223 protein-coding genes, 1 other RNA gene, 5 pseudogenes and 3 riboswitches (2 of these 232 only partly in view) are annotated in these 230,686 nt (G+C 25.4%); of the genes and pseudogenes, 124 read left to right on the forward strand and 105 right to left on the reverse strand.

Going from position 1 to position 230,686, the window contains the following annotated elements; genetic code table 11:
• The 39 genes from HMPREF1092_RS05815 to HMPREF1092_RS05990 form a co-directional block, all read left to right on the forward strand.
• On the forward strand, window positions 1-473 hold the 3' end of the coding sequence (locus HMPREF1092_RS05815; protein ID WP_002597702.1) for a type II secretion system F family protein. The gene continues 556 nt to the left of window position 1, outside the view; 473 of the gene's 1,029 nt are visible here — the last part of the coding sequence; its start codon lies beyond the left edge, outside the window; its stop codon occupies window positions 471-473.
• A complete protein-coding gene (locus HMPREF1092_RS05820) occupies window positions 470-937 on the forward strand; it encodes a hypothetical protein (RefSeq protein WP_002597703.1) in 468 nt (155 codons plus the stop codon). Before HMPREF1092_RS05815 ends, HMPREF1092_RS05820 begins: the two co-directional genes overlap by 4 nt.
• The gene (locus tag HMPREF1092_RS05825; protein WP_002597704.1) at window positions 915-1,361 is read left to right on the forward strand and encodes a hypothetical protein; all 447 of its coding nucleotides are present in this window, start codon (window positions 915-917) and stop codon (window positions 1,359-1,361) included. Before HMPREF1092_RS05820 ends, HMPREF1092_RS05825 begins: the two co-directional genes overlap by 23 nt.
• Entirely contained in the window at window positions 1,297-1,776 is a 480-nt protein-coding gene (locus HMPREF1092_RS05830) for a hypothetical protein (protein ID WP_040413622.1), read from the forward strand. Before HMPREF1092_RS05825 ends, HMPREF1092_RS05830 begins: the two co-directional genes overlap by 65 nt.
• Window positions 1,763-2,233 carry a hypothetical protein gene (locus tag HMPREF1092_RS05835; protein ID WP_002597706.1) on the forward strand — a complete coding sequence of 157 codons (471 nt, stop codon included), beginning with the start codon at window positions 1,763-1,765 and terminating at the stop codon, window positions 2,231-2,233. Before HMPREF1092_RS05830 ends, HMPREF1092_RS05835 begins: the two co-directional genes overlap by 14 nt.
• The gene (locus HMPREF1092_RS05840) at window positions 2,230-2,766 is read left to right on the forward strand and encodes a hypothetical protein (protein WP_002597707.1); all 537 of its coding nucleotides are present in this window, start codon (window positions 2,230-2,232) and stop codon (window positions 2,764-2,766) included. The genes HMPREF1092_RS05835 and HMPREF1092_RS05840 overlap by 4 nt, the downstream gene beginning before the upstream one ends.
• Entirely contained in the window at window positions 2,763-3,158 is a 396-nt protein-coding gene (locus tag HMPREF1092_RS05845; RefSeq protein WP_002597708.1) for a hypothetical protein, read from the forward strand. The genes HMPREF1092_RS05840 and HMPREF1092_RS05845 overlap by 4 nt, the downstream gene beginning before the upstream one ends.
• Window positions 3,159-3,160: 2 nt before the next feature.
• Complete coding sequence (locus tag HMPREF1092_RS05850) at window positions 3,161-3,496, forward strand: hypothetical protein (RefSeq protein WP_002597709.1); 336 nt, start codon at window positions 3,161-3,163, stop codon at window positions 3,494-3,496.
• A gap of 220 nt (window positions 3,497-3,716) precedes the next feature.
• Window positions 3,717-4,274, forward strand: a complete 558-nt coding sequence (gene efp, locus HMPREF1092_RS05855) for an elongation factor P (RefSeq protein ID WP_002597710.1) — start codon at window positions 3,717-3,719, stop codon at window positions 4,272-4,274.
• A 68-nt stretch (window positions 4,275-4,342) separates the two neighbouring features.
• Window positions 4,343-4,699, forward strand: coding sequence for a CD1247 N-terminal domain-containing protein (locus HMPREF1092_RS05860; RefSeq protein WP_002597711.1), 357 nt, complete (start codon window positions 4,343-4,345; stop codon window positions 4,697-4,699).
• Between the two features lie 187 nt (window positions 4,700-4,886).
• Window positions 4,887-5,822, forward strand: coding sequence for a stage III sporulation protein AA (spoIIIAA, locus tag HMPREF1092_RS05865; protein ID WP_002597712.1), 936 nt, complete (start codon window positions 4,887-4,889; stop codon window positions 5,820-5,822).
• Window positions 5,795-6,313, forward strand: a complete 519-nt coding sequence (locus HMPREF1092_RS05870) for a stage III sporulation protein AB (RefSeq protein WP_002597713.1) — start codon at window positions 5,795-5,797, stop codon at window positions 6,311-6,313. The genes spoIIIAA and HMPREF1092_RS05870 overlap by 28 nt, the downstream gene beginning before the upstream one ends.
• A gap of 12 nt (window positions 6,314-6,325) precedes the next feature.
• A complete protein-coding gene (gene spoIIIAC, locus HMPREF1092_RS05875; RefSeq protein ID WP_002597714.1) occupies window positions 6,326-6,523 on the forward strand; it encodes a stage III sporulation protein AC in 198 nt (65 codons plus the stop codon).
• A gap of 10 nt (window positions 6,524-6,533) precedes the next feature.
• Complete coding sequence (gene spoIIIAD / locus HMPREF1092_RS05880; RefSeq protein WP_002597715.1) at window positions 6,534-6,917, forward strand: stage III sporulation protein AD; 384 nt, start codon at window positions 6,534-6,536, stop codon at window positions 6,915-6,917.
• Window positions 6,918-8,132, forward strand: a complete 1,215-nt coding sequence (gene spoIIIAE, locus HMPREF1092_RS05885) for a stage III sporulation protein AE (RefSeq protein WP_002597716.1) — start codon at window positions 6,918-6,920, stop codon at window positions 8,130-8,132.
• 3 nt (window positions 8,133-8,135) lie between these two features.
• Window positions 8,136-8,711: a stage III sporulation protein AF gene (gene spoIIIAF, locus HMPREF1092_RS05890; RefSeq protein ID WP_002597717.1), complete on the forward strand. Its 576-nt coding sequence runs from the start codon at window positions 8,136-8,138 to the stop codon at window positions 8,709-8,711.
• A gap of 7 nt (window positions 8,712-8,718) precedes the next feature.
• A complete protein-coding gene (gene spoIIIAG / locus HMPREF1092_RS05895; RefSeq protein ID WP_002597718.1) occupies window positions 8,719-9,339 on the forward strand; it encodes a stage III sporulation protein AG in 621 nt (206 codons plus the stop codon).
• A 26-nt stretch (window positions 9,340-9,365) separates the two neighbouring features.
• A complete protein-coding gene (locus HMPREF1092_RS05900) occupies window positions 9,366-9,878 on the forward strand; it encodes a SpoIIIAH-like family protein (RefSeq protein ID WP_002597719.1) in 513 nt (170 codons plus the stop codon).
• 84 nt (window positions 9,879-9,962) lie between these two features.
• A complete protein-coding gene (locus HMPREF1092_RS05905) occupies window positions 9,963-10,349 on the forward strand; it encodes an Asp23/Gls24 family envelope stress response protein (protein WP_002597720.1) in 387 nt (128 codons plus the stop codon).
• A 102-nt stretch (window positions 10,350-10,451) separates the two neighbouring features.
• The gene (gene nusB, locus HMPREF1092_RS05910; protein ID WP_002597721.1) at window positions 10,452-10,856 is read left to right on the forward strand and encodes a transcription antitermination factor NusB; all 405 of its coding nucleotides are present in this window, start codon (window positions 10,452-10,454) and stop codon (window positions 10,854-10,856) included.
• Between the two features lie 13 nt (window positions 10,857-10,869).
• Window positions 10,870-11,718 carry a tetrahydrofolate dehydrogenase/cyclohydrolase catalytic domain-containing protein gene (locus HMPREF1092_RS05915; protein WP_002597722.1) on the forward strand — a complete coding sequence of 283 codons (849 nt, stop codon included), beginning with the start codon at window positions 10,870-10,872 and terminating at the stop codon, window positions 11,716-11,718.
• Window positions 11,708-12,928 carry an exodeoxyribonuclease VII large subunit gene (xseA, locus tag HMPREF1092_RS05920; protein WP_002597723.1) on the forward strand — a complete coding sequence of 407 codons (1,221 nt, stop codon included), beginning with the start codon at window positions 11,708-11,710 and terminating at the stop codon, window positions 12,926-12,928. The genes HMPREF1092_RS05915 and xseA overlap by 11 nt, the downstream gene beginning before the upstream one ends.
• Window positions 12,912-13,118, forward strand: coding sequence for an exodeoxyribonuclease VII small subunit (gene xseB / locus HMPREF1092_RS05925; RefSeq protein WP_002597724.1), 207 nt, complete (start codon window positions 12,912-12,914; stop codon window positions 13,116-13,118). The genes xseA and xseB overlap by 17 nt, the downstream gene beginning before the upstream one ends.
• A gap of 1 nt (window position 13,119) precedes the next feature.
• Window positions 13,120-13,989 (forward strand): polyprenyl synthetase family protein, encoded by an 870-nt coding sequence (locus HMPREF1092_RS05930; RefSeq protein ID WP_002597725.1) that lies wholly within the window; start codon window positions 13,120-13,122, stop codon window positions 13,987-13,989.
• A 19-nt stretch (window positions 13,990-14,008) separates the two neighbouring features.
• Complete coding sequence (gene dxs / locus HMPREF1092_RS05935) at window positions 14,009-15,871, forward strand: 1-deoxy-D-xylulose-5-phosphate synthase (protein ID WP_002597726.1); 1,863 nt, start codon at window positions 14,009-14,011, stop codon at window positions 15,869-15,871.
• A gap of 11 nt (window positions 15,872-15,882) precedes the next feature.
• Entirely contained in the window at window positions 15,883-16,692 is an 810-nt protein-coding gene (locus HMPREF1092_RS05940) for a TlyA family RNA methyltransferase (protein WP_002597727.1), read from the forward strand.
• A 12-nt stretch (window positions 16,693-16,704) separates the two neighbouring features.
• Window positions 16,705-17,526 (forward strand): NAD(+)/NADH kinase, encoded by an 822-nt coding sequence (locus HMPREF1092_RS05945; RefSeq protein ID WP_002597728.1) that lies wholly within the window; start codon window positions 16,705-16,707, stop codon window positions 17,524-17,526.
• Between the two features lie 21 nt (window positions 17,527-17,547).
• The gene (locus HMPREF1092_RS05950; RefSeq protein WP_002597729.1) at window positions 17,548-18,000 is read left to right on the forward strand and encodes an arginine repressor; all 453 of its coding nucleotides are present in this window, start codon (window positions 17,548-17,550) and stop codon (window positions 17,998-18,000) included.
• A gap of 12 nt (window positions 18,001-18,012) precedes the next feature.
• On the forward strand, window positions 18,013-19,704 hold the full coding sequence (gene recN / locus HMPREF1092_RS05955) for a DNA repair protein RecN (RefSeq protein WP_002597730.1): 1,692 nt from the start codon (window positions 18,013-18,015) through the stop codon (window positions 19,702-19,704).
• 155 nt (window positions 19,705-19,859) lie between these two features.
• Window positions 19,860-21,047, forward strand: coding sequence for a SpoIVB peptidase (spoIVB, locus tag HMPREF1092_RS05960; protein WP_002597731.1), 1,188 nt, complete (start codon window positions 19,860-19,862; stop codon window positions 21,045-21,047).
• Between the two features lie 343 nt (window positions 21,048-21,390).
• Complete coding sequence (gene spo0A, locus HMPREF1092_RS05965) at window positions 21,391-22,215, forward strand: sporulation transcription factor Spo0A (RefSeq protein ID WP_002597732.1); 825 nt, start codon at window positions 21,391-21,393, stop codon at window positions 22,213-22,215.
• Between the two features lie 171 nt (window positions 22,216-22,386).
• Window positions 22,387-23,397, forward strand: coding sequence for a tyrosine-type recombinase/integrase (locus HMPREF1092_RS05970; protein WP_002597733.1), 1,011 nt, complete (start codon window positions 22,387-22,389; stop codon window positions 23,395-23,397).
• 616 nt (window positions 23,398-24,013) lie between these two features.
• Entirely contained in the window at window positions 24,014-24,634 is a 621-nt protein-coding gene (locus tag HMPREF1092_RS05975; protein WP_002597734.1) for a hypothetical protein, read from the forward strand.
• A 70-nt stretch (window positions 24,635-24,704) separates the two neighbouring features.
• Complete coding sequence (locus HMPREF1092_RS05980; RefSeq protein ID WP_002597735.1) at window positions 24,705-24,974, forward strand: hypothetical protein; 270 nt, start codon at window positions 24,705-24,707, stop codon at window positions 24,972-24,974.
• Window positions 24,964-25,245, forward strand: coding sequence for a hypothetical protein (locus tag HMPREF1092_RS05985; protein WP_002597736.1), 282 nt, complete (start codon window positions 24,964-24,966; stop codon window positions 25,243-25,245). The genes HMPREF1092_RS05980 and HMPREF1092_RS05985 overlap by 11 nt, the downstream gene beginning before the upstream one ends.
• A 246-nt stretch (window positions 25,246-25,491) precedes the next feature.
• Window positions 25,492-25,635, forward strand: coding sequence for a hypothetical protein (locus tag HMPREF1092_RS17150; RefSeq protein WP_002597737.1), 144 nt, complete (start codon window positions 25,492-25,494; stop codon window positions 25,633-25,635).
• Window positions 25,636-25,694: 59 nt separating this feature from the next.
• Window positions 25,695-25,865 (forward strand): hypothetical protein, encoded by a 171-nt coding sequence (locus tag HMPREF1092_RS17430; protein ID WP_207637624.1) that lies wholly within the window; start codon window positions 25,695-25,697, stop codon window positions 25,863-25,865.
• A gap of 433 nt (window positions 25,866-26,298) precedes the next feature.
• The gene (locus HMPREF1092_RS17155) at window positions 26,299-26,472 is read left to right on the forward strand and encodes a hypothetical protein (RefSeq protein WP_002597738.1); all 174 of its coding nucleotides are present in this window, start codon (window positions 26,299-26,301) and stop codon (window positions 26,470-26,472) included.
• Window positions 26,473-28,189: 1,717 nt separating this feature from the next.
• A complete protein-coding gene (locus HMPREF1092_RS05990; RefSeq protein ID WP_002597739.1) occupies window positions 28,190-28,894 on the forward strand; it encodes a DUF4145 domain-containing protein in 705 nt (234 codons plus the stop codon).
• Between the two features lie 41 nt (window positions 28,895-28,935).
• Here HMPREF1092_RS05990 and HMPREF1092_RS05995 read toward each other — a convergent pair whose 3' ends face one another.
• The 3 genes from HMPREF1092_RS05995 to HMPREF1092_RS06005 all read right to left on the reverse strand — a co-directional run bounded on the left by HMPREF1092_RS05995 (window position 28,936) and on the right by HMPREF1092_RS06005 (window position 33,219).
• Window positions 28,936-29,643 (reverse strand): hypothetical protein, encoded by a 708-nt coding sequence (locus HMPREF1092_RS05995; protein WP_002597740.1) that lies wholly within the window; start codon window positions 29,641-29,643, stop codon window positions 28,936-28,938.
• A 6-nt stretch (window positions 29,644-29,649) separates the two neighbouring features.
• Window positions 29,650-29,907, reverse strand: coding sequence for a hypothetical protein (locus tag HMPREF1092_RS06000; RefSeq protein WP_002597741.1), 258 nt, complete (start codon window positions 29,905-29,907; stop codon window positions 29,650-29,652).
• Between the two features lie 2,292 nt (window positions 29,908-32,199).
• Window positions 32,200-33,219 (reverse strand): hypothetical protein, encoded by a 1,020-nt coding sequence (locus HMPREF1092_RS06005; protein WP_002597742.1) that lies wholly within the window; start codon window positions 33,217-33,219, stop codon window positions 32,200-32,202.
• Between the two features lie 647 nt (window positions 33,220-33,866).
• Here HMPREF1092_RS06005 and HMPREF1092_RS16455 point away from each other — a divergent pair.
• The 4 genes and pseudogenes from HMPREF1092_RS16455 to HMPREF1092_RS06020 all read left to right on the forward strand — a co-directional run bounded on the left by HMPREF1092_RS16455 (window position 33,867) and on the right by HMPREF1092_RS06020 (window position 39,048).
• Window positions 33,867-34,715, forward strand: coding sequence for a hypothetical protein (locus HMPREF1092_RS16455; RefSeq protein WP_002597743.1), 849 nt, complete (start codon window positions 33,867-33,869; stop codon window positions 34,713-34,715).
• Window positions 34,716-34,870: 155 nt separating this feature from the next.
• Window positions 34,871-35,014 (forward strand): annotated as a pseudogene (locus HMPREF1092_RS16745) (sporulation initiation factor Spo0A C-terminal domain-containing protein); the annotation flags it as partial.
• Window positions 35,015-35,418: 404 nt separating this feature from the next.
• Window positions 35,419-38,133, forward strand: coding sequence for a reverse transcriptase domain-containing protein (locus HMPREF1092_RS06015; protein WP_002597744.1), 2,715 nt, complete (start codon window positions 35,419-35,421; stop codon window positions 38,131-38,133).
• Between the two features lie 15 nt (window positions 38,134-38,148).
• Window positions 38,149-39,048 carry a DUF1848 family protein gene (locus HMPREF1092_RS06020; RefSeq protein ID WP_002597745.1) on the forward strand — a complete coding sequence of 300 codons (900 nt, stop codon included), beginning with the start codon at window positions 38,149-38,151 and terminating at the stop codon, window positions 39,046-39,048.
• A 628-nt stretch (window positions 39,049-39,676) separates the two neighbouring features.
• Here HMPREF1092_RS06020 and HMPREF1092_RS06025 read toward each other — a convergent pair.
• Window positions 39,677-39,940 carry a DUF3892 domain-containing protein gene (locus HMPREF1092_RS06025; protein ID WP_002597746.1) on the reverse strand — a complete coding sequence of 88 codons (264 nt, stop codon included), beginning with the start codon at window positions 39,938-39,940 and terminating at the stop codon, window positions 39,677-39,679.
• Between the two features lie 255 nt (window positions 39,941-40,195).
• Between HMPREF1092_RS06025 and HMPREF1092_RS16750 the strand changes: the two genes are divergently transcribed.
• The 8 genes from HMPREF1092_RS16750 (at window position 40,196) to scpB (ending at window position 47,082) form a co-directional block, all read left to right on the forward strand.
• Complete coding sequence (locus HMPREF1092_RS16750) at window positions 40,196-41,038, forward strand: L,D-transpeptidase family protein (protein WP_002597747.1); 843 nt, start codon at window positions 40,196-40,198, stop codon at window positions 41,036-41,038.
• Window positions 41,039-41,323: 285 nt separating this feature from the next.
• A complete protein-coding gene (locus tag HMPREF1092_RS06035) occupies window positions 41,324-41,608 on the forward strand; it encodes a hypothetical protein (protein ID WP_002597748.1) in 285 nt (94 codons plus the stop codon).
• 246 nt (window positions 41,609-41,854) lie between these two features.
• Window positions 41,855-42,376 (forward strand): NUDIX domain-containing protein, encoded by a 522-nt coding sequence (locus HMPREF1092_RS06040; protein ID WP_002597749.1) that lies wholly within the window; start codon window positions 41,855-41,857, stop codon window positions 42,374-42,376.
• A gap of 114 nt (window positions 42,377-42,490) precedes the next feature.
• Window positions 42,491-43,126, forward strand: coding sequence for a stage II sporulation protein M (gene spoIIM, locus HMPREF1092_RS06045; RefSeq protein ID WP_002597750.1), 636 nt, complete (start codon window positions 42,491-42,493; stop codon window positions 43,124-43,126).
• 79 nt (window positions 43,127-43,205) lie between these two features.
• The gene (locus HMPREF1092_RS06050) at window positions 43,206-44,084 is read left to right on the forward strand and encodes a tyrosine-type recombinase/integrase (protein WP_002597751.1); all 879 of its coding nucleotides are present in this window, start codon (window positions 43,206-43,208) and stop codon (window positions 44,082-44,084) included.
• Between the two features lie 196 nt (window positions 44,085-44,280).
• Window positions 44,281-45,573 (forward strand): D-alanyl-D-alanine carboxypeptidase family protein, encoded by a 1,293-nt coding sequence (locus HMPREF1092_RS06055; RefSeq protein WP_002597752.1) that lies wholly within the window; start codon window positions 44,281-44,283, stop codon window positions 45,571-45,573.
• A 119-nt stretch (window positions 45,574-45,692) separates the two neighbouring features.
• Complete coding sequence (locus HMPREF1092_RS06060) at window positions 45,693-46,454, forward strand: segregation/condensation protein A (protein ID WP_002597753.1); 762 nt, start codon at window positions 45,693-45,695, stop codon at window positions 46,452-46,454.
• Window positions 46,447-47,082 (forward strand): SMC-Scp complex subunit ScpB, encoded by a 636-nt coding sequence (gene scpB / locus HMPREF1092_RS06065; protein ID WP_002597754.1) that lies wholly within the window; start codon window positions 46,447-46,449, stop codon window positions 47,080-47,082. Before HMPREF1092_RS06060 ends, scpB begins: the two co-directional genes overlap by 8 nt.
• Before the next feature lie 41 nt (window positions 47,083-47,123).
• On the opposite strand, the gene ytfJ is transcribed toward scpB, so the two are convergent.
• Together ytfJ and HMPREF1092_RS17805 are read right to left on the reverse strand one after the other, a co-directional pair.
• A complete protein-coding gene (gene ytfJ, locus HMPREF1092_RS06070) occupies window positions 47,124-47,651 on the reverse strand; it encodes a GerW family sporulation protein (RefSeq protein ID WP_002597755.1) in 528 nt (175 codons plus the stop codon).
• A 10-nt stretch (window positions 47,652-47,661) separates the two neighbouring features.
• Window positions 47,662-48,243: a DUF2953 domain-containing protein gene (locus HMPREF1092_RS17805; RefSeq protein WP_081606294.1), complete on the reverse strand. Its 582-nt coding sequence runs from the start codon at window positions 48,241-48,243 to the stop codon at window positions 47,662-47,664.
• A gap of 115 nt (window positions 48,244-48,358) precedes the next feature.
• Here HMPREF1092_RS17805 and HMPREF1092_RS06080 point away from each other — a divergent pair.
• The 3 genes and pseudogenes from HMPREF1092_RS06080 to HMPREF1092_RS06090 form a co-directional block, all read left to right on the forward strand.
• Window positions 48,359-49,162: pseudogene (locus HMPREF1092_RS06080) on the forward strand (D-alanyl-D-alanine carboxypeptidase family protein); the annotation flags it as partial.
• 349 nt (window positions 49,163-49,511) lie between these two features.
• Window positions 49,512-50,498, forward strand: a complete 987-nt coding sequence (locus HMPREF1092_RS06085) for a sulfide/dihydroorotate dehydrogenase-like FAD/NAD-binding protein (RefSeq protein WP_002597758.1) — start codon at window positions 49,512-49,514, stop codon at window positions 50,496-50,498.
• Window positions 50,498-51,493, forward strand: a pseudogene (locus HMPREF1092_RS06090) (FAD-dependent oxidoreductase); the annotation flags it as partial. The gene HMPREF1092_RS06085 and the pseudogene HMPREF1092_RS06090, both read left to right, overlap by 1 nt.
• 54 nt (window positions 51,494-51,547) lie before the next feature.
• Here HMPREF1092_RS06090 and HMPREF1092_RS06095 read toward each other — a convergent pair.
• Window positions 51,548-53,107 carry a recombinase family protein gene (locus HMPREF1092_RS06095; RefSeq protein WP_002597760.1) on the reverse strand — a complete coding sequence of 520 codons (1,560 nt, stop codon included), beginning with the start codon at window positions 53,105-53,107 and terminating at the stop codon, window positions 51,548-51,550.
• Between the two features lie 219 nt (window positions 53,108-53,326).
• On the opposite strand from HMPREF1092_RS06095, the gene HMPREF1092_RS17160 reads away from it, so the two are divergent.
• The 7 genes from HMPREF1092_RS17160 to HMPREF1092_RS06120 all read left to right on the forward strand — a co-directional run bounded on the left by HMPREF1092_RS17160 (window position 53,327) and on the right by HMPREF1092_RS06120 (window position 58,472).
• Window positions 53,327-53,479 carry a hypothetical protein gene (locus HMPREF1092_RS17160; RefSeq protein WP_002597761.1) on the forward strand — a complete coding sequence of 51 codons (153 nt, stop codon included), beginning with the start codon at window positions 53,327-53,329 and terminating at the stop codon, window positions 53,477-53,479.
• Window positions 53,480-53,685: 206 nt separating this feature from the next.
• Entirely contained in the window at window positions 53,686-53,838 is a 153-nt protein-coding gene (locus tag HMPREF1092_RS17165; protein ID WP_002597762.1) for a hypothetical protein, read from the forward strand.
• A 32-nt stretch (window positions 53,839-53,870) separates the two neighbouring features.
• Window positions 53,871-54,092 (forward strand): hypothetical protein, encoded by a 222-nt coding sequence (locus HMPREF1092_RS06100; RefSeq protein WP_002597763.1) that lies wholly within the window; start codon window positions 53,871-53,873, stop codon window positions 54,090-54,092.
• The gene (locus HMPREF1092_RS06105; RefSeq protein WP_002597764.1) at window positions 54,068-54,403 is read left to right on the forward strand and encodes a hypothetical protein; all 336 of its coding nucleotides are present in this window, start codon (window positions 54,068-54,070) and stop codon (window positions 54,401-54,403) included. The genes HMPREF1092_RS06100 and HMPREF1092_RS06105 overlap by 25 nt, the downstream gene beginning before the upstream one ends.
• A 329-nt stretch (window positions 54,404-54,732) precedes the next feature.
• Window positions 54,733-56,808, forward strand: coding sequence for a molybdopterin oxidoreductase family protein (locus tag HMPREF1092_RS06110; protein WP_002597765.1), 2,076 nt, complete (start codon window positions 54,733-54,735; stop codon window positions 56,806-56,808).
• 15 nt (window positions 56,809-56,823) lie between these two features.
• The gene (locus HMPREF1092_RS06115) at window positions 56,824-57,237 is read left to right on the forward strand and encodes a 4Fe-4S dicluster domain-containing protein (RefSeq protein WP_002597766.1); all 414 of its coding nucleotides are present in this window, start codon (window positions 56,824-56,826) and stop codon (window positions 57,235-57,237) included.
• Complete coding sequence (locus HMPREF1092_RS06120; RefSeq protein WP_040413624.1) at window positions 57,237-58,472, forward strand: NAD(P)/FAD-dependent oxidoreductase; 1,236 nt, start codon at window positions 57,237-57,239, stop codon at window positions 58,470-58,472. Before HMPREF1092_RS06115 ends, HMPREF1092_RS06120 begins: the two co-directional genes overlap by 1 nt.
• Before the next feature lie 114 nt (window positions 58,473-58,586).
• On the opposite strand, the gene HMPREF1092_RS17650 is transcribed toward HMPREF1092_RS06120, so the two are convergent.
• Together HMPREF1092_RS17650 and HMPREF1092_RS06125 are read right to left on the reverse strand one after the other, a co-directional pair.
• The gene (locus HMPREF1092_RS17650; protein ID WP_002597768.1) at window positions 58,587-58,721 is read right to left on the reverse strand and encodes a hypothetical protein; all 135 of its coding nucleotides are present in this window, start codon (window positions 58,719-58,721) and stop codon (window positions 58,587-58,589) included.
• A 255-nt stretch (window positions 58,722-58,976) separates the two neighbouring features.
• A pseudogene (locus HMPREF1092_RS06125) lies at window positions 58,977-59,447 on the reverse strand (hypothetical protein); the annotation flags it as partial.
• Between the two features lie 217 nt (window positions 59,448-59,664).
• On the opposite strand from HMPREF1092_RS06125, the gene HMPREF1092_RS06130 reads away from it, so the two are divergent.
• Both HMPREF1092_RS06130 and HMPREF1092_RS06135 read left to right on the forward strand, forming a co-directional pair.
• Window positions 59,665-59,982, forward strand: a complete 318-nt coding sequence (locus HMPREF1092_RS06130; protein ID WP_002597770.1) for a hypothetical protein — start codon at window positions 59,665-59,667, stop codon at window positions 59,980-59,982.
• Window positions 59,983-60,165: 183 nt separating this feature from the next.
• Window positions 60,166-60,885 (forward strand): potassium channel family protein, encoded by a 720-nt coding sequence (locus HMPREF1092_RS06135; RefSeq protein ID WP_186003709.1) that lies wholly within the window; start codon window positions 60,166-60,168, stop codon window positions 60,883-60,885.
• Window positions 60,886-60,912: 27 nt separating this feature from the next.
• Here the strand turns inward: HMPREF1092_RS06135 and HMPREF1092_RS06140 are convergent, their stop codons facing one another.
• The 5 genes from HMPREF1092_RS06140 to fdhF are packed head-to-tail and all read right to left on the reverse strand — an operon-like array spanning window position 60,913 to window position 67,955.
• Window positions 60,913-61,332: a hypothetical protein gene (locus HMPREF1092_RS06140; protein ID WP_002597772.1), complete on the reverse strand. Its 420-nt coding sequence runs from the start codon at window positions 61,330-61,332 to the stop codon at window positions 60,913-60,915.
• The gene (locus HMPREF1092_RS06145) at window positions 61,322-63,199 is read right to left on the reverse strand and encodes a molybdopterin biosynthesis protein (protein ID WP_002597773.1); all 1,878 of its coding nucleotides are present in this window, start codon (window positions 63,197-63,199) and stop codon (window positions 61,322-61,324) included. The genes HMPREF1092_RS06140 and HMPREF1092_RS06145 overlap by 11 nt, the downstream gene beginning before the upstream one ends.
• 14 nt (window positions 63,200-63,213) lie before the next feature.
• On the reverse strand, window positions 63,214-64,437 hold the full coding sequence (locus HMPREF1092_RS06150) for a molybdopterin molybdotransferase MoeA (protein ID WP_002597774.1): 1,224 nt from the start codon (window positions 64,435-64,437) through the stop codon (window positions 63,214-63,216).
• Entirely contained in the window at window positions 64,430-65,206 is a 777-nt protein-coding gene (gene fdhD / locus HMPREF1092_RS06155) for a formate dehydrogenase accessory sulfurtransferase FdhD (protein ID WP_002597775.1), read from the reverse strand. Before fdhD ends, HMPREF1092_RS06150 begins: the two co-directional genes overlap by 8 nt.
• A 55-nt stretch (window positions 65,207-65,261) precedes the next feature.
• Window positions 65,262-67,955: a formate dehydrogenase subunit alpha gene (fdhF, locus tag HMPREF1092_RS16755; RefSeq protein WP_081606296.1), complete on the reverse strand. Its 2,694-nt coding sequence runs from the start codon at window positions 67,953-67,955 to the stop codon at window positions 65,262-65,264.
• Between the two features lie 474 nt (window positions 67,956-68,429).
• Between fdhF and HMPREF1092_RS06170 the strand changes: the two genes are divergently transcribed.
• The 3 genes from HMPREF1092_RS06170 to HMPREF1092_RS17435 all read left to right on the forward strand — a co-directional run bounded on the left by HMPREF1092_RS06170 (window position 68,430) and on the right by HMPREF1092_RS17435 (window position 69,645).
• Window positions 68,430-68,585: a zinc-ribbon domain-containing protein gene (locus tag HMPREF1092_RS06170; protein WP_002597778.1), complete on the forward strand. Its 156-nt coding sequence runs from the start codon at window positions 68,430-68,432 to the stop codon at window positions 68,583-68,585.
• A 166-nt stretch (window positions 68,586-68,751) separates the two neighbouring features.
• On the forward strand, window positions 68,752-69,237 hold the full coding sequence (locus HMPREF1092_RS06175) for a hypothetical protein (RefSeq protein WP_002597779.1): 486 nt from the start codon (window positions 68,752-68,754) through the stop codon (window positions 69,235-69,237).
• Between the two features lie 66 nt (window positions 69,238-69,303).
• A complete protein-coding gene (locus tag HMPREF1092_RS17435) occupies window positions 69,304-69,645 on the forward strand; it encodes a DUF5658 family protein (RefSeq protein ID WP_040413626.1) in 342 nt (113 codons plus the stop codon).
• Between the two features lie 30 nt (window positions 69,646-69,675).
• Here the strand turns inward: HMPREF1092_RS17435 and HMPREF1092_RS06185 are convergent, their stop codons facing one another.
• Complete coding sequence (locus HMPREF1092_RS06185; protein ID WP_002597781.1) at window positions 69,676-70,794, reverse strand: DEAD/DEAH box helicase; 1,119 nt, start codon at window positions 70,792-70,794, stop codon at window positions 69,676-69,678.
• Window positions 70,795-70,918: 124 nt separating this feature from the next.
• On the opposite strand from HMPREF1092_RS06185, the gene HMPREF1092_RS06190 reads away from it, so the two are divergent.
• Both HMPREF1092_RS06190 and HMPREF1092_RS06195 read left to right on the forward strand, forming a co-directional pair.
• A complete protein-coding gene (locus HMPREF1092_RS06190) occupies window positions 70,919-71,839 on the forward strand; it encodes a hypothetical protein (RefSeq protein WP_002597782.1) in 921 nt (306 codons plus the stop codon).
• Between the two features lie 77 nt (window positions 71,840-71,916).
• The gene (locus HMPREF1092_RS06195; protein ID WP_002597783.1) at window positions 71,917-72,942 is read left to right on the forward strand and encodes a 3'-5' exonuclease; all 1,026 of its coding nucleotides are present in this window, start codon (window positions 71,917-71,919) and stop codon (window positions 72,940-72,942) included.
• A gap of 12 nt (window positions 72,943-72,954) precedes the next feature.
• Here HMPREF1092_RS06195 and HMPREF1092_RS06200 read toward each other — a convergent pair whose 3' ends face one another.
• Entirely contained in the window at window positions 72,955-73,395 is a 441-nt protein-coding gene (locus tag HMPREF1092_RS06200; RefSeq protein ID WP_002597784.1) for a divergent PAP2 family protein, read from the reverse strand.
• Between the two features lie 179 nt (window positions 73,396-73,574).
• Between HMPREF1092_RS06200 and HMPREF1092_RS06205 the strand changes: the two genes are divergently transcribed.
• The gene (locus tag HMPREF1092_RS06205) at window positions 73,575-74,228 is read left to right on the forward strand and encodes a hypothetical protein (protein ID WP_002597785.1); all 654 of its coding nucleotides are present in this window, start codon (window positions 73,575-73,577) and stop codon (window positions 74,226-74,228) included.
• A 36-nt stretch (window positions 74,229-74,264) separates the two neighbouring features.
• On the opposite strand, the gene HMPREF1092_RS06210 is transcribed toward HMPREF1092_RS06205, so the two are convergent.
• Window positions 74,265-74,654 (reverse strand): PadR family transcriptional regulator, encoded by a 390-nt coding sequence (locus tag HMPREF1092_RS06210; RefSeq protein ID WP_002597786.1) that lies wholly within the window; start codon window positions 74,652-74,654, stop codon window positions 74,265-74,267.
• 137 nt (window positions 74,655-74,791) lie between these two features.
• Here HMPREF1092_RS06210 and HMPREF1092_RS16760 point away from each other — a divergent pair, with 137 nt between their 5' ends.
• From HMPREF1092_RS16760 to HMPREF1092_RS06265, 11 genes and pseudogenes are all read left to right on the forward strand, one after another.
• Complete coding sequence (locus HMPREF1092_RS16760; protein ID WP_002597787.1) at window positions 74,792-75,019, forward strand: hypothetical protein; 228 nt, start codon at window positions 74,792-74,794, stop codon at window positions 75,017-75,019.
• 273 nt (window positions 75,020-75,292) lie between these two features.
• Window positions 75,293-75,847: a tRNA 5-(aminomethyl)-2-thiouridylate-methyltransferase MnmM gene (mnmM, locus tag HMPREF1092_RS06215; protein ID WP_002597788.1), complete on the forward strand. Its 555-nt coding sequence runs from the start codon at window positions 75,293-75,295 to the stop codon at window positions 75,845-75,847.
• A gap of 137 nt (window positions 75,848-75,984) precedes the next feature.
• Window positions 75,985-76,896 carry a MurR/RpiR family transcriptional regulator gene (locus HMPREF1092_RS06220; RefSeq protein WP_002597789.1) on the forward strand — a complete coding sequence of 304 codons (912 nt, stop codon included), beginning with the start codon at window positions 75,985-75,987 and terminating at the stop codon, window positions 76,894-76,896.
• Window positions 76,897-76,958: 62 nt separating this feature from the next.
• Window positions 76,959-77,663 (forward strand): BRCT domain-containing protein, encoded by a 705-nt coding sequence (locus HMPREF1092_RS06225; RefSeq protein WP_002597790.1) that lies wholly within the window; start codon window positions 76,959-76,961, stop codon window positions 77,661-77,663.
• Window positions 77,664-77,709: 46 nt separating this feature from the next.
• Window positions 77,710-78,921, forward strand: coding sequence for a BaiN/RdsA family NAD(P)/FAD-dependent oxidoreductase (locus tag HMPREF1092_RS06230; protein WP_002597791.1), 1,212 nt, complete (start codon window positions 77,710-77,712; stop codon window positions 78,919-78,921).
• 71 nt (window positions 78,922-78,992) lie between these two features.
• The gene (cmk, locus tag HMPREF1092_RS06235; protein WP_002597792.1) at window positions 78,993-79,652 is read left to right on the forward strand and encodes a (d)CMP kinase; all 660 of its coding nucleotides are present in this window, start codon (window positions 78,993-78,995) and stop codon (window positions 79,650-79,652) included.
• Between the two features lie 27 nt (window positions 79,653-79,679).
• Window positions 79,680-81,677 (forward strand): annotated as a pseudogene (locus tag HMPREF1092_RS16940) (bifunctional 4-hydroxy-3-methylbut-2-enyl diphosphate reductase/30S ribosomal protein S1).
• A 73-nt stretch (window positions 81,678-81,750) separates the two neighbouring features.
• The gene (locus tag HMPREF1092_RS06250; RefSeq protein WP_002597795.1) at window positions 81,751-82,605 is read left to right on the forward strand and encodes a GNAT family N-acetyltransferase; all 855 of its coding nucleotides are present in this window, start codon (window positions 81,751-81,753) and stop codon (window positions 82,603-82,605) included.
• A 94-nt stretch (window positions 82,606-82,699) separates the two neighbouring features.
• On the forward strand, window positions 82,700-84,037 hold the full coding sequence (miaB, locus tag HMPREF1092_RS06255) for a tRNA (N6-isopentenyl adenosine(37)-C2)-methylthiotransferase MiaB (RefSeq protein WP_002597796.1): 1,338 nt from the start codon (window positions 82,700-82,702) through the stop codon (window positions 84,035-84,037).
• 58 nt (window positions 84,038-84,095) lie between these two features.
• A complete protein-coding gene (locus HMPREF1092_RS06260; protein ID WP_002597797.1) occupies window positions 84,096-87,344 on the forward strand; it encodes a DEAD/DEAH box helicase in 3,249 nt (1,082 codons plus the stop codon).
• A gap of 31 nt (window positions 87,345-87,375) precedes the next feature.
• Window positions 87,376-89,322, forward strand: a complete 1,947-nt coding sequence (locus HMPREF1092_RS06265; protein WP_002597798.1) for an FUSC family protein — start codon at window positions 87,376-87,378, stop codon at window positions 89,320-89,322.
• Between the two features lie 37 nt (window positions 89,323-89,359).
• Here HMPREF1092_RS06265 and HMPREF1092_RS06270 read toward each other — a convergent pair whose 3' ends face one another.
• Together HMPREF1092_RS06270 and HMPREF1092_RS06275 are read right to left on the reverse strand one after the other, a co-directional pair.
• Window positions 89,360-90,187, reverse strand: a complete 828-nt coding sequence (locus tag HMPREF1092_RS06270) for a mechanosensitive ion channel family protein (RefSeq protein WP_002597799.1) — start codon at window positions 90,185-90,187, stop codon at window positions 89,360-89,362.
• 213 nt (window positions 90,188-90,400) lie between these two features.
• Complete coding sequence (locus tag HMPREF1092_RS06275) at window positions 90,401-90,712, reverse strand: rhodanese-like domain-containing protein (RefSeq protein ID WP_002597800.1); 312 nt, start codon at window positions 90,710-90,712, stop codon at window positions 90,401-90,403.
• 231 nt (window positions 90,713-90,943) lie between these two features.
• On the opposite strand from HMPREF1092_RS06275, the gene HMPREF1092_RS06280 reads away from it, so the two are divergent.
• From HMPREF1092_RS06280 to cooS, 5 genes are all read left to right on the forward strand, one after another.
• Window positions 90,944-91,210 carry an ACT domain-containing protein gene (locus HMPREF1092_RS06280; protein WP_002597801.1) on the forward strand — a complete coding sequence of 89 codons (267 nt, stop codon included), beginning with the start codon at window positions 90,944-90,946 and terminating at the stop codon, window positions 91,208-91,210.
• Between the two features lie 14 nt (window positions 91,211-91,224).
• Entirely contained in the window at window positions 91,225-92,580 is a 1,356-nt protein-coding gene (locus tag HMPREF1092_RS06285) for a PFL family protein (RefSeq protein WP_002597802.1), read from the forward strand.
• Between the two features lie 34 nt (window positions 92,581-92,614).
• Window positions 92,615-93,370 (forward strand): exodeoxyribonuclease III, encoded by a 756-nt coding sequence (locus HMPREF1092_RS06290; RefSeq protein ID WP_002597803.1) that lies wholly within the window; start codon window positions 92,615-92,617, stop codon window positions 93,368-93,370.
• 189 nt (window positions 93,371-93,559) lie between these two features.
• Window positions 93,560-93,988 carry an RrF2 family transcriptional regulator gene (locus HMPREF1092_RS06295; protein WP_002597804.1) on the forward strand — a complete coding sequence of 143 codons (429 nt, stop codon included), beginning with the start codon at window positions 93,560-93,562 and terminating at the stop codon, window positions 93,986-93,988.
• A 137-nt stretch (window positions 93,989-94,125) separates the two neighbouring features.
• Window positions 94,126-96,027 carry an anaerobic carbon-monoxide dehydrogenase catalytic subunit gene (gene cooS / locus HMPREF1092_RS06300; RefSeq protein WP_002597805.1) on the forward strand — a complete coding sequence of 634 codons (1,902 nt, stop codon included), beginning with the start codon at window positions 94,126-94,128 and terminating at the stop codon, window positions 96,025-96,027.
• A gap of 30 nt (window positions 96,028-96,057) precedes the next feature.
• Here the strand turns inward: cooS and lexA are convergent, their stop codons facing one another.
• Window positions 96,058-96,666: a transcriptional repressor LexA gene (gene lexA / locus HMPREF1092_RS06305; RefSeq protein WP_002597806.1), complete on the reverse strand. Its 609-nt coding sequence runs from the start codon at window positions 96,664-96,666 to the stop codon at window positions 96,058-96,060.
• A 160-nt stretch (window positions 96,667-96,826) separates the two neighbouring features.
• Between lexA and HMPREF1092_RS06310 the strand changes: the two genes are divergently transcribed.
• Window positions 96,827-97,327, forward strand: a complete 501-nt coding sequence (locus HMPREF1092_RS06310) for a hypothetical protein (RefSeq protein WP_002597807.1) — start codon at window positions 96,827-96,829, stop codon at window positions 97,325-97,327.
• A 116-nt stretch (window positions 97,328-97,443) separates the two neighbouring features.
• Window positions 97,444-97,995: a hypothetical protein gene (locus HMPREF1092_RS06315; RefSeq protein WP_002597808.1), complete on the forward strand. Its 552-nt coding sequence runs from the start codon at window positions 97,444-97,446 to the stop codon at window positions 97,993-97,995.
• Window positions 97,996-98,031: 36 nt separating this feature from the next.
• On the opposite strand, the gene HMPREF1092_RS06320 is transcribed toward HMPREF1092_RS06315, so the two are convergent.
• The 6 genes from HMPREF1092_RS06320 to HMPREF1092_RS06345 form a co-directional block, all read right to left on the reverse strand.
• On the reverse strand, window positions 98,032-99,024 hold the full coding sequence (locus tag HMPREF1092_RS06320) for a tyrosine recombinase XerC (protein WP_002597809.1): 993 nt from the start codon (window positions 99,022-99,024) through the stop codon (window positions 98,032-98,034).
• Window positions 99,025-99,754: 730 nt separating this feature from the next.
• Window positions 99,755-101,305: a DUF2828 family protein gene (locus tag HMPREF1092_RS06325; protein WP_002597810.1), complete on the reverse strand. Its 1,551-nt coding sequence runs from the start codon at window positions 101,303-101,305 to the stop codon at window positions 99,755-99,757.
• Between the two features lie 197 nt (window positions 101,306-101,502).
• Window positions 101,503-101,688, reverse strand: coding sequence for a hypothetical protein (locus HMPREF1092_RS06330; protein ID WP_002597811.1), 186 nt, complete (start codon window positions 101,686-101,688; stop codon window positions 101,503-101,505).
• A 14-nt stretch (window positions 101,689-101,702) separates the two neighbouring features.
• Window positions 101,703-103,604: an ABC-F family ATP-binding cassette domain-containing protein gene (locus HMPREF1092_RS06335; protein WP_002597812.1), complete on the reverse strand. Its 1,902-nt coding sequence runs from the start codon at window positions 103,602-103,604 to the stop codon at window positions 101,703-101,705.
• 165 nt (window positions 103,605-103,769) lie between these two features.
• A complete protein-coding gene (locus HMPREF1092_RS06340) occupies window positions 103,770-104,174 on the reverse strand; it encodes a hypothetical protein (protein WP_002597813.1) in 405 nt (134 codons plus the stop codon).
• Between the two features lie 59 nt (window positions 104,175-104,233).
• On the reverse strand, window positions 104,234-104,614 hold the full coding sequence (locus HMPREF1092_RS06345) for an NUDIX hydrolase (protein WP_002597814.1): 381 nt from the start codon (window positions 104,612-104,614) through the stop codon (window positions 104,234-104,236).
• A 312-nt stretch (window positions 104,615-104,926) separates the two neighbouring features.
• On the opposite strand from HMPREF1092_RS06345, the gene HMPREF1092_RS06350 reads away from it, so the two are divergent.
• Both HMPREF1092_RS06350 and HMPREF1092_RS06355 read left to right on the forward strand, forming a co-directional pair.
• On the forward strand, window positions 104,927-107,101 hold the full coding sequence (locus HMPREF1092_RS06350) for a YhgE/Pip domain-containing protein (RefSeq protein WP_002597815.1): 2,175 nt from the start codon (window positions 104,927-104,929) through the stop codon (window positions 107,099-107,101).
• A gap of 16 nt (window positions 107,102-107,117) precedes the next feature.
• Entirely contained in the window at window positions 107,118-109,274 is a 2,157-nt protein-coding gene (locus HMPREF1092_RS06355) for a YhgE/Pip domain-containing protein (RefSeq protein ID WP_002597816.1), read from the forward strand.
• 578 nt (window positions 109,275-109,852) lie between these two features.
• Here the strand turns inward: HMPREF1092_RS06355 and HMPREF1092_RS06365 are convergent.
• The 5 genes from HMPREF1092_RS06365 to mutS form a co-directional block, all read right to left on the reverse strand.
• Complete coding sequence (locus tag HMPREF1092_RS06365) at window positions 109,853-111,142, reverse strand: methionine gamma-lyase family protein (protein ID WP_002597818.1); 1,290 nt, start codon at window positions 111,140-111,142, stop codon at window positions 109,853-109,855.
• A gap of 63 nt (window positions 111,143-111,205) precedes the next feature.
• Window positions 111,206-111,436 (reverse strand): RNA chaperone Hfq, encoded by a 231-nt coding sequence (gene hfq, locus HMPREF1092_RS06370; RefSeq protein ID WP_002597819.1) that lies wholly within the window; start codon window positions 111,434-111,436, stop codon window positions 111,206-111,208.
• A gap of 82 nt (window positions 111,437-111,518) precedes the next feature.
• Window positions 111,519-112,442, reverse strand: coding sequence for a tRNA (adenosine(37)-N6)-dimethylallyltransferase MiaA (gene miaA, locus HMPREF1092_RS06375; RefSeq protein WP_002597820.1), 924 nt, complete (start codon window positions 112,440-112,442; stop codon window positions 111,519-111,521).
• Between the two features lie 10 nt (window positions 112,443-112,452).
• Complete coding sequence (gene mutL, locus HMPREF1092_RS06380; RefSeq protein WP_002597821.1) at window positions 112,453-114,453, reverse strand: DNA mismatch repair endonuclease MutL; 2,001 nt, start codon at window positions 114,451-114,453, stop codon at window positions 112,453-112,455.
• A gap of 68 nt (window positions 114,454-114,521) precedes the next feature.
• Window positions 114,522-117,203 carry a DNA mismatch repair protein MutS gene (gene mutS, locus HMPREF1092_RS06385; protein WP_002597822.1) on the reverse strand — a complete coding sequence of 894 codons (2,682 nt, stop codon included), beginning with the start codon at window positions 117,201-117,203 and terminating at the stop codon, window positions 114,522-114,524.
• Window positions 117,204-117,737: 534 nt separating this feature from the next.
• On the opposite strand from mutS, the gene HMPREF1092_RS06390 reads away from it, so the two are divergent.
• On the forward strand, window positions 117,738-118,757 hold the full coding sequence (locus tag HMPREF1092_RS06390) for a branched-chain amino acid aminotransferase (protein ID WP_002597823.1): 1,020 nt from the start codon (window positions 117,738-117,740) through the stop codon (window positions 118,755-118,757).
• A gap of 43 nt (window positions 118,758-118,800) precedes the next feature.
• Window positions 118,801-119,061, forward strand: coding sequence for a hypothetical protein (locus HMPREF1092_RS06395; RefSeq protein WP_002597824.1), 261 nt, complete (start codon window positions 118,801-118,803; stop codon window positions 119,059-119,061).
• Between the two features lie 43 nt (window positions 119,062-119,104).
• Here HMPREF1092_RS06395 and HMPREF1092_RS06400 read toward each other — a convergent pair whose 3' ends face one another.
• Window positions 119,105-119,446 (reverse strand): hypothetical protein, encoded by a 342-nt coding sequence (locus HMPREF1092_RS06400; protein WP_002597825.1) that lies wholly within the window; start codon window positions 119,444-119,446, stop codon window positions 119,105-119,107.
• A gap of 79 nt (window positions 119,447-119,525) precedes the next feature.
• On the reverse strand, window positions 119,526-120,530 hold the full coding sequence (add, locus tag HMPREF1092_RS06405; protein WP_002597826.1) for an adenosine deaminase: 1,005 nt from the start codon (window positions 120,528-120,530) through the stop codon (window positions 119,526-119,528).
• A 57-nt stretch (window positions 120,531-120,587) separates the two neighbouring features.
• Window positions 120,588-120,687: riboswitch (purine riboswitch) on the reverse strand.
• A gap of 314 nt (window positions 120,688-121,001) precedes the next feature.
• On the opposite strand from add, the gene HMPREF1092_RS06410 reads away from it, so the two are divergent.
• The gene (locus HMPREF1092_RS06410) at window positions 121,002-122,453 is read left to right on the forward strand and encodes a cation:proton antiporter (protein ID WP_002597827.1); all 1,452 of its coding nucleotides are present in this window, start codon (window positions 121,002-121,004) and stop codon (window positions 122,451-122,453) included.
• Between the two features lie 112 nt (window positions 122,454-122,565).
• The gene (locus tag HMPREF1092_RS06415) at window positions 122,566-123,726 is read left to right on the forward strand and encodes an iron-containing alcohol dehydrogenase (protein ID WP_002597828.1); all 1,161 of its coding nucleotides are present in this window, start codon (window positions 122,566-122,568) and stop codon (window positions 123,724-123,726) included.
• 47 nt (window positions 123,727-123,773) lie between these two features.
• On the opposite strand, the gene HMPREF1092_RS06420 is transcribed toward HMPREF1092_RS06415, so the two are convergent.
• Window positions 123,774-124,295 carry a hypothetical protein gene (locus HMPREF1092_RS06420; protein ID WP_002597829.1) on the reverse strand — a complete coding sequence of 174 codons (522 nt, stop codon included), beginning with the start codon at window positions 124,293-124,295 and terminating at the stop codon, window positions 123,774-123,776.
• A 151-nt stretch (window positions 124,296-124,446) separates the two neighbouring features.
• Here HMPREF1092_RS06420 and HMPREF1092_RS06425 point away from each other — a divergent pair, with 151 nt between their 5' ends.
• Window positions 124,447-125,571 (forward strand): DEAD/DEAH box helicase, encoded by a 1,125-nt coding sequence (locus HMPREF1092_RS06425; protein ID WP_002597830.1) that lies wholly within the window; start codon window positions 124,447-124,449, stop codon window positions 125,569-125,571.
• A 226-nt stretch (window positions 125,572-125,797) separates the two neighbouring features.
• On the opposite strand, the gene HMPREF1092_RS06430 is transcribed toward HMPREF1092_RS06425, so the two are convergent.
• From HMPREF1092_RS06430 to HMPREF1092_RS06465, 8 genes are all read right to left on the reverse strand, one after another.
• Entirely contained in the window at window positions 125,798-126,538 is a 741-nt protein-coding gene (locus HMPREF1092_RS06430) for a DeoR/GlpR family DNA-binding transcription regulator (protein ID WP_002597831.1), read from the reverse strand.
• A 131-nt stretch (window positions 126,539-126,669) separates the two neighbouring features.
• Window positions 126,670-128,043, reverse strand: coding sequence for an APC family permease (locus HMPREF1092_RS06435; RefSeq protein WP_002597832.1), 1,374 nt, complete (start codon window positions 128,041-128,043; stop codon window positions 126,670-126,672).
• Between the two features lie 241 nt (window positions 128,044-128,284).
• Window positions 128,285-128,638 carry a hypothetical protein gene (locus HMPREF1092_RS06440; protein ID WP_002597833.1) on the reverse strand — a complete coding sequence of 118 codons (354 nt, stop codon included), beginning with the start codon at window positions 128,636-128,638 and terminating at the stop codon, window positions 128,285-128,287.
• Window positions 128,639-128,731: 93 nt separating this feature from the next.
• Window positions 128,732-129,268: a hypothetical protein gene (locus HMPREF1092_RS06445; protein WP_002597834.1), complete on the reverse strand. Its 537-nt coding sequence runs from the start codon at window positions 129,266-129,268 to the stop codon at window positions 128,732-128,734.
• Window positions 129,269-129,444: 176 nt separating this feature from the next.
• Complete coding sequence (locus tag HMPREF1092_RS06450; RefSeq protein ID WP_002597835.1) at window positions 129,445-130,053, reverse strand: hypothetical protein; 609 nt, start codon at window positions 130,051-130,053, stop codon at window positions 129,445-129,447.
• A gap of 160 nt (window positions 130,054-130,213) precedes the next feature.
• The gene (locus tag HMPREF1092_RS06455) at window positions 130,214-130,684 is read right to left on the reverse strand and encodes a hypothetical protein (RefSeq protein ID WP_002597836.1); all 471 of its coding nucleotides are present in this window, start codon (window positions 130,682-130,684) and stop codon (window positions 130,214-130,216) included.
• A 109-nt stretch (window positions 130,685-130,793) separates the two neighbouring features.
• Window positions 130,794-131,585, reverse strand: coding sequence for a DUF438 domain-containing protein (locus HMPREF1092_RS06460; protein ID WP_002597837.1), 792 nt, complete (start codon window positions 131,583-131,585; stop codon window positions 130,794-130,796).
• 86 nt (window positions 131,586-131,671) lie between these two features.
• Window positions 131,672-132,793, reverse strand: a complete 1,122-nt coding sequence (locus HMPREF1092_RS06465) for a glycerate kinase (RefSeq protein WP_002597838.1) — start codon at window positions 132,791-132,793, stop codon at window positions 131,672-131,674.
• Window positions 132,794-133,315: 522 nt separating this feature from the next.
• Here HMPREF1092_RS06465 and HMPREF1092_RS06470 point away from each other — a divergent pair.
• The gene (locus tag HMPREF1092_RS06470) at window positions 133,316-133,846 is read left to right on the forward strand and encodes a hypothetical protein (protein WP_002597839.1); all 531 of its coding nucleotides are present in this window, start codon (window positions 133,316-133,318) and stop codon (window positions 133,844-133,846) included.
• A gap of 45 nt (window positions 133,847-133,891) precedes the next feature.
• Here the strand turns inward: HMPREF1092_RS06470 and HMPREF1092_RS06475 are convergent, their stop codons facing one another.
• Window positions 133,892-134,809: an alpha/beta fold hydrolase gene (locus HMPREF1092_RS06475; RefSeq protein WP_002597840.1), complete on the reverse strand. Its 918-nt coding sequence runs from the start codon at window positions 134,807-134,809 to the stop codon at window positions 133,892-133,894.
• 207 nt (window positions 134,810-135,016) lie between these two features.
• Here HMPREF1092_RS06475 and HMPREF1092_RS06480 point away from each other — a divergent pair, with 207 nt between their 5' ends.
• The 5 genes from HMPREF1092_RS06480 (at window position 135,017) to HMPREF1092_RS06500 (ending at window position 139,391) form a co-directional block, all read left to right on the forward strand.
• The gene (locus tag HMPREF1092_RS06480; protein ID WP_002597841.1) at window positions 135,017-135,448 is read left to right on the forward strand and encodes a MarR family winged helix-turn-helix transcriptional regulator; all 432 of its coding nucleotides are present in this window, start codon (window positions 135,017-135,019) and stop codon (window positions 135,446-135,448) included.
• A gap of 48 nt (window positions 135,449-135,496) precedes the next feature.
• Window positions 135,497-136,204 carry a pirin family protein gene (locus HMPREF1092_RS06485; RefSeq protein WP_002597842.1) on the forward strand — a complete coding sequence of 236 codons (708 nt, stop codon included), beginning with the start codon at window positions 135,497-135,499 and terminating at the stop codon, window positions 136,202-136,204.
• A gap of 126 nt (window positions 136,205-136,330) precedes the next feature.
• On the forward strand, window positions 136,331-136,546 hold the full coding sequence (locus tag HMPREF1092_RS06490) for a (2Fe-2S)-binding protein (protein ID WP_002597843.1): 216 nt from the start codon (window positions 136,331-136,333) through the stop codon (window positions 136,544-136,546).
• A gap of 262 nt (window positions 136,547-136,808) precedes the next feature.
• Window positions 136,809-138,131, forward strand: coding sequence for an APC family permease (locus HMPREF1092_RS06495; protein ID WP_002597844.1), 1,323 nt, complete (start codon window positions 136,809-136,811; stop codon window positions 138,129-138,131).
• A 387-nt stretch (window positions 138,132-138,518) separates the two neighbouring features.
• Entirely contained in the window at window positions 138,519-139,391 is an 873-nt protein-coding gene (locus HMPREF1092_RS06500; RefSeq protein WP_002597845.1) for a DMT family transporter, read from the forward strand.
• Window positions 139,392-139,446: 55 nt separating this feature from the next.
• On the opposite strand, the gene HMPREF1092_RS06505 is transcribed toward HMPREF1092_RS06500, so the two are convergent.
• The gene (locus tag HMPREF1092_RS06505; protein ID WP_002597846.1) at window positions 139,447-140,448 is read right to left on the reverse strand and encodes a LacI family DNA-binding transcriptional regulator; all 1,002 of its coding nucleotides are present in this window, start codon (window positions 140,446-140,448) and stop codon (window positions 139,447-139,449) included.
• Window positions 140,449-140,494: 46 nt separating this feature from the next.
• A complete protein-coding gene (locus HMPREF1092_RS06510) occupies window positions 140,495-141,439 on the reverse strand; it encodes a ribonuclease Z (protein ID WP_002597847.1) in 945 nt (314 codons plus the stop codon).
• A gap of 188 nt (window positions 141,440-141,627) precedes the next feature.
• On the opposite strand from HMPREF1092_RS06510, the gene HMPREF1092_RS06515 reads away from it, so the two are divergent.
• Entirely contained in the window at window positions 141,628-142,647 is a 1,020-nt protein-coding gene (locus HMPREF1092_RS06515; protein ID WP_002597848.1) for an NAD-dependent epimerase/dehydratase family protein, read from the forward strand.
• A gap of 45 nt (window positions 142,648-142,692) precedes the next feature.
• Here HMPREF1092_RS06515 and HMPREF1092_RS06520 read toward each other — a convergent pair whose 3' ends face one another.
• The 5 genes from HMPREF1092_RS06520 to HMPREF1092_RS06540 form a co-directional block, all read right to left on the reverse strand.
• On the reverse strand, window positions 142,693-142,977 hold the full coding sequence (locus tag HMPREF1092_RS06520) for a hypothetical protein (RefSeq protein WP_002597849.1): 285 nt from the start codon (window positions 142,975-142,977) through the stop codon (window positions 142,693-142,695).
• Between the two features lie 39 nt (window positions 142,978-143,016).
• Window positions 143,017-143,427: a hypothetical protein gene (locus HMPREF1092_RS06525; protein WP_002597850.1), complete on the reverse strand. Its 411-nt coding sequence runs from the start codon at window positions 143,425-143,427 to the stop codon at window positions 143,017-143,019.
• 259 nt (window positions 143,428-143,686) lie between these two features.
• Entirely contained in the window at window positions 143,687-143,890 is a 204-nt protein-coding gene (locus HMPREF1092_RS06530) for a DUF378 domain-containing protein (RefSeq protein ID WP_002597851.1), read from the reverse strand.
• A gap of 54 nt (window positions 143,891-143,944) precedes the next feature.
• On the reverse strand, window positions 143,945-145,153 hold the full coding sequence (locus HMPREF1092_RS06535) for a BaiN/RdsA family NAD(P)/FAD-dependent oxidoreductase (RefSeq protein WP_002597852.1): 1,209 nt from the start codon (window positions 145,151-145,153) through the stop codon (window positions 143,945-143,947).
• Window positions 145,154-145,166: 13 nt separating this feature from the next.
• On the reverse strand, window positions 145,167-145,484 hold the full coding sequence (locus HMPREF1092_RS06540) for a winged helix-turn-helix transcriptional regulator (RefSeq protein ID WP_002597853.1): 318 nt from the start codon (window positions 145,482-145,484) through the stop codon (window positions 145,167-145,169).
• Window positions 145,485-145,637: 153 nt separating this feature from the next.
• On the opposite strand from HMPREF1092_RS06540, the gene HMPREF1092_RS06545 reads away from it, so the two are divergent.
• The gene (locus HMPREF1092_RS06545; protein ID WP_040413631.1) at window positions 145,638-146,456 is read left to right on the forward strand and encodes a nitroreductase family protein; all 819 of its coding nucleotides are present in this window, start codon (window positions 145,638-145,640) and stop codon (window positions 146,454-146,456) included.
• Window positions 146,457-146,499: 43 nt separating this feature from the next.
• On the opposite strand, the gene HMPREF1092_RS06550 is transcribed toward HMPREF1092_RS06545, so the two are convergent.
• On the reverse strand, window positions 146,500-147,276 hold the full coding sequence (locus tag HMPREF1092_RS06550) for a histidinol-phosphatase (protein ID WP_002597855.1): 777 nt from the start codon (window positions 147,274-147,276) through the stop codon (window positions 146,500-146,502).
• Window positions 147,277-147,480: 204 nt separating this feature from the next.
• On the opposite strand from HMPREF1092_RS06550, the gene HMPREF1092_RS06555 reads away from it, so the two are divergent.
• The 3 genes from HMPREF1092_RS06555 to HMPREF1092_RS06565 all read left to right on the forward strand — a co-directional run bounded on the left by HMPREF1092_RS06555 (window position 147,481) and on the right by HMPREF1092_RS06565 (window position 151,193).
• Window positions 147,481-147,804 (forward strand): (2Fe-2S)-binding protein, encoded by a 324-nt coding sequence (locus HMPREF1092_RS06555; RefSeq protein WP_002597856.1) that lies wholly within the window; start codon window positions 147,481-147,483, stop codon window positions 147,802-147,804.
• Between the two features lie 160 nt (window positions 147,805-147,964).
• On the forward strand, window positions 147,965-149,305 hold the full coding sequence (locus HMPREF1092_RS06560) for an MATE family efflux transporter (protein ID WP_002597857.1): 1,341 nt from the start codon (window positions 147,965-147,967) through the stop codon (window positions 149,303-149,305).
• A gap of 109 nt (window positions 149,306-149,414) precedes the next feature.
• The gene (locus HMPREF1092_RS06565; protein WP_002597858.1) at window positions 149,415-151,193 is read left to right on the forward strand and encodes a M3 family oligoendopeptidase; all 1,779 of its coding nucleotides are present in this window, start codon (window positions 149,415-149,417) and stop codon (window positions 151,191-151,193) included.
• Between the two features lie 37 nt (window positions 151,194-151,230).
• Here HMPREF1092_RS06565 and HMPREF1092_RS06570 read toward each other — a convergent pair whose 3' ends face one another.
• From HMPREF1092_RS06570 to HMPREF1092_RS06690, 26 genes are all read right to left on the reverse strand, one after another.
• Window positions 151,231-151,821 carry a hypothetical protein gene (locus HMPREF1092_RS06570; RefSeq protein WP_002597859.1) on the reverse strand — a complete coding sequence of 197 codons (591 nt, stop codon included), beginning with the start codon at window positions 151,819-151,821 and terminating at the stop codon, window positions 151,231-151,233.
• Window positions 151,822-152,041: 220 nt separating this feature from the next.
• Complete coding sequence (locus HMPREF1092_RS06575) at window positions 152,042-152,857, reverse strand: alpha/beta fold hydrolase (RefSeq protein ID WP_002597860.1); 816 nt, start codon at window positions 152,855-152,857, stop codon at window positions 152,042-152,044.
• Between the two features lie 203 nt (window positions 152,858-153,060).
• Complete coding sequence (locus HMPREF1092_RS06580; protein WP_002597861.1) at window positions 153,061-154,617, reverse strand: ABC-F family ATP-binding cassette domain-containing protein; 1,557 nt, start codon at window positions 154,615-154,617, stop codon at window positions 153,061-153,063.
• 139 nt (window positions 154,618-154,756) lie between these two features.
• A complete protein-coding gene (locus HMPREF1092_RS17655; RefSeq protein WP_002597862.1) occupies window positions 154,757-154,891 on the reverse strand; it encodes a hypothetical protein in 135 nt (44 codons plus the stop codon).
• Between the two features lie 128 nt (window positions 154,892-155,019).
• Window positions 155,020-155,733 carry a hypothetical protein gene (locus tag HMPREF1092_RS06585; RefSeq protein ID WP_002597863.1) on the reverse strand — a complete coding sequence of 238 codons (714 nt, stop codon included), beginning with the start codon at window positions 155,731-155,733 and terminating at the stop codon, window positions 155,020-155,022.
• Window positions 155,734-155,891: 158 nt separating this feature from the next.
• Window positions 155,892-157,187, reverse strand: coding sequence for a homoserine dehydrogenase (locus HMPREF1092_RS06590; protein WP_002597864.1), 1,296 nt, complete (start codon window positions 157,185-157,187; stop codon window positions 155,892-155,894).
• Between the two features lie 213 nt (window positions 157,188-157,400).
• A complete protein-coding gene (locus tag HMPREF1092_RS16460) occupies window positions 157,401-160,025 on the reverse strand; it encodes a C40 family peptidase (protein ID WP_002597865.1) in 2,625 nt (874 codons plus the stop codon).
• 179 nt (window positions 160,026-160,204) lie between these two features.
• The gene (locus tag HMPREF1092_RS06600) at window positions 160,205-160,876 is read right to left on the reverse strand and encodes a PHP domain-containing protein (RefSeq protein WP_002597866.1); all 672 of its coding nucleotides are present in this window, start codon (window positions 160,874-160,876) and stop codon (window positions 160,205-160,207) included.
• A gap of 113 nt (window positions 160,877-160,989) precedes the next feature.
• Window positions 160,990-161,514, reverse strand: coding sequence for a hypothetical protein (locus HMPREF1092_RS06605; RefSeq protein ID WP_002597867.1), 525 nt, complete (start codon window positions 161,512-161,514; stop codon window positions 160,990-160,992).
• Between the two features lie 127 nt (window positions 161,515-161,641).
• Window positions 161,642-163,432 carry an aspartate--tRNA ligase gene (gene aspS, locus HMPREF1092_RS06610; RefSeq protein ID WP_002597868.1) on the reverse strand — a complete coding sequence of 597 codons (1,791 nt, stop codon included), beginning with the start codon at window positions 163,430-163,432 and terminating at the stop codon, window positions 161,642-161,644.
• A 31-nt stretch (window positions 163,433-163,463) separates the two neighbouring features.
• Window positions 163,464-164,720, reverse strand: a complete 1,257-nt coding sequence (hisS, locus tag HMPREF1092_RS06615) for a histidine--tRNA ligase (protein WP_002597869.1) — start codon at window positions 164,718-164,720, stop codon at window positions 163,464-163,466.
• Window positions 164,721-164,733: 13 nt separating this feature from the next.
• On the reverse strand, window positions 164,734-166,167 hold the full coding sequence (locus HMPREF1092_RS06620) for a coproporphyrinogen III oxidase (protein WP_002597870.1): 1,434 nt from the start codon (window positions 166,165-166,167) through the stop codon (window positions 164,734-164,736).
• Between the two features lie 12 nt (window positions 166,168-166,179).
• The gene (locus HMPREF1092_RS06625) at window positions 166,180-166,779 is read right to left on the reverse strand and encodes an MBL fold metallo-hydrolase (protein WP_002597871.1); all 600 of its coding nucleotides are present in this window, start codon (window positions 166,777-166,779) and stop codon (window positions 166,180-166,182) included.
• Between the two features lie 21 nt (window positions 166,780-166,800).
• Window positions 166,801-167,250, reverse strand: a complete 450-nt coding sequence (gene dtd, locus HMPREF1092_RS06630) for a D-aminoacyl-tRNA deacylase (protein ID WP_002597872.1) — start codon at window positions 167,248-167,250, stop codon at window positions 166,801-166,803.
• A 17-nt stretch (window positions 167,251-167,267) separates the two neighbouring features.
• Window positions 167,268-169,451, reverse strand: a complete 2,184-nt coding sequence (locus HMPREF1092_RS06635) for a RelA/SpoT family protein (RefSeq protein WP_002597873.1) — start codon at window positions 169,449-169,451, stop codon at window positions 167,268-167,270.
• Window positions 169,452-169,572: 121 nt separating this feature from the next.
• The gene (locus tag HMPREF1092_RS06640; protein WP_002597874.1) at window positions 169,573-170,091 is read right to left on the reverse strand and encodes an adenine phosphoribosyltransferase; all 519 of its coding nucleotides are present in this window, start codon (window positions 170,089-170,091) and stop codon (window positions 169,573-169,575) included.
• 19 nt (window positions 170,092-170,110) lie between these two features.
• Window positions 170,111-170,977: a DHH family phosphoesterase gene (locus HMPREF1092_RS06645; RefSeq protein WP_002597875.1), complete on the reverse strand. Its 867-nt coding sequence runs from the start codon at window positions 170,975-170,977 to the stop codon at window positions 170,111-170,113.
• 130 nt (window positions 170,978-171,107) lie between these two features.
• On the reverse strand, window positions 171,108-172,004 hold the full coding sequence (secF, locus tag HMPREF1092_RS06650; protein WP_002597876.1) for a protein translocase subunit SecF: 897 nt from the start codon (window positions 172,002-172,004) through the stop codon (window positions 171,108-171,110).
• Window positions 171,997-173,256 carry a protein translocase subunit SecD gene (gene secD / locus HMPREF1092_RS06655; RefSeq protein ID WP_002597877.1) on the reverse strand — a complete coding sequence of 420 codons (1,260 nt, stop codon included), beginning with the start codon at window positions 173,254-173,256 and terminating at the stop codon, window positions 171,997-171,999. Before secD ends, secF begins: the two co-directional genes overlap by 8 nt.
• Window positions 173,257-173,502: 246 nt before the next feature.
• A complete protein-coding gene (gene yajC / locus HMPREF1092_RS06660; protein WP_002597878.1) occupies window positions 173,503-173,778 on the reverse strand; it encodes a preprotein translocase subunit YajC in 276 nt (91 codons plus the stop codon).
• Between the two features lie 80 nt (window positions 173,779-173,858).
• Window positions 173,859-174,995 (reverse strand): tRNA guanosine(34) transglycosylase Tgt, encoded by a 1,137-nt coding sequence (gene tgt / locus HMPREF1092_RS06665; RefSeq protein WP_002597879.1) that lies wholly within the window; start codon window positions 174,993-174,995, stop codon window positions 173,859-173,861.
• A 20-nt stretch (window positions 174,996-175,015) separates the two neighbouring features.
• Window positions 175,016-176,041: a tRNA preQ1(34) S-adenosylmethionine ribosyltransferase-isomerase QueA gene (gene queA / locus HMPREF1092_RS06670; protein WP_002597880.1), complete on the reverse strand. Its 1,026-nt coding sequence runs from the start codon at window positions 176,039-176,041 to the stop codon at window positions 175,016-175,018.
• Window positions 176,042-176,046: 5 nt separating this feature from the next.
• On the reverse strand, window positions 176,047-177,087 hold the full coding sequence (gene ruvB / locus HMPREF1092_RS06675) for a Holliday junction branch migration DNA helicase RuvB (protein ID WP_002597881.1): 1,041 nt from the start codon (window positions 177,085-177,087) through the stop codon (window positions 176,047-176,049).
• Window positions 177,088-177,097: 10 nt separating this feature from the next.
• Complete coding sequence (ruvA, locus tag HMPREF1092_RS06680; RefSeq protein ID WP_002597882.1) at window positions 177,098-177,697, reverse strand: Holliday junction branch migration protein RuvA; 600 nt, start codon at window positions 177,695-177,697, stop codon at window positions 177,098-177,100.
• 155 nt (window positions 177,698-177,852) lie between these two features.
• Window positions 177,853-178,419 (reverse strand): hypothetical protein, encoded by a 567-nt coding sequence (locus HMPREF1092_RS06685; RefSeq protein WP_002597883.1) that lies wholly within the window; start codon window positions 178,417-178,419, stop codon window positions 177,853-177,855.
• 67 nt (window positions 178,420-178,486) lie between these two features.
• On the reverse strand, window positions 178,487-179,485 hold the full coding sequence (locus HMPREF1092_RS06690) for a tyrosine-protein phosphatase (protein ID WP_002597884.1): 999 nt from the start codon (window positions 179,483-179,485) through the stop codon (window positions 178,487-178,489).
• Between the two features lie 165 nt (window positions 179,486-179,650).
• Here HMPREF1092_RS06690 and HMPREF1092_RS06695 point away from each other — a divergent pair, with 165 nt between their 5' ends.
• The 4 genes from HMPREF1092_RS06695 to HMPREF1092_RS06710 all read left to right on the forward strand — a co-directional run bounded on the left by HMPREF1092_RS06695 (window position 179,651) and on the right by HMPREF1092_RS06710 (window position 184,788).
• The gene (locus tag HMPREF1092_RS06695; protein WP_002597885.1) at window positions 179,651-181,153 is read left to right on the forward strand and encodes an ABC transporter permease subunit; all 1,503 of its coding nucleotides are present in this window, start codon (window positions 179,651-179,653) and stop codon (window positions 181,151-181,153) included.
• 12 nt (window positions 181,154-181,165) lie between these two features.
• The gene (locus tag HMPREF1092_RS06700) at window positions 181,166-181,897 is read left to right on the forward strand and encodes an amino acid ABC transporter ATP-binding protein (RefSeq protein ID WP_002597886.1); all 732 of its coding nucleotides are present in this window, start codon (window positions 181,166-181,168) and stop codon (window positions 181,895-181,897) included.
• Window positions 181,898-182,201: 304 nt separating this feature from the next.
• Window positions 182,202-183,401 carry a multidrug effflux MFS transporter gene (locus HMPREF1092_RS06705; protein ID WP_002597887.1) on the forward strand — a complete coding sequence of 400 codons (1,200 nt, stop codon included), beginning with the start codon at window positions 182,202-182,204 and terminating at the stop codon, window positions 183,399-183,401.
• Between the two features lie 103 nt (window positions 183,402-183,504).
• On the forward strand, window positions 183,505-184,788 hold the full coding sequence (locus tag HMPREF1092_RS06710) for a ComEC/Rec2 family competence protein (protein WP_002597888.1): 1,284 nt from the start codon (window positions 183,505-183,507) through the stop codon (window positions 184,786-184,788).
• 94 nt (window positions 184,789-184,882) lie between these two features.
• On the opposite strand, the gene HMPREF1092_RS06715 is transcribed toward HMPREF1092_RS06710, so the two are convergent.
• The 7 genes from HMPREF1092_RS06715 to hflX form a co-directional block, all read right to left on the reverse strand.
• Complete coding sequence (locus HMPREF1092_RS06715; RefSeq protein ID WP_002597889.1) at window positions 184,883-185,077, reverse strand: (2Fe-2S)-binding protein; 195 nt, start codon at window positions 185,075-185,077, stop codon at window positions 184,883-184,885.
• Between the two features lie 419 nt (window positions 185,078-185,496).
• On the reverse strand, window positions 185,497-186,234 hold the full coding sequence (locus HMPREF1092_RS06720; RefSeq protein WP_002597890.1) for a YebC/PmpR family DNA-binding transcriptional regulator: 738 nt from the start codon (window positions 186,232-186,234) through the stop codon (window positions 185,497-185,499).
• Window positions 186,235-186,327: 93 nt separating this feature from the next.
• Window positions 186,328-186,981 (reverse strand): YigZ family protein, encoded by a 654-nt coding sequence (locus tag HMPREF1092_RS06725; RefSeq protein WP_002597891.1) that lies wholly within the window; start codon window positions 186,979-186,981, stop codon window positions 186,328-186,330.
• Entirely contained in the window at window positions 186,962-188,374 is a 1,413-nt protein-coding gene (locus tag HMPREF1092_RS06730; protein WP_002597892.1) for an aminotransferase-like domain-containing protein, read from the reverse strand. The genes HMPREF1092_RS06725 and HMPREF1092_RS06730 overlap by 20 nt, the downstream gene beginning before the upstream one ends.
• 82 nt (window positions 188,375-188,456) lie before the next feature.
• Entirely contained in the window at window positions 188,457-188,945 is a 489-nt protein-coding gene (locus HMPREF1092_RS06735; protein WP_002597893.1) for a hypothetical protein, read from the reverse strand.
• A gap of 123 nt (window positions 188,946-189,068) precedes the next feature.
• Complete coding sequence (locus HMPREF1092_RS06740) at window positions 189,069-189,563, reverse strand: hypothetical protein (RefSeq protein WP_002597894.1); 495 nt, start codon at window positions 189,561-189,563, stop codon at window positions 189,069-189,071.
• Window positions 189,564-189,604: 41 nt separating this feature from the next.
• A complete protein-coding gene (gene hflX, locus HMPREF1092_RS06745) occupies window positions 189,605-191,401 on the reverse strand; it encodes a GTPase HflX (protein WP_002597895.1) in 1,797 nt (598 codons plus the stop codon).
• Between the two features lie 157 nt (window positions 191,402-191,558).
• Between hflX and hpt the strand changes: the two genes are divergently transcribed.
• Together hpt and HMPREF1092_RS06755 are read left to right on the forward strand one after the other, a co-directional pair.
• Window positions 191,559-192,083 (forward strand): hypoxanthine phosphoribosyltransferase, encoded by a 525-nt coding sequence (hpt, locus tag HMPREF1092_RS06750; protein ID WP_002597896.1) that lies wholly within the window; start codon window positions 191,559-191,561, stop codon window positions 192,081-192,083.
• A 476-nt stretch (window positions 192,084-192,559) separates the two neighbouring features.
• Window positions 192,560-193,123 carry a DUF4352 domain-containing protein gene (locus HMPREF1092_RS06755; protein WP_002597897.1) on the forward strand — a complete coding sequence of 188 codons (564 nt, stop codon included), beginning with the start codon at window positions 192,560-192,562 and terminating at the stop codon, window positions 193,121-193,123.
• A gap of 43 nt (window positions 193,124-193,166) precedes the next feature.
• Here the strand turns inward: HMPREF1092_RS06755 and yunB are convergent, their stop codons facing one another.
• A complete protein-coding gene (yunB, locus tag HMPREF1092_RS06760; protein ID WP_002597898.1) occupies window positions 193,167-193,847 on the reverse strand; it encodes a sporulation protein YunB in 681 nt (226 codons plus the stop codon).
• A gap of 99 nt (window positions 193,848-193,946) precedes the next feature.
• Here yunB and HMPREF1092_RS06765 point away from each other — a divergent pair, with 99 nt between their 5' ends.
• Both HMPREF1092_RS06765 and HMPREF1092_RS06770 read left to right on the forward strand, forming a co-directional pair.
• A complete protein-coding gene (locus HMPREF1092_RS06765; protein ID WP_002597899.1) occupies window positions 193,947-196,652 on the forward strand; it encodes a transglycosylase domain-containing protein in 2,706 nt (901 codons plus the stop codon).
• Window positions 196,653-196,884: 232 nt separating this feature from the next.
• The gene (locus tag HMPREF1092_RS06770) at window positions 196,885-198,288 is read left to right on the forward strand and encodes an alanine/glycine:cation symporter family protein (RefSeq protein WP_002597900.1); all 1,404 of its coding nucleotides are present in this window, start codon (window positions 196,885-196,887) and stop codon (window positions 198,286-198,288) included.
• A 26-nt stretch (window positions 198,289-198,314) separates the two neighbouring features.
• Here HMPREF1092_RS06770 and HMPREF1092_RS06775 read toward each other — a convergent pair whose 3' ends face one another.
• Both HMPREF1092_RS06775 and HMPREF1092_RS06780 read right to left on the reverse strand, forming a co-directional pair.
• The gene (locus HMPREF1092_RS06775) at window positions 198,315-199,157 is read right to left on the reverse strand and encodes a hypothetical protein (RefSeq protein ID WP_002597901.1); all 843 of its coding nucleotides are present in this window, start codon (window positions 199,155-199,157) and stop codon (window positions 198,315-198,317) included.
• A gap of 115 nt (window positions 199,158-199,272) precedes the next feature.
• The gene (locus tag HMPREF1092_RS06780; protein ID WP_040414049.1) at window positions 199,273-200,349 is read right to left on the reverse strand and encodes a GNAT family N-acetyltransferase; all 1,077 of its coding nucleotides are present in this window, start codon (window positions 200,347-200,349) and stop codon (window positions 199,273-199,275) included.
• A 400-nt stretch (window positions 200,350-200,749) separates the two neighbouring features.
• On the opposite strand from HMPREF1092_RS06780, the gene HMPREF1092_RS06785 reads away from it, so the two are divergent.
• From HMPREF1092_RS06785 to HMPREF1092_RS06805, 5 genes are read left to right on the forward strand one after another with little or no spacing between them, the layout of a single operon-like run.
• Window positions 200,750-201,289: a helix-turn-helix domain-containing protein gene (locus HMPREF1092_RS06785; RefSeq protein ID WP_002597903.1), complete on the forward strand. Its 540-nt coding sequence runs from the start codon at window positions 200,750-200,752 to the stop codon at window positions 201,287-201,289.
• A 27-nt stretch (window positions 201,290-201,316) separates the two neighbouring features.
• The gene (gene potA / locus HMPREF1092_RS06790; protein WP_002597904.1) at window positions 201,317-202,363 is read left to right on the forward strand and encodes a spermidine/putrescine ABC transporter ATP-binding protein; all 1,047 of its coding nucleotides are present in this window, start codon (window positions 201,317-201,319) and stop codon (window positions 202,361-202,363) included.
• Between the two features lie 3 nt (window positions 202,364-202,366).
• A complete protein-coding gene (locus HMPREF1092_RS06795) occupies window positions 202,367-203,212 on the forward strand; it encodes an ABC transporter permease (RefSeq protein WP_002597905.1) in 846 nt (281 codons plus the stop codon).
• Window positions 203,206-204,012: an ABC transporter permease gene (locus HMPREF1092_RS06800; protein ID WP_002597906.1), complete on the forward strand. Its 807-nt coding sequence runs from the start codon at window positions 203,206-203,208 to the stop codon at window positions 204,010-204,012. The genes HMPREF1092_RS06795 and HMPREF1092_RS06800 overlap by 7 nt, the downstream gene beginning before the upstream one ends.
• A complete protein-coding gene (locus tag HMPREF1092_RS06805; RefSeq protein WP_002597907.1) occupies window positions 203,990-205,045 on the forward strand; it encodes an ABC transporter substrate-binding protein in 1,056 nt (351 codons plus the stop codon). Before HMPREF1092_RS06800 ends, HMPREF1092_RS06805 begins: the two co-directional genes overlap by 23 nt.
• 32 nt (window positions 205,046-205,077) lie before the next feature.
• Here HMPREF1092_RS06805 and ndk read toward each other — a convergent pair whose 3' ends face one another.
• Entirely contained in the window at window positions 205,078-205,476 is a 399-nt protein-coding gene (gene ndk, locus HMPREF1092_RS06810; RefSeq protein WP_002597908.1) for a nucleoside-diphosphate kinase, read from the reverse strand.
• A 99-nt stretch (window positions 205,477-205,575) separates the two neighbouring features.
• Between ndk and HMPREF1092_RS06815 the strand changes: the two genes are divergently transcribed.
• Both HMPREF1092_RS06815 and HMPREF1092_RS06820 read left to right on the forward strand, forming a co-directional pair.
• A complete protein-coding gene (locus HMPREF1092_RS06815) occupies window positions 205,576-205,857 on the forward strand; it encodes an acylphosphatase (RefSeq protein WP_423219188.1) in 282 nt (93 codons plus the stop codon).
• Window positions 205,858-205,871: 14 nt separating this feature from the next.
• Window positions 205,872-206,528 carry a tetratricopeptide repeat protein gene (locus HMPREF1092_RS06820; RefSeq protein WP_002597910.1) on the forward strand — a complete coding sequence of 219 codons (657 nt, stop codon included), beginning with the start codon at window positions 205,872-205,874 and terminating at the stop codon, window positions 206,526-206,528.
• A gap of 31 nt (window positions 206,529-206,559) precedes the next feature.
• On the opposite strand, the gene HMPREF1092_RS06825 is transcribed toward HMPREF1092_RS06820, so the two are convergent.
• Window positions 206,560-207,912, reverse strand: a complete 1,353-nt coding sequence (locus HMPREF1092_RS06825; RefSeq protein WP_002597911.1) for an alanine/glycine:cation symporter family protein — start codon at window positions 207,910-207,912, stop codon at window positions 206,560-206,562.
• A gap of 69 nt (window positions 207,913-207,981) precedes the next feature.
• Window positions 207,982-208,068, reverse strand: a riboswitch (glycine riboswitch).
• Window positions 208,069-208,070: 2 nt separating this feature from the next.
• Window positions 208,071-208,151, reverse strand: a riboswitch (glycine riboswitch).
• Window positions 208,152-208,207: 56 nt separating this feature from the next.
• Window positions 208,208-209,704, reverse strand: coding sequence for a 2-isopropylmalate synthase (locus HMPREF1092_RS06830; protein ID WP_002597912.1), 1,497 nt, complete (start codon window positions 209,702-209,704; stop codon window positions 208,208-208,210).
• A gap of 349 nt (window positions 209,705-210,053) precedes the next feature.
• Here HMPREF1092_RS06830 and HMPREF1092_RS06835 point away from each other — a divergent pair, with 349 nt between their 5' ends.
• The gene (locus HMPREF1092_RS06835; protein WP_002597913.1) at window positions 210,054-210,836 is read left to right on the forward strand and encodes an HAD family hydrolase; all 783 of its coding nucleotides are present in this window, start codon (window positions 210,054-210,056) and stop codon (window positions 210,834-210,836) included.
• 66 nt (window positions 210,837-210,902) lie between these two features.
• Here HMPREF1092_RS06835 and HMPREF1092_RS06840 read toward each other — a convergent pair whose 3' ends face one another.
• From HMPREF1092_RS06840 to HMPREF1092_RS06855, 4 genes are all read right to left on the reverse strand, one after another.
• Window positions 210,903-212,357 (reverse strand): L,D-transpeptidase family protein, encoded by a 1,455-nt coding sequence (locus HMPREF1092_RS06840; RefSeq protein WP_002597914.1) that lies wholly within the window; start codon window positions 212,355-212,357, stop codon window positions 210,903-210,905.
• 100 nt (window positions 212,358-212,457) lie between these two features.
• Window positions 212,458-213,042 (reverse strand): GNAT family N-acetyltransferase, encoded by a 585-nt coding sequence (locus tag HMPREF1092_RS06845; RefSeq protein WP_002597915.1) that lies wholly within the window; start codon window positions 213,040-213,042, stop codon window positions 212,458-212,460.
• 164 nt (window positions 213,043-213,206) lie between these two features.
• On the reverse strand, window positions 213,207-214,166 hold the full coding sequence (locus HMPREF1092_RS06850; RefSeq protein ID WP_002597916.1) for a D-2-hydroxyacid dehydrogenase: 960 nt from the start codon (window positions 214,164-214,166) through the stop codon (window positions 213,207-213,209).
• A 78-nt stretch (window positions 214,167-214,244) separates the two neighbouring features.
• A complete protein-coding gene (locus HMPREF1092_RS06855) occupies window positions 214,245-215,105 on the reverse strand; it encodes a TraX family protein (RefSeq protein WP_002597917.1) in 861 nt (286 codons plus the stop codon).
• A 148-nt stretch (window positions 215,106-215,253) separates the two neighbouring features.
• On the opposite strand from HMPREF1092_RS06855, the gene HMPREF1092_RS06860 reads away from it, so the two are divergent.
• Window positions 215,254-216,123, forward strand: a complete 870-nt coding sequence (locus tag HMPREF1092_RS06860; protein ID WP_002597918.1) for a 50S ribosomal protein L11 methyltransferase — start codon at window positions 215,254-215,256, stop codon at window positions 216,121-216,123.
• A 26-nt stretch (window positions 216,124-216,149) separates the two neighbouring features.
• On the opposite strand, the gene HMPREF1092_RS06865 is transcribed toward HMPREF1092_RS06860, so the two are convergent.
• Window positions 216,150-216,479 (reverse strand): hypothetical protein, encoded by a 330-nt coding sequence (locus HMPREF1092_RS06865; protein ID WP_002597919.1) that lies wholly within the window; start codon window positions 216,477-216,479, stop codon window positions 216,150-216,152.
• A 469-nt stretch (window positions 216,480-216,948) separates the two neighbouring features.
• On the opposite strand from HMPREF1092_RS06865, the gene HMPREF1092_RS17490 reads away from it, so the two are divergent.
• Entirely contained in the window at window positions 216,949-218,214 is a 1,266-nt protein-coding gene (locus HMPREF1092_RS17490; protein ID WP_002597920.1) for a 3D domain-containing protein, read from the forward strand.
• Window positions 218,215-219,685: 1,471 nt separating this feature from the next.
• Here HMPREF1092_RS17490 and rnpB read toward each other — a convergent pair.
• From rnpB to dnaG, 6 genes are all read right to left on the reverse strand, one after another.
• Window positions 219,686-220,053: RNase P RNA component class A (gene rnpB, locus HMPREF1092_RS16630), an RNA gene on the reverse strand.
• Between the two features lie 94 nt (window positions 220,054-220,147).
• Complete coding sequence (locus HMPREF1092_RS06875; protein ID WP_002597921.1) at window positions 220,148-220,363, reverse strand: hypothetical protein; 216 nt, start codon at window positions 220,361-220,363, stop codon at window positions 220,148-220,150.
• A 68-nt stretch (window positions 220,364-220,431) separates the two neighbouring features.
• The gene (locus HMPREF1092_RS06880; protein WP_002597922.1) at window positions 220,432-221,217 is read right to left on the reverse strand and encodes a Nif3-like dinuclear metal center hexameric protein; all 786 of its coding nucleotides are present in this window, start codon (window positions 221,215-221,217) and stop codon (window positions 220,432-220,434) included.
• Window positions 221,218-221,230: 13 nt separating this feature from the next.
• Complete coding sequence (locus HMPREF1092_RS06885; RefSeq protein WP_002597923.1) at window positions 221,231-221,923, reverse strand: tRNA (adenine(22)-N(1))-methyltransferase; 693 nt, start codon at window positions 221,921-221,923, stop codon at window positions 221,231-221,233.
• Between the two features lie 83 nt (window positions 221,924-222,006).
• Window positions 222,007-223,107 (reverse strand): RNA polymerase sigma factor RpoD, encoded by a 1,101-nt coding sequence (gene rpoD, locus HMPREF1092_RS06890; RefSeq protein WP_002597924.1) that lies wholly within the window; start codon window positions 223,105-223,107, stop codon window positions 222,007-222,009.
• Window positions 223,108-223,138: 31 nt separating this feature from the next.
• Entirely contained in the window at window positions 223,139-224,914 is a 1,776-nt protein-coding gene (gene dnaG, locus HMPREF1092_RS06895; RefSeq protein ID WP_002597925.1) for a DNA primase, read from the reverse strand.
• Window positions 224,915-225,357: 443 nt separating this feature from the next.
• On the opposite strand from dnaG, the gene HMPREF1092_RS06900 reads away from it, so the two are divergent.
• Entirely contained in the window at window positions 225,358-226,422 is a 1,065-nt protein-coding gene (locus tag HMPREF1092_RS06900; protein ID WP_002597926.1) for a CotS family spore coat protein, read from the forward strand.
• A 40-nt stretch (window positions 226,423-226,462) separates the two neighbouring features.
• Here the strand turns inward: HMPREF1092_RS06900 and ppdK are convergent, their stop codons facing one another.
• The 4 genes from ppdK to recO all read right to left on the reverse strand — a co-directional run.
• Entirely contained in the window at window positions 226,463-229,090 is a 2,628-nt protein-coding gene (ppdK, locus tag HMPREF1092_RS06905) for a pyruvate, phosphate dikinase (protein ID WP_002597927.1), read from the reverse strand.
• A gap of 69 nt (window positions 229,091-229,159) precedes the next feature.
• On the reverse strand, window positions 229,160-229,789 hold the full coding sequence (gene ccpN, locus HMPREF1092_RS06910; protein ID WP_002597928.1) for a transcriptional regulator CcpN: 630 nt from the start codon (window positions 229,787-229,789) through the stop codon (window positions 229,160-229,162).
• A gap of 206 nt (window positions 229,790-229,995) precedes the next feature.
• A complete protein-coding gene (locus HMPREF1092_RS06915; RefSeq protein ID WP_002597929.1) occupies window positions 229,996-230,652 on the reverse strand; it encodes a DUF4342 domain-containing protein in 657 nt (218 codons plus the stop codon).
• Window positions 230,653-230,658: 6 nt separating this feature from the next.
• On the reverse strand, window positions 230,659-230,686 hold the 3' end of the coding sequence (recO, locus tag HMPREF1092_RS06920; RefSeq protein WP_002597930.1) for a DNA repair protein RecO. 713 nt of this gene lie beyond the right edge of the window; the window shows 28 of its 741 coding nt (coding positions 714-741); its start codon lies beyond the right edge, outside the window; it ends in the stop codon at window positions 230,659-230,661.

Raw genomic sequence — 230,686 nt, forward strand, 5'->3', positions numbered from 1 at the left:
TACTTAAGTGGAATGAAATAAAGACATTATTATTTAAAAAAGTAAAAAGGTTAAATTTTAGAGAAGAATATGAAATAGTACTTATATTAAATTTATTTATAGAGAGTGGTGTTAATTTAGTAAAAGGAATCGATTTTTATATAAATTCAAAAGAAATAAAAAATAAAGAAGAGTTAATTAAAATAAAAAAATCAATAATGAGTGGAAAAACAATAAGTGAATCATTAGAAGAATTAGATAAAATAGGCCGATATTCTTTAGCTATGATAAAAATTGGAGAAGAAAGTGGAAGTTTGGATATAAGACTAAATACAGTAGTAAAGAATTTAGAAGAAAAAAATGAGCAGTTAGTTAAATGGATTTCTTCTTTAGTACAGCCAATTTTAATTTGTACATTAGGAGCAATATTAATTTTATTTATAGGGACATTTTTTATTCCAATTATGGATAGCATTTATGGAGTAACGAAATGAATAAAAAGAAGAAAGGCGTCACTTTATTAGAGGTTGGAGTATCATTATTTATAATTACCTTAACATTGAGTATTGGAAGTGTTTCCTACAGATATTACAAAGATTATGAAACATTAGTCATAGAAAAAGAGTTTTTAAACCATATGTATTCATTTATAAATTATAGTAGAAAAACATGTATATCAGAAGAAAAGCCAGGAGAAATCATAAATGATAAAGAAATAAAGTCAATAACATTTAGAATGATTGATAAAAACGGAAAAGAAATTGTACAAAGTTTAGAGATACCAGACAAGATAATATTTTTAAAAGAAGCTTCATTAAAAATAAATTCTAAAGGTGAGTTAAATTCTACAAGTATAGAATGGAAAGGAATAGAAACAAATAATATTTATAAAATAACAATAAGTGTTGGAATAAATACAATGAGGGTATATATAAATGGAAAACAAGAAGAATGGTAATGTGTTAGTAGAAAGTTTAATAGCCATAAGTATAACTATAATAGCTTTATCTTTAGTAGGAAAATCAATTTTAAATTATTATTCAATTCAAAGAGCAGAAGAAAAAAGATATAAAAAAGCGAATATAATTGAAATTTTAGAAAAAGAAATAAAATATAATACAAGCTTATGTAGTATAAATAATAAATTTAAATATTCAAATGAGTTTTATTTAGATTTAAAAGAATTAGATGAAAATAAAATAATAAATTCTAATATTATTGATTTATTAAACGAAGAATCAGGAGATATAAGTTTAAAAAAGATAAAAAGTAATGATGTAAGTATAGAATTTTTAATAAAGTTAGAGGAGGAAAAATTTGAAAAAAATTTCGAAAAAGAGAAATGGATGGAATTGCAAGGGATATGCTCTTCTGGAAACTAGTATATATTTAGGATTAACTACATTATTATTTTGTATTTTAACTAAGTGTATAATATCTACTTCAATAGAAACAAAATCAATTTATAAAAACTCAATGAAAATTAATTCAATTGAAAGTGGAATATATAATATAAAAGATTATTTAAATGGATATAGTAATTTATATTTTGAAGAAAATCAAAATAAATTAGTAATATTCAAAAAAGATGATAGTGCTAAAAGTCCATTAAAGGATGAAATATATTTTTTTGAAAGAAAATTATTTTTAAAATATTATAGAAGAGAAAATGGAAATTTAAAAACGTATAGCTCTTTAATTATGGATAATATAGATGATTTTAGGATTATAAAAAAGGATAACTTATTGTATTTATTTATAAAATCTGGAGGTATAGAGAGATATGTCTGCGTATAAAAATAAAGGAAATATATCGATTTTAGCAGTATTATTTTTAAGTATGTCAGTATTATTTTTTAGTACCATTTATAAGATAACAAATTTAGATATAAAGAAAAATTCTAATATTATAGTAAGTAAAAGTGCAATAGAATTAGAAGAAAAAAGATATTATATTTTAAAGGTTGTTCAAGATTATATAAATAAAATTGATAAGCTAGAGTTTAATAAAGAAATAAGTTTTGAAAACCCTAATATAAATAAAATTTTAAAAGATAAATATGCTATAGGAAATTTGAAATTTAAATTGTTAGCAAATAAAAGTGGATTAATAAACTTTAAAAATTTAGGAAACAACAAACAAGAAGAATTTGAAATTTACTATAAACAGGAGAATTTATGTACTTGCAATAAATCTAATTGCGAATTTAATAGTGAAAAAATAATTCTTATACCTAAAAGGAGATTTCAATGAAAAGATTAACTTTGATAATAGATAATAATGACATTATATATAATAGAGAAAAAATTACATATGATAAATTATGTAAACTAATAAAAACAAAATCTAAGTTAAAAATAATAATTTTAAATGAAAATATATTTTTTAAAATTATAGATAGTATAAATGAGAAAGAAATAAAAAGTTTAATAGAATCTGAAATTTTAGTAGATGTGCAAAAAGAAGATTATTTAATTCATTATGAAATTGAAAAGAAAAAAGAAAGAACACTTGTTTATGCAATAAAGGGAAATAAAATAATAAAAGATATATTAAACAATTTTATTAATTCAGAAATAGAACCAATATATTTTAGTATAAGAAATAGCATTTTAAAATTAAAGAGAGATAAATCTTTTAAATATAAAGTTAAGTTTATGAAGAAATATTTTTATATAAATGTAGAAGATGGAATGATTTATTTTGATGGCATTAGTGATGAAAATGAATATAAAGAAGCTAAATTTTTGTTAAAAGATGGAAAGGGATGTGTTAATTTTAAATGAAATATTTGAAAGAATATAAAAACTTTATACCAATAGATATATATGAAAAAAGAAATAAAATTGAAATTGGAAAATTAAACTCTATAATAATTATTATTTTATTAGGAAATATAATATTATTTTTTATGACTATAGATAAAATTAAAACAATAAAAGAAAATAAAAATTTAATAGAGTACTCAATAAATAAACAAGATGGAATAAGTTTAGATGAAATTGTAAGTTGGATAAATTTATTAAATTATTCATCAGAAAGTGGAGTAATAGAAAATAATAAAGGAACTATAAAGGTAGAAAATAAAAATATAGATAAAATAAATGAAAAATCAAAAATTAATAGTATTAAAGAAAGTGAAAACTTTTTAACTCTTAGTGTAGAGGAGATTAAATAATAATGTATAAAAAGATATTATGTTTAATTGGTATGTTTTTATTAAGTGTGCAATGTATTATAATTAATTATCCTATTAAAAAAGAAAAAAAGGATGTAGCTGTACTTAGTAAATATGAAAATATATATGATGATTTTTATTATTTAAAATCTTTAGAAGATGTAAATGTATTAGAGATAAAAAATGAAAATGGAGTGAAAGGATTAATTGAAGTAGAAGGAAATGCAGAGAAAATAAAAGATGTTTTAAATAAGTTAAGAAGTTATAAAATAATAAAATATAATATAGAAAAAGAAGAGAAAAAATTTTCAGTTTTATTAGATATAAAAAAAGAATAAAAATTGGGAAATGTGAGATAATATAAATGATATGATATTAAATATTAAATGAAAAAGGGTTTGGATTAAAATTAATATTAATTTAATTTTAGTTAGGAATTGCATTTAAGCCTTTATTTTGATAAAATATCATTGTTATGTCAGAAGAAACCAAAATATGATTATAATTGTTATATGATATGTTATTGGATTTGAATTTATACTTTTGGAGGGATATTTAATGATATCAGCAGGAGATTTAAGAAAAGGTACAACATTTGAACATGAAGGACAAGTTTTTACAGTTGTAGATTTTTTACATGTTAAACCAGGAAAAGGAGCAGCTTTTGTTAGAACTAAGCTTAGAAATGTTATAACAGGATCTGTTACAGATACAACTTTCAACCCAACAGCTAAATTCCAAGAAGCTGTAATTGAAAGAAAAGAAATGCAATATTTATATAATGATGGTGAATTATACTACTTCATGGATGGAGAAACATATGAGCAAATTCCATTAAACTATGAAAAAGTAGAAGAAGCAATCAAATTCTTAAAAGAAAATATGTTTGCTATAATTAAATTCTATAAAGGAGATGCTTTCTCAGTAGAAGCACCAAACTTTGTTGAATTAGTTATAACTCACACTGAGCCAGGAGTAAAAGGAAACACAGCAACAAATGCTTTAAAACCAGCTACTGTTGAAACTGGTGCTATTGTAAATGTACCTATGTTCGTAAATGAAGGGGATACAATTAGAGTAGACACAAGAACTGGCGACTATATGGAAAGAGTTTAATAAGTTGTATTTATTGCTAAGTTCAAAAGAACTTAGCAATTTTCATATTTCATAAAGGAAGTGAAAAAATGAAAGAAATAAGAGAAAATCTTGAAATATTAAAAAAAGAAGCTAACAATATGGAAGAAAATTCGACTTTACTAAAGCTTATTAATGTAATAGATTTACTAACTGAAAAAGTAGAAGAAGTAATAGTTAATCAAGAAACTATGGAAGAAAATATAAGATTTATGGATACAGATCTTTCTGGAATTCAAGAAGAGCTTTTCGAAGAGGTTTCCTTAGAGGATTTAGAAGAAATTGAAGATGAATATGAAGAAGTAAATTGCAAACATTGTAATAATCCAATATTCATAGAAAAATCTGCACTTACAAATAATGAAGATATAACATGTCCTTATTGCAAAGAGAATATATTAAAATAAAAAGTTAAAGACCTATTTTAAAGGTCTTTTTTTTATGCAAAAAAATATACATAAATTATAGATTTTAAAATGAAAATAATTTACATAAGAAAAAATAAAAATATAAGTCATATTTACATAAGAATTTAAATATTAATTATATAGATAATTTTATTTTTCAAGTTCAAACTTTAATGGAGGTAATGTGGTGTATAGAAGAGATGATTTTCTTTCAATTTTTCCAGAACGATTAAAAGATAAATTAAAGGAATATTCTAAAGAAGGTATTCAAGAAATAAGAGTAAAAGTAAATAAGCCTGTAATTATATATAGAGGACTGGGAGAAGTAATTTTAAATTATAGGGCAAGTTTAGAAGAAATTAAATATATTTTAAAAAGAATTTCAATGTATTCTATTTATGCTTATGAAGAGGAAATAAAAAGAGGATTCATAACTATTAAAGGCGGGCATAGAGTAGGTCTAGCTGGAGAATGTGTTATGGATGGAGAAAAAGTAAAGACTATAAAAAATATAAGCTCTATAAATTTAAGAATAACTAAAGAAATATTAGGATGTAGCAAAAAAGTTATAACACATATTACAGAAAATAATCAAGTTCTAAATACAATAATAATATCACCACCTAAATGCGGTAAAACAACTATTTTAAGAGATCTCTCTAGAGTAATATCTAATGGAACTTCAGAGGGAAAATTAGAGGGAAAAAAAGTAGTAATAATAGATGAAAGAAGTGAAATAGCAGCATCTTATGAAGGCATTCCACAAATGGATGTAGGACTAAGAACAGATGTTTTAGATAATTGTTATAAAAAAGAAGGATTAATAATGGCTGTAAGGTCTTTATCACCAGAAGTAATTATATGTGATGAAATTGGTCGTGAAGAAGAAGTTAATGAAATAAAAAATGCATTTAATTCAGGAGTTAAAGTAGTTTTTTCAGTTCATGGTCAAGGAATAGAAGATTTATATAAAAGAGAAGGATTAGATGAATTATTAAAAAGAGAGATAGTAGATAGAATATTAGTTTTAGCCAATAAAGATGGAAAGTTTTATATAGATAAAGTTTATAAGAAAAATTTACAAGGAGGATTTAAATGTTTAAATATCTGTGGCTTAGTTTAATATTTTTCTTTTGTGCTTATTTAGGAATAATTCGAGGAAGAACATATGTTAATAGACACAAAAATCTATCAGAAGTAAATAAATATATGCTCATTTTACAAAATGAGATTTTATATAAAAATACACCACTTCCAGAAGCTTTAAAAGAATTAAGTTTTAGAAGTGAAGAATATTTTTCAAAAATATTCTCACAAGTTTCAGATGATCTTATAAGTGGAAATAAATATACTGCTTATGATTCTTTTAAAGAAATCTATAAAGAATATAAAGAAGAATTTTATTTTACAAAAGAAGATGAAAAAGTAATAGGTGATTTTTTAAAAGTATTAGGAGAGTCAGGACTCTATGGTCAAGAAAAAATATTTGAATTATTAAAAACAAATATTGAGACAAATTTAAAAGATGCTTTAGAAGTGTCTAAAAAAAATTCAAAACTTTATAGTTATCTTGGTGTTTTAACTGGTGCTATGATAGTTATTTTCTTAATATAGGAGGGGAGAATTATGTTAGATATAAGTTTGCTTTTTAAAATAGGAGGGGTTGGAATCCTAATTGTAATATTAGATAAAGTTTTAAAAAGTAGTGGAAAAGATGATATAGCTGTAATAACTAATATGGCTGGAATTGTAATTATATTAATAATGGTTGTAACAATGATAGGAGATTTATTTCAAACTGTAAAAACTATGTTTATGTTATAGGAGGGATATTATGCCAATTTTAAAAATAGTAGCATTTGCATTTGTTGCCCTTTTTATATTCTTAGTTTTTAAAGATAAAAGATCAGATATTGCGGTTTTAATTTCTCTTGTAGCTGGAGTAGCTATTTTTATTGTAGTTGCATCTCAGTTAGGAGAAATAATACTTTTCTTTAAAGATGTAGCTAATAAAGCTGGAATGGATATTGTATATGTAGGAATAATATTGAAAATAATAGCAATTGCATATCTTTCATCATTTGCAAGTGAAATTTGTAAAGATGCAGGAGCAAGTGCAATAGGATCAAAGGTTGAATTTGCAGGTAAAATATTTATTTTACTTCTTGCAATTCCAATACTTATGTCAGTTTTGGAATCAATCCTTCAGATCTTATAGATGTTTAGAAAAGATTTAAGAAAAAAATTTTTAATCCTACTTATATCAAGTATATTAATACAAATATTCATTCCATTTATGACAAAAGCATTTGCAAATGAGGAAACAAAAGAAAAGAATCTAATAGAGAGTGCAGAAGAAATGAAAATAGAAACAGATAATAAGCTAAATTCTTTATATGATTATATAAATAAGATGAAAACAGATGAAGAACTTTTAAATGAATTAGATCCAAAATCTTATGTAGAATCCTATATAAAAAATGGACAAGGTAACTTAACAATAAAAGAGTTAGGTTTAATAGCTGTAAATTTATTATTTAAAGAAGTAAGAGTAGTTTTAAAGCTTGTAATTTCAGTAGTTGCAATTGCAATTTTATGTTCTCTCTTAAAAAATTTAGAAGATGCATTTAAAAATGAAAGTATTTCTAACATAGCTTTTTATGCATGTTATTCAGTTTTAATAATAATACTTTCAAGAAGCTTTTTAATTTCTATAGATGTAGCAACAAATGTAATAAATAGCATATCAGAATTTATGAATGCACTCTTACCAGTTTTAGTGGGAATGATTGCTTTAGCAGGGGGATTTGTTCAAGCAGCAACTATGGATCCAATTGTTTTAGGATCAGTAATTTTAATTCCTAAAATTTATTCTAATTTTATTATACCTATGATATTAGTAAGCTTCGTATTAAAATTTGCTAATAATCTTTCAACAGAACATAAGATAGATAATTTATGTAAGCTTATAAGTCAAGGAATACTATGGTTTCAAGGAATAATAATAACAATTTTTATAGCAATGTTAACTATTAGAGGAATAACAGCAGATACTATGGATGCAGTTGCACTTAAAACAACTAAGTTTGCTGTAGATAATTTTGTTCCTATAGTTGGAAAAGCATTTTCAGATGCTATAACCTCTATTGCAGGATATTCTTTAATAATAAAAAACGCTATAACTGGAATAGGATTAATAGTAATAGTTTTAATAATTCTTTATCCAATAATAAAATTAGTATTAATGACCTTTATATATAAAATTTCTGCTTCGTTAGTAGAACCAATTAGTGATAAAAGAATAACTAGTGCTCTTAGTATGATAGGTGAATCAATGGTTCTTTTAACTTCATGTGTAATAAGTGTAAGCTTTATGTTTTTTATTCTCTTAGGAATAATGGCTTCAGCAGGAAAATTTGTAGTTGGAGGATAAAATATGGATATTATAAAAGAATTTGTAATAACACTTGTTAGTACTATAGTTTTAATAACAGCAGTTGAAATTATACTTCCCGATAATTCAATGAAAAAATATAGCAAATTTATATTAGGAGCAATGCTTATAAGTGTAATTTTAAATCCAATAGTTAAGTTTTTTACAAATGGAGAAGAAACTATTACTAAAAAAATATTATCTTATGATTCAAATAACTTATATAGAGAAGAAACAAATAAGAAGGGAAAAGAAATTCAATTAGAAAGCTTTAAAGAAAATCTTTCTAAAAATATAAATAATATTTTACAAAATGAATTTAAAGATTATGAGTTTAGAAGTTATGTAAAATGTGATTTAAATTTAAATGATATAGATATAAAAGAGGTTACAGTTTATGTAAAAGAAAAGAAGAAAGGCGTGATAAAAAAAATAAAAAAAATAGACAAAGTAGATATTTCTGATAATAAAACAGAAGAAAAGAAAAGTGACTCAAAATATGAGAACATAAGAACGTTTTTATTAAAAGAATTAAAGATAGAGAAAGAGAAAATAAAAGTAATAAGTGATGAGGGGTGATATTAAATTGGATTTTAAAAATTTGATAAAAGAATTTAATAGGATTATTAAAGATAAAAAAATTAGCAATTTATTAGCTTTAATAGTCATACTTGGGATTATATTTTTAGTAACATCTTTTTTTATTAAAGATAATAAAGGATCTGTAAACCAAACAGAAGGAACATTAAGTGTAAGTGCGAAAGAAAGTAGTTCGAACAAAGAAGTAGAAATATTAAATGAATATGAAAGAGAACAAAAAGAACAATTGAATTCAATTTTAAGAAAAATTGAAGGAGTTGGAGAAGTAGATACAATGATGACATTTGAAAGCGGTGAAGTTAAAGTTCCAGCTTATGATAATAACACTCAGACAACAACTACAGAAGAAGAAGATAGTCAAGGTGGTAAGAGAGTAAATGAACAAAAAAATGATGGAAGTAAAGTTGTAATGTCAAGTAATAGTGATGGTAATGAGCCATTTGTAACTAAAGTATATAAGCCAAAAGTTATAGGAGTTGTTGTAACTGCTCAAGGAGCAAATAATAGCAAAGTTAAATATAACATTGAAAAAGCAGTTTCAGATTTATATAACTTATCTTTTGATAAAGTAAATGTATATCCTATGGGTAATCAGCATATAAATTAATAAGTCAATTAAAGGAGGAATAAAAAATGTCAACAAAACAATTTGGAATTATTTTCACACTAGCAGGATTGATAATATGCGTAGGGCTTTTATCAATAAAATTAAATTCAGAGGGATTAAAATCTCCAGAAGATTTAGCAGCAGCAGCACTTGAAGGTGAAACAGCAGAAAAAGATACAGAAGTAAATGAAAAAGAAGATGATTTTTTCTATACTGCAAGAAGTGAAAGACAACAAAAAGATGCAGAGGTAGTTGCAAACTTAAAAGCAGCAGTTGAAGATAAAAATACAGCTGCAGATGTTAAAAAGAATGCACAAAATGAACTATTAAGAAAAACTAAAAGTAAGGATAATGAAAATAGAATAGAAATAAACATAAAAAACAAAGGATTCAGTGATGCTATTTGCTATATTGAAGGCGATAAAGCAAAAATATATGTAAAAGGTGAAAGTATAAATCAAGATCAAAGCAGAGAAATAAAAGAAGTAGTTCAAAATGTTGCAGGCATAACAAACTTGTCAATAGAAGTGAAAAAATAATACATTGTAATGTAAAATTATATTTGTTATAATGAACGTAAGATAAAAAGTTTTGATAATTCAAAACCTGGGAGGTTTGATTTCATGGAAAATTTAAATGACAATAATGTTGGAGTCGTAAAGATATCTGACGAAGTTGTTAGTGTTATAGCTGGTATAGCAGCTGAAGAAATTGATGGAGTTTTAGAGTTCCAGCATGGAGTTACAAGTAATATTTCACAAATGCTTAAAGGAAAGAAGAAAGTTTCCGGCAAGGCAGTTAAAGTTGTTTTAGAAGATGATAGAGCTAAAATAGAAATGGCTGTCACTGTAAAGTATGGGGTGAAAATCTTGGATGTAATCGGTCAAGTTCAAGAAAATGTAAAAAGAACTGTTGAAGCAATGACTGGTTTAGAAGTTAGTACAGTTGATGTATATGTTCAAAACATTTATGTTGAAAAAGAACATGACAAAGAAGTAAAGGAAAAGTAATTTCACCCTCTGTATAACAGAGGGTGTTTCCTTGTTAACATATAAAAAAATATATTTTAATAACTATATAAAAAATTATATAGTTTAATTTAGGAGGAAAAAATGAGTAGAAAATTATCAAGAGAAAAAGCAATGGAATTAGTATTTAGTACAATGATAAGTGGAGATAGTCATATAGAAGCAGTAGATACATTTGTTGATAATTATGAAGATGATATAGAAGCGTTAGATTTAACATACATAAAAGAAGTTTTAAAGGGAATAGAAGAAAATAAAGAATATATAGATTCTTTAATAGAAAAAAATCTTCAAAATTGGAAAATTAATAGAATATCTAAAGTGAATTTAGCAATATTAAGACTTGGAGTATATGAAATGAAATATAGAGATGATGTTCCAGATAGAGTTGCAATTAATGAAGCATTAGATTTAACAAAAAAATATTCAGATTTAAAATCAAAATCATTTATTAATGGAGTCTTAGATAAGATTTTAAAAGAAATTTAGGAGTGGGTGTGTAGTGAAGGATATAATAGATGGGAGAAAAGTTTCGTTAGAAATAAAAGAAGAAATAAAAAATTTTGTCCTAAATAGGAAAAATGAAAATAAGAGTATACCTAAAATAGCATCTATTTTAATTGGTAATGATGAAGGCTCTATTTATTATCAAAATAGTCAAGAAAAAGTGTCTACTTCATTAGGAGTTGAATTTTTAAAAATTAAATTAGATGAAAAAATAACTGAAGAAAATGTAATAAAAGAAATTTATAGATTAAATAATGATAGTAGTATATCAGGAATAATGATTTTATTACCTCTTCCAAAAGGTTTAAATGAAAAAAATATAGTAAATGCTATATCACCTAAAAAGGATATAGATTGTTTAACTTATGAATCAGTAGGTAAACTATATTTAGGAGAAGAGACTTTTATTCCTTGTACTGCAGAGTCTATTTTAACACTACTTAAAAGTTATAATGTTCAATTAGAAGGTAAAGAAGTCGTTATAATTGGAAGAAGTAACATTGTAGGAAAACCAACTTTTCAACTTTTATTAAATCAAAATGCAACTGTTACAATATGTCATTCAAAGACAAAAAATCTACAAGAAATTTGTAAAAGAGCAGATGTCCTTATAGTGGCTATTGGAAAACCTAAATTTATAAATAGTAACTATATAAAAAGAGGTGCAGTTTTAATTGATGTTGGAACTTCATCATATGAGGGGAAAATAACAGGAGATATAGATTTTGAAAATGTAAAAGATAAAGCAGCTTTAATAACTCCTGTACCAGGCGGAGTAGGAGCCCTAACTACAACGCTATTAATAAGAAATAGTTGTAAGGCTTTAGAAAACAGTGAAGATTAAAGTTTTAGCAGTATCTGAGGTTAATAATTATATAAAGAAAATCACCGAAAATGATTTTATATTAAATAATCTCTCCGTAAAAGGGGAGATTTCTAATTTAAAGTATCATAGTAGTGGGCATATATACTTTTCATTAAAGGATGATTTTTCTAAGATTAACTGCATAATGTTTAAAAGTGATGCAATTGAATTAGATTTTAAATTAAAAGAAGGATTAGATGTAATAATAAAAGGTAGAGTATCTATTTATCCTCAAAATGGTAGTTTACAACTTTATTGTAGAGAAATTGAAGAAGTTGGATTAGGAGACTTACATGTAAAGTTTGAAAAATTAAAGAAGAAATTATATGATGAAGGTCTTTTTGATGAAAAATATAAAAAGGATATTCCTGTTAATCCATCTAGAATTGGAGTTGTTACTGCTGAAACAGGTGCAGCGATAAGAGACATAATAAATGTTACGAGAAGAAGAAATAAAGGATGTGACATAGTTCTTTATCCAGCTAAAGTTCAAGGAGAAGGTGGCTTTAATACCATTATTGAAGGAATTGAATATTTTAATAAGAAAAAATCTGTTGAAGTTATAATAATAGGTAGAGGAGGAGGATCATTAGAAGAACTATGGAATTTTAATGAAGAAAAACTTGCATATGCTATATTTAATTCAAAATTACCTATAATATCAGCAGTTGGGCATGAAGTAGATTTCACAATATCAGATTTTGTTGCAGATGTAAGAGCTGCAACTCCATCACAAGGAGCGGAAATAGCTGTTATAAATACAAAGGAAATTGAGATGGAGTTAAAAAGTATAAATACTTTACTAAATAAAAAAATAGAGAGTATAATAGAAAATGAAAAAAGAGATTTAAAAGGGAAATTTAAGCTTATAAGTCTAAATTCACCGAAAGTTAGGATTTCAAATTCTTTTTTAGAAATAGATTCATTAAAAGAAGAATTAAATAGACGTATTAGGGAAAAATTAGAAAAGGAAAAGATGAAGATATCTGAATATAATAATTTACTTAATGCAAATAATCCTTTAAATATTTTAGATAAAGGATTTTCTTTAATAAAAAGAAATGGAATCACAATAAAAGAAACTAAAGAACTTCTAAAATCAGAAAATATAGAAATTGTATTAAAAGATGGAAGTGTCAGTGGAAAGTTTAAAGCTAATGGAGGAGAAGACTATGGCAAAAAAAGTTAGTTATGAAGAAATGGTTGAAGAATTAAATGAGATTTTAGATAAGTTAGAGAGTAATACATGTACTCTAGATGAATCTATGAAAGAATATGAAGATGGAGTTAAATTAATAAATAAATTATATAAAACTCTAAATAACTATGAAGGAAAAATCTCTATTATAAAAGATAAAGAAGAAGTGGAGTTTGAATAATATGTACATTAATGAATATAAAGCAGTCATAGATAATTATTTAGAAGAATACTTTAAAGGAAAAGACGGCTTTAATAAATTGATATATGAAGCAGAAAGCTATAGCTTAAATATTGGAGGAAAAAGAATTAGACCAATTTTAATTTTATTAGGTTATAATTCTTACAAAAAAGATTATAAAAAAGCATTAGATATAGCGTGTGCAATGGAAATGATACACACTTACTCTCTTATTCATGATGATTTACCATGTATGGATGATGATGATTTAAGAAGAGGTAAAAAAACTAATCATAAAGTCTTTGGAGAAAATATGGCAGTATTAGCAGGAGATGCTTTACTAAATGAAGCTATGATATTAATCATGAAAAGCTCATTAGAAAATGGAGATAATTTCTTAAAAGCAGGATTAAATATTGCAAAAGCCTCTGGAGCTGATGGAATGATTGGAGGGCAAGTAGTAGATATTTTAAGCGAAGGAAAGAACATTTCAATTGAAGAGCTAAAATATATGCATGAGAAAAAGACTGGAGCTTTAATAAAAGCCTCTATAGTTTCAGGAGCAATAATGGGTGGAGCTTCAAAAGAAGAATTATATAAGTGGGAAAAGTACGGAGAAAATTTGGGATTAGCATTTCAAATTAAAGATGATATACTAGATGTAGTAGGAAATGAACAGAAATTAGGGAAAAGAATCCATGTTGATGAAGAAAAAAATAAAACAAATTATATAAGTAAATATGGATTAGAAAAATGTAAGGAAATGTGTAGAAATTTAACAGAAGAATGCATAGAAATACTTAAAAGTTTAAATAAAAATACAGAGCTTTTAGAGGAACTTACGATTAACCTATTAAAAAGAGAATATTAAAGAGGGTTGGGATAAAAAGATGGATATTTTAAATAAAATAAAATCTCCAATAGATGTAAAGAAGTTAAGTAATAAAGAGTTATATTTATTAAGCAATGAAATAAGAGAGTTTTTAGTTTCCTCTGTCTCAAAAACAGGAGGACATTTAGCTTCAAATCTTGGAATTGTTGAATTAACATTAAGTCTTTTTAGTGAATTTGACTTAAATAAAGATAAGATAATTTGGGATGTAGGTCATCAAAGTTATGTTCATAAGATTTTAACAGGAAGAAAAGATAAATTTTCTGTTTTAAGAACACATAATGGAATGAGCGGATTCCCTAAAAGAAATGAAAGTCAATATGACTTTTTTGATACTGGCCACAGTAGTACATCAATATCTGCAGCACTTGGAATGGCTAGAGCTAGAGATTTAAAAAAAGAAGATAGTAAAATAATTGCAGTTATTGGAGATGGAGCCTTAACAGGGGGAATGGCTCTAGAAGCATTAAATGATGTAGGATTTAATAAAACTAACATGATAATAATCTTAAATGATAATCAAATGTCTATATCAAATAATGTAGGAGGAATTTCTTCATATTTAAATAGAATGAGAATGAAGCCTAAATACAATATGTTGAAAAATGAGGTGAAAAGTAAATTAAGTGGCTCAGAAATGGGGGAAAATATTGCTTTAAAAATAACGAAAGTTAAAGATAGTATAAAACAATTAGTTGTTCCATCAATGTTATTTGAAGAGATGGGAATAAAATATTTAGGACCTATAGATGGACACGATATAGTAAAATTAAAAGAAGTTATTAGTAATGCAAAAATGATGACAGGCCCCGTTATTATACATACTATAACTAAAAAAGGTAAAGGATATGAATTAGCAGAAAAAAGTCCCTGTAAATACCATGGAGTATCTCCTTTTAATAAAACAAATGGAGAAACTATTATGAAAAAATCATGTGAAAGTTATTCAAAGAGGTTTGGAAATTCACTTATAAAAATAGCAAAAGAAGATAAGGATGTAGTTGCTATAACTGCAGCTATGCCAGATGGAACAGGATTAAATGATTTTGCCAAAGAATTTAAAGAAAGATTTTTCGATGTCGGAATTGCAGAACAACATGCAACAACAATGGCAGCTGGTATGGCTTGTTCAGGGTTAAAACCTGTTTTTGCAGTATATTCAACTTTTTTACAAAGAGGATTTGATCAAGTTTTACATGATGTATGTATTCAAAATCTACCAGTTGTTTTTAGTATTGATAGGGCAGGTATTGTTGGTGAAGATGGTGAAACACATCAAGGAATTTTTGATTTATCATATCTTTCAATGATACCTAATATGACTATAATGGCTCCAAAATGTTTAGATGAAGTTTATCCAATGCTTAAATGGGCTCTAAATAAAGGAACTCCTGTAGCAATAAGATATCCAAGAGGTGGAGACATATTAGATAATTTAAAAGGAATAAGTAATATAGAATTAGGAAAATGGGAAACATTAATAGAAAGTGATTCTAATGTTTGTATAATAAGTACAGGAAAGATGGTTTCACATTCAATTATTGCAGCAGATAAATTAAGAAAGTTAGGAATTGAAATAGAACTAATAAATGCTACATTTATTAAACCATTAGATGATGATATGTTAAAAGAATTATCTAGTAGAAAGGATATTATAATAACTGTAGAAGATAATATAATAGCAGGTGGTCTTGGATCCAATATACAAATGAAACTTTTAGAATTTGGATATAAAGGTAAAGTTGAATCTTTAGGATATAAAGATAAATTTATAGAACAAGGAAAAGTAGATATTCTTTATAAAGAAGAGGGACTAGATCCAGATGGAATAAAAAATAAAGTAATTGAACTTTTAAAATAAAGGAGAAACTAATGTCAGAAAAAAAGGAAAGATTAGATATTATATTAGTTGAAAAAGGATTGATTGAGTCAAGAGAAAAAGCAAAAACAAGTATAATGGCAGGACTAGTTTTTGTAGATGGGCAAAGAGTTGATAAAGCTGGAGCAAAAATACCTATAACAGCTAATATAGAATTTAAAGGACAAAAGTTACAGTATGTTAGTAGAGGCGGATTAAAACTTGAAAAAGCATTAAAGTCTTTTCCTTTAACATTAGAAGGAAAAGTATGCATGGATATTGGAGCATCAACAGGAGGATTTACAGATTGTATGCTTCAAAATGGAGCTTCAAAAGTTTTTGCAGTGGATGTAGGATATGGTCAGTTTGCTTGGAAGCTTAGAACTGATGATAGAGTTGTATGTATGGAAAGAACTAATATAAGGTATGTTACTCCAGAAGACATTGGAGAAAAATTAGATTTTGCATCAATAGATGTTTCATTTATTTCATTAAAAACAATAATGCCAGCTACAATAAATTTATTAAAAGATAATGGAGAGGTGGTAGCTCTTATAAAGCCTCAATTTGAAGCTGGAAGAGGAAAAGTAGGTAAAAAAGGTGTAGTAAGGGAAGAAAGTACTCATCTTGAAGTTGTAAATGGAATAGTGGAATTCTTAGAAGAAAATAATCTTAATATTTTAGGATTAAGTTATTCTCCTATTAAAGGACCAGAAGGTAATATAGAATATTTAATTTATTTTACTAAAGATAATGAAAAAGAAAGTAATTTTGATAAAGAGGATATTTTAAATGTTGTAAGAGCATCTCATACAGAGATTTAAAAGGAGAAAGACATGAAACGAATTGGTATTGCTATAAATCCAGATAAGGATAAGGATGGAAAAATACTAGCTAAAGTAGAAAAAAAATTTAGAGAAGAATTTAAAGAAAGCCAAATTTTTTTATTGAATACTTATGAGATTAATAATATTGAAAGGTTATGTTTAGATATCCTTGTAGTTTTAGGAGGAGATGGAACACTTTTAGGAGTAGCAAGAGAGGTTTCATATTATGTTAGCGTACCTATAATAGGAATAAATATAGGAAATTTAGGATTTTTAAGCTCAACTGAACTTGATAATTTAGATAGTAGTATAAAAAAGTTAAAAGATAAAAATTTTATAATAGAAAATAGAATGATGCTAGAAGGTAAAGTAAAAGGCATAGAAAATGAAAATATAAGGGCATTAAATGATATTGTTTTAGCTAAAGGAACTTTATCTAGAATGGCAAAGTTTAATATATATGTTGATAATAAATTTTATTCAACTTTTAGAGGAGATGGATTAATTGTAAGTACTCCTACTGGATCTACAGCATACTCTTTTTCTGCAGGAGGACCTTTTATATATCCAGATTTAAATGTTATTATATTAACTCCGATTTGCCCTCATACTAGAAGTATGCAAACTATGGTTTTAAATGGAGATATGGAAATAAGAATTGAAATTTGTAGTTATGAAGATGCATATTTAACAACAGATGGACAAAAAGTTTATAAAATGGATAAAAAGTCAATAATTAAAATTAGTAGAGCAGAAAAATTTGCGAAGTTTATACAATTTGATGATTATGATTATTTTAACTTATTAAGAACAAAAATACTAAATTATTAAAGAATGAGATGGTGATTAGATTTGAAATCAAGAAGACATGATAAAATTTTAGAGATAATAACTGAAAAAGATATAGAAACACAAGAGGATTTAGCAGAAGCTTTAAGAAATTCAGGATTTGATGTAACTCAAGCTACAGTATCAAGAGATATAAAAAATTTAAGACTTATAAAAATGCAATCTTCAAATGGAAGATATAAATATGCAGTTCCTAAAACAGATTCAAGTAGATTAGCAGATAAGTTAGCAAATATTTTAACAAATGCAGTTGTAAGTGTAGAAAATGTAGATAAAATGGTTGTTGTAAAAACTTTTACAGGTGGAGCATCAGCAGCAGCAGAAGCTATAGATAATTTAGAATTTGAAAATATAGCTGGTACAGTAGCAGGAGACAATACAATATTTATATTAGTTAGAACTATTGAAAGTGCTGAAATTATAGTAAAAAGTATAAAAGAAAGAATTGATATGTAGTGAGGGGTTATAATGCTTATTCAGTTGACAATAAATAATTTTGCTCTTATAGAAAGCATATCATTTGATCTTGGAGAAGGATTTAATATACTTTCAGGAGAAACAGGTGCTGGAAAATCAATACTAATAGATGCTATTGATTATGTATTAGGAGGAAAATTTTCAAAAGATTTAATAAGAACTGGTGAAAATAAAACATCAGTAGAAGCTGTGTTTGAAATAAATAATGATAATATAAAAGAAGCCTTAAATGATTTAGAGATTGAATATGAAGATGTATTAATAATTAGAAGAGAAACTTTATTAACAGGAAAAAGCTTAATAAAAGTAAATGGTAAAAGCTTAATAGTAAGTCAATTAAAAAAGATACGTGAAAAAATATTAGACATACATGGTCAACATCAAAATCAAAATTTACTTCAAAAAGAATCTCATGGAATTTATTTGGATAATTTTATCGGAGAAATTATAGAAAAAGATTTAAATGAATTTTCAAGTTTAAGAGATGAACTATATTCAATTAGAGCAAAAATTGTAGACTTAAGAGGAAATTTAGAAGGCGAAAAATTAATTGATTATATAAAATTTCAACTTGAAGATATAGAAAAAGGTAAACTTAGATTAGGTGAAGAAGAAGAACTTAAAGAACAATTTAATTCACTTTCAAATGCAGAAAAAATAAATAATAGTTTAACAATAAGTTATAATATATTAAGTGGTGGAGATTCGTCATCAGTCTTAGAAGGTTTATCAAAAGTAATTACTGAATTAAGTTCAATTGAAGAATATGTTTCTTGGATAAAAGAGAAAAAAGAGATAGTTGAAGAAGCATATTATAATTTAGAAGAAATTACTCGTGAATTAAGAGATGGAGCGGATAACATTCAATATGATGAAGAAGAACTTGCTAAAATAAATGAAAGATTATATACAATAAATAGTTATAAAAAGAAATATGGTGGAAGTGTAGAAAGCGTATTAGAAAATTATGAAAATCTAAAAAATAGATTTGAAGAACTATCTAACGCTGAGGAAATAATAAAAGAATTAGAAATAAAAGAAAAAGAAATTTTAGAAAAAATGAAAATAGTTGGTGAGAAATTACATAAAATAAGAGTAGAGAAAAAAGATATTTTAGAAGAAAAAATCTTAAAGGAATTGTCTTATGTAGGACTTGATAAATCAACAATGGAAATTCAAATAGAAAAATTAGAAAGACATAATGAAAGAGGTTTTGATGATATAACTTTTGCTATATCTACTAATCCAGGAGAACCGGTTAAATCTCTTGAAAAAGTTCTTTCAGGTGGAGAGCTTTCTAGAATAATGTTAGCTTTAAAATGTGTATTTGCAGATAAAGATGATATACCGACTTTAATATTTGATGAAATTGATACAGGCATAAGCGGTCAAGTTGGTCAGAGAGTTGGAGAAAAGATGTATCAAGTATCAAAAAATCACCAAGTTCTCTGTATAACTCATTTACCTCAAATAGCTATTCTTTCAGACAAGCATTATTTTGTGTCTAAAGAAGTTATAAATGGAAAAACCTATACTAAAATAAAAATTTTAAATGAAGAAGAAAAAATCAGCCAAGTAGCTAGTATGCTTGGAGGAGATAATGTAACTAATACTACAATAGAAAATGTAAAAGAAATGCTTAAAAATGCAAATTTGAAAAAAGAGGAAATAAAATCTTTATAAAATACATAAAGAATAGATAATGGGATAAAATAAAATCATGTAAACCATGGTTTTATTTTTTTTATGAAAAAAATTGGGTTAAAATACAGAGTTATCATAGAATAAAAGGCATGTCTATGTACAAACTAATAGTAAAAGCAAAGGAGGATTAAGATATGAAAAAAAGAATAGTTAGAAGTATAGGTTTAGTTTTTGCTATTTTGTTTGTAATGGTATTAGCAAGTGTTTTTACATTAAAAGATATTCCAAATGAAATTTATACAAGTAAAGAAAATGTTCAAAGCATATCAGTATTTAAGCAAAATAATCCTTTAAACACTGTTAAATATGATGGGAAAAATATAAACATAGAGTTTATGGGACTTTTCTCATTAAAAAAAGTTGAAGTACATAAAATAAAAGATTTAGAAGTTTATCCAGGAGGAGATAGTATAGGTGTCAGACTTTCCTCAAGTGGAGTTTTAGTAGTTGGCTTTTCAGATGTTATTATAAATGGAGAAAAGTCAGGTAGTCCAGCAAAAAATGGTGGAATAATAGTTGGGGATTTTATTATGAAAGTAAATGGTAATACAGTATTAACTTCTAAAGAAGTAGGTAGAGAAATAGAAAAATCGAATTCTGACAAAGTAAAGCTTACTATAGATAGAAAAGGAGAAGTTTTAGAGAAAGAAATTAAGGGTATAAAAGAAGGAGATAAATATAAAATTGGATTATGGGTAAGAGATTCAGCAGCTGGAGTAGGAACAATGACATTTTATGATAAAAAAACTAATAAGTTTGGAGCTTTAGGTCATCCTATTACTGATGGTGACACAAATGAGATATTTAGAAGTAGAAAAGGAGATTTATATGAAGCATCAATTATAAGTCTTAGAAAAGGTGAAAAAGGAAATCCTGGTGAATTAAAAGGAATTTTTATGGATGAAGATAAACCAGTTGGAGAAATAGAAAAGAATACGGAATGTGGAATATTTGGTAATGGAAAGATGAAAGATAAAGAAAATATATCAAAGCCTATGAAAGTAGGATTTAGAGAAGAAGTTAAAGTTGGGAAAGCTAAAATAATAACTACAATATCTGGAAATGAGCCGAAAGAATATGAAATTGAAATTATGAAAAAATTAGACCAAGATACTCCAGGACCTAAGAGTATGATAATAAAAGTTACTGATGAAGAGCTTTTAAAACAAACAGGTGGAATAATTCAAGGAATGAGTGGAAGCCCAATTATACAAGATGGAAAATTAATTGGCGCGGTAACACATGTTCTTATAAATAAACCAGATACAGGATATGGAATTTATATAGATTGGATGCTAAAAGATGCAGGAATAATAGGATAAAATTTAGTAGTAGCTTATAATGTCTAAGCTACTACTAAATTTTTTTATTTTAAGGAAAGAAATATTATAAAGTAAATGAACATAGAAAAATGAAAAAATAAATAAAATAATATTAAAAAGTATAGACTAAAACTAAAAAATAAGGTATAATTTACAAAAAGTGGAATTTATTTAAAAGAAATAGCACTAAAAATCAGAGCTAAAAATAAATTTTATATGATAAAAAATTAAAATCTTGTATAAAGAAGGAAAAAATTAATAAATGTCGAATAGTTTAATAGAGATTAAGATTTTTTAGATTATTGGATGAAATAAATTCCAGGATAAATAAAGGGGGATAAAAATGGAGGATTCAAAAATTTCTGTAGTAATTGCAGATGATAACAAAGAATTTTGTAGTATATTAAAAGATTATTTATTAAATCAAAAAGATATTGTAGTAACTGGGATAGCAAAAGACGGAGTTGAAGCATTAGAGCTTATAGAAGCTAAAAAACCAAACCTTGTTGTGTTAGATATTATAATGCCTCATTTAGATGGTCTTGGAGTATTAGAAAAATTATCTAGTTTAAATATTAATCCAGAAGATATGCCAAGAGTTATAGTTCTATCAGCAGTAGGTCAAGATAAGATTACTCAAAAAGCTATTACATTAGGGGCAGACTATTATGTAGTTAAACCTTTTGATATGGATATATTCACAAAAAGAATAAGAGAAATGTTTAATTCTTCAAAAGTTGAAAATACACAAAGAGCATCTTCAACTTTACAAAATAATGATATGGTTTCTGTTTCAAGATTAAATGATGAACCTATGGATTTAGAAACAGAAATAACTAGTATAATACATGAAATTGGAGTTCCAGCACATATTAAAGGTTATATGTATTTAAGAGAAGCAATAACAATGGTAGTAAATGACATGGAATTATTATCAGCAGTTACAAAAGAGCTTTACCCATCAATAGCAAAAAAATATAACACTACTGCAAGTAGAGTAGAAAGAGCAATAAGACATGCTATAGAAGTTGCTTGGGGAAGAGGACAAGTAGATGCAATAAATAAACTATTTGGATATACAATCCATAATGATAAAGGTAAGCCTACTAACAGTGAGTTTATAGCAATTATTGCTGATAAATTAAGACTTAAAAATAAAGTTAGCTAATAGAAGAAGAAAGTCAGTAAAATGGCTGTTGAACAATTAATTTGAAAAAGTCAAATCTATGTTGTTTATAGCAACAAAGTATATTTGATACCAATAAATAAATATTAAATAAAACAGAGAGACACTTTCTATCAGTTGGATAATTTCCAAACTGTTAGGAGGTGTTTTTTTATGGTTAAAATTCTAAAAACCAAAAGAAATTTTAATTTTTATATTGAAGATTATATGGAATATTGCAAGTTAAAGGGATTAAGTATAAAGACAATGAAGTCATATGAATCAAGTTTATTATTATTTTCAAAATATGTTGAAGAAGAATTTCAGCTGTCAAAAGTTGAAGAAATAAAGTTAATACATGCAAAAGAATATGTAAAATTCACAAAAGAAAGAGGAAAATATTCATATGTTTCTGATGATAAAACAGTTTCAATAAACAATCCAAGTATAAGAAAAGATTTTGGAAAGGTTGTATCACCAATGACAATAAATAACTATATAAGAAATCTTAAAGTGTTTTTTACATGGGCTGTTGATAACAAAATAATAAAGAGTAGCCCAATGGATAAAGTTCAGTTTGTTAAGGTAAAGAGAAAACCAAAAGATAATATATCAGATTCAGATTTCACAGCATTAATTAGGATACTGGATGTTACAAAATACTATGAATATAGGGATTATGTTGTGATTCAATTAATTATGGATACTGGTATGAGATTAGGGGAAACACTGTCATTGGTAATTGATGATATTGATTTAGATAGGAGAGCTATTTTAATTCCAGCAGATATAGCCAAAAGTAAAAAAGAAAGATATGTATTTTTTAGCAATACAATGGCTGGAATATTAAGAAGATGGCTTCAGTTTAAAGATAGATATATCAATAATGATATTTTGATATTTCCAACAAGTAGAGGAACAAAATTAGGAATTCCACATTTTGAAAGGAATTTTAGACTTTACAAACAAAGGTCTGGATTAACTAAAAATATAACACCACATTCATTAAGAAATAATTTTGCTAAAAGATGTTTGATGTCAGGAATGGACATTTATACATTATCAAGAATACTTGGACACAGTTCAGTGACAGTAACAGAAAAAGCTTATTTAGATTTAACTGTAACTGATATAAGAAAGAATTATCAAAAATTTAGTCCTTTAGAAAATATGCAAAAGAGATAAAAAAAAGGAAAGGTGCTACCAACACCTTTCTTAATAAGATTTAAAATACCAAACTACTTAAATTGAATATAGAAAATCTTATTATCATTTTAACATTTTTTAGTAGATGTTTCAATGGATTAAGTAGATGTTGAGAAGGAGCAATCATCTTATAAAATAACCTATCAGAAAATGGTGAACACTCCCCACAGTATGAAAAAAGTTGCTAAAGGGATAGGGTGTTTTCTGTCCTTTTTAACTGTATCTAAAGAGGACAAACCCTCTGATTGAATGATTCAGAGTTATCAAAAACATTAGGCTGGAAGTCCTGAAGTCTTATGACTTGGCAAGTTAACAGTAAAGTTATTATGTTAAATAACTGTTATTCTAGGGTAGGAATGGAATAATTAAAACTGTAAAGCTGATACAGATGTTTATAACTGATACAATTCAGATATACCAAACAATAATACCTTGCTTTACTGAAGTAAGGTTTCTATGTCTTTCACTAAAGTGTCCACAGCTTCCCAAACAATAATTATCTAGTAGTTAAAGTCAATGTGAAAAAATTATAGTTATTGTTTATATATTTAATATATAGTAAAATAAGTAAAAAGAAAGTTTAGGGGGAATGTTAATGAATGAAGAATTTAAAAAATTTGTAAGAGATTATATAGAGAGGTGTGATGAGGTATTAAGAAAAAGTGATATTAGAAAGGCTGAAGAGCTACAGGAGCTTATAATAAATACTTTTGGTGAATTTATACCAAATATAACAAGTACATTAGATAATTATGAGTATTCATTTGGAGAAAGTAGACAAGTTGATTTTCTTGGTGATATAAATAAATTAAAAGAAAAATTAAGATTACTTTCAATTACAGGGGTAGGATATTCAATAAAAGATAAAAGACTCAACAGTGTTGTGAATGTGACAAACAATAATGATAATGGCATTAATAATAGTGGAAATAGCACAAATAATAATACAAATACTATAAATAATACAATAGATATTAAAGCAGAATTATATAAGATAAGAGAGAAAATTGAAGATGATGAAATACTTGATGATAATTCTAAGGAAGAAATTCAAAGTAAGTTAAATGAAATTGAAACTGTTATGGATGAAAATCCAAGTAATAATGAAAAATGGAAGAAGTTGAAGAGTGTTATAACTTGGACAACAACAAAAGGATATAAAATTGGAGAAATGATTATGCCATTACTAATAAAAGTACTTTTTCCTGGACAATAAAATAGCATTATAATTAGTTGAAAATATAAAATAAATTATATACTGAAGAAAAATGATAGGGAGATATATAATGGATACAAAAAATCTAAAAGAGAAATTCAAAAATAATAAAAAAACTTATTATACTGACCAGTTTATGACAATTCAAGTAAATGGAATGTTTGGGACACCTTCAGTTATTTATTGTGGGGATTCAGAACTTGAAGCATATAAAAGATTTAAGAGTCTAGAAGGACAAGCAAGGAAAATTGTAAAGGCAGATGTAACCTTTGTTTATGTTCTTGATACTGATATGATAGAAAAGTATGAAGTTAAAGAGGTAATTGAAGATGAAGAGTAGAAAACCAAGGAAGGATGGAAGATATGCCATAAATCTTTCATTCACTCCTGAAGAAGTTAATTTAATTGATTATGTGGATTCTAAGGGAAATTTTTCTTCATATGTTAAAAGGCTAATTAAACAAGATATGGAGAAAGATAAACTCAATATGTCAGCTGAATTACTTAAACTCTTGCAAGAAGCAATTACCCCAATAGAACCAAAGGAAATTGAACAGAAAGTAGAAGATGATGATGAAGTAGAAAATAGTAATTTGGGCTACTATATATGAGAATAAGGGGACTAGTTTTTTGTTATTATGTAAATTTGTTTGAGTACATTATGAATGTGAATCAAAGACTGACTTACATTTATTTGTAGTTTAGATGATAATATGGTAGAAAGAAATATACATAAAGAAAATTAAATAGAGTGATAAGAAGAACTTATAAATGTATAAGTTCTTTTTTATTTATAGAATCATAAATTTTTCCTTGTTAGATATTTAGAATAAAGAACAAAAAGAAGAAATATAAAAATGATTAAATGTAAAGATAAATTAAACATTGATTTAAATAATTTACCTGAAGGATTCAAACTTGAAAAAGATAGGCAAAGAATATTAAATAATCCTAATTTTTTAGAATTAAAGTCAATAGAAGAAGGAAAAAATAAAAGGTAATGAGGTAGGATTTATAGATTAGCAACTAAAGAGAATGTTTAAATTTTTTTTATTATAAGTTGGCATATTCAGGAGAACAGATAAAGAATGATTTATTGAATTTTAATATAAAATATATAGTTCAAGTTTCTAAAGGAGAAGAAAGCTATATTCATAATATAGTGCCTAATGTACTAGTTGTTAATTTATCAAAAGGAAATAAAGATATGATAAATTGGTATAAAGAATAGCTTTATTTTTCAATTGAAAAACTAAATATAGCTTAGAAATGACAGCTTAAAACAATTTATCAATAATAAATAGTTATAAAAAAATTACTGGATAACTATGGCAATAATGAAATAAAAAAAGAAAGTAATAGTAATTACTAATATTTTAAACATTATTATTACATTATGAAGAATTTAAAATTAATAGCTTATATTATTTCTTATGTTTTTATTGCTGGATTATTTATAGGTTTTAAAATAGATTCAAAAGTGGAATTTAAAATAGCATTAGCAATATCAATTATTCTATTGATAGAAATTTTAATAAAATTATTTAACAGCCTAATAATGGAATGTTTTTTCTATATTTAGTTTGTAGTTAAATGTATAGGAACATATATAATATTCCTGTTGGTAGAAGAGCAAAGAATGTGATTATAGAGGATTTTATGTTATGGGTACATATAACAAAATTACTAACATTAAGATAAGAATTGATATAGACAAAAAAGAAGTATTTAGAATGGAATTAAAGCATAATAATAGCAACATGACAGAAGTTATTACAAAATTTATAAATAACTATATTCCAAAAGAAGGATATGGAATTAATTATAAAGATATTTAGAAGTAACAATCTAAAAAAAGAAAAGATTATTTAAACTGTTTTAATGTAGACCAGTCACAAAGTTTAATCTAAATAGAATATATATCTTGAATAAAGATGTGGGGTACTATGATAAAAAAGATTAAGAAGTGGTTTTATAAACTAAAACATAAGAGTGAGATTAAAAGGATTATAAAGTATTAAGAATCCATTACAGATAAACACTAGCATAAAACAGAGAAATATATAAAATTAACTTTGTTTTACATAGAGCATATTGGATTAAATATATATAATTCTGATTAATTTAGAAATATTTATAGAGTTAATGTTTATAATACAATAAAGTATCTAGTAAATTTAAGAGCAATCACAACAGAATAAGCAATAAGCTAATACAAAGATATTATTAACATATTAGATTTACTTAGAATAATTGATACAATTTAAGGAAGAATCATAATATGAATAAGCTATTTGGTATAAAAAATAAATATAGGAAAATGTGTATAACAATATCAATAAGTTTACTGATTAGTATATTAGTTGTTGTATAAAGAAGCCCATTTAAGGGCTTTTTATTTTGGGTTTAATGTTGATATATAAAGATAAAACCTTGCTTATATGACCACATATATTTATTACAGATTCCTTAATTTATTTTAAGATTTCAGTATCTACAGAACAGATAATATTTATAATGATTTCTGAAGGTTCATAGTAAAATTAGAAAATACTATTACTAATAGTATTTGAGCAGTTGCCTTTTAATTAGAATATTTTTTTGTTTTGTTGCTTCAGGGGTGGAATCTTTAATGAAATAATCAACACTGCTTTTAATAAAAGTTATATTAACTTTAGAGTATATATAGCTACTATTCCTGAATCTTTCAGACTAATATTTGCTATTAATATCTGTTTTTTTCATACACTTTTTTAGAGTGCTTTCAGTTTTTAATCCTTCATTAATGATTGATATTTAATGTTCTAAAGATATCCATTTAACCATTTAGCATTCATATTTAAGTAATTCATTTATATTAATAATCCTTTTTAAAAATATTGTTTTAATTAGTATTTAATACAGCAATTTTAGAGAGTATATCATACAAAATAGAATGGAAAATGATATAATAATAATATTATTATTAATATTAATATGATAACTAAAGGGGGAGAGTAACGTATAGGCTTTATAGAATTAGCAAGAAAATTTCAACAAGCTATGAAAAAGATAAAAGAAGAGCCAATAAAATATAAGCAAGATTTAAAATCAATAATTCCTTTATGTCTTCCATCAAAAATATTTGAAAATATTAAATCAGTGCTTATTTTAATAAAATAAGCAAATTTAGAAGCAAGTATTTATCCAATATTAAGAGGTTCATTAGAAATTGAAGGATATGATAAATATTTATGCTATTTAACAAAAAAACAATTTAGTAAAACTTAGTAAAAAATACATTTAAAGTAATTACTAATAGAAAAAATATGAAAATAAAATAAATACAGCAATATATTTTAAATTTTAATTAGCTAAAGTATTCATATATATTATACAGCTTATGTGAGGAAACACATAATGGAATAGGTGCACTAAGAAATAAATTATTTAGAGAATTTTAAATTAGAGTTTTTTTAATATCTGATAAATCCATAAAAAATAGTTGAAACAACTAAATTGATATTATCAGATACATTTGAGAGAATATATGAGATAAATGGGGGAGATTTTTAAATGATTAAGCATATACTACCTGAAATTAATAAAGATGTTTTTACATGTCCACATTGTAAATTTACAGCACAACAAATATTCATTAACAAAGTGATACTGGAATCTGATAGAAGACTAAATTTTAAGGAGTATAATTTGGTTGATATGCAAGATATAAATCATAAAAGATTTTTATCTAATGGACATTACACTCCTGATATAATTAGTAAAATAGATATTGCTATTTGTACAAGTTGTGAAAAGGCAACTATATGGATTGATAGAAATCTTGTAGTTCCAACAATAACAACTGTAGAAGAACCAAATGAAGACATGCCTGAAAAAGTTAAAGAATTATACCTTGAAGCAAGCCAGGTTGTTGAGATTTCTCCTAAATCAGCTGGTGCATTATTAAGACTGGGGCTTCAATGTCTATGTGAAGAATTAGGTTATAAAGGCAATATAAATAAATCAATAAGAGATATGGTTAAGGATGGAGTAGATAGTAGAGTACAGCAGTCATTAGATATTATTAGAGTAATTGGAAATAATGCTGTACATCCTGGGGAAATAAATGTTGGTGAAAGAAAAGAAGATGTAATATATTTATTTACTCTATTAAATTATATAGTAAGGGAATTGATTACGGATAAAAATAGAAGAGACAGTTTATTTAATAGTCTACCACAAAAAGTATTAGTAGGAATAGAGCAGAGAGATAAATAAAAAGAAAGGATATACAGCACAAAACTGTATATCCTTTCTTTTTATTTATATATTGAAATTTCTTCATTACCTTTAAATCCTTCTAAAGCCTCAACAAATGGCTTAATTCTATCATAAGAATAAGCATTAAAATGACCATCATTAATAAAATTATCTTTTGCATTATTAATATAGCTTCTAGATGGAAAAGTTTCTATAAAACTTCTATGTGGTTTATATGACCTAAATTCATGTTCAACAGAATCAACATATTCATGTTCCAAGTCTTTTAATGCTGTTGTAATTTCAAAAGCTTTATATAATAAACTATATAATTGTAACTGAAGTTTTTTGGCATTTTCATCAAATTCATTTTGTAAGTAATAACTATCTAGGAATTTAGAATAGATTCCTTTTTCTAATTTATTTTTTTGTTGTTCTTTTAATTCCAGCATAGAGTAAACAGTATTTTTTAATTCTTCAATCTCTTTTTTCTTTTCAGAAATATCTTTATTTAAAGGAATCAATTTGCTTGCTAAAGCTGGATTTCCTTCTACAATTAATTCTTCTATTTCTTTCCTATCAGATTCTAATTTAAGTAATTCACCATTTAAGATTCTTATGTTATCTTTAATATTAAAAATTTCAGTATCAAAATTTATTAAAGATGTGTGTTTACTTTGAATTGCTTCTTTTAGTTCAGTTAAAACACTCTTATTTAATTTTACATCTTTAATAACAGGACAATCTTTTATAATAATATTTTCCATATATAATTAACTCCTTTTTCTTTTCATTAATGTATTTTGTATTGTAGCAATTCCACTTAATTCAGTAATTGTGAAAGATTCATCTAAAGCCTTCTGAATAACTTCAATATTCTCAGGTGTTGGATAACCTTCTATTCCTGTAATCCTACAGAAATATGAAAAATTAAAGTATTTATTTAAGTCTAGTTTTTCATATACTTTTACTTTAGATAAACTAGTATAACAGCATATAGCATTAAGTAATTCATGATTTACAGTTAACATTGTTTAGACCTCCATATTTATATATAAAAAGTAGAGCCTATAAATAGCCATACTTTAGAAGAAAGTTTTGTGGTAATGTGATAAAACAGTAGAGCATTAAGCAATAGTTTTAAGCTCTACATAGTAATATCAAGAATTTATCTTGTTTTGTGACAGAAAAAAGTAAAGATACTTTTCTTGTATTCTTTACTTTTTTCCATCTAAATTAGACTAATAACAACTAAAAAATTAAATTTATTTTTTGTAAGGAATAACTGTTACTTATATTTTTAATATTATCTATATAAAATCATTTGTGACAATTTAAGTATTGATATATCTATATTTTTCTGTGATTAACTTTTATAGCTGTTGGTATACATTGTGTACTAGATATATTTTTGTTGTAGATATTTTATAACTGCCTGACCTATAGCTATCTATGGGTGTACCCCCCTGTGCCCCCTTCAAAGAATCTTTTCAAATTTCAGAAATAAAAATTTTTAAAAAATAAGATATTGAAGTGAAATAAGATTAAATAAACTATTTTAAAATTGAAATTAAATCTTTGATTAATGTTATTGATTAAGATGATAACAACAGTAGAGCAGACCACAGGACAGTATATAAACATGATATAAAAACTATAAATGCAATCTAATAGTATAATAATAGACTGTTACAGCCAATAGAATATATTGTATTAGTTATGTATTAACAGCAATAACAATAGCTAAATAATATATAACTAATAATGTTTGTGTTTAAAAGTCTGTTTCAAAGTATTAAATTAATAACCTATTCATCAGGGTTACAGTACCAGTAATATACCTGTTTCAATACCATGTGTTTGAAACAATACCCCCTATAAATATATCCCATAAATAAAAGCCCTCTTTATTTAGACATATACCCTATTAAAAATATAGCCCCCTTATTTAAAAGGAGATATACTTATTTATTTAGATACATTAGCAACTAACATATACCAACATATTTAAAGTATATAGCTATGTTTTAAGATGTGTTACACACAGATAATAAACTATGTGTGCCTACAGTAGATAAGCAAGAATAATAAGCCTATAAAATTCATAGAGCATATATCAGCTATATTCTTAGGTGAATCCAACTTTAAGAATAGTACTAAATATATATTAATACAGCTTGTTCTATAAAGGTTCTTAGAAAGTGTATTACATCTCTGATTAAATTGATTATAAAAAACCATAGTTTAAAAAAGTATACTTTTCTGTACAATTTCAATTAAACAACATATACTGGTGTAGATTTTATACTAATATTAAGGAATATATATAGTATTAATGCAACTATATATATTTATGGTAAATGGTAGATATTAGTTAATCAATTGAATTAACAATGATAAAAGTACATTAAAGAGTAAATATTATAATTTTTTATGGTGCATATAGTTTCAATCTGCTATATATTTTAATAACAGAAGTAAACAGTAATACTTCATAAATTATAAGAATTAAGCAGAGAAAATTAACAACTTTAGTTAAACAATTTCTAATACAAGATATAATATAGTGTAAATTCTATACTGGTATATAAAATAAGAAAGTAGCTAAACCACTATTAATTAATAGTAAATAAATTTATATCTTATAAAAATATTATTTTAAAACTATTTTGCTTATCAAAAAAATATTACATAAAAATGAAAGGAGAAACTTTTACCATTTCATACTCTAGTGCAGATTCTATACTAAATTACAAGTGGTTAATAGTATTAGAGAAAAGTTTTAAAAAAAGAATTTAGCATTTATTATAGATATAGAGAAAATTTTTTAATTCTTGCTAAAGATATATATGGATTGATTACAGTAAAATAAGTTAAGGCTAATACAATATATAAACAATACTAAAGCTTATTGAAGATGAAGAAAAATAAATTATTTTTTTTATTGAATTTATGATTTAAAAATTAAGTCATTAGAATATTTAAAGATAATAGGAAAGTATGTTAATTGTTATATAGGTATATACTGTATTACATCCTGAAGGCTTATCATTAAATTAATACATGCTGGATTCTATTATATTTATTGCTGTTATTATAGTATATATTTATTTTGTTCATTTGTTGTGGGCTTTAGCCCAAGTATATGTGGTACACATATACTTATAGGAAAAGTTAGCTTCAAAGCAAGTAATACTCTCAAAGGTTTGTGCTAGAATGAAGAGATAATTATCAAAAGTGTTCCAGAATGAAGAGATAAATTAACTATTAATATTAAAAAAGGATTAGAGCAACAGCTCTAGCTAATCAAGTAATTATTGCAACTATTTTATTTTCATTCCACTAATACACATTTCTTTTAAGCTTTTAACTTCTATTTTTCCCTTTTTTCTTTTAGCTTTATTATTTGTCCATATTTCAGATGATTCCAATAATTCATATAACCATTTAAGGGCTTCATTTGAAGAAACTTTATTATATACAGCTGGATTTAAGAGAAAGGCTTCACTATCTTTATATAAAACAGTCAAGAAAACTAATTTACCATTTAGAGTGGGTTTCCTTAAAGCTGTTAAAAGTATACCAGCATTTTTTATATCATAGTCTAATATTTTGCAAATATCTTGTAATGATAATGGATTCAAATGTGTTTTATACTCACATTCAGGATTATGAGATAATATACTAAAGTGAAAGTTTACATATGGTAATAGAGACACTAAGTAGCCTAGTTGTTTATGTTCTCTGGCAGTAGCCCTTTTATATATTTCTTGAATATGATTAATTGATACTCTTATACTATATCTATTATAATAAGTTGGTGTTTTTCCTTTACATGCCACCATTTTATTTACTTTTATAGCTGGTATTCCTTCAACCTCAACTTTTTCTAATAAATTATCTTCAAAGCATATCTTTTTAAATTCAATCAGTTGTTTTCTTGATAAATTCATTATTTCTCTTAAATCAGATTCATCTATATATTTTGATTTGCTTCTTTTAAAGCTGTCAAAGATAAGTATATTATCATAGTTCATATAAGAGCATAAATAAATGAATCTAAAAGCAAAAGCACTATTTATCTTTTCATATTTTTCTAATATTGCATTAACAGTATTCCTATATTGGAGAATGTAAAAAGAGCCTCCTAACATTTCAGTTACTTTTGATTCTACTATACCCTTTTCTTTCTTATACTTAAGTCCATCTCTTTGAAATCTTTTCTTTAAAGCATTTTCAAATTCTAAAGCTTCAATAATTTCAGCTCCTTCTATTATTTCCCCTGTTGCTGGATTTACTAATTCACCTTTTAAAATATTTTTTATATCTTGTATTCTATTCATATATAATCATCCTTTGTTTTATAAGTTTCAAGTTCTATTATGGAACTCTATTCAGTATATATATACAAGATTTATATATTCATGTGACATTGCAGAAAACTACATCTTTAAATTTATTATTTAATTATTGAAAGATATTTTTCAAAATTTATAAAAATATATTAGTTTTATATTTTCACTTTTAAAAATAGAAAAAGTAATAGTATATATTTAAGTAACTAATTAGTTGTCTTAATTAAGCAATATTGTGAACACCAAATATATGAGTTAAAGAAATAATTAATATAAAGAAGTATTTAATAACTGTGTAAATAATTGTGGTGAAAAGGAATAGAATATGGTGACTAGTAATATATAATTGAGAAAAATAGAGAGTACCTAATATCTACTGACATGGGCATTGTAATAGAGAATTAATTATTAAAGAAGACAAGGTTTAGTATAAATAGTAAAATTATTAACAGAGATATATAGAAGTTTATTATAATGGAAATAAAATAATAGCATTAATATAGCTTAGTGGAGTTTAAAGGAAACAGATTTTATACATAGTTAAAGAGAATTATAATAAAAAAAGTTTAAATTGGTAATTAATTAATAAAATGGTATAATATAATTAAAGAAATATATAAAAAGGAGTGAAAATTATGAGACAAGCACTATATTTGAATGATGGAGAAAAAAAACTTATTTTAGCAGAAAGTATAACTAAAGCTGAATATGAAGAAATTTATAAGGGAAAATTATTCTGTCCTATTAATGGATGTTCAGCAGAAGTTGCACATAAAGAAAGACAAAAAGGAGGAGAAACTAGTTATTTTTCTACACTTCCTAATAGTGAACATATAGAAAATTGCCCTAATAAGGTTGATAGAGATGGGGAGAGGGCAAGAAGAATTTCAATTGAGGGAGTTGGTGGAGTAGAGTTGAATGAAAGTCATGCTAGAAATGTTATTAGAGATACCTATAAATTAGCAACAGGAAAAAAGAAAAAAAGTAGTGAAAGAAAACAAAGTAAGAGTAAATCATCTATTACAAGTGATAAAAACTCAGTTTCTGAAGTTAAAACCACTATTGCTGGTGGAGGTGTTATAGGAAAAAGAAGTGCTGATAAACAACCATATATATATAAAAAAAGTGTTTCTGATTTTCTTATAAGTCCAATAGACATATATAGTGTATATGGTGAGGTTGAATCAATTGATATAAGTGATGAAGAAGTTATATTTACTATTAAAGATTCAAAAAATAAATTGTCTATACATGCAGGAAATCCTTTTAAAATTAATTATCCTCAAGAATTTAAACTTTTAAATGCCTTTAAAATGTATTTTGATTCTAATAGGAATTCTCCAGTAATTTGTGTCTGTATATGTATATCTAAATCTACTCCTAATGGAATAGTTGCTGAAGTAATGGATTATAGGAATATTTATATTAATAATTTAAATTTAACACAAGTTATTAATTACATGAATCAGCATACATTAATATGATAATTGATTAATTTATAAAAATGTGTTATGTTAAATATAGCAATAAATATTAAAAGGAAAAACCAACTAAGAAAGTCAGATAAAATACTGATTTGATATTAATTTGATTGGTCAAAAATTTCTATTCAACAGAAAAATAAAACTGTCTTAAAGCTGAAGTTGCTTGGGGAAGAGGACAAGTAGATGCAATAAATAAACTATTTGGATATACAATTCACAATGATAAAGGTAAGCCTACTAACAGTGAGTTTATAGCAATTATTGCTGATAAATTAAGACTTAAAAATAAAGTTTCATAGGGATATTTTACTAGCTTTGGAGTATATAAGCTTTAAAAAGTATAGCCAAAAATATATAAATATTTAATAAGATATCGAATATTCAGTTGATAACTGATTAGGAGATGTCTTATTTTTATGTTCATAATTAAAAAAGCTATTAACATTATTCTTAATATATTTGAAGAAGTAACGTAAGTTGAATGCGAGAAAATCAAAAAGAATTATTTTATGTGTATAAATATAAAGTTATAAAAAGGTTTAAAACTAATATATGATTTTGAAGAAAAAACAGTGTAGAAGATTAAAAAATATTATTTCTAGATGAAAACATATAAATAAAATATAAGATTGTATTTAAAAAAATGTTAAATATGTAATAATATATTCAGAACGAATATACTGAGTTTATAAGGGGTTATGACATGAATTATTATTTAATAAAAGAAGAAACTTACAAATCTTATGAGTATTTAATAAATAGATTTAAATATAAATATAATTTTAATTTGCATTATTCTGGAGCAACAGATAAAGAAAATGAAGAATTAATTGCTAATGAGATATATACACATTTTGGAACTCATTATTTTAAATGTATAAATGCCTTAAATGAAATGAAAGTTAGTACTGTATACAAGAATATAATTGAAAGTGTTGAGGAGATAAATATACTTGATATAGGATGTAATGTAGGAACAGCAACATATGCATATATAGATACATATATAAGTGGAAAGGATATGAATTATACAGGGAAAATAAATATTATTTTTATTGAAATGAGTTCAATAAGAGTAAATTGGTTAAAGATAATGTTTGAAAAATATATCTCAGAAATTAATAAGAAGTATAAATATATATCTATTAATTATAATATTATTTGTGAAAAATTTCCTGTTGATTTACAGAAGATAAAAGAAAGAATAATAGATGCACCAATTTTTATATTATTAAGTAATTTTACTAAGTGGAATGAGGAAAGAGAATTAGCTGAAAGGATAAATGATTTATATATAGTTGATGAGAAATCATATTTATTAAATATAGAAACTAATAGTCAGTTAACAAAGATAAAAAATATAGTTAATTATATGAAGCAATATAAAATATATGAAATAAGTGGACCGACAAAAAGAAGTCATTTTAAATATGATAATTTAAAGTGTTCACATTGGAAAGACACAGAATATATATATGATAAATCATATTATCAAACCAATATAATGGAACAAGATATGTATCAATATATAAATAATGGAACAAGAATGCGCAATACGGTTAAAAAAACAATAACTACATTAAATAATCTAATAATTACAGATGAAATAGAGTTAAATTATTTAATAAAAAATAAGCAAAAAATAATAGATGTTGCTAGAATAATTATGAAGGATAATATTAATAAAATATATAAAGATAATTATATGGAATATAGAATTCCTAAAAAAGATGGAAGTACAAGACCTTTAATTATTGAAGATGCCGTAAATGAATTAATTAGTACAAGTATAATAATAAGCATTGGCTTATGTATTGATAATATTCAAAATAAAGAAATATCATTTGGAAATAGATTAGAGGAAAACGAAGAAGTGCCATATGTTACAAAGAATTTCATGGAACAGTATTTTAATAAATTTATATCAAATCAAAAGAAAGAACAAAATGAATATAAACATTATATAAAACTTGACTTAAAGGAGTATTATAAAAATATCGACCATAAAAAATTATTAGAAATTCTGGATCAGTATTTACAAGAAAATACTTGGTTCGAAAATAAAGAATGGTTAGTAGAAGTGATAAATAATTATATAAGTAGAGAATTAATAGATACAGATAGAGATAAAGGAATTCCTCAAGGAATACCACTTTCAGGTGTATTATCTAATATGTATTTAAATTGTAATGATAAATGGTTTGCTAAGGAAAATTGTGAAGATAAAATTCTGAGATATGTAGATGATATGATAATATTTACTAATAAATCTCATAAAAAGAATATAGATAAGTATACGAAATTTATTACAAATGATTTAAAATTAAAGTTAAATATTGAAAAAACTGAATCAGGAGAAGTTAAAGAATTAGAATTTTATGATTTAAATAATGACTTTGAAGAAATATCTAAATTATGTAAGAAAATATATAGTTCTGTATATAATTTACCATCTAATATATACAATTTATATGATAAAGATAATAAAAGAATAATTGATATGATTTATCAATGCTATAATAGTATTGGAATAAGTATTTCTAAACATTGGTTATCAAAAAAAATTAGAAAGAGGAAAGCATATAGTTTAGGATTAAAAATTAATTATGGAAAGATGTTTGGAAAAAATAAAATTAATATTAGTAAATGGAAAAAAGTTTTTGTAAGAAAAAATTCAATTTTTATATCTGACTTAAATAGATTAAAAGAGTTGTTAGGAAATGAGTTTCAACAAGTTTATAACCAAATAAAACAAGGTGATAATAGTATATTGAATATTAGAAAGTTTAAATATTTATTTAATAAATTAGGAGTATTTACGAATACAGATGTCATTAATGAAGAAATATTTAATTATGTTGTTAATAATCCATGGTTAGTGGATATAAAAAAATTTAGGGGATATCCAAGTTTAAAGAAAATTGTATTCAGTAAGATTAATAAAGACTATACAAACTATTGTAATTTGATGTTTATTTGGTTAATTGGAGAATATCGAGCAGTAGAATATATAAATGATGTATTAGAAATATATATAGATACTATTAAAATATATACTAATGAATTAAGAGTGATAAATACTATAGCATGTGAAACAATATTAAAATTAGTCAATATTGATAATATTTCATTGAAAAGTATAGAAGAAATAAAAATTTTATTGAATAGAAAAATTGAAGATATACCCGATTATATATATATTAGAAATATGCTAATGTTAATAAATACAGTAGATAGTGAATGGTTAAAAGAACAAGATTTTAATGGAAAATTTAATTTGAAGTTGAATGGGGTTTGGACGTGGATAAAAGAAAATTTAGGAGAAAATATAATAGAATTATTAGAACCAATGTATAATAATTATGGTAAGTATTTACCTGATGAGGAACCAACAGGAAATTTTGGTTCTAGTTATTAATTATAGGAGATTAAAATGAATATAGAACAAATGTCTTTATTTAAAGAGGAAAAAAAAATTATATTTAGTAAAAGCAATAATATAGTTATTAGTGCATCACGAATGACAGATATGCCTAAGTTTTATCCTAAAGAATTGATAAGTGAAGTTAAAAATAGAATTGATAAAGGGAAAGATATACACACATTAGTTTTATGGTCAAAACATCCTAATTCTTTATTGGAAAATGAATTATATATTTTTCTTAAACAAATAAAAAGTCAAGGAATTCAATTGTTTTATCAATGTACAATAACTGGAATGGGAAGTAGAATAATAGGTAAAAATAAAGATGGTTCAGACTTTATACTTGAACCTAATGTTCCAAAACCATATAAAGCATTCAATGATTTAGAAAATGTTATTAAATTTTTAGAAAGTCCTCTAAGAATAAGATTAAGAATTGACCCTATTGTAAGATTGAAAAATAAATATACTGGTGAAGAATTTACTAATTTATCTATGGTTGATGAAATTATTAAATATACATCTAGATTAGGAATAAAAAATTATACTTTTAGTTTTTTAGAAAATGGAATTCATAATAAAGTAGACTATAGATTTAATAAATATGAATGGAAGATAATTACACCAAATTTAGAAGAAAAAATAAGAATAAATAGTTGGCTTGAAAAAAAAGCTGAAAAGTATGATGTGAAAATAGAAGCTTGTTGTGTAGAAGGTTTAAATTCGCATAGATGTATTGATGGATATTTATTATCAAAATTGCATAATCAATATAAGAATGCTGACCTAAAAGAACCCCAAAAGCGTAAATTATGCAATTGTACTAACTCTATAGATATAGGAGGGTGGCCACCTAAACAATGTTATAGTGGATGTAAATATTGCTATGCAAATGCATTTATTAAGTAAATTCATTATGAAATTATATTTTATATGTATAGTAAGTATAGTGTAATATAGAATTATATTAAATAAACTTATATACTTAAAGTAAACTGATTATTAAAAAAATATTAAAATGTATTAGTTGTAAAATAATAATATAAATCTTAATTTTGAAATTCTATGGTAGTAAAGTAAGAAACTATTAAGTAATGTAATAAAAGAATTATATTTGTTAAATATTTAAAAAAGAAAGATATTTAACTAGATTACTAAACAGGAAATATGCTTTATTAGAAGAAAATAGAGATATAGATAGATGCTTTAGTTGAGGTATAACTATTGCGATAGAGAATTTGTAGAGTAGATAGAAAAAATATATTCTAGAGTAACATTTCATAATATAATGAAAATGAATACAAATAGATTATTAACACGTAATATTAAATAAATTCAGAGAAAATTGTTAGAGTAATATTTTATAACAAAACTATACTTTAACAACTTTTTATGTGATTGTTCAGTATTAGTCTTTAGTACTTAAAATAAATTAAAACACAAAAAAATAGTGAGAATAGCCATTTATAGTTATTCTCACTATTTTTTTGTTTGTATTATGTATATTTTGAGTTTAATTTTAGCTAACTGCTACCTATTAATACTCTCTGTGGTGTGGTAAATCTCTTAAGTTATTGTTTTCATCTCCATCTGGATAAGATCTTAAGAATTCTTCTCCATTTCTTGAAGAAACAATTACATCTTTGATTTCACCATTTTTAGCCATTTGAACAGCTTCTTCAACGCTAACTGTTTCACCATTAGATAGTTTGTAACCAGCAGCAGCAGAGCTACCTTCTTTAGTTAAAACTTCAGTTATACATGCTACGTTTGAATTGTTTTGAGTTTTTGAATTTTTCATAATAAACACCTCTACTTTCTACACTAATAGTATGTGGAGTGATTAGATATATATACTTAGAAATTTATGGATTAACTAGATATTGTAGTTTTTTATTTAATACAAATATCGTATGTCTAAGTTAAGATAATTTATTCTCATTGAAAATATATTTTTATATTTAAAATTTAAAAAATAATAATTTTTATTATAGTGGTGCTAAATTAAGAAAATCTCATAGGATATTATTATAAAAAGTAAATTTAGAGGTATAGCATGGAAAATTATAAAAGACAACAAGAAAACTCATATAAATATACTTTAGCTAACACTAATTTAAGAGCGGAAAAATCTACTTCTGCAAATGTAATTACTGTAATACCAGCTTTAGAAATGGTTCAAGCTATTGAGGCAGAAGAGGATTGGTATGAAGTATTATATAAAGGACAAAGGGGATATATATATAGTGATTATTTATCTAAGACAAAATATACATGGACAGATGTTACTTTAAGATCTTATCCATCGGCTGAGTCAAATCCAGTAACTATAATTCCACCAAAATCTATAGTGCAAGTGTTATCAGTAAGTGGAGATTGGAGTCATGTTATATATGACAATAAGAAAGGATATATATTTAGTTATTTTCTTTCTGATGATGGAAATCCACCTGAAGGATATGATTTTAAATATTTTTACACTGACATGACAAAGTTTGTAAATGATAATAAAATTAAAAGTCCTACTACAAATTTAATTACAACTGATTTAGAAAATAAGCTTACTTATATATTTGAAAAAAATAACTATGGTTCATGGAATTTATTATATAAGTGGTCATGCACAGTAGGTAAGCCTAGTACACCAACTATTAAAGGGACTTTTTATGTTAGTGGTAGAAAGCCTTATTTTGGATCTGATACTTATAGAGTAAAATATGCTACTAGAATTAGAGGAAGTTATTATTATCATTCAATTTTATTTAATGCAGAAGGAACTGAAATTATTAATGATGTACTGGGAATGGCACTAAGTCATGGATGTGTCAGGTTAGCAGTAGAAAATGCTAAATGGATTTATGAAAATGTATTAGATAAAACAACTATAATTATAAATTAAGATATATATAAGCTCTATTAGTATTTTATCTAATAGAGCTTATAAAATTTAAAAAATAATTCGCAAATTATTTAGATATAGAAGAAAAATATAGTTAAAATAATTTTATTTAAAATACTCGTAAATGAAAATTAAAAAATAAAAAAAGTATTAACAAAACTCAATAATTGTAATCAATATATATAATTTATTAATTAATATATTATTTATTGAGTATATAAATTTCTTATAATATAATCAAAAATAATAAATAGATATTTATAAAAAAACAAAGGAGAGATAGAAGTGGCATTAAAAAATTTTACATTTGGATTATTTCCAGATCCTTTAGAATATGTAGGATCAATTACGACTTCAGAAAACATACAACTTCTTAGAGATTTATATGAATTTTTAGAGAAAGAGGAAATACCTTTTGATAAAAGAAAAAAGGAATTAGCTTACAGATGTGAATATAAGAAAGAGAACAATATATCAGAATATAAGGTTTACGATATAAGCGATAATTTATTAAATGTTATAATAATAGATAATAATAATAATACAATTGAATTAATAAGAAATCCTTAAAATATTGACAAAAAAGCAGTTACTTTAAATAGTAAGTGCTTTTTATATTAAATTTTCTAAAAATATTTCCAAAATAATCCAAAAGATGATATAATGAATATATTAATTTTAAATAAATAGTTTTTAGGTAAATTAAGAGATACTAATAAATTTATTAATAACAATATTTTTATTATGTAGAGTAATCTTTTTTAATAGTGATATAATAATAAAAAGTTAAATAAACTATTTTAGGAGGAATTTTAGATGAAATTAGATGAAAAAATATTAAGTGAAGAATTAATGCATAAAGGAAATTTTCTTAAATTCGTAAATGTTACAGTAGAGCTTCCAGATGGAAAAAAAGGAACAAGAGATATTATAAGACATCCTGGTGCATCTGCAATATTACCATTTATAGATGATGAAACTGTAATATTAGTTAAGCAATTTAGAACAGCTTTAAATAAAATTTTAATTGAAGTTCCAGCAGGAAAATTAGAAAAAGGAGAAGATCCTTTAGTATGTGCTAGCAGAGAGCTTGAAGAAGAAACAGGCTATAAATCAGATAATATAGAATATCTTGGTACAATAGCAACTGGTGCTGGATTTACAGATGAAGTTATACATTTATATAAAGCTACTAATCTTTATGAAGGAGTTAAATGTGGCGATGAAGATGAATTTATAGATATTATGAAGTTGAAAATTTCTGATGTGAAAAAGATGATTAAAAATGGAGAAATAATAGATACAAAGACAATATCAACTTTTATGTATATAGATTAGAATCAAACGCTTATTTTCTTAAGATTTTTATAAGTAACATATTTTCAATAAATAAGAATATTTTATCTTTTTAAAACATAATAATATTTATAACTATTTAGGAGGATAGAATAGATGAAATTATTGGCTAAGAAAATAGGTGATACTTTTGAGGAGCAAAAATTCTACTATTTAATAGTATTGTTATTTTTCTGTATAGGTGTAGTTATTGGAGTATATGCTGTAAAGTATATGAGTCTTACAGATAGACAAGATTTAACAAGCTATTATTCAAGCTTTATAGAAAACATTCAAACTAATGAAATAAGCTATGCAAATTTGTTATTTGAAATATTCAAGAAGAATATAATAATTATAATTCCAATTATAATTTTAGGATTTACTTTTTTTGGTAGCCCTATAATTTTAATAATAAATTTAATGAAAGGATTTTCAATTGGATATACTTTCACATTTTTATTAACTATGTTTAATGGAGATGGTCTTATGTTAGCAGTTTCTTCACTTGTTCCACAAAATATTATATATATACCTTGTATTGTGGCTACTAGTATTATTGCATTAAGCCTTTCAACATTAAAATTTAAAGAAAAGTTTATTAAGAAAATGCCCATAAAAAATTTATTATTAAATAAAGGCGGAACTAACATATTATTGATAATACTTTGCATATTTATAATTGGTATGATAATTGAAGCTTACCTATCTCCAAATCTGATAAAGTTAGTTGTAACTAAATTTTATTTATAAAATGGAAATCAAGAGATGAAACTGAAGGGGAATTTATAAATTGTTGAATAGATATAAGTAATGGTATTAGGAGAGTAAAATGTTAGAAATTATTGAGAATTACAAAGAGTATTTATTTAAAAATGACAAAAGTGAAAATACTGTTTACGCCTATGTAACTGATGTAAATCTTTTTATTAAATTCTTAAATGCAAATAATAAGGAGCTTTATACTTCAGATAATGTAGCGATAATTGCCTATATACAAAATTTACTTGATACAGGTAAGTCTGAGAGGTCAATTAATCGTATTGTTATAAGTCTTAGAAGCTTTTATGGTTTTTTGAAAACAAAATCTTTAATAAATGATATTCCTAAGATAACTTATAAAAGTAGTAGAAACACAAAAAAACTTCCGCAAATACTTACAGTTGATGAAGTAGATAAGATAATTAAATCTATTGATAAAACTGGCGTAAAAGGAATAAGAGATAATGCTCTTCTTGAACTTATGTATGCAACTGGAATGAAAGTATCAGAGCTTATAGCATTAAATAATGAAGATGTAAATTTAGATTTATGTTTTGTTAAATGTACTGATAATAAGCATTATGAAAGACTTATTCCAATAGGAAGAAGTGCAACAAGAGCTTTAGAAGAATATATTTTAGTTAGAAATGATATTGCGGAAGCTGGGGAAGATAAGCTTTTTGTAAATTTAAATGGAAAGGGATTAACAAGACAAGGTATTTGGAGAATAGTAAAGGAATATTCTCATAAAGCTGGAATAAAAAAAGAAGTCAATTTAAATACATTTAGACATTCTTTTGCAGTGCATATGCTTCAAAATGGTGCAAATGTAAGAGCAGTTCAAAAGCTTTTAGGAAATCAAGTTTTGACTTATATGGATACTTATTATGAAATAATAAATAGTGATAAAATAAATCTTGTTTATAAAAATGCACATCCAAGAGCTTAAAATATTAAAAAGTTAAAATAAAATGATTTTTGTAAATTAGTATATACATAATTTAAAATTATTTTTGTATAGACTTTTTATAAGATTAAAAACCTTTTAGAAAATTTTTCTAAAAGGTTTATTTTTTTATAAAAATATAGATATAAATAATAATTAACAATAATATGGAGATAATAAATTCTAAGGAGGGATTGTAATGAAAAAAACAATAAACATAAGAAAAATATTAATAATAGCCATATGTGTATTTATGGTTATACCTTTTTTTAGTCCATTAGCCTTAGAAGATAAAGAGAGAAAAGATACAACAGAATCTAGTGACGGAATGAAAGTAGAAGCTAAATCAGCATTATTAGTTGAACCAACTACTGGTAAAGTAATATATGAAAAAAATGCTGACCAAAAATTTGCACCAGCATCTGTAACAAAGGTAATGACTATGTTATTAGCAATGGAAAGTGTAGATAGTGGAAAAAATAAGCTTACTGATAAAGTTACTTGTAGTGAAAATGCTAAAAAAATGGGTGGAAGTACCATGCTTTTAGAAAATGGAGAAATAAGAACTTTAGAAGAACTTTTAAAAGGAGTTGCTATAGCATCAGGTAATGATTCAGCAGTAGCAATAGCAGAATACATAGGTGGTTCAGAAGAAAATTTTGTTAAGATGATGAATGATAAAGCAAAAGAGCTTGGTATGAAAAACACACATTTTAACAACTGTACTGGATTACCATCAGAAGGCCATGTTTCAACAGCTAAAGACATAAGCTTAATGTCAATGGAATTATTAAAACATAAAGACATATTAAAATATTCAAGTATTTATATGGAAACTATATCAGAAGGAAGAAAAAGTCCTATAGAATTAGTAAATCATAATAAATTAGTTAGATTTTTTAAAGGATGTGATGGGTTAAAAACTGGATACACATCAGAAGCTAAATACTGTATTTCAGCTACAGCTACAAGAGATGGTGTAAGAATGTTAGCTGTAATAATGGGAGCTCCTACATATAAAATAAGAAATAGAGATGCAGGTATGCTTTTAAATTATGGTTTCTCTAAATTTGAAGGTAAAAAGATAGTATCTAAAGATCAAGTAATTGGAGATGCTAATTTATCAGATGAAACAGATGAATTATTTGAAGCAAAAGCAAAAAATGATTTAATTGCTGTATTAGAAAAAGGACAAAAAGGTAAAATAGAAAAGAAAATTATACTTGATAAGACTAAAGATAAATTTAAAGCTGGTGAAATTGTAGGTAAATGTGAATTATATAATGGAAAAGAATTAGTTGGTGAAGTAGAAATATATACTGACAGAGACATATCTAAACCAGGATTATTTACAAAGATTAAGTATAAAATAAAAAATATATTTAAATCTAAAGATGAAAAAGAAAATAAAGAAACAAATGAAAAAGACAATAAAGTTAACGAAGAAAATAAAAATATGAGTAAAGATAAAAACTTAAAAAAGGCTAGCTAAAAGAAAAAAGGCGATTTATACTATTGTAAAATAGTATAAATCGTCTTTTGTTTTATACTGTTTTAAAACATATAAACATAGTGTATAATTATTAAAGAAATATATTATGGAGGGCATAAATGGATAAACCTAAAATTAAAGTAAAAGTTGCAGATTTTGAAGGGCCATTTGATTTGCTATTGCATTTAATAAAAAAAAATAAAATGGATATCTATAATGTTGAAATATTCAAAATTACAAATCAATATTTAGGATATTTAGAAGATATGAAGAAAATGGACCTAGAAATAACTTCTGAATTTATTGTTATAGCAGCAACTTTAATAGAAATAAAATCTAAAAGTCTACTTCCTAAGGTAAAGAAAGAAGATGATGAAGTAGATGAAGAGGATATTGAAAAAGCTCTTTTAGAAAAATTAATAATTTATAAGAAAATAAAAGCTTCAACAGAGTTCTTTAAGAAGAAGGCGTTAAATGTTGGATGTACATATAGCAAAAAAGCAGAAGTAATAGAAGTGAAAAAAGAGAAATTTAATAATGATGATCTTTTTAATAATATAACATTAGTTGACTTATATAACATATACAATGAGTTATTAGAAAATTATTCTAGAAAACAAAATAATAATATAGGAATAATAAACAGAAATATAAAAAGAGATGATTATAAAATAGAAGATAAATATGATTATATATTAAATGTATTGTCAATACATGAAAAAATAAATTTTACTGATGTAATATACAATTGTTCATGTAAATTAGAATGTGTCGTAACGTTTTTAGCATTATTGGAGCTTATAAAACAAAAAAAAGTAAAAGCATATCAAATTGAGAATTTTGGAGAAATAATAATAGAGGGATGTAAGGAAGATGAATAAACTAAATATAAATCAATTTGAATTTGATGAAGTTTCAAAAAAGAATATATATAAAGCTGCAATAGAAGCTATGCTTTTTGTAAGTGGAGAACCTTTAAGTCTTAGAGATATAGCAGTAAATTTAGAAGTTACACCAAAATTTGCTGAAGAGTTATTAGGCGAAGTTATGTTAGATTATGAGATAAATAACAGAGGAATAAAGCTTATACTTATAAATGGAATGTATCAACTCGTTACTAAAGGAGAATATAGTGAATACATAGAAAGATTACTTAATAAAAATAGAAGACAATCATTAAGTCAAGCTTCTTTAGAGAGTTTATCAATAATAGCTTATAAACAACCAATAACTAGAGTTGATATAGATGAAATAAGAGGTGTTAAGTCAGATAGTGCAATTCAAAGACTTATAGAAAGAGAATTAGTAGCAGAAGTGGGAAGATTAGAAGTAATAGGACGACCTATACTATATGGAACTACAGATGAATTTTTAAGACAATTTGGACTTTCAGGATTAGATGAACTTCCATCATTAGATTTATTTTCAGTTGAAGATGAGAAAATAGAAGAAGAAAATATTTTTGAAGATGATATATTGGAAAATGATATATTAGAAGATGATGAATAAAATAAATAAAAAAGACTTCACTTTAGTGAAGTCTTTTTTATTTATTTTACATCGTATCCATTAACAGATGAAGTAGAATCATTTGAATCATATTGACGATTAATACCATATGACTCTTCAACAACTTCTACTTTGTCATTGTTTTGTGATGTTTTATTTTTAGAACTTTTTTTATTACCAAAATCTTTGCAAACATCTTTAAACATTTCTAAAACTTGAGGCACAGTATCAATTATTCTGTCATAAGTACTGTCTTGTTCTACAGGTAAAAGTCTTACACAATCTTTTTTTACTACTAAAAATGAAACTGGTTTTACTGAAACTCCAGCTCCTGAACCACCAGCAAATGGATAATCAACTTGGAAGTCAGAAGATAGTTTATTTTTAGAATCAAATTCTGATCCTCCTGAAGCAAATCCAAATGAAACACGAGATATAGGAATTATACAAGCTCCGTCTTTAGTTTCAACTGGAGAACCTATAATTGTATTAACATCTATCATATCCTTTAAGTTTTCCATAGTACTTTTCATTAAATTTTCTATTGGATGTTCTTTATCTCTATTCATAATAATTTCCCTAATGGGAGCACCTCCTTATAGTATAAATCTCTTTAATAATAATAAGTATCGTATAAATAATCTGCCCAATTGAAATTTTAATTATACATTTACTTTTAAAATTAATTAGTAATTTATCTTTAAAAATAGGATTGACTTTAAATTTAGAATCTTTAATTTTAAATACTACTGAAATAATATTATATAATATTGGAAATAGAGCAGATATAACTCCATATGCAATAGCTGTATTCTTAGGATCTGATAAAGAATAATTAAAAGTAGTATCAAAAATTAATTTTGGTTTATAAGACCTATTGTTTAATTTATAAAATAATAATTTTACAAAAGATGGTGATATATTATCATTTATAAAATTATTTAATTTTTTAAATTTATTTTTCTTTGAAAAATTAAATTTTGTCTTTTGTTTCTTTGACTTTATGCCTTTGTCTTTCGGTAGTATTTTGAAATTATAAATTTTGAAACTTAATGTAGAATCTATATATGAAAAACTTAAGGTTAATTTTATTGGAATTAGAAGAATAAAAAGTGATATTAAAAAAATTATAAGTAATAGTTTCATATATAAAGCCTCCATTAGTCAATAGTTTTATTATTAACTATGATTAGGAAAAATATACTATGGACAAAAAAATAAAATATAGGTATATAAAATAGATTTTATCTCAAAATATTATAGAGGTGATTTTAATATGAAGAGTTTAAAAAAACTTATAATTATTTTCTTATGTACTTTATCAATAGGAGTTATATTTGAAAGAGAAGCCTTTGGATTTGGAAAAGACCTAAGAATAAATGGAAGATGTGCAATAGCTATAGATAAAGAAACTGGTCAAGTATTATTTGAGCAAAATGGATATGAGATAGTTGAAATGGCAAGTACAACAAAAATTTTAACTGCTTTAGTATCTATAGAAAATGCTGAATTAGATCAAAAATTTGTAGTTAGTAAAAATGCATCATCTTGTAGAGGTTCAAAAGTAGGTTATAAAGCTGGTGAAGAAATAACTGTTAAAGAATTATTATATGGACTTATGTATAAATCTGGAAATGATGCTGCTATAACTTTAGCTGAAGGAATTGGAGGATCTGTTGAAGAATTTGCAAGAATAATGAATCATTATAGCTCTAGTCTTGGGCTTATAGATTCACATTTCCAAACACCTCATGGGTTAGATAAAGAAGACCATTATTCATCTGCCTATGATTTAGCAATTTTAGCTTCTAAAGCAATGGATTATCCAATGTTTAGAGAAATTGTAGGAACAAAATCAATAACAAAGGATAAGTCAGGATTTACAAGAGACTACAATAATATAAATAAAATTCTTTGGCAAATAGAAGGAGCTAATGGAGTTAAGACAGGATATACAGGTAAAGCGGGGAAATGTCTTGTAACATCTGTAAATAGAAATGGAAGAGATATAATAATAGTTGTATTAAATTGTCCTGGTAGATGGAAAGAAACTCAAAAAATTTATGAAAATGTAAAAGATAAATGTCCAGTAAAAAAAGAAAAAGAGACTACAAGTAAATTATTAGGTGAAGAAGTAGCATTTGCATATAATCCAGGAAATAGAAGTGAAAAAATAGAAGTTTCTAATAAAAATCTAGAATTAGATGGAGGAGAGACTTTATTAGCTTATAAAGTGATTAATAGTAATAGAAGTTTAAATGATTGTAATTCTGAGAAAGAAGCAATTTTAGATGAAGAAGATATAATAAAATTTTTATACTAGAAAAAAGGGAAAATACTTTTTGTATTTTCCCTTTTTATGAAATTTAGAACCAAAATTATATATGAATAATACTTTATATAAGAGAATTAAATTATAGGAGAAAGATATGAGAGAGAGATTTACTTGCATAGATTTAGGGACAAGTTATTGCCCTTGTCATCTAGCTGAAAGTGGAGATTGTATTCTTTGTTCACAACTTAGAGGGAAATGCTTCTGTGATTGTAAGGATTGGAATGGAGTATGTGTTTATAGTGAGTTTTGTAATAACAAGAATAAAGCTAAAGAGGGAAGAAAAACATATGACTGTAAAGTAATAGAAATAAAAAAATATGCAGAAGATATATTATCTATAAAAATTCAAGTCACTAGACAGTTTGCATTTGACCTTTCTAATCCAGGAAGTTATGTATTTGTTAGAAAAGCCCAAGAAGGATATTTTGATACTCCAATATCAATTGTAGAAACAAATCCAGAAGAAGAGTGGATAGAGTTTATAGTTAAGATAGCAGGGGTGAAGACAAAACAATTAGAAGAATTAAATTTAAATGACATTGTTAAAGTAAGAGGACCATATTTTAATGGAATATTTGGAAGAAAAGAAATTTATAAGTTAAAAGGGGAACAAGTTTTAATTATTGGAAGAAATGTTGGACTGGCACCTGTAGTACCAGTTATAAAAAGATTAACTAGAGAAAACAATAAAATTTATTTATTAAAAGATTTAGCGGGAATTAATAAGGATTTCTTAAAAGAAGAATTAGATAATTATAATCCAATAATAGAAGAAAATGAAATTATCTCTAATGGTAAGCTAACAGATTGGATAAAAGAAAGAATAAATTATTATGTAAACAAAGGAGTAAGTCATATACACATAGGAGGAGCAGATATAATTACTTATCTAGTAATAGAATATTTAAATGATATAAATAGAAATGATATATCTCTTTCTTGTTGTAATAATTTTAAAATGGCCTGTGGAGAAGGAGTATGTGGTGCTTGTACAATAAGATATGATGGAGATAAAGTGAGAAGATATTGTAAATATCAAACTGATCCAAGAACAGTTTTTAAAGGAAGGTGGCTAATATGATAAAAGTTGTAGTAATTGGTGGAGGATGGTCTGGATGTGCAGCAGCAATTTCAGCTAAAAAAGCAGGAGCAGAAGTTCATTTATATGAAAAAACTGATCTTTTACTTGGACTTGGAAATGTAGGCGGAATTATGAGAAATAATGGAAGATTTACAGCTGCAGAAGAACTTATAGCAATGGGTGCAGGTGATTTAGTAGAAATTTGTGATAGATGTGCACTGCATAAAAATATAGATTTTCCTGGGCATACTCACGCAACACTTTATAATGTAAATATAATAGAAAGTGAAGTCAGAACTCACTTGGAAAAGTTAGGTATAAATATTTATACAGAAAAGAGAGTTGTAGACGTTGATTTTGATGGAAAGAAAATAAATGGAATTTATCTTCAGGATGATAGTTATATTGAAGGAGATGTATTTGTAGAAACAACAGGGTCAACAGGACCTATGGGTAATTGCTTAAGATATGGAAATGGATGCTCTATGTGTGTATTAAGATGTCCAGCTTTCGGTCCAAGATTAAGTATAAGCGAAAGATGTAATATTGAGGATATAAAAGGAGAAAGAAAAGGAGATGAATTAGGTGCATTTTCAGGATCATGTAAATTAGCAAAAGAAAGTTTATCTAAAGAAGTAAGAGAAACTTTAGATAAAGAAGGAGTAGTTGTATTAAAAGTTCCAGATGATCAAATAAATTATGAGAAATTAGGAAAAAAAGTTTGTCAGCAATATGCTTTAAAAGAATTTGCTGAAAATGTAGTATTGCTTGATACTGGTCATGCAAAACTAATGTCTAGTTTTTATAATTTAGAAAAATTAAGAAAAATTAAAGGCTTAGAAAGAGCTAAATTTGTAGACCCTTATGCAGGAAGTAAAGGAAATTCTATAAGATATCTTTCTGTAGCACCAAGAACTAATGAGATGCAAGTAGAAGGTATTGAAAATCTTTTCTGTGGAGGAGAGAAATCAGGACTTTTCGTTGGACATACAGAAGTATGATTATCTAAATTACTAAAAATATAACTTATAAGTAAATATAATTTATATTTACTTATAAGTAATAGTTATTTCTTTAGAATCACTATCCCAAATAATTTGATCTACTATTTCTTCTAAACATTTCTTTTTCCTTTCAAAATCTAGATTATCAAAATTATTTTTAAAATTATCAAATTTTTCAATTTCTTTACTAGTTTTAGTATATACATCTATAGTTTCATATTCCATTTTGTTGAAATTTTCTATTTTTAAATCTAAATTTTTAACTTTATTTTTTAACATTTCAATTTGATCTAATAATAATTTTGAAACTTCTTCATTATTAGTCAGAGATAATTTATTGATTAAGTTTGAAATTTTAGAGTTTAGAATATTTTTTTCTTTAAGTAATGTATTTACTTTATTTATTTTTACATTTTTATCTGTGGATTCAATTGAATTTTCTAGAGCAGCAAAAATATATTCAGAGCTTTTAATTTTAATATTTTCTATAATCAAATTTTCTATCTTAAGACCATTTAAATTTTTTGAATTACATTTAACTTTTCCAGAATTATTTTTTAAAGTACAAGTATAATAAAATCTTTTAGTTCCATCAGGATAAGGCTTGCCATATATTACTCTCATAGGTGATCCACAACTACATTTTAATAGTGGTGTTAATAAAGCAATATTAGTTCTTCCAAGTCTAGGAGCTTTATTAGTATTATTTTTAATTATAGACTGGACTTTAAGCCAACTTTTGGAGGTTATTATTCCTTTATGGTTAGAAACAGCAGCAATTTTTCCTTCGTTTTTACCATATCTAAGAATTCCATTTCCATTTGCTTCACCACATACTTCATAATTAAGAGTTGATAAATATTCTAATACTTCCGGGGAGCTTTGTACATAAACTGGATTTTGAAGAATTATATTTATACTATTTTTATCAATAATACCTCCATTTTTGCCTTTTATATTTTCAGCAAGAATCCATTTATATACTTGTGATAAGGATTGTAATTCAAAGTATTTTGAATATATTTTTTTTACTAATTTAAGTTCTTTAGGATTTTTTGTTAATATAGTCATATATCGCTCTTTCATATTTTCATCTCTATAAGTTTTTCTTATACAATCAAATCCAAGAGGAGATTGTCCACCAAGCCAACGCCCCATTCTAGCTAGTGTATACATATTATCTTTAATTCTTTCTACAAGCTGATCTCTTTCTAATTGAGCAAGAGAAGCTAAGATTCCAATAACAGCTCTACCAAATGAAGTAGAAGAATCAAATCCTTCTGTAGCACTATAAATAATACAATTAAGGTTAGTACACATTTCCATAGTATTATGTATATCTCGAGCATTTCTACCTAATCTATTTAATTGATATATTATAATTTTAGTTATTTTTTCATCTTTAACTTTAGAAATCATTTTTTTATATTCAGGTCTATCTTCATTTTTTCCCGAAAATCCTTCATCAATATAAACTTCTATTTCTTTATCAGGAAGATCAGAGAATTTGAAATTTATAAATTTTTTACATTTTATAATTTGATTTTCAATAGATTCTCCTTTACCAGTGAATTTAGATTTTCTACTATATATTGCAATACTCATAAAATCTATCTCCTCATTTATATAGTTTTTTTATTAGTATATTTATCTAAAAGAATATATAGTATCTTTTTAATTATGAAATAGGATTTATTTAACAATTATAGAAGTTAAATTATAAGATAAAATATTCTATAGTACAATTTACTATAAAATTATTTATTAATTTAAGTAACAGAAAAAAATATAATTCATAATATATTCCAAGGGGGATATTTAAAAATGAGTAAAATAAGAATTATTGAAAAAAATAACATATCTAAAAATGGATTAATAAGTTTTGGGGAAATAATTGCTGAATCTATCTTAGAGAAGAGAGGAATAGATGAGTGTAAAAATTTAATTAATTTATATAAAAACTCAAAAGATAAATAGGCTTTTAGCCTTAAAAACGCGCTTTACATAATTTTCGATATATTATAAAAATTTAAAATGAAAATGTAATAAATTTATAAATATGTATTTCTTATAATACTTTTGTAAATACTAATCTAAAATAGATGTGTTGAAAACATATATTATAAATTATCAATTTACAAAATTATTGATTTAAAAATAATGTATGTATAAGAGGAGTTAAAATGAAAGCGTATATTTTATATTATAATAATGGGAAAGAAGATATATTACAAAGGGCTTTTAAAGATAAGGAAGAAGCATTTAGCATTTGTAGTAAATGGAATGCTAAAAAAGTAAAAAATGGATACTATAAAATAGTTCAATGTGAAGTTTAATAATTACTTTATTTATAGAAAGGAATTTTTTTATGGCAAAAAGATATAGTTGTAGTGGATATGGGTGTTTTTTGGTTCCTATATTTTTAGTTTTAATATTTAATATATTAATTGGAGGATGGAGTATAGGAGAAATATTAAATTTAGGAGGAATTAACTTAAATTTTTATATTAGAGGACTAATTGGATTATTTGTTGCAGAATTTACAATTCCAATTGCATTTATGATATGGGTGTTAAGACATTTACTATAAAAATTAGCAGTTTAGACAAGCATGCAGAAGCAATGACAACTGGAACTTTAGCAGGGTTAAATGCAGTTAAATATGCTATGGGTATGAAACTTTTAACACTTCCAAGAAGTCTTGCAACTGGAGATTTGATTGCTTTTGCAAATGAAATGTCTAAGACTAGTGAGGGGAGAAAAATGAGATATACTTTTGCTGGATCTGTTTTCTTTAATAGAATGAAAGCAGAAGGTTTATATTTAGAAAATCCATATGATATAAAAGTAAAAGTTAAAAAACTTGGATTAGATGATATTTTTAATTTGAGAATAGTTTAAAAAAGGCCACTCATTATTGAGTGGCTTTTTTTTATTATTTATAAAAAAAATAGAAGTTTAAAATTAATAATATTTTAATTTTTTTAAGAATATTATATAATTAAATTGAAGATAAAAAATATTGCAAAAATACTTTTTATGTACTTCGTTAAAATAGTTATTTTTATAAAAGATTGTAAAAATTTAATTTTTAACAAACAACATTTTAATATATAATAGGTATAACTGTGATTTATATATAATTTTTATTCAAAGTTATAAAAAGTTTATATAAGTAAATGTTTAATTCGGTAAAAATTTAACAAATTAAGAGGAAAGTAGGGATTGTTATGAAAAAGATACAATCAACATGCAATTATTGTTCAATTGCATGTAATCTAGATTTTTATGTGGAAAATAATAAAATAGTAAAAGTACATCCAACAGAGGGACATCCAATAAATAATGGTTTTTGTTGTATAAAAGGATTAAATTTAGATAAACAAAACACTATAATAAAAACCCCTAAAGGACCTAAAATAAAAAATGAAAATGGTGTTATGGAAACTGTTTCTTGGGATAAGGCATTTGAAGAAACAGCTAAAAGAATTAAAGATATTCAAGAAAAATATGGAAAAGAAAGTTTTGCTTTTATTAGTACAGGACAACTTGATACTACTGAAATGGCACTTATAGGACATATAGGAAGAACATATTTAGGAGGAAATGGAGATGGAAATACTAGACTTTGTATGGCTACATCTGTTGTTGCCCATAAACAAAGCTTTGGATTTGATGCACCTCCATATTCATTAAAGGATTTAGAGCTTTCAGATACAATATTCTTATTTGGAGCTAATCCAGTAGTTGCGCATCCTATAATATGGGGAAAAATAAGAGATAATAAAAATGCAAAAATAATTGTTGTAGATCCAAGAAAATCAGAAACAGCTAAAAATGCACATATATGGGTTGATATAAAACCTAAAGCTGATTTAACTCTTCTTTATACAATGGCTAATGTTTTAATAGAAAAAAATTGGATTGATAAAGAATTTATAGAAAATAATACTGAAGGATTTTCTGAATTTAAAGAATTTGTAAAAGATTTTACTTTAGATAAAGTTTATGATGAAACAGGAATAAGTAAGGAAAGAGTGTTAGAGCTTGTAGATTTAATACATAATGGAAAGAAAGTATCATTCTGGTGGACTATGGGAGTAAACCAAAGTTACCAAGCAGTTAGAACTGCTCAAGGGATAATAAACTTAGCATTAATAACAGGTAATATAGGTAAACCTGGTACAGGACCAAACTCAATAACAGGTCAATGTAATGCTATGGGATCAAGATTATTTAGTAATACTACAGGACTTTATGGTGGTGGAGATTATGGAAATGAATCTGAAAGAGAAAAAGTAGCTAATGCTCTTAAGATAGATAAAGATATGTTACCAACTAAACCTACAATTCCTTATAATATGATAATTGAAAAAGCAATAAAAGGAGAGATTAAAGCTCTTTGGATAGTTGCAACTAACCCTGTTCATTCATGGACTAATAATGAAAGTTTTAAGAAAGCTATAGAAAATTTAGATTTATTTATAGTTCAAGATATATATGATGATACTGATAGTAGTGTATATGCTGATATACTTTTACCTTCAACATCAACTCTAAAAAAAGAAGGATTCTTAATAAATACTGAAAGAAGATTAACAGGACTTCAGCCAGTTTTAGAGAAAGAAGAAAATGAAAAAGATGATTATGAAATATTCTTAGGTGTTGGTAATGCACTAGGAATGGGAGATGCACTTAATGTATGGAAAACAAAAGAAAGTGCATTCAATGTATTAAAAGCTTGTACAAAAGGATTACCTTGTGACATTACAGGTGTAAATTATGAAGATTTAATGAATTCTAAAGGAATTCAATGGCCTTTTAAAGAAGGAGATAAATTAACTTCAAATGAAAGAAGATTATTTGAAGATGGACAATTCTTTACTCCAAATAAAAAAGCTAAAATATTATTTGAAAATATAAGTGAGAATCCAGTAAAAGAAACAGAAGAGTATCCTTATATATTAAATACTGGAAGAGGTACAGTAGGACAATGGCATACTCAAACAAGAACTAGAGAAATTGCTTTTACAAATAATGTTGTGGAAAAAGAGGCTTATGTTTATGTAAATAGAGAAGATGCAGAGAAATTAGGAATAAAAACTAATGATTATATAAATTTAAGTTCAATCAATGGTAATAAATCAAAATTTGTTGCAAAAGTTACTGATGATGTTAAAAAAGGTCAGTTATATGCACCACTTCATTATATAGAAACTAATGCATTAACACCTTCAGTATATGATACTTATTCAAAAGAGCCATCATATAAAACAGTTGCGGTAAATATAGAAATTATAAAATAAAAAGGGGAAAATTTCATGAAAAGAATTAAAATTGATAGAAATAAATGTATAGGCTGCTTAACTTGTACATCTGCATGTATTGTTTCTCATGATTCAGAAGAAACAAGAAGTAGAGTAGTTATAGATAGTAGTGGAAAATATGCTCCTATATTTTGTAGACATTGTGAAAAACCAGAATGTGTATTTACTTGTATGACAGGAGCTATGCACAAAGATAAAGAAACAGGATATGTTTTATATGATAGTAAAAGATGTGCTAGTTGTTATATGTGCATAATGGCTTGTCCTTACGGAGTTTTAAAAGCTGATCAAAGAACTAAAAAAGAAATAATGAAATGTGATATGTGTATTTCAACTAAAGAAGGTACACCTCAATGTGTAAAAAAATGTCCTATGACAGCAATAACACTAGAGGAGGTAAAAGAATAATGAGATATGTAGTTATTGGAGCTTCAGCATCAGGGATTAGTGGAGCTAAAACTTTAAGAGAACTAGATGAAAATGCAGAAATAATTTTAATTTCTAAAGATGAATATATATATTCAAGATGTATTCTTCATCACTTTATAAGTGGAGTAAGAACTGTAGAGCAATTAAATTTTTCAGAAGATGATTTTATAAATAAATATAATATTAATTGGAAAAAAGGTGTTGAAGTATTAAAACTTAATTCTAAAGATAAAAATTTAGAACTAAGTAATGGTGAAATTTTAAGCTATGATAAAGTTTTAATTTGTAGTGGAGCTTCATCTTTTATTCCACCTGTAGAAAATTTAAGAGAAGCTAATAATGTAGTAGGACTTAGAAATTTTGATGATGCAGAAAAAATAGTTGAAGTAGGAAAAAAAGCTAAAAGTGCAGTAGTATTAGGTGCGGGATTAGTAGGTATAGATGCTATATCAGGTCTTATGAACTATGACTTAGAACTTAGTTTAGTTGAAATGGGAGACAGAATTCTTCCAATTCAATTAGATAAATATGCTGCAAAAGAATATGAAAAAAGATTTGAAGAAAAAGGAGTCAACCTAAAGCTTGGAGTAATGGCTAAAAAACTTATAGTTGATGAAAATAATAATCCAAAAGCATTACTTTTAAATACAGGAGAAGAAATTCCATGTGAACTTGTAATAGTAGCAACTGGTGTTAGATCAAATATAGGATTTTTAGAAAATAGTGGGGTAGAATGTGATAAATTTGGACTGTTAATATCACCAGAAGGAAAGACTAATATAGAAGATGTTTATGGTGCAGGAGATGTAACAGGTAGAAATCCTATATGGCCAACAGCAGTAAAAGAAGGTATAATAGCTGCATCAAATATGATAGGATTTAATAAAAAAATGACTGATTTCTTTGGAAGTAAGAATACAATGAATTTTGTAGGATTAGCAACATTATCTTTAGGGACAGTTAATTTAAAAGATGAAGAAAAAGAAGATTATATAATAGATATAAAAACAGATGAAACTGGATATAAAAAAATAATTCATAAAGACGGAAAGATATATGGAGCAATAATACAAGGGGATCTTTCTTATGCTGGAGTATTAACTCAGTTAATAAAAGAGAATATTAACGTTTCAAAGGTTAAAAAATCAATATTTGAAATTGACTATTCTGATTTCTTCAATATAAAAGAGAATTTAGAATACGATTATAAATAAGATTAATATAAAATATAAAAAATGCATCTTATCATTATATAAGATGCATTTTTAATTAATAAAGGTAAGTAATAAAAATATATTATATATTTTTATTACTTACCTTTATTTAAATTATAATATTGGTGGATTATGTGTAAACATTGCTATAACAAGTAATGCTATAATAATTAAAAGAACAATTATTTTAGATTTAGCACTCATTTTGTTGTGTGCTATAACTTCATTTGAATTACTGTTTTCATTCATAATAATCATCTCCTTTATTTAAAATTATCACAGAGAAGTATTATAGTAAAATGAATTTAAATGGTAATAATTTAATTTTTAAAGGGTAATTATTTAATTAATTCAAATAAAATAAATTATTTTAATAATATTTTATATTGAAATTATTTTGAACCACAAAACATATAAAAATTTTAAAATTAAAATAATCTTAGTAAATATAATTTTGAAAATTAAAAATCTATAAATTTAAAATATAGGTTGTTATATTATAGATTATTTTCGTCTTTTTTTATTTATGTAAATTTTAAAAGAAAAATATATAATAAGAATTCCAGTTATCATAAATAAAATTTCAAAAGGAATATTACTATATCTATCAGAAAGAGATATATATTGGCCTGTTTTAGATATATATCCAGTTTTAGCATTTATATCTTCATAAAATTTTGAAAATGATAATGTAAGCAATATGAGGCCTATTAAAACTCCACTTAATGATTTATAATCTGAATTATGTCTTCCATATACAGATTCTGTATCTGATCTATAATTTTCTTTTTTAATATAAAGATTTTCATTAAATTTTTGTTTGCAAAATGAGCAATAATTATTTTTTGTATGTTCTCTATGCGCTCCACAATTATTACAATATTTTAAATCATTTTTTATTCTAGAACCACAATTAGGACAGATTAATTTGTTTGTAGTTTCTACTTTTTTCCCACAATTACCACAATACATAAGAAATCCTCTTTTCTTTAAATGCTAATTTATGTATATAATATAACATTTTATGGACAATAGATATATAGATAAAATTTAAATAAATATTAAAAAATGTTATTTTTTAATTACATATGGTTATATTAACATAATATTGAAATCTAATTTACAAAATAGTTCTAGCAAAATAGCAAATAAATGATATAATTATAAAAAATAAAAAAGGAAGGTGAATGATATGATAAAAGATATATATTACAATAAAATGGAATCCTTCTTAAAAGCACAAGATGCAAAAAATAAAGCTTTAAAGCTAGGAAGAAAAGTAACAAAAATGGATACTGAGATAAATTTATTACTTTTAAGATATATGGCATCTAAATCTGGACAAGATTTGTATGATTTAGCTTTAGAGTGTGAGAAATATCTAAATCTTAATTTAAAATATGTTTATGATAGTATACCTATATATTTCACTTATAAAGTTAATAGACCATTTTATGAATCAGAAGAATATAAAAAATATATTGAAAGTGTTTCTATTAAAGAAGATTAAATTAGGTATATATTTTAAATGGGATATTTTCTAATTATTATAACTACTAGTATAGCTATTGGATTATTTATAGTTAAAGGTTTTAAAAAAGAAAAGAATATATCCAAAAGAATTATTAGGTTAATTAAAAATATAAATAAAACTTATATAGATATATTTAAGCAAAATAAGGTGAAAATGGGGATGGATATTATACTAATAATATTTGCTGAAATTTTTACTTTTATAACTATAACTACAACTATATATAAATATGTAAATATGAATTTTATTAATAGTGGAGAATCAATAATTAAAGGAATTTTTAGTATATTTATTTTTATAGTTGTATATCATTTAATAGGATATATTCTTTTATTTAGTTCTAGAATAAATAAATTTATAATAAAAACAGAAAATAAAAGTTTTAAAACAAATTTTATATTAAGTTATTTTTTAATAAGTACGTATTTAGCAATAATGTTGCTATTTCCTAAAGAGTTTAATAAAATGGCTATTATTGTTCTAATTGGAATTGTAATTAGTTATATATTAAATCTAAAGTTGTTATTAGATCTAATGATTAATCCTACAAATGCAAAATCAATAAAAAAAGATGGAGTAGAGTTTTCTAGAATAATGATAGCAGCTCTTTTAATTTTATTAATAATAGTACTTAATCTTTATTTAGCAGTTTGTGCAATAAATGGAGTAGAGCCAAACTCATATACAAATACTAATGGAGATTTTAGCCTATTTTATTATACTATAATTACATTTACTACTGTGGGATATGGAGATATAGTTCCTTTATCTATAGGAGCACGTATAGTATCAATAGTAATATCTTTAACCAGTGTAATTTGTATAACTATATTTTTGAGTAGTATATTATCATATAGAGATAAGTTTAAAGAAGAATAAAAAAGAAAACTAGAAATTATAAAATTTCTAGTTTTCTTTTTTATATTTTTCAAATTTTCCACTTTTTATAACAGAAGCAAAAATAACATTTGTCTTTAATGGGCATAATGTATTAGATTCTATCAATGAACATTCTTTATAACATTTTTTCCCTATTTGATTTATTTTTAAAATAGCAGTACCTATATTTATTGTTTGGTTTACTTTAAACTCAGATATACTTATATTATTTATAATTATATTTGGCTTAAATTTTTTTGAACATAGTCCATTATTGTTACTATTAGGAATATTGGGACTAATATAAAGAACTATTTCCTTAAGCGGAGTTCCTCCTTTTAAATCCCCTAAAATGCCATATCCTTCTATAAAATTACATGTATTCAATTCATATCTTCCAAATTCATCCTTTATGAAAATATTAGATATAAAATTATTAATGTTCATTTATATAAATAAGCTCCCCAGAATTAGTAAATTCATAGCCACCTAAATTTTCTAATGCAGCTTTGAATTCTTTGCTTTTTAATGCTTTTATAAAAGGAGAAAGGAATTCTAATGATGATTTTTTTATTAAAAAGTCATATTCTTCATTTCCAACAGGAATAAAATCTAAATTCATTTCTTTAGCAGCAGAATAAACACCTAATCCAACATCAACTTTATTAGAATTTACTTCAGCAGCAACTGACATGTGAGTTAACATTTCTCTTTCATATCCAATAATTTGATCTTTAGATATATTATTTTGCGATAGTAAGAAATCTAATAAAATTCTAGTGCCAGCACCTCTTTGTCTGTTTACAAATTTTATGTTAGGATTAGTTAAATCTTTTATACTAGTTATATTTTTAGGGTTTCCTTTTTTAACCATAAATCCTTGGATTCTTTTAACTCCCTTTATTAAAATCATTGGCTCTTTAAAATATTGTTTTACATAAGAGATATTGTATTCTCCAGTTTTACTATCTAAAAGATGAATTGGAGCTAAATGACATTGGTTTTGCTTTAAAGCCATTATTCCACCTAAACTTCCTACGTGAGAAGATGTAATTGGAATAAAATCTCGTAAAATATCCATTAAAATATCATGACTTCCTATTGACAGAATATTTTCTTTTATTTTTTCAATTGGTTTTAAAAGTGAAATTTCAACTTTGTCCCCAGTATTTAAACCTTCTAAACTTCTATCAATTTCTATTATTCCATCTGCTTTTAATAAGCTAGTAGTAATACCAGCACCACGTGCTATAGGAGTGGCAATGATTTTATTATTAACAATACCAGTATTTACTCTTACTAATTCTCTATATTTAAAAGAAGATGGAATTTTTTTAGTTAAAATACCTTCAATTTTATTTTGATAACTAATATTTTTATTTAAAAAAGAATTTATAACTGGTACAACAAATTCTTTAAATGAAACATATGCAGATACAGGATAACCAGGAATTCCTATAACAGGAGTACCTTCAATTTCTCCTAAAATAGTTGGTTTTCCAGGTTTTAAAGCAACTCCATGTGTAAATACTTTTCCTAATTCACGAATTATGTGAACAGTATAATCATGAGTTCCAGCAGATGAACCTGCATTTATTATAACTATATCACTTTTTTTAACAGCAGAAATAATTTCAGATTTTATAGATTCATATATATCTGGAATAGGTTCATAAATTATTGGATTTCCTCCAAACTCTGAAACTAAACCAGATAGCATATAGCTATTTGAATCAATTATAGTTCCTTTATTTGCGTTTTCTAAAGATGATACTATTTCAGAACCTGTTACTAGAATAGAAACTGTTGGGTTTTTATATACTTTAACTTTAAAGTTTCCAGATGCAGCAAGTGAACCTAATGCAAATGAATCAATTTTATAATTAGATGGTATAACCATTTCTCCTTTTACAATATCTTCTCCAATAGGACGAATATGTTGCCAAGGTTTAGAAGGAGATATTATTTCTATAAATCCATCTCTTTCTAAAACATCTTCAATCATTATAACACTATCAAATCTATCTGGAATAACATTACCAGTATTAACATAAATAAAGTCTTTATTTTCATATAGTTTTAATGGATTTATTTCACTAGCTAAACTTGTTATTGAAGAATTTACACATATACCATCCATAGCTGCAAGATGATTTTGAGGAGAAGAAATTTTGGAAAATATAGGTTCACTAGAAATTCTGTTTAAAGCATTTCTAAGAGAGATTTCTTCTGTAGAAGCTTTTATATCTAGATTTTCTAAATATAAAGATAGTGCTTCTTTAGGATCTTTATTTTCTATATATACATTTCTCATAATAATTTTCCTTTCTATTTAAATAATGTTACATTAACATCTGAATCTTTATATAATCCTTCAATAGATTCATCAATTTCAATATAGCCTTTTGAATTTGCGAGCATTTTAATCATTGAAGATCTTCCCATAATAGGAGAAGCTACACCATCATTAATATCAACCATTTGGAAAGTAGTTTTTCCTGGGAAAGAATGAATATTAGTATCAAGCTTGAAATTGCCAAACAATTTTTTGTTATTAATATTATTTAATGAAAATACAAAAGATGAGACATATAATTCTGCAGCTAATGCACAAGAAACAGGATTACCAGGTAAGCCAAAAAAAGCTTTATTATTTATTGTTCCAAATAAAACAGGTTTTCCAGGTTTCATTCTTATTCCATGAAATAATACTTCTCCAAGTTCTGAGAGAAGAGCATTCATATAATCTCTTTCCCCAACAGAGCTTCCACCAGACATTATAATAAAATCTGAATTGTCAATAGTTTTTAGTATTTCTTTTTTTAAAGAATCATAATTATCTTTTACTATTGAAATATTATTTACTATACATCCTATATTTTCTAATTGAGATTTTAAACAATAGCTATTTATATCTCTAATTTCAGTTCCTTGTAAGTTTTTTTTATAAACTGAAACAAGTTCATCACCTGTAGAAATAATAGAAACAGTTGGTTTCTTTAAGACAGGAATTTCTGTAATTCCCATAGAAGCTAAAACTCCTATATGAAATGAATTTAATTTTGTATATTTTTTTATTACAATTTCATTTATAGAGATATCTTCTCCTTTTAAAGTAATATTTTCATTAAAAGATGTACTTTTATAAACTAATAATTCAGAATCAGATATTAATTCAGTATTTTCTATCATAACTATAGAATTAGCGCCTTTAGGTATTTCACCACCAGTAGGAACATATGCACATTCCCCATTATTTATAGAGAAAGTAGGAGAGGAACCAATTTCTACATTTCCAACAATATTAAAAATAGATGGCATAGTTTCTGATGAACCGGTTGTTTCATCAAATTTAACAGCATATCCATCCATTCTAGAACGATTAAAATTAGGAATATTTTCTTTAGAAATTATATCTGTAGCTAAAACTCTGTTTGTAGCCTTATAAAATTCTAAAGTTTCAGTATTTATAGAATAATTAGAAGCAATTTTTGATATTTCGTCTAAAGCTTCTTTTACAGAAACTGATTTAAAAAATTTTTTGCTAGTCATTAAAATCAATCCTTTCACTTCCAGAATAAACATTAAATCTATTACCTCTAGAAAAACCTATTAAAGTCATATTCATATTTCTAGCTAAATTTAAAGAAAGGGAAGTAGGGCATGCTCTTGATATAGCAAAACAGATTCCAGATTTACTTATTTTTGATACCATTTCTGAACTTAATCTTCCAGATACATATATAATAAAATCTCTAACATTTAAATTATTTAAAATAAGATATCCAATAGCTTTATCAATAGCGTTATGTCTTCCTATATCTTCTCTAAATACTTCTATTTCTTTACTTTTTAAAAGAACACTATGTACTCCACCAGTTTCTTCAAATATTTTAGATTTATTAAAAAATTCTTTCATAGTATTCATAATTTCGTTTTTATGTATCTTTATATTATTATCAAATTTTTTTTCTTTCATAAAATCCATAGATTTAAAATAAAGACTTCCTTTACTTCCAGAAGTTATAACTCTATTTTTATCTAAAATAGAATAATTTATATTTTCTTTTAAATCTATATAAAAAATAATATTTTTGTCTTTTACAAGTTTCATATTTTTTATATCTTCTTTTGATTTTAAAATACCTTCATTAAATAAAAAACCAATTGCAAGCTCTTCCATATAAAGAGGAGTACACATTATTGTTATATATTCAATATTATTTATAACTATGGTTAAAGGAACCTCAGTTACTACTTTGTCAATTGTTTCAAAAGTATTATCAACAGTACATTTTATTATTTCAAATTCTTTTATCATTTAAAAAACTTCCTTTTAAAAATAGAGGAATCTATATAGATTCCTCTATTAAATTTTATAATTTTTCAACTTTTACTGCACAAACCTTTAATTCAGAAATGTTACAAATTGGATCTAAAGCAGTATTAGTAAGAGCATTACAATTTCCTTCAGCAAAGTGGAAAGTCATAAATACTACTTCTTCAAGTATTTTATCTGTAACTAAAGCCTTAGTTTCAACAGAACCTCTTTTAGATGAAACACGAACTTTATCACCATTTTTTATGTTAAGTTCTTTAGCTTTATTAGGATGAATTTCAACATAAGATTCAGAAGATTCTTCATTAAGTCCTTTTGTTTTACCAGTCATAGTTCTAGTATGATAATGGTAAAGATTTCTTCCAGTTGTAAGTATAAAAGGATATTCTTCTGAAGTTACTTCGTCTGCCTCTTCATAATCTTGATATATTAAAATACCTTTTCCACGTATAGGGCCATTTTTATGCATAAATTTAGTTCCTTTAGTATCTTCTAAAGAAGTGCATGGCCACTGAATACCTGATTTCTCTAATTTTTCGTAAGTTATACCATAAAAATTAGGTATGGCTTGTCTTATTTCATTAAATATATCCTCAGGTGAACTAAATCCTTTATGTCCGAATAATTCCATTATTTCTGAAATTATAAGCCAATCTGGTTTACACATTCCTTTTAAAGGTAAGGCTTTACGAACTCTTTGTACTTTTCTTTCTGTATTTGTAAATGTTCCATCTTTCTCTGCAAAATCGGCAGCAGGAAGAATAACATCTGCATATTCACAAGTTTCATTAAAGAAAATATCTTGACATACTACAAATTCAGCATGTGAAAAACATTCTTTAACATGATTTGTGTCTGGATCTGAAACAATAGGGTTTTCTCCAAAAACATACATAAATTTAATTTTTTTCTCATGTAGTCCTTTAAGCATATAAGGAACTGTTAATCCTTTTTTCTTGCTTAATTTTGTATTCCAAAGTTTTTCAAATTTTTCTATTGCTTTAGGATCATCAGTACTTAAATAACCTGGATAGTATTCAGGTAAACATCCCATATCACAAGAACCTTGTACATTGTTTTGTCCTCTAAGTGGATTTATTCCAGTACCTTCTTTTCCTAAGTTACCAGTAATCATAGCTAAATTAGAAACTGACATAACTCCAGAAGTTCCAGTTTTAAATTGAGTTATTCCCATTGCATAATATATAGCTGATCTTTTAGATTTAGCATATAATCTTGCTGCTTCTTTAATTAATTCTATATCGACACCACATATAGAAGCTCCCATTTCAGGAGTAAATTTAAGAATATTTTCTTTTAAAGTTGAGAATCCTTCTGTATTTTTTTCTATATATTTATAATCACAAAGATCTTCAGTTATAATAACATTTAACATAGCATTAAGTAATGCTATATTAGTACCTGGTTTTAATTTTATATAAATATCAGCATAAGAAGCTAATTCTATTTGTCTAGCATCAGCCACTATAAGTTTAGCTCCATTTTTAACTGCTTGTTTAATTTTTGCACCTATAACAGGATGATTTTCAGTAGTATTAGATCCTATAACAAAAATAACTTTTGATTTTCCTATTTCTCCAATTGAATTAGTCATAGAACCACTTCCAAGTGTAGTTGCAAGCCCGGCAACTGTAGAGCTATGTCACAATCTAGCACAATGGTCTACATTATTTGTTTTAAAAACTGTTCTAAATAATTTTTGGAAAGCAAAATTATCTTCATTTGTACATCTAGCGGAAGATAATCCAGCAAATGCATCAGGTCCATCTGAATTCATAATTTCAGTAGCTTTAGTTTTTATTAAATCATAAGCTTCTTCCCAAGATGCTTCTACAAATTTTCCATCTTTTTTTATAAGAGGAGTTTTTAATCTTTCAGGATTATTTAAAAATTTATATCCAAATTTTCCTTTAACACATAAAAGCCCACTATTAGGACCATCATTAAGTGGTTCAATTCCAACAACTTTATCTTTTACCACTTTTAGATTAAATTGACATCCAACGCCGCAATAAGAACAAGTAGTTCTAACTTTTTTTACTTCCCATTCTCTAAAACTTTCTTTTTTCTTTTCCATTAATGCGCCTGTAGGACAAACAGAAACGCAATTTCCACAAGATACGCATCCAGTTTCTGATAAAGGAACATATGGTGAGATTCCATGTCTAGTTTTAAATCCTCTATTTTCATTAGTTATTGCATTTTGAACTTGTAAATCACTACAAACTCTAGTACATCTCTTACATTCAATACATTTATTTTTATCAAAGTAATAGAATTTATTAGAGTAATCTATGCTATATGGATTTTCATTTAATATAGGTCTATAATTTTTTCTTTCGACTCCATACTCATAAGCATAATTTTGAAGTTTACAGTTTCCAACTTTTTCACAAGTTAGACAATCATCTGGATGAGTTTTTAAAAGATTTTCAATTATATTTTTTCTAAATTCTCTAACTCTAGGACTTTGTGTCCAAACAGTCATACCAGATTTGGCTTTCATACAACATGAAAGTACTAGATTTTCACTCCATTCAACTTCTACAGCACATAATTTACATGCAGCAGCAGGTTTCATTCTTTCATCTTCGCATAGGACAGGTATATCTATACCTGCTTTTCTACAAGCTTCAATTAAAAGTGTACCTTCTGGAACAGTAACTAAAATGCCATCGATAGTTAAGTTAATTAAATTTTCGATAATCATTTAAAATCACATTCTTTCTAAAATTTAAAAATATTCATATATAATTTTTAAATTTTAAATATAAAAAATTATATATAATTATTAAATGTTAGAATAATAGTAAATATTAACTCTAACATTTATAAAATTATCATATATATGTTAATAGAAAATATATTGAAAATTAACAATATGAAAACAGAGGAAGTATTAACGATATTTGCTAAAATAGATAAGTGAAATATATTATACTGAATTAAATTTAAAAGATAATTTATAGTATTAATAATTAAATATTTATGGTGAAAAATTAGTTTGTTAATAATTTTACTGAAAAATACATATTAAATAAATATTGAAATCAAAGGTTATATATGATAATATATACATTGTAGTAAATACTACAAATAAAAAGTTTTAAATTAGATAATTAGTTTCTTCTTAGTTAGAGATTATTATCCATTTAGAATCTTTAAATTTTAGGAGGAAATTATTATGACAGATAAGACAATCACATGTAAAGATTGTGGAAAAGAATTTATATTTACAGTAGGAGAACAAGAATTCTACAAAGAAAAAGGATTTGATAATGATCCAGTTAGATGCCCAGATTGTAGAAGAGCAAGAAAGCAACAAAGAAATAACAGATAATTTTGATTTTATGAGCTATAGAATATTCTATAGCTCTTTTTATAGAAATAAATTATATTACAGCTATGAACAATCTATAAAATTTAAAATTATTAAGATGAAATTTATTGAAAATTTAGTATAATAAATAAAAAGAATTTATTAGGTTATTTAAGGAGGAAATATTATGAATGACTTAAAAAATAAAGATACTAATACCAAGTATTGTGCTAAATGTGATAATTATTATGATTCTGAATATATGTTTTGTCCTATATGTGGTAAATCACTTGAAAGTGATGATATAGATGTGTCAGATTTAGCAGAGGGCTTTAGAAGTGTTTATGGAAGATGGGAAGTTTCAACATATGGAAACTTTGAAGGATCAACTGTTGAAAAAATTGGTGTTTTTGAAGGATATATTGATGATATAGCACTTGCTTTAGCAGATAAAGCAGTAATAACATTAAAATTTAAGCCAGCTCCTATGGAACCTGAAAAAAAATATATGCATAAAGCTAATAAAGTAAGAGTAAGTTTTCCAGAAGATGCATATGAAGGCGAAAAAACAAAAGCAGAATTCAATGATATTATAAATAGATTATTTACATATAGAGAAAATGTAAAAGTAAATGCGACAAATATTTATTCATTTGAAATAGATAAAAAATAAAGATTATAATTATAGAATAAGGCAATACTTTCTATTAGGAGGTGTTGCCTTATTTTAAATTTTATTTTGAATTCTTCTTATGAAAAAATTAAGATTAAATTATTACTTATATATATATTAAATATATCAGATTTTATATTTACTATTTTTCTTATAAATACAGAAATGTTTTATGAAGGAAATTTTTTAATGACTAGCTTTGTTGAAAATCCTTTAAAAGGATTTATATTAAAGGTAGTGATAATAGGATTAGTATTATTTTTTCTTGGAATTTTGTTTAGATATGCAAATAAGCTTGAATTATATCATATAAACTATATAGTTTTATTAGGATTGACATTATATACTTCAGTAAATATTTTACATGTTTTTTATACTATTTTATATGTAGTATCCAAAAATATATAAAAAAATAAAGGCGTTTTATGCCTTTATTTTTTATACTATAAATCCATCTACTAATTTTTTAATAGTAAACTTTATATTTAATTCTTTAGAATATTTATCTATAAAGCTTAAATCTCTTTTAGTAGCTATTGATATAGATAATCCCTTCGTATTATCACGACCAGCTCTACCAGCTCTGTGGACATATTCATTAGACATTAAAGGATAATCTAAATTTATGACGTGAGTAACACCATCTATGTGAAGGCCTCTTGCCCCTAAATCTGAAGAAATAAGTATATTTATATTACTATCTCTAAACTTCTCTAAAGATATTTTTCTATCTTTTTTATTTTTCTCACCACTTAATACAATACAATCTTTCTTATGAAAATCAAGTGTTTCTTTAAGTAAATTAATATCATTTTGTGAATTAGTGAAAATTATGCACTTATTCATATTTATAGCATTTAAAACTTTATTAGTAACTTCATATTTATCTCTTCTCTCAGATTCAATTATTATATGCTCTACATTAGAGCTTAAAGTATCTTGGCTAATTTTTAATACTTTACCTTTATTCATTAATGATAAAGCTCTTGAAGTTGTTCCTTCATCTATAGTAGCTGAAAAAGCAATTATTTGAGTGTCCTTTAAAGTAGACTTTCTTATAAGACTTGTAATTTTGAAATTACCTTTATCTAAAATATGATCTGCTTCATCAAATATAATAGTTCTTACATTATGACAAGGTAATTTTTTTAACTTTATAAGTTCTAAAACTCTTTTTGGTGTTCCTATTATTAAATTAGGTTTTTCTTTAATTTTTTTTATTTGATTATTTATATTAGCTCCACCAATTATTAGAGCAGATTTTAAATTTATGTTAGATTGTTCTTTTAGTAGATTAGCCTCATTAAAAATTTGAGAAGCTAATTCTTGAGTTGGGGCTAAAATTATACCTTGAATTGTTTTTTCATTACAATTAATTTTTTGAAATAATGGAAGAAGAAACGCTAAAGTTTTACCACTTCCAGTTTTAGATTCTATGATTAAATCGTTACCTTCTAATATCATAGGAATTGATTTTAATTGAACTGTAGTTAGACTATTAAAATTTTTAGTTTTTAATGCAGTTTTTAAATTTTCATTTAAATTTAAGTTTTCCATTATAAATCTCCTTTGTAATTAATATTTTCATTATACATTGTAAATAGATTTAAAGCTATAAAATAACTATAAATAGTAAATTTAATATAATGTATTGAATAAGTATATATATGAGGTGATATAAATGTTCGATAATTTAGGAATATTAATATATTTAGATGAAGTTTTAGTAAAGAGTATTAGTTCTATTCAAGGGCAAATAGTTGGATATATAGATATAAGAACAAGAAGAAAATCATGGGATATAGGAGTTTCTGAAAGATGTAAATCTGGAAGAACAGACACAATGTATTTAGAAGAACGAAATAATAAAGATAAAAGAGAAGGATTTAAAGGAACTGCATCTTCTGATGCAGAAACAAAGACTATGTGTAATGACCATGATAAAGTGCAAGAGCAAAGGGGAAATGCTAGATGTGAGGAAGAAATTAAACAAATTTATACTTCTTATGTATATCATCAAAATTTTTATAATGGTTTAATAAAAATGGGAAGATTAAATAATTTTTGTGCAGGAGATAAATGTAATGAAGGAGACTATATATTTATAAAAGGACGATTAATTGGTAATACTATACTTAGTTATATTGAAAGCATTTTATTGATAATAGAAACATATGGAAGTGAAATAATAGATAGTTATATACCTTCAAGTGAATTGTTAAATACTTCTAAAATGAAAATATTATTAGAGAAAATAAAAGAAAAATTATCAGATGGAAATATATTTGATTTACTTATAGAGCATGATAAAGGGAATTGTATTTTACAAATTAATTCTAAGTGTTTTTGTAATGAAAATTGCTTTAGGAATTCAAGTATTGGTTGCAATATAAATATAGTTGGTAAAGTTATGAGAAGAGTTAATTCAAATGAAGATATAAATTTACTTAGAAAGTTGAATCAAGAATATTTTTATAAAGAACTTTTAATAAAGGTAGATAGTATATTTTCAAATATAGACTTGGGAATAACAATACCGAGATTAGGAGATATATGTATTTGTAATTCAATACAAGTAATGCCTATAAGTATATATATTTAAAAACATGAATATAGAAAATAAATATTAAAAATGATAGAATAACATTAAATAATAGATTGTTGAAGGGAAATAAACTAATGAAAGATAAATTAGGAGTTTACTTTTGCATAGAAGAATCTTATGAAAAATATAGATTAAATTATGCAATGAAAAATGTAGTTACAGGAAAAACTTTTATAAAAATAAAAAAAACATTAAAAAATGATGATGTAGATTCAATGACTATAGAGAGCTTAGAATATATTTTAAATAATGTCTTAGCTTTAATAAATATAAATGAAATAGATAAAAATTCAGAAGTAATATTATTTACAAATAATGAATATGCTTTATCTATATTAAATAATGAATTTAAAGAAAAACATAAAAATATTAAATTCTTTTTAGAGAAAATAAATAAAATATCTTACAAAAAAATAGAAAAAGTAAATAAGATAATAAATAACGAAAGAAGAGTTCCAATTACAATTTATTTAAAATGTAAAAAAGCTAGTAAAGAATATAGAAAATTACTAAAAAGAAATTCAACTTTAACTGATATGAAGGAAAAGATAGAAATAACAAATAACCTAGTATTTTTTGATTTTGAAATGAATTGTTTATCTGATTTTAAAAGTGTAGAAATTATAAGCGTTGGTGCTTGTAAAATAAATACTAAGACTAAAGAGTATAGTAGATTTTATAGTCTAGTAAAACCTAGAGGGGTAAAAGAGTTAACAGAAAAATGTATTGATATAACAGCTTTAAAGCAAGAAGATATAGATTTAGCAGAAGGTTTTAATGAAGTTTTTAAAAATTTAGAAAAATGGATTGATGATGAAAATGCATTATATTTTTATTGGGGTGGAAATGATATAAGTGTATTAAAAAATGATTATAGGCGTAATATGCTAAAAAGTAATTGTGCTAAATCAATTTTAAAAAATAATATAGACTTTCAAGAAGTGCTATGTAAAGATATTTTAAGGAAAGAGGACATGTTATCTTTAAATAATGCATTAAAAGAGTTTAATTTATCTTTTGAAGGGAAGCAACATAATTCCGGAGATGATGCATATAATTTATATAGATTATTTATGAAATTAAAAAAGAATCACATTTAAATGTGATTCTTTTTATAATGGAAAAACAAATCCCATTATTAGCCCTAACACTATTCCACCAAGAACTTCAAAAGGAGTATGACCTAAAAGTTCCTTGAGCTTTATTTGTGGAAGCCCAAATTTTTTATTTTCATTTTGGTTTTCTGAGGACATTATTATATTTAAAAGTTTAGCATGTTGTCCAGCAGCTCTTCTAATTCCCATTGCATCATACATAATTATACAGGCCATAACAAATGAAAGAGCAAATATTGATGAATTTATTCCATTAATTCTGCCAATTCCAACTGTAAGAGATACAATAAAAGCAGAGTGAGAACTAGGCATTCCACCTGTTTCAAACATTCTATTAAAATTAATTTTTCTATCTATTATATAACCAATTGGTATTTTTAAAAATTGCGCAATAAGCATCGATAGTACACTTAAAATAATAAGGTTATTTCTTAACATTAGTATTCCTCCCAATAATTATAAATATATTATATCTATTTTTTGTGAAAAAATTATATATAAATAAAAAACAAAGACCTGTATTTGTTAACATGTAAAATTTAAATAAAATTTTGTTATAAAAATATCAGTTTTAGGAATAATATGTATTATTAAAATTAAGAAGAGGTGAGATATATATGCCAATTCCAGTAATAACATCAATAATATCCGCTATATCAATACTTACAGGATCTCTTCTTGGAGCTCTTTTTAGTTGGATAATAAATAATAGAATGCATGAAATAAAAAGAAGAGAAGAAAAAGATATGTTAATAGAAAATAGAGAATATGAGGAAAAATTTAAAATAAAAGAAGTATGCGCGAATGCTAATGTTATTCGTTTGGATATATGTATAGCCATATATCAAAGTATAAGATTTATATTAAACAAAGATTCTTTAGAATATATTAATGTACTACCTATAAGTAAAAATTATTCATGTGCAATAGCTTCATTGAGTGATAAATATAATTTAAAAGAATTAAGTTATATTTATCAATTATATGGAATAATAGAAAAGGTAAATAAAGATATAGAAAAGGGTGCAGATAAAAATACATTGTTAATTGGATATTATGCGATAATAAAAAAAATTTATGGTAATAATTATGAAAAAATTTTAGAAGAAGATATAGAAAAAATAACTTACAAAGAACTTTGTAGAAATGAGTACATAAAAGAAGGATATAAATTAATTTTAAGAAGGTTAGATTATTTATGTACTGAAGAAAATATTTTAAAAGACAGACTTTCAATTAAAAATAAAAGTATACAGAAAGAAAAAAATTAAAGTTATAGGAATTATTTATATCCTATAACTTTAATTTTATTTTAATAACATAGTTTTTATTTTATCTAAAGTTGATTTTGTTTTATCTAAATTTGAAATGTAATCAGCTATATGATTATTTAAAAAATTCAATCCACTATCTGTAATAGAATATATCTTTTTACTTCTTTTATTAGAAACTTCATCTCCAGTCCAACGTGAAACAACATATTCACATTTCTCTAATTCATAAAGACTTTCATATACAGTACTTGATGAAACAGGAAATGGTAAGGCTGATGTTTCAAAAGTTTCTTTAAAGTCAGATAATACTCTGTTTCCAAAAACAGTATTACCTTTTGATAATTCTTTTAATATATATAACATATACATCATTTTTGCATTAACTACATTTCTCGGAACAATAGCTCTATTTCTTTTATCCATAAAATCACTCCTTAAATATACTTCTATTTATATTATACTCTAAATAAATATCCTCGTAAATAAAAATAGAACAATTAAAAAAAAATATCATATTATATATAAATAACTAATATACAAAAGAAATGGAGTGATCAACTATGTCTAGAAGAAGAAATTGTTGTTGTAACAATTGTTGTAGTTGTAATTGTATCTCAAATAATTGTTGCGGTGGATTTAATAATTGTGGATGCCGTAGATTTAACAATTGTGGATGCAGTGGATTTAATAATTGTGGATTTGGAAATTGCGGATTTGGGTGTGGACCCGGCTTCGGAAATAATCCATTATTATGGCTATTATTATTTGGCGGAATAGGTTTCTGTTAATATAATAGCTGACTTACAGCAATAAACAAAAAACTAGTAGAGAGGTTTTTAAATCTCTCTACTAGTTTTTTTATATATTAAAAGAATAATAAATAAAAAATATTATTGAATTAAATAGATATTTTTATAGAAATAGTAGTGTTTATTTTTAATTTATCTATAGTTTATGTTTAGATAATAATATAAAATAAATTGTGATATTTATTTTATATTATTTAAATACAATTTATATATTTTTGATATATATAGTCTTAATTATGAAAGGAGTTTATTATGTATAGTTATATAGGAGATATCAGCAAAATTGCACAAAATATAATTTTAAATTATGTTAAAAATAAAAATATTGGAGTAGATTGTACTTTAGGCAACGGTCATGATTCTGATTTTTTAAAATCAAATTTTAAAAAAGTATATTCTTTTGATATACAAAAATCAGCTTGCGAAAAATATTCTAATAATAACTATGATAATGTTATTGTTATTAATGATTCTCATAGCGAGATAATAAAATTTATAGAAGAAAAAAATGTAGATGCAATTATGTATAATTTAGGCTTTTTGCCAGGTTCATTAAATAAAAGTATAACAACTACATATGATACTACTATTAAGAGTATAGAAGAAGGTTTAAAAATTTTATCACCAGGAGGAATAATGACAATTTGTATTTATATTGGTCATGATGAAGGTATTAAAGAAGAATCTTGCATAATGGAATTTGTAAAAAAACTTCCTAAAAATAAATTTGCTGTTATGGAACATAAATTTTTAAATCGTAGTAACCTAGCACCTAAGCTAATTATAATAGAAAAAAATAATATATAAATTTAAGTTAATAATTCGTTAAAATTTCAGTTATTTGAAAAATAAATCCCATATTTATGAAATTCCAATTGCATAAACAATCACTAAATGTTAAAATTATTTTGCTTAAATTAAATATGAAAAGTGGGTAGATTGTGATGAACATAATTGAAAATATAGATAAAAATGATAATAAAGATTTAATGAGATTAATTCAAGTACGATTTTCAAAACTTAGTAAAGGACAAAAATTAATTGCAGATTATATATTAAATAATTATGATAAAGCTGCTTTTATGACTGCAGCTAAATTAGGTTTAGCTGTTGGAGTATCTGAATCAACTGTTGTAAGATTTGCAAATGAATTAGGGTTTTCAGGGTATCCAAAACTACAAAAAGCTCTTCAAGAACTTATAAAAAATAAACTTACTACAGTGCAAAGATTAGAATTATCTAATGATTATATTTCTGATGCAGATGCTTTAAAAGGTGTTTTAAAATCTGATATGGAGAATATTCGCTCAACTTTAGAAAAAATTAATCCTGAAATTTTTGGAGAAGTAATTGATGAAATATTTAAAGCTAAAAACATTTATATAATAGGTCTTAGAAGTTCTACTGCTGTTGCAGAATTTTTAGGATTTTACTTAAATATTATTCTTCAAAATGTTAGAACTGTTAGCTATGGAATATCTGATATTTTTGAACAGATAATAAATGTAAAAGAAGGAGATTTAGTCATTGGAATAGGATTTCCAAGATATGCATCTAAAACTATTGATGCTTTAGATTTTTCAAAATCTAGAGGAGCTAAAGTTGTTGCAATAACAGATAGTGTAATTTCTCCTCTTGCAGTAAAATCTGATTTATCATTAATAGCAGAAAGTAATATGGCTTCTTTTGTAGATTCACTAGTAGCACCACTTTCACTAGTTAATGCACTTATAATAGCAGTTGGAATGCGTGAAAAGGAAAATATTTCAGATATATTTGTATCTTTAGAAACTATTTGGCAAGATTATAAAATATATCAAATAAATAATAAAACAATTTCTGATTTAGAAAAATAGAATATTTAATTTCAGGCTAAAAGTAAGTAACTTTTAGCCTTTTATAATGTTAGGTGATTCAGATGGATTTTATTTTAATAAATTACTTAAATAAAAAAATAGAAATAATAATCTCTAAGAGAGATTTTGAACTTATTTATAAAATTTTTGATTATACCTCTTCAAAGCAAGTAATTAAATTTTTAAACTCATTAAATTCAAATGAGTACTTTATTATAAAAGATAATTTAGATTTTAATAATATAAAAAATCTATTTATAGATAGAGAAATAAATTATATACTTATATCTGATTTAATAAAATTATTTAATAAAAAATTTTTTTCAAATATAAATTTACCTAATAATAAAGAATGTATTTTTTATTTATCTCTATTTAATAAAATTTCAAAGAAACTATATCTAAATACAAAAGAAGATTACATTATTAGAGATTTGATTAACATATACAATTCAAAAGAAAAAAATTGTTTAATTGATTTTCATAAAGAAAACTTTTTTGAAGGAAAAGTAGTTTTATTTACTGGAGGATTAAATTCTATAACTAGGAGAGAAGCTTTCAAAATAATAAGAGACTATAAAGGAATTCCTGTAAATAATTTTTCTAAAAATATTGATGTATTGATATGTGGAACAAAATGTCGTAATAATACTAAATCAATAAAAAAAATAAAGACTGAAAAATTAATTGAATCTGGTAAAAATATAATAATATTAAATGAATTAGATTTTTTTAAAATAATAAATAATAAATTTAACAATACATAATTTATATAGTAAAATTATCATTATAATTATTGAAGGAGCTGATAGGATGAGTAAAGTTGTTGTTGTAGGTGCTGGTCCAGCTGGAATGATGGCAGCAATCTCTGCAAGTAAAAATCATAGTGTTATTCTTATAGATAGCAATGAAAGAGTTGGAAAAAAGTTATTTATAACTGGAAAAGGACGTTGTAATGTAACTAATAATAAAGATATATCTGAATTTTTTGATTTCATTCCAGGAAATCCATATTTTTTATACAGCTCTTTATATACTTTTACAAATTTGGATACAATAAATTTTTTTGAAAATAGAGGAATCAAATTAAAAGGTGAAAGAGGGGGAAGAGTTTTCCCTTTATCAGATAAATCTTCTGATATAATAAAAGGTTTATCAGGAGCATTAAAAGAATGCGGAGTTAAAGTAAGGCTGAATTGTAATGTTACAAAACTAATAAAAGAAAATAAAACTATTAGTGCAGTAGAAATAAATAATAATGAGGTTTTGAAGGCTGATCATATTATACTAGCTACTGGTGGAGCTTCATATCCTTTAACAGGTTCTAAAGGTGAAGGTCAAAAAATGAGTAAAATTTTAGGACATAATATAGTTCCATTAAAAGCATCTTTAGTTCCAATAGAAATTAAAGAGAGTTTTGTAAAAGATCTTATGGGATTATCTCTAAGAAATATAAATTTATCTATTATAGAAAATAATAAAAAAATATATGATAATTTTGGTGAAATGTTATTTACTCATTTCGGAATTTCTGGTCCATTAGTTTTAAGTGGCAGTAGATTTATAAAGAATGGTAAATACGAAATATCAATAGATTTAAAGCCAGCTTTAGATAATAAAGAGTTAGATTTAAGAATTCAAAATGACTTTAAAAAATATATAAATAAATCATTTAAAAACTCTCTTGATAATTTATTGCCTAAAAAATTAATACCAGTAATAATAAAATTATCAGAAATAGATGAAAACAAAAAAGTAAATGAAATAACTAAAATAGAGAGAAAAAGGCTATTAAATTTATTAAAAGATTTTAGAATGAAAGTAAAAGGATTAAGACCAATAGAAGAAGCAATTGTTACAGCTGGAGGAATAGATACAAAAGAAATAGATCCATCAACTATGAAAAGTAAATTAATAGATAATCTTTCTTTTGCTGGAGAAGTAATAGATGTAGATGCTTTTACTGGAGGATATAATGTACAAATTGCTCTTTCTACAGGATATGTTGCTGGAAGTAATATCTAAATAACTTGTTTAAAAAACAATAAAGCTATATAATAAATCTGTAAACGTAAAGAATGAAAGGTGGATTAACTTTGAGAATATCAGTAGCAATAGATGGACCAGCAGGTGCTGGTAAAAGTACCATTGCAAAACTTGTAGCAAAAAAATTTAATTTAATGTATATAAATACTGGAGCGATGTACAGATCAGTTGCATTAGTTGCAGATAAAAACGGATTAAAACCTGAAAATAAATCAGAAATATTAAAAATGATAAAAACATTAGAAATGCATTTTGAAAATGATGACCTTTATTTAAATGGTAAAAATGTTCAAGATGAAATAACAATGCCACATATAAACTCAATAGTATCTTCTTATGCTTCTATAAAAGAAATTAGAGAAGAACTTGTTGAATTACAAAGAGAAATGTCAAAAAAATTTGATGTTATAATGGATGGGCGTGATATTGGAACTGTAGTTTTAAAAGATTCTAAATTTAAATTTTTCTTAACTGCAACTCCAGAAGAAAGAGCTGAAAGAAGATTTAAAGAATTAAAAGCTAGAAATATTGAATGTTCATATAATGAAATATTAAAAGACATTATAAGAAGAGACTATGAAGATAGTACAAGAGCTATAGATCCTTTAAAAAAAGCTGAAGATGCAGTAGAAATTGATACTACAGGACTTGACATAAATGAAGTTACTGATAAAATTTGTGATGAAATAAATTTAAAACTAAATAAATAATATAGTTTTTTTATGGGAGAATATTAAATGAGAAATGTTATATTAGCTGAAAGCGCTGGATTTTGTTTTGGCGTTAAAAGAGCTGTAGAAAAATCATTAGAAATACAAGAGACGTATGGGAAAAAAATATATACTCTTGGACCTTTAATTCACAATAATGATGTTGTAAATTATTTAAAAGAGAATAATATATTTTCAATAGAATTAGATGATATTGATTCTTTAAACGAAGGAGATATTATTGTAATAAGATCTCATGGAGTACCTGAAGAAACAATAGAATTATTAAATAAAAAAAATTTAATTGTTATAGATGCAACTTGTCCATTTGTAACAAATATACAAAAGAAAGTACGTAAATATTCTGACAAAGGATATAACATAGTTATTTTAGGAGATAAAAGTCATCCTGAAGTAATTGGAATAAATGGTTGGTGTAACAATTCAGCAATTACAACTTTAAATGGAGAATTTGATATTGAAGTACCAAAAAAAGTATGTGTAGTTTCTCAAACAACAGAAAAAGAATCTAATTGGAAAAAAACTATTTCTAATTTATCTTTTATGACTAAAGAGTTACTAGCATTTAATACTATTTGTTCTGCAACTGAGGTAAGACAAAAAAGTGTTTTAGAATTATCTAAAAATGTAGATGCTATGATTGTAATTGGCGGCAAAAATAGCTCAAATACAACAAAACTATACCAAATTGCAAAAGAGCATTGTGAAAATACAATACATGTTGAAAATTCCAATGACTTACCTAAAAACTATATAGAAAATGCTAATTTTAAAAACATTGGAATAACAGCTGGTGCTTCAACTCCTGATTGGATTATAGAAGAAGTAATGGCTATTATGAAAAATGGGTTAAAATAATTTATTAAAATTCAAGAGAAAAAGTATGGAATTTCCATAATTGAATTACTAGGGAGGTTTAAATTTATGCTAAATAATGAAAACAGCGTAAGCAATGAACAATTAGAATTAATGAATGCCATGGACAGAAGATTTAGAGTTGGCGATGAAGTAACAGGAGAAATATTATCTATTACAAGAGATGGTATTACTATATCTCTTGTTGGATATAAAACAGATGGTATAATACCTTTAAAAGAAATTACTTCAAAAGAAGATCCAGAATTATTCTTAGAAAGACTTAATGTAGGTGATTCTATAAAAGCTAAAGTAATTCAAATTGCTAATAAAGATAATCTTGTTGTTTTATCTAGATTAGAATATGAAAAAGAAGAAGCTATTGAAGAATTAAGAACTATTTTTAATGAAAATAAAAGTTTTGAAATTAAAATTTCAGAAATTAAAGAAAATGGATTAGTTGGATTTTATAAAGGAATAAGAATTTTTATCCCAGCTTCCCAAATTGATGTAATGTTCATAAAAAATAAAGAAGAATTCTTAAATAAAATTATAGAAGTTAAACTTATAGAGTTTAACTTAGAAAGACCTTTAAGAATAGTTGCATCTAGAAGAATTATTCAAGAAGTTATACAAAAAGAAAAAGAAGAAAAAGCTTGGAGTTCTTTAAATATAGGAGATATAGTTAAAGGAGAAGTTAAAAGATTTACTGACTTCGGTGCTTTCGTTGAGGTTAATGGAGTTGATGGTTTAGTACATTTATCACAAATTTCTTGGAATCATGTAAAAAAAGCTCAAGATTATTTAAAAGCTGGTGATATTATTGATGTAAAAATCATAGATATGGATAGAGAAAATAAAAAGCTTTCTCTTAGCATAAAAGAATTAACTCCAGAGCCTTGGTCTAATATAAATGAAAAATATCCTGAAGATTCTATAGTTCTTGGAAAAGTTGTTAGATTAAATGACTTTGGTGCATTTGTAGAATTAGAACCTGGAATTGATGGACTAGTGCATATTTCAAAAATAAGTCATAATAGAATAGATAGTCCAAAAGATGTTTTATCAGTTGGTGAAGAAATTAAAGCACGAATTCTTTCAGTTGATGGTGAAAATAAAAGAATTAGTTTAAGTATAAAAGATGTTTAAAATAAAATATTTTTAATAGAGAGCTGTATCTATTGATACAGCCTCTTCTATTTATAATGATTGGAGGTTTTGCATGATAACATATGAGAAATTAAAATCTAAAAATTTAATTTATTTAAAACCTATGATAGAAAAATCAGATAAATTTTTTAAAAAAGACTTTTTAGGTACTTATGATAAAAGTAACTTTATACAAAAAATTTTCTTAAGAAATTCAGTTTATATGTTCAAATATAATTCTATTTATGTAGGATATATGTGGATTGAAAAAACATATACATCTGAATATAAAATTTTAAATATAGAGATAGATTTTAAATATTTACATTTATTAGATTTAAATATTATAAGTAAATTAAAAAATTCATTTCTTTTATATGAATGCTTAGATACTTATGAAAATAATATTATTATGCAAAACAATAAATTTAATTTAATAAAAAATATAAACTTAATGAAAAAGAAAATTGGTACTACTGATATTTTATTTAATGTAAGTAAATCAATATCTTTTAAAGAGTTTAAAATTGGTATTGATGAGAAGTTACGTTGTTTAATACAAAATGATATATTTTATAATATAGATAGAGTTCCATTAAAAGTATCTGATATTTATTTAGAGGAGAAACAAGATTACTATATAAATAAATTTTCAAAATTTATTTATTATAAAGATGAGCCAATTGGGTATGGTCAGATAATACGAAAAAATAGTACATTTTTACTTGTTAATTTTGGAATAATTTCTAAATTTAGAGGAAAAGGGTTTGGAAAAATATTATTAGAATATTTATGCTATGAATGTAATAAAGAAAATATAGAAGAGTTATATATACAAGTTGGTACTGATAATTTTAGAGCTATTAGACTGTATAATAAATGCAAATTTAAATTATATGGGAAAATGAATATATGGGTAAGAGATTAATTTTTAATTAATAACATATATTTTATCCAAGCTTTATACTTAAGAATTATTATGATATAATACTTAAGTAATTTATAAACATGGAGGAAATTTAATGAGTAATGATAAGTTAAATAAAACATACTTTATAGCTACTTATGGTTGCCAAATGAATGAAGAAGATTCAGAAAAACTTTCAGGTATGCTTAAAAGATTTGGATATACAAGAACAGAAGAAAGAGATACTGCAGATATAATAATATTTAATACTTGTTGTGTTAGAGAAAATGCTGAAAATAAAGTTTTTGGAAATCTTGGAGCTATAAAAAAGCTTAAGGAAAAAAATCCTAATCTTATAATTGCAATATGTGGATGTATGATGCAACAAATAGGGATGGCAGATAAAGTTCTAAAAACATTCCCATTTGTAGATATAATATTTGGAACTCATAATGCATATAAATTCCCTGAATATTTAACAAGAGTTCAAACAGAAGGAGTTCAAATAAAAGAAATTCTTGATAAAGAAACTGAAATAGTTGAAGGAATTCCTATAGATAGAGAAAGTTCTGTAAAAGCCTTTGTTACTATAATGTATGGTTGTAATAATTTCTGTACATATTGTATTGTTCCTTATGTCCGTGGAAGAGAGAGAAGTAGAAAATCAGAGGATATAATAAATGAAATTAAAGATTTAGTTTCTAAGGGATATAAAGAAATAACTATTTTAGGTCAAAATGTAAATTCTTACGGTAAAGGGCTTGAAGAAGACATAAATTTTGCTAAACTTCTTAGAAAAATAAATGAAGTAGAAGGATTAGAAAGATTAAGATTTATGACATCTCATCCTAAAGATTTAACAGAAGAAGTTATTTATGCAATAAGAGATTGCGATAAAATATGTGAACAAATACATCTTCCAGTTCAAAGTGGATCAGATAGACTATTAAAAGTTATGAATAGACATTATGACCGTGAAAGATATTTATATTTAATTGATTTAATAAAAAAAGAAATTCCAGATGTTACTATAACAACAGATATAATAGTAGGATTCCCTGGTGAAACTGAAGAAGACTTCCAAGATACTTTAGATTTAGTGGATAAAGTAAAATATGATTCAGCATTTATGTTTATATATTCAAGAAGAAATAATACACCTGCTGACAAGATGGAAAATCAAATTCCTGATGATATAAAACATGAAAGATTTAATAGATTAGTTGATCTTGTAAATAAAAATATTGCTATTAGCAATAAAAATTATGAAGGAACTGTACAAGAAGTTTTAGTTGAAGGAGTTAGTAAAAATGATGAATCTAAACTTTCAGGTAGAACTAGAAATGGTAAACTTGTTAATTTTGAAGGATCTATGGATTCAATAGGAAAATTAGTCAATGTAGAAATAAACAGAGCTCAACCATTCTCACTTGTTGGTAAACAAATAGATTAATTTATCTTAAGGATAGCTAATTTGCTATCCTTAATTTTTAATAAAAGAGGAGATATCTATGATAAGAAATTATTTTTCAGATGGTTTTTTTAAAAGTACTTCAGGTACTAAATTTTCATATGGGAAAGATATATACGAAAATGATTTAATAGAAAATTTAGAATATAAAATACTTGGAAATAATAAAATAACTATAAGCTCTAATGTTATTTCAGAAAATCTTTATAATACTTATAATGTATATATCAATTTAGAATTAGATGATTTTACAGTGAATAGTATTAGTTGTACTTGTGATGACTTTGAAAAAAACGAATTAAAGAAGAAAAATTATGCTTGTAAGCATATATCTGCAGCATTTTTAAAATTTTTAGATTATGCTGATAAAGATAAATTTTTATCTAAAATAATAGAAGATAGAAAAATAATTGATAATATCTTAGATAATAATAAAGAAATAGATAATCCACTCTCTTTATTATTAAATGAAGATACTAGAAAAGATGTTTTTATAGATGTCTATTTAAATAAAAATTCTTGGTCAAATAAAATTACAGCAGAATTTAAAATAGGAATAAAAACAGTGTCATCTCGTAAAAAATATGTAATAAAGGATATAAATAATTTTCTTATAAACATATATAATAATATTCCTATTAGTTTTAGCAAAGATTTTGAGTTTTCTAATAAAGATTATAAATTTTCAAGTGAAAGTAATAAAATATTTTCTTTTATAGAGACAATAAAAGAATTAGAAATTTATTCAACTGGTTTTAAACGCAGTCAAGATAAATTAATAAATAAAAAAGAAATTATTATTCCTAATGGATTACTAAAAAGCTTTTTACTTTCAATTAAAGGAAATAAAGTATATCTTAATTCAGGTTTTTATTCAAGGGAAGTAGAAACTGAAATATTAGAATGTGATATCCCTCTACCTATACAATTAAATGAAGAGGAAAATTCTATAGATTTAATTTTCCCAAGAGGATTACCAATTGACCTAGATGGAAAGTGTCATGTTTTATTATATGATACTGTAATTTATATTCCTTCTACATATCAAAGTGAAAAACTTTTACCTTATATTAAGACTTTTAAAAATATGGATAGTTTTAAATTTAAATTAGAAGATAAAGATAAAATTTTTAGAAAATTAATTCCTTCTATAAAAAATATGACAGATTCATTAATGTTAAATGATAAAATTTCAAATCAAATTATTATAGCAAAGCCAAAATTTAAATTTTATTTTCATAGAGATGATTATATAAGATTAACTATTAAAGTTTGTTATAAAGAATATGAATTTAATATATTGAATGATTATAGGGAAAAATTTATTTATAGAGATACTATCTTAGAAAATAGAGTAATTACTTTAGCTAAAAATTTATTATTTCAGCCAATAGAAGATAAAACATTTGTTTTTATTGGAAGTGAAGATAAAGCTTTTGAGTTTTTCAAAAATAATATTGACTCTTTAAGACCAATAGGTGAAATTTTTTATTCTGATAGTTTTAAAGGAAATATAGCATTAGATTCTAATAGTTTTAATATTGAAATTTCTCGTGGTCGTGAAGAATATTTTGAATTTAAATATAGTGTTTCTAATATAGATGAAGAAGAATTTTATAATATTTTAAGAAGCTTTAAAGATAATAAAAAATATTATAAATTAAATTCTGGAGATTATTTAGATTTAGAGGAAATTAAATTAAAAGAATTTCTTACATTATTAAATTCTCTAAAAACTTCAAAAATAGATAATAAATTAGAATTTAATAAAAATAAAAGTCTTTATATCACTGAGAAATTAAAAGAAATAACTAATGATTATACTGGAAAGGAGTATCTTGAAAGTATAAGGGATAATACTTTAAATTTAGATTATGATTTGAATTTAAATAATATAAATGCCAAATTAAGAGATTATCAGTTATATGGAGTAAAATGGATGAATCAATTAAATTCATTAGGATTTGGAGGAATATTAGGTGATGAAATGGGGCTTGGGAAAACCCTTCAATCAATAGCTTTTATATCTAGCCAAAAAAATAAAAAAACTTTAATAGTTTCTCCAACATCTCTTATATATAACTGGAGAGATGAATTTTTAAAATTCTCACCGAATACTAAAGTGAAAATAAATATTGGAACTAAAAAAAATAGAAAAATTACATTAGATAATATATCTAATATAGATGTAATAATAACTACTTATAATCTTTTAAGAAATGACATTGACTTATATGAAAAATTAGATTTTGACTTTATGTTTATAGATGAGGCACAATATATAAAAAATTCTGATTCTAAAAATTCAAAGGCATGTAAAAGAATCTCTTCTAATAGCAAATTTGCTTTAACAGGTACTCCAATAGAAAATAACTTAATGGAACTTTGGTCTATTTTTGATTTTATAATGCCAGGATACCTTTGGGATAAAAATACTTTTAATAGTAAATATAATAGGAATTTATATGAAGATCCTATTTTAATTAAAGATCTTAGACTTCTTATTGATCCTTTTATATTAAGAAGATTTAAAAGAGATGTACTAAAAGAATTACCAGATAAAATAGAAAAAATAATAAAAGTTGATATGACTAAAGAGCAAAAAAAAGTTTATAGTTCATATAATAAATATATAAAAGAATTAATAAACAAAAAAGAGATTGCCGAAGAATTTAAACAAGATAGTATTGAAATATTATCTTATATAACTAAATTAAGACAAATAGCTATTGATCCTTCTTTAGTTATAAATGACTTTGAGGGAGAAAGTGGTAAATTAATAGCCTTAAAAGAGATTTTAGAAGATACAATATCTAATGGACATAAAGTATTAGTATTTTCACAATTTACAAGTGCCTTAAAAAAAATTAAATCTACTTTAAATGCAAATGATATATCTACATATTATATTGATGGAAGTATATCAAGTAAAAAGAGACTTGAACTTGTAAACAAATTTAATAAAGATGAAACTAATGTTTTTCTTATTTCATTAAAAGCCGGAGGAACAGGACTAAATTTAACTAGTGCTGATATAGTAATTCATTTTGACCCTTGGTGGAATCCAGCTGCTGAAAATCAAGCTACAGATAGAGCTCATAGAATTGGCCAAAAAAATATTGTTGAAGTTATAAAACTAGTTTCTGAAGGAACTGTTGAAGAAAAAATACTATCTTTACAGGAAAGGAAAAAAGATTTAATAAATAATTTAATCGATGAAAATAGTCTTTCTAACAATTTATTAATTAATTTAAAGAGAGATGATATTTTAAAATTACTAAAAAAATAAATAGTATTATTACTAAAGAAGAGGTGATATATTGAATATAGATTTAAACAGATTTAAATTAAATTGGAGGACTTTAATAAAGGTTAGCTTTCCACCAAGTATAATTTGTCTTATAATTTTCTTTACAAATTATAAATTTTTTGGACTTCCAAATGTAATAATAGCGCCATATATGACTTTGACTTTTATAAGAATGAAAGGATATTTAACTATAGAAAAAAATCCTATAAAGCCACTATTTATTCATCTAATAATTGGAGTTGTTGCAACTATTGCAAGTTTAGGTTGGATACATTCACTTATAATTGACTTTGTTGCAACAATTATATTAACATATCTTTTAACAGATGAGTATAACCCAAGTAGTTATTTCCCTTATCTAATGGCTTTTGTTTTTCTTCAGTTGTTCCCAGCTAGATATAATGAAATTCCAATGAGACTTTTATCTATATCATATTCTTATTTAATAATTTTTATAGGGTTAAAGATTTTTGCTCCTAAAATGGTAACTTCTAAAATTAGATTATTAATTAGAGAAGGTTATACAAATATAGCAAAACAAGCTGAATTATTATCAAAAGAAAACTTTTCAGAAATTGCAAATTTTCAATTTAGATTATTTGATATTTGTAAAGAATTAAACAGATTAATTTATTCAGGAGGAAAAAATAAATATTATCCTTTCATAATATTTTTTCAACATATAAATAATATCTTAGGAGATTTATATGATTTAAGATACATAACTAATTCAAATAAAGATTATTTAAGAAATTTATCTAGTTTATTTTCGAATATATATAACCTCTGTGAAAATAATAAACAAGATTTAATATCAAATGAAGTTTTAAATTTTTTAAATAATAATAACTTTGAAGATAAAGATTTGAATCATTATTTTACATTTATTTTAGATTATTTAGTAAAAGGATCTATAAAAGTATATAATGATAAAGATAGTATAATAAAAACATATTTTGATTTTAGGGAAAATAAAGAGTACTTTGAAAAATTAAATAAATATAAGTTTTCTTTAAATGAATTTAAATTAAGGTTTTCTCTTAGAATGGGAATTCTTTTAAGTGTAACATTTTCTTTTGTTAGATGGTCAAATTTAGAAAAAAGTTATTGGATTCCTATGACTGTATTTTTATTGACATTACCTTTTTATGAAGACAGTAAAAAAAGAGTTAAAGAAAGGTTTTTTGGAACACTAATAGGGATAGTTCTAGCAAGTATATTATTCTCTATATTTAGAACTCATGAATTACATATGATAATACTAATAGTAAGTACATTCCTAATGTATTCTTTTATAGCTGATTATGGTATTATGACAATATATATTACTTGTTATGCATTGGCTATTTCAACTTTAACAATAGGTAGTACAGAAGCTATATTATTAAGAGTACTATATACAATAGCATCACTATTAATAGTTTTATTTGCTAATAGATTTATTTTTAGAACTAAAAATTATATAGAATTAAAAAATATGATAGATAGACTTATTGTATTAGATGAAGAAATGATAAAAGAATTTAAGAATATTTTAAATAATGATATAAACAGAGAAAAACTTCAACTTTTAGTGTATTCATCTTATTTAGTAAGTGGAAAATTGCAAATGCATAATAATCCTAAAAGTACAGCAATAGAAGATACAAAAATTAGAAGTTTTATTTTTAATAATAATAGATTTACAACATTATTATCGCATTTATGTGTAATTCTTTATGATACTAAAAAGAAAATAGATGTAGAATATATAAATGAATGTATTCATATTCTAGAGGACATTATATCAAATATGAAAAATTTAAATAATTCTTCAGAAATTAATCATAATAAAGCATGTAAAAACATCAGTATAATAAATCATCAAAAAGATTATTTTAATATACAAATGATAAATTGTTTAAGTAAAGCAAAAGAGTCTTCTGATTCATTAGAAGATCTAATGAAAACAATATAAAAAAAAAGAGTATATCAAATAAATGATATACTCTTTTTTAATTTTCTATTTTGTCTAAATGAACATCCATTTGAGGGAATGGAATAGATATTCCTTCTTCATCAAACTTCAATTTAGATTGTTCTAAAAGATCAAAATGGACAGTCCAGTAATCTTCACTTTTACACCATGCCCTAACAACAAAGTTAATAGAACTAGCTGCTTGATCAGATAAAGCTATAAAAGGTTCAGGTTCTTTTAGAATAAGAGGATGATTATCTACTAAATTAGCTAATACTCTCTTTACTTTTAAAATATCATCTCCATAGCCTACACCAAAAGTTAGATCAACTCTTCTTAATTCTTTAGAAGAATAATTTATTATAGTGCCATTTACAAGACTTCCATTAGGAATCATTATTTCTTTATTATCTGATGATATTATATGAGTATAAAATATACTTATTTTTTCAACTACACCTGATTTACTAGAAACTTCTATAAAATCTCCAACATTAAAAGGTCTTAAAAGTAGAATTATAACTCCTCCTGCAAAGTTTGCTAAACTTCCTTGTAATGCAAGCCCAACTGCTAAACCAGCAGATGCTATTATAGCTGCAAAGCTTGTTGTTTTTACTCCAAGGTATGATATTACGCATACAACTAATAATATCTTTAAAGCTATGTCTGAAAAAGCAAGGAAAAATGAAGTTAAAGTAGGATCGATATTTTTCTTATTTAATATTTGATTTAATTTCTTTAATACTTTATTTATTACTTTCCAACCTATAAAAAGAACAATTACTCCAATAACTAATTTTAGTCCACTATTTGCTAACCAATTTAAAACAAAATCAGCTATTTTTTCAACATTAAATTTGTTCATTATTAATTCCTCCATATGTTTATTCCAATACTTAATTATACTATCATTTCAATTTAATTCAATATTTATATAAAATTAATATTATCTTTTAATATTTTATTTTTGAAAAAAACTATGAATAAAGATAAATAATTTATATCAAAGATTTATATAAATTTTATAATACATATCAATATATAATTGATATGTATTATAACAGAAAAAACTGTAAGATTATCTTACAGTTTTTTCTGTTATACCATCATAAGATAGCATTCCGCCTCTTACATTTATACAGTTTTCAAAACCGAGTTCATTTAACATTAATACTGCATTTGAACTTTTATTTCCTACCTTGCAAATTACATATATATCTTTATCTCTAGGTAATTCAGTTGAAAAATCTTCTAATTCATATAAAGGGACATTTATTGAATTTTTTATATGTCCTGCATCATAATGTATTTTATCTCTAACATCTATTATATATGTATTTGGATTAGTTTCTATTATCTTTTTTAATTTTAATGTTGTTATTTCTTTCATATCTATTCACTCCTTATAAAGTATTATATCAATAATGTATTAAAAAACATTTAACAAAACTATTTTTAAATTTATTCTATATTTTTTTAATTTCTACAGATATTCTAATTTAAAAATGATATTATAAAAATATAATAAAATTTTAATCTTTATTGTATATTTGACAATATAACTAAAAGACAATAGAATATATAATTATATTTAGAAATTATTTACAGGGAGGATGTCTAAATGAAAGCTATATTAACAGTAATAGGAAAAGATAAAGTAGGTATAATAGCTGGTATAAGTTCAGAGCTTAAAAATTTAAATGTTAACATTTTAGATGTTAATCAAACTATAATGGGAGACAGCTTTGCTATGATGATGATGGTTGATATAAACTCATCAGAAAATTTTGATAAAATAAAAGATTCTCTTATAGCTAAAGGTGAAGAACTTGAAGTTGAAGTAAAAATACAAAGAGAAGAAATATTTAAATCTATGCATACAATTTAATAGGGGGATTTAATATGAATAGTAGTAATATATTAGAAACTATAAAAATGATAGAAGAGGAAAAATTAGATATAAGAACTATTACTATGGGAATTTCACTTTTAGATTGTATTGATAGTGATGGTAATAAAGCAAGAACTAAGATATATGATAAGATAACTAAATCCGCTGAAAATTTAGTTGAAGTTGGATATGAAATTGAAAATGAGTTTGGTATTCCTATAGTTAATAAAAGAGTTTCAGTAACACCAATATCAATTATAGGTGGTGCTACTAATGAAGATAATTATGTAGAATTTGCGAGAACTTTAGATAAAGCTGCTAATACATTAGGAATTGATTTTCTTGGAGGATTTTCTGCTCTTGTACATAAGGGATATACAAAAGGAGATAAAATTTTAATCCAATCAATTCCTGAAGCATTAAAAGTTACAAATAAAGTATGTTCATCTGTTAACGTTGGTTCAACTAGAACTGGTATAAATATGGATGCTATAAAAGAGATGGGAGAAATAATTAAAAGAACAGCTGATCTTACATCTGATAAAAAAGGTTTTGGATGTGCTAAATTAGTTGTTTTTGCTAATGCTGTAGAAGATAATCCATTTATGGCTGGTGCATTTCATGGAGTAGGAGAAGCAGATAAAATTATAAATGTAGGTGTTTCAGGTCCAGGAGTAGTTCAAAGAGCTCTTGAAAAAGTAAAAGGACAATCTTTTGATGTTGTTGCAGAAACTGTAAAGAAAACTGCTTTTAAAATAACTAGAATGGGGCAACTAGTTGGAAATGAAGCTTCTAAAAGATTAAATGTTCCTTTTGGAATAGTAGATCTTTCACTTGCTCCAACTCCTGCTATAGGAGATTCTGTGGCACACATTTTAGAAGAAATGGGATTAGAAGTTGTTGGAACACATGGTACAACTGCAGCACTAGCTTTATTAAATGATGCCGTAAAAAAAGGTGGAGTAATGGCCTGTGGTCATGTTGGAGGATTAAGTGGTGCATTTATTCCTGTTTCAGAAGATGCTGGAATGATAGATGCAGTAATTAATGGTTCTCTAAATTTAGAAAAGCTTGAAGCAATGACTGCAATTTGTTCAGTTGGACTTGATATGATTGCAGTTCCTGGATATACAAGTGCAAGTACAATATCAGCTATGATTGCTGATGAAGCTGCTATTGGAGTTATAAACAATAAAACTACAGCAGTTAGAATAATTCCAGCTCCTGGTTGTGATGTAGGAGACATGGTTGAATTTGGTGGTTTACTTGGAACTGCTCCTGTAATGAAAATAAATAATTATTCATCAGATTTATTTATCAGTAGAGGAGGAAGAATTCCAGCTCCAATTCATTCATTTAAAAACTAATAATTATATAAAAAAATTATAGGAGAATATAACTATGAAAAAATTTATATCTTGGAATGTTAATGGTTTGAGAGCATGTGTAAAAAAAGGTTTCTTAGATTATTTTAATTCTATTGATGCAGATATTTTTGCGGTACAAGAAACTAAATTACAAGAAGGACAAATAGAATTAGCTCTGCCAGGATATTATCAATATTGGAATTATGCTCAAAGAAAAGGCTATTCTGGAACAGCTATATTTACAAAAGAACTTCCAATTAATGTTTTTTACGGATTAGGAATAGAAGAACATGATACTGAAGGAAGAGTAATTACTTTAGAATTTAATGATTACTATTTCGTAACTGTATATACTCCAAATTCTAAAGCTGAACTTGCTAGAATTGATTACAGAATGGAATGGGAGGATGCATTTAGAACATATTTAAAAGAAATAGAAAAAAATAAGCCTGTTATAATATGTGGTGATTTGAATGTTGCACATAATGAAATAGACTTAAAAAATCCAAAATCAAATGTAAATAATGCAGGATTTAGCATTCAAGAAAGAACTAAATTTAATGAATTTCTTGATTCAGGATTTATTGATACATTTAGATTTAAGTATCCTGAAAAAGAAGGAGCTTATTCTTGGTGGTCATATAGGTTTAATGCAAGAAAAAATAATGCTGGGTGGAGAATTGATTATTTTTTAGTTTCTGACTGCTTAAAAGAAAATATATTTGAAGCGAATATACATTCTGATATATTAGGCTCAGATCATTGTCCAGTAGAGTTAATATTGAAATAAAATTAAAAGGATATCTAATAAAAAGATATCCTTTTAACTTTTTGAAAATTCCACCAATTTGTTATTTACAAAAGTTAAAATTTGTAGTAGCTTTAAAATGTACCTTTTAGGTGAAGTTTTGGATATTATTCATCAATAAGGTAATTAATAAATATTTTTATATATTATTAAAGGAGGATTCACTTCTATATGAATATTTCACAAGAAAGTGATTATGCATTAAGAGCTATTCGTGCAATGTATAATTTTGGTGTAGAAAATAAAATTGAAGCAAGAATTATTTCTGAGAAAGAACATATTCCTATAAGATTCTTATTTAAGATTTTACGTAAACTTTGCTCTGAAAATATCATAGAATCATTTCGAGGAGTAAATGGAGGTTATATACTAAAAGCTCCATTAGAAAAATTAACTTTGAAAGATATAATTGAAGCAATAGAAGGACCTATATCTATAAATAAATGCACTAAAGATAAAAATTTATGTGAGATTTGCTTATCAGGTTGTTCTTTATATTATGAAATGAAAAAAGTTGAAAATGAAATTTTAAATATTTTATCTAGAAAATCTTTAAAAGAAATATTAGATAGTAGCATTAATAGCATTAACTTTTTTTAAATATTCTTATTTTGAAAGTGAATTTTTAAATTGGCATATTTTATGTTAATTTAATAAATTACATTATTAGGTTTCTAAATCTAAAAGTATACTAAAATAGTGTAGTTTTCATTTTAATTATGAAAGGTGTAGATATTATGTCAAATTGTAGCAAAACTAGCTGCCAAACTAGCTGTTCAACATGTATGTCAGCAGATAAAAAATTAGAAAGCTTTATAAAAGAATTAGATGTAGAGACATCTCATCACAGAGTAGAATCACAAAGTATAAAATGTAAATTCGGTCTTGATGGTGTTTGTTGTAGACTTTGTTCAAATGGACCTTGTAGAATAACACCAAAAGCTAAGAGAGGAATTTGTGGAGCAGATGCTGATACAATTGTTGCAAGAAACTTTTTAAGAGCTGTAGCTGCTGGATCAGGATGTTATATTCATGTAATAGAAAATACTGCTTTAAATTTAAAAAAAATGGCTGAAAATAAAGAACCTCTTAAAGGATTAAAAGCTTTAGATAGAGTTTCTAATATATTAGGAATAACAGATGGAGATCAATTTGAAAAAGCTTATAAGATTGCAGATTCTATTTTAAAAGACTTATATAAACCTAGATATGATAAAATGGAACTTGTTGAAAAATTAGCATATGCTCCTAGATTTGAAAAATGGAGAGAACTAGGAATATTACCAGGAGGAGCAAAATCAGAAGTATTTGACGGAATTGTTAAAACATCAACAAATTTAAGCAGTGATCCTATAGATATGTATATGAGTAGTTTAAGATTAGGAATATCAACTGGACTTTATGGATTAACTCTTGTAAATTTATTAAATGATATAATGTTAGGAGATCCAGTAATTAGACAAGCATCTGTTGGTATGAAAGTAATAAATCCAGACTATATCAACATAATGACAACTGGACATCAACACTCATTAATAGCTCATTTACAAGATTACTTAATTTCAAGTGAAGCAACTAAATTAGCTAACTCAGTAGGAGCTAAAGGTTTCAGAATTATTGGATGTACTTGTGTAGGTCAAGATTTACAAGTTAGAGGAGAGCACTATAATGAAGTATTTGTAGGTCATGCAGGTAACAATTATACTAGTGAAGCTGTTTTAGCAACAGGTGGAATAGATCTTATAACTTCTGAATTTAACTGTACACTTCCTGGAATTGAGCCTATCGCAGAAAAATTTGATATAAAAATGATATGTCTAGATAATGTTGCTAAAAAAGCTAATGCTGAATCAGTTGTATATTCATATGAAGAAAAAGAGGAGATAACTAATAAAATTGTTAATGAAGCAATTAAAAGTTATTCAAAGAGAAGAGGTTCAATAGAATTAAATATTCCAAAAGATCATGGGCATGATGATGTTTTAACTGGTTTAAGCGAATCAAATCTAAAAGAATTTTTAGGTGGTAATTGGAAAGCACTTGTAGATTTAATTGCTAAAGGAAGAATAAAAGGTATAGCTTGTATTGTAGGATGCTCAAATCTTACTGCAAAAGGTCATGATGTATTTACTGTAGAATTAGCAGAAGCATTAATAAAGAAAGATATACTAATACTTTCAGCAGGATGTTCATCAGGTGGTCTTGAGAATGTTGGATTAATGTCTGCCAAAGCTGCTACAAAAGCTGGAGATAGTCTAAGAAAAGTTTGCGAAGAATTAAATATTCCTCCTGTATTAAACTTTGGACCATGTCTTGCTATAGGAAGACTTGAAATGATTGCAGCTGAACTCGCAGAATATTTAAATATAGATATTCCTCAACTACCATTAATTTTATCAGCTCCTCAATGGTTAGAAGAACAAGCTCTTGCTGATGGAGTATTTGGACTTACTCTTGGATTACCACTTCATTTAGCATTACCTCCATTTGTAGGTGGAAGTGAATTAGCTTTAAATTTATTTAGTGAAGGATTAAAAGAAATTACAGGTGGTCAATTAATAATTGATGGAGATGTAGATAACACTGCTAATAAATTAGAGGAAATAATTGAAGAGAGAAGAAAAGGTTTAGGATTATAATAAATAAAGCTCATCTTTTTAAGATGAGCTTTATCTATAATTTCTATATATTCCTACTAATTTTCCTAAAATCGAACAGTTTTCTACAATGATAGGTTCCATAGAATCATTTTCTGGCTGTAATCTTATATGATCTTTTTCTAAATAGAATCTTTTTATAGTTGCCTCTTCTTCAATAAGTGCTACTACAATATCACCATTATTTGCTGATGTTCTTTTTTCTATTATAGCTAAATCACCTTCATTTATTCCTGCTTTTATCATACTATTTCCATTAACTTTTAATATAAATAATTCATTATCATGCTTTACAAAATTTAATGGAAGAGTAAAGGTGTCTTCTATATTTTCAGTAGCTAATATTGGAGTTCCAGCAGTTATATTACCTATTATAGGTATTGATATCATTTCACGTTTAGGTTGCATAAATTCAACAATTTCTAAAGCTCTTGGTTTTGTTGGATCTCTTTTTATCAATCCTTTTTTTTCTAGTCTTTTTAAGTGTCCATGAACAGTAGAAGTTGACTTTAAACTTACCGCTTCACATATCTCTCTAACTGATGGTGGATAACCTTTGTTTTCAGTATATACTTTTAAAAATTCATAAATTTGACTTTGCTTATCTTTACCGTCTACCATTGTTTACACCTCACTTCTTACTAAAAATTATAGCATATAATTCCTCTCCAATCAAACTTATGTTCTTTTTATCTTTTTTTACATAAATAAACTCTATTTGATACTAAAACTGAAATTTGATATAATAGAATTCTAGTTTATCACAAAAGGTGGTGTAAAAATGACTAAAGCATTTATAGTTGACGAATTTTGCGATTTTTTAGATCCAACAAAAATTTGTGACAATTGCGGAGCATGTTTAAATTTAAGTAAATCCGATTTACAAGCAATTAAAATTGAAGAAATTGCAAAAAACATAGAAGAAAATGAATTAGTAGAATCAGATCTTGAAGATTCTGATTTTTTTGAAGATGAGTTTAATATTCCTAATTGGGAAGAACTTGTAGCTAAAGCTCAAAAAATAGATCCAAATATGGATAAAGAACTTATTGAAAAATCATTATTAGAAGCTTATTCTAATTTAAATGAAAATTTTAAAGAGCATTTAGAAATACCTTCGTATACTTTAGCTAACGAAGGTGAAGTAATGGCACTTGGAAAAGATGCTGCTGAAGAAGAGATAATTTATCTAGAAGATCTTAACTTAACTGAAGATATTTTAGAAAGTGATACTGAAGAACTTTTCCCAGGTGTAAGAAAATTAAAAACAAAAAAAATTTAATTATTCATATATAAAATCCTCACTTAAAATTAAGTGAGGATTTTTCTTTTGGTATAAAAAATCTTTTTTTTCAAAAACTAGTATTGTAATAACATTTATAAAGAGGAGAGATTTTCATGAAAATTAGAAAATTTAAAGCAATACTATTTATACTAGGAATTGGAATATCTATTTCATTTTTTGGATGCAATAATGTAAAAAACACTACTGATAACGTAGAAAAAAATGTAGAGCGGGGAATGAATAATTCAAAAAATAATTCTAATTCAATTAAAAAATCTATAAATAAAAATATACCACAATTTACAGAGTCAGAAATTTCAATAGATAATCAATATCTTATAAATGAATTAAATAAAAAAGGATTTGATGCAAAAAAAATAAAAGCTAATCCCAACCCATATGATGAATTATTCTCAGTACCACAAGAAGAAATTCAGGTAAATGGAGGATATATTTCTATATACCAATACGGAGTAGGAGATAAACTAAGAATGGTATCAGATCTTAACTCACTAAATGATAATGCATATCTATTTAGTCAAAATAAAGGTAATTGGGTACAAAATTTTCACCTTTATAAAAAAGGTAGAATTTTTGTAGTTTACGATGGAGCTGATCAGAAAATTTTAACTGCACTTTCAGAAATTTTAGGGAACAATATATAAATAAAAAAAATAAAAAGCTATAAACTACATAGCTTTTTATTTTTTTATTTTTGCTAAAGGATTACTTTTAACTGCTTCTCTTAAAGTATCATCATCTACATGTGTATATATTTGTGTAGTAGAAATACTTTCATGACCTAATATACTTTGTAAAGCTCTAATATCTACATCCCCATGTTTATACATAAGAGTTGCAGCTGTATGTCTAAGTTTATGAGGTGTATATTTTTGATCTCTAAGCCCTGCATCTTTAGTTGCATTTTTAACCATTATTTCAACTGTTCGTTTATTTATTCTACGTCCTCTATTAGATAGGAACAAAAATTCTTTATCTTCATCAGAACATTTTATGTCATCTCTATCCTTTAAATATTGATTAAGTGCATAAATACAAGACTCATTTAAGTATACAGTTCTTTCTTTATTCCCTTTTCCTATTATAGTTAATGTATCACCAGATATTTTTTCAAGTTTTATATTGCATAATTCAGATAATCTCATACCACAATTTAAAAAAAATGTTAATATGCAATAATCTCTACTATAATTTTTACTCTTTTTATTTAATGAATTTAAAAGAGTAAGACTTTCATCTAAATTTAAATATACTGGATGGCGTTTATTTATTTTAGGTGATTCTAATTCTATAGTAGGATTTTCATCTATAATTTTTGCTTTATTTTGAAGAAACTTAAAAAAAGATTTTAAAGTAGCAACTTTTCTAGCTCTAGCATAAGCACTGTTATTTCTATACCTCTCTAAAAAACTCATAAAAGCATAAAGTTCTGAAAGTTTAACTTTCTTTATAAATTCTCCATCTATATCACTTATTTTTATATCTTCAAATTCAATATCTTCTATTTCTTCTCTATATAATTTTAAAAATCTGAAAAACATTAATAAATCAATTCTATATGCATCTATAGTATTAATAGATTTACCTTTTATAGTTTCTAAATAATTCAAAAAATCTATTATAATAAGAGGCATTTCCTCATTCTTTTTTAAGTCTTTAAAATCGTATTTCATAATTGCTCCTTTCACTTAGTTATATTTCTATTTTATCACAAATAAAAATTGATTAAAATAGAGTAGTAGAACATACGTTCTCAAAATATAAAAACGTCATATTTACACCCTGTTTAACTTCAATCCAATCTCAAGCAAAATTATCTTTTATTTTTATATTGATCTTCTTTGACTTTAATTTTCTATTTTCATACTTAATTTCAATTAAGTTCTATAAAATTATTTTTACAAATTATAAAATTTTAAAAACATTCAAATTACAAATTATATGTAATTATGTAATTTATAAATATATTTTTTGTGAAATTATTCTTATGTAAAATAATTGAAAATAAGCACACAATAAAATAAATTACAATTTATATAAGTTTTAAACACTGCATATTCGTACTTAATTCAAACAGAAATACTTATTTTCAATTACAAAAGCATATTATTTCGCTAAATTGTTATTTAGCGAAATAAATTAGAGGCATTTTTATAAATTTAATTATAAATATTTCTAAAAATATATTATTTCAACCTATTCTATATGATCAAAATCTATTAATAACAACTTTTTAATTTAATAATTATAGAAAAATTTCAGTTTATGTAAATACAATAAAACTATTTTAAAAACAAATTTATTCCCGCTAATTTTTATTTTGATTTAAAATTCAATCGTTTACTTAATATATTAATTTAGCACAACAAAAAATCCTATCTAAAAAGATAAGATTTTTATTAATTATTTCATATTATATCTATCACTGCTAAGAATTTTTATCATTTCTTCTTTTATTTCTTCATAAGTAAAATCTCTAAAACCTGTATTTGATTCTTGGATTATTGTTTTAAAAGCTTTTTCACCACTTCCTTCTAGAATAAAAATTTTACCTTCTTCTAAAACAGAAATATTATTTCTATAATTTTCTTTTATTATCCAAATTTTAATTTTTGGGATATTAAATCCAAAATTATTCCACTTTTTTCTCATTTTTAAATATAAAAATGATATTTCTTCTTCCTTAGAACGTTTGTTCGTATTCGTGATTTCTGATAATTGTTCCATTGATTTAATTGCAAAAACAACCCCTGATGGAAAATTAAATATTTTATTACTATTTTTTACTGCAGAAAGTAAAAGAAGGTCAAACACACTCTCGATAGAAATTTTTTCACTAATAGAATTCTCAATAACATTAATTACATCATTTTTTAAATCTCTATTTTGTATTTTTTTAATATTAGGTATATTTTTAGTTTTTATTATATGATCTTTATACATTTTTTTATTATTACAAAGATAAAAATTACTTAAAAATACACTTTGCATATAATAATTATCTTTTTTATTTAAATTTTTTTCGTTTAAAGCTATTGCAACTAACCAGTCTTCTTCTGGAATTTCTAAATTTTCGTAAATTTCTTTTATTTCTTTAATGAACATCTCTTTAGTCTTTTTCTCTTCAATCCCTATATCTAAAGCCTTTAAATATTCATATTTCAATTCAAATCCTTTACTTTTTTGTTCTCGTATTACTTTCTTTGGTTTATACATATTTATAAATTCATTAAATCTCTTTGGATCATTTTTCATAAAAGAATTTCTATATTTTTTTATATTCGAATAACTCAAATTTCCATATTGGATCTTATCCCATTCATTATTGCTCATAAACTTTTCAACCACATTAAGTTTACCCCTTAAATGTGATAGTAATTTTCTATATTCTGTATAACTTAGTCCTAATAATTTGCTAGTTCTCTTCCCTAACATATTCGTATTCTCATTAGAAGCATTGATTGATTTTAGCCATTTAGCTAATGTACTAGGCTTGTTAGATTTTAAATCATAATCTAAAGTTTTTTTAAATATATCTATTATTAAATCTTCATTTTCACCATAAAAAAACTCATATAAATCATCATAACGCCCATACTTAACAATATGTGGTATATATTTTCTAAATTCTAAAGGATATTCATCTCCCAATTCATTTAATATTTTTCTAAATTCTTTTTTTCTACCTAACCCTTCTTTATCTCTCAAATAAGAAATTAATTTAAAAAAGTATTCTGAATCCTCTTCCAAACAGCTTCTAGCAAGCTCCAAATTTATATCTATATTATCATAATAAACACTTAATAAATGACAATAAAAAAATAATGTTTGAGATTTTTCATTATCAAATAGAAAATCACCTTGAATTGTATAATCAAATTCATCTAGCTCTCTATCATATTCTAAATTGTCAGAATTAAAAATATACTTAATACCCTTAACTATATTACTCATAAATATCAAATCTCCTTATTATGTATACAAGGCGCTATTCATTTAGCTTATGCACGCCTTTTAAAACAAGATGCGAATATTTCTTAATATCCTTAAAATCGCTTAACCATCTTTTACTATATAATATATATGTATATTATAAAATTTTATTCAAAAAAAATATGATCAAAATTATTTTGATCATATTTTGTATTAATCTATTTAAGCTCTTTTATAAACTGTATAAGATCATTTTTTATATATTCAGATTTTGAAAAACCTTTATTAAATACCCTTATTTGCTTATATTTAATATTATCCATTTCAAAATCTAATACATCTATTCTATCTCCTTTTATTATTCTATGTTCACGAACTCCTTTAAGCGCTATTTTAATTTCCATATTAACATCCTTTATTATTTATTTCTTTTCCACTCTTCTATTGCTTTAGCTATAGATAAAAGATATTCTTGTCTCTCATATTTTTCTAATATTAAAAACTCTAATTCTTCTTTACTCTGAACTAACTCTTGTAATTTAGAATAATTTGTTGAATTTTTTTCTATTTCAATGTCTAAATTAGCTAATTTGTCTTCTAATTTAGATATCACATCTTCAATCTCTTCAAACTCTTTTTTTTCATTAAATGAAAATTTTGGAGCTTTCTCTCCTTTTTGCTTAGGTTTTTCTTTTTTAACAGTATTATTTACTTTTTCTATTTCATTTTCTTCTTCTTTATTGTATATATAGTCACTATAATTCCCATGATATATCTTAATTTCTCCATTACCTTTAAAATTAAATATTTTATTACATATCCTATCTAAAAAATATCTATCATGAGATACTACTAAAACTACCCCATTATATTCATCTATAAAATTCTCTAGTATTTTTAAAGTTTCAATATCTAAATCATTTGTAGGCTCATCAAGAATTAAAAAATTTGGATTTTCCATAAGAACTCTAAGAAGCTGTAGCCTTCTCTTCTCTCCACCTGACAACTTTTCTATTAAGCTATATTGCATAGTTGAATCAAATAAAAATCTTTCACAAAGAGTTGAAGCTGATATTTTTGTACCATCATTTGTTGGTATATATTCTCCTCCCTCTTTGACAAAGTCAATTACTCTTAAATTATTATTTAACTCTTTTCCTTCTTGAGAAAAAGCTCCTATTTTAACTGTTTCTCCTATCTCAATATTCCCAGAATCAAATTCTTCTATTCCTTCTATTATATTTAAAAAAGTTGATTTACCAACTCCATTATCTCCTACTATCCCAATTCTATCTTCCTTAGTAAATATATAAGAAAAATCCCTTATTAATATTTTTTGATCAAACCTTTTATTTAAATTATATATTTCAAGTATTTTCTTTCCTAATCTACTTCCAACATAATTAATTTCTATATCTGTATTGTACTCATTATATTCTTTAGATACCAATTCATTAAATCTTTGTATTCTAGCTTTTTGTTTAGTTGATCTAGCTTTAGCCCCTCTTTTTATCCATTTAAGTTCTGTTCTTATTAAAGATTGTCTTTTAGTTTCTAAAGTCTTTTCTAATTCTATTCTTTCAACTTTTTTAGTTAGATATTTACTATAGTTTCCTTCATAAGTAAATAAATTTCCTCTATCTAATTCTACTATTTTATTAACAACTCTATCTAAGAAATATCTATCATGAGTTATCATAACTAAAGCACCAGATCTAGAATTTAAATATTCTTCTAACCATTCTATAGATTTGTAATCTAAATGGTTAGTTGGTTCATCTAATATTAAAAGATCACATGGTTTAATAAGTGCAGCTGCTAAAAATACTCTTTTTCTCTGACCTCCAGATAATTCTCTCATCTTTTGATTATAATTTACTATACCTAGCTTAGTTAAAATATTTTTAGCTGAAGTCTCTAATTCCCATAAATTCAAACTATCAATTTTACTTTGAAGATTTATTAATCTATCTTGTTTTTCATTATTACCATTATTTATTTCATCTAATAATGATTCATATTCTAATAAAATTTTCATTTCTTCAGAATCACTTTTAAATATTTGGTCTAATACAGTACAATCCTCTTCAACTTTTTCATTTTGGCTTAGATATTCTATTTTAACATTTTTACCTACAACTCTTTTCCCATCAAAAAATTCTTCTCTTCCTGAAATTATTTTTAAAAAAGTTGATTTTCCTGCTCCATTTATTCCTATAATACCTATTTTATCTTTATCATTTATACCTAATGAAACTTCTTTTAAAAGAACTTTTTCACTATAACTTTTACTTATGTTCTCTAAAGTTAATAAATTCATTTTTTTCTCCTTAATACGATAATTTATTTAATAGATATATTCTATCAAATTTTCTTTTTTATTTAAAGAAACTAATATTTAGCCTTAAAGGTAAGTTAAGGTCAGTGTAAAAGATAATTAATATAAAAAATAAAAATAGGTTTATAAAAACCTATTTAATATGTACTAGATAGCAACCTCTATTTTTTTAAAAGCTACTCTTTTATTTAATTTTAAAGTTTCTTTATCTAACTCTATCTTGTATATATTAGGACAATTAAACTCTCTCCATTTACGCATATATTTAGGTGTTGCTTCTATAGAGTAATGAAATTCTTCTTCAAAATCGTCTGTAAATTCTAAAAAGCTTAAATTAGATCTTGTATCTATATAAACATCATCTTTTTTTAAATTATTTAATAACGGATAAAAGAACTTCATTGGTATTTCATAATTATACATCCCTCTTTTAGTTTTTCCTTCATATATTACTCTTTTTATAAATCTATTATTTAATATATCTTCTTTATTAATAGATAACTTAAATATAGGTTCATTTAAAGAATTTTTATCTATTTTTATTTTTATCATGTCTCTAAACCTCATAATTTTAGAAGCTGTATTATTTTACAGCTTCTAAATAAATAATATTATAATTTCTTAAAAAAATCATTGACTACATTTTTAGAAAATTCTTCTATATCTATATTTTCTATACGATTTTCACTAACCCATTCACTACTTATTACATTTTTCCCAAGGTTCATAAAATCTTTTATTTTCCCTGTATAAATCATAAAAGTTTCGTTATTTTCATCATTAAATTCACCATATTCCTCTAAATCAAAAATAAGCGTATTCAAATCTTCTTTGATTGCATTATTTATACATTTCTCATCGGTTTCTTTACCTTTTTTACGTCTACCTACAAGTTGCCATTTTCCAGGATTTTTCTTCTTTCCTTTTTGAATAAGAAGAATATTATTAAAATCATCTTTTAATAATATTAAACATCCTATAATATTTTTCATAATTAGTCTCCTCCCCAAATCACTTAACTTAAATTAAAAATGAGTTTTCAATAATATATTTCGATAAAAAATGTCAAAATCCTTCTTTAAGTTAACTATATTTACTTTTTATATTATTAAATGAAATTTTATTAAAAAATATTTTGTATTAGTTAACCCTTTATTCATAATTGCAAACGTTTTTTATATGTAAAAATTACTAAAACGTTAACCTTTTCTTTTACTACTGATACATAACTAAATTTAGTAGTACAATACTATTATTGAGATATTTTTAATTTTAAATTTTTAATTTGGAGGTGTAATTTAAAAATGAAAACTTCCTTTAAAAACACGCTTAAAGTTTATTTTAGAGATTTAAAAGGTATAGTAAAAAATCCAATATCAATTTTAATTATATCTGGATTATGTATAGTCCCTTCTTTATATTCATTTCTTAATGTAATTGCTTGTTGGGATGCTTATTCAAATACATCTAAAATGCAAATAGCCGTTGTTAATAATGATAAAGGAACTACTTTAGATGGAACTAAATTAAATATAGGAGATAGTATAGTTTCACAATTAAAAACTAATACCGCTATTGGGTGGAGATTTGTAAATTCACAAGAAGGTAATATAGGATTAGCATCTGGAGAATATTATTCTGAATTAATAATTCCAGAGAATTTTTCAGAAAACTTAAAGACTATAACTTCAAATAGTCCTGTAAAACCAGAGCTTATATATAGGGTTAATACTAAGCTTGGTCCCGTAGCAAATAAAATAACTGAAGTTGCACAACAAAATTTATTAGCCCAAATAAGAAGTAGTGTTATGTCTGCAATAAGCAATCAGATTTTCACTAAATTAAATACATATGGGAATAAAGCTAAAGAAAATAAAGAGCAAATACTTCAGTTAAAAGAGGCGATTATAAATTTAAATGATAATATGAGCAATGTTCTTAATTCATTAAATAATGTTAGTCAAGGTTCTGGTGATTTAAGCGGATATTTATCAGCTATTAAAGAAACTTTCCCTAATATTAATAATGGATTAAGTCAAATTCAAAATAGTACTACCAACATTGGAAATATAGTTGGCAATACTCAAAGCTTATTGAATACTTCATTAAATAATATCACTTTAAACTTAAATGACTCCGAGTCATTTATGAATAATATACTAGGATTATTAAAAAATATTAAAAATACTTCTAACAATTCAAATGCAACTGTAACAGGTACACTAAATCAAGTTAAAAGTAAATTGAATTTAATAAGTTCTAATTTAAATACAATACTAAGTTTTTTAAATAGTATAGAACCAAATATCAATAATCCTAATATAAAAAATTTAACACAAAAAACAAAATCAACTTTAGCAAGTATAAATAATGAAAAAGATCAAATAATAGCTGCAATTAATGAAAGCACTTCTTCTGGAAAACAATTAAGTGATACAACTTTAAATTCCCTTATAGATGCTGCTTCATCTACTTCAAATGCTATTAATAATGTAAATTCATTTTATAGTAATACAGTTAAAGGTGAGCTTAATTCAATATCTAACAACTTAGTAAAAACTACTAGTTCAGCAGAAAACTTAATAACTGAGACTCAAACATTAAATTCTAAAATAGAATCAATAATTACTTCTTCTAGTACTGGTAGTAGTTTAGCTAAAACTACAAGCAACAATTTAACTAATTATTTAAATGAATATAGAAATATAATTCATGAACTTGCTTCTAAATTATCTAGTGTAAATAATAAAGATATAAATACAATTATTGCACTATTACAAGGAAATCCAATTGTTATGGGAGATTATGTTTCAGCACCTTTTAATTTTAAACATGAGTCAATTTATCCTGTTGCTAATTATGGATCTGGAATGACTCCTGTTTATAGTGTTCTTGCTTTTTGGGTTGGAGTTCTACTTTTAAGTTCACTTCTTAAAACAGAACCACCATATTTTGAAGGCATTGAAAATATAAGCATAAGAGAAAAACATTTTGGTAAAATGTTAACTTTCATTACTATAGCTAATATTCAATCATTAATTATAACTATAGGTGCAAAATTTTTATTAGGAGTTCAAGTTGTTGATTTACCATTATTTATTCTATCTTCTATGCTTACTGCAACAACTTTTGCAATAATAGTTTTCACAATTGTTTCTATGTTTAGAACAATTGGTAAAGCAATATGTATAGTACTTATGGTAGTTCAACTTTCTGGTACTGGTGGAACTTATCCTATTCAAGCTATGCCAATGTTTTTTAGAATAGTAGAACCTTATTTACCATTCCCATATGGCGTAGACGTAATGAGAGAAGCAATAGCAGGACCTTATTGGCCTAATGCAACTAAAGATATTGTTACATTATTTGTTTTTTCAATAATTTTTATATTAATAGGATATTTCTTTAAGAAACCTTCTTTAGGATTATTTAATAAATTTGAAGGAAAATTCCATCAATCTGGTTTAGCAGAAGAATAATGTAGGAGGAACTAAAATGAAGATTTTAAAATTGTATTTAAAATATTTAAAAAACATAGTAATAAACCCAGCTGCTATAGTTATAATTTTAGGATTAAGCTTGATTCCTTCTTGCTATACCTGGATAACTTTAAAAGCCAATTGGAATCCATATGTAGATACAGGAAATGTTCCTGTAGCTGTAGTTAATGACGATAATGGTGCAATAATTAATGGCTCAATTGTAAATTTCGGAGATAAAATAGTTGATCAACTTCAAAATAATACAGATATGAAATGGACTTTTGTTGGGCAAAAAGTTGCTGATACAGGATTAAAAACTGGAGAATATTATGCAGTAATAACAATTCCTAAAGATTTTTCAGAAGATTTAAAAACTATATCTAGTGGTTCACCAATAAAACCAGATATAATTTATAAAGTAAATGAAAAAACTAATGCAATAGCAACTAAAATTACTGATTTAGCTGCGGATCAACTTCAACAAAGGATAAAAGAAACTTTTATAAAAAGTGTAAATTTATCTCTTATGAATCAAGCTAATGAATTAGGTAAAAATTTAAATGAAAATAAACCTATGATTTTAGGATTAAAAGATGTTTTAAATACAACAACTAAAAATATATCTGATATAGAAAATAATATAAATAATACTAATGGTAATGTAGAAGGATTAACTAATTATCTACAAAATTTAAATAATAATATTTCATCAATTACTAATGGAATTAACTCACTAAAAAGTATTGTTAACTCTAGTTCTAATTTAATATCAGGAACTAGAAATAATATAAATAGTACTAAAAATGACTTAAGTGTAAATATAAACAATATAAATTCTATAAATAATGACTTAAACAACTATATAAACAGTTTAAAAAATTTAAATAATATCTCAAGTAATAAAAAACCAGCTTTAGATATCATTAATAATACTATTAATGATAATAATAAGCTATATACCTTAGTTTATAATAGTAAAAATTTATTAGATAATTTAAGTAATTTAGATCCAACAGGAAATTTAAATAACTTATCTCAATACTTAAATAAATTACTTATAATCATTAAGAATGAAAATACTGTTTTAAATAATTTAAAAACAGCAATAATCAATAATGATACGGCTGAAAAAATAAATTCTCAATTAGATAGCGTAAAAAATACATCTAATGATATTACTAATCAAATAAACAGTTTTGATAATAACTTTAATAGTATTGGTATGAATTCTATAGATGGAATATCAAATAATTTAAATAGTAGCTTATCTAATGTAACAAGCATATTAAATGCAACAGAATCTATGATTCCAGAATTAAAGTCTATAGAAAATATAGGAATCTCAGCTGGAAATCTTACAGTAGGTAAAACACAAGAGTTAAGTAGTAAATTAAATAATTTAAAAACTACTTTAGAATCACTAAAAGATAAAACATCAAGCCTTAATGGTAATGATTTAGATAAGATAATAAATCTTTTAGAAAAAAATCCAAATAATATTGCTTCCTTCTTATCTGCACCTGTAAACATTCATGTTGAAGAATTATACGGAATGTCAATATTCGGAGTAGGTTTAGCTCCTTTCTATACAGTATTATCTATTTGGGTTGGAGCTCTATTATGTACATCATTATTAACTACTAATGATGAAGAAGAAGAAGATGGAACTAAAAGAAGATTACTTCAAATTCATTTTGGAAAAATGCTACTTTTCCTTACTATCAATTTAGTTCAAGCAGCAATTGTTACTATTGGAGATGTTTTAGTGATAGGAATTAAACCATTTGATTTTGGATTACTCATGTTCTTTGCACTATTTTCAGCAGTAGTGTTTACAGCAATAATCTTTACCCTTGTATCTTTAACAGGTAATATAGGTAAAGCTACAGCTTTAGTTATCATGGTTATACAAGTAGCTGGATCAGGAGCAATATATCCTATTCAAGTTAACCCTGTATTTTTCCAAAAATTACAGTTTATATGGCCTTTCACTTACGCAATAGATGGTTTTAGGCAAGCAATTGGTGGACCAGATTGGACTATGGTTCATAAAGATATTCTAATACTATCAATATTCTTAGTAATATTTTTACTTCTTGGATTAACTATAATGTTTATCCACAAGATAAGTATGCATACTGAAAGATTATTTAAAGAATCTGGTTTATAAGAGCAAAAAAGACTTTTTCAATTTGAAAAAGTCTTTTTCTATATAAACAAATTATTTTTATAAATAAACTTTAATATTATTTTTAACACTATATATTAGCATTATTAATATATAATATTTAATGTTATGCTATCTATAATGTTATAATAATTAAATAAACCATTCTATTATTTAAATAATAAATTTATTATTGGAGGGATTAACTATTTTTACTTTAGAAGAATTCATATATATAATAAAAACTATATCATTACAATTAGAAGAAGAGGATTATAAATTTAAATTAGATATACAAAAAAAACTAGATAATATAAATTTTAATATTTACTTAGACATATTAGAAAAGTGCGAAAAAATAGCATCAAATATAGAAACTTCTAACGAACTTAATTCACTTAATAATTTGCATAATTATTTAATTAAAAATATTAAACTTTATCTTAAAAATTATATTATTTAATAATATACTATAATTTCTAATATAATTTTTTTCTTAATATAAAAAAGCTCTCATTTTTAATTTTATGAGAGCTTTTTTAGCAATAATTCATATTTTATAGATAAAAAATCTTATAATATTAGCTGTTTAGAACTTTATTTAATGCAATTAAAGCTCCTATTTTAGCATGGTCAAATGTTAATCCACCTTGTATATATGCGATATATGGTTCTCTTATTGGAGCATCTGCAGAAAGCTCCATAGTTGCACCTTGAATAAATGATCCTGCTGCCATTATTACTTCATCTTCATATCCTGGCATAGGAGCTTTTTCACAACTTACATATGAATCAATTGGTGCTCCTTCTTGAATTCCTCTTATAAACTCACAAAGTGGTTCTTCTTTTCCAAAAGTTATAGTTTGAACAATATCTGTTCTTTTTTCAGTTGATGAAGGTTTAGCTTTATATCCAGCAAGTTCCATAACTCTAGCACAGAATATAGCTCCTTTAACTGCTTCTATAGTTGTGTGAGGTGCTAAAAATAGCCCTTGGAAAAGAGTTCTCATTACTCCAAATGTTGATCCACATTCTCCACCAATCCCTGGAACAGTTAATCTATAAGAAGCATTTTCAACTAAGTCAGCTCTACCTACTATATATCCTCCAGTAGGTGAAATTCCTCCTCCAATATTCTTTATTAATGATCCTGCCATAATATCAGCTCCACAATCTGTAGGCTCTTTAATGTCTACAAATTCTCCATAGCAGTTATCTACAAATACTACTACATCATTTCTAACTTTTTTTACAACAGAAATTGCCTCTTCTATTTGTTCTATCATTAATGAATATCTAGTACTATAGCCAGTACTTCTTTGTATATGAACAACTTTTATTGATTTATCCTCTAATAATACTTTTTCTACCTCTTTTAGATTTATAAATTTATCATCAATAAGATCAACTTGTCTATATTTTACTCCATAATCTATTAAAGTTCCCATATTTTTATCTTTATTACTTAATCCTATAACACCATGTAAAGTATCATATGGTAATCCTGTTATAGTAAGAAGTGTATCATTAGGTCTTAAATTTCCAAAAAGCGCTGTTCCTATAGCATGTGTACCATTTACAAAATGTGGTCTTACAATGGCAGCTTCAGTATTAAATATTCTAGCATAAACTTTATCTAATGAATCTCTTCCCATATCATCATAACCATATCCAGTTGTATTAGTAAAATGAGAATCACTAATTCTCTCAGCTTGGAATGCTGCTAAAACTTTAAATTGATTATATTCTCTTATTAAATCTAATTCTTTAAAGCTTTCTTCAACATCTTTTAAAGCTTGTTTATATAAATTAAAAGCCTTTTCTCCAATTCCATATTTCTCTATTAATAACTTTTCTGTTTGTTGTAGCATAATTGCCTCCTTTATTTATGACAAAATAAATAGGCATAAATTTTATGCCTATTTACAGTGATTTTAATCATTTTTTGTAAATAAGATTGGTATTCCTGGTGTAATAGTTGTAATTGCATGTTTATAAACTAACATTTCTTTTCCATCACAATCTAAAACAACAGTAAAATTATCAAAACCTTTTACAAAACCTTTTAATTTGTAACCATTAGATATGTATACCTCAACAGGTATTCTATTTTTTCTCGCTCCATTTAAAAATATGTCTTGTAAGTTGTTTTGCACTTTGTTCATACAAATACCTCCATATACCAATTAATTTGTTAAATAAACAAACTTTTTCTAGTATTTTGTTAATTTAATTATACAACTCTAATTACATAATGTCATTAATAATTTTAGTTAGTATATCTTCTTCTGATAGTATATCCTTATCTAGGAATTTTACTCTTTTATCTCTTCTAAACCAAGTTAATTGTCTTTTAGCATAATTTCTGGAACCTTTTTTTATCATTTCTATACTTTCATCTAATGATATTTTACCTTCTAAATATAATAAAATTTCTTTATATCCAATTCCTTGCATAGATTGATTTTTATTAGTCAATCCAATACTTCTTAAATATTTACATTCATCTATAAGTCCTTTATCAATCATTATGTCTACTCTTTTATTTATTCTATCATATAATTTTTCTCTATCCATAGTTAAAACATAATAATTAATATCATATTCTGAATCATACATTTTTTCACCTAAGTCAAAAGAGCTAAATGGTTTACCTGTAATATGATATACTTCTAATGCTCGTATTACTCTTTTTAAATTATTCATATGAATATTTTCTGCACTTTTTTCATCTACTTCTCTTAAAAGATTATGTACATATTCATTTCCTTTTTCTTTCGCAATATTATTTAATTTTTCTCTATATTCAATATCTGAGCTACCTTCTGTAAACTCCATATTGCATGTTAAAGCATTTATATATAAACCTGTTCCACCAACTATTATAGGAAGTTTATTTCTTGATAATATATTTTTTATTATCTTATCTCCTAATTTTTTATAATCTGATACAGTAAATTCTTTTTCAGGTTCAACTATATCTATCATATGATGAACTACGTCATCCATTTCTTCAACAGTTACTTTAGCAGAACCTATATCCATTTTTTTATATATTTGCATTGAATCTGCTGAAATAATTTCTCCATTAAGCTTTTTAGCTAACTTAATTGATAAATCTGTTTTTCCAACAGCTGTTGGCCCTCCAAGCACTAAAATCTTTTCTTTCATAATATCACCTTTAAACGATTCTTCTAAATTTTTTATCTAAATCTGTATTTGTAAATTTAATTATAGTTGGCCGTCCATGTGGACAATGGAATGGATCATCTATGAATCTTAATTCTTCTATTAATTTTACCATTTCAATCTCACTTAAACTATCATTTCCTTTTACAGCAGATTTACATGCCATAGTAGCGATTTTATTATATTTTACCTCTTCTCTCTTTCCACTTCCTAAATTTTTTATATTATCTAATATACTTAGGAAAAGTGATTTAGAATCTACTTTACCTAAAAAGTAAGGAACTTCTTTTAATGATATTGTGTTTCCTCCAAAATGCTCTGCTAAAAACCCAGCTTCCTCAAAAATGTATTTATTTTCCTCATAGTAAGCTAAATCATCAGTGGTTAATTCTAATAATGCTGGAACTAAAAGAGGTTGAACTATTATACTTCCGTTCTTTATATCTTTTAAATACTTTTCAAATAATATTTTTTCATGTGCAGCATGTTGATCTATAAGATATAAAGTTTGATTGAATTCACCTAAAATATATGTCTTATTGAATTGTCCTATAATTCTAAGAGGAGGAAATTTAGCTATTCTCTCTTCTTGCTTATTCTCATTTATATAATTTACCTCTGAAAAATTAGAAGCTTCATTTTTTATTTCTTTTTCAAAAATAACATTATAATCTGAATTACTATTTTCAAAATTTGATCCATAATTAAAATACTCTACTTTTTTAGGTATCTCTTTCTTTTCAATTGGATTTTCCATTATACGTTTTTTTAATCTCTCAAGTTCTTCTGTATCTTTATTGATTTGATTTTTTAAATATGAATTTAAAAGTCCTCTTTCTTTTTCTGAATCTAATATATTATTTTCATCGATTGAGTTTAATTTTATATTTTTTTCAAAAGAATTAAAACTTACTTTTTCATCATCTTCTAATTTAAAACTTATAACTTCTTCCTTTTCTTTTGGCTTATCTTCTAATTCTTCTTCAGGTATTTTAAAAGAATCAAAAACATCATTTTTTAAAGCACTATGAACTGAATCAAATATTATTTTAAATAAAAATCTTTCATCTCTAAATTTTACTTCTGCTTTTGTTGGGTGAATATTAACATCAACAAATTCAGGGAAAACTTCTATAAAAAGAACAAAAAAAGGAAATTTATTTACTGTTGAAAAAGATTTAAAAGCATTTTCTACAGCAACTGTAAGAGTTTTATTTTTTATATATCTTCCATTTATAAAAATACTTTGATTATTTCTAGACCCTCGTGCTATTTCTTCTCTTCCAACATATCCATATACAGAAATATCTTCTCTACTGCCTTCAAAAAATATTATATTATCACTAATATTTTTACCATAAATAGCTCTTATAACATCTTTTATTTCTCCACGTCCAAAAGTTTGAACAACTTTTTTTCCATTATTATAAAATTTAAAACTTATATCTGGATTAGCTAAAGCTAACCTATTTATTATATCTCCAATTATAGATCCCTCTCTAGTGTTAGACTTTAAAAACTTTTTTCTAGCAGGAACATTAAAAAATAAATCTTTTACTTCTATTATTGTTCCAAAATTCATTCCACAAGTTTGTTTATTTATTATTTTTCCGCCTTCTATTGATATCTCTTCTCCAAATTCACTTGAGATTTGTCTAGTTTTTAAATTTACTTTTGAAACAGCTGCTATAGATGGGAGTGCCTCTCCCCTAAATCCTAAAGTCATTATAGAAAATATATCATTAGCATCTTTTATCTTACTTGTTGCATGAGGCAAAAATGCTTTTTCTATATCCTCACTATATATACCTACTCCATCATCTATTATTCTTATAAGAGAAGTACCACCTTCTTCTATTTCAATTGTAATATTTTTTGCATTTGCATCAATACTATTTTCGATTAATTCTTTTACTACAGAAGATGGTTTTTCAACAACTTCTCCTGCTGCAATTTTATTTGCTGTATCATTATCTAATATATTAATTCTCATAAAATTTTCACCTCCTAATATTAAATTTAAAAGTATCTACTAAAGAAAACTTTAGTAGATACTCAAATTTATTTTAAAGATTTTGCTTCACTTACTATTTGATAAAGCTTATTCATAGCTTCCATTGGATTTAAATTTAAAATATCAATATTAGAAATCTTATTTACAAAATCCTCTTTTTCTATAAATGTAAAATCCATTTGCATTTCTTTTACTTCTGAAATCTCATTTGATTTTTTATTATTCTTTTCTTTATCATTTGTAGAATCTTCTTTTTCTATAGATATTTCTTCAATACATTCTACAACTTTAGAGACTTCACCTTTTTCTATTCCTTGTATAACACCTTTATCCGTACCTTCTAAATCTGCTAATATTTCTTTAGCCCTATCTATAACTGATTTCGGTATTCCAGCAAGTTTTGCAACCTCAACTCCATAAGATTGGTCTGCTCCACCTTCTACTATTTTTCTTAAGAAAATTATATTATCATCAACTTCACTTACTGCTACAGAGTAATTTTTAACACCTTCAATTTCACCTTCTAATTTAGTAAGCTCATGATAGTGAGTAGCAAATAAAGTATTACATTTTAAGCTTTCTGTATTAGAAATATGCTCTATAACAGACCAGGCAATACTTAATCCATCATATGTTGATGTTCCACGTCCTACCTCATCTAATAAAACTAAGCTTTTAGGAGTAGCATTCTTTAATATATTTGAAACTTCCCACATTTCTACCATAAAAGTTGATTTTCCACCTGCTAAATCATCAGATGCACCTATTCTAGTAAATATTTTATCACATACTGATATATTTGCACTTTTGGCTGGTACAAATGACCCCATTTGTGCCATTAAAGTTATTAATGCTACCTGTCTCATATATGTTGATTTTCCAGCCATATTAGGACCTGTAATAAGCAGAAGTCTATTATCATTTTTATTTAATAAAGTATCATTAGATACAAATTCTCCTCTACCAATAACTTTTTCTACTACTGGATGTCTTCCTTCTTCTATTTCAATTATTCCACTTTCATTTATCTCTGGCTTTACATAATCATTTTCAACTGCTATTTTGGATAATGTAGATATACAATCTAATTCTCCAACTATTCTAGCTGATGCTTTTAATCTTGGAATTTCTTTTTCGACAGCCTTTCTTATTTCTAAGAATATTTCATATTCTAATTTTATAAGTTTTTCTTCTGCTCCTAAAATTTTATCTTCCATTTCTTTTAACTCGCTAGTAATATATCTTTCAGCATTTGCAAGAGTTTGCTTTCTTATATACCTTCCTTCCGGAATAGAAGAATAATTTGCTTTTCTTATTTCTATATAATATCCAAATACTTTATTATAACCTACTTTTAGTGATTTAATTCCTGTAATTTCTCTTTCAGAATTTTCTAAAGATGCAATCCACTCCTTGCCATGTGATTTGGCAACTCTAAGTTCATCTACTTCATTTGAGTATCCATCTTTTATAATATCCCCTTCTTTTATGCTAAGAGAAGGATCTTCTTTTATACTTTTTTCAAGTATAGTTTTAATATCTTCTAATACATCTAAATTTTCATAATATTCTTTTAAAAGATTAGATGTTGAAGATGATAACAAACTTTTTATTGCAGGTAATTTTGATAATGAATTTTTTAATGATATCATATCTTTTCCATTTACATTTCCATTGGCAACTTTTCCAACAATTCTTTCTATATCATATATATCTTTTAATAAACTTCTTAAATCTTCATTAAATGAAAAGTCATTAAATAACTCTTCTACACCTGTTAACCTTTTTAATATTTCTTCTCTAGATATAAGAGGTTCATCTATCCATTTTCTAAGAACTCTTGCTCCCATTGAAGTTGATGTTTTATCCATAACCCAAAGAAGAGAACCTTTTTTGCTTTTTTCTCTTATATTTTCAGTTAATTCTAAATTTCTTCTTGAATTACCATCTATAGTCATAAAATTTATTATGTCATATTGTTCTAAATAGTTTATATTTAATAAACTCATCTTTTGAGTCTCGTAAACATATTTAAGTAATATTCTCGTAGCTTTTTCAGCTGCTATACTTAAATTTGATACTTCAACTTCACTAAATTGAACTATTAATTCTTCTCTTGTACATAAAAATTCTCTTAAGTCTTTTTTTGTTAAAAAAGCTCCTGTTATTGAGGATAATTCATTTTCTAATTTTTCATTTAGATTTACATCTATTACAATTTCTTTTGGATTTATTTTTGTAATTTCATCTAATAAAGTTGTTTTTAATGATTTAAATGAAGTTACTTTAAATTCTCCAGTACTTATATCTGTAGTTGCTATAGCTATGTTGCCATCCTCTTCATAAATAGTTGATAAATATGTATTTCTATTTTCAACACCATTATTCTCTACATATGTTCCAGGTGTAATAACCTTTATAACATCTCTTTTAACTATTCCTTTTGATGCATTTACATCTTCTACTTGCTCACATATAGCAACTTTATATCCTTTATAAACTAATCTTTGAATATAGTTAGCTGAAGCATGAAATGGTATTCCGCACATAGGTGCTCTTTCTTCTAAACCACAATCTCTTCCTGTTAAAACTAATTCTAATTCTCTTGAAGCTGTTTTAGCATCATCAAAAAACATTTCATAAAAATCTCCTAGTCTAAAAAAGACTATACAATCTTTATACCTATCTTTTATTTCAAAATATTGCCTCATCATTGGAGTTAATCCCATGTAAGCACACATCCTTTCATCTTTTCATAAGAAAACGTCTATTTTACTATGTTTAAAGATTATAGAACATTTTGGTAAAACACATATTTAAACCTTTTTCCACATTTTTTTGCCGTTTTTTTGCCGTCTTATTCTCATTTAATTTAAATATCATATTAAATTTTAACATAAAATAAGACTCTATAGTAGAGTCTTATTTTTATTAGTTTAAATTTGTTTCTAATTAAAAAAATTAGAATTTCATCTTATATTTTTTTAATTAGATAAAACTTTATCTCTTGAATATTAAAATATTTATAAATTTAGACTTTATAATTTTCCATAAAATATTCAAAAGAAAATCAATAAATCTAACTTAGATTTATTTCAATTGTCTAAAGACAAGGAAATAAAATATTTTCCTTTATAATTTTCTATATATTATACAATAATACATAATTTTAACTTTTTATACATAAAAATAACTTTATATTTAATAAAAGTTTTTTTTGTATTATAATAGAAAATAACAATCATATAGAGAGGAGTTTTTTAATGAATAATTTAAATATTGATTGGAATAATTTAGGTTTTAATTATATTAAAACAGATTATCGTTATATCTCAATTTGGGAAAATGGAGAATGGGATAATGGTAAACTTGTTACAGACAATACTCTTTCAATAGAAGAAGGTGCTCCAGCCCTTCATTATGGACAACAATGTTTTGAGGGATTAAAGGCTTATAGAACTAAAGATGGTTCAATTCAACTTTTCAGACCAAATAAAAATGCTGAAAGAATGAATCAAAGTTGTGATAGGCTTTTAATGCCTCATATACCAGTTGAAAAATTTATAGATGCTTGTGTACAAGTTATAAAAGCTAATGAGAAATTTGTTCCACCATATGGAACTGGTGCAACACTTTATCTTAGACCTTTTTTAATAGGTGTTGGAGATAACATAGGATTAAAACCTGCAAGTAAATTTATTTTTTCTGTTTTTTGTATTCCTGTTGGACCTTATTTTAAAGGTGGAATGAAGCCAGTAAATTTCCTAGTTTCTGATTATGATAGAGCTGCTCCTAACGGAACTGGTGCTGCTAAAGTAGGAGGTAATTATGCTGGAAGTTTAATTGCTCAAAAAAAAGCCAAAGCAAATGGCTTTGCTGATGCAATATTCTTAGACCCTGCTACACATACTAAAATAGAAGAAGTTGGTTCCGCAAATTTCTTTGGTATAACTAAAGATAATAAATTTATTACACCTTTATCACCTTCTATTTTACCATCTATAACAAAATATTCTCTTTTAGAAATAGCAAAAGATTATTTTAACATGGAAGTTTCTGAGGAAGATGTATTTATAAATGATTTAGATAGATTTTCTGAAGCAGGTGCTTGTGGAACTGCAGCTGTAATAACTCCAATTGGTGGAATACAAATGGGAGAAAAACTTCATGTATTTTATAGTGAAACTGAAGTTGGACCTATAACAAAAAAATTATATGATACTTTAATAGGAATTCAATTCGGTGATGTAAAAGCTCCAGAAGGATGGATATATAAAGTTTAATAATAGTTTTTTAATTTACTAAAATATTATTGAGGTGATACTTATGAAAAATGTACATGATTTTATAAAAGTGCACAATAAAGATGATAAAAATGCTACTCATCATGAAATTGAAATACACTCTAATGATGAACCTCATAAAGGTAAAGTTATAAAATATTTTGATAAAATAGATGAGAAAGAAGTTACTAAAGGAAATAATAGTATTTATAAAGATAAAACTAAATCTAGACTACTTATTCCTAGAAATGCAATTGAGCTTAAAACATTAATTGATGATTTAAGTGTCATTTTAAATAGTTAAATAAAAAAACCTACTTTAATTTAATTATTAAAGTAGGTTTTTTTTATAAGTTTCCTATAATATCATCTATAAGCTTACTACAAGTATGTGTACCTTTTAAATATTCTTCTCTATTGTCACATATTTCTTTTGCAGTTTCTAAATCTAATTTATCATTTTTTATAAGTAAATCTATTATTAACTCTTCATCAACTAATTCTTCAAATAATTCTACACTACAATTATTATATTGCATTTCTTTTATAATATCTAATAGTTCTTTTAAATTATTTATTATATCTATTTTTTGAGCCTCATTTATTTCTTTTTGCATTTCATTTGCATTAAATAATATTATTTCTCTTATATTTTCAATATTTAATTCTTGTAACTTTATATTTTTCATAAATGTCCCTCCTTAATATATATCAATTATATCACATTTTATTAAATAATAATAGTTATTATTTAAGAAGGGAATTTTTTTATTTAAAACTTTCTACTTCTTTTAAAAGTTCTTTTTTTACTTCTTTAGAACAAAACGCTCCATAAACTCCATTTATATAAATTCTTTTAAAATCCTCTAAATCTAATCCTTGTATTTTATTTGTTGATTCCCATTCCTCACTTAAAGATACATTTGATACAGTATTATTATCTGTACATAAAGTTGCTTTTATTTCTTCATTTAAAAATTTTTTTATTGGATGATGTTCATATTTCTCTATTGCTTTAGTTTGAACATTGCTTTTAGGACACATTTCAAGAACTATATTTTTATCTTTTACTAGATTAAAAGCTTCTTTATCTTTTAATATTGCTATTCCATGACCAATTCTTTTAGCTCCTAAGATATTTATAGCATCTATAACATTATTGCTAAACCCAGTTTCTCCTGCATGTATAGTTACTTTATACCCATATTGTTCTACTTTTTCAAATATATCTTTGTATTCTTTCACAAATCCTTCTAATTCAGAGCCAGCTAAATCTATTGCAACTACTCCATCTTTTATATATCTCTTACCAATTTCTATAACTTCCCTAGCTCTATCTTTAGGCATATGTCTAAGGATACATAATATTAAACCACTTTTTACTCCAAATTGTTTTTCTCCCTTTTCCATTCCCCTTAAAACACTTTCAATTATTGAATCAATTTCTAATCCTTTTTCTAAATGTAATAAAGGAGCAAATCTTATCTCTATATATTTAATATTTTCCTTAAATGAATCTTCTATTAATTCATATGCTATTCTTTCTAAATTCTCTTCTGATTGCATTAATTTTAATGGTAAATCAAATTTTTCTAAATATTCATCTAATGAATTACATTCATCTTCAACTACTAATTTTTTCTTTATAAAATCATAATCTAAGCTTTCAATTTCTAAATTTTCTTTTTTAATTAATTCAATTGCAGTACTAACTCTTATACTTCCATCTAAGTGACAATGTAATTCCACTTTAGGTAATTTTTTAAAATCCATATTTATTCCTCCTTATTTTTGTATAAAAAAAATTCTTGATTACAAAGACAATAGAACAAACTCACCTATTATCTTTGTAATCAAGAATTTACGGCTCTTGGTAGAAACTCTCTAACCATATTATAGAGATTATACAAAATAAAAATTTATTTTTTATTGATTATATATATAAATTAAATATTTTTCAATATATTTATATATTTTTAGTATAAATTTAATTATATTTTTTTATATTTTAAATTTAACTTTTATATTTTTAAGATTTATAATGCTATATACAAATGAAAATTCTCTTTATATTATTAGTAAATACTATAACTATTTTTTCACTTCCAATTAATATAATATTTATTTTTGTCAAATATTATTAGCAATTTGCAATTATAATTTACTTTCCATAAAATATAATTGATTATATTTTATTTATAGATCATAATCAGACTATAACTAAAGAGAAAGGGGTTAAATTTTATGAAAGAAACTTTAAATTATGATTCTTTATTAATTTTATCTACTGTAGCATTTTTTACACCGTTTCTTGTTTCAAAATTAAAAAGAATAAAAATTCCTTATCAAGTAGGTGAAATTTTCATAGGTATTATTTTAGGAAAAAGTTTTTTTAATATTATAAAACCAGATGTTTGGATATTATTTTTATCCAATCTAGGTCTAGCATATCTTATGTTCTTAAGTGGGCTTACTATAAATTTTGATGACTTAAAAAGAGGTGAAGGAGAAAGTTTAAAAAATTCAAAAATACTTTTAAGTATAAAGATGATCGTAGTATCTCTTATAACTTCTATTTGTCTTTCTTTTTCATTAAAATTAGTTGGAATTGAGAGTGGAACGCTATTTTTTGCTTTATTATTTACGGCAGCAGCACCAGGGCTTCTTGTTCCTATATTAAAATCAAAGAATATAATAAGTAGTAATTTTGGCCAGTCACTTCTTATATTTGGAATAATAACTCAATTACTAAGTCTTATAGGAGTTACCTTTATATCTTCAATTTCATTACATGGTTTATCCTTTAAGAGCTTTACATTCTTAATAATTTTTGCAGCTGCTATATTAATTTATTTTATATCTAAATTTATTTTTAAAACAAATGATTTTTCAGCAATGGCTTTTAAAAATCTTCATATTAGTGTTAGAGGGGCATTTGTTCTTGTACTTATACTAGTAGCTATAGCTCAAAAAGTTGATTCTGAAATAATTTTAGGTTCATTCTTAGCTGGAATGGTATTTTCACTTCTTGTTGGAAAAGCAAAAGAAGAAATATCTCACCAATTAGATGTTATAGGATATGGATTTTTAATTCCAATATTTTTTATAATGGTTGGAGTTAATATTGATTTAAAATCAATTATTGATAATCCAAGTGCTATTTTAAAAATTCCAGTATTCATCATTATATTTTTCTTAGTTAAATTTATTCCATGTCTTCTTTTAAAGAAAAAATATGGAACAAGGAATGTTCTTGCTTCATCTATGATTTTAACAGCACAATTAAGTTTAGTAATTGTAGGAGCTCAAATGGCTTTAAATTTACATTATATAAATATATCAGATTATTCTGCTTTTGTTGTAACTACAGTTATAACTTGTATAATTTTCCCTATTTTATTTGAAAAATTTATTGTTGAAGATTCAAATACTGTAAAACAAGTTAAAGAAGAAGATAAAATAATAATAAGAGAATTTATACTAGGAAGTGAATGGTATTTTGGAAAGCCTCTTAAAGATTGTAGACTTCCAGAAGGATGTAGAATATTCTCAATAACAAGAGATGAAGAGGAAATAATGCCTTATGCAAATACTGTTTTACAAGCAAATGATCTTATTATATTAGCTGGCATAAAAAGTGCTGTTGAGGAAACAATAAATATGTTATCTATATGTAATTTAGATTTACCTGAATAGAAGTATAATTATGAATTTTATTAAAAATACTTTATATTACCGAAATGCTATTTTATATGTTATTTTTATAATATATAATTAATTGAAACAAAAGATAAAGGAGGCATTTTTTATGTTTAATTTTAATTTTTACAATCCAACTAAGATTATTTTTGGACGCGATCGTTTAAATGAGCTTGATAATTTAATAGATAAATCTGCAAAAGTAATGATTCTTTATGGAGGTGGAAGTGTTAAGCGCTTTGGAACACTTGATAAAGTACTTAATGCATTAAAACCACGTAAAATAATTGAATTTTCAGGGATAGAAGCTAATCCACAATATGATACTTTAATGAAAGCTATATCTATTGCAAAAGAAGAAAAAGTTGATTTTCTTTTAGCAATAGGTGGAGGTTCAGTTATGGATGGAACTAAATTCGTTTCTCTTGGAGCATTTTACCCTGGAGATCCATCTGAATTATTTATAAATGAACCAGAAGCTAATAAAAAAACTACTAAAGCTATTCCTCTTGGAACAGTATGTACTTTACCAGCAACTGGATCAGAAATGAATCGTGGTGGAGTTATTTGTTACAAAGATTCTAAGCTTAGTTTCCATAATGATTTAGCTTTTCCTAAATTCTCATTTTTAGATCCAACATTAACATTTACTTTGCCTGAAAAGCAAATTGCAAATGGAATTGTTGATACTTTCATTCATGTTTGTGAACAATATATTACTTATCCTAATGGAGGAAGATTCCAAGATAGAACTTCTGAAGGAATACTTAAAACTTTAATTGAAATAGGTAAAAAGACTTTAGTTGAAAAAGAAAATTATGAATTAAGAGCAAATCTTGTATGGTGTGCTACTATGGGACTTAACGGTTTAATTGGTGCTGGAGTTCCTGGTGATTGGAGTTGTCATATAATAGGTCATGAACTTACTGCTAAATTTGGAATAGATCATGCAAGAACCTTAGCAATTGTTCAACCAAGTTTATGGAGAATTAGAAAAGATAAAAAGAAAGATAAACTTGTTCAATTTGCTGAAAGAGTTTGGGATATAACTAATGGAAGTGATGACGAAAAAATTGAAAAAGCTATAGTTAAAACTGAAGAGTTCTTTAATAGTTTAGGAATATCTACAAAATTAAGAGATTATGATGTTTCTAAAGATTCAATTCCATCTGTTATTGAAGGCTTAGTTGAATATGGAAAAACTAAACTTTCTGAAACTGGAGATTTAACTCCTGATATTGCATTAAAAATTTTAGAGCTTTCTTATTAAAAAAGAGCGTATTTCAATTTTTGAAATACGCTTTTTTAATTTATCTATTATGATAAAACTTCTTTTAAATACTTTTCAACTATTTCTTTTAAATCTTCTATATCATTTATCTTGTTTATATAATTTTCTTCTATAACTGCAATATTAAGTATAACTTTATTTTCTTTTACTTCTAAAGTTAAGCCTATAGGAACTTCTATAAATAAATTTATTTTACCGAAGGAAACTTTTTCTTCATTACATGAATAATTATGAAAGTTTTCTGCTGAATACTCATATACTTCTCCACTATTTATTCTATATTGTATACCATCTAAAAATCTAAAATAATTAACATTTTCATCAGCTACTCCTCCAACTAAAAGAAATAATCCTTTTTGGTTAGATAAAATATCTTTTAAATAATTTTCTTTATTATCATTTTTAATTTTTAGACTCTTAATATCATATAAATCTATTAAACTAATTAAATCTTCATTTTTTAAGGAAGAAAATATTTTTTTAAAATCAATTTCATATCTTTCTAAAAACTTTTCTAATTTACTTATATCAAAGCTCCAATTATTCATTCTTTATCATTTCTCCTAAATTTATAATAATCTATATAATTATATCGGCTTAACTATTATAATTCAAATAAATTTGATTTTATATAATTATAATAGTATTATGTAAGCTGAATAAAATTTGTTTAGCTTTTAGCTAAGAAAGGTTGAATTAATGAATTTTAAAGAACTTGGAATAAATAATACTCTCATAGATGTTTTAAATACAAATGGCATAAAAACACCTACAGAAATACAAGAAAAGACTATTCCTTATATTAAAGAATTTAAAGATCTAATTGGTGAAGCAAAAACTGGTACTGGAAAAACATTATCTTTTCTATTGCCTATCTTTGAAAATATAGATAAAAATAAAAACTATATTCAAGCACTTATTATATCTCCAACGAGAGAACTTGCCATTCAAATTACTTCAGAAGCTGAAAAATTATATGAAGGAAAAAATATTAACATTTTATCTCTTTACGGTGGAAAAGATATATCAGGTCAATTAAAGAAATTAAAAAATAATATTCATTTAGTAATATCTACTCCTGGTAGACTTTTGGATCATATAAAAAGAAATACAATAAATTTAAAATCTTTAAAAACCATTGTTTTAGATGAAGCAGATCAAATGCTTTTAATGGGATTTAAAAATGAAATTGATACAATAATGAAAGAAGTTCCTAAGAAAAAACAAACTATCTGTTTTTCAGCTACAATGGATAGTAAAGTAAAAAAATTAGCTTATCGTTACATGAAAGACCCTATAGTTGTTTCTATTGAATCTGAAGAAGTAACTTTAAACAATATAAAACAAGAAGTTATTTTTACAACTGATAGATGGAAAAGGGATGCTTTATGTACTGTTTTAAATGAAGATAATCCCTTTATGGCTATAATATTTTGTAGAACTAAACGTCGTGTAGATGAATTAGAAGAGGATATGTATAAAAGAGGTTTTAATTGTGCTAAACTTCATAGTGACATTCCTCAAGCAAAACGTGAAAGAATAATGAAATCATTTAGAAAAGCTGATATACAATATCTAATTGCTACAGATGTAGCTTCAAGAGGTATTGATGTTACAGGTGTTGATACAGTATATAATTTTGATTGTCCTGAAACTCCTGAAAGTTATATTCATAGAATCGGTAGAACAGGTAGAAAAGGAGAAAAAGGATATACTTGTATTTTTATAGCTGATAAAGACCGTAATCTCTTTAAGACTATTGAAAACTCTATATCTCTTAAAATTCCTACTCGTGAAGTAGACATAATAAAAACTTATAAATAAAAAATAAACTTGTAGCTTTAAAACTACAAGTTTATTTTCTCATTTCTTTTATTTAAATACAAAATCTACTTTTGGATATAACAAAAAATTTTTATACATAAAACCCTCAACTTTATATTTGCCTAAATTAAACATTATTTGATAAAAATTAAATTTTTCTAATTTAATAATAAAACTTATAAAAAATCCTATGGATTTAAAGCTTTTGCTTTACCATAGGATTTTTTTATTGCTTTACTACTATAATTTTTTCTTTATTAAATTCATTTATATCTGATTTTTCATCTGTTATTATAAAACCTTTATCAATATCTAGAAATTTAACCTTCTCAATTTTATTAAATTTACCATTATCTGCAAGTATATAAACTTCATTAGCTTTTTTATATAATGCCTCTTTTATTTTAGAGTCCTCAACAGATTTAGTTGTAAAACCACATTTTATATCTATTCCATCTGTTTCAAAAAATACTTTATCAAAAGATATTTTATTTATTTCATTTATTACATTTTCTCCAAAAGTACATAAATTTGAGGTAATATTTCCTCCAAATAAATATGATTTTATTTTTAGTTTCCCCAATAATTCTGCACTTTTCAAACTATTAGTAAAAACAAAAATATTTTTTCCATTAATATTTTTTATTAAAAATTTTGCAGTTTCACTACCATCAATAAATATATAGTCATTTTCTTCTATCAAATTTGCGCTTAACTCACCAATCAACCTTTTTTCATGAATATTTTTTTCTACTTTTTTATCAGAAAGAGTGCTATTTAATTTATCACTTAAGCTTTTTGCTCCTCCATGAATCCTCTTTAAAAGACCCCTTTTTTCTAAAACTATTAAATCTCTTCTTATAGTTGATTCTGAACTATTAGTTGCTCCTGCTATCGTACTGGATTTTATTACTTCATTTTCATCTAATAAATCTAATATAACTTCATATCGTTTTTCTGTTAACAATTCTAGCACCTCTTATAATAAATATATATTTATATTTTGCACTTTAATAAATGAAAAATCAATCATTTTCAGTCAATTTTTTTTATTTTCTTTCACAAAATAAAAGGAGGGATAAAAATCCTCCTTTTATATTATTGTAACTCTTTAATTTTAGAATTATTTTTTCCATAAACAAAATATGTAATTAAAATAAATACTAATATTATAGCAAATATAATCCATGTTATTTTAGGTAAATTAGCCATTAAAAATAAACAGCTAGCTGTTCCTAATATAGGTATTATAGGAAATAACGGTGTACTAAATTCACGTTTGAGATTTGGATATCTCTTTCTAAAAAATATTACTGAAAAAGAAACTGTTCCATAAACAAGTAAAAAGGCTATGCTAGAGAAGCTTGCTAATAACTTCATGTTAAAAAATCCTGCGAAAATAGCTTCTAAAATTCCAATTATCCATAATGCAACTATTGGTACATCTTTTTTATTATTTCTACCAAATATTTTTGGTAATAATCCATCTCTACTCATAGTAGCTAATATTTGTGATGTCGTAAAATTATTAGCAAATATTACTGCTAAAATACCAATAACACTTCCTAAAGACACTATTAATGCTATTTTAGGCTTTCCAACAATAGTTAATCCATATGAAAGTGCGTCTGCTACATCTAAGTTTTTATATGAAGTTAATCCAGTAAGAACTGCTGAAACAGCTATATAAACTAATATACAAATACCTAGTGAAGCTAATAAACCTATTGTTAAAGATTTCTTTGGATTTTTTACATATGGAGCTGCTGATGCTATAGAATCAAATCCACAATAAGCGTAAAAGACTGCTGCTGCACCACTTAAAACTCCAGTAATTTTATAAGGTAAAAATGGAATCCAATTTGAAGATGAAATGTGAAATACTCCAATAAAAATAAATATTGCAATTACACCAACCTTTATTAATACTATTATATTGTTTACCTTTTTACTTTCTCTTGTTCCTATAGATATAACAAATGTTATTAATAAAATAGCTATTATTGCTGGAAGATTAACTATTCCTCCATCACCTGGAATATTAGATAACGCTTTTGGAAAATTAATTCCTAATTCACTTAAAAAACTTACAAAATAAGCACTCCATCCTGCTCCAACAGTAGCTGTAGATAAAACATATGCTACCGAAATGGATAGCCCAACTATATATGCAAAAAGCTCTCCTAACGCAACATATGCAAATGTGTAAGATCCTCCAGAACTTGGAACAGCTGAACAAAGTTCACCATAGCAAAGCACTATTATAGATGCTACTATTCCACCAATTAAAAATGAGAGCATAACTCCAGGACCAGCCTCCTTAGCAGCTATTATTCCAGTTAGAACCATAACTCCTGTCCCTATAACAGAGCCTACACTTAATAAAGTTAAATCTAAAGCGCTCATATTTTTTTCATTTGAATTAATATGTCTTGAAACGCTTTTAATATCTTGAACTCTAAAAATACTCATCTAATTCTCCTTCTTTAGTTTTATTTTAAATTTATATATATAGTATGTCCTTTGATGAGATTTTAATTATATATATATAATTTTTTTTATAATTTAATAAAATTTCCTTAAAAAAGAAAATTTATATATATAACTATAATAAAGTATTTCATTATACACAATAAAATTAATATACTATTTTCAAAAAGTTTAAATATATTGAAAATAATTTTATAAAAAAAGATATCCAGTGTATGGATATCTATACATTTCTAACTTTAGGTTTATTTAATTTTCCTTTTACCATTTTTCTTTTTTTATTCTCATATATAGAGAGATTAACTTTATTTTTTAATATTAAAAATAATACTATACTAATTACTAATAATACTAATGAAACTAATATTAACTTTATATCAAAAGTTATCATTGATACCCAAAATGATATAATAGTTATTCCTGAGATTATAAATACAATTCCCTTTATCAAATTTAACTTTTTCAATGCTAATAAGCTTATTTTATTATTTTCTTTTAATCTTTCTAAGTCATCATTAAGATAAGCTAATGTTATAACTATTCCTAATATTAATGCTATTATTGTGTATATTATCATTAAATCACCCTCATCTTCAATAGTTATTTCTTTGTTTATCTTAAATATATCGTATTTCTTACTTTATTTAATTAAAAAAAACTTAAGCTTATATTAAAGGTCTTTAAATTCTTCTATTGATTTTTTTATAAGAATTGTTTTTTCAGATTCATTTAGAATTAAAGAATGTTCATAAATCTTATCTAATTGTTTCCCTTCTCTAAATCCTATTGCTTTGGCTTGTCCCCCCTCAATTTCTATTAATATTGTTATTCCATTTAATAGTTTTATTGTTTTTCTTTCTACAGATATAAACCCAGTTTCAAACTCAATCAAATCCATATATACATATCTATCTAGTATATTTCCTAAAAATTTTTTTAATTCAGTATCTTTTTCGTATTGATTTAAAATATCTAAATACTTATTATCTACTATATCGCTATTTAGATTAAAATCTTCAGCTATTTTATCTAATATTCTCATAGATTTAATTATTCTATCTGTACATTCCATATATTCTGTATAAATTAAATCTTTTTTCTCTTTAGATAATTTTCCTCCATTTTTTCTTATATCTTTAATTACACTCTCTTCTATTTCAGTTATAATTCCACACACACTATTCTTTCCCTTTCTTTTTAAAATCAATTTAATTATACCTTATTATGTAATATATACCAATTTTTAAAATTATTATTTGGAAAAATTTTTATATTATTTTTTAATCTTTAGCAAGTTTTTTCTATTATTTTTAGAATAATTTTATAAATTACCTTAAAATATAAAAAAACATCTAGAAATATTTAATATTTCTAGATGTTTTTTTAATAAGTAGATGTTATAGCCCAATTCTTACCATCTTTTTTCAATTCTATAGTAATATCTTCACTCTCTAATTTTTCACCTTTTTTTATTTCAGAAATAATTAAATCTACTGCCTCATTCATTAATTCATTTTTATCTAAATCTTCTAATTTAGTATTTTTTAATTTTTCAGCAACTAAATTCTCTATTTTCTTTTTAAATTCTAATTGATCAATTGTTGGAACAGTAATTAAATATTCTACTTCTGCAATATCATTTTCTACAGTCTCTTTTTTCTTTTCTATTTTTATGCCATCTATTGTAGCTTTTTTGAATTCCTCAAACTTTTCTCCTGCTCCATATGATTCAAATTCTTTTTTTACACTATCAAACATTTCACTTATATTCTTCGATGCTTCTATAGCATCTTCTTTATTACTTACACTTGAATGGATTAGATCTAAAGTTTCTTTTTTTACATTTTCATCATTAAAATCTTTCTTTGTAATATTCTCTAAATATTTAGATGCAACCTCTTCTGGAGTAGAAGTTGTTCCTCCACAAGCCGCCAATAATAAAGTTCCTATCATTAATACCCCTATTAATAATATACCTTTTAATTTTTTCATAAAATTCCCCCTGAATTTAATTATTATTTACTCCCCATAACCATTTATAATCTAATATAACTATTTTATGCATAATTTTTTTTAATTATTTATTTTTAGATCATTATTCAAAAATAAAGGTCAGTTAAGGTCAATATAAAAGATTATAGCTTTAAATAAATTATAATTTATGATTTAAATAATAATATAAATCATCATATGTTTTATTTATTAATAATTCATTTAACCTATCTTCATTTTGAATATTAATTTTTTTATCTTTTAATAAATTAAATAATTTTTTAGAATTTTCCATTCCTTCGATTTTAAAATTATATATTTCTTGTTTGTTTTTTTCTATTTTTAAATTTATAAAAAATATATTTCTTTTTATACCTGTAATCTCTATTTTCTCTTCTTTAGTAAAATACATTTCTATCTGTTTTATTTCATCATAATATAAATTAAAAAATTCATCATCTAAAGTGTTTTTATCTAAATCTATTATTTTATATATTTTAAAATTTTTATCTTCTATTCTTAAAACATAATTTGAAGATTTAAAATAAAAATGCTGTATCCAAGAACTTTTTCTATCATCTAAAAAAACTTTAAGTTCTGTTTCTTGTGCATTTTTTTGTATTTTATTCATTAATACTTTTCCTCCTAATTAATATATATTTAATATATTCATATAATATATATTTGACATTTTAAATAAAAAAAATCCTAATTCTAAAATAGAATTAGGATTTTTTGTTTTATATTAATAGCTCTTTAGGAGTAAATTCACAATACCCCATTTCATCACACATAACTTTTAATTCTTTAAATTCTTTTTCATTGATAGATTCCATTGCAGTTGGATATAAAATATAATTTTCTTTAAATATGTGGTCTCTTAATTCAAAAATTAAGTCTTTTGATATACTATCTATTATATTTTTAAATTCTTCAAAAGGAATATAATCTTTTACTCCACATATTTCCTTAAGTTCTCTTTTCTTCTTTCTTAAGCTTTCGTGTTCTAATTTCATAATTCTAGTAGGACCTGTTATTCCTAGAGACTCCATTTTAGGGAATAAAACATCTTCCTCTCTCTTATGATGAGGTTCAGCATTTAAAAGATTGATAGAAAGTTTAAGTACTTTTTCTACTTTTTCATCATCATAAGAATTCATTTTTTGTATTTCTGAATTAACTTTTTCTAATTCATTTAAAAATTTCATTATTTCATCATGTTCTCTTATAAATGTATAAAGAATATGTCCTACACTTATTTTTTCTTCTAAGTTCTTTAATTCATCTTTTAATATTTCCATATGAATATCGCATAAATGTCTAAGTTCATTAGGATTCATTCCTTCATCTATAAGTTTTTGTTCAGCTAAAGATATTTCAAGAGGACTTATTTTCTTTACCATTTCTATAGCCTCATCTCTTAAATCAGATGTTAATTCTTCAGTATTTAATCTTTTAAGCATATATGTTAATTTTTTTAATTTCTCAGGGTTTATATTATCTTCTTTATTTATGTATAAAGTTTTTTTCATTTTTATCACTCCAGTCATTTAATATTTAATTTATGACTTAATTATAGTACTTGAAAAAAACTTTTTATGTAACTTGAGTTACATTTTTAAATTTTATAAATAAATTTTTTTACTTTTTCAATTAAGTTTTTCTTTCCATTTTTTAATGACATTTCTAAAGTATCTGTTTTTTTAGAAATAACTATTATATCTTTTATACCTATATAATATAATTTTTTTATATCTCCTTCTGCTTTGCCTACAAAACAAATTACTGGTATATTATATTTTTTAGAACATTTACTTATTCCACTAATAGTTTTTCCATTTATTGTTTGAGAATCTATTTTTCCCTCTCCAGTAAAAATATAATCTGAATTTTTAATAACTTCTTCAAAATTAGTTTCTTTTAAAATTATATCAATTCCTGATTTAAGTTTAGCATTCATAAAAAACATAAATGCAATTCCAAGTCCTCCAGCGGCTCCTCCCCCTTCAATATTTAAAACATACTTTCCAAATTGATTTTTTATTATATTACCTAAATTATTTAATCCTTTCTCTAAAAGTTCTATTTCTTCTTCATTTGCACCTTTTTGTTTAGCAAAAATTTTTGAAGCTCCTAATTCTCCAACTAATGGATTAGTTACATCACAGGCAATTATAAATTCTACATTACTTAATCTTTTATCTAATTTTGTTATATCTATATAGTCTATATTTATTAATTCTTTACCTATAGGATTTATTTCATTTTTATTTACATCAAAAAATTTTCCGCCTAAAGCGGTTACCATTCCTATTCCTCCATCATTAGTAGAGCTTCCGCCAAGTCCAATTATTATTTTTTCAATATTTTTATCTAATAACTCTTTTATAAGTTCTCCTACTCCAAAAGTATTGGTATACATCGGATTTCTTTTTTCTTTAGGAATTAATGAAAGCCCACATGCTTCAGCTACTTCAATAACCCCAGTCTTACCATCTTTTAAAATTCCATATCTACCAATTACTTTTTCTCCTAAAGGCCCTCTTATAACTTTCTTAAAAATTTTCCCACCTTTAGCTAAAATTAAAGAATCTAATGTTCCTTCTCCACCATCTGCAATAGGTATTTTTATAATTTCTATATCTTTTCCAGATTCTTTTAAAGCTTTTTCCATACAATTACAAGCTTCTATAGATGTCATACACTCTTTAAAAGAATCTGGTGCTAGAACTATTTTCATTTTTTTATTCCTCGCAAATATAAAATTTATGTATTTTTATTAATTTTATATCTTCATAATTATACTATATTTAGGAACTATGTATTATTATGTATATAAAAATTTATAGATAATACTTTTAATTACTGATATTATTTCAACTTAAAATTAAAAAATAAACTACTAATTATACCGTTTATTTTATATAAGTCTAATATCAGACTTAAAATAACCAAACTATGAAAAAAATTTGAGATTTAAAATTATAACTCTTTAGAAAAATATAAATCTTTCTATAAAAGGCTGTATAAAAAATATACAGCCTTTAAAAGATTTATATATGTATTATTGAAGTAATATAACTAGTAAAAATATTCTAAAAAATTAGAACATTCTTCTATGAATTAATTATGAATTAAAATTATGAATTATTTATGTATATTAATTTTCTAAAATTTAAACTTTATATAAAGTTAGACATTTATACAATTAAATTGTAATATTATATTTGATAAATTTTATTTATAGAGGAGTGTTTATTTATTGAATATTACAATTGGTAACAAAATACCTAAAAATCTAAATGATATAATTGTAGATGGATTATCTGGAACTTTTAATGAAGAATTTATTTTTATATTAAAGCTAGAAGACTTAAATGAAAAAGATATATATTCTTTTAATAATAATTTAATTTCTTTTGACTTACTTAAATTAGATATGTTTAATGATATTATTGGAGATGTTTTTTCATTTTCTATTTGTGTATCTGAACTTATAGACAATAGTGAAATCTTCTTTGATTTTAAAAGTATAGCTAATTCTAAATTTTCTAAATCAGAATCTTTTAAAGGTAAATTTATATTATCAGACGAAAATAATATTGTTTTAGCAGTAAGAAATTTTAATTTTGATTCTAATTTTAGTATTTTAATTTATAACTCTTATTTGACTCAAAATAAAAATTCTGAAGTTTCATATATAAATTATGTTCCATTAATTTTTCAAGAGATATTTAAAAATGAACCTGAAGAAAATCTTAAACTATATTCAATAGGAAGAACTTTAATATAAAAAATAGAGATGTGATATTATAATATCCATCTCTATTTTTGATTTTTAATTTTCTTCTATTTTTTTCAAGATATAGTCATACACTTCATCTCTATTTATTTCATTTATAATCTCATGTCTACCATCTTTAAACAATTTAAAATGTATATTCTTTATGCCTAAATCTACATATTGATTATATAGTCTCTTAACACTTTCACCATAATTTCCAACTGGATCTTTATCTCCTGCTAATATTATTATTTTTAATTTTTTTCTTATTGATTTTAATTTTTCTTCTTTATATAAATTTTTTAATCCAATAAATAAATTATTATAAAAATCAATTGATGAAATAAATTTACAATGCTCATCATTAATATATTCATTAACTACAGTTTCATTTCTTGTAAGCCAATCAAATTTAGTTTTAGGATTTTTTATTCTCTTGTTAAATCCACCAAAAGAGAATCTATCTATAAATTTCCCTACTTTTTTAGGATTAAATAATTTTTTTTGAATATTAGATACAAAATATCCTAATTTTATTTCAAATCCATCCCTTTTAGCTGAACCTGATAAAAATATTCCATCTATATGATCTGAATATCGAGTTATATATTCTTGTCCTATAAAAGATCCAAAGCTATGTGCAAAAATATAAGTTGGTATATTACCATACTCACTTTTAGCAATTTTAGTTATTATAAATTCATCTTCAACTACACTATTAAATCCATCTTCTCCTAAATAACCATATTCATTATATTTTTTTCCTGTTTCTCCATGACCTCTATGATCATCTGCATAAACCACATAACCTTTACTATTTAGATATTTAGCGAAATGATCATATCTACCACTATGATCAACCATTCCATGAATTATTTGTACAATTCCTTTAGGATTTTCTACATCTTCCCAAGTTCTAAGAAATAATTCCTTTCCATTATACCCAGATATAACTCTCTCAACTGTAACCATAATAAAGCTCCCCTTCCCATCATTTATTTAACCATATTTTAAATAGTTCAATAATTGAAATTAATATTCTTTTGTTAAATATTTTATTTATAATTAAATTATTTTTTCAATATTTTAATTATATCATATTCAATACCACTTTGCATTTATATATAATTAACTTAATTTACTATTGAATTTATCACTAATTAGTTGTATTATTGTTTTATGAAAGATTTTAATAAAGAAAAAGATTTTTTTTCTTTAGGTGCGTTAATAGCATTTAGAAAAGCAAATAACATTTTATCAAAAAAGGAGGCTTTAAGTATAAATAAAAGTGGTTTAACATTAGGACAGTTTGCAGTCTTAGAAATTCTTTATAGTAAAGGCCCACTTACAATATCTGATATATTAAATGGAATTTTAACTACTTCTGGAAATATAACAGTAATAATAAAAAATTTAAAACGTGATGGTTATATAATTCAAATTCCTAATCCAAAAGATAGACGATCATCTTTAATTTCTTTGACTGAAAATGGAATTTCAAAAATTGAAGAAATATTACCAGAACACTTTTCTAATATAAAAGATAGCTTTTCTGATTTATCGCATGAAGAAAAAAAAATTTTAATACGATTATTACGTAAAATAAAATAAAAATTTTTAGATATTTATCACTAATTAGTTATAAATGGAGGTGTTATAATGTTAAATAAAATTTCAAATAAAAATATGGGGAAAAGTAATTTAGGATGGTTACAATCATCTTTCCATTTTTCTTTTGCGGAATACTTTAATTTTGATAATATGAATTTTGGATCTCTTAGAGTATTAAATGATGATATTATTCATCCTCATACAGGATTTCAACTTCATCCACATAATGATATGGAGATAATTACATATATAGTAAATGGAACTTTAACTCATAAAGATAGTATGGAAAATGAAAGAACACTTAATAGAGGTGAAGTTCAATATATGAGTGCTGGAACTGGTATATTTCATAGTGAAATGAATAATCATGATGATACTTTAAGACTTCTTCAAATTTGGATTTTGCCAGATAAAAAAAATCACACTCCTAACTATGGGGAATATAAGTTTAAATTAGAAGATAGAGAAGGAAAATGGCTTCATATGGTTTCATCTAAAAATGGAAATGCTAAAATTAAAATAAATCAAGATGTAAATATATCCGCTATTATTACTGATGAAAATTCTTCTACAAACTTTAAAGTATCAAAAGGTCGTCAAGCTTATCTAGTGCAAATAGAAGGAACTTCTACTATAAATGGAATTACATTAAATGAAAAAGATGCTTTAGAAATAGTTGAAGAAGATATATCAATACTATCTAATTCTAAATCACATTTTATAATTTTAGAAATGAAAAAAGCTATATTAGATTAATTTAATAATATTAACAGATATGTGTAACGTTAAAATAGAAATATATTCTATGAATACTTTAAATAGATTTTATAAAAACTAATAAAGAAATAAAATTTATAAATCTATAATAAAGGTGTGATTTTAATGAAATATAATCCAAGTAATTGTCAATGTAATGCTAATATTGGAAAAGATGATAATATTTTATGTAACTGTTTTGGTGTAACTGTAACTGAAGTTGAAGAAGCTATTAAAAATGGTGCAGATACAGTAATAAAAGTTGGAGAAGTTACTCAAGCTGGAACTGGATGTGAATGTTGCAGATTAGAAATTCAAAAGCTTATTGATAAATATAAATAGCAAAAAAACGGTAAGAGTGTTAAACTGTCTTACCGTTTTTTATAATTAAATTTTAATAGCTTTATAATAACAAATCATATTTCAAATATATCGATTTTTTAATGAACATAAATATAAATACTTATTACAATTTATTTGTATATTAACTTTATTAAATAGATTATATAAAATTTCGATAAAATACTTCTTTACTTTAACGTGATAAAGTGATAAAATTTCATTATCTTAAAATAAATGAAATTCTCATAGGGGGATATTACATATGAAAAATACAAAATCAAAAAAAGAAATAGGACTTATAGTTGCTATTGCACTAGTTTTTAGCAATATTATAGGAGCTGGAATATTTGTTATACCTTCTCAACTAGCACAAATAGCTGGTATAGGTTCTAGTATATTAGCATGGATATTAACTGGACTTGGAGCTATAATACTCTCATTTACATTTGCTAATTTAGGTTCTAAAATGCCTATAAACGGTGGTGTAGTAGAATATTCAAGAAAAAGTTTAGGAAATTTTACTGGATTTATGACAGCTTGGCTTTATTGGAATGGCTGTTGGATTGGAAATGCGACACTTTTAATTGTTATTTTAAAATATTTAAATGGAGCTTTTCCTTTTATGGCTAAAAATCCATTAATCGGATTTTTAGTGTGTTCTTTTATAATATGGATTTTTACATATATAAATATTAGAGGGGCAAAGTCAGCTGGAGCTGTAGGAACTATACTAGTTTTACTCAAACTTATCATTTTAATATTATTTATTATTATTTCAAGTAAAATTTTCAACATACAAAACATAAGTCCAATTTTTCCAACTGGAGGTGGACTAAGCAGTATACCTATGGCAGCTGCGATTACTTTCTGGGCATTTGAAGGAATAGAATCAGCAACTATTGCCTCTGGAGAAATAAAAAATCCTGAAAGAAATGTTAAACTTAGCACTATTATTGCACTTATAGTTGCACTCGTATTTTATTTGTCTATAACTATTTTATCTATGGGAGCAATGCCAAGACATATTTTAGCTAATAGTTTAGATCCACTTTCAGAAATAATGGGTTACGTTTTAGGAAGTAAGTGGATTGTAGTTATAAATATAGGAATAGCTTTAAGTATTTGCGGTTCATCTGTATTATGGCTTCTTTCTACAGGAAGAGCTGCTTATGCTGCTGGAAAAGAAAAATTATTTCCAGAATTTTTTGCAAAACTACACCCTAAATACCAAACTCCATATATTTCATTAATAATAGGATCAATTCTTATAAATTTGCTTTTATTATTAAACTTTTTTAAAGGACTAAATGGAGCTTATAATTTCATAGTACTACTTTCTACACTTTCATATTTACCTGTTTATGCAGTTTCAACTATTGCAGAAATAATGTTAGTAATTGACTTTAAAAATAAATCATTTAGAAAAAAAATATTATTACTTATTAGACCATCTATTGGTTTTATATTCTGTATTTTAGCAATTTATGCATCAGGCGCTACTACGGTTTTATATGGATTCATTTTAATTATGTGTGGAATACCAGTTTATGCATACATGAAGAAGAAATACAATCTTTCAAATTAAAATAAAAACCTCTAGGTTAATTTAATCTAGAGGTTTTTATTTTATTTTTTATAATTTTCACTAAAAAAATATATTCATTACACTTTTTTAATATATTTTCTTTAATTTTTATAATTTAACTCATATATCTAAGTATTATTTTAAATACTTTTCATTAAAAACTTACTATTATTTTTCTTAATTTAAATATTTTTAATTACTATTATTAAATATTTATTTATATTTTATATTTCTTTTGTTAAATTAACTGTTTTTATAAATTTATTAATTATTTTTAAAATAGACTTAAAATATTTCATAAATTCCTTTTTTGTATTTTGATTGTTTAAAATTTTTTTGGTAATATTTATTTTTGGTAACATGTAAAAGAAATAAGGAGGTATTTAAATGAATAATAAAACCAAAGGAATAATTTTAATGATGCTTTTTGCTTTATCATTATCTATTATGTCTACTTTTTTAAAATTAGCTGGACATATGCCAGTAGCTGAAAAAACTGTATATAGAAATTCAATTGCAGCTCTTTTCGCTTTCATTTACATAGTAAAAAAACATGGATTTAAGGATAAATCAATGTTTTGGGGAAATCGTAAAAATATTCTTGGATTAAGTCTTAGAACTATATTTGGAATTATAGGAATTTGTTTAAATCTTTATGCACTACAATATTTATTATTACCTAATGCAACAATAATACAAGATTTAAGTATTTTCTTTGTAGTTATTTTCTCTTATATTTTCCTTGGAGAAAAGATAAAATTATGGCAATGTGTTTTAATAGTAATAGGATTTATAGGCGCTGTTTTTGTTGTTGATCCTGATAGCACAAAGTTTTTACTTCTACCATCAATTGCAGCTATATTAGGTGCTATGATGAATGGTGGAGATAGTGCTACTATGAGATATTTAGGAGATAAATGTGATCCAGTAACACTAGTATTCTTTTATAATTTCCTATCATCTGTAATTCTTTTACCATTTATGATAATATTTTACAAACCTTTAGCTATGCATACAATTATCTATTTAATTTTAGCTGGATTAATGTACATAATTGTAGAGTTTACATTAATTTTAGCATATAAATATGCTCCAGCTAGAGATATAGCGTTATTTAGATATACTGATATAATCTTTTCTGCCATACTTGGATTTTTAGTATTTAATAAAATCCCATCTTTTATGGAAGTAATAGGTTATATAATAATCGTTATAGCAGCTATATTACTTCTTTTATATAGACCTAAAAAATATGCATAAGTAATTTTTAAAATAAGGAATAATCTATTTTTTAATTTGAAAAAAAGATTATTCCTTATTTTACTGTTTGTCTTTCTACAATATAAGGTTTTAATATAATTTCTTTTCCATTTGAAGCATTTGAATTAATTATGTCTATTAATAAATTTAATGATTCTTTTCCCATTTCATAAATTGGTTGACCTATAGTTGTTAATTCTGGTTCTATATATGAACAAATACCTATGTTATCATATCCTAATATACTTATATCTTTTGGAATTGATATGTCTTTTCTCATTAAGCTTTTTATTCCTCCAATAGCCATAATATCACTACTATAAAAAATAGCATCAACCTTATTTTCTGTTTTCAATATTTTTTCTGTTCCCATTATTCCACCTATAAGAGAAATTTCTTCTTCAAAAATTATTTCTTTTTTTAATATTCCATACTGATTTGCTACTTCACAGAAATATGTTAATCTAGGATCTACTTCTCTACCTTCTCGTTTTCCACCAATAAACCCTATAGATTTTTTATTATTTTTTATTAAATAATCAATTCCTAATTTAATGCCATATTTATTATCACAAAATACTCCATTTATAATTTTTTCTCCAATTATTTTTCTATCTAAAACTACAAAAGGCACATCATTAATTTTAAGCATATTAATTGAATTGCTTTTTTCACCAATTGGACAAATTATTACTCCATCTACTAATTTACTCATTAATAATCTTGCATTTTTTTCTTCTTTTTCTACACTATTTAAAGTATTGCATAATATCATACTATATCCTAACTTTTCTGCTTCAACTTCAATTGCTTTTGCCATTTCAGAAAAATATGGATTCTCTATATCTGGCACTATAAATCCTATTGTATTAGTTTTTTTTGTACTTAATCCTCTTGCTAATGAATTAGGAATATAATTTAATTTTTTTGCAGTATCTAAAATCTCTTTTCTAGTTTTTTCTGATACATTTATATTTTTATTATTTAAAACTAAAGAAACTGTTGTCTTTGATACATTTACAGCTTTTGCTATATCTAGAAGAGTCGCTTTTTTCATGTCATTATCGTCCTTTGCAATTTAATATATATATTAAATTATAATACTAGTTATTCTCTTCTTCAAATTTAATAGATAATTTTAATCTATCTTCTCCAATTATATAATTAGGAAATTCAATATTCTCTAAATATTCTTTTGGATCTATCATAGCTGGACTAAAATGAGTTAATAAAAGCTTTTTAACATTTCCCTTTTCGGCTAAATTACTACTTTCTCTAAAAGTCATATGTTTATTTTTTATAGCTTTTTCAATATCTTTATCATCTCCGTATGTTCCTTCACATATAAATAAATCACTTTCTTTTATAAATTCAGCCATATTTTCAACTGGCCTACTATCTGTAATAAAAGATACTTTTATTCCTCTTCTACTATCTCCGAGAACCATATTAGGATTATATATTTTTCCTTCAAATTCTACTGAATTTTCTTTTTGTAGTTTATTCCAAAGAAGTTTGGGTACATTATTTTTTATAGCTTTTTCAACATTGAACTTTCTATCTCTTTTAATATAAAAGTTATATCCTAAACAAGGTGAAGAATGGTCACATTCTATAGAATTTATTTTTAAATCCCATTCTTTATCATTAACTTCTAACCCTTTTTCTTTATTTAATTTTAAATTTATTTCTTCTTCATTTTCTAAAATATTTATTTTATAAGGTAAATATTTTGCTATTATTAAAAGATTTTCAACTACTTCTTTTATTCCTTTTGGGCCTATTATAGTTAAATCATCAACTCTCCCACTATTTCCTATTGTAGATAAAAGTCCTGGTAATCCAACTATATGATCTCCATGCGTATGGGAAATAACTATTACATCTATAGATTTAAATCCCCATGAAATCATACGTATAGATACTTGAGTTCCCTCTCCACAATCAAGTAATATTTTTCTTCCTTTATATTCAAATAATGTTGAAGATAAATTTCTAAAAGGCATTGGCATACCACCACCACATCCTAATAAACATATATTTAACATTTTTATTTCTCCTTTTTCTTTTTTATTTTAGTATATCTTATTTTTTTGTTTTTAATTAATACTTATTTACGAGTATTTTATATAAATGCATTATTATTTGTTTATATTATTTTAATTTTAATGTATAATAATTCTAAAAATAAATATCGTGTATTGTTATACACAATATGTTAAAAGGAGTAATTTTTATGAAGTTTTTATTTATTGGAGGATATGGTACAATTGGACATTCTATTGTAAACCTTATTTCTCAAGATTCAGAAAATATACTTTATATTCTTAAAAGACATATAACTGAAGATTTACCTAAAAAAGATAACATTATCTATATACAAGGGAATGGAAAAGATGAAGAATTTTTAAGCAATATAGCTGATAAGTATAACTTTGATGTAGTATTTAATTTTATTATTTTTGATCCAAAAGAAGCAAAAATAAATATTAAAGCCTTTAAAAATAAAATTAAACAATTTATCTTTATTTCAACTGCATGTGTATTTGATAGAGATTCTTCTGTTCTTATAAATGAAAAAACTAAAAAAGGAAATAAATATGGAAATTATGGCCGTCTTAAATTAGAATGTGAAAATGAATTTTTAAAAGCTTTAAAAGAATTTAATTTTCCAATAACAATAGTTAGACCAAGTCAAACATATAGTGGAAATAGAATTTCTCTTAGTATTAAAGGCTCTTCTTGCTGGTCTGTAATTCAAAGAATTATAGATGGAAAAGAAGTTATAGTTCATGGAGATGGTAAATCTACATGGGTATCAACTCACTCCGATGACCTAGCTAAAGGAGTTTATCCTCTTATAAATAATCCTTTAGCAATTGGAGAAGATTTTAATATTACTAGTGATGAAATTTTATCTTGGGATCAAATTTACAATACTATAGGAGAACTTCTAAATAAAGAAGTTAATATAATTCATATTCCAACTGACATTTTAAAAGAAAGTAAAAAATATGATTTTGTAACTTCAATTTTAGGTGATAAACAGTATTCTGTAATATTTGATAACTCTAAAATTAAATCTTTAAATAAAGATTTCCATTGCGATATTACGTTAAAAGAAGGTCTAAAGAAATATTTAGAATTTATGGATAAACATCCTGAGCTTAAAATTATAGATTCTGATTTTCAAAATTGGTGTGATTATTTAATAAAAAATTATAAGAAAAATATAATTCAGATTGGAAGCTTCTAAATAAAAAACCGGACAAAATACTTGTCCGGTTTTTTATTTAGAAACTTATCTTAACATATTTAATATAATTGCGACAAAAATAACAATAACAAAAATTATAAAAAAGATTTTAGCAATTATTGTTGAAACTCTATCACCTTCTGCATTTTTTCTTTTAAGCTCTGAAATTCCATTATTAATTAGAAGTTTATTGAACTCAGGTAAATCTGAATTTTCCATTTTTTCAGTACTATACATATAATAACCATTAGAAATATTATTTTCTTTTATCCTTAAAATCTGGTAGTATATATTAATTATTTTTCCTTCAATCATTATATTATCAAACATAGATACTCCTTCTATGTTTTTTAAATCTATATTTTTTATCTATACTAATCTAAAAAAATTATCTAAACAATATAATTTAAGTTTTGATTCTGTTAAAAAAACTCTATAGTAAGATGTTCCCCCCATATCCCAATAATCTGGAGCTGCACTTCTTATTGTTCTATAAAACAGTCCTTTATAAAAAAATTTACTTGAAAAGTTATTGTCTATATAATCAGTTACAACTTTTCTAAGTATTTTATGCTGTCTTACTCCATAGGCTATAGATGAATCTATTAGTTCCCCTAAATTATCTAATTCTAATATTTTTTCTTCAATACACCCAATATCTAATTTTGTATACTTTTTGTAGTAAAAATGTATAGACTCATTAAGATCTCGTATCTGTTTAGGGGACATTCCTTTTTTTATAAGCTCTGCTTTTTGAAAATCTGTAAAATATTTTTTCATATATAGCACCTTCTCATTTGTTATTAATATGTTATTATTTATAATTTTACCAATTAAAAGCTTTTATACAAATAACCAATATATTACTTTTTTGTTAATTTTAATATATGTGTTTTATTTTTTAATTTTTATATATTGAATCTGTTCTAAATATAAAAACATATTATATATTTAAAAAAAATTTTTAATTAAAAAAGGACTTTTTCATGTGAAAAAGTCCTTTTAGTTAGCTTAAAATAAAGTTTTTATTTTGTATAAATTAATGATGAACTCTTCTTCTATCTCTAGCAAAGAATGATATAGCGTATAGCCCACCTAATCCTACTAAAATATATATTATTGCACTTAATACTCCTATTCCGAATATAGCTTCTACAACATTAAATCCAAAGAATCCTATAATTCCCCAATTTATTGCTCCTATTACTATTAATATTAAAGCAATTCCATCTAAAAATCTCATAATAAATTACCTCCTGTTATTAAGATAATTTTATTTTGCCCTGTATTAAGATAATTATTCCTCTAATCTCCCTGCTAAATTTCCAGTAGAAAATGCTATTTGAAGATTATATCCTCCAGTTTCTGCATCTACATCAATTACTTCTCCACAAAGATATAATCCTTTAACTATTTTAGATTGCAAAGTAGATGAATTTATATCTTTAACAGATACTCCTCCACTTGTTACCATAGCTGCTTTTATTGTTAATGTTTCTCTTGCAGTAATAGTCATTTCCTTTATCATAGAGATTAATTTATTTTCATCTTTTTTCTTAAGTTCTGCTGATTTTACTTCTTCTAAATCACATAAGCTTATTATCTGCTTTAAAAAGTTTTGAGGTAGAAGTCCTTTCATATTATTTATAACAGTTTTTTGAGGATTCGATCTTATTATGTTTCGTATCTCCTCTCTGCTTTTGTCACTTAAAAAATCTAAAGTTAAAGTTATATCATCATTTTCAAGAGCTTTATTTATATATGAAGATAATTTTAATACTCCAGGTCCTGATATACCAAAATGAGTAAATATCATATCTCCCATTTGTTCAAATTTTTTCTTTTTAACCTTTGCTCTCATTACAACTTCTTTCATTGAAATTCCTTGTAGTTTTGACATAAAATCCTCTTTTATTACTAATGGGATAAGTGCTGCATACTGAGGTCGTATTTTATGTCCATACTTTTCTAATATATCATACATACTACCATCTGAACCTGTTTGAGGATGACTTTTTCCTCCAGTTGCAATTATTACTTTATCTCCATTAATTACTTCTATATTATTTATAACTACTCCCTTTATTTTACCTTCTTCTACAATTAAATCTGAAACTTTAGAATTATATAAAATTTTTACTCCTTTATTTTTTAAATCATCTAAAAGAGTTTTTATAACATCATCTGCTTTATCACTTCCTGTATAAACCTTTTGATCATATTCAACTTTATATTCTAAATTTTTACTTGAAAAATAATCTAAAAGATCTCTATTTGTAAATCTATAAAAAGCTGAATATAAAAATTTTTTATTTGTAACTACTTTTTGTAACATCTCATCAATATCTCTATTATTTGTTATGTTACATCTTCCTCCTCCAGTAAGTTTAAGTTTTTTACCAATTTCATTATTTCTCTCTATTAAAATAACTTCATTTTTTTCTGAAGCTTTTAATGCTGCCATTATTCCTGCTGGTCCTCCACCTACAACAATCACTTTTTCCATATATAAATCTCCTCTATTTCAATTTTTTTCCTAACTCCTCTAAAACATTAAAAACTTGACATAATCCTAGAGCTTCCCTTGTTAAAGAATATTCAACATGTGGTGGAATTTCATCAAATTGTTCTCTTAATACTAATTTATTTTCTATTAATTCTTTTAATATTCTAGTAAGCATTATACTTGATATTCCATCTATATTTTTTTGCAATTTATTAAAACGTATTTTATCTTCTTTATATATTTCTAGAATAACTCTCAATCTCCATTTTCCACTTAAAAGCTTTAATGACTTTTCTATTGCATCTTCATCTCTTAGTTTCTTTTTCTTCATATAAAGGTCTCCTTACTAAACTTTTTGTAAGTAAGTAAACTTTGTTTGCCTACTTGTCATAATTTTAATGTAATAATATAATCTCAATAAAGATATACATTAAAAATTATACGGTATAAATTTAAAATTTAAAAGAAAGAAGTTGATTTTTAAATGATGTTAGTTGATAACGAAAAATGTATAGGATGTACTCTTTGTACTCAAGATTGTATAGTTAGTGATATTGAAATGAGAGATGGTAAAGCATTTATAAAAAATGAATCTTGTATAAGTTGTGGACACTGTATAGCTATATGTCCTAAAAACGCTGTATCTACAAATCACTATGATATGAATGAAGTTAAAGAATTTGATAAAGATACTTTTTCAATTACACCTGAAAATTTAATGAATTTTATAAAATTCAGAAGAAGCACTAGATTATTTAAAAATAAAGAAGTTGAAAATGAAAAATTAGAGAAAATTTTAGAAGCTGGAAGATTTACTCAAACAGGAAGCAATATGCAAGATGTATCTTATGTTGTTATTAAAGATAAATTACAAGAGCTTAGAAAATTAGTTCTTGAAACTTTAAATGACTTAGGTAATAAATTACTTACTGGTTCATCAACTGCAGATTATATAAAAAATTATGCAAAAATGTGGATCAAAATGTATAATGACTTTTTAGAAAATCCTGATGGAGAAGACAAGCTTTTCTTTAAAGCTTCTGCTTTAATAATAGTTAAATCTCCTTCATATGTTAATGGTTCTTTAGCTTCATCTAACATGGAACTTATGGTTAACGCTCTTGGCCTTGGAACATATTTTAGTGGATTCTTAGCAAGGGCTGCTGTTGCAAATCCTAAAATAAATGAATTTTTAGGATTAAAAGAAGGTGAAAATCTTGTTACTTGTATGGTTATAGGATATCCAAGAGTTACTTATAAAAGAACAGTTCCAAGAAAAGAAATATCTGTTGAGTGGATTTAAATTAAAAAATATCCTAAAGTATATTTATACTTTAGGATATTTTTTAAAATTCTAGTCTATCTATTATTTCTAAACCTAGCTCTTTAGCAAAATCTAATCCTTCTTTATAATCTTTTAAATCTTTTGGATTATGTGCATCTACTCCTATTATTCTTTTAACTTTATATTCTTTTGATAGTTTCCAAAATTCTTTATGAGGGTATGGATATCTTTCTCCATCTTTACATTTTACTTTTGCTTTCTTCATTCCATTTATATTTATTTCTAATGGCATATTTAATCTTTCTGCGGCTTCTAGAATTCTTCTTGAAGCTTTTATTGAATATTCATCCCATTCTTTATATATCATGAAGAAAAGATCTGGATGAGCTAAATATTTAAAAAGACCAGTTTCCATTGATTTTATTACATGATTTATGTATTCTTCTAACATAGAATGATCTAATTCCCATCCTACATAAACCCAATTCCCTTTATGTTTAAAAAAGTGAGCTCCTAAAATTAAATAATCAACTTTGTATTCTTCTTTTAATTCTTTATAAATCCATTTTAGCTCTTCAAAATATTCACATTCTAATCCTTTTTTTATTTTAATTTTATCTTCCATAATCTTTTTAACAGAGTCTATTTCACTAAAATAACTACTAAGTTCATCATAAAACATTCTCGATTTATCATCAATTCCTAATCCTGGATGCGGCATATGATCTGATATTCCTATTTCTTCATATCCTTCTTCTATGGCCATTTTTACATAATCTAAAACATTTCCAGTAGCGTGCTTACATCTTAAATTATGAGTATGGTAATTAGTTTTCATTAATATCACTCCAATTAAATTTTAATTTCATCATTATAATACCACATATTTTTTAATTTATTTTAAACTCTATTAAATCATTTTTTATTATATAGCTATTTAATTATAAAAATATTATAATAGATTCTATATTTATGATTTTTTTATAAATAACATTAAAGAAAATAGACTATTAAAACATTATTATTAAGGAGTGTGTTCATTATGAGTAATGGAGAAAGAATTATTTGCAAATGCAAAAATGTTAGTTATATAGATATTAGAAAGGCTATGATAAATGGAGCTAGAACTGTTGATGAGATTAAAGAAGCTACTGGTGCTGGAACTGGATGCGGTGGATGTATTCCTGAAATCGAAAAAATATTAGCTAGTGTTTGTGGATGTAAAAACGTTTCTATGGAATCTGTAGTTAATGCAGTAAAATCTGGTGCTGATACTGTAGAAAAAGTTGGAGAAATCACAGGTGCTGGTACTGGCTGTGGTAGATGTAAGGCATTAATTCAAAATGTAATTGATAAAAGAGGTTAATTTTTTTAAAGCCAAAGTAAAATTTTACTTTGGCTTTTATTTATTTATGAACTTCTTATTCATAAACAATAAATATAATTAACTATTTATACCTAGATTTTTTTATTATATGATGCTAACATTTTAAGAATGAAATATTTTAAATAAAAGGAGGATTTTTATGGATAGAGATTATATTTTAGGAAAAGAAAAGATTCAGAAATCTGTTCTAAAGATAAGTTCTCCTTCTGCTATTTCTACAGTATCTACTGTAATTTATAACATAATAGATACAATTTTTATAGGAAGATATGTTTTTTCTATTGGTATTGCTGCTGTATCTTTATACTTACCAATTCAAATGATGATTTCTTCAATTGCTATGCTTTTTGCATCTGGAGTTGGTTCATTTATATCTAGACAATTAGGTAAAAAAAATATAGATAAAGCAGAAAAAGCTGTTGGAACATTAGTGGCATTTATATTAACTATATCTATAATTCTTTGTATTATTGGTTTAATTTTTACAAAAGATATTGTAGAGTTATTTGGCGCTAGAGGAAATGCTATTTATTATTCCTCACGATATGCAGAAATGATGTTTATAGGAATCTTATTTAATCCTCTTTGTTTAGCATCTAATAATGTTATGAGAGGTGAAGGTTCTACAAAATATTCTATGATTGGTACAGTTATAAGTATTATATCTAATATTTTTTTAGATTTTATTTTTATAGTAATATTTAAATGGGGAGTCTTAGGAGCTGGATTAGCAACTACTATTGCTAAACTTATAAATTTACTTTATGTAATTTATTGCTTTAAATTTAAGACTCTACTTAAAGTAAAATTAAAATATATTAAATATGATTTTAAGCTTATTAAAGAATGCTTACCTATTGGATTTTCAACTTTCCTGAATCAATTTGCAGGGAGTATATCAATAATGCTATTAAATAACGATTTATATCACTTTGGTGGAAATTATGTTATAGCTGTATACGGGATAGTTTTCAAATTAACCTCCATCATACAAAAATCTGTAGCAGGCTTTAACAGAGGTAATCAACCTTTAATAGGTTATAATTTTGGAGCAAATAATATAAAAAGAGTAAAAGAAGCTGTAAAATGGGGATTTATATTTTCAACTGGAGTTGCATTAATTGGAACTATTTTAATAATGATTTTTTCTAAACCATTATCAGAAATGTTTACTACTAAACTGGCTTTAATTAATTATAGTAGTAAAATTTTAATAATAGCTTTATTAGCCTCTCCATTCTTAGGAATATATTTTCTTTCAATTTCCTTCTATAGAGCTATTGGAAGAGCTAAAGAATCCATAATTCTTTCTTTATTTAGAAGAGTAATTTTCTTTATTCCATTATTATATATACTACCTTATGGATTTAATTTAGGATTAGAAGGTATATGGATTGTTTTACCTTTATCTAATTTTATTTCAGCTTTATTTGCTGGAACTTTGCTTTTAAGAACTTTAAAAACTTTAAAAGTTAATTAATAAAAAATATACAAGTTTATACTTGTATATTTTTTATTTATTTTTATATAACACTTTTAATAATTATTAATGATATAATTTTATATATAATTATATAGGAGGTAATATTATGAATGGAAATTGGAATTTAAATAACTTATATTCTAGCTTTGAATCACCTGAATTTAAGGCTGATATGGATTTATTTAATAAAAAAATTAATAATTATAAATCTTTTGTATCTTCAATAACTAATGATAGATTTGATTTAAAAGAAAAACTAAAAAAATATATAAATGAAACAAACAATTTTAAAGCTTTATCAAATAAACTTATAATGTATTCAAATTTAGTAATGAGCGTAAATACTAAAGATTCAGTGGCTATTAAAACTCTTGATATACTTGAACAAAAATTAGCTTCTATTGCAGATTCAAAAGCTAAACTATATAAATGGATAGGTTCAATAGATAATTTATCAGAAATAATAAATTCATCTGATTTATTAAAAGAGCATACATTTCATCTTAATGAAATAAAAGAATATAGTAAACATATATTAAGTGATAGAGAAGAATTAATAATTGCTCAAATGAAAGGTTCTGGATCTTCTTCTTGGACTAAATTAAAAGATTTAGAAACTTCATCTTTACTTGTTGATATTGAGATAAATGGTGAAAAAAAATCTTTACCATTAAGTGTTGTTAGAAATATGGCTTTTGATAAAGATGAAAAAATTAGAAAGGCTGCTTATGAAGCTGAATTAAAGTCTTATAAAAAAATCGAAAATTCTGTCTCTTCTGCTTTAAATGGAATTAAAGGTGAAGTTATAACTATTTCTAAATTACGTGGATATTCTAGTCCTTTAGAAGAAACTGTTATTAATTCTAGATTAGATATGAAATCTTTAAATGCAATGCTTTCTGCTATGAAAGAAAGTCTTCCTGTATTTAGAAAATATTATAAAAGAAAAGCTGAATTATTAGGAAATAAAAATGGTCTTCCTTTTTATAATCTTTTCGCACCAATAATAGATTCTGAACAAAAATTTACTTTTGATGAAGCTAAAGATTTTATAATTAAAAATTTCACTACTTTTTCAGAAAAACTAGGACTTTTTGCTAAAAATGCAATTGAAAATGAATGGATAGATGTTTATCCTAAAGAAGGAAAAGTTGGTGGTGCATTTTGCGAAAATCTTCATATGATAGGCGAAAGTCGTATAATGCTGAATTTCGGAGAAACTTTAAGTGATGTAATAACTTTAGCTCATGAATTAGGTCATGGATATCATGGAGAATGTCTTTTAAAAGAAAGTGAAATAAACTCAGAATATCCTATGCCTATTGCTGAAACTGCTTCAACCTTCTGCGAAACAATAGTAAAAAAAGCTGCCGTAAAAGGTGCAAGTAAAAATGATGCCCTTGCTATTTTAGAAACAGAAATTTCAGATTGCGGTCAAATAATTGTAGATATTTTAAGCAGATTTCTTTTTGAAAAAGAAGTTTTTGATAGAAGAAAAGAAGCCTCTTTAAATTCAGAAGAATTAAAAGAAATTATGATTAATGCTCAAAAAGAAACTTATGGAGATGGTCTTGATTTTAATTATCTTCATCCTTATATGTGGGCTTGTAAACCACACTACTATTATGCAGAAGCAAATTTTTATAATTTTCCTTATGCTTTTGGACTTTTATTTTCAAAAGGACTTTATGCTGAATACTTAAAGAGAGGTTCTGAATTTGTTGAAGATTATGATAAACTTTTAAGTGTAACTGGTAAATCAAATTTAGCAGATATAACTAAACTTATGAATATTGATATTCAATCAATTGATTTTTGGAGAAACTCTTTAAAAATAATTGAAGATGATATAAATAATTTCTTAGAATTAAGTAAAAATTTATAATAAAAAAACTTGCTAAAATTTTTAGCAAGTTTTTTTATTAAGATATATAATCTTTTGCAAAATTATATTCATAAGTTTTTTCTGCAAGAACTGAATTATATGAATCTAAATTTATTTTATATTTATTTCCTATATTAGGCTCCCCTTCACAAAAACTAAATGCTATATTCTTTGATAAATCTTCTAGATTTTGAATATTGAAATTTTGTATATTAGGAATAGCTGTTTTATTAAGATTTTCTAACTTATTAATATTATTAATTTGTTTATTAATAAGATTACTTAATTCTTCTGAATTTTTATTTTTTAAACTTATAAGATTCTCTTTTATATTTTCTAACATAGTATAATCTTTATTTAAAATACTAACAGCAGTATCTTTAGCTATTAAATCTCTTAATGTGTATTCTATTGTATTTCCCATATCTCCAGAAATAGCTTGTATCTCTATAGTATTTCTTAAAAATGAATTCATATACTCTGGTCCATTAGTTAAATTTTGTACAGTTTTCGATGATGTTGCATTTTCTTCTTTTATATTACTTTTTACAAAATAACTTCTTGGAATTACTATTAATATTCCAACTATAATTACTATTAATATTCCTAATAAACTCTTAATCTTCATTCGTATATCTCCTTAAAGGATTTTTTCTTTTTCTTCTATAATAGCATATTATAACTATTCTAAAATTACACATAAATTAAATAAATACAAAAAAATTATGAACTCTTATCTTTTAGAATTTATAAAATCTATTCTTTCTTTTATCCTTTTTAAAGATAAGTTCTCTCTTATATCATTAATCTATTTTTCATTTAAACTTTTTTCCACACTCTTTTTAACTTTATTCTTCAATAAAATCCATTATTTCTTTATTAAACTTATCCTTTTCATCATAAAAAAGTCCATGTCCACTATTACAAAACTTTATTAATTTAGAATTCTTTATAAGCTTTCTTTGTTGTTCTGCTAAAGGAAATAAACATACTCTATCATGAATACCATGAGTAATTAATGTAGGTACATTTATTTTTTCCATATCCTTAAATAATTGTTCTTCATCAAGCCAAGTATTAGCAATTTCAGCTGTAGCCCAACTTGCAGCTTGTAAACCTAATAATAAGAACCATTCCATAAACCATTTACTATGCTTTTTATAAAAGAATGTGTCACCAAAATTCTTTAGCATTTTAGGCCTATCACTATATGTTCCTTCTATTATTTGATAAACATCTTCACGCTTTATTCCATAAGGAAAATATGGACGCCTTATAAGACTTGGAGCTGCTGCCGCACAAAGAATAAGTTTATCTACTCCATAACCTTTATGCCTATTCATATATCTTATGGCTATTGCACCTCCTGTAGAATGTCCTAATAATATAAAATCCTTTAATTTTAGTTCATCTACCACTGCCTTTATATCATCACTTAATGTATCATAATCATATCCATTTACAGGTCTATCAGATTTACCAAATCCTCTTTGATCTATTCCAATACATCTATATCCTTTTTTTATTAAATCATTATATTGATATTCAAATAACTCATGACTTCCTGGCCATCCATGTAAAAAAACAATTGTTTTATGCCCATTTTCATTAATATCTTCTAAATATACCTGAACATCCTCTTCAACTTTAACGTAAAATCCCATAAATTCACTCCATTAATAACATATTTATTAATAAAATACTCTTATAACGGAATAATTGTTCATATAAAAAATATATAATTCAAATATGTTTATTATACACTTAATTGGTACACTCTTATTATAGTAAATTTATATTACTTCCTTTATTTTTATATTATATAGCAAAAAAGAGTTAGATTTTCAACTAACCCTTTCTATTAAAATTATATAATTTTAGTTGTCCATTCATCACAATTCCAAATATCTGTAACAACATCTCTATAAAACTCTGGTTCATGTGAAACAAGTAATATTGTTCCTTTATATTCTTTTAATGCTCTCTTTAATTCATCTTTAGCATCTTGATCTAAGTGGTTTGTAGGCTCATCTAGAATTAATATATTTGTTTCTACATTTAGAATTTTACATAATCTAACTTTTGCTGCTTCTCCTCCTGATAAAACTCTTATTTTTGATTCTAGTTGCTTTGTAGTAAGCCCACATTTTGCAAGTGCTGATCTTATTTCATATTGAGTTTTACTTGGGAACTCATTCCATACTTCTTCTATACAAGTGTTATTGTTATCTTCTCTATCTTCTTGTTCAAAATATCCTATTTGTTGATAATCTCCAAGTCTAACATTTCCACTTAAAGGTTTTACTTTTCCAAGTAAGCTTTTTAAAAGTGTTGATTTTCCAAGTCCATTTGCACCTACTAAAGCTATTTTTTGACCTCTTTCCATATAAAGATTTAATGGTTTTGTAAGAGGCTTATCATATCCTATTACTAGATCTTCTGTCTCAAATATTATTTTTCCTGCTGTTCTTCCTTGTTTAAAATTGAATTCTGGTTTTGGTTTTTCTTCTGAAAGTTCTATTCTTTCCATTTTATCAAGTTTCTTTTGTCTTGATTTTGCCATACCAGTTGTTGCAACATTTGCTTTATTTCTTGCAACGAAATCTTCAAGCCTTGCAATTTCTTTTTGTTGCTTTTCATAAGCTTGGATAAGTCTCTTTTTATTTTCATCATATATTCTTTTAAACTCATAGTAGTCTCCTACATAACGAGTTAATTTTCTCTCTTCAACATGATAAATTAAATTTACTACATCATTTAAAAATGGTATATCATGTGATATAAGTATAAATGCATTCTCAAAGTTTTGTAGATATCTTTTAAGCCATATTATATGTTCTTCATCTAAATAGTTTGTAGGCTCATCTAAAAGTAATATATCTGGATTTTCTAAAAGTAATTTTCCAAGAAGTATTTTAGTTCTTTGTCCTCCTGATAAGTCATCTACATCTCTATCAAGACCTAAATCTAAAAGTCCAAGCCCTTTAGCTACTTCTTCTACTTTTGCATCTATAAGATAAAAACCATTGTTATCAAGCATATCTTGTATAACAGCTGTTCTTTCTAACATTTTATTTAGTTCTTCTTCTGTACAATCTCCCATTTTTCCATAAAGATCATTCATTTCTATTTCTAAATCAAAAAGATATTTAAAAGCATCTCTTAATGCATCTCTTATACTTGTTCCCTTTTGAAGTACTGCATGTTGATCCATATATCCAACTCTAACATTGTTTGACCAAATTACTTTTCCTTCATCTGGCATAAGCTTTCCTGTAATTATATTCATAAAGGTAGATTTACCTTCTCCATTTGCTCCAATAAGTCCAACATGTTCCCCTTTTAAAAGTCTAAAGGAAACATCTTCAAATATAGCTCTATCACCAAATCCATGATTTACATTTTTAACTGTAACTACGCTCATTTTTTCCTCCTAGTATAAACATTTCTACAAATTAGTTTAAATTATCCCAATCTCTTTGTAAAGAAATTTAGTATTAATTATCTTTCAAATATAAAACTTAAAAGATGATTTAAACATAAAAATTTAAATCATCTTTTTATTAATCCATTGTATTCATTTTATGTCCACATGTTTTGCATTTATAATATTTTTTGCCATATTGATTATTATCATAAGCATATTCATATTCTTCTAAAATATCTCCACATATAGGACAAATTTTCTTATCTTCCAAAGCTTTTCTCCCTAATGTTTTTTTATTATTATAAACTTTTAAACTTATTTTTTCAAATTCTAATTTTTATCTTTAAATATATTTACTATTTTAAATATTACATAGCATATTTATTATATCTATATATTTTATATTTGAACTGGATTTTTATTTGCCATCTGTAATTCTAATGCTACTTCTTTATTTTCCATATAAATATTTTTAGTAAAATGATTTAATTCATCTGCATAATATTTTAATTTATTTATATTTAAAACATTTATCTTTCCATTATCTATATCATACTGTATATAATTATTTGAATAATCATTATATGTTTCTTTAAAACTTTTTATTATTCTAATTAACTCTTTGCATTTTTCCTTATCATAAGGACTTCCATATTTCAAAATTATATCAAAAGGCTTTAAGGTATTTTTTATTTCCTCATTTGAACCTACTTGAAAAACATAACCTAAACTTTCTCCAGTATTAGTTATATATTTGTCTAAATTTACAAGATCATTTATATAATCACTTTTACTAACTTTTCCATCTTCATAATCATATGTTTCTTTTATCATTTCATTAAAATAATCACTATAACAAATTCCAAGGGAAGCTAAAAGATTTTCTCCATAGTCATTTTCCGTTATCATATAAGTTAAGTTATTAGATTGCAATTGTGTAAAAAGATTTAAATTATTTGGTGCTATTTGATTATTAAAAAAACTTTTTAATGTATTTATCTGTCCTGTTGTATATTTCCACGGTTCTTCTTTAGGTATCGTAGAAATATATGCCCCTATGCATACAACTATTATTAATCCCCCTACTATTATTTTTAGTAGATTTTTTTTCAAAGTATGCCACCTCTTTATTTCTCAAAATTATTATCAATTTTTCTGAATAATATTATACCTTATTAAAAATTTTTTTGATGTAAATTTTAAACAAAGTTTCTCAATAAAATAAAAATAAAAAAGCTTGCCATTAACAAAAAAGCAAGCTTTTTGAATTTTTATTTAAAATCCTCAATTCTTATTATATTATCTATCTTTTTAACCGAAATAAGTTCATAAATTTCATCAATCGCCTCAATAATTTGACATTCTTTTGTATAATGAGTTATAAGTACAAGCGTAACAACCCCATCTTTTTCTTGTCCTCTTTGAATAACTGATCTTAAACTTACACCACTTTCTCCAAAAAGAGTAGTTATTCTTCCTAATACTCCTGGTTCATCATAAACTCTTATCCTTATATAATATTTACTTTCCACGCCTCTCATATCTCTAAACTTTTTATCCCAAAGATTATTCTTAACTACTGGATTTATATTATCTAAATCTATATTATTTTTTAATATGGTTATCATATCACTTACAACAGCACTTCCTGTTGGTAAATCTCCTGCTCCTCTACCATAGAACATTAAATCTCCAACTGCGTTACCTTTTATAAGTACAGCATTAAAAGAATCATATACATTTGCAAGAGGATGTTTTTTAGGTATCATTGTTGGATGAACTCTCATTTCAAGTTTTCCATTTTTATCTTTTACTATAGCAAGAAGTTTTATTACCATTCCAAACGCTCTTGCATATTTCATATCTATTGATTTTATATTTGTTATTCCTTCTCTATATACATTTTCTATATCTATTTTTGTTCCAAAAGCTAAAGAAGACAATATTGATAATTTATATTGTGCATCATATCCTTCAATATCTGATGTTGGATCTACTTCTGCATATCCCATTTCTTGTGCTTCTTTTAATGCATCATCAAAATCTAAACCTTCAAGCTCCATTTTTGTTAAAATATAATTTGTTGTTCCATTTATTATTCCGTACATCTCTTCTACTTTATTTGCTGTAAGACTTTCATTAATTCCTTGAATTATCGGAATTCCGCCTGCAACTGAAGCTTCATATTGAAACATTGTTCCCATTTCATCAGCTTTTTTAAATAATTCATCACCTTGAGTGGCAATAAGCATTTTATTAGCAGTAACTATATGTTTTTTTCTTTCTATACATTTTACTAAATATTCTTTAGCTGGATCAATTCCACCCATAACCTCTATTACTATTTTAATTGAACTATCTTCTAGAATTTCGTTAAAATCTATAGTTAGTAAATCTTTATCAATTTCAAATCCTCTTTCTTTATTCTTATTTCTAACAAGTATTTTAGAAACTTCAACTTCATAACCAGAACGCTTCATTATTTCATCTCTATTTGAATTTAATATCTTCCAAACTCCACGACCTACATTTCCAAGTCCTAAAAGTGCAATTTTAACTTTTTTCATAAATTCTCTCCCCCTTAATATTTTACCCCTAAAATTTATAGTCTCATTATAAACCCTTATTTTTATTTTTTCCATATTATGGAGTATTTTTTTTTATTTAAAAACACTTTATTTGTTTTGTTTAAAATTTAATTACAATAAAACATTTACATTTTAATACAAAAAACAATAAAAGGATATTGCTTTTTAACAATATCCTTTTATATAAATATATTAATTTAAAACTCTTCTTGCACAACCAACTAAACTCCAAGGAACATTTTGAATTGTTACATACGCATGTGAATGAGGAGCTACTATCCATTTTCCATTTCCTATATATACTCCAACGTGTACTGCATCTTTAAAGAACAATAAATCTCCTGGTCTTACATCATTTAAAGGAACTGCTCTTCCTGCATTAACTTGTTGATATGTTGTTCTACCAACTGAAATTCCAAGTTGACTAAATGCCCAATCTACAAGTCCTGAACAATCAAATCCTCTATATCCATGATTTATATATTGAGATGGAATGTCATATCTTCCTTCTGCTGCAGCAGTTGGAAACTCATTTTTTAATTGTTGAAGACTTGAGCTAGTTACGTATTGTCCTTCTGCTCCCCAAAGATAAGGTGATCCTATTTGATCTTTTAATAATGTATATAATTTTTCATAACTTGCACTATAATTTCCACTATTGTTATTTACAGAACTATTATTATTCACAGAATTATTATTATTTGTATTATTGCTTATCATATGATCAGATAATTTTATATAATTTGCACTTGTATAACCTATTTGACCATTATTATCTATCTTATACCAATCTCCAATACGAGCTAAAACTTTAACTCCTTGTCCATTTAAAAGATATCCTATTACTGATGAATTTAATGATGCTCCACTTCTTATTCTTAGTGAACTTTCTATATTTATAACTTGTCCATATTTATTACTATAAGTAATTTCTCCAGAATTATTTTTAATATCATTTGTTTCATTATGAATATCATTAGGATTTCCATTTACAATCTTTATATATGAACTGTAAACATATCCAGTAGAACCATTTACACTTATTCTATACCAATTTCCTTGTCTTCCAGTAACTTTAACTTGTTGTCCACTTAAAAGATATCCCATTACAGAACAATTTGTATTTGGTGCTGTTCTAATTCTTAAATTTGATTCTATATTTATAACTTGTCCAACTGCATTTTCAGATTGAAAATTATTTGTATTACTATTTGAACTATTATTTGCATTATTATGATTTACTTCAGCACTATTTACTATTTTAACATAATCACTAAAAACATATCCTACTTGATTATTTTTAGATATTTTATACCAATCTCCACTCTTGCCTAATATTTGGAATGTTTCACCATCATTTAAAGTTCCTAATATTGAAGAATTTGTTGAAGCTCCACTTCTTATTCTTAATGCTGAAGATACATTAACAACTTCTCCATATCCTTTTTCAGGAACAAAAGTATTATTATTAGATGTTGCTATTGTAGTATTTGAACTATTTACATTAGTATTGTTAGTAGTTGGAACTTGTCCATTATATAATTGTATATAAGAATCGTATACATATCCTACTGTTCCATTATTATCTATTTTATACCAATTACCTTCTTTTCCTGTTATTTTAACAGTACTTCCATCATATAATAATCCTATTATAGAAGAATTTGTTGAAGCTCCACTTCTTATTCTTAATGCTGAAGATACATTTATTACTTTGCCATTTTCATTAAGACTTCTAACAACTTTTTGTGCACTAACTGTTTCTATTTTTACTTCTGGTTTATTAACTACTGTATTATTAGATTGAACTTTATAAGTTTCTCTATCTATTTTATATTGGTCTTTAGTATTATTAGATTTAACTACATTATTGACATTTAAATCTCTAATATTATTTTGTGCTTTTACTTTATTTTCACTTTGTACTGACTTATTGTTTTTATTATTATTAGGACTGTTAAATGCTTCTGTATTATTATTATTCACACTTATATTTGGTGCTATATCATTTACATTAAAAACATTTATATAATCTGCACAAACAAATCCTGTTTTACCATTTATATTTATTTTATACCAGTCACCATCTTTTCCAATAATATTAACTAAATTACCTTCATGTAATCTTCCTATAATATTACTTTCAGTTGTTGCTCTTTCTCTTATTCTTAAATCTGTTTGTACATTAGTAACTTTTCCTGTTGTAATATCTTTTACAGTTTTATCTGTTGGTTCATTTACAACTATCATTTTATTCCCATTTAATCCTTTTATATAGTGACTATCTGAATATCCTTCTTGACCTTGATAGCTTATTTTATACCAACCATTAGTTTCTCCAATTACTTTAACAACTTGTCCATTTGTAAAGTATCCAATTACTCTTGAATTTAATGAAGGTCCACTTCTAAATCTTAAATTTGTTTCAACATTTACAACTTTACCTTCACTAGATTTCAAATCTATTTTATCTTTATTATTTCCATTTAATTCTTTTACATATTCTCCATAGACATAACCGTATCTATTATTATATTGGATTTTATACCATTTTCCTTCTTTACTAGCTATATTAAAGATACTTCCAGGCTGAAGATACCCTAAAATTTGTGTATCTATTGATGCACCTTGTCTAACTCTCAAATCTGAAGTAACATTTACGACTTGACCTTTATTTGTGTAAGTTTTCATGTTTTTTATATTGGTATTTGATGTATTTAAAGTATCTGCATGTGAAGTTATTGCATTTTTTGCAAGAACTAATGTAGCACTTGTTGAAGCCGCTAATACCAATGCAACTGCTTTATTTTTTTTCATTTGTTCACATCCCCTGATTTTTCTTCTTTCTCTTTATTTTATACCATTTTTATCTAATCATAAAGTTTTATTTTAATTTTTCTGTAACTTTTAGAATAAAATAATATTTTCTTAATATTTCTTGTAAAAAAAAGTATTAAAATCAGAAATTTTCTATGCGTTTATACATACTTTTTATTTTAAAACTTTAATATATCATTAATATCTTTTACTTCTAAAAATAATTCTCCTAATATTCCATGTTTTACATTTTTCTTAACTATATTATGAAAATCAGTTCCAGCAGTATAAAACATTCCTTTAGATTTAGCTATATTTTTGAAATATTCTATTTCAACTTTATTATGTCTAGGATGTATAGCCTCTATTCCGTCAAAATCATAATTTATAATATCATTTAAATTTTCTCGTTTTATTTTACCAGGATGAGCTAGAACTACTTTCGCTCCAAACATTTCCAAAAATTTAATTCCCTCAGATAATTCTAATCTTTTCTGTCCTTTCCTTACTTTTATTTTATCTTTGAATATAGATTTTAATTGATATACATTTTTCCTCTGTATAAAAGTAATTGCCTTTATAAATTTCTTATTTTTATAGATTTCTTTATTAAAATATCCTAATATATGAACTTGACGTCCTTTAAACCTTGTTGATAGCTCTATTCCTGGGATTACTTTTACTCCAATTTTTTTTCCTTCTTCTACTCCTTTTTCAACTCCATCTATAGTATTATGATCAGTTATTGATATATAATAAATGTCTTTCACTTTAGCCAAAGCAACTATTTGTTCAGGAGTAAATTTTCCATCTGATGCAGTAGAATGAATGTGTAAATCTACTTTTTTCATTTTCTCCTCCAAATTTTCTTTTTGCTAATATTCTATTCTTCTCTCTTTTTTTTGGAACTTTTTCAAAATTAAAAGAGGCTTTTTAAGCCTCTTTTAATTTATATCTTAAACTATTATTTTAATTCAGATTTTTCTTCAGATTTCTCTTCTGCTTTTGGAGCTTCTACTTTTTTATCATCTGATTTCTTTTCCTCTATTTTATCTTCTGCATTTTCTACTCTTACTGCATCAGTTGATTCAGTTTTAACATCTTCTCTTTTATTTCCTGCCTTACCTCTAGAAACATATACTTTTTTAGCTGTTGCTTGTGGTGGAATTGATTTTGTTATTTTTCCATCTAAAGCTGCTCCAATCATGTCCCCTTGTTTTATTTCAATATCTTTCTCTTTTTTATTACAAGAATCCTTAACTTCTGTATCTTTATCAACTGTAATTATCATTTGTGTCTTAGTTATTTCACATCCCTTTAAGTATCCACATACTAAAAGTTTTGTTTCTTTACTACCTTCGCATTTTTGTACTTTTACTACTTCTCCCATAAACATATTATGCTTCATAGGATTTGCAAATGCAGTAACTCCAAATACTCCTAAAAATAATAATAATGATATCAAGCTTCTTTTAATTTTTTTATTCATTCTTATTCCTCCTTTTAATATCATACAAGATTTATTTTCTCTAAAAGAAGCTTGTCCTATTCAAATTATAATTAGGAAATTTCTACCTAAAAAATGCCCCTAAGTTATATACTTAGAGGCATTTTAATTATTCTTCTTCTTTTTTTACTGAAATAGCTATTCCAAGATCTTCTAATTGATTAGCATCAACTATATTTGGTGCTTCACTTAAGTAGCAGTAAGCATTTTGATTTTTAGGGAATGCAATAACATCTTTTATATTTTCAGTTCCAGCTAAGAACATTATCATTCTATCTAATCCAAATGCTAAACCTCCGTGTGGTGGTGGTCCAAATTTAAATGCATCTATTAAGAATCCAAATCTTTCTTGTGCAGATTCTTCAGTAAATCCAAGTGCTTTAAACATTCTTTCTTGAAGTTTTGCATCATGAATTCTTATAGAACCTCCTCCAAGTTCTTCTCCATTTAATACTAAATCATATGCTTTTGATCTTACTTTTCCAGGATCAGTTTCTATCATATCTAAATCTTCATCCATTGGAGCTGTGAATGGGTGATGACATGCAGTATATCTTTCTTCTTCTTCACTATACTCAAATAATGGGAACTCTGTAATCCAAGTAAAATTAAATTCATTTTTATCTTTAATTAAATCTAATTTTTTAGCTAATTCTAATCTTAGAGCTCCTAGTCCTTGAAGTACTACAGAATCTTTATCTGCTAATATTAAAACTAAATCTCCTCGTTTAGCTGAACAAGCATCTAAAAGTTTTTGCATTTCTTCTTCTTTAAAGAATTTAGCTATTGGTGATTGTATTCCATCTTCTTTATTCTTTATCCAAGCTAATCCTTTAGCTTTATATGTTTTAACAAATTCACCTAATCTATCTATATCCTTTCTTCCCATAGAAGCTCCACCTTCTACAACAAGACATCTAACTGAACCGCCATTAGCTATAGCATCTGAGAATACTTTAAAATCTACTCCTTTAACTGCTTCAGTAAGATTTTGTATTTTCATTCCAAATCTTAAATCTGGTTTATCTGAACCATAGCTATTCATTGCTTCTGCAAAAGTCATTCTTTTAATTGGAAGACTTACTTCATGTCCTAAAACAGTTTTAAATACATGATCAATTAATCCTTCATTTAAAGCCATTATATCATCTTGTTCTACAAAGCTCATTTCTAAGTCTACTTGTGTAAATTCAGGTTGTCTATTAGCTCTTAAGTCTTCATCTCTAAAGCATTTTACTATTTGATAATATCTATCAAATCCTGACACCATTAATAATTGTTTAAAAATTTGTGGTGATTGTGGTAATGCATAAAACATTCCTGGATAGTTTCTAGAAGGTACTAAGTAATCTCTAGCTCCTTCTGGAGTACTTTTAGTTAATATTGGAGTTTCTACTTCTAAAAATCCATTTTCATCTAAATAGTCTCTAATTGCTTTTGAAGCTCTATTTCTTATCATAAATATATTTTGCATATCTGGTCTTCTAAGATCTAAATATCTATATTTAAGTCTTATACTTTCAGCTGCATCTAAATCTTCTTTTATATATATTGGTGGAGTTTCTGATTCTGAAAGAATTTTTATATCTTCACATTTTAACTCAACCATTCCTGTACTTAATTCTTTATTTGGTGCTGATCTTAATACTATTTCACCTGTAACTGCAATACAGTATTCTCCTCTCACACCTTTAGCTTTTTCAAATATATCTTCAGATACATCATCTCCAAATACAACTTGCATTATACCAGTTCTATCTCTTAAATCAATAAACTGTAATCCTCCAAGCTTTCTATTTCTTTGAACCCAACCCATAAGAGTAACTTTTTTACCCACATGTTCTTCTCTAGGTTCACCACACATCATTGTTCTTTTTAATCCATTTAACGCTTCTGCCATGTGACGTTCCTCCATATCTATATATAAAAAATTATTTTTGGCTTTTTATAATTTGTTTTATCTCTTCTAAATTATCAAGTTTTATATTAAACTCTTCTCTATCTTTCATTCTTTTTATCTTAGCTTCTTTAGTTCCTAATTCATCGTCACCTATTACTAAGTTAAATAATGCACCTATTTTATTGGCAAATTTCATTTCTGCTTTAAAGCTTCTTCCTGCATGATTTATCTCAGCATTAACACCAATTTCTCTTAACTTATGAGCAAGCTTAAAGGCATACATTTTTCCTTCTTCTCCTCTAGCTGATATATAAAGTTCTATATCATCTTCTCTTGGAACTTCAATATTTTCATCTTCTATTGTAGCTATAAGTCTTTCAATTCCCATACCAAATCCAACAGCTGGCATTTCAGGTCCACCGATTTCTTCAATCAGCTTATCGTATCTTCCTCCACCACAAACTGTATAATCATCATTTAATATTTCGAATATTGTTTTTGTATAGTAATCTAATCCTCTAACAATACCTGGATCTACTGAATATGGTATTTCTAAAACATCTAAGTACTCTTTTACTTTACTAAAGTGATCATTACATGAATCACAAGTATAATCTAATATTATAGGAGCATTTTTAGTTATTTCTTTACAACTTTTTTCTTTACAATCCAATATTCTCATAGGATTTTTTTCAAATCTAGTTTTACATGTTTCACAAAGTGAATCATAATTTTCTTTTAAGAAGGCTTTTAATGCTTCATTATATTTAGGTCTACATTCTGGGCAGCCTAAGTTATTTATATTTAATTTTAAACTTTTTAACCCAACTTTTTTAAGTACTCCCATTGCAAGAGCCATAACTTCAGCATCCATTGAAGGTTCTTTTGAACCAAACATCTCAACTCCATATTGATGAAATTGTCTATATCTTCCTTTTTGTGCTTTTTCATATCTAAAACAAGGTGTTATATAATATAACTTTGTTGGTTGAGCCTCATTAAAAAGTCTACTTTCAATAAATGCTCTTACTGCTGGTGCAGTTCCTTCTGGCTTTAATGTTATGCTTCTATCTCCTTTATCTTTAAAAGTGTACATTTCTTTTTGTACAATATCTGTAGTTTCTCCTACCCCTCTTAAAAATAGTTCTGTATGTTCAAAAACTGGAGTTCTTATTTCTTTTATTCCAAAATTTTTTGATATTTCTCTAAATATATTTTCAACATAGTGCCATTTATAAGCTTGACTAGGTAACATATCTTTAGTACCTTTAGGTGCTTGTATTTCCATCTATATTGCCTCCTTAATTATTGTATATTGTATTTAAAATATTAATTTTACCTTCTATCATTTTATCTATTCTTTTGATATATTCTTTAACATCTTTAACATTTGGATACCTTTCTATTCCTTTTGAATCTAAATTTACAATTTTTGATACTCCATCTGCTCCAAGAGCTATTATAGTTTGTCTTTCTTCTATCATTTGAATATTATAAATACATTCTTTTCCCTTCTTAGCATACCCCAAATTCTCCATATTTCCAACCATATTTTTTTGTCTGTACATATAATATGGATAAACTTCTAAATCTTTAGAGAGTTTTGTACTTTCTTCAAACATTTTTAATATTTCATCTTGTGATTTTATTCCTAAACCTTTTTTAAGTAAAAATTTCTCATAAAGAGTTGAACCTCTCTTTAATGATAATCCATGAACAGTTAAACTATCTGGTTTTAATTCCTTTATTTTTTCTACTGTTCTTTTAACTTCTTTTAATCCTTCTCCTGGAAGTCCAATTATAATATCCATATTTATATCTTCAAATCCAATTTTTCTTGCTAATTTAAAAATATTTACTGTCTCCTCTTCTGTATGTCCTCTTCCAATTAAAGAAAGAGTTTTATTATTCATTGTTTGAGGATTAATACTTATTCTATTTACCGAATAATTTTTCATTGTTAGCAACTTATCCTTACTTATAGAATCAGGTCTACCACATTCTACTGTAAATTCTTTTATATTTTTATCTTTAATAAAGGCTTTAAAAATACTCTCCATTATATCTTTAAACTCTAAATCTGAAACAGCTGTTGGAGTTCCTCCTCCAAAATAAACAGTTTCTATTTGAAGATTCTTTTCTTCTATGTATCTTTTTATACTATCTATTTCTCTTTTTAAAGCTTCTAAATAAGGTTTTACAAGATTTTTATTACTTCCTATTGGATTAGATGAAAATGAACAATAAACACATCTAGTAGGACAAAAAGCCATTCCTACATATATTGATATTTTTTCCTGTTCTCTATTTACAAAAAGTTTTTCAGATTTTGCAACTTCTATGCAAAGTTTAGTTTTCTCTTCTTCAGTTAAATACTTTTCCTTAAATATATTTATTATTTCTTCATCCGTTTTCCCTTCATTTATAAGCTTTAAAGCTATTTTAGATGGCCTTATTCCAACTAATATTCCCCAAGGATGATTTTCCTTAGTTAATTCTTTTAAACTTTCAAAAATACATTTTTTTAAAGTATTTTTTATATCTCCATTATTTTTTCTCTTTAAAATGAAGCTATCTTTTTTAAAGATAACTTCATCCTTAGAGACTTTTATTAAATAATCACAATTTAAAGTTTCATCTACAAATTTAAATTCATCTAATGGAAAATAAATATTAAACATATTATATACATCTATTCTGTATTTTAACTCATTTAGGTTTATATTTATCTTCATTACTAAATCTCCTTAATTTAAGAATGGATTTATTTTTTTCTCAAAACCTATTGTTGTTTTTGGTCCATGTCCCGGATAAACTTCGACTTCATCACCTAATATTAATAACTTATCTTTTATACTATTTAAAATAGTATTCATGTCACCACCTGGAAAATCTGTTCTTCCTATTGAACCTTGAAAAAGAGTATCTCCAGAAAATAGTTTTCCATCTACAAGAAAACATACACCTCCTTGTGTATGCCCTGGAGTATGAATAACTTTTATATCTAAATTACCTATATTAAGCTTTGTATCTTCTTTTAAAAATCCATCTGCTTTTCTTATATTACCAAAAACAGTGTTGTCATTTTCAATATAATGCTCTTCATTTTCATGCATATAAAAAGGAATTTTTAAAAGTTTACTTAAATATTCAACTCCTCCTACATGATCCATATGTGCATGTGTTAAGAGAATAAATTTAGGTTTAAAATCTAAATCTTTTATTATTCTTTCTAGTTTTAACTCATCTCCACCTGGATCTATTATCGCACCTTCTCTTGTTTTTTCATCAATTAATATATAACAATTTGCATCATATATTCCTGCTGGGATAGCTTTTATTATCATTTATACCATCTCCTTATATTATTAAAATTCTTTAGAACTGTCTAATAAAATTGTTACTGGTCCATCATTTTCTATAGAAACTTTCATATCTGCTCCAAATTCGCCACATTGAATTTTAAGTTCAGTTTCATTCATCATTTCTAAAAATTTTTTATATAATTCTTCTGCTTCTTTTGGGCTCATAGAATTCATAAAATTAGGTCTTCTTCCTTTTCTACAATCTCCGTAAAGAGTAAATTGAGATATAATAAGTATTTCACCTTTTATATCATTTACTGAAAGGTTCATTCTTTCTTTTTCATCTTCAAAGATTCTTAAATTTATAATTTTATCTTTTATATATTTCAAATCTTCTATTGTATCATCTTTAGAAATACCTATTAATACATTTAACCCTCTATTTATACTTCCTATAATTTCTCCATTTACTGTTACACTTGATTTAGAAACTCTTTGAACTACCGCTCTCATTTTTCAAAACCTCTTTTCTAACTATTCATTCTATATACATCTAATATTCCTTTAAGATTTCTTATTTTTCTCATAAGCTCTTTAAGTTGATCTATAGATTTTATTTTTACCTTTAAGTTTATTATTGCAACATTATTTTTAGCAGAATTAGCATTTAAAGCTGTTAGTACTAGCCCTGATTCATTAATTATAATCATTAAATCTGATAAAATTCCAAGCCTATCTTCAGCTTTTATTTGCACTTCTGCAACATAAGCTGATTTTTTATCTTCTCCAAAGCTTGCTTCAAGTACCTTATCTGGATCTTCTTTTATCAAATTTTGAAGATTAGAACAATCTTTTCTATGAATTGAAACTCCTCTTCCTTTAGTTATATATCCTAAAACCTCATCTCCTGGTACAGGATTACAACACCTTGCAAAACGAACCATTATATTACTAAGTCCTTTTACAACTACTCCATACTCTTTATTTTTATCTATTGATTTATTTCCTTTTGCTAATTGCTCTTCTACATTTTTATCTTCTACTTCTTTAGTTATCTTTTCAAAAGGATCAATTAATTCTTCTTTTACTTTGTTCGTAAAAGATACTGGATTTATTACTCCTATTCCTATAGCTCCAAAAAGTTCTTCTTGAGTATGAACATTATATTTTTTTTGAATTTTATCATTAGAAATAGCTTTGTTTAATATATTTAAATAGATACCTTTTTTCTTTAATTCTTTTTCTAATATCTCTCTACCAACTGATATATTTTCTTCTCTTTTTGCTCTTTTGAACCATTGTCTTATCTTACTTTTAGCCTGATTACTTTTAGCTATATTAAACCAATCCATTTTAGGACCATTAGCAACTTTAGAAGTAATTATCTCTACAATTTCTCCAGTCCTTAAATTATAATCTAGTGGAACAATTTTCCCATTAACTTTTGCTCCTACACATCTATTTCCTACATCTGTATGAATTCTATATGCAAAATCTATTGGAGTTGATCCACTTGGTAAATTTATAACAACACCCTTTGGTGTAAATACAAAAACCTCATCTGAAAAAAGATCAATTTTGAATCCTTCCATAAATTCTTCCGCATCGGATGTTTCTTTTTGCCATTCAAGTATATCTCTAAGCCAAGCAAGCTTTGTTTCAAAATTCATCTCTTTTTTTTCTTCTGAACCTTCTTTATATTTCCAATGAGCTGCTATTCCGTACTCAGCAGTTTTATGCATTTCAAAAGTTCTTATTTGTATTTCAAAGGTTTTACCTTGTGGTCCTATTACTGTTGTATGTAATGATTGATACATATTAGGTTTTGGCATAGCTATATAATCCTTAAATCTTCCAGGAATAGGCTTATATATTGTATGTACTATTCCTAAAACTCCATAACAATCCTTTACAGAGTTAACAAGTACCCTAATTGCTGTCAAATCAAAAATTTGTTCTATATTCTTATTCTTCTTAACCATTTTTCTATATATAGAATAGAAATGTTTAGGTCTTCCATCTATATCTGCATCAATACCTGCATTTTCTAAGTTATTTCCTAAGTCTTCTACTATAGAAGCTATATATTCTTCTCTTTCAATTCTCTTTTCAGCAATTTTAGCTACTAAATCATAATACTCTTCTTCATGTAAATATCTAAATGATATATCTTCAAGTTCCCATTTTATTTTTGACATACCTAATCTATGAGCAAGTGGTGCATAAATCTCTAAAGTTTCTTTAGCTTTTATCTTTCTTTTTTCTTTAGACATATATTTAAGAGTTCTAAGATTATGAAGTCTATCTGCTAATTTTATTATTATAACTCTTATATCTTTCGCCATAGCAAGAAGCATCTTTCTAACATTATCTGCTTGTTGCTCTTCTTTTGTCTTATATTTTATTTTACCAAGTTTTGTAACTCCATCAACAAGGTTAGTAACTTCCTCACCAAAAAGATCTTTTACCTGATCATAAGTATACTCTGTATCTTCAATTACGTCATGAAGAAGACCAGCTATTATAGTATCTGTATCCATTCCAAGTTCTGCTAATATAACAGCTACATCTATTGGGTGTGTAATATATGGTTCTCCTGATGCTCTCATCTGATTTTCATGAGCTTTTTCGGCAAATTCATAAGCTTTTTTAACTTTTTCTATATCTACATTATTACAATTTTTATTTATAGCTTTTATTAATTTATCTATCATAGTAGGATTACTCTCCCTTAAAAATAGTTTTCAACTAAGAATTTCTAAAATCAAAGGCTGGTTACCAAACCAGCCATTCTTTATTATAATTATATATTATTGTAATTATATTTTCAATGTTTTAAATATCATATTTAACTAATGACATAACATCATACTTTTCTAACTTATCTTTACCGTTTAACTCTGTTAATTCAATAACAAAATCCATTGAAACAACTTCTCCACCTGCAAGCTCAACAAGTTTAGCAACTGCTTCTATAGTTCCTCCTGTTGCTAAAAGATCGTCTATTATTGCAACTCTTTGTCCTTTTTTTATTGAATTTTTATGAATTTGAAGTGAATCAGTTCCATATTCTAATGAATAATCTATACTTAAAGTTTCACCTGGTAATTTACCTGGTTTTCTTACTGGAACGAAACCACAGCCTAAAGCATATGCTACTGGAACTCCAAATATAAATCCTCTTGCTTCTGGTCCTACTACTAAATCTATATTTTTATCTTTTAAATGCTCAACTATAGCATCAACTGATGCTCTTAATCCTTCTCCTTCACCAATTAATGTAGTGATATCTTTAAAACTTATACCTTCTTTTGGGAAATTTTCTATTATTCCTATTTTTTCTTTAAAATCCATAACTCATCCTCCATAATAACTAATTTTTTTGTTTACTTATGTTATGTAAATATTTAACTATCTGCTTTGCTCTATCTCTATCATCAGTGATAAGTAATTCCAATATTATTCTTCCATTATTAACCATCCCAACAGCACTAATCGCCGGTGTAATAAAGTTTGTAATCTGATCTATTCCTTCTTCTACTTTATTATTCATATGATTATAATCTATTATTGACCTTAATCCTATATTATTTGTATTTTCTAAAAACTTTTTACCTTCTTTCAAAATAACACCATTTTCTCCTGTAATGGAAAGCTTAGGATATAAATTCCATCTTGTTCCTATAAATATTAAATCCAAATATTTATTTATACTTTTCATATTATAATAAATTGCAACTGCTTGCATAAGTTTAAAAGCTAATATAGATAAAGATAATGTCTTGTACCTATATTGGCAACTTTTTTGTCTAGGATTTATATATATATAATTTCTCTTAAAATCATTTTTATCGTTTTCTAAAACTATTAAATCTATTTTTAAATTTTTACACAAATTCACAACTTCTTCAGATTCTAAATCTATACCTAATGTTATAAGTAAATCTGCCCCTAAAAAGTCCACTCTTTCTTTTATATTAAATGAGTTTATTTTACTCTTTAAATCTTCACTTTCATGAATAAGATATTCTACATCTGCATTTAGATATTTAAGTACTAAGCTTAAGGAAGCAATTGCACAAATACCATCTACAGTGTTTATTCCATAGACAACTATCTTTTTTCTACTATTAATAGCATCACTAAGAGTTTCTATAGCCTTATTCATATCTTTTAGTATAAAAGGATTATATCCTGTTATATAATTAGGGCAATATATGCTCTCCCAAAACTTTCGCATGATTATTATCTCCTCCACAAAATTAGAAAACAATAATATTATAAGTTAAAACTGTGAATTTTACAAATGTTTATTAAAAAAATTAAAAAAAACCCTTAAAATATATATTTTAAGGGTTTTTTTGATTATTTTATGGTAATTCTTCGACAACTACTTCTTTTTTTCTCTTACCTTTTTTAAGAGATCTATCTTTTAACATAACCCAAACTGGTGATGCTATAAATATTGAAGAATAAGCTCCTGCTGCTATACCCACTATTAATGGGAAAGCAAAATCTCTTACACTTGGTACAAAGATATAAACTGCTATTATTGTTACAAGTGTAGTTGATGTTGTATTTATTGATCTTGCCATTGTTTGATTTACACTTTTATTAGCAACTTCTCTCGGAGAAGTTCTTTTTATAAACTTCATATTTTCTCTTATTCTATCAAATATAACTATACTATCATTCATTGAATATCCTACTACTGTAAGTATTGCGGCTATAAATGGTGAGTTTACTGTTATATTAAATATTGCATAAACACTAACTGTTATTAAAATATCATGGAATAGTGCTATAAGTGCTGCTAATCCAAATTTAAACTCAAATCTTATAGCTATATAAATAAGCATACATATAAATGCAATACATAAAGCTATAATTGCATTATCTGTTAGTTCTTTTCCAATAGATGCTCCTATTTGATTTTGAGATATAAGTGCTTTATCTCCTACTTTAAACTCTGTTTTGAATTTATTAAATATTTCATTTACTTGCTCTGAAGTAAGATTAGCAGATTTTATTTCATATTCATTTGAATTTACTGTATTTGTTGTCGCATCATTTACATATTCATTAACTATTTTATCTGCTTGAGCTTTATTAAACCCATTACCTAAATCAAAAATAACTTGAGTACCACCTTTAAAGTCTATACCAAAGTTTAAACCACCTCTATAAATCATGCATCCTATACCAATTATTATTACTATTAGAGATAAAGAAAACCAAATTTTCCATTTGTCAATAATCTTAAGCATTTTCTTTTACCTCCTTTTTCACTCTAAATGCACTTAACTTCTTTAATATTCCCATATCATAAGCTAAATCTAATAAGAATTTAGTTACAAGTAAACCTGTAAATAAACTTATTATTATACCTATCATAAGAGTTATTGCAAATCCTTTTACAGAACCTGAACCAAAGAAGTATAAAATTAGAGCTGCTATTATTGTAGTCATATTTGAATCTACAATTGAAGACATAGCATTTTGATATCCTCTTTTAATTGCTGATTTTACAGTTACTCCACGAGCTAACTCCTCTTTCGTCCTTTCAAATATCAATACATTGGCATCAACTGCCATACCTATGGTTAGAAGCAATCCAGCTATTCCTGGTAATGTTAGTGTAACTCCAATTTCTACGAAAGCTAATAAAACTAATGTAACATAGAATGTTAAAGCTATACTTGCAATAAGTCCTGGAATTCTATAGTAAAGTATCATAAATAAGAATACTATACCAACACCTATAATTCCTGCTTTTACTGCATTAGGTAATGCTGTTGCTCCAAGTTGAGCTCCTACTGTTTGTTGCGAAACCGCTTTTATTGGAACTGGTAAAGCTCCTGAATTAATAAGTCCAGCTAAATTTTGAGCTGCTTGAATACTTCCACTTCCTGTTATAACTGCTTCTCCATTATCTATTTGGCTTTGAACAGTTGGATCAGTTAATGTTTCATTATCCATTTTAATTGCAATTTTTTGACCTATAAATTCTTTTGTTGCTTCTGCAAATTTTTGTGTACCTTCTGATGTGAATTTAAGTGATACAACTGGTTGATTTGTTTGTTGATCAATTACTGCTGATGCTTTTTCAACATCTTTACCAGTTAATATAACTTTTCCATCTGGCCCTACAAAAGTAAGATTACCTGTTTGACTTAATGTTTTCACTATACCTTCTGAGTCATATTTTCCTGGAATATCAACTCTTATTCTATTTGATCCTTCAGTTGTAACAACTGTTTCTGCTACTCCGAGCTTATTAACTCTCAGTTGTATTAAGTCTTTTGTTTTTTCTAAATCTTCATGACTTACATTGGGTTGCGTTATTTCAAGTAATACTGAGACTCCACCTTGTAAATCAAGACCTTTAGTTATTGTTTGGTTAAATGATTTAACCTCCCATCCGCCTATTTCTACGCCTCTAAAGCAAACAATTGCAAAAAGAATAATTGCTAGGGTACAAATTATAAAAATAGCCGTACTTTTACCTTTGGACTTCATCTTTATCCCCCTCTGTTATTTATTCATATTTCATATTTGTTCCCAATCCGTTATCAGATTATTCTATAAAATATATATTTTATTAAAATATTTTATATTTTTATCTTATATAATTGGTATTTCTTATATAAAAATCAAATAACATTATAACATATTCCATATTTTTTATAAAGAAAATGCTTTATTTTATAATTTTTTCTTAATATTATAAAAAGTGCCTAATTTAAATAGGCACTTTATTTTTAATTATTTATTTTCAGTTTTTTCTAATTTTTTTGCAATAGCATCTTTAAGAATTTTAATTCTAGTTTTACCTGCAGTTTCTAAAACTACATTTTCATCATCCATTTGAACTATTTTCCCAATTATTCCGCCTCTTGTCATTACATTATCATTCAATTGAAGAGCACTCATCATTTCTCCATATTTTTTCTTTCTTTTTCTTTCTGGCAAAATTATTAAGAACCAAAAAATCGCAAATATAACTATAATTGGCACTATGTTTAATAATATACTATGCATATTGAACCCTCTTTCGCTTTTACTCTTTTTTTAACGTCTTTTAAAAGTAGTATACATATTATTTTTTTTTATGTCAAATTTTATTTTTTATTCCAATCTTTTAATTTCTTTTCCTTAAATTCCTTATAACAATCATTATCTATAGCTTCTCTTATCTCTTCCATTAATTTATTGTAGAAATAAAGATTGTGAAGAACTGTAAGTCTCATAGCTAACATTTCTTTTGCTTTAAAGAGATGTCTTATATATGCTCTTGTATAATTTTTACAAGCTGGACATCCACATCCTTCATCTATAGGTCTTGTATCAAATTCAAATTTAGCGTTCATAAGATTTATTTTTCCATTTGCAGTAAATACTTGCCCATGTCTTCCATTTCTAGCTGGAAGGACACAATCAAAGAAGTCTACACCTCTATCAACTGCCTCAAGTATATTTTCTGGAGTTCCTACTCCCATTAAATATATTGGCTTATCTTCTGGTAAATGTGGAACTACTTCATCTATAATTTCATACATTTCTTCATGAGTCTCACCAACAGCTAGCCCTCCAATTGCATATCCATCAAGGTCTAATTTTTTTATTTCCTCTGCATGTGCAACTCTTATATCTTTAAATGTAGCTCCTTGATTTATACCAAATAACATTTGTTCTTTATTTATTGTTTCTGGAAGAGAATTTAATCTATCCATTTCCTTTTTACATCTCTTAAGCCATCTTGTTGTTCTTTCTACTGACTTCTCAACATATTCTCTTGTTGAAGGAATTGGAATACATTCATCAAAAGCCATTGCTATAGTTGATGCAAGATTACTTTGAATTTGCATACTTTCTTCAGGCCCCATAAATATTTTTCTTCCATCTATATGAGAATTAAAATAAACTCCTTCTTCTTTTATTTTTCTCATACTTGCAAGAGAGAAAACCTGGAATCCACCTGAATCTGTAAGAATAGGTCTATCCCAATTCATAAACTTATGTAATCCTCCTAATTTTGCTACTGTTTTATCACTTGGTCTTAAATGAAGATGGTATGTATTAGATAATTCTACTTGACATCCAATATCTTTTAAATCCATACTTGAAACTGCTCCCTTTATAGCAGCTAATGTCCCAACATTCATGAAAACTGGTGTTTCAACAGTTCCATGAGGTGTTACAAATCTACCTCTTCTTGCTTTACCATCTTTTTTTAATAAGGTATATCTTTTACTCAAATTTTTCACTCCTATTCCTTCTACTTTATAAACATTGCATCTCCAAATGAGAAGAATCTATATTTATCTTTAACTGCAGTTTTATATGCATTAAGAACATGTTCTTGACCTGCTAATGCTGATACAAGCATTATAAGTGTTGACTCTGGTAAATGAAAATTAGTAATTAAATTGTCTACTATTTTAAATTTATATCCAGGATATATAAAAATATCAGTCCATCCACTGCATTCTCTTACTTTCCCATTTTCATCTCCTATAGTTTCAAGAGTTCTTGTTGAAGTTGTTCCTACAGAAATTATTCTACCACCATTTTCTTTTGTTTTATTTATTAAATCTGCTGTTTCTTTAGATAGTTGATAAAATTCTGAATGCATCACATGATCATTTATATCATCAACTTTAACTGGCCTAAAAGTACCAAGACCAACATGTAAAGTAAGATATCCTACATTAACACCTTTATCTTCTATTTTTTTTAAAAGATCTTTTGTAAAATGTAATCCTGCAGTTGGTGCTGCTGCTGATCCTTTCTCTTTAGAATAAACAGTTTGATATCTTTCTCTATCATCTAACTTTTCATGAATATAAGGAGGTAATGGCATTTCTCCTAATGAATCTAATACTTCTTCAAATATTCCATCATAACTAAATTCTATAACTCTATTTCCTGTTTCTAAAACTTCAACTACTTCGCATTTTAATTGTCCATTACCAAAAGTAAACTTTCTTCCTATTCTAGCTGTTTTCCCTGGCTTAGCTAAACATTCCCACTTATCTCCTTCTAATCTTTTAAGTAATAAGAATTCTATTTTACCACCTGTTTCTTCTTTTTCACCAATTAATCTAGCAGGCATAACTCTTGTATTATTAAGAATAAGTGTATCTCCTGGATTTAAATAATCTATTATATCACTAAAAACTTTATGCTCTATTTCTCCTGTTTCCTTATTTAAAACCATAAGTCTTGATGAATCCCTTTTTTCTAGTGGATGTTGTGCTATCAGTTCTTCTGGTAAATCAAAATTAAAATCACTTACTTTCATTTCTATTACTCCTCGCTTTTAAAAAAACTTTTTTGCTCTCCTATAACTTTCTCATTCCCTATTTTTCTTCCTAAATGTTTATAAGCTTTTTCTGTTGCCATTCTTCCTCTTGGAGTTCTTACAATAAACCCTTGTTGAAGAAGATATGGTTCATACACATCTTCTATAGTTCCAAGCTCTTCTCCTATAAAATATGAAAGAGTTTCTATTCCTACTGGTCCACCTTTAAAATTATCAATAATAGCTTCTAATATTTTATTATCAACTCTATCAAACCCTCTATTATCTACTTCTAAAAGTTCTAGAGCATCTTTTGCTTCTTTATAACTTATAACATTATCTCCTTCGACTTCTGAATAATCTCTTACTCTTTTTAAAAGTCTATTAGCAATTCTTGGTGTTCCTCTAGATCTTCTAGCAATCTCTCTTGCACCTTCTTCTGTTATTTTTGATCCAAATACCATTGCACTACGTATTATAATATCTGTTAATTGATCTTCTGTATAATATTCCATTGCACAAAGTACTCCAAATCTATCTCTAAGTGGAGATGTAAGCATTCCAACTCTTGTTGTTGCTCCAATAAGTGTAAATTTAGCTAAATCTAATCTTATTGATTTTGCAGCTGCTCCCTTTCCTATAACAATATCTAATGCATAATCTTCCATAGCAGGATAAAGTATTTCTTCTACACTTCTATTTAATCTATGAATTTCATCAATAAACAAAACATCATTATCACTTAAAGTTGTTAATATAGCAGCTAAATCTCCTGCTCTCTCTATTGCAGGTCCAGAAGTTATTTTTAAATTTCCACCCATTTCTTTTGCAATAATATTTGCAAGAGTAGTCTTTCCTAATCCTGGAGGTCCATAAAGAAGTACATGGTCTAAAGCTTCTCCTCTTTTCATCGCAGCTTTAATAAATATATTAAGCCTTTCCTTTACTTTGTCTTGACCTATATATTCACTTATTTTTTCTGGTCTTAAACTTAATTCTTTTCCTATATCTTCGTTTAATTCGTTTGGTGTTATTATTCTTTCCATTTCTAACCCCCTATCCCATTAAAACTTTTAAAGCCTCTTTTATCATTTCCTCTACTGAATTTCCTTTATTTATAGTTTTAATGGCTGTATTTGCTTCTTTTTCTGAATATCCTAAAGCTAATAATGCCCCTAAAACTTCTTGAATATTTTCATAGTCAGTTTCTTGTTCACTCCCTATTTCTAAACCTTCATCATTTAAGAATTCATCTGGCTTAAGTTTATCTTTAAGTTCTAAAATTATTCTTCCTGCTGTTTTTTTCCCTATTCCAGGTGCCTTACATAAATGCTTGTCATCTCCAGTCATTATTGCATATTTAAGATTTGTTATTTTGCTTATTGAAAGAAGGGATAATGCTGCTTTTGCTCCAACTCCATTTATTCCTAAAAGCATATTGAACATATTTAATTCATCTCTTGATATAAATCCATAAAGTCCTATAAAATCTTCTCTAACAATTTGAGTTAAATACAACATAACTTCTTCTGAAACTTTTGGCATTTCTGACATTGTAATTCCTGATGTAAAAATTTTATATCCAATATTATTATTTTCTATTATTATATAATCTTTGATTATTCCCATATATTTGCCTTTTATATATTCATACATATGTAAATCCCCCATTCTCTTAAATGTGAAAGTATGTTCTCATAAGTCTACTTATTACTTTATCATTTTAAGAGAAATCTTTCAATATTAAAGAAAATTTTAAGGCTTAGCAAAATAAATTGCTAAGCCTTTATATAAAGTATATTTAAGAGGTTTTACGAATTTAGCTCTGTCATTTCTTCTTCTACTTCTTCTAAGCTTTCTGAAGAAAAATAAGTTTTATCTTTTAATTGTTGCATTTCTGCATCACTAAGTCTAATTAAATCAAGTGAAGTTTCATATTCTCTAATTAAATCAAGTTTTCCATTTTCATCTGATTTATAAATAGCTAAATATCCATTGTGTTCTCCAATAAAATATTTATTAGCTTCTTTCTTTTTTTCCACAGTTCTTTTAAAAGTAAAAACTTCATCAGTTTTTTTATCTATTTCATAGCCTTCTTTTCCTAATATTTCTTTTACATTTTCTTCAGTTAAGGTTTTATCTATTCCATATTCTTTTTTAAAGTCTTCTAAAGTTAATGTTTTTTCATTTTTATTATTTGAATATAAGGCTATTACAAGGCTTTCTTTTAATGCCTTTTGTCCATTATTATAAACTGCTGTTTCTTCACTTTTATTTCTATTATTAATTTTATTACTTACAACATTATATGTTATTGCAAAAATCCCAATAAGTGCTAAACTACTACATAAAACTATTATTTTATTCTTTCTATTCATCAATAATCACACTCCTTTTAGCTTGATTATTGACAAATAGATGAATTTTATACGTTATTATTTAAATTTAATATAAATATTTTTTTCTTAGCTTAAATAATTCTTCTGAATCTATACCATATTCTTGTAAAAAATAATTTTCATAAGTATTATATCTGCTTTTTATTTCATTTAAAGATTCTAATATAAAGCTTTCCTCTACTCCTAATACTTCTTTAAATACTTTAAGCATTTCTTCATTTTGAATATATTTAGAATAAGTATTTATAATTTTCGCATTATCATTTTTTCTATATTTATTGCTTTCTAAATAATCAAATATTACAGTCTTTTCATCAACACCTAATAAAAGAAGTATTAATGCTGAACCTAATCCTGTTCTATCTTTCCCAGCTGTACAATGTTGAAGTATTGCAAATTCTCCATCTTCTCTAACAGCTTCTATTAACTTTTTATAAGCTTCATTACCAAATGGCATTACTTTATAACTATTTCTAAGCATTTCTTTTGGAGAAATAGTTGCACTACCACTCATAAACTTTTTCATATATGCTTCCATATCAAGGTTTTCATTATTTCCATCTGCACTTTCCATTGCAGGTATATTTATATTTTTAACTCCTTCTATTTGCATATCTGGTGCATCATTCACTTCTGATTTTGATCTATAATCAAAAACATATTTTATATTTAAAGTTTTAAAATATCTTAAATCTTTGCTATCTAATTCTTTTAAATATTCTGATCTATAAAAATATCCCCATTTTACCATTCTTCCATCTTGAGTATAATATCCCCCAAGGTCTCTAAAATTACAAAAATCACTTAATGGTATTAATCTTTCTGCAAGTTCAATCTCTTCTTCCTCTGTTTTAACTATATAAAAATTTCTATTTTCTATGTCAGGATCTTTAAATCCAACTTCATTACTTTTAAAGTCAATTAAAAATTTTTCCTCATCATTAACTGTTTTTTTATAAAATATTTTTCCTTCGACCTCTCTATCTAACTTTATATTTATAAAGCCATCATTATTTCTTTTTAAAATACCTTTTAATTTTTCCATATTCATCACCTCACTAATTTATACATCATTTCCATATTACTACTTTTATTAATATTTTTTATATTTCTTAATTATATTTAATTAATTGTTCATTTTAAAGTTGACTTTTTAGATAGGAATAATTATAATTTTAAAAAAGATTTAACTACTTAAGGAGCGATACTAATGAAAAACAAAAAATTATTAGTAGGAATATTTTCTTTAGTCATTATTTTATTAGCTATTGGATTTGGGGTATATAGCTTTAAAACAAAAAAAGATAATATAAACTATAAAAACACTATTACTGTTGGAACTTCTGGAACTTATTATCCATTTACTTTTATGAACGGTGATAAATTAGAAGGTTTTGAAATTGATGTATGGAAAGCAATTGGAAAAGAATTGAACTATAAAGTTGATTTTAAAACTGCATCTTTTAGTGGATTGTTTGGTATGTTAGATAGCGGAAAAGTTGATACTTTAGCTAATCAAATAACTGTTACTGAAGAAAGAACTCTAAAATACGATTTCACTCAACCTACAACATATAGCGGAGCACAAATAGTTGTAAAAAAGGGGAACAACTCTATAACTAACTTAAGTGATCTAAAAGGGAAAAGTGTTGGAGTTGATCTTGGAAGTAACTATGAACAAATAATCAAATCTCAAGATAAAAATAATAATATCAAAGTTGTTACTTATCAAAATACTGATGCAGCATTCAATCAACTTTTACTTGGAAGAATAGATGCTGTAGTAATAGATAGGATATCTGCTGTATCTGCAATAAAAGAAAAAAATCTTGACTTACAACTTGCAGGACAACCTATTGATAAAATAGAAAATGCATATCCTTTTACTAAAAACAATAAAGAATTAATGGAAAAAGTTAATTCTGCTATAACAAAGCTTAAAGAAAATGGAACTTTAAAAAATATTTCTGAAAAATGGCTTGGAACTAATGTAACTAATCCAAATTCAGCTACCTCTATATCAAATAATATACAAGAGACTTCTAAAAAATCAACTTTTGATTTTATGTATTCTCTATCTCTTATTCCATTACTATTTAAAGCACTTAATATAACTTTATCTCTTTCAATTTTAGGAATGCTTTTAGGACTAATTGTTGGAATTATTCTAACAATTATAAGACTTTATAAAATACCTGTTATAAAGCAATTATCTGAAATTTATATTTCCTTTTTTAGAGGTACTCCACTGCTTGTACAGCTTTTCTTACTTTATTTTGGACTTCCACAAGTTTTTCCATTTTTAAAAGGTATGGATGCTTACACAGCCTCATTAATAGGACTTGGTTTAAATGCCTCAGCTTATATAGCTGAAATTCTTCGTTCATCTATATCAGCTATTGAAAAAGGACAAATGGAAGCTTGTCTTTCATTAGGTATGACATATTGGCAAGGATTAAAGCGTGTAGTACTTCCTCAAGCATTTAGAATATCAATTCCTCCTTTAGGAAACATATTTGTAGATACTGTTAAGGGTTCTTCTCTTGCTTTTACTCTTGGAGTTGTAGATATTTTAGCAACAGCCCAAATGTCAGCTGCTTCTAACTATAAATTTTTCGAAAGTTACATTATAGTTGCTATTATGTACTGGATAGTTATTTCTATATTTAACTTTTTACAAAGAAAACTTGAAAATAAACTTTCAACTTACTAAGGAGGATTTTATATGATTACAGTAAAAAATTTAAAGAAAAGTTTTGGTAACTTAGAAGTTTTAAAAGATATAAATCTTCATGTAGATAAAGGGGAAGTAATATCTATATTAGGTCCTTCTGGTTCAGGTAAAAGTACATTTTTAAGATGCCTAAATTACTTAGAAATTCCAACTTCAGGTGTTTTAACAATTGGAGATACAACTATAAATGCAAAAACAGCAAATAAAACAGAAATAAATAGTTTAAGAAAAGAATCAGCTATGGTTTTTCAAAATTATAATCTATTCAACAATAAAACAGTTTTAGAAAATGTAACAGAAGCTTTAATAGTTGTAAAAAAACTTTCTAAAGCTGAAGCTATAAATATAGCTATAGATTCTTTAAAAAAAGTTGGAATGGAAGAAAAAAAAGATGTTTATCCTAAAACTCTTTCTGGTGGACAAAAGCAACGTGTATCAATTGCACGTGCTATTGCTCTTAATCCTAAAGTTATACTTTTTGATGAACCAACTTCAGCTTTAGATCCAGAGCTTGTATCAGAAGTTCTTTCTGTAATAAAAGATTTAGCTAGAGAACATAGAACAATGTTGATTGTAACTCATGAAATGTCTTTTGCACGTGATGTGTCTGATAGAGTAATATTTATGGATAATGGTTACATTGTTGAAGAAGGAACCCCAAAAGAAATTTTTTTAAATCCAAAACAAGATAGAACAAAACAATTCTTAAATAAATTTATATAAACAAAAGGCAACCTGATTTTTAGGTTGCTTTTTTATAAATTTATTCTATTTGTACTATTATTAATAAATAAGCTTAATAAAAATATTAAACTTATAATATAAAGTTAATTTAAATTCTTAATTTTTAAATTATTATATAAAATATAAAATTTATTTAATATAAATATTTTATATATACCTTTTTAATACATCCTTGTAAATATTAACTTTGCATTATTTTTACTTAATCTTTAGAATATATAATGTATTTTTAAAATTTATATTTAAATTTTAATGTTAATAAATTTATATTAGGAGGTTTTTAATGGAAAATTCAAAAGTATCCCAAAAAATTTTAGGGAATACTGGGTTTATAGCTTTTGTGGGATTTTTAAGTGCATTTGTTCCTATGTCAACTGACTTATATTTACCTGCACTTCCTAGCATGATTAATAGCTTTCATACTAATATACAAACACTTAATTTAACAATTACATTTTTCTTTTTATTTTATGCTATTAGTATGCTATTTTGGGGTCCTTTAAGTGATAAACATGGAAGAAAAATAATTCTTTCAATTGGAATGATTTTATATACTTTAGGAAGCTTTTTATGCTTCATCTCTCCAACAGTTACTACATTAATTTTTGCTAGAATACTTCAAGCAATTGGAAGTGGTTCTGCAGTTTCTGTTGCCACTGCTATGATGAAAGATGTTTATACTGGTAAAAAATTAGTTGCTATGCTTGCTACTGTTCAATCAATAGCTATGACAACACCAGTTGTGGCTCCAATAATAGGTGCATTTATATTACGTTATACTTCATGGCATGGAATATTTCTTATTTTAAGTATTGTTGGAGTTATTGCTGTTATAGGAAGTCTTTTATTAACTGAAACTCTTACAGTATTTAATAAAGGAAATTTAATTGAAGTATTTAGTAAATTAGGAACAGTTGCTAAGAATCCTAAATTTTCTGTTCTTTTACTTGTATTTTCAATTCCTAGTATGCCAATGATGGCTTACATAACAATGTCTTCGTATATATACATAGATGGTTTTAAACTTAGTGATCAAGTTTATAGTTTATTCTATTCATGTACAGGATTATTTTTAGTAATTGGACCTATACTTTATATAAAACTATCTAAAAAGTTTAAAGACGCAAAAATAATTACTACTTGCTTTATACTTGTAATTTTAAGTGGTATCGCACTTCAATTATTTGGTTATAAGACACAATATACTTTTGTTCTTACAATTATACCTGCAATGTTATTTGGTAATATGCTTAGACCACCTGGAACTAACCTTATGTTGCTACAACAAGATGATAATATAGGTTCTGCTTCTTCTTTAATAAGTTTTGCTAGTACTATAATGGGAAGCATTGGTATGTTTCTTATAACATTTAATTTTGGAAATAAAATAGTTGATATAGGATTTATGTATTTAATTGTTGGATTAATAAGTCTTATATCTTGGATTTTAGTTTCTAAAAGTCATTATATAAAAATCAAATAATTTTTATTTTCCCTTTTAAAATAAGACATTAAATTTACATTTTAGACATAATATGCTATTATATCTTCTGTATTTTTAATATATGGTTAAAAGGGGATTTTTTATGCAAAAAAAAATATTTAAAAGGTTTATTACTACTCTTATTGTTTTATTAACTGTTTTATCTCAAGCTGGCTGCTCTGCTACTCAATCTTCTACAGCTAAAGCTGATACTCATCAAAATGTAGAATCTTCTAATAATGAAACTCCTTCTATAAATTCTAATTCAAAAGAAAATACTTTAAATCAAGAAGTAAAGATTCATTTTATTGATACTGGAAATAGTGATTCTATTTTAATACAAGGTGAAAAAACTTTGTTAATAGATGGTGGAGATAATGGAGATGAAAATCTTATACTAGATTATTTAAAAAGAAATAATGTAAAATCTCTAGACTATATGATTGCCACTCATCCTCACGCAGATCATATAGGTGGTCTAGATGGCATAATAAATTCTATTTCTGTAAAACAACTTTTAGTTGCAAATGGAGACTCTGACACTTCTACTTATAAAGACTTTATAAATGCAGCTTCAACTAAAAACTTACAACCAAGTGTTCCATTAGAAGGAATCGAATTTTCTATGGGCAATAATTCTAAGTTTAAAGTATTCAATAGTAATGGAGGTTCAAATTCAAATGAACAGTCTTTAGTAGTTCTTTTTGAAAATGGAAAAGATAAAGTGCTTTTAACTGGAGATGCTGAAAAAGAAACAGAATCAGAAATATTAAATAAAATGGTTGATGTTGATTTATTAAAAATAGGTCATCATGGTTCTAGAACTAGTACTTCAATTGAATTTTTAAATAAAGTTACTCCTGAATATGCTGTTATAACAGTTGGAAAAGAAAATAAATATGGACACCCACATAAATCTACTATGGATAAGCTTAAAAATAAAAATATAAAAGTTCATAGAACAGACGAATGTGGAAATGTAGTATTTAATTCTACTGGAAATGGAATAACTACATATTGTACTGAAGGTAGCTATAATTATAGAGATTCCAAAAATACTAATACCTCTAAAGATTCAACTACAAATATAAAAACTAATAATGACAATACTAATACACAATTAAACACTGGAGTTACTTCTAGTAAATCTAATAAAACAAATACTAATAAATCTACTTCTAAAACTAATAATAGTAAAAATAATTCAAATTCAAAGAAACCTACTCTCAATAATACTACCCCAGTAACTCAAACTGTTTGGTTGTCAGAAACAGGGTCAAAATATCATAGAATAAATAATTGTGGAAGAATGAATCCTAATAAAGCTAGACAAGTTTCTTTAGAAGAAGCAAGTGCTTCTTATGGGAAATGTAAAAGCTGTTTTTAAAATATATACTCTTCATAGAAGTTTCTATAAAGAGTTTTCTTATAAATAAAAGCTAGATGAATAAATGTCATCTAGCTTTTTAAATTTAATATTATTAAATATTCTCTTTAATTAAATTTTCTATAGGCCCTCTGCATCTTCTTCCTTTACATCTTTTAGTTGCAGCTCCTGTAACTTCTTTAACTTTTTCAAAAGTATCTGCTCCATCTTTTATTGCTTTTACTATTTCTTCTTCTGTTATATGCATACATTTACATATATATTCTTCTTTTGATGAAAATAATCCCATATATTTCTCCTTAAGTTAATTTTATTATTTACTTTAAAATATCATATAAATCTTAAAATGATATGAATATAATATTATTTTTTATATTTTTAATTAGTTATATAAACGTATAAAATTTATTAAGCATTTATATTTTTTATTTTTATTATTATCATTTACGAGTATTTTATTTTAAACATAAAAAAAGAAATTGATGTGAAATTTTTATAATCTCTTCTTCAATAATAAAATTATTAAAAAATAATTTTTTATCTAAAACTATTTTTATAAATAATCTTTTTACTGTTTTAAATAATCAATAATAAAAAATACACCTCCGTTGACGATATATAATAATTATGTATATCGACAACAAAAGTGTATTAAAATACTAATGTATATAATTATTAAACTAAGTTTTCTAAATTAGATAGCCAATACTATCCTTCCCATCCTTCAGGGAATTCAGCATTATGATAAACTTCTTGAACATCATCATCATCTTCAAGTAAGTCAAGCATTTTTTGGAACTTCTTAGCATCTTCTTCATTTATTGCAGTAGTTGTATCTGGTATCATTTTTACTCCTGCTTCTAAGAATTCATATCCTGCACCTTCAAGGTTTTCTCTAACTTCACCAAAAGTATCTGGAGTTGTGTAAACTACGAATACTTCATCTTCAGCTTGGAAGTCATCTGCACCAGCATCTAAAGCTGTCATCATAACTTCTTCTTCGTCTAAGTCACCTTTTTCTATAACTATTTCACCTTTTTCTTGGAACATGAATCCTACACAACCTTGTGTACCCATGTTTCCACCACCTTTAGTGAAAGCACTTCTAACATTTCCTGCAGATCTATTTTTATTATCTGTTAATGTATCTACTATTACAGCTACACCTGATGGACCATATCCTTCATATACAATGTGGTCATAGTTTACAGCTGCTAATTCTCCTGTTGCCTTTTTAATTGCTCTTGATATTGTATCATTAGGCATATTTGCTGCTTTTGCTTTTGCAATTATATCTCTAAGTTTCGCATTAGAGTCAGGATTAGGACCACCATTTTTTGCTGCCATTATTAGCTCTTTACCAATCTTTGTGAATATTTTCCCTCTTTTTGCATCCATTTTACCTTTTTTGGCTTGGATGTTATGCCATTTTGAATGTCCTGACATATTTATTCCTCCTGTCTCTTATAAAAAAGTATTTTCTATAAAATTATATCACTCAAATATTTATTGTTCAATATTTGCATAGTTTATATTTTTTTAACAACTTATATTTTTATAAAGTCTATTTTCTTCTTTAAAATAAATTTCTTTTTCTGATTCACTTATTATAGCTTTTCCATTAGTTATTTGTATGAATTCATTTATTATAGAATCTTTATTATCTTCTTCTACATAAATATGTATTATAACTTTATCTGTATATTCAGTATCTTCTATATACCACATATTTTGTCCACATGTATATTGAATTTTCCCAAGTAAATCATAATCTACCTCAATTGAAAGTTTTAATCCATTTACTTTTTCTACAATTCCACCAGCCTTTAAAGCTATACTTGCACCTTTAGTATATGCTCTTGTAAGCCCTCCTGCACCTAAAAGTATTCCTCCAAAATATCTTGTTACTACAATTGCACAATCTGTAACTCCGCTTTTTTTCATAACTTCTAATATTGGAATTCCCGCAGTTCCTTGTGGTTCTCCATCATCTGAATATCTTTGAACTCCATAATTTTCTCCTATTACATATGCAAAACAATTATGTCTAGCTTGTTTATGAAGTGCTTTTATTTCATTTATAAATTCTTTTGCTTCTTCTTCTGTTTCTACTCTTTTAGCATATCCAATAAACTCTGATTTTTTTTCTTCAAAGCTATCCTCTCCTCTATCTCTAATTGTTATATACGCCATCTAATTCCTCCTTTATTTTCTTTATTCCTTCTTTTATCTTTTCTACATCTGTTTGAAAAAAACCTATTCTAAAAGACTTATCTCCATCTTTTTTATTTTTAAAGAACATAATTCCTGGAGTAATAAAAACTTTTTTTTCTCTAAGTCTTAAAAATAACTCTATTGAACTTATTTTATCTTCTTTTAATTTCAAATAAAAGTTTAATCCTCCTTTTGGTTTTTTATATTCAACATATTTACTTAAATTTTTTTCAATTTCCTTATCCATTGTTTTATATCTTTTTTTATATTCTTTAGATAATAAAAGTATATTTTCTTTCCATTTGCAATTTTTTATATAATATTCTAAAGCCCTTTGCATAAGACTTGAAGTTGAAATATCTGTATTAAGTTTAGACTTTAAAAAATTTTCTCTAAAAATTGTAGGTGTAATCATATACCCAAGTCTTATACCTGGTAAGAAAATTTTAGAAAAGCTTTTTATATAAATTACTCTATCATAAATGTCCAATTTTTTAAAAGGCACATATTCTAAAGTTTGTTCATATATAAGCTCTGATAAATAATCATCTTCTATAATGTAAAAATCATATTTATTTGCCAAATCTAAAATCTTTTTTTTCTTTTCTAAGCTATATGATACTCCTGTTGGATTTTGAAAATAGCTCATAACGTAAAGAGCTTTTATTCTATGATTTTTTAATATTTTTTCTAAACCTTCAACATCAATTCCATCATCTTCTATTTGAATTTCAAATATATTTGCTTTTCTCCATTTAAATACAGATAAGGCTCCTCCATAAGTTGGCTTTTCTACAACTACATTATCATTGATATTTATTATCGCCTTAGAACAAATATCAATTCCTTGTTGTGCTCCTGATACTATAAGTATATTTTCAAGTTCTTTTTTATTTTTCCAAAAAGCATTATTTATAGTGCTTCTTAAAGGTTTATATCCAAATGTACTATGACTTAATAAAACTTCTTCCCCATCTCTATCTAATACTTTATTTATAATTTCTTTAAAATCTTTTATTGGAAACAATATTTCTTTTGTTGTCTCTCCAGTAAAATCTACAAAATTATAATTTTTACTTTCTATAATCTTAAAAGTTTTTGAATACTCACGTCTAAAATTAAAATTTATTTCTTTTCTTTTAGCATAGGTTCCACTCCCTATTTTTTGATAAGCATATCCTTCAGATTGCAATTTTTTATATGCATTAATAACTGTTATTTTATTTACATTTAATTCTTCACTTAATTTTCTTATTGTTGGGAGTTTATCTCCATCTTCAATCAATTCATTTTCTATCATATCTTTTATTTTTAAATAGATTTCTATGTATTTAGGTCTATTTTCTGTAAATTTTATTTCATCTACCCACATAAAGTTATCTCCCTTTTATCTATTATATCTATTACATTATATAAAACTTATAAACATAAAAAAATAGGAAGTATAAAATAAATTATTCTTCCTTATCTTTCTTATAATATTCTAAGCTATTCTCTCCCCTATCTATTGCTATATTTATACCTTCTCTAAATATGCACGATCTTTTTCTCAAAACTTTAAATAATTCTTCAATCTCTTTATTCATTTCATAAGTCAAATCTATTGCATGCCTTATCTCTCTCTTTCTACCATATGTATTATTTTGCATTAATTGCGCTGTATTAGCTATACTACTTGAAGATAATGATAAAAAATATATAATATCTACTAATGGTCTTAGTTTTCTATCAAAAAATACCAATTCATCATTCGATATATTAAATGAGTTCATGTCCTCTTTAATAGAATTTAATTCTGAAATTTTTGATGTAATATCTAATAATGCATCTTCTATTTCATTTTCCGTTATATCTGAAGAAGAACCTGAATTCGTTATATTTTTTGTAGCTATTGACTTCTTTACACTACTTCCAGTAGGGTTAACTCTATTATCTGAATTCAAATCTCTCCCTCCTTCAAATTACTCCTTTTAAAATTTATATTCTTTTATTTTTAATTTATTATATCTTTAACTACATATTTTTAATTTAATATCTTAGTAAAAATATAGGAAGAATAAAATTAATTATTCTTCCCAAAACTTTTCACCTGGTCCACAAATTTTTATTGCTTGATTTATCCCATCTCTAAATATTTTTGTTCTTCTAAACATAGTTCCAAATAAGCATTCAATTTCTAAATTCATTTCATAAGTCAAATCTAATGCATGTTTCATTTCTTTTTTCTTTTTATAAGCATTATTTTGCATTAATTGCGCTGTATTAGCTATACTACTTGAAGATAATGATAAAAAATATATACTTTGAACTAATGGCTTTACTTTTCTTTCATAAAATAACTCTTCATCTCTTGGTATATTAAATGAATTCATATTTTCTTTTATAGAGTTTAATTCTGCTACATGTGAAGCGAGATCTTCTAATGAACTTTGTGATTTTTGTATATTTTGTGTGTTAGTAGATTTTGTATTATCACTATCTTGCCCAGTTAATCCTTGATAACTTTTGTCAGTATTACTATCTCCATTTAATCGCTTACTTTTTTTATCATCTGAATCCAAAAAATATCAACTCCATTAAATTACTTTATAAAATTGTATTCTTAATTTAATTCTTTTATTATATATTCCTTTGTTTTATTATAAATTTCTTCATCAACTTCAACTTCCATTAAAGTTCCTTCATTTACATAATCTTCTTTTAAAATTCTAGCATTTCTATGAAGTAAAGATACTACATCTCCTCTATTATAAGGAATTACCACCTCAACTTTCTTTAAACTATATGGAAGCTTTTCTTCAATTTTCTCTATAAGAAGATCTAAATTAACCTCTTGTTTAGCTGATATTTCAACTATGTTATAGTTAGAAAACTCTTTTTTTATCTCTTCTAATTGTTCTTCTGATGCTTTATCAACTTTATTTAAAACAAGAATTGTTTCCTTATCTAAAGAATCTAGTTCTCGTAATACTTCTTCTACTGCTTTTACTTGCTCTATTGCATCTTCACTTGAAGAATCCACAACATGACATAAAAGATCAGCATAAATTACTTCTTCTAATGTTGATTTAAAAGCTTCAACAAGATCATGTGGAAGCTTACGAACAAATCCAACTGTATCCGTAAGAGTTATTAATCCTTTATTTTTTAATATTATAGCTCTAGTTGTTATATCTAAAGTTGCAAAAAGCATATCAGCTTCAAAAACTTCTTCTTTAGTTCTATTATCTTTTAAAGCTGCAACTTTACAAAGAGCATTTCTTAAAGTGGACTTTCCTGCATTTGTATAACCAACAAGAGAAACTTTAGGTATGTTTTCTTTATTTCTTTTTTCTCTTTGAACTTCTCTTGTTTTCTTTATCTTCTTAAGTTCAGAATTAAGATCATATATTGTTTCATTTATATGTCTTTTATCAGTTTCTAATTTCTTTTCTCCAGGACCTCTTGTACCAATTCCTCCACCTGTTCTTGAAAGAACAGTTCCAAGTCCCATAAGCCTACTTTTTCTATATTTTAATTGTGCAAGTTCTACTTGAATTTTAGCTTCTTTACTTTTAGCACGCCTTGCAAATATTTCAAGTATAAGAGTAGTTCTATCTATTACTTTAGCACCTATAGCATTCTCTAAATTTCTAACTTGTGCTCCTGATAATTCATCATCAAATATAATTAAATTTGCTCTTTCAGTCTGTCTTAAATTTGCTATTTCAAGAACTTTTCCTCTTCCTATATAAAAAGCTGGATCTATTTTATTTCTTCCTTGAAATACTGTTTTTAAAACTGGTATTTCACAAGCTTTAGTAAGCTCTACAAGTTCTTCTAAACTTTCTTTTGTATCTGAACCTACTAGTATAGCTTTTTCTTCCAAGTCTTCTTCCACATCATTTTCTTTTATAAGACTTTCTGCATATTTTATTTTATCTAAAATATTTATTGAAAATAATCCATCTAATGATATATTATTTTTTTCTTCATATACAAGATTATTATTATAAACTGTAAGATTCGCTATTGAGAAATCAATTATTTTTCCTTCATAAATTCCAATAGCAGCTATTGCATCTAATTTTAATTTTAAAAGTGCAGTTAAATCTAAAGCTGAAAGATTACTATATCCATTAGGATGAGTATGAATAACTCTCACTCCTGAAAGTCTTTTTTCATTTATATCTAAAATTGGAAGTTCTACTGATGTGGAATCTCCAATTGCAATTGATGTAACTTTCCCTCTTCTATCTATAGCTACACTTATTTCTCTTTCTATTTGCGTTGATAATTTTACTATAGTATTTATTATTTCAGTTGAACAAAATTCTGTCTTTTGAGTTTTTATACCATATAAAAGATCAAGTTCGTTTAATATTGAGTTTCTAACTCCATCTACATTTCCATGTATCATACTATCACCTCTTATTTATGACTTTAGATTGTCTCCATTCTACTCTATCTATATAGTATTGTAAACATCAGGTCATAAATTTATCCTTGATTTTTATGGAATAATACAGTATTTTTATTAGTATGAACAATCGATATACAACTTGGAGGTTTTAAACATGGAAAATAAAAAACGTAATATACTTTTTTCTGAAGAACAGATTAAAGAAAGAACTAAAGAAGTAGGAGCACAAATTACAAAAGATTTTGAGGACAAAAATCTTTATGTACTTTCACTTTTAAGAGGAAGTTTTATTTTTGCTGCTGATTTAGTTAGATGCATTGACACAAAAGCTAAAATTGGATTTATGACTACATCAAGTTATGGTCATAGCGAAGAAAGTTCTGGAAATGTACAAGTAGTAAATGATATTCCTGATAATATAGAAGGATATGATGTTTTAATAGTTGATGATATAGTTGACAGTGGAATTACTATGAATTTTGTTGTAGAACACGTAAAAAAATTGGGAGCAAAATCAGTTAAGACTTGCGTTCTTTTAGATAAACCTTCAAGAAGACAAGTAGAAATAACACCTGACTATTGTTGTTTTCCAATAGATGATCTTTTCGTTGTTGGATACGGATTAAATTATGGTGATTATTATAGAAATGTTCCTTACGTCTTCAATTGGGAAGTTTAGATAACATATTTTAATTACATTAAACCTAGATAAATATTTTATCTAGGTTTTTATTTTTAATATATATATTATATCTATTGAGTTGAATAATTATACCTATTTATATTCAAAACTATCTCTAAATTTATAGTACATTATATATAAAATAACATAATATTTTTCTAACTAAAGAAATTTTTTATGCTCAATCATAATTATTAAATTATTAGTACTTTTTGTAAATATCTAATTATTTTTCTATTTATTATATATTTTGGTTTATAACTTTACAATAAATTTAAATTTTCAAAATAATTTTTTCAATTTTAATATAATAACTTTATATTTATTAATTAGATTTAGTTAATAATACAATTTAGTAAAATTTTTTTAATACTTATCTTTTTTTATAATCCTTTTAATAATATTTTTTCTTTAAATATATTTTTAATAATTGATAAAATGTATGTAAGAAAAATTTACAGGGGGAATTTTTAATGTCTGAAAATATTAATAATAAAAAATCCAAAAAACTTGAAGTTTTTATTGGAGTAATTATTATAATTTTAATATTTGTATTTGCTATTTACGATTATAATTCTACTCCAAAATCAATTTCTAACAAAGAAGTTACTACTTCTTCAAGTATATATAAAATTGGTCAAACTATTAAAATGGGGGATCACAATATTACTATAGATTCACTTAATAATGCTAAGACTATAGGTAAAAATACTTATACTACACCAAATAATTTTGCAATTGTAAAAGTAACATTAGAAAATATTACTGATAATAAAATAGAAGGCTTTAAAATAAAAGAAAATCCTAATCTATTTACTTTAAATTATGATAACAGTAATTACACTATTGATTTTAATCATACAGTTGATGCAAATAATATTCATAATACAACTAATTCATTTAATATATTATATGGAACAAATTTAAATCCACATACTAAATATTCATTCTATTTAGTATTTACCACTTCACAACCAGTAGAAACTGGTATTTTATCAGTTAATATAAATAAAAAAATTGCAAAAATTCATATTTAAAGTAAAAAAGACCTAATTCAATTATAAAATTAGGTCTTTTTATTTAATTTTTACCTGTTGCTTGAAAATTTTCTTTTCCAAAACTTCCAAGATCAATTGCAGTATCGGGAATCTTTCCAACAGTTATTGCATCTACCAAAGGAACTTCTGTTTTAACAGATATTTCTTCCATATAAAGCGGGACTTGTACATTTAATTTTGCTTCCACTTCTAAACTAACAGTATATCTAGTTTGATTTATCCCTGCACTCTCAAAATTAGCTACAAATTTTGTTGATACATTTCCTATTGGATCAATATTTACTTTTATATCTGGTCCAACTTCATAATAAATACTACTATTTGTTACCCACCCAAATGGAATTTTTATTCCTTCTGACCTCATTCTATCCAAAGCTTCATTACACTTTTTAGATATTATTGCATTTAATTTATTTAATTTCATAGTATTTGCTTTAATCATATTTATGTTTCCTTCTTTATCAGTTGATATATCTAAAACACTTTCACTTATAAATAATTCATTATATGCTTCCATACTTACATCACTTATTAATTGGGTTGTTTTATTTTTCATAGTTAATTTTGCAATTTCAAAAACATTTGGCATAACTTTTTTATCAAAAATCATAAAAACTAAATTAATAATTAAAATCATTAATAATATAATTAACATCCATGGCTTTATCTTTCTTCTCTTCTTTTTACAAGTATAATATTTCATAAATCCCCTTTATTTATTTCTCTATTGTTTTCCTACTAATATAATTATGTTATAATTGTATGGAATATTATTTTTAACACTAAAATTTAGGAGGGACAGATGGCAAAAGATAATATCTCAAACAATCGAAGAGATGGCCAAAACACAGGTCCACGTAAAACAAATATTTCTCGTGGAAAACCTAATGGCATAAATGGGGATAATAAAAATAAAACAAATTCTAAAAGACGCAAATCTAAAAAATCTAAAGATAAATCCCAAAATAAAAAGGGAAAGAAAATTCTAAAATATTCACTTATTTCAATACTACTTTTACTCTTATCTGCTAGTGTAGTTGGATTGGGTTATATATTTGCAATTATAAAAACAGTTCCTGAAATAGATTTAGAAAAAATTAAACATGGCAATCAACCTTCATCTTTCTATAGTAAAGATGAAAAATATATTGATACACTAAACGTTGCTGATAAGACTAAAACTACTTTACAATCTAATGAAATACCACAAAACTTAAAAAATGCAATTGTATCTATTGAAGATGAAAGATTTTATGAACATAGTGGTATAGATGTAAAAAGATTAGGTGGTGCTGTTTTATATGATGTTAAATATTATTTAACTGGTAAAGGAGGACTTCAAGGTGCTTCTACTTTAACTCAACAATTAATAAAGAACACTATGCTTACAAATGAACAAAAAATTGAAAGAAAAGTAAAAGAAATATATTTAGCTATGCAATTAGAAAATCATATGACTAAAGATGAAATATTAACTGCATACTTAAATAATTTCCCAGTTGGTGGAATTTCATATGGTGCCCAAGCTGGTGCTAAATATTATTTTAATAAAAATGCTAAAGATTTAAATTTAATAGAATGTGCTTATTTAGCAGGAGTTACACAAGCAACTAATACTTATAATGCATATATTTCTGAAAATGTACAGAACCCAAAAAGATATATTGATAGAACTAAAACTGTTCTTATGAAAATGAGAGAACATGATTATATTAATGAAGAAACATATCAAAAAGCATTAAAAGATTTAGATAATGGAAAACTTAAATTTGAACGTGCTCATATTGATTACAGACTTAAATATGAATGGGCACTTGACCCTGCTTTAGACCAAGTAAAAAAAGATTTAAAATCTAAATATAAATATACAGATGAAGAAGTAAATAATATAATATCTACTGCTGGATTAAAAATATTTACTACTATAGATACCCAACTTCAAGATAATGTTCAAAAAATTCTTGATAATTACAGTAATTTCAATATGTATGGATCTGATACTAAAAATAAAGATGGCGTTCCTAATCTTCAAGCAGCTGCTACTGTTATAGATTATAGAACTGGAGAAGTTCGTGCTATTGTAGGTGGACGTGGAAATCAAGGAGCAAAATCTACTAATAGAGCTTATAATGCTCTAAGATCTGTTGGATCATCTATAAAACCATTAACTTCTTATGGACCTGCTATTGACCAAAAAGTTTTAACAGCAGCTTCTGTTATTGATGATTCACAAAATGAAAATATAAAGAAAATATATGGTGGAGAATTAAAAAATTCACCAAACTCTTATAAAGGACTTTTATCATTACGTGAATCGCTAAAATATTCAAGTAATATTGGTTCTGTTTTAACAGCTAATTCAGTTGGAGCTAAAACTGGTATTAATTATGGTGAAAAAGTTGGATTAAAATTTAATGATAAATCAAAAGGACTTTCAGCTGTTGGTCTTGGACAATTTAATAATGGATCTAATGATATTGATGGTGGAAATACATTTGTTATGGCTTCTGCTTATGGAATATTTGGTAATGGCGGAGTTTATATAGAACCAAAGCTTTACTCTAAAGTTCTAGATAGAGATGGAAATGTAATATTAGAAGCTAAAAAAGAAAAAACTAATGTTCTTTCACCACAAGCTGCTTATATTCTTTATGATATGTTAAAAGGTCCAATAACTTATAACGCATCATATGCTAAATTTGGTTCTATGCCTGTAGCTGGTAAAACTGGTACTACTGATAGTAACAAAGATTATTGGTTTGCTGGCTTAACGCCTCACTATAGTGCAGCTGTTTGGGTTGGTTATGATAATCAAAGACAAATAAATGGTGGTGGATCTGGACAAACTGCGGCTTCTCTTTGGGGTAAAATAATGAATATTGCTAATGCTGGATTAAGTACTACTGATATAAATATGCCTAGTGGAATTGTAAAAACTTCTGTTTGTATGGATTCAGGTAAATTACCTACATCCCTTTGCAAAAGAGATCCTAGAAGAAATAGAATAAGAACTGAAATGTTTATATCTGGTACTCAACCTACTGGATATTGTGAAACTCATGTTGAAGCTGAAGTAAATAGCAAAAATAATCTTCTTGCTAATGAAAATACTCCACCTAACTTAAGAGTTATGAAAGTATTTATAAAGAAAGATTATCCAAATGCTAATACTGCTGACAGTAAATATGTTTTACCAACATCATATGATAATAGCAAATATGAAGAGCCTAAAGAAGAAGATACTAATGAAAAATTAGAAGATGAAAATAATGAAGTTACTCCACCTTCAGAAAATATAACTGAAGGTGATAGTGGAACTTCTGAAGGTGGAACTGATAATAAACCAAGTGGTGATACTACACCACCTACTAATAATACACCACCTGTTAATAATGGAACTCCACCTACTAATAATACCCCACCTGCTAATAATGCAGCTCCACCTACTAATGCTCAATCTAATAATTCAAATAGAGCAAAACCAAATAAATTCGATATAGCAGCTTAACATTCCAAAATACTACCTTTAATTAGGTAGTATTTTTTTATTTATTAAATTTAATTTTAAAAACATTTTATAATTTGAATTAATATAAAACACTTCTTGCATTTTAATCCTATTTAATTTATTTTTTTTATTTTATAAGAACTTTTTTGCATAATTATTTTTATATTATTGCATTTTAATCTTATTTAATATAAAATGTATATTAAATAAGATATGTAGGGGGTATTAAATAATGGATGCTTTAAATTCTATTATTATTAGTTTTAATGATTTCTTGTGGACATATATTTTAATAGCTATGTTATTAGCTCTTGGTTTATATCTTTCAATTAAAACTAATTTTGTTCAATTTAGATACATAAAAGAAATGTTTAGACTTTTAGGGGATGGTATAGGAAATAAGAATAAAAAAGGAAGCATATCTTCTTTCCAAGCTTTTTGTATTAGCACTGCTTCTAGAGTTGGTACAGGTAATTTAGCAGGTATAGCTATTGCTATAGCAGCTGGAGGACCTGGAGCAATTTTTTGGATGTGGATTATTGCACTTCTTGGTTCTGCTTCTAGTTTTATAGAATCTACACTTGCTCAAATTTATAAAGAAAAAGACATTGATGGTACTTTCAAAGGTGGCCCAGCTTATTATATGGAAAAAGGTTTAAATAAAAAATGGATGGGAGTATTATTCTCAATTCTTATAACTATATCATTTGGATTAGTCTTTAACGCTGTTCAAGCTAATACAATAACTGCATCTTTTCATGAAGCATTTAATGTAAATGAAATAGTAGTGGCAATAATTCTTTCAATAATAACTCTTTTTGTAATATTTGGTGGTGTACATAGAGTTGCTAAAGTATCTGAAGTTATTGTTCCTGTAATGGCAGTTGCATATATTTTAGTAGCTTTATTTATAATATTAATTAACTTCACTAAATTACCAGAAACTATTGCTTTAATTTTTGAAAATGCTTTTGGATTTAAGCAATTTACAGGTGGTACTCTTGGCGGAATAATTTTAATTGGTGTTAAGAGAGGTCTTTTCTCTAATGAAGCTGGAATGGGAAGTGCTCCTAATGCAGCAGCAACAGCTTCAGTTTCTCATCCTGTAAAGCAAGGATTAATTCAAACATTAGGAGTTTTTACTGATACTTTAATAATCTGTAGTTGTACTGCTTTTATTATACTTTTATCAGGAGTTGATTATACTTCAGGAGGTGTTGAGGGAATCCAACTTACTCAACGTGCTCTTAGTGCTCAAGTTGGTTCTTGGGGAAATATATTTATTGCTATCTGTATTTTATTATTTGCATTTAGTTCAATTGTTGGTAATTACTATTATGGAGAATCTAATATATCATTCTTAACATCTAAAAAAAGATATATTTTTCTTTACAGAATATTTGTTGTTTTTATGGTATTTAGCGGATGTTTAGCTAAAGTTTCTATAGTTTGGAATTTAGCTGATGTATTCATGGGATTCATGGCAATAGTAAACTTAATTGCGATATTTCTTCTTAGTAAAATTGCATTTGCAGCTCTTAAAGATTATACTGAACAAAAGAAAAAAGGAATTAAAGATCCTATATTTAAGAAAGATTCTATTGAAGGTTTAGAAAATATTTCTGAATGGGAATAAAAAAAGCACACTAATTTGTGTGCTTTTTATTTTTCTTCATAACTACTATGCTCAACTTCTTTAATTATATTAATTATCTCTCCTTTATCAGCAGTTACAAAGTAATCGTATTTTTCTTTTCTTATTTTTTTATTTAATAATTCTACTTTTATAATGTAAACTAATTTGCTTTTTTCTTTTCCCTCATTTTTACTATAATAAGCTATATAAGTTTCATCCTTTATACTAGCATTACTATTTGTTTCTTCTAATTTAACTTTAACAATGTTTTTAGCCTCTTCTTCACTTATATTTATATTTGTTTCTCTAACGTCAATACTTTCTGCTCTATTTATATATCCTACTAATTTTCCAGTTTCTTTATGAATATTTAATATCACTTCTATTCCGTAATAAGGATATCCATCTATAATTCTTTGAAATTTTAGAACATAATATGGCAATTTATCTCTATCTTTATTTTTTACTTCTCCAACAAATAAATATTTATTATTACAAAGTTTATTTAAGTATGTTTCTCCTAGATTTATAGCTTTATTAATGTTTATTTCATTTTTAGGGTTACTATATTTATTATTTGTAAAAGCTACCAATTCATATTTATCATTTAATTCTAATGTATATTTTTCATTGCTTATTTTATATAATTTTATGTTTCCTTTTTTATTTACTCTAGATACTGTACTTGTATAAGTACTCTCTTCTAAACTATCTATTATTTTTTCTTCTTCCATAAACTTAAGTATCTTTTTTGAACAGCGTACCTCTTTTTTTAGTTGATAATCATTTAAAAATAAAAAAATAACTATTGTTATCAATATAACTAAACTTAGATACATAAATTTAGAATTTTTTAAGTTCCTATACATATTTCCTCCAATTTAATTATAAAAGTTTAAATTAAACTTTCTCTCTTAAATCTAAGTATTATATTATATGTATATTATAAAAATAAAAAAATAGGACAATGTATATAAACTTGTCCTATTTTAATCCTAATTCATTTTCAATTTTTTCTTCTATTTCTCCACCACAAACTTTTTTTACAATATTTAAGCAAAGCTCTAATGTTCCCATAAGATTTGTGCTTAACATTATTTTCCCATTATCTATATAATTTTTGTTCAGTATTCTAAGCGTTCTTTTTTCTTCATCTAAAAGTGATTTAATCCACTTTCCATTTGGTACAAAAATTCCGTTTAATTCCTTGCATTTAACTAAATAACTTATTCCCTCAGAAAATGCACAAATATAATCACATTCTATATAATTTTTTAGAATATAGTCTATTATATTTTTAGAATTTTCTTTTGTATCAATACCACCAGGAATTATTATTATGTTAGGTTTTTGTTCACTTCCAGCACTTCTTTTTATTTCTATTCCAGAGTTTCCTTTTATCTTATCTACAAAAGAAACACTTGAAGTATTAAAAATCTCTTCCTTTGCTATATTATTAGCTTTATTAAATATTTCAAAAGGCATTGAATAATCTAAAACATTCATTCCATCTAAAACCAATACTTCAACATATTTTTTAGATCCTTTATTAGAATTAAAAAATTTTTCTTTAGTTATCCTACAGGTAATCCCTTCCTTTGCTTTTCCTATTTGTTCAAACTTAAATTTTTTAGAGAGTTCTATTCCTTTTTCAGTTCTAACTGTATCCATCATTATATTACCTCCAAATTCTTGGAAATAATATTCTAATAACAGATTTATTGCTTCTTTTCCATATCCTCGTCTTCTATGTTTATCATGAACCTTTATGTTAAACCTTGCAGTTTTAGTTACAAGATCGTATCCATGAAAGCTTACTTCTCCAACTGGTATATCTTTATTATTGTATATTAAACAGTAAAAATTCTTACCATCTGATGGACTAACCATCTTTTTATAAAATGGCTCCCATTTATCTTCACTAAAATTAAAAACACCACCAATACCTTCCATAGTGGCTTCATCACTCCAAAGTTCAGATACATACGCCATTTCACTATATTCAGGTTGCTTTATATATACTTTCTTACCATTCCTTCTATACAGGCCTTCACTTTTCATATCTTTCACTTTTTATTCTCCTCTCTTCATTTAATAATATTATATCAAAATTATGTAGCTTTTTTCCACTACTTAAGACTATTTATTTAAATATATTTGGAATTTTTTTCTTTTAAAATTTATTATTAAATTATTTTTCAACTTAATTTTAACTTGATTAGTATTTGTAAACTTTTAGAAGGCTTTTTTTAAACAATTTTATTTAATTATATCTACCAACCCACTATTACTAATAACTTTTTTCGATTTTTTTTAATTTTTTTTAAATAAATATATTGATTTTTTAACACAAAAAATTTATAATAAGTTTTGTTTGTTTAGTAATCATAAACTTTATGTTTAGTAAAACTTAAATTTTATAATTATTAAACAAATTATTTAAAAGAAAGCTGGTGTTATTTTGGATATTGGAGAAAAAATAAGAAGTCTTAGGGTAGCAAAAGGTTTAACACAAGAAGAACTTGCTAATAGATGTGAACTTTCAAAAGGATTTATATCTCAAGTTGAAAATGACCTTACTTCTCCTTCAATTGCCACTCTTGTAGATATATTAGAGATTTTAGGTACAAATTTAAATGAATTCTTTAGTGAAAAAACAAAAGAAAAAGTTACATATTCACATGAAGACATGTTTGAAACAGAGGATGATAATCTTAAATATAATTTAAAATGGTTAGTTCCTAATGCTCAAAAAAATGATATGGAGCCAATAATGCTAACTATATATCCAGGTGGAAGATACATAGAAGAAGAACCTCACGAAGGTGAAGAATTCGGACTTGTTTTAAATGGTACTATAATTCTCCATCTTGGTGATACAAGCTATAAAGTGAAAAAAGGTGAGACATTTTATTTTAAGCCTAAGTGGAACCATTGGATATCTAATGAAGGTAAAACTTTAGCTAAAGTAGTTTGGGTGGTTACTCCCCCATCATTTTAATAAGTATTATTAGAAAGAGGTGTTTTCATGAGTGATAACATTTTAGAAATTAAAGGTATTAACAAAAAATATGAAGATAATGTAGTATTAGATAATTTAAATCTTAATATAAAGAAAAATGAATTTTTAACTCTTTTAGGACCAAGTGGATGTGGTAAAACAACTACTTTAAAAATAATTGCTGGATTTGAAAATCCAGATAGTGGGTCTGTTATGTTTGGAAATAAAGATTTATCAACAATTCCACCTCATAAAAGACCTGTTAATACAGTTTTTCAAAAATATGCTCTTTTCCCACATATGAATGTTTTTGAAAATATTGCTTTTGGGTTAAAAATTAAAAATGTTCCTAAAGAACAAATAAAAGAAAAAGTAACTGAAATGCTTAAACTTGTTGCTTTATCAGGTTTTGAAAAAAGACGTATAGAATCTCTTAGTGGTGGACAACAACAAAGAGTTGCTATTGCTCGTGCACTTGTTAATGAACCTGAAGTTTTACTTTTAGATGAACCTTTAGGTGCTCTTGATTTAAAACTTAGAAAAGAAATGCAAATCGAATTAAAAAAAATACAACAAAGACTTGGAATTACATTTATATTTGTAACTCATGATCAAGAAGAAGCTTTAACAATGTCAGATACTATTGTTGTTATGAATAAAGGTGTAATTCAACAAATGGGTACACCTCAAGATATATATAATGAACCTGCTAATGCTTTTGTAGCTGATTTCATTGGAGAAAGTAACATTGTAGATGGTATTATGCTAGATGATTTTAAAACAGAATTCTGTGGAAGAGTTTTTGAAACTCTTGATAAAGATTTTGGTAAAAATGAACAAGTTGATGTAGTTATAAGACCTGAAGATATCCAAATGGTTCCTCCTTCTGATAATGTTTTAAAAGGAACTGTTTTATCAGTTATATTTAAAGGAGTTCATTATGAAATAGAAGTTAAATTAGAAGATTCTGATTATAAATGGATTATACATAATACAAAATCTGCTCCTATAGGTTCAACTATTGGACTTATGTTAAATCCTGAAGATATTCATGTAATGAGAAAGGTAAGATAAGCTATGAGTAAAAGCAAAAATAAATTTAGTCTTATAGCTACTCCTTATGCTATATGGAGTGCTTTATTTATTGTGGTTCCACTACTTATAATTTTATTTTTTAGTGTAACTGTTTCAACTCCTGATGGATATCAATTTTCTCTTCAAAACTTTACTAGAATGTTTCAGGAGCAGTATATTGCTATATTTTTAAAATCATTATTTTTAGCAGTAATATCAACTATTATATGTCTTATTATTGGATTTCCAATTGCATATATAATTTCTAAAATGAATATAAAAAGAAGAAATCTTTACATTATGCTTTTCATTCTTCCTATGTGGATGAACTTTTTATTAAGAACATATGCTTGGATTCCTATACTAGGTAAATATGGAGTTGTTAATAACTTTTTAGGTCTTTTTGGAATTGAACCAATACAATTTTTATATAGAAATGGGACTATTCTTTTAGGTATGGTTTATAACTTCCTACCTTTTATGATACTTCCTATTTATACAGTATTATCTAAAATAGATAATGATTTAATAAATGCTGCCAAAGATTTAGGTGCAAATGATAAAGAAGTGTTTACTAAAATTATTTTTCCTTTAAGTATTCCTGGAGTAGTTTCAGGTATAACTATGGTGTTTATGCCAGCAGTTTCTACTTTCGTTATTTCTAAACTTTTAGGTGGTGGAAAAACTATGCTTATAGGTAATGTTATTGAACAACAATTCACTTCTATAAACAACTGGAATTTTGGTTCATCAATTGCAATTATATTAATGATTTTAATCCTTATCTCTATGGCATTTATGGCAAAATTCAGTGGAGATAGTATTAAAGGAGGAGGAAAGCTATGGTAAACAAATTTGTAGATTTTTTCAAGAAATTTTATCTTGCTATAATTTTTATATTCTTATATGCTCCCATTGTTACACTTATAGTTTTCTCTTTTAATGAATCTAAAAGTATGGCAAGATGGACAGGATTTACATTAGATTGGTATAAATCTTTATTTCAAAATGATACTCTTTTAGAGGCACTTTATTATACAGTTTTAATTGCTATAGTTGCTTCTATAATAGCAACTATAATTGGTACTATTTCAGCAATTGGTATTTATTATATGAGAGGAAAAAGAAAATCTCTTCTTCTTAATGTAAATAATCTACCAATATTAAATCCTGATATTGTTACTGGTATTGCTCTTATGAGTCTTTTTATATTTTTAAAATTTAATTTTGGTTTTAATACAATGCTTATAGCTCATATAGTTTTTGATATTCCTTATGTTATACTTTGTGTTCTTCCAAAATTAAGTCAACTTCCTGATAATACAATAGAAGCTGCTATGGATTTAGGTGCAACTCATTTTTATGCCCTTAGAAAGGTTATAATTCCGCAAATTAAACCTGGTATAGTTGCAGGACTTTTAATGGCATTTACTATGTCAATTGATGATTTTGTTATATCATTCTTTACTACTGGTCCTGGAGTAACAAATCTTTCTATTGAAATTTATTCAATGGCTAGAAAAGGTATTAATCCTCAAATTAATGCCCTTTCAACTTTAATGTTTGCTACTGTACTTACACTTTTATTAATAGTAAATAAAAAGACTAACTCTAGAGGTGATTCAAATGAAAAAATTAAAGGTTATTAGTGCCATATGTATTATCTCTTTAATCTGTATTGGTCTTTTTATAGGTTATATAAAAAATAAAGAAGATAATAAAACTGATGGCAAAGTATTAAATGTTTATAATTGGGGAGATTATATTGATCCATCTCTTATAACTAAATTTGAAAAAGAAACAGGAATTAAAGTTAATTACAATACTTATGATACAAATGAAACTATGTATGCTAAAGTAAAAAGTGGATCTAGTGATTATGATATAGTTGTTCCATCAGATTATATGGTTGAAAAAATGATTAAACAAGGACTTTTAGAAAAAATAGATTTTAATAATATTCTTAATTATAAATACATAGGAAAACAATTTAAACATTTATCTTATGATCCTACTGATGAATACTCTGTTCCATATATGTGGGGTACTATAGGAATTGCTTATAATTCTAAATATATTAAAGGTCCTATAACTAGTTGGAAAGATCTTTGGAATCCTAAATATAAAGATCAAATAGTTATGTTTGATTCTATGCGTGATTCTATGGCTATTGCTTTAAAAACTTTAGGATATTCAATGAATTCAACTAATCCTGAACAAATAAAAGAAGCTGGGGAACTTTTACGTAAGCAAAAACCACTTGTATTAGCATATTTTGTTGATGAAGTTAAAGATGCTCTTTTATCTGGAGAAGCTACTATAGCTCCTGTTTGGTCTGGAGATGCAGCTTATATGATGAGCGAAGACCCAGATATAAAATATGTTATCCCAAAAGAAGGTTCTAATGAATGGTTTGATGCTTTATGTATACCTAAAGGAGCTAAACATAAAAAAGAAGCTGAAATGTTTATAAACTTTTTATGTAATCCAGAAAATGCTCTTACAAATGTTGAATATATAGGATATCAAACACCTATTCCTGAAACGTATGAAATGCTTCCTGAAGATATAAAGAAAGAATACCCTTCAGAAGCTGAACTAAAAAATTGTCAAATATATACTGATTTAAATCAAAAAACACTTGATCTTTATGATGAAGAATGGATAAAATTAAAATCATAAAAAAATCCAAGGGTTATATCCTTGGATTTTTCTTATTTAAACCAAATATTTATTTCTCTCTCAGCACTTTCATTAGAATCAGAACTATGAACACAATTTTCTCTTATACTATTTCCATAAAGATTTCTTATAGTTCCTTCTTTAGCCTCTAAAGGATTTGTCGAACCATTTAATTCTCTTACTCTCTTTATTGCATCTTCTCCTTCTAAAATCATTGCACAAAGTGGACTTCTAGTTATAAAATTTACTAAATTTTCAAAGAAAGGCTTGCCCTTATGTTCAGAATAATGTTCCTTAGCAATACTTATATCTGCTTTCATCAATTTTAAATTTGAAATATTCAATCCGTTCTCTTCATAAAGGCTTATTATCTTCCCTATTACCTTTTTTTCTACCCCATCTGGCTTAATTAAAACTAGACTTCTTTCCATATTTTTTCTCCTATTACTTTTTTTTCATTATATTATATATTATAATTCCGTAACTGTTTTCATGCAACTTTTATGTTATAATAATAAAAAAATTATGAGGTGATTATATTGAAAAGATATATTATAAATTTTACTGGAAAAGTCCAAGGTGTAGGATTTAGATATTTTTGTCAAATGAATGCTTTGAAATATTCTCTTCTAGGAAGTGCTAAAAATTTAGATAATGGAAGTGTAGAAGTAATTGTTCAAGGTAATTTAGATGATATAAAATTATTTTTAAAAGATGTAAAAAAAGGAAATAGGTTTATAAATATAAATGATTATTCTATAAATGAAATTCCACTAGATGGCACATTAAAAAAATTCAACATTACCTATTAGAGTTATTAATGTAAATGTTTTCAAGCGTTATAATTCTATTATGCTTTACAACTGATTATGGAGGTTATTTTATTAAAAATCCTTTAGTACTTAGAAAGTTTGCTTTAGATATGATTAAAAGAAATAATTTATCTAAGGCAAAGCTTGCTCTATCAAAATCTTTAGCAATTAATTCTGAATTGCATGATACTTATACACTTATAGGTGATATTTATTTTCTTGAAAATAAAAAAGAAGAAGCTCTAAATTATTATAAAGCTTCTATGCATTTATTAATTCTATCGTCTATAAATGTATCATCAAATGGAATAATTGATAATAAATTTTATTCTTTATCAAAAGATGCTCAAAATTCATTATCTTCTAAATATGCCCAATATTTATTAAATGAATCAACTATTTCATTTCATGTTGGACATGCTCTATTAAATAACTTGAATTTTACTGAATACGAAAAAGTTTATCGTGAAGCATTGATAACTAAATTAACTTTAGAAACTATTTTATATATACACAATTTATCTTCTGAGCCATATTTAGAATATAGAAATTCCAATATTATTCCACTTGGAAGAGACTATTTAATAAAAAATATAAATTGGGATCTAATTTTTTCAAATAATGTACATGATATCTATATAAATAAAGACTTATCTAAACTCTCTATTTAGACAAGTCTCTAAACAACTGTGCTTACATAAATTAAGTACAGCTTTTTTGTTTTAAACTATTAAAATATAAATTTGTTTCACTAAAAATAACTTTTCTAAGTCCTATAATAGCTATAAGATTTGGTATAGCCATAAGTCCATTTACTATATCTGCTGAAATAAATATTATGTCTAAAGATAAGAATGAACCTATGAATACTAAAAATATATAAAATATTTTAAAAGGTTTAATTGCTCTTTCTCCAGCAATATATCCTATACATTTTTCTCCATAATAATTCCATCCTAAGATAGTTGTAAATGCGAAAAATACTAATCCTATATTAACTATATACTTACCTATCATAGCTATTGGAAATCCAATTTCAAATGCTGCTGTTGTAAGTGAAGCTCCATCTAAATGTGATGTATACATCCCTGTTAAAACAATTACTATTCCTGTCATTGAACAAATTATAATTGTATCAAAAAATGTTCCTGTCATAGATATAAGTCCTTGTTTAGCTGGCTCTTTTGTTTTTGCAGCAGCTGCTGCTATAGGTGCACTTCCAAGCCCTGACTCATTTGAAAAAACACCTCTACTTACGCCTCTCTGCATTGCTATTATAAATGTAACTCCAAAAGCTCCTCCTAGAGCTGCTTCTGGATTAAAAGCACTTCTTATTATTAAACTAATAGCTTCTGGTACTTGTCCTAAATTAAATAATATTACTATTATAACTCCTACTATATATAATCCTGCCATAAAAGGAACTACTTTTTCTGATACATTAGAAATTCTTTTTATTCCTCCTAATGTAACTAATGCAACAAGAGTTGTAACTATTATAGCTGTTATTATTATTGGGATGTTAAATCCAGTTTTCATTGCTTCTGAAATAGAATTTACTTGTGCAAATGTTCCTATTCCAAATAAAGAGACTAATACTCCAAAAAGTGCAAATATTTTAGCAAGCCATTTATTATTAAGACCATTTTGTATATAATACATTGGTCCACCACAAACTTCTCCATTGTTATCAAATTCTCTATATTTTATTGCTAGTAAGCCTTCTGCATATTTTGTTGCCATACCGAAAAATGCTGCAATCCACATCCAAAAAAGTGCTCCTGGACCACCAGCTTTTATCGCAGTTGCAACTCCTACTATATTTCCTGTTCCAATTGTTGCAGAAAGTGCAGTACATAGAGCTCCAAAACTTGATATATCTCCTTTTTCATTTGTTTCATCATCTTTTGAAAATACAAATTTTAATGCAAGTTTTAATTTAGTTATTTGCAGAAAACCTAATTTAAATGTAAGATAAATTCCTGTTCCTACTAACATGATTAATAATGGTGGTCCCCAAACTAGATTATCCACCGCTGTTAAAAATTCTTTCATAAAAAAAATCCTCCTAAAAATAAATTTTTGGGAGGAGATTATATAACAAATAAAATATTTGCTATAAATCCCCTGTCCTTTTACCTGAGAGTTTGGATACAAATAAATAAATGTATCTTGCTCCTTCGGTGCTCCTTAATAGAGTCTCTCCAGAGGCTCGTCCAGTAGCGGTCCTTTTACCTGAAAGATTACCATCTTCGGTGGAATACTAAATGTATTCTCTCTCCCACTACCTTCGTCCGAACATATTAAGTTGTTAACATTATAATAAAATAATTTTAATAAATCAAGTTTTTTATTCTTTATTTAGAGCATTTATATATGCAAGTACACTCGCTTCTATAACATCTGTACTTACTCCTCTTCCTATAACTATTTTATCTTTAGATTCCAATTTTATTGAAACCTCTCCTAATGCATCAGCTCCACTTGTTATAGCGCTTATATTATAATCTTTAATTTCTCTATTGCTACCTAATAATCTCTCAATAGCATTATATAAAGCATTTACAGGTCCATCTCCACATGCTGCTTCTTCTTTTACTTGTCCATCGATTTCTAAACTTACTGTAGCTGTAGAAGTTATTTTATTTCCTGTACTTACATTAAAAGATTTTAATTTATATTTTTCTTCTAGCTCTATTCTTCCATGATTTAAAATTGCTTCTATATCTTTATCTGAAATTTCTTTTTTCTTGTCAACTAATTCTTTAAATTTAATGAATGCTTCTTGTATATCCTCTTTTAAAATATCATATCCCAGCTCTTTTACTCTATTCTCAAATGCATGTCTTCCTGAATGTTTTCCAAGTACCATATTATTTGTTTTAAATCCAACTGATTCTGGAGTCATTATTTCATAAGTCTCTCTATTTGTTAAAACTCCATGCTGATGTATTCCTGATTCATGAGCAAATGCATTTGCCCCAACTATAGCTTTATTAGGCTGTACTTTTACTCCTGTAAAATGAGAAACTAAGCTTGACAATCTATAAATTTTTTCAGTGTTTACATCTAAATTAATTTTATAAATATCATTTCTTGTTTTAAGAGCCATTATTATTTCTTCTAATGCTGCATTCCCAGCTCTTTCTCCAAGTCCATTTACTGCACACTCAATTTGTTCTGCTCCATTTTCAATTGCAGCTAAAGAATTAGCTACTGCTAATCCTAAATCATTATGACAGTGGACACTTACTATAGCATTTTCTATTCCATTTACATTTTCTTTTATGTCTTTTATTAATTTTCCAAATTCATTAGGAGTTGAATATCCTACTGTATCAGGAATATTTAAAACTGTTGCTCCTGCTTCTATAGCAGTTTCTAGTACTTTATATAAAAACTCTTTTTCTGTTCTTGAACCATCCTCTGGTGAAAATTCAACCTCATCAACTAAAGTTTTTGCATAAGATACCATTTCTCTTATTTTTTCTAAAACTTCTTCTCTTGTCATTTTAAGCTTATACGTCATGTGTACATCTGATGTAGCTAAAAAAGTATGAATTCTTTTTCTTTTAGCTTCTTTTATAGCTTCATATGCTGTATTAATATCTTTTTTATTTGCTCTTGCTAAAGCATTTACAGTTGAACTTTTTATATTTTGAGCTATTAATTTTACTCCTTCAAAATCTCCTTTTGAAGTTACAGGAAATCCAGCTTCAATAATATCAACTCCTAATGCCTCAAGATTTTTAGCAATTTCTAATTTTTCTTTTGCATTTAAGCTTACTCCAGGTGTTTGTTCTCCATCTCTAAGTGTAGTATCAAAAATATATATTTTCTTTTTCATTTTCCCCTCCTTAAATATATAAAAAAACCACGTAATCTCTCCTCTATTGAAGCGAATTCGCGGTACCATCCAAATCTTTTCTTAATTTAAATAACGGAAATTTTCCGACATAATAAATATGCAAGCTCTAAGACAAGTTCAAAGATGATTATCTGTAGAGCTTTCACCATACCTCTACTCTCTTTAAGATATCTTTTCTTTTACTACTTCTTTTCATAGCCTTTTATTATTATTTTTATCCATAATATACTATAAATAACTTTATATGTCAATAAATATTTTTTTGAATTATTACTAAAAACTCCTTTATTATGTTAATATATTCTTGTAAAAGAAAGGATGATATTTTATGATAAAACTTATTGCAACTGATATGGATGGAACACTTTTAGATGGAGAAGGAAATTTACCTACAGATTTCATAGAAACTTTTTATGAGCTAAAAAATAAAGGAATTAAATTTATTGCTGCTAGTGGCAGACCTTATTATACATTGTATCAAAACTTTGACCCTGTTAGTGATGATATTACTTATATTGCAGATAACGGAGCAATGGTAGTTGAAAATGGAAAAATTACTTCTTATGAAAAAATGGAAGAGAAAGTTATAAAAGAAGTTTTAGAAGCTTGTGAAAAAATTGATAATATAACTGTTATTCTTTGTGGATTAAAAAGATCTTATCATAAACCTTGTTCTAAGGAAGCTTTAAATGAAATAAATAAATATTATATAAAGAAAAATGTAATTAAAGATTACTCAGAAATAGATGATATAATATTTAAAATATCAATTTTAGATTTAGGTAAAGCAAAATATAATTCTTTTCCTATATTTAAAGAAAAATTTGATCAAAGCCTAAGTGTTGTAATTTCAGGTGAGGTTTGGGTTGACTTTACTAATAAAGGAATAGATAAAGGAAATGCTCTTAAATTATTCAGAGAAAAACATGATATAGCTTTTGAAGAAACTATGGCTTTTGGTGATTTCTTTAATGATGTAGGAATGCTTAAGAATGCTTATTATAGTTTTGTCATGGAAAATGCTTCTGATGAAATGAAAAAATATGGTAGATTTATTGCTAAAAAGAATACTGAAAATGGTGTTATAGAAGAAATAAAAAAATACATATAAAATAAACTCCTAAAAAAGCTTGTCTCTTTTAGGAGTTTTATTTTTAATAAAATTCTTTTTAGCTTTTTAATAACAAACTATTGGCATGCTTCCATCAATATTATTAAATATTATTTCAGCAACTTTATAAGGAAGATTTACACACCCATGAGATCCATTTGAAACATATATATTTCCTCCAAATTGACTTCTCCATGTTGCATCATGTAGTCCTATTCCACCATTAAAAGGCATCCAGAAATCTACTGGTGTTCTATAATTCTCACCAGTTAAAACTGCTTTTTTTTGTTTATAAGTAAGCTTATAAACCCCAGCTGGAGTTTCCCAACCTCTTGACTTATTTCCTGTTACAATATCACTATCTACTAGCAATTTTCCATTTTTATAAAACCAAATATGCTGTCCACCTAAGCTTATTTCTACATATGAATTTCCAATATCATTTCCATTGTATATATTTCCTTTTTCTGAAAATACAGGCTCTCTGGTAATTTTTTCACCTTTTTTAATTGAAGAAATTATTTTTTTTACTTCTTCAGCTTGATCAACTGAATATCCATAATTTCCTCCAGATACATTAACTATTTTTCCTGTAGAAGTTTTAAAGCTTCTAATTTTTCCTTTAGTATTATATTGGAGAGCTATTTTATATGCATAATTAGCTACTTTTTTATTATTTATATTTATATTCATATCTTTATCTACTGAAAACCAATCATTTATTTCATTTTTATCTAAATTTAAATTTTTTCCTCCAAAACTATAATTTAAATTAGTATTTAACATATTATTTAATTCTTCTTTTGTCCTTAATACTTCCTCTGAATCTTTTCCATATTTAGGTTTAATATATACACCTTTTTCTTCTAAATTTATAGTTCTTTCTCCACTTTCAATTCCTTCTTCTATAGCTTTTATTAAAAGTTTTTTGTCAACTTTACTTCCTTGTTCCTCTTCAATTATGACAAAACTTCCATCTTCATATTTAAAATAAGCATTTTTAGGCTCAACTACATTTTCTTTTTTAAAGAATACAAATTTATCTATTTTATTAGACAATTTATTTTTATCATATGTAATTGAATTATTTAAAATCTCTGCTGATGGATCAAATAGACTTATTATCCATGAAAAAGGATTCTGTGATTTTAAAATATCATTTAATTTTTCTTCTCCATTAAAATTTAAATCTATATCACTAGCGTTTATCTTCTCAACTTTATCTTTTCCTTCAATAGTTAACTCATAATTTTTTAAGCTATTCTCTATTTTATCTTTTGCTTCTAATGTAGTATTTGCCGAAACATCTATATTATTAATTAAAAATCCAATATGAAATTTATCTTTAAAATATAGACTGCCTCCTAAATATATTACCAAAATGATTCCTATTATAGTTCCTAAAACAATTATTTTTTTCTTCTCATCTATATTTTCTTCATTTTGAGAATTTTGTATATTTGTTCCTATCTTAACCTTATCTACATTTTCTTTTTTATCTTTTTCTCCTAGTTTTTTCAATCACATTCCCCCTTTACAAATAATGCCTTACTATTCATACTATGCAATATGATTGAAAATTATAAATAAAAAATGCACATTATAAATGTGCATTTCTTTCTTATATTTTATATATCATTTTTAGTTCTTTTTCATTTTTTAATTTATATCCAAACGATTTATAAAAACTAACCAATTTTTCATTATTTGCTCTGAGGGAAATTTTATGATATCTATTTTCTACAGCATCATTTAAAACTGCTTCTAATAATATATGACTATAACCAAGTCCTCTATACTCTTCTTTTACATATATATTAGATAAGTAATATTCATTAAATAAACATTCACTTGAAAATAAATATTTAAACATTTCAAATATAAAAATAATTTTATCTTTTATTGATTTTTGCATTTTGCATAATTTTATATCTGATTTCATTGTTTTAAACTTTAATTTTCTTCCTTCAAAAGCTAAAAAGAAACCTATTAATTGATTGTTTTTCTTAAGTACTTTAAAATTAGTATAAGAAAATCTATTACCTTTTTCAAGCATTAATCTTCTCAAAACTTTTATATGATTATTATAATCTCCATTTCCCCATTCTTTTGTTGGATTTTTTTCTGTTTCATAAAGCATTTTACTGAGTTCATCTACATCTTCTTTTTCTGCAAATCTTATATTACAATTTTCCCCTGATTTCAAATCTTATTCCCCTTCTTATATTTATAATTTATTATATAAAAATATATTTATTAAAATACTTTTTAATAAGTATATTAGCAATATATTTTAATTTATTCTTATTTTATAAATTTTGCAATGATAAATTTATAAAAATAACAAGGTATAAAATACCTTGTTATTTTTTATAATTCAACTCTATTTCTCTTTTCTCCATTATAGAAAGCTTTTATATTTTCTATAATACCATTAAACAATCTTTCTCTTGCTTCTACACTAGCCCAAGCAATATGAGGAGTTAAAATTAATTTTTCTTTATTTTTAACTTTTAATAAAGGACTATCTATAGGCATTGGTTCTACTTTAAATACATCTAAAGCAGCACCAGCTATTAAATTTTCATCTATAGCTTTTGCTAAATCTTCTTCAACAACTATAGGCCCTCTTCCCATATTTATAAGTATTGCACTTTTTTTCATTTTAGAAAGATTTTCATAATTTATTAAACCTTCTGTTTTCTCATTTAAAGGTGCATGAATAGAAATAATATCACTTTCTCTTAATATAGTATCTAAATCTACTCTTTTATATTTATCACTATTATTTCTTCCTGAAGCTGAGAAATACGTTACTTCTGCTCCAAATGCATCACACACTTTAGCAACTTCACGTCCAATTGTTCCAAGTCCTATGATTCCCCATTTCTTGTTTTGAATATCAATAAATGGTCTATCTAAATTTGTAAATAACCCTGACTTTGAATACTCTCCTGATTTTACAAAATTATCATAATAAGCTATTTGATTATTTAATGCAAATAAAGTTGCAAATGTATGTTGTACAACAGTTGGAGTTGAATATCCTGCTACATTAGTAACTGCAATTTCTTTTTCTTTTGCATAAGCTATATCAATATTATTAAAACCTGTTGCCATTTCACAAATAAGTTCTAAATTTTTAGCTTCATCTATAACTTCCTTACTAATAACAACTTTATTTGTCAAAATTATATTAGCATTTTTTACTCTTTCTATTGTTTCATCTTTTGAAGTAGTTTGATAAGTTACAACTTCTCCAAACTCTTTTAAAAGATTAACATCAAACTCGCCAATAGTTTTTGCATCTAAAACAACTATTTTTTTCATATATATATCCCCTTCCTAAATCTGATGTATTTTTATTTTACCATATTTTATTTATATTATTATTAATTAAAAGTTACGTTAACTAATTAAAGCTCCAATTATAAATGGAATCCATAAACATAATGGATATATAAAATAGAAAGGTTTCTTTATTTTTACTCCTTCTTTTTCATTATATAGAAGTATAAATATTATTCCAAAAAACATCATCCATTGTGGAGCAGCTAATAATGCCTTTAATTTAAAACCTGGAACAAGTAATCCACTCAATACAAAAAGTCCTGTTACAATCATTCTTTTATTGTTTCTAAATTCATAAATTATAAAAGCAAATGCAGGTCCTATTATTGATGTTTCTGTAAAAATACAAATTGCAAAAACTATAAGCACTTTTATTATACTTCTTTTATCAGTACCATTTTTAGATTCATCCAGTGCTTTTAATAATACAAGTATTCCTGCTAATACTAAAAACATATTATTTCCTAAAATAGATATTTGAAAATTAACTTCTCTTAAAACTATATTAGTTCCCACACTTAATACAAAAATAAAAATCATTACCATTCCATCATTTAAGCACTTATCTTTAAAATTTAAAATTAAAAATATTAAAGCAATTATAATTAGTCCTATTATATAAGCATATGATTTAGAACTTAAATTGCTATAATTTAATCTTCCTTCTGGTCCCTTCATTAATACAAGAGAAATAATAAAATTTCCTATTAATAATATTTCCCCACCTATCATTAATCTTTTTATATATTTTTCTAAAGATGTAGTATGATAATAACCATCAACTACTAAAAATATAACTACTGGCATAACTAATACACCAGGGTAATTAAGCCAAAATGGCATATGTGGTATAAATCTAGCAATACTACCTAAAATAAAAAGTAACACTAATATAATCTTTATTTTAAATCTATCCATTTTTTCTCCTTTTCTTCTGTATTCTTCTTTTTCATCTAAAATTATACAACGTCTATCTTTACTTTAAAAGTTTTTTATAATAATATAGCTTTTGTAAAGGTAATTCGATTATCTTTATAAAATGATATACAGGAAAGGATATTTTTATATGTTTATTTTATCATACGAATTTTCTTCTAATAACATAGATGAAAAAATAGAATTGCTTCAAATAAATGATATATTTGATGCTTTTTATGAAAATCCATTAGAAATAACGACTGACGAATTTGGATATGGATATTTAGAAAAAGAAAATGTAACTATAATACTAAAGGTAGCTTTTAATGGTGATCCTAAAGATTTAGAAGCTTTTAAAGAAAAAGTTTCTTCTATATTAGGAAAAACTCCTATTAATATGGAAGAAATTAATTATAACTATGAAAGCTTTAAAATGCCACCTATAGAATTGAAAAATAATTGGGTTTTATGTGATCCTTCTGATTCAAGTGAATTTGAAAATAAAAATGTAATAAACTTTATTTCACAAGGAGCCTTTGGAACAGGATTACACGAAACAACTTCAGATATATTAAATTACATATTATCAAAAGATTTTACTGGAAAAAAAGTTTTAGATATAGGTACAGGTTCTGGTATACTTTCAATAGCAACTGCTATTAAAAATGCTGAAGAAGTAGTTTCATTAGATATAAGAGATGTAACAGATGAAGTCACTTTAAATTCTAGCTTAAATAATCTTTCTAATATAAAAATTAAAATTGGTGATGCTTTAAGCGAAAATTTAATAGATGATATTAAATATGATTGGGTATATATAAATATTGGTGGTGAAGAAACTACTATGTTTATGGATTTTATAAAAAATCATTTATCTGATAGTGGATATCTTCTTGTATCAGGTTTAGTTACTTGGAGTTACGAAAAAATTAAAGCTTTCATTTTAGACAATGGCTTTAAAGTTGAATCTGAATTAAATACTAATGAATGGTGTACTTCTATTTTTAAAAGACTTTAATAAAAGATGAGGATTTCCTCATCTTTTTATTTTGATTTTTTCTTTTTTTTCTTATTTTCCATATTCATTTTAACTTGATCTCTTTTTGCTTTTTGTTTTAGCAATTTTTCAGCTTCTAATCTTTCATCTTGTCTTTTAGAAATCTTTTCTAACTGCTTAACAAATATAAACCAAGCTCCAGTAAAAATTCCCCACATTATAAAAAGTACTATTATTGATGCAGTAATATTTTGATTTGAAAAAATATTCATTAAAAAAATTACAGAACTCAATATAAATCCAGCTTTTATAGAAGTTTTTCTATAATAACTTTTATTTTCCAAGCATTTTTGTATGTATACATCTATAAATTGCATATTCCTCTCCTACCTCTCACTAATTTATATATTCTATATATTTTATTAAATTCCTTTTTAATGCAAAAAATAAGTGTTTTTAAAATAAAAATACTTATTTTAAATATATTTTATTTGTTAAAATTTAATGTATAAATTCATATTTTATATATAATTATTGAAATCGAACCCCTTTTTAGAATAATTTGGATTTTGTAACCTTTTTGTTTCTTTTTTATATATGGATTTTTTTCCCTTTTCTTTCTAAACTAATAGCTATCTTGCTTATAGAGCATAATATAAATTTTTTTTATTCACTTTTTTAAAAATTTTAAATTTTCTAAATATTAAGAAATTAACTAAATATGTCTTTTTAGTGTATAATATTAATAAATTATTAACTGAAAAATTACATAAGGGTTACAAAACTTAATAACCTTATGTTATAATACATAAATATCAACGGTTTATGTTAGGAGGTTGTTGAAACATGAAAAAAGCGTTTTTATCTTTTTTCACTATAGTTACAGTTACTTGTAGCTTAAGCTTTACTTCTTTTGCTGATACACTAAATAACAAATCTTTGAATAATGATAAAGTACAATACAATCAAATTAGTAGTGATATAAAAAACTTAGATGAAAATATTCGTAGTTTAAATAATGAAATTAATTCATTAAACAACACTATTACAAACAATAAGACTAAAGTGGACAATATTCAAAAAAATATTGATACTGCACAAGTCAAAATACAAAATACAAAGGAACAATTAGACAAGCAACAAAATATTTTATCCGATAGATTAAGTGCTATATATAAAAGTGGTACTTTCTCACCTGCTTCATATTTAGTGTATATATTGCAAGCAGATGGATTTTCACAATTAATTAGTAGAATATATGATGTTCAAAGAATAGTATCCATTGATGATCAACTTATTAATGGCTTAAAAAGTAGTCAAGCCCAAGTTCAAAGAGAAATTGATGGATTAAATAAACAAAAAAATGAAGTTTTAGCTTTAAATGCTCAAACTCAAAAAAGCTTAGAAGAAGTTGTCCAAAAACAAAATAAGGTAAAAGCTGAAAAAGAGAGTCTAAACACTCAACTTCAAAGTATAGCTTCTACTATTACTGCAAATGAAGAACAACTTGTAAGTTATCCAATTGGAGTAATAAATAATTCTAACTCATCTATTTCTCAACTAAAAGATGCAGTTCAAACTTTAAATGATTTATTACCTCAAATAACTATGCAATCTGTTATAAATAAAGTAAATAATGCTATTTCTAACGGAAAAGCTTTAATCAATCAAAAAATAGCACAAGAAAATACTGCACCACCAAGTAATAATAGCAGTAGTAATAATAACAATAAAGGAAATTCCTCTAGCAATTCTTCTAGTGGTTCTTCTAACAGTTCATCTGGTAATTCTTCTAATGGATCATCAAGTGGACAATATAAGAAAGAACTTTCTATGGAAGCTACAGCATATGCAGGTGACGGAATAACTGCTATGGGAACTGCTACAGTTAGAAATCCAAATGGAATAAGTACAGTAGCTGTAGACCCAAGTGTAATTCCTTTAGGAAGTAAACTTTATATTCCTGGTTATGGTTATGCTATAGCATCAGATACAGGTGGAGCTATTAAAGGTAACAGAATAGATTTATTTATGAATTCTGAAGCTGAATGTAATCAATTTGGTAGAAGACAAATAACAGTATATATAGTAGCTTACCCTGGACAATGGTAAAAAGAAGTACAAAAAAAGAAGCATTAATTTGCTTCTTTTTTTATTATACTAAAATATATTTTTACATTAGATTAATAAATAATGAAATATTAATTATAAATATCTTCATAATAATTTTCACTTAACATTACAACTTTTAATAAATCAATATATATTATGTATTATATTTACTAATTATTATATTTAAAAATAATATTTTATAATTAATGGAGGAAAATTATTATGACATATTATCATTATACTATTTGTAAAAAGAAAAAAAGTGTTTTAGTGATAGGCCTAGTAATATTTCGTTAGAATGTAAAAAATTATCTTCAATTGTTTTGTTAGTTCTCCCATTATTCCTTTTCAACCTGTTTCAAGTATAACTTTAAATATAAAAAATATTTGCAAACCTTGTATGCTTTTAAAATTTTCGATTGTTTTAACTCATAATGGTATTATTTCTACCAATATAAATTTTAGAGTTAATAAAATCATCTATAAAACTATTCAACCAGTAAGTGGAATATACACTTTATAACTACTGATGCTTCATCATCAGTAACTCATTTTCATTTCAATTTTTTGATTGTTATAATTCATGTTTAGAAGATTGCCAAACTTATATTATATAATACAATCTTTCTATTCTACTCTTTTAGCTAACAACTAAATTCAAATAGATAATACAGTGCTTTCAGCTATCATATCAGATAAAAACGAGTATTGCAATTTTATATTAAAATTCTACTTTTGATAATAAAGTTATGACAAACAATAAATCTTTCTCATATGATTCTGTTCAAAATGCAGTCTAAACCTCTTATTTTCCATTAGCCACTCTATCTATAGAATCGAAATATTAAAACTTTATCAACCCTAGTTAAATTCTCTGGAACATTAGTAAATGCATCAAATACTCAATCTGCAACAATTACTTTTAGAGTTAAGAAATGTATTAATGGTACTATACAGACTATTTCTGACATATATCCAGTAGTAACACCTGATTCAGTTGCAAATATTAATCCTATATCCTATCCTTTTGATTTTCAATTCTGTGATAATTCTAATAATTGCTTATGTAATTGTATAACTTATATACTTGAATATAATATTAATTCTAGAAGAGATAGAGCTGTAACAATTAATAATGCTTTTTTATCTGTTATTAGCTTTATAAAATGATATTAATAAAAAAAATAATTAAATACAATATATAATAAAGTATATTTTATTTAATTATTTCTATTTACAGTTATTTAAATACATAAAATATATTTTTTATTCCATATATACTTATACTATTTGAAATATAAATCATTAATTTACATTATATATTTTATAAGTCAATTAAATTATAAAAAGATATTATTTATACAAAATTTATTAAAATAAATAATATTCTATTTCTTAATAAAAATATGCAAAATAAAAAGAGACTAAGGAAGATTTTAAACTTTATCCCTAATCTCTATTAAATTCAATTTATGCGAGATAAGCCATAAGCGGAGTTCTGTATTAAGTAATCATCTATCTAGGCTTACTGTTGCCAGCAAGCTCAAGCGACACACCATGAAACGGAGCGGGTCACTCCATAATGTTTCTTTCTCGGTCTTGCTCCAAGTGGGGTTTACATAGCCATATTGTCTCCAATATGCTGGTGAGCTCTTACCTTCGCCTTTCCACCCTTACCAGTTACAAAAGTAAACTCAGTCTATAAAGACTTCTGGCGGTATATCTCTGTTGCACTATCCTTCAAGTCACCTTGACTGGCCGTTAACCAGCACTCTACCCTGTGGAGCTCCGACTTTCCTCTCCTAGTTCAAGACTAGCAGCGATTACACGTCTTACTCGCAATAACTATAATAACATATTTTAAAACTTTATCAAAGTTAATTTATGTAATTTTTTTAAAAAAGACTAGATTTTTTAATCTAGCCTTTTTTATTTAACATACGAGTTGCATTAATACTATTAATAAACCTATTATTATCATTGGATAAAATCCAACTCCACTTAATAACAACATTAAGAATATTCCTACACAAATACAACATCTAACTGGTGTAAACCATCTAAAACAACCGCAATTTCCAAAATTTCTTCTAATATTCACAAATGATTTACTAAAATTCCCTCCAAATCCTTTATTTCTTCTCCCCATTTCTTACCTATAATATAATTAATATCATTTATATTATATGAAAGAATTTATGTTTCTTTACTATAATATTAGAAAAAACTATAAGGATTAGAAATTTTTATAGATTTTACAAATTCAACGTCTTTTATATTTTCTTTTATATTCTCCATTGCTGATAAAAATGCTAACCATTCAGTTCCAAAATGTCCTGCATCTAATATTGTAACTCCAAGTTCTTTATAATCAGATACAAAATGATAACTTGTATCTCCTGTTATTATACAATCTGCGCCCATTTCATATGCTTTATTAAAGTAACTGCTTCCACTTCCATTTATTATTGCTATATTAGAAACATATTCACTTGAAATATGTCCTGTTAACATATCTATATTAAGCTTTTCTTTTATATTATTTATTAAATCTTTTGTTTTTATAGGTTCTTCTAAATATACAATTCTACCTATTCCACTATCTTCTAATATAGATTTATCTATTATTTTTGATTTTTTAAATCCTAAAATACTTACTACTTTATCATTTATTCCATCTTTAATAGCATCTAAATTTGTATGACTAGAATATACAGATATTTTATTTTCTATAAGCTTTATAATTTTATCTCCTAGTAAATCTCCTTTTACTATCCTATTTGGTTTTCTAAATATTAGAGGATGGTGAGTTATTATCATTTCACATTTATTTTCTATAGCTTCATCTATAGCTTCCTTTGTACAGTCTAAAGCTAATAAAACTTTTTTTACTTCTCTATTCTTATCTCCAACCATAAGCCCTACATTATCAAAATCTTCTTTTAATTTGCTTGGCGCAAAAGCTTCCATTTCATTAATTATATCTTGTACACATCTACTCATAACAAATCTCCTTTTAACAGTATTTAATCATATTTTCTAAAATACTTACCTTTTCATTTAAAAATGCTTTTCTCTCTTTAGCACTTTCACTTTCATCATTTATAAGATTTATAATTTTATTATATTTTTCTATTTTTTCTTCTAAATAATCTTTCATTAGAGGGTTTTTACTTCTTAAAATAAGAGGACTTACTTCATAATATATATCTTCTAACTCTGTTTTTTCTTTTTCATTTACTTTTACTTTAAATAACTCATAAAAGATCCCATCTTCAAAACATAAGTCTTCTTTTATTATTTCATATCCTTTTGTATATAAATATTCTCTCAAAACTTCTGGATTTTGTGCTGGTACTAGAATTATATTTTTAGCTTTTTCTGCTTTTAATTTTCCTTCTTCAAGAATGTCTCTTATAAGATTTCCTCCCATTCCTGCTATTACAATAGTATCTACTTCACCAACTTTTACAGTTTCTAATCCACTACCCAATCTTACTTCTAAGCTTTCATCTACTCCTTCAAATATAGAATTAAGTTTTGCTTTATCTAAAGGATCTTTATTTATATCAGATGCAATTGCTCTTTTAGATATTCCTCTTTTAATTGCTTCTATAGGTATGTATCCATGATCTGTTCCAACATCAACTAAATTATCACAATTATCTATATTCTCTAATATCATCTCTAATCTTTTACTTAATTCCATTTCTTTTCTCCTGTCAATAAACTCTTTTCTATTTTTTGTATATTTTTTATAAAAACTAAAAAAGCACCTCCATGGTGCTTTTTTTAGTCTAGATAATCTTTAAGCTTTTTGCTTCTTGATGGATGTCTAAGCTTTCTTAAAGCCTTTGCTTCAATTTGTCTTATTCTTTCTCTAGTTACATTAAATTCTTTTCCTACTTCTTCTAATGTTCTAGCTCTTCCATCATCTAAACCAAATCTTAATCTTAATACTTTTTCTTCTCTTGGAGTTAAAGTATCAAGAACATTTATAAGTTGTTCTTTTAACATTGTAAATGCTGCTGCTTCTGCTGGAGCTGGAGCATCATCATCTGGGATAAAGTCTCCTAAATGACTATCTTCTTCTTCCCCAATAGGAGTTTCAAGAGAAACTGGCTCTTGGGCAATTTTTTGTATTTCCCTAACTTTTTCAACTGGCAATTCCATTACTTTTGATATTTCTTCTGGGAATGGATCTCTTCCAAGCTCTTGAAGTAATTGTCTTTGAACTCTTATAAGTTTATTTATAGTTTCTACCATATGTACTGGTATTCTTATTGTTCTTGCTTGGTCTGCAATAGCTCTTGTTATCGCCTGTCTAATCCACCATGTAGCATATGTTGAAAATTTGAATCCTTTTCTATAATCAAATTTTTCAACTGCTTTTATAAGACCTAAGTTACCCTCTTGTATTAAATCTAAGAATAACATTCCTCTTCCTACATATCTTTTTGCTATACTTACAACAAGTCTAAGGTTTGCTTCTGCTAATTTTTTCTTAGCATATTGGCTTCCTTCTTCAATTTTTCTAGCTAATTCCATTTCTTCTTCTGAGGATAATAGAGGAACTTTACCAATTTCTTTAAGATACATTCTAACTGGATCATCTATAGCTATACCTTCTGGTATACTTAAATCTAATTCTTCCTCTTCTTCCTCTTCTTTAGCTGATGGTTCACCAATTACTTCAATTCCCATTGACTCAAGAACTTCATATATCTTTTCAATTTGATCTGGAGATAATTCTATATTATCTATTTCATCCATTATTTCTTTATATGATAATGTACCATTTTTCTTTCCTTTATCAATTAAGTTTTTGACAACCGTCATTTTATTATTTTTTTCTTTTTTATCGTCTTTTTTTACCTTTGTTTTTTCTACCATATTCTTGTTGCCTCCTTCCGTCACAGCCAAATTAACCTCTCTCTAATCCTTTTAGCTCAGCATTTAATCTATTAAGCTCTGACGCTAATTTTATAGATTCCTCAAAGTTTCCATTCTTCTCTGATTCTTTAAGTTTCATTTTTATATTTTGTATATCTTCTTTCAACTTAAAGGATTTAATCTCATTTATATTATCAAGTATAAGTTTTCTTTTATCATTAGCTTCTAAAATTTTAAATTCTTTTATTTTAACCCATTCTTGTGAAGAATTGGGGTCATCACAAAAAGTTTCTATATATGAATTTATATTTTCAACTTTTTCATTCATACCTTTTTTTATTATTTTAAATAATTTTTTATTTTCTTCTCTATTAAAATTTTCTTCGCTAATTTTTGATATTATTTTGCTATAAAATTCTTCTATTAGCATTAACTTTATAATTGTTCTCTCTGCTTTTACATATGCTGGTTCTACATATAATTTTGTTCCAATTTCTTCCTTTTTATACATATTCCCCTCATTTTTTTCATTTCTTTGCATTTGTATAAGATCATATAAAGATTGTTCTTTAATTCCTGTATCTTCCGAAATAGATTTTATATATATATCTTTTTCTACTGGATTTAAATTGCTAATTATAGTCGCTACCCTATTTCCATATTTTACTACAGACTGTTGATCTTTGAAATTTATTCCTTCTTTAGCTTTTTTAAGTCTATACCCAATTAAAGTTTCAGCTTCATTTACTAGCTTCATAAAAGAATCCTTACCATTATTTCTTACAAATTCATCAGGATCTTTCCCCTCTGGTATTTGCAATACTCTAACATCAAACCCAGCTTCTTTTAATATCTCTAACCCTCTAAGCGTTGCTGTTTGTCCTGCAACATCAGCATCATAAGAAATTATAACCTTATCCGCATAACGTTTTAGAAGTCTAGCTTGCTTAATTGTTAAAGCAGTACCTAATGATGCTACTACATTATGTATTCCATATTGATTTAAACTTATTAAATCCATATATCCTTCCACCATAATGAAATATCTATCTTTTATATTATTCTTTATTGCAAAATTTAATCCATATAAATTTGTTCCTTTTTGGAATATAAGTGTTTCTGGTGAATTTAAATATTTTGGTTTAGAATCATCTAAAACTCTTCCTCCAAATCCAATGACACGCCCTTTAGCATCAAAAACTGGGAACATTACTCTATTTCTGAACCTATCATAAATGGTTCCTTTTTTCTCACTTTTTAAAACTAAGCCCACTTCTAAAAGCAAATTGTCATTGAAACCTTTATTATTTAGATACATTCTTAAATTATGCCATCCATCTTTAGCATAACCTAGCCCAAATCGTTTAATGGTTATTTCACTTATACCTCTTCTTAGAAAATAGTTTTTTTTCTCTTTATCATTTTGTAAATTAGAGAAAAAATATCTTGCTGCTTCTACGTTTATCTTATATAGTAGCGATTTCTTTTTAACTAATTTATCATCTTCATCTCCACCTAAATTCAATGGAATATTAGCTTTTTCAGCTAATAATTTACAGGCTTCTATGAAATTAAGATTTTTCTGTTTCATAACAAAAGTTAAAACATTACCTGCCTCACCACATCCAAAACATTTATATATCTGTTTATCTTGAGATACACTAAATGAAGGTGACTTTTCATGATGAAAAGGACAAATCCCCATATAATTTCTTCCTGAACGTTTAAGCCTTACTGTTTCTGAAATAATATCAACAATATCATTCTCATTTTTTATTCTCTCAATAGTTTCCTCTGAAATTCGCAAGGAGATCCCTCCTTCCTAATCAAATTTATTTTGCAACTCATATATTATTCGACATTTTTTTCTCTTTTCCTTCTTTATTAATATATTTTTTATCTTTTAATATATTTTTTGCTTTAATTATTTATTCTTCTTCTTTTATAAAAATCCTTCTTTTTTATTTTTATAATTTTATCTTTCCTAATTTTATCCGTTTTATGCCTAATTTTAGTAATTTTCAATTTTATTTTTTTATTTTAATTCAATTGTCAAGCTCTAAGTTTATAAATATTTAATATTTTTTAACTCTCTATTCATTTATTCTATATTTATCTCTTAATTCCTCTAAATATTACTAGTATTTATTATTTGCAAAATAATATTTTTTTATTATTTAAAATTTGTAATTCTATTTCTCTATATAAACAACATAGAATATAGTAATAATATTATTTAGGAGACTATTTATGAAAAAATTTTCTGATGAAATTTCTAATGATATTTTTAGTGAAGAAAGAATTAGACATAAAGTTCTTAATCATTACGGATTAGAAAATTCAAATATTACAATAATAAAATTTAAAGATACAGACAAACAGAGAATTGTATTTAAAATAACTTATGAAAATAAATCTTATTGCTTAAAAAAAGTTTACTTTGATGAAAAAAATCTTCTTTTTGTATATTCAGCTTTAGAATGGTTATCTAAAAATAATATACATACCCCTAAACTTTTAGATACTTTAGATGGAAATAAATATGTCAATTATAACGGAATGCTATTCATATTAACTATTTGGATTGATGGAATAAAATGTAGTTTTGATGAAACTTCTCATGTTTTAACAGCAGTTCGTCAATTAGCCTATGCACATAAGTGCTCTAAAAACTTCACTCCAATAAAAGGAAGTAAAAAAAGAGAAGGTTTGACTGATATTTACATAACAACCTTAAAACATTTTAATCAAATATTGCTTTCTTATAATTATTCAATAAAAACAAAAGATCATTTTTCTGAAATTTTTTTAGAATTTTTCGATGTAAATTTAGAAATTGCTAAATTTTCTTTAGAAATAGCTAGTAATATAAATAATAACAACTTATCTAAATCTCTTTGTCATGGTGACTATGTAAGTAAAAATCTTCTTTTTGATAAAGATGATAATATTTGGCTTATAGATTTGGATAAATGTAAATATGAATATTCTATGCAAGATTTTGGTTATTTTTTGAGAAGACTTCTTAGACGAGATAAAACAGCTTGGAATATCGAGCTAGCATTACGACTTTTTAGAGAGTATAATGAAGCAAATAAAATGTCTACTGATGATTTTAGATATCTTATTTCATATATTTGTTTTCCTCAAAAATATTGGAAAATATCAAGGGATTATTATAGAAATAAAAATAAATGCAATAAAAAATTATTTGTAGATATGCTTTTAAAAGCCACAGATAAAACTTCTTCCCATTTATTATTTGTTAAAAATATTAAGTCAAGAATTGAAAATGAATACAATATAAAACTATAAAAAGCTTCACCAAATAGGTGAAGCTTCCTTTTTATTTTAATTATCTTTTATTATTTACTTGTGCTTGTGCTGCTGCAAGTCTTGCAAGTGGAACTCTAAATGGTGAACATGATACATAATCTAATCCTATTTTATGGAAGAATTCAACTGATGAAGGATCTCCTCCATGTTCTCCACATATTCCAAGTTTTATATCACTTCTAGTAGATCTACCTTTTTCAGTTGCCATTTTTACTAATTGACCAACACCATTTTGATCTAATTTAGCAAATGGATCTTGTTCATATATTTTTCTATCATAATAAGCATTTAAGAATTTAGCTGCATCATCTCTTGAGAATCCAAATGTCATTTGAGTTAAGTCATTTGTTCCAAATGAGAAGAATTCAGCTTCTTCTGCTATTCTATCTGCAGTTAATGCTGCTCTTGGAATTTCTATCATTGTTCCAACTTTATAATCTAATTTAGTTCCTTTTTCACTCATAACAGCTTCAGCAGTTTTAACTACTATATCTTTAACAAATTTAAGTTCTTTAACTTCTCCAATTAAAGGAATCATTATTTCTGGAACTACGTCATATCCTCTTTCAACTTTAACAGCTATTGCAGCTTCTATTATAGCTCTTGTTTGCATTTCTGCAATTTCTGGATAAGTAACTGCAAGTCTACAACCTCTATGCCCCATCATTGGATTAAATTCATGTTTCTCTTCTACTGCATTTTTAATTTCTTCTATATCTATATTTAATTCTTTAGCAAGAGATAACTTGTCCTCTTCTGAATGAGGTAAGAACTCATGTAGTGGTGGATCTAAAAGTCTTATTGTAGCTGGCATTCCTTTTAATGCTTCATATATAGCTATAAAATCAGCTCTTTGCATTGGTAATATCTTATCTAGAGCTTTTCTTCTATCTTCTTCATTTTTAGCTATAATCATTTCTCTAACAGCTAATATTCTATCTTCTGCAAAAAACATATGCTCTGTTCTACAAAGTCCTATTCCTTCAGCTCCAAACTCAACTGCTTGTTTTGCATCTCTTGGTGTATCAGCATTAGTTCTAACTTTTAATTTTCTTATTTCATCAACCCATGACATAAATGTTGCAAAATGTCCTGTTATTTCTGGAGTTACAGTTTTTATCTTTTCTCCATATATATTACCTGTTGTTCCATCTATTGATATGAAATCTTCAGAAGTATAAATTTTTCCTCCTACTTCTAAAGTTTTATTCTCTTCATTTATTTTTATTTCTCCACATCCTGCTACACAACAAGTTCCCATTCCTCTAGCAACAACTGCTGCATGTGAAGTCATTCCTCCTCTTACAGTTAAAATACCTTCTGCTGCAATCATTCCTTCAATATCTTCTGGTGATGTCTCAAGTCTAGCTAATACTACTGCCTCTCCATTTGCAGCTCTTTCTTTAGCTTCTTCTGCAGTAAATGCAATTTTACCACATGCTGCACCTGGTGAAGCTGGAAGTCCTTTAGCTATTGGAGTAGCTTTCTTTAAATCCTCATCATAGAAGGCTGGATGTAATAAAGTATCAAGCTGTTTTGGTTCAACTTTTAGTATAGCTTCTTCTTTAGTAATCATTCCTGATTCTACTAAATCAACTGCTATTTTAAGAGCTGCTGGAGCAGTTCTCTTACCATTTCTTGTTTGTAAGAAATAAAGTTTTCCTTCTTCTATAGTCATTTCCATATCTTGCATATCTCTATAGTGATTTTCTAATTTATTTACTATATCAATAAACTCTTTATATAATTCTGGATTTTGTTCTTCTAATTTTGAGATTGGAAGTGGTGTTCTTATACCTGCAACAACATCTTCACCTTGTGCATTCATTAAGTATTCACCATAAATTTCATTATCTCCATTAGCTGGGTTTCTTGAGAATACAACTCCTGTTCCAGAAGTTTCTCCTTTATTTCCAAATACCATTTGTTGAACGTTTACAGCAGTTCCCCACTCTCCTGGTATATCATTTAATCTTCTATATACTATTGCTCTTGGATTATCCCATGATCTAAATACAGCTGTAACTGATTCTATTAACTGTAATTTTGGATCTTGTGGGAAATCTTCACCTTTTTCCTTTTTATATATTTCTTTATATTGATTAACTAATTCTTTTAAGTCTTCAGCAGTTAAATCTGTATCATCTTTAACTCCTCTTTTTTCTTTCATTTCATCAATTTTATCTTCAAATAATCTTTTTTCTACATCCATAACTACATCTGAAAACATTTGAATAAATCTTCTATATGAATCATATGCAAATCTTGGATTATTTGTAAGCTTTGCCATAGCTTCTACAGCTTCATCATTTAAACCTAAGTTTAATATTGTATCCATCATTCCAGGCATTGAAACTCTAGCTCCTGATCTTACTGATACAAGTAATGGATTTTCAGTGCTTCCAAATTCTTTTCCTGTTTCTTTTTCAAGTTCTTTCATACATTTTTCAATTTCTTCTATGATTGATGCTGAAATAACTTTTCCATCTTCATAATATTTATTACAAGCCTCTGTAGTAACTGTAAACCCTTGTGGAACTGGTATTCCAAGCTGTGTCATTACAGAAAGGTTTGCCCCTTTACCTCCTAGAAGATTTTTCATTGACCCATTACCTTCTTTAAAAAGGTAAACGTACTTTTTCTCCATCTCAATACTCCTCCGTTCAATACTTAAGTTATATACTATCGAGGGCTTTTAGCCCTCGTAGCTACCTATTTATTTTTTCCCAAGCTTAACGAATAATTTTGTGATATTGGTTTTAGAAACTTTACCTAAGATTTTATATTGCTCCTTATCATCTACCATAGTTTTTTCTACTATAGGAATACTATCTATTTCATGCTCTATTATTTTTGTAGCAAGCACATATGCAGAGTCTTCCTTTGAAGCACATATTATATTTGGCATTCTTGTCATAATAACTCCTACAGGAACTTTATGAATATCTGTTCCACCAATTGCAATTTTAAGAAAATCTTTCCTAGAAACTGCCCCTGTTAAGAATCCTCCATTTTCTACAAATAATGTTCCTACATCATTTAGAAATAGGTATACAATTGCATCATAAACTGTAGTCTCTTCACCTACAACTGAAGGTTTTGACATAATTTCGCCAACTTTTATCTCATTTATATATTCATTTACAAGACTACTTTTAGGTTTATCTGAATATACATAACCTACTTTAGGTCTAGCATCTAAAGCACCTATCATTGTTAATATTGCTAAGTCGGCTCTCAGTGCAGCTCTAGTCACTCCTAATTTTTCTGCTAGTGCTTCACTCGTAATTGGCTGTCCTTCTTTAACTAATCTTATAATCTCTTCTTGCCTTTCTGATAACTTCAAATTTATCCCTCTTTCTTTATTATGAGAGTAAATATTCAGATAATTCAGATTTATCGGAATCTTTGTTACATTCTAATTATACCATTAATTCCTTTTTTTTCTATATCTGAATTTTTCTGTTTTTCTCTGTTTCATTTAATATATATCCATTATAACAGATTAACTCTTTATAGATTCTTTTATCTATAATTTACTTTATTTTACAGCTATTCTTCATCAAACTTAACTGTATAAGTGTAAACAGTATCATCACCTGAATAAACTTTACTTTTATTCTCATTTTTATATTTCATATCATTTCTTACATCTGACAATTTCTCTTTTACGTCCATAGCAGTTTGAGTAGCTTTTTCTTTTACTTCACTAGCTACAACAGTTGCTTTTTCCATGACTTCATCTGCCATCTTTTTAACATATTTATTTACTACTTCAACACTTCCATCACATTTAGTTATTTCTATTGTAATTTTTGTAGCTACAGCTGCTATAACTCCAAATGCTAAAAATGCAGGAATTATAGCAGCTATTACCATAGCTGATATACCAGCATTTACTGGAATATCTAAAATTACAACTTCGTCTTTTTTTATTTTTATTCTACTTACATTACCTTTTTCAATTACTTTCTTTATCCATGTTTTAAAGTCTTCAATTGAACAAGTAGATGCTTCGTTATAAGAATACTCATTTGATTCTTCAGATTTCAACTGTGCATATGTACTTTTAGCACCTTTTGTTTCTAAAGCTATTATCGCTTCTAATACATCTCCATTTACCTCTATTAAAGCATCTTTAGCATCTTTATAGCTTACACCTAGTCTTTCTACTATCTTATCAATTTTTTCTAATGTAATATCCATCATAAATCATCACTCCTTAATATAATTTAACATCTCT

The organism is Clostridium thermobutyricum, assembly GCF_000371465.1.
Taxonomy (GTDB): Bacteria; Bacillota; Clostridia; order Clostridiales; family Clostridiaceae; genus Clostridium; species Clostridium thermobutyricum.

Excerpts from the sequence above, each read along its gene's own strand:
- HMPREF1092_RS05820 (WP_002597703.1), top strand. The coding sequence starts at position 470 with ATGAATAAAAAGAAGAAAGGCGTCACTTTATTAGAGGTTGGAGTATCA.
- HMPREF1092_RS05825 (WP_002597704.1), top strand. The coding sequence starts at position 915 with ATGGAAAACAAGAAGAATGGTAATGTGTTAGTAGAAAGTTTAATAGCC.
- HMPREF1092_RS05835 (WP_002597706.1), top strand. The coding sequence starts at position 1,763 with ATGTCTGCGTATAAAAATAAAGGAAATATATCGATTTTAGCAGTATTA.
- HMPREF1092_RS05840 (WP_002597707.1), top strand. The coding sequence starts at position 2,230 with ATGAAAAGATTAACTTTGATAATAGATAATAATGACATTATATATAAT.
- HMPREF1092_RS05845 (WP_002597708.1), top strand. The coding sequence starts at position 2,763 with ATGAAATATTTGAAAGAATATAAAAACTTTATACCAATAGATATATAT.
- HMPREF1092_RS05850 (WP_002597709.1), top strand. The coding sequence starts at position 3,161 with ATGTATAAAAAGATATTATGTTTAATTGGTATGTTTTTATTAAGTGTG.
- efp (WP_002597710.1), top strand. The coding sequence starts at position 3,717 with ATGATATCAGCAGGAGATTTAAGAAAAGGTACAACATTTGAACATGAA.
- HMPREF1092_RS05860 (WP_002597711.1), top strand. The coding sequence starts at position 4,343 with ATGAAAGAAATAAGAGAAAATCTTGAAATATTAAAAAAAGAAGCTAAC.
- HMPREF1092_RS05870 (WP_002597713.1), top strand. The coding sequence starts at position 5,795 with ATGTTTAAATATCTGTGGCTTAGTTTAATATTTTTCTTTTGTGCTTAT.
- spoIIIAC (WP_002597714.1), top strand. The coding sequence starts at position 6,326 with ATGTTAGATATAAGTTTGCTTTTTAAAATAGGAGGGGTTGGAATCCTA.
- spoIIIAD (WP_002597715.1), top strand. The coding sequence starts at position 6,534 with ATGCCAATTTTAAAAATAGTAGCATTTGCATTTGTTGCCCTTTTTATA.
- spoIIIAE (WP_002597716.1), top strand. The coding sequence starts at position 6,918 with ATGTTTAGAAAAGATTTAAGAAAAAAATTTTTAATCCTACTTATATCA.
- spoIIIAF (WP_002597717.1), top strand. The coding sequence starts at position 8,136 with ATGGATATTATAAAAGAATTTGTAATAACACTTGTTAGTACTATAGTT.
- HMPREF1092_RS05900 (WP_002597719.1), top strand. The coding sequence starts at position 9,366 with ATGTCAACAAAACAATTTGGAATTATTTTCACACTAGCAGGATTGATA.
- HMPREF1092_RS05905 (WP_002597720.1), top strand. The coding sequence starts at position 9,963 with ATGGAAAATTTAAATGACAATAATGTTGGAGTCGTAAAGATATCTGAC.
- nusB (WP_002597721.1), top strand. The coding sequence starts at position 10,452 with ATGAGTAGAAAATTATCAAGAGAAAAAGCAATGGAATTAGTATTTAGT.
- xseB (WP_002597724.1), top strand. The coding sequence starts at position 12,912 with ATGGCAAAAAAAGTTAGTTATGAAGAAATGGTTGAAGAATTAAATGAG.
- HMPREF1092_RS05930 (WP_002597725.1), top strand. The coding sequence starts at position 13,120 with ATGTACATTAATGAATATAAAGCAGTCATAGATAATTATTTAGAAGAA.
- dxs (WP_002597726.1), top strand. The coding sequence starts at position 14,009 with ATGGATATTTTAAATAAAATAAAATCTCCAATAGATGTAAAGAAGTTA.
- HMPREF1092_RS05940 (WP_002597727.1), top strand. The coding sequence starts at position 15,883 with ATGTCAGAAAAAAAGGAAAGATTAGATATTATATTAGTTGAAAAAGGA.
- HMPREF1092_RS05945 (WP_002597728.1), top strand. The coding sequence starts at position 16,705 with ATGAAACGAATTGGTATTGCTATAAATCCAGATAAGGATAAGGATGGA.
- recN (WP_002597730.1), top strand. The coding sequence starts at position 18,013 with ATGCTTATTCAGTTGACAATAAATAATTTTGCTCTTATAGAAAGCATA.
- spoIVB (WP_002597731.1), top strand. The coding sequence starts at position 19,860 with ATGAAAAAAAGAATAGTTAGAAGTATAGGTTTAGTTTTTGCTATTTTG.
- spo0A (WP_002597732.1), top strand. The coding sequence starts at position 21,391 with ATGGAGGATTCAAAAATTTCTGTAGTAATTGCAGATGATAACAAAGAA.
- HMPREF1092_RS05970 (WP_002597733.1), top strand. The coding sequence starts at position 22,387 with ATGGTTAAAATTCTAAAAACCAAAAGAAATTTTAATTTTTATATTGAA.
- HMPREF1092_RS05975 (WP_002597734.1), top strand. The coding sequence starts at position 24,014 with ATGAATGAAGAATTTAAAAAATTTGTAAGAGATTATATAGAGAGGTGT.
- HMPREF1092_RS05980 (WP_002597735.1), top strand. The coding sequence starts at position 24,705 with ATGGATACAAAAAATCTAAAAGAGAAATTCAAAAATAATAAAAAAACT.
- HMPREF1092_RS05985 (WP_002597736.1), top strand. The coding sequence starts at position 24,964 with ATGAAGAGTAGAAAACCAAGGAAGGATGGAAGATATGCCATAAATCTT.
- HMPREF1092_RS17150 (WP_002597737.1), top strand. The coding sequence starts at position 25,492 with ATGATTAAATGTAAAGATAAATTAAACATTGATTTAAATAATTTACCT.
- HMPREF1092_RS17155 (WP_002597738.1), top strand. The coding sequence starts at position 26,299 with ATGGGTACATATAACAAAATTACTAACATTAAGATAAGAATTGATATA.
- HMPREF1092_RS05990 (WP_002597739.1), top strand. The coding sequence starts at position 28,190 with ATGATTAAGCATATACTACCTGAAATTAATAAAGATGTTTTTACATGT.
- HMPREF1092_RS05995 (WP_002597740.1), bottom strand. The coding sequence starts at position 29,643 with ATGGAAAATATTATTATAAAAGATTGTCCTGTTATTAAAGATGTAAAA.
- HMPREF1092_RS06000 (WP_002597741.1), bottom strand. The coding sequence starts at position 29,907 with ATGTTAACTGTAAATCATGAATTACTTAATGCTATATGCTGTTATACT.
- HMPREF1092_RS06005 (WP_002597742.1), bottom strand. The coding sequence starts at position 33,219 with ATGAATAGAATACAAGATATAAAAAATATTTTAAAAGGTGAATTAGTA.
- HMPREF1092_RS16455 (WP_002597743.1), top strand. The coding sequence starts at position 33,867 with ATGAGACAAGCACTATATTTGAATGATGGAGAAAAAAAACTTATTTTA.
- HMPREF1092_RS06015 (WP_002597744.1), top strand. The coding sequence starts at position 35,419 with ATGAATTATTATTTAATAAAAGAAGAAACTTACAAATCTTATGAGTAT.
- HMPREF1092_RS06020 (WP_002597745.1), top strand. The coding sequence starts at position 38,149 with ATGAATATAGAACAAATGTCTTTATTTAAAGAGGAAAAAAAAATTATA.
- HMPREF1092_RS06025 (WP_002597746.1), bottom strand. The coding sequence starts at position 39,940 with ATGAAAAATTCAAAAACTCAAAACAATTCAAACGTAGCATGTATAACT.
- HMPREF1092_RS16750 (WP_002597747.1), top strand. The coding sequence starts at position 40,196 with ATGGAAAATTATAAAAGACAACAAGAAAACTCATATAAATATACTTTA.
- HMPREF1092_RS06040 (WP_002597749.1), top strand. The coding sequence starts at position 41,855 with ATGAAATTAGATGAAAAAATATTAAGTGAAGAATTAATGCATAAAGGA.
- spoIIM (WP_002597750.1), top strand. The coding sequence starts at position 42,491 with ATGAAATTATTGGCTAAGAAAATAGGTGATACTTTTGAGGAGCAAAAA.
- HMPREF1092_RS06050 (WP_002597751.1), top strand. The coding sequence starts at position 43,206 with ATGTTAGAAATTATTGAGAATTACAAAGAGTATTTATTTAAAAATGAC.
- HMPREF1092_RS06055 (WP_002597752.1), top strand. The coding sequence starts at position 44,281 with ATGAAAAAAACAATAAACATAAGAAAAATATTAATAATAGCCATATGT.
- HMPREF1092_RS06060 (WP_002597753.1), top strand. The coding sequence starts at position 45,693 with ATGGATAAACCTAAAATTAAAGTAAAAGTTGCAGATTTTGAAGGGCCA.
- scpB (WP_002597754.1), top strand. The coding sequence starts at position 46,447 with ATGAATAAACTAAATATAAATCAATTTGAATTTGATGAAGTTTCAAAA.
- ytfJ (WP_002597755.1), bottom strand. The coding sequence starts at position 47,651 with ATGAATAGAGATAAAGAACATCCAATAGAAAATTTAATGAAAAGTACT.
- HMPREF1092_RS17805 (WP_081606294.1), bottom strand. The coding sequence starts at position 48,243 with ATGGAGGCTTTATATATGAAACTATTACTTATAATTTTTTTAATATCA.
- HMPREF1092_RS06085 (WP_002597758.1), top strand. The coding sequence starts at position 49,512 with ATGAGAGAGAGATTTACTTGCATAGATTTAGGGACAAGTTATTGCCCT.
- HMPREF1092_RS06095 (WP_002597760.1), bottom strand. The coding sequence starts at position 53,107 with ATGAGTATTGCAATATATAGTAGAAAATCTAAATTCACTGGTAAAGGA.
- HMPREF1092_RS17160 (WP_002597761.1), top strand. The coding sequence starts at position 53,327 with ATGAGTAAAATAAGAATTATTGAAAAAAATAACATATCTAAAAATGGA.
- HMPREF1092_RS17165 (WP_002597762.1), top strand. The coding sequence starts at position 53,686 with ATGAAAGCGTATATTTTATATTATAATAATGGGAAAGAAGATATATTA.
- HMPREF1092_RS06100 (WP_002597763.1), top strand. The coding sequence starts at position 53,871 with ATGGCAAAAAGATATAGTTGTAGTGGATATGGGTGTTTTTTGGTTCCT.
- HMPREF1092_RS06105 (WP_002597764.1), top strand. The coding sequence starts at position 54,068 with ATGGGTGTTAAGACATTTACTATAAAAATTAGCAGTTTAGACAAGCAT.
- HMPREF1092_RS06110 (WP_002597765.1), top strand. The coding sequence starts at position 54,733 with ATGAAAAAGATACAATCAACATGCAATTATTGTTCAATTGCATGTAAT.
- HMPREF1092_RS06115 (WP_002597766.1), top strand. The coding sequence starts at position 56,824 with ATGAAAAGAATTAAAATTGATAGAAATAAATGTATAGGCTGCTTAACT.
- HMPREF1092_RS06120 (WP_040413624.1), top strand. The coding sequence starts at position 57,237 with ATGAGATATGTAGTTATTGGAGCTTCAGCATCAGGGATTAGTGGAGCT.
- HMPREF1092_RS17650 (WP_002597768.1), bottom strand. The coding sequence starts at position 58,721 with ATGAATGAAAACAGTAATTCAAATGAAGTTATAGCACACAACAAAATG.
- HMPREF1092_RS06130 (WP_002597770.1), top strand. The coding sequence starts at position 59,665 with ATGATAAAAGATATATATTACAATAAAATGGAATCCTTCTTAAAAGCA.
- HMPREF1092_RS06135 (WP_186003709.1), top strand. The coding sequence starts at position 60,166 with ATGGATATTATACTAATAATATTTGCTGAAATTTTTACTTTTATAACT.
- HMPREF1092_RS06140 (WP_002597772.1), bottom strand. The coding sequence starts at position 61,332 with ATGAACATTAATAATTTTATATCTAATATTTTCATAAAGGATGAATTT.
- HMPREF1092_RS06145 (WP_002597773.1), bottom strand. The coding sequence starts at position 63,199 with ATGAGAAATGTATATATAGAAAATAAAGATCCTAAAGAAGCACTATCT.
- HMPREF1092_RS06150 (WP_002597774.1), bottom strand. The coding sequence starts at position 64,437 with ATGACTAGCAAAAAATTTTTTAAATCAGTTTCTGTAAAAGAAGCTTTA.
- fdhD (WP_002597775.1), bottom strand. The coding sequence starts at position 65,206 with ATGATAAAAGAATTTGAAATAATAAAATGTACTGTTGATAATACTTTT.
- HMPREF1092_RS06170 (WP_002597778.1), top strand. The coding sequence starts at position 68,430 with ATGACAGATAAGACAATCACATGTAAAGATTGTGGAAAAGAATTTATA.
- HMPREF1092_RS06175 (WP_002597779.1), top strand. The coding sequence starts at position 68,752 with ATGAATGACTTAAAAAATAAAGATACTAATACCAAGTATTGTGCTAAA.
- HMPREF1092_RS06185 (WP_002597781.1), bottom strand. The coding sequence starts at position 70,794 with ATGGAAAACTTAAATTTAAATGAAAATTTAAAAACTGCATTAAAAACT.
- HMPREF1092_RS06190 (WP_002597782.1), top strand. The coding sequence starts at position 70,919 with ATGTTCGATAATTTAGGAATATTAATATATTTAGATGAAGTTTTAGTA.
- HMPREF1092_RS06195 (WP_002597783.1), top strand. The coding sequence starts at position 71,917 with ATGAAAGATAAATTAGGAGTTTACTTTTGCATAGAAGAATCTTATGAA.
- HMPREF1092_RS06200 (WP_002597784.1), bottom strand. The coding sequence starts at position 73,395 with ATGTTAAGAAATAACCTTATTATTTTAAGTGTACTATCGATGCTTATT.
- HMPREF1092_RS06205 (WP_002597785.1), top strand. The coding sequence starts at position 73,575 with ATGCCAATTCCAGTAATAACATCAATAATATCCGCTATATCAATACTT.
- HMPREF1092_RS06210 (WP_002597786.1), bottom strand. The coding sequence starts at position 74,654 with ATGGATAAAAGAAATAGAGCTATTGTTCCGAGAAATGTAGTTAATGCA.
- HMPREF1092_RS16760 (WP_002597787.1), top strand. The coding sequence starts at position 74,792 with ATGTCTAGAAGAAGAAATTGTTGTTGTAACAATTGTTGTAGTTGTAAT.
- mnmM (WP_002597788.1), top strand. The coding sequence starts at position 75,293 with ATGTATAGTTATATAGGAGATATCAGCAAAATTGCACAAAATATAATT.
- HMPREF1092_RS06220 (WP_002597789.1), top strand. The coding sequence starts at position 75,985 with ATGAACATAATTGAAAATATAGATAAAAATGATAATAAAGATTTAATG.
- HMPREF1092_RS06225 (WP_002597790.1), top strand. The coding sequence starts at position 76,959 with ATGGATTTTATTTTAATAAATTACTTAAATAAAAAAATAGAAATAATA.
- HMPREF1092_RS06230 (WP_002597791.1), top strand. The coding sequence starts at position 77,710 with ATGAGTAAAGTTGTTGTTGTAGGTGCTGGTCCAGCTGGAATGATGGCA.
- HMPREF1092_RS06250 (WP_002597795.1), top strand. The coding sequence starts at position 81,751 with ATGATAACATATGAGAAATTAAAATCTAAAAATTTAATTTATTTAAAA.
- miaB (WP_002597796.1), top strand. The coding sequence starts at position 82,700 with ATGAGTAATGATAAGTTAAATAAAACATACTTTATAGCTACTTATGGT.
- HMPREF1092_RS06260 (WP_002597797.1), top strand. The coding sequence starts at position 84,096 with ATGATAAGAAATTATTTTTCAGATGGTTTTTTTAAAAGTACTTCAGGT.
- HMPREF1092_RS06270 (WP_002597799.1), bottom strand. The coding sequence starts at position 90,187 with ATGAACAAATTTAATGTTGAAAAAATAGCTGATTTTGTTTTAAATTGG.
- HMPREF1092_RS06275 (WP_002597800.1), bottom strand. The coding sequence starts at position 90,712 with ATGAAAGAAATAACAACATTAAAATTAAAAAAGATAATAGAAACTAAT.
- HMPREF1092_RS06280 (WP_002597801.1), top strand. The coding sequence starts at position 90,944 with ATGAAAGCTATATTAACAGTAATAGGAAAAGATAAAGTAGGTATAATA.
- HMPREF1092_RS06285 (WP_002597802.1), top strand. The coding sequence starts at position 91,225 with ATGAATAGTAGTAATATATTAGAAACTATAAAAATGATAGAAGAGGAA.
- HMPREF1092_RS06290 (WP_002597803.1), top strand. The coding sequence starts at position 92,615 with ATGAAAAAATTTATATCTTGGAATGTTAATGGTTTGAGAGCATGTGTA.
- HMPREF1092_RS06295 (WP_002597804.1), top strand. The coding sequence starts at position 93,560 with ATGAATATTTCACAAGAAAGTGATTATGCATTAAGAGCTATTCGTGCA.
- cooS (WP_002597805.1), top strand. The coding sequence starts at position 94,126 with ATGTCAAATTGTAGCAAAACTAGCTGCCAAACTAGCTGTTCAACATGT.
- lexA (WP_002597806.1), bottom strand. The coding sequence starts at position 96,666 with ATGGTAGACGGTAAAGATAAGCAAAGTCAAATTTATGAATTTTTAAAA.
- HMPREF1092_RS06310 (WP_002597807.1), top strand. The coding sequence starts at position 96,827 with ATGACTAAAGCATTTATAGTTGACGAATTTTGCGATTTTTTAGATCCA.
- HMPREF1092_RS06315 (WP_002597808.1), top strand. The coding sequence starts at position 97,444 with ATGAAAATTAGAAAATTTAAAGCAATACTATTTATACTAGGAATTGGA.
- HMPREF1092_RS06320 (WP_002597809.1), bottom strand. The coding sequence starts at position 99,024 with ATGAAATACGATTTTAAAGACTTAAAAAAGAATGAGGAAATGCCTCTT.
- HMPREF1092_RS06325 (WP_002597810.1), bottom strand. The coding sequence starts at position 101,305 with ATGAGTAATATAGTTAAGGGTATTAAGTATATTTTTAATTCTGACAAT.
- HMPREF1092_RS06330 (WP_002597811.1), bottom strand. The coding sequence starts at position 101,688 with ATGGAAATTAAAATAGCGCTTAAAGGAGTTCGTGAACATAGAATAATA.
- HMPREF1092_RS06335 (WP_002597812.1), bottom strand. The coding sequence starts at position 103,604 with ATGAATTTATTAACTTTAGAGAACATAAGTAAAAGTTATAGTGAAAAA.
- HMPREF1092_RS06340 (WP_002597813.1), bottom strand. The coding sequence starts at position 104,174 with ATGATAAAAATAAAAATAGATAAAAATTCTTTAAATGAACCTATATTT.
- HMPREF1092_RS06345 (WP_002597814.1), bottom strand. The coding sequence starts at position 104,614 with ATGAAAAATATTATAGGATGTTTAATATTATTAAAAGATGATTTTAAT.
- HMPREF1092_RS06350 (WP_002597815.1), top strand. The coding sequence starts at position 104,927 with ATGAAAACTTCCTTTAAAAACACGCTTAAAGTTTATTTTAGAGATTTA.
- HMPREF1092_RS06355 (WP_002597816.1), top strand. The coding sequence starts at position 107,118 with ATGAAGATTTTAAAATTGTATTTAAAATATTTAAAAAACATAGTAATA.
- HMPREF1092_RS06365 (WP_002597818.1), bottom strand. The coding sequence starts at position 111,142 with ATGCTACAACAAACAGAAAAGTTATTAATAGAGAAATATGGAATTGGA.
- hfq (WP_002597819.1), bottom strand. The coding sequence starts at position 111,436 with ATGAACAAAGTGCAAAACAACTTACAAGACATATTTTTAAATGGAGCG.
- miaA (WP_002597820.1), bottom strand. The coding sequence starts at position 112,442 with ATGAAAGAAAAGATTTTAGTGCTTGGAGGGCCAACAGCTGTTGGAAAA.
- mutL (WP_002597821.1), bottom strand. The coding sequence starts at position 114,453 with ATGAGAATTAATATATTAGATAATGATACAGCAAATAAAATTGCAGCA.
- mutS (WP_002597822.1), bottom strand. The coding sequence starts at position 117,203 with ATGGGATTAACTCCAATGATGAGGCAATATTTTGAAATAAAAGATAGG.
- HMPREF1092_RS06390 (WP_002597823.1), top strand. The coding sequence starts at position 117,738 with ATGAATAATTTAAATATTGATTGGAATAATTTAGGTTTTAATTATATT.
- HMPREF1092_RS06395 (WP_002597824.1), top strand. The coding sequence starts at position 118,801 with ATGAAAAATGTACATGATTTTATAAAAGTGCACAATAAAGATGATAAA.
- HMPREF1092_RS06400 (WP_002597825.1), bottom strand. The coding sequence starts at position 119,446 with ATGAAAAATATAAAGTTACAAGAATTAAATATTGAAAATATAAGAGAA.
- add (WP_002597826.1), bottom strand. The coding sequence starts at position 120,530 with ATGGATTTTAAAAAATTACCTAAAGTGGAATTACATTGTCACTTAGAT.
- HMPREF1092_RS06410 (WP_002597827.1), top strand. The coding sequence starts at position 121,002 with ATGAAAGAAACTTTAAATTATGATTCTTTATTAATTTTATCTACTGTA.
- HMPREF1092_RS06415 (WP_002597828.1), top strand. The coding sequence starts at position 122,566 with ATGTTTAATTTTAATTTTTACAATCCAACTAAGATTATTTTTGGACGC.
- HMPREF1092_RS06420 (WP_002597829.1), bottom strand. The coding sequence starts at position 124,295 with ATGAATAATTGGAGCTTTGATATAAGTAAATTAGAAAAGTTTTTAGAA.
- HMPREF1092_RS06425 (WP_002597830.1), top strand. The coding sequence starts at position 124,447 with ATGAATTTTAAAGAACTTGGAATAAATAATACTCTCATAGATGTTTTA.
- HMPREF1092_RS06435 (WP_002597832.1), bottom strand. The coding sequence starts at position 128,043 with ATGAGTATTTTTAGAGTTCAAGATATTAAAAGCGTTTCAAGACATATT.
- HMPREF1092_RS06440 (WP_002597833.1), bottom strand. The coding sequence starts at position 128,638 with ATGATAATATACACAATAATAGCATTAATATTAGGAATAGTTATAACA.
- HMPREF1092_RS06450 (WP_002597835.1), bottom strand. The coding sequence starts at position 130,053 with ATGAAAAAATTAAAAGGTATATTATTAATAGGGGTATTAATGATAGGA.
- HMPREF1092_RS06455 (WP_002597836.1), bottom strand. The coding sequence starts at position 130,684 with ATGAATAAAATACAAAAAAATGCACAAGAAACAGAACTTAAAGTTTTT.
- HMPREF1092_RS06460 (WP_002597837.1), bottom strand. The coding sequence starts at position 131,585 with ATGAAAAAAACTTTATACATAAATAAAGAAGATAATATAAACCCTGAG.
- HMPREF1092_RS06465 (WP_002597838.1), bottom strand. The coding sequence starts at position 132,793 with ATGAAAATAGTTCTAGCACCAGATTCTTTTAAAGAGTGTATGACATCT.
- HMPREF1092_RS06475 (WP_002597840.1), bottom strand. The coding sequence starts at position 134,809 with ATGGTTACAGTTGAGAGAGTTATATCTGGGTATAATGGAAAGGAATTA.
- HMPREF1092_RS06480 (WP_002597841.1), top strand. The coding sequence starts at position 135,017 with ATGAAAGATTTTAATAAAGAAAAAGATTTTTTTTCTTTAGGTGCGTTA.
- HMPREF1092_RS06485 (WP_002597842.1), top strand. The coding sequence starts at position 135,497 with ATGTTAAATAAAATTTCAAATAAAAATATGGGGAAAAGTAATTTAGGA.
- HMPREF1092_RS06490 (WP_002597843.1), top strand. The coding sequence starts at position 136,331 with ATGAAATATAATCCAAGTAATTGTCAATGTAATGCTAATATTGGAAAA.
- HMPREF1092_RS06495 (WP_002597844.1), top strand. The coding sequence starts at position 136,809 with ATGAAAAATACAAAATCAAAAAAAGAAATAGGACTTATAGTTGCTATT.
- HMPREF1092_RS06500 (WP_002597845.1), top strand. The coding sequence starts at position 138,519 with ATGAATAATAAAACCAAAGGAATAATTTTAATGATGCTTTTTGCTTTA.
- HMPREF1092_RS06505 (WP_002597846.1), bottom strand. The coding sequence starts at position 140,448 with ATGAAAAAAGCGACTCTTCTAGATATAGCAAAAGCTGTAAATGTATCA.
- HMPREF1092_RS06510 (WP_002597847.1), bottom strand. The coding sequence starts at position 141,439 with ATGTTAAATATATGTTTATTAGGATGTGGTGGTGGTATGCCAATGCCT.
- HMPREF1092_RS06515 (WP_002597848.1), top strand. The coding sequence starts at position 141,628 with ATGAAGTTTTTATTTATTGGAGGATATGGTACAATTGGACATTCTATT.
- HMPREF1092_RS06520 (WP_002597849.1), bottom strand. The coding sequence starts at position 142,977 with ATGTTTGATAATATAATGATTGAAGGAAAAATAATTAATATATACTAC.
- HMPREF1092_RS06525 (WP_002597850.1), bottom strand. The coding sequence starts at position 143,427 with ATGAAAAAATATTTTACAGATTTTCAAAAAGCAGAGCTTATAAAAAAA.
- HMPREF1092_RS06530 (WP_002597851.1), bottom strand. The coding sequence starts at position 143,890 with ATGAGATTTTTAGATGGAATTGCTTTAATATTAATAGTAATAGGAGCA.
- HMPREF1092_RS06535 (WP_002597852.1), bottom strand. The coding sequence starts at position 145,153 with ATGGAAAAAGTGATTGTTGTAGGTGGAGGACCAGCAGGAATAATGGCA.
- HMPREF1092_RS06540 (WP_002597853.1), bottom strand. The coding sequence starts at position 145,484 with ATGAAGAAAAAGAAACTAAGAGATGAAGATGCAATAGAAAAGTCATTA.
- HMPREF1092_RS06545 (WP_040413631.1), top strand. The coding sequence starts at position 145,638 with ATGATGTTAGTTGATAACGAAAAATGTATAGGATGTACTCTTTGTACT.
- HMPREF1092_RS06550 (WP_002597855.1), bottom strand. The coding sequence starts at position 147,276 with ATGAAAACTAATTACCATACTCATAATTTAAGATGTAAGCACGCTACT.
- HMPREF1092_RS06555 (WP_002597856.1), top strand. The coding sequence starts at position 147,481 with ATGAGTAATGGAGAAAGAATTATTTGCAAATGCAAAAATGTTAGTTAT.
- HMPREF1092_RS06560 (WP_002597857.1), top strand. The coding sequence starts at position 147,965 with ATGGATAGAGATTATATTTTAGGAAAAGAAAAGATTCAGAAATCTGTT.
- HMPREF1092_RS06565 (WP_002597858.1), top strand. The coding sequence starts at position 149,415 with ATGAATGGAAATTGGAATTTAAATAACTTATATTCTAGCTTTGAATCA.
- HMPREF1092_RS06570 (WP_002597859.1), bottom strand. The coding sequence starts at position 151,821 with ATGAAGATTAAGAGTTTATTAGGAATATTAATAGTAATTATAGTTGGA.
- HMPREF1092_RS06575 (WP_002597860.1), bottom strand. The coding sequence starts at position 152,857 with ATGGGATTTTACGTTAAAGTTGAAGAGGATGTTCAGGTATATTTAGAA.
- HMPREF1092_RS06580 (WP_002597861.1), bottom strand. The coding sequence starts at position 154,617 with ATGAGCGTAGTTACAGTTAAAAATGTAAATCATGGATTTGGTGATAGA.
- HMPREF1092_RS06590 (WP_002597864.1), bottom strand. The coding sequence starts at position 157,187 with ATGAAAAAAGTTAAAATTGCACTTTTAGGACTTGGAAATGTAGGTCGT.
- HMPREF1092_RS16460 (WP_002597865.1), bottom strand. The coding sequence starts at position 160,025 with ATGAAAAAAAATAAAGCAGTTGCATTGGTATTAGCGGCTTCAACAAGT.
- HMPREF1092_RS06600 (WP_002597866.1), bottom strand. The coding sequence starts at position 160,876 with ATGAAAAAAGTAGATTTACACATTCATTCTACTGCATCAGATGGAAAA.
- HMPREF1092_RS06605 (WP_002597867.1), bottom strand. The coding sequence starts at position 161,514 with ATGAATAAAAAAATTAAAAGAAGCTTGATATCATTATTATTATTTTTA.
- aspS (WP_002597868.1), bottom strand. The coding sequence starts at position 163,432 with ATGGCAGAAGCGTTAAATGGATTAAAAAGAACAATGATGTGTGGTGAA.
- hisS (WP_002597869.1), bottom strand. The coding sequence starts at position 164,720 with ATGGAAATACAAGCACCTAAAGGTACTAAAGATATGTTACCTAGTCAA.
- HMPREF1092_RS06620 (WP_002597870.1), bottom strand. The coding sequence starts at position 166,167 with ATGAAGATAAATATAAACCTAAATGAGTTAAAATACAGAATAGATGTA.
- HMPREF1092_RS06625 (WP_002597871.1), bottom strand. The coding sequence starts at position 166,779 with ATGATAATAAAAGCTATCCCAGCAGGAATATATGATGCAAATTGTTAT.
- dtd (WP_002597872.1), bottom strand. The coding sequence starts at position 167,250 with ATGAGAGCGGTAGTTCAAAGAGTTTCTAAATCAAGTGTAACAGTAAAT.
- HMPREF1092_RS06635 (WP_002597873.1), bottom strand. The coding sequence starts at position 169,451 with ATGATAGATAAATTAATAAAAGCTATAAATAAAAATTGTAATAATGTA.
- HMPREF1092_RS06640 (WP_002597874.1), bottom strand. The coding sequence starts at position 170,091 with ATGGATTTTAAAGAAAAAATAGGAATAATAGAAAATTTCCCAAAAGAA.
- HMPREF1092_RS06645 (WP_002597875.1), bottom strand. The coding sequence starts at position 170,977 with ATGCGAAAGTTTTGGGAGAGCATATATTGCCCTAATTATATAACAGGA.
- secF (WP_002597876.1), bottom strand. The coding sequence starts at position 172,004 with ATGCTTAAGATTATTGACAAATGGAAAATTTGGTTTTCTTTATCTCTA.
- secD (WP_002597877.1), bottom strand. The coding sequence starts at position 173,256 with ATGAAGTCCAAAGGTAAAAGTACGGCTATTTTTATAATTTGTACCCTA.
- yajC (WP_002597878.1), bottom strand. The coding sequence starts at position 173,778 with ATGCATAGTATATTATTAAACATAGTGCCAATTATAGTTATATTTGCG.
- queA (WP_002597880.1), bottom strand. The coding sequence starts at position 176,041 with ATGAAAGTAAGTGATTTTAATTTTGATTTACCAGAAGAACTGATAGCA.
- ruvB (WP_002597881.1), bottom strand. The coding sequence starts at position 177,087 with ATGGAAAGAATAATAACACCAAACGAATTAAACGAAGATATAGGAAAA.
- ruvA (WP_002597882.1), bottom strand. The coding sequence starts at position 177,697 with ATGTATGAATATATAAAAGGCAAATATATGGGAATAATCAAAGATTAT.
- HMPREF1092_RS06685 (WP_002597883.1), bottom strand. The coding sequence starts at position 178,419 with ATGAATAGAAAGAATAAAATAATAGTTTTATGTAGTAGTTTAGCACTT.
- HMPREF1092_RS06690 (WP_002597884.1), bottom strand. The coding sequence starts at position 179,485 with ATGGAAAAATTAAAAGGTATTTTAAAAAGAAATAATGATGGCTTTATA.
- HMPREF1092_RS06695 (WP_002597885.1), top strand. The coding sequence starts at position 179,651 with ATGAAAAACAAAAAATTATTAGTAGGAATATTTTCTTTAGTCATTATT.
- HMPREF1092_RS06700 (WP_002597886.1), top strand. The coding sequence starts at position 181,166 with ATGATTACAGTAAAAAATTTAAAGAAAAGTTTTGGTAACTTAGAAGTT.
- HMPREF1092_RS06705 (WP_002597887.1), top strand. The coding sequence starts at position 182,202 with ATGGAAAATTCAAAAGTATCCCAAAAAATTTTAGGGAATACTGGGTTT.
- HMPREF1092_RS06710 (WP_002597888.1), top strand. The coding sequence starts at position 183,505 with ATGCAAAAAAAAATATTTAAAAGGTTTATTACTACTCTTATTGTTTTA.
- HMPREF1092_RS06715 (WP_002597889.1), bottom strand. The coding sequence starts at position 185,077 with ATGGGATTATTTTCATCAAAAGAAGAATATATATGTAAATGTATGCAT.
- HMPREF1092_RS06720 (WP_002597890.1), bottom strand. The coding sequence starts at position 186,234 with ATGTCAGGACATTCAAAATGGCATAACATCCAAGCCAAAAAAGGTAAA.
- HMPREF1092_RS06725 (WP_002597891.1), bottom strand. The coding sequence starts at position 186,981 with ATGGCGTATATAACAATTAGAGATAGAGGAGAGGATAGCTTTGAAGAA.
- HMPREF1092_RS06730 (WP_002597892.1), bottom strand. The coding sequence starts at position 188,374 with ATGTGGGTAGATGAAATAAAATTTACAGAAAATAGACCTAAATACATA.
- hflX (WP_002597895.1), bottom strand. The coding sequence starts at position 191,401 with ATGATACATGGAAATGTAGATGGAGTTAGAAACTCAATATTAAACGAA.
- hpt (WP_002597896.1), top strand. The coding sequence starts at position 191,559 with ATGGAAAATAAAAAACGTAATATACTTTTTTCTGAAGAACAGATTAAA.
- HMPREF1092_RS06755 (WP_002597897.1), top strand. The coding sequence starts at position 192,560 with ATGTCTGAAAATATTAATAATAAAAAATCCAAAAAACTTGAAGTTTTT.
- yunB (WP_002597898.1), bottom strand. The coding sequence starts at position 193,847 with ATGAAATATTATACTTGTAAAAAGAAGAGAAGAAAGATAAAGCCATGG.
- HMPREF1092_RS06765 (WP_002597899.1), top strand. The coding sequence starts at position 193,947 with ATGGCAAAAGATAATATCTCAAACAATCGAAGAGATGGCCAAAACACA.
- HMPREF1092_RS06770 (WP_002597900.1), top strand. The coding sequence starts at position 196,885 with ATGGATGCTTTAAATTCTATTATTATTAGTTTTAATGATTTCTTGTGG.
- HMPREF1092_RS06775 (WP_002597901.1), bottom strand. The coding sequence starts at position 199,157 with ATGTATAGGAACTTAAAAAATTCTAAATTTATGTATCTAAGTTTAGTT.
- HMPREF1092_RS06780 (WP_040414049.1), bottom strand. The coding sequence starts at position 200,349 with ATGAAAAGTGAAGGCCTGTATAGAAGGAATGGTAAGAAAGTATATATA.
- potA (WP_002597904.1), top strand. The coding sequence starts at position 201,317 with ATGAGTGATAACATTTTAGAAATTAAAGGTATTAACAAAAAATATGAA.
- HMPREF1092_RS06795 (WP_002597905.1), top strand. The coding sequence starts at position 202,367 with ATGAGTAAAAGCAAAAATAAATTTAGTCTTATAGCTACTCCTTATGCT.
- HMPREF1092_RS06800 (WP_002597906.1), top strand. The coding sequence starts at position 203,206 with ATGGTAAACAAATTTGTAGATTTTTTCAAGAAATTTTATCTTGCTATA.
- HMPREF1092_RS06805 (WP_002597907.1), top strand. The coding sequence starts at position 203,990 with ATGAAAAAATTAAAGGTTATTAGTGCCATATGTATTATCTCTTTAATC.
- ndk (WP_002597908.1), bottom strand. The coding sequence starts at position 205,476 with ATGGAAAGAAGTCTAGTTTTAATTAAGCCAGATGGGGTAGAAAAAAAG.
- HMPREF1092_RS06820 (WP_002597910.1), top strand. The coding sequence starts at position 205,872 with ATGTTTTCAAGCGTTATAATTCTATTATGCTTTACAACTGATTATGGA.
- HMPREF1092_RS06825 (WP_002597911.1), bottom strand. The coding sequence starts at position 207,912 with ATGAAAGAATTTTTAACAGCGGTGGATAATCTAGTTTGGGGACCACCA.
- HMPREF1092_RS06830 (WP_002597912.1), bottom strand. The coding sequence starts at position 209,704 with ATGAAAAAGAAAATATATATTTTTGATACTACACTTAGAGATGGAGAA.
- HMPREF1092_RS06835 (WP_002597913.1), top strand. The coding sequence starts at position 210,054 with ATGATAAAACTTATTGCAACTGATATGGATGGAACACTTTTAGATGGA.
- HMPREF1092_RS06850 (WP_002597916.1), bottom strand. The coding sequence starts at position 214,166 with ATGAAAAAAATAGTTGTTTTAGATGCAAAAACTATTGGCGAGTTTGAT.
- HMPREF1092_RS06855 (WP_002597917.1), bottom strand. The coding sequence starts at position 215,105 with ATGGATAGATTTAAAATAAAGATTATATTAGTGTTACTTTTTATTTTA.
- HMPREF1092_RS06860 (WP_002597918.1), top strand. The coding sequence starts at position 215,254 with ATGTTTATTTTATCATACGAATTTTCTTCTAATAACATAGATGAAAAA.
- HMPREF1092_RS06865 (WP_002597919.1), bottom strand. The coding sequence starts at position 216,479 with ATGCAATTTATAGATGTATACATACAAAAATGCTTGGAAAATAAAAGT.
- HMPREF1092_RS17490 (WP_002597920.1), top strand. The coding sequence starts at position 216,949 with ATGAAAAAAGCGTTTTTATCTTTTTTCACTATAGTTACAGTTACTTGT.
- HMPREF1092_RS06875 (WP_002597921.1), bottom strand. The coding sequence starts at position 220,363 with ATGGGGAGAAGAAATAAAGGATTTGGAGGGAATTTTAGTAAATCATTT.
- HMPREF1092_RS06880 (WP_002597922.1), bottom strand. The coding sequence starts at position 221,217 with ATGAGTAGATGTGTACAAGATATAATTAATGAAATGGAAGCTTTTGCG.
- HMPREF1092_RS06885 (WP_002597923.1), bottom strand. The coding sequence starts at position 221,923 with ATGGAATTAAGTAAAAGATTAGAGATGATATTAGAGAATATAGATAAT.
- rpoD (WP_002597924.1), bottom strand. The coding sequence starts at position 223,107 with ATGGTAGAAAAAACAAAGGTAAAAAAAGACGATAAAAAAGAAAAAAAT.
- HMPREF1092_RS06900 (WP_002597926.1), top strand. The coding sequence starts at position 225,358 with ATGAAAAAATTTTCTGATGAAATTTCTAATGATATTTTTAGTGAAGAA.
- ppdK (WP_002597927.1), bottom strand. The coding sequence starts at position 229,090 with ATGGAGAAAAAGTACGTTTACCTTTTTAAAGAAGGTAATGGGTCAATG.
- HMPREF1092_RS06915 (WP_002597929.1), bottom strand. The coding sequence starts at position 230,652 with ATGATGGATATTACATTAGAAAAAATTGATAAGATAGTAGAAAGACTA.